The following is a 227,271-nucleotide window of genomic DNA, read 5'->3' as shown; positions in this document are numbered from 1 at the left end:
CCCGAGCGACAGCCGCGAGGATCCACGGCTGCGCCGGTTCGCGGTGGTGTCCACCCAGGTGCTGCGGCGGTTCCTCGCGCCGCCCGCCGACGTCGCTCCCACGGGTGCGGTCGTCACCGGCCCCGGTGATCTGGCCGAACAGGGCCGGGCCCGCCTGGAGCGGTTCAGGACCCAGGGGACGTCACGTGATCTCGACGCCGCCGTGCAGCTGCTCACCGCCGCCCTGCGGGCGGAGCGCCGCCGGGACGAGCGGGCAGATCTCGCCGCAGAACTGGCGGAGGCGCTCTGGGAGCGCTGGGAGGCTCGGCGGCTCGGCGAGGACCTCAAGGACGCGCTCGCCACCGCGGAGCAGGCCGTGCCCCATGTGGCCGGGGCGTACTGGACCCTGGGCCGCGCCCTGGAGGCGATGGCGCGTGAGGTCCGGTCCGCGGGGGCTGCCACGGACGCGGTGCCGGACCGGTTCCGTGAAACGGCGGCCCGGCGGATGGAGGGCGGCGGTCAGGACCCGGAGGCGCTGCGATTCCTGCTCCTCGTGTCCGCCGACGAGGCTCTGGCGCAGGTCCCGCAGAACGGCACCGCCGTCCAGCAGCGCGCGGCCGTCGTCCGCGCCGAGGTGCTGCAGCAGCTCGCCGCCGACTACGCCGGCTATGCGGCCGTGCTGCACGACCCCCCGCCGTCCGGACCGGACGAGTGGTACGCCGCCAGGACGGAAGCGGCCATCGAGGTGCTGGACTCCCTGGTCGCGGCCGACCCCACGCCGGCCACCCGTTACCTCAGGGGCCGGCTCGCGTACCGGCTCGCCCAGCGGACGGGCCTCAGCCCCCACGGGGACCGGGCCCGCGTCCGCAGCATCGCCGCCGGTGCCACGCGTGACCTGCTCGAGGCGCTGGACTGGGCCGAAGTCCAGGAGCCCGGACTCCGCGGTGCCGTCGGGCACTTTGATGCCGAGTCGCTCCGGCATCTGGACCTGGGCCCGCAGGCGCTGTGCCTCGGCTGGATCGAGGCGGCCGACGCGGCACTGCTCGCCTACGACGAGGAGAGCGAGGGAACGGGCGAGCAGATCGCCCTCTACGCCCTGGGCAGGGCCCGGCGCATCGCCGAGACGCACGAGCCGTGGGAGGACCGCAACCAGGCCCTTGCCGACTGCCTCGTCCGCACCGGCTCCCTGCGGGTGAAGCTGCTCGACCCCGCGGACCCGGACGACTTGGCGGAGACGGCCGCCGTCCTCGCCGAGGCGATGCGGCTCCTTCCGCGTGACAGCGCCGGCCGCATCACGGTCCTCACCGCCTACGGAAACGTGCTGCTGCTGGGAGAGCCCGGCAGGGACGACGTAGACCGTGCGGTCCGCATCTTCCGTGAGGCCGTCGACGGTACGCCCGGCACCTCGCCGGATCTGCCGCAGTACCGGCTGCATCTGGGCAGCGCACTGCTGCGCAGGTACCGCATGAGCGGCGCACTGACCGATCTGCACGAGGCCGACTGGATACTGGGCGCCGCCGCCCGCGGCACGGCCTCGCGGGCGCTCTCCGCCATGGCCTGGACCCTGTGCGGCGAGGCGGCCGCGGCGCTGGCCGAGGCGACCGGGGCGACCGGTCGGCTCAGTGAGGCGGCCGACCACTATCGACGCGCCGTCGAGGACGCCCTGGCTGCGGAGAGCGTCGAACTGGCGGTCCAGGCCCTGGCCAAACGTGCCGCCGTACTGGAACAGACCGCAGGCCCCGCCCGCGCGCTCGTCGAATACCACGCGGCGCTGCAACTCCTCGAGGAGAACGGCCAGGACGACACGGAGGAGGCGGCCCGGCTCCGGGAGACGGCCCGCCGGCTCGAGGCGGGGGGCGTATGACCGCGTCCACCGCGGGCGACTCCTCACCGCTGCCCGAGCTTCCCTCGCTGGCGCAGCTGACCTCCGGCGGTCCCGGCGCGACGGGGCACCCCGTCCTGGACGCCGTCCTCACCGCGCTGCGGGGGCGGGAGAGCGAGTCCGACACCACGGTCGCCTACTACGACGACGCGCCATGAGCACCGCACACGTGCCGCTCTGGCCGCACCGCGTGCTGGACACCGCCACCCTCAGCCCCGTTCCGCTACGGCAGTTCGTGCTGAAGGTGCACAGCCGGTGCAACCTCGCCTGCACGTACTGCTACATCTACCAGGGTCCGGACGACAGCTGGCGGGAGCGGCCGGTCCGGGTGGACCGGGGCACCATGCACCAGACCGCCGCGCGGATCGCGGAGCACGCCGCCACCCACCGGCTCTCCCGTGTCAGGGTCGATCTGCACGGGGGAGAACCGTTACTGGGCGGGGCGACCACGGTGATCGACTACGCCCGCGCCGTCCGGGCGGCGCTGCCGGCGCACTGCCGCGTCGACATATGCGTACAGACCAACGGAACACTGCTCACCGAGCGCCTCCTGGACCGCTTGGCCGCCGAGGACATCAGGGTCGGCCTCAGCCTGGACGGCGGCACCGAACTCCTCAACAAGCGCCGGATCGACCACGCCGGCCGCCCTTCCTGGCCTGCCGCCGCCCGCGCCGCACGGCTGCTGGCCCGGCGCGGCGCGCAGTTCGCCGGAGTGCTGAGCACCATCGACCCGGCCTCTCGGCCCGCCGAGGTCTACGAGTCCCTTCTCGCCCTCGAACCGCCCTCCGTCGACTTCCTGCTGCCGCACGCACACTGGGGCTCACCGCCGCCGGGACACGCACCCGCCCCGCCGGGACGCCATCGTCAGCCGCACACTCCGTACGGCGACTGGCTGGCCGAGGTCTTCGACCTCTGGTGGTCCGCCGACCACATGCGTACCGGGATCCGGATCTTCCGCGAAATCCTCGCGCTGCTGCTGAGCGTCCCCAGCACCACCGAGTCCGTCGGGCTGTCCCCCATGGCCGCGGTCGTCGTCGAGACGGACGGAGCCATCGAGCAGGTCGACTCGCTCAGATCCGCCTACGCCGGCGCCCCGGACACCGGCCTCGACGTCTTCCGCGACACCTTCGACGAGGTGCTGCGCCATCCCGGCATCGCGGCACGCCAGCTCGGCGAGCGCGGCCTGGCGGCGGAGTGCCGGGCCTGTCCCGTGCTGCGCGTGTGCGGCGGCGGGAACTACGCCCACCGCTACGCGCCCGGCACGGGATTCCTGCACCCCAGCGTCTACTGCACCGACCTCGAGCACCTCATACGGCACATCGCGGGCCGCCTGTGTGACGTGACGGACATTCGTCACTGTTCGCCAACCGGTCCTCACTGACAAGGATCTGACGCACAATCGAATAACTTATGCGAAAAACTGACACTGTCTTAGAGGGAGCCTTGGCATGACCGAAGACTCCGAGCACATCGCGGTGGTCTTCGCCGGGCAGAGCGAGCGCTGGGCCACCTGGGTCGAGGACGAGCTCGTGTCAGCCGGCTTCCCGACCCAGCTGGTCCGTTGGGACCCGCTCCGCCGCCCGCCGGCGGGCACCGCTCTCACCGATCTGCTCTCCACACCCGGCCACCGGGTCCTGCTCGTCCTCGACGACTGGTACGTGCGCTTCGACACCGGTCGCTACCGCGCCTGGGCCGACGTGCTGCAGCGGGTCCTCCAGGACCACCCGGGGCGCATCACCGCGATCAGTGTCACCACCCGGCCGCTGCCCGAGGCCACCCGCGAGCTGCACCCCGCAGAGCTGCGCGGCGTCGGCCGCGACGAGGCCCGGCGTCGTCTGCTGGGCCTGTTCGGCGTCAGAGTCGGTCCGCGCAGGGGCGTCGACCTCGACCGCACCCCGCGCTTCCCGGACGATCTCCCCCCGGTGTGGAACGTGCCGCGCCGCAACCGCCGCTTCACCGGACGCGTGAACACCCTGGAGCGTCTGCGCTCCAAGCTCACCGCAGGTCCCGACGGAACGGCCGTCGTCGCCCTGCACGGTCCAGCCGGCACGGGCAAGACCCAGGTGGCCCTGGAATACGCCCATCGGTACGCGGGCGACTACGACATCGTGTGGTGGGTGACGGCCACGGCCACCAGCACGGCTCGCGAGAACTTCGCAGCCCTCGCTCCGGAACTCGGCACCGGCGACGGCAGCGAACTGCGTGCGCTCATCGCGGCCGTACACCACAGTCTGCGCACCAACCGAAGGCGCTGGCTCATCGTGCTGGACGGGGCCGAGGACCCCGAGCGCCTTGCCGACCTGATCCCCGAAGGCGACGGCCACGTCCTGATCACCACCCATCGCGCCGCGTGGTCGGCGCACGGCGCCGATCTCGTCGAGCTCCCGCGCTTCCACCGGCAGGAGAGCATCGCCTACGCCTGCCGGCGCGCCGAGCGGCTGAGCGAGCGGGAAGCCGACCAGCTGTCCGCGGCGCTCGAGGATCTGCCGCTGCTCATCGACCAGATGGCCGCCTGGCTGGACGCCCATCCGACGACCGTGGTGAGCGACTACGTCGACGAGATCCGGGACGGCGATCCGAACGTCTTCGGCGTGGTGCCCTCGGGTGACGAGCCCCGGCCCTTCCGGGCGGTCTGGGCGATGGCCGTGAACACCCTGCACGACGAGGTTCCCGAGGCCTACGAACTGCTCAAACTCTTCGTCTTCTTCTCCGCGGACGTCGTACCGGTACGACTGCTGCAGTCCGCGCGGGCCGCGGATCTGCCCCCGCACCTGGCACGGCTGACGGCCGAGCCGAGCAGCTGGAACTCCGCGCTGCGCGCACTGTCCGAATCCACCTCCATGTGGCTGGAATACGAGACAGGGCCGGGGCTGGACGTCCTCACCGTCGGAACGCTGCGCATGCACCGGCTCTTCCACCGGTTCGTCCGGGCCTGCCTGCCGGCTGAGGACCGCAAGGCGGCATCCGACATCGCCTGCCGCGTCCTGGTCGCCGCCGATCCGCGCGAGCCGTCGCAGCCCCGCAACTGGGTGCGCTACGCCGAGCTGATCCCGCATCTGGAGCCCTCGGGAGCGCTGGAGTCCGACGACGAGGACGTGCGGCGACTCGTCCTGAACTGCATCGAATACCTGCGCATGCGCGGCGAGTACCGCGACGGCTGGATCGTCAGCCGCACGGCCCTGGAGAACTGGCGCGCGACCTCGGGGGAGACCGACCGCACGGTCCTGGTAGCCGCCCACCAGTACGCCAACATGCTGCGCCGGATGGGCCGTTACGCCGACGCGGAGAGCCTCGGCCGGGACGTGCTGGGCCGCCTCACGGCTGCCCGCGGCGAGGGCATCGAGGTGCTGCGCGCCATGAACGGCCTCGGCGGCACGCTGATGGCCCTCGGCAAGTACGACGAGGCGCGGCAGCTCTACGAGAAGGCCGTGCACGACTCCATCGAACTGCTGGGCGACCGGAACGTGCCGCGGACGCTCGCCCTGCGGACCAATCTCGCCACCGCCGTGGCGCTGCAGGGCCACTACGAGGAGTCGCTCGCCCAGCACCGCTCGGTGATGGAGGCACGGGTGACCCTGTTCGGCGGGAAGAACGCGCTGACGCTGCTGTCCGCCCTGCACACCGCCTGGCTGCTGCGCCTCCTGGGCCGCTACCGGGAGGCCCTGGTCATCCAGGAGCAGAACGTCCGGCTGCACAGCCAGGTGCTCGACCGGGAGCACTCCCAGACCCTGCTCGCCGAGCACAATCTCGCGCTGTGCATGCGCCGTGAGGGGAACCTCGAGTTCGCACGGGCGATGATGCGCAAGGTCCGCGACCGCCTCGCGCGCAGGCACGGGAACCACCACCCCGAGAGCCTGCTGGTCGCCACGGACTACGCGATGCTGTTGCGGGAGGCGGGAGAACTGGAGCCGGCATACGAACTCGCCGAGTCCACCGCCCGGTTGTACGGGCTGCAGTTGGGTGAGGACCACCCGTACGCGATCGGCTCCCGCGACAACTGCGCGGTCATACTGCGCGACCTGGGCGATCACGATGCCGCGCTGCGGCTGTCCGAGGACGTGCTCGGCAGGATGAGCCAGGCTCTCGGCGAGAGCCACACCTGGAGTGTCGGCTGCGCCATGAACACGGCGAGTGCCCGGGCCGCGGCGGGGGACGTCGAGGGCGCGGTGGTGCTGGGCCGCAGCGCCGTCGAGCGAGCCGTCGCCCGCGTCGGCGAGCGCCATGTGCTGACGGTCAACCTCATGGCCGGGCTGGCCCAGGACCTGAGCGCGACGGGAGAGCGGAGCGAGGCGGAGCTCCTTGCGCAGGAGGCGGTGACGCGGCTGACGGAGGCGCTGGGCGACGAGCACCCCCAGATCCGCTACATGAAGGCGGGCCGGCGCCCCTACTGGGACTTCGAACCGCAGCCCATCTGACACGCGTCACAGACGCGGCTCCGTACGACGCCGAAGGGCCCGCCCCCGAGTCCGAGAACTCGGGGGCGGGCCCTTTCGTCTGTCACCTACGGACAGGCTCCGAGGCTCAGGCCTCGAACACCTGACGCACCAGCTGCTCCTGCTCGGCCTGGTGCCGCTTCGCCGAGCCCACCGCCGGGGACGACGAGTGCGGGCGGGAGATGCGGCGCAGACGCTCGCGGGCCGGGACGTCCTCGCCGACCGCCAGGTCCAGGTGGTCGATCAGGTTCAGGGCGATGAACGGCCAGGCACCCTGGTTGGCCGGCTCCTCCTGGGCCCACAGGTACTTCTCGGCGTTCGGGTACTTGGCGATCTCCTGCTGGAGCTCCGCACCCGGCAGCGGGTACAGGCGCTCGAGGCGGATGATCGCGGTGTCCGTGACGCCGCGCTTCTGACGCTCGGCCTCCAGGTCGTAGTAGACCTTGCCGGACGTGAAGACGACCTTGCGGACCGCGGCCGGGTCGACCGAGGCGTCGCCGATGACGGGACGGAAGCCGCCCGTGGTGAACTCCTCCGCCTTCGAGGCCGCCGCCTTGAGGCGCAGCATCGACTTCGGGGTGAAGACGACCAGCGGCTTGTGGTGCGGGTTGTGCACCTGCCACCGCAGGAGGTGGAAGTAGTTCGACGGGAGGGTCGGCATCGCGACCGTCATGTTGTTCTGCGCGCACAGCTGGAGGTAGCGCTCGATGCGGGCCGAGGAGTGGTCCGGGCCCTGGCCCTCGTAGCCGTGCGGCAGCAGCAGCGTGACGCCGGAGGTCTGGCCCCACTTCTGCTCGGCGGCCGAGATGTACTCGTCGATGACCGACTGGGCGCCGTTGGCGAAGTCGCCGAACTGCGCCTCCCACATCACGAGGGCGTCCGGGCGGGTCAGCGAGTAGCCGTACTCGAAGCCCATCGCCGCGTACTCGCTGAGCAGCGAGTCGTAGATGTTGTAGCGGGCCTGGTCCTCGGACAGGTACAGCAGCGGGGTGTAGTCCTCGCCGGTCTCGCGGTCCACGAGGACCGCGTGGCGCTGGCCGAAGGTGCCGCGGCGGGAGTCCTGGCCGGCCAGGCGGACCGGGGTGCCCTCCATCAGCAGCGAGCCGATGGCCAGGGTCTCGCCCATCGCCCAGTCGATCGTGCCGTCCTCGACCATGGCCGCGCGGCGCTGCAGCTGCGGCAGCAGACGCGGGTGGACGGTGATCCGCTCGGGGATGTTGACCTGGGAGGCGGCGATCCGCTTCACGATCTCCTGGGAGACCGCGGTGGAGACGGCCACCGGGAACTCGGCCTGCGGCTCCGGCGACGCGCTCTCGGCGGGCTGCGAGGTGGCCTCGCGGACCTCCGTGAAGACCTTCTCCAGCTGGCCCTGGTAGTCCTGCAGGGCCTGTTCGGCCTCTTCCAGCGTGATGTCGCCGCGACCGATCAGGGACTCGGTGTACAGCTTGCGCACCGAGCGCTTCTTGTCGATCAGGTCGTACATCAGCGGCTGCGTGAAGGACGGGTTGTCGGCCTCGTTGTGACCGCGGCGGCGGTAGCAGATGAGGTCGATGACGACGTCCTTGTTGAACGCCTGGCGGAACTCGAAGGCGAGGCGGGCCACGCGGACCACGGCCTCCGGGTCGTCGCCGTTGACGTGGAAGATCGGCGCCTCGATCATGCGGGCCACGTCGGTGGAGTACATCGACGAGCGCGAGGACTCCGGCGGGGCCGTGAAGCCGACCTGGTTGTTGATGACGATGTGGACCGTGCCGCCCGTGCGGTAGCCGCGCAGCTGCGACATGTTCAGGGTCTCGGCCACGACGCCCTGGCCCGCGAAGGCCGCGTCACCGTGCAGGGCGAGCGGCAGGACCGTGAAGTCCGTGCCGCCCTTGCCGATGATGTCCTGCTTGGCGCGGGCGATGCCCTCGATGACCGGGTCGACGGTCTCCAGGTGGGACGGGTTGGCGGCCAGCGAGACCTTGATCTGCTCGCCGTCCAGGCCGGTGAAGGTGCCGGAGGCGCCCAGGTGGTACTTCACGTCGCCGGAGCCGTGCATCGACTTCGGGTCGAGGTTGCCCTCGAACTCGCGGAAGATCTGCGCGTACGACTTGCCGACGATGTTCGCCAGAACGTTCAGGCGGCCGCGGTGGGCCATGCCGATGACGACCTCGTCCAGGCGGGACTCCGCCGCGCTGTCGATCACGGCGTCGAGCAGCGGGATGACCGACTCGCCGCCCTCGAGCGAGAAGCGCTTCTGGCCGACGTACTTCGTCTGCAGGAAGGTCTCGAACGCCTCAGCGGCGTTCAGGCGGCGCAGGATGCGCAGCTGCTCCTCGCGCTCCGGCTTGCTGTGCGGGCGCTCCACACGGTCCTGGATCCACTTGCGCTGCTTGGGGTCCTGGATGTGCATGTACTCGATGCCGGTGGTGCGGCAGTACGAGTCGCGCAGGACGCCGAGGACGTCGCGCAGCGTCATCATCGACTTGCCGGCGAAGCCGCCGACGGCGAACTCGCGCTCCAGGTCCCACAGGGTGAGCCCGTGCTCGGTGATGTCCAGGTCGGGGTGCTTGCGCTGGCGGTACTCCAGCGGGTCGGTGTCGGCCATGAGGTGGCCGCGGACCCGGTAGGAGTGGATCAGCTCGAAGACGCGGGCGGCCTTGGTGACGTCGTCGTCGTGCGAGGCGTCGATGTCCTTGAGCCAGCGGACCGGCTCGTACGGGATGCGCAGCGCCTCGAAGATCTCGTCGTAGAAGCCGTTCTCGCCGAGGAGGAGGTTCGCGACGACCCGCAGGAACTCGCCGGACGCCGCACCCTGGATCACACGGTGGTCGTACGTCGAGGTCAGCGTCATGACCTTGGAGATGCCCAGCTTGTTCAGGGTGTCCTGGGAGGTGCCCTGGAACTCGGCCGGGTAGTCCATGGAGCCGACGCCCATGATCACCGACTGGCCCGGCATCAGACGCGGCACGGAGTGCACGGTGCCGAGGCCGCCCGGGTTGGTCAGGGAGACCGTGACGCCGGTGAAGTCGTCCATCGTCAGCTTGCCGTCACGGGCGCGGCGGACGATGTCCTCGTAGGCCTGCCAGAACTCGAAGAAGTTCAGCGTCTCGGCCTTCTTGATGGCCGCGACGACCAGCTGGCGGTCGCCGTTGGGCTTCACCAGGTCGATGGCCAGGCCGAGGTTGACGTGCGGCGGCTTGACCAGGGTCGGCTTGCCGTCCTTCTCGCCGAACGAGTGGTTCATCGACGGCATGGCCTTGATGGCCTGCACCATCGCGTACCCGATGAGGTGCGTGAAGGAGATCTTCCCGCCCCGGGCGCGCTTGAGGTGGTTGTTGATGACGATGCGGTTGTCGAAGAGCAGCTTCACGGGGACCGCGCGGACGGACGTGGCCGTCGGCAGCTCCAGTGACGCGTTCATGTTCTTCGCGACGGCGGCGGAGGGGCCGCGCAGCGTCACGAACTCGGGGCCCTCGGGTGCCTCGGCGGGCGCGGCCTGCGCGGCGGGCTTCGCCGCGGCCGGCTTGGCGGCGGGAGCGGCTGCCGCGGGCTTCGCGGCGGGGGCCGGAGCCGGGGCTGCGGCGGGCTTCGGGGCCGCGGGCGCGGCCGGCGCGGCGGCGCTCGGGGCCGCGGGCGCCGGGGCGGCGGGAGCGGCAGGCGCGGCGGGGGCCCCCGCGACAGTAGCACCGTCCGGCTTCGCCGTGGTGGCGGCGCCGCCGCCCGGCTTGTAGTCGGCGAAGAAGTCCCACCAGGCTCGGTCTACCGAGTTCGGGTCCTGGAGGTACTGCTGATAGATCTCGTCGACGAGCCACTCGTTGGCACCGAACGCGGCAGCTGGGTTCTTCCCGGCTTGGTCGGTCTCGGTGGAGATGCTCGAGTTACTGGGGGACTGTGGCGACACGGCGGCAACCGCCCTCTTCCGCTTCACAAGGTGATGGACAGCGGGAATAAAGGCTACGCCTCCATCGCCGAGAGATGCAGGCCGGGCCGGTGATCCGTCGTGTAAGTCACATCGAAAACCGTGTTTCGGCGCTTGAATTGGCGGGAAACAAGCGTGGTTTCGCTGTGTGCGGATACGCCGATGCGGCGCCGCGACCCCTTGGGACCCCGCCTACTCGAACTTTACGTCAACTTTGCGGATGCGGGACGCCCGGAAGTGTGACCTGGATCCGGCAGCCGCGAGGCGATTCGGCCACGCCGATCGAGCCGCCGTGCAGGTCCACGGCCCAGCGGGCGATCGCCAGGCCGAGGCCCGTGCCACCGTCGCTGCCCGGCCCCTTCGAGGCCGCGTGGGAGTACCTCCCGCGGTTGAACCGCTCGAAGACCCGGTGCCACTCCGACCGCGGAATTCCGGGGCCCTCGTCGAGGACCTCCAGGTCAAGCGACTCGGGTGTCGGGCCGCGCCGTGCCTTCAGCGTCACCCGGCCGTGCGGCGGGCTGTGCTTGACGGCGTTGTCGACCAGGTTGGCCACGACCTGGTGGATCCGCTCGGGATCCGCGTGCGCCGTCAGCTCGGGCGGCGACACGTCCAGGTGCAGATGGACGTCCGTACGCGTGTGGCTGCCGGACCCCGAGGCGATGCCCGCGCGCTGCGAGGCGATCATGTTCGCCTCCTTCAGCACGCCCGACAGATACGGCCACACCTCGAAGCGCCGGGCCTTCAGCGGTACGACGCCGTTGTCCAGGCGGGACAGGTCGAGGAGGGTCTCGACCAGGCGGCCCAGGCGCTCGGTCTGCTTCAGGGCCGTACGCATCGTCTCCGGGTCGGCCGCCGAGACGCCGTCGACGACGTTCTCCAGGACCGCGCGCAGGGCCGCGATGGGGGTGCGCAGCTCGTGCGAGACGTTCGCGACGAGCTCCTTGCGCTGCTGGTCCTGGGCCTCCAGATCGTCGGCCATGCGGTTGATCGTCGAGGCCAGGTCGCCGAGCTCGTCGCGCCGGTCGGCACCGCGCACCCGGCGCGTGTAGTCGCCGTGCGAGATGGAGCGGGCCACGATGTTCATCTCGTCGAGCGGAGCCGTGAGGGAGTGCGCCACGAACTGGGTGATCAGCAGGGTCGCTATCACCGAGAAGACCGTGATGAAGCGGAACTCCGTCTTCGTGCGCACCGCGACCATCAGCAGGCCGGTCGTTATGAACACCGATACGACGACCAGGGTGCCGAGCTTCGTCTTGATCGAGAACGGCCGCAGTGAGCCCCAGGGGGCCCCGCCACGGCGTCGCGGGCGGGCGGGCTGCCGGCGCGGAGAACCCGCGTCCCCGCGCCTGCCTCTGTCCACAGGCCCTGCCCGCATGCTCATGGCGTGGGCGTCTCCAGTGCGTACCCGACGCCGTGCACCGTGCGGATCCGCTCGGCGCCGATCTTGCGGCGCAGCGCCTTGATGTGGCTGTCGACGGTCCGGGTGCCGGAGGCGTCCGCCCAGTCCCAGACCTCGGCCAGCAGCTGCTCGCGGGAGAGCACGGCGCGCGGTGTGTTCGCGAGGCACACCAGGAGGTCGAACTCGGTGGGCGTCAGATGGACGTCCTCGCTGCGTACCCGCACCCGGCGCTGGGCGTGGTCGATCTCCAGCTCGCCGAGGCGCAGTATGCCGCTGCGCGGGGTCGTCGCCGCGAGCGCGGCACGCTCCACGCGGCGCAGCAGGACGTGCACCCGGGCGGCCAGCTCGCGCATCGAGAACGGCTTGGTCATGTAGTCGTCCGCGCCGACGCCGAGCCCGACGAGCATGTCGGTCTCGTCGTCACGCGCGGTCAGCATCAGTACCGGCACGGGCCGCTGCGCCTGCACCCGGCGGCACACCTCGAGCCCGTCGAAGCCGGGCAGCATGACATCGAGGATCAGCAGATCGGGTTGCCATGCCTCGGCCGTGTCGACGGCGGCCGGTCCGTCGCCCGCTGTTTGCACGAGGAATCCCTCGGCTCGCAGCCGCGCGGAGATGGCGTCGACGATCGTCGGGTCGTCCTCGACCACCAGCACCCGGCGCTGGGCGCCCGGAGTGGCCGCCGCGGTGCCGTTGTGGGAGGTGTGTGTCGTCTGCTCCATCGCCCCGCCCCTGACTGTGCTTTCCGGAATCCGTGGGGTGATCCCATTAACTGCGCTTGACGCTTGAATGATCTGCGCGCCGAGCAGCAGCGTACGGGCAGCGACCGCGCCACGGCTATTCAGGCCTGGTTGCAAGATGGACTACGTCCGGAACGCCCCGGGCAACTGCCATCTCTTCGGTACGGACCCCTTGGAATCCGGCATTCTGCAAGGTTTGTTCAAAACGAGGCGATGGCTGGGCGGACCAGACGGCGAGGACACCGCCCGGGGTGAGCCGCTCGCGGCATGCCGCGAGCCCGGCAGGTGAATAGAGGCCCTCGTTGTCCTCGGTCACCGTCCAGCCGGGGCCGTTGTCGATGTCCAGGCACAGTGCGTCGAATGTCTCTTCCGGACCGTGTACGTATGCGACGAGGTCGGCGGCCACGACCTCCGTACGCGGATCGGCGAGCGCACCGGCGGAGAACTCCGACAGCGGGCCCGTGCGGTGCCAGTCGATGACCGCGTCCTCACGCTCGACGACCACGATGCGCCGCCAGCGCGGGTTCCGGGCCGCATGCGCGAGCGAGAAGCCGACCCCCAGCCCGCCGATGAGGACGCTGGGCGAGCTGCGGCCGTCCAGCGCGTCCAGGGCAGCGTCCACCAGGCGCCGCTCGGAGCGGCCGTCCGATGTGTCCATGAGGAAACAGCCGTTGGCGATGATCTGCAGCAGATCGCCGTGGCGGCGGAGGGCCACTTCACCGTGAGGGCCGTCCCGTCGGTCCAGGACGACGGGGCCTTCCGGGACTGGGGTGTTGTACGGGATGGACATGGTTCCCATCCTGGTCCGCCCGTCCCCGCAGGGCCACTTGTTTGCGCCTCCGGAGACCTTCGTGCCGTCACGGCGGAGCCGGTTGGTCAGGAAGCGGACGAGCGGGCCACCGGCGCGGCGGGCGGAGCCGGCTCACCGAACCACACCAGGCAGTGCCACAACTGCTTGACGTACTGCAGCACTTCGTCCTGTGTGCCCCATTCCGCCCACTCCTGCGGCTCGGTGACGACGGAGGCGGCGGCGCGTCCCAGGACCTGCGCGTCCAGCAGCCCGTCCGCACCGGCGAACTCCGCGCAGACGCGGACCGCGAGCGGCCGCATGACCGGTCCGCGGAACTCGTCGTCCAGCTCCTCCGCCCGCAGGCGGAACCCCTCGTGCCACTCGACCGCGAGCCCGTGACGCGCGGCGGTGTACAGCAGCAGCGCCCCGGTCGGCGAACCCCGGAAGGACGGGTCCAGGACCAGGGCTTCCGCATCGAGGCGCAGATCGACGGGACCGTGGACCTGCACCTCGATGTACTCGTCCAGCGCCCGCCCGTTCCGTACGGGGCCGACGGACTCCGGCAGTTCGCGCAGGACCGCCACCGGATCGGCGCCCGTGACACCGAGGATCCGGCCGGTGCCCCGTGCCGTCTCGCACAGCCCGGCGAGTACCGCTGCGAAGGCGTCGACGGTGCCGATGTCGTCCGGGCCGACATGGCTGTCGCCGAAGCAGTAGGTGGCCCGGTCGTGCACAGCGGGCCGCAGCCGCACATGGCAGGAGCCGTAGCGCGGGCACGCACCGTCGCGATGCTTCATCACATTGAGCCCGCCGTACCTCGGCCGCTCGCCCGCGCTGACACCCGGCGCGTGGTACGCCCCGCCGAACAGCCGCTCCTCCCAGCCGTCCCGGTCCCCGCCGGGATACGCGGTGCGGCTGCCGTTGGACAGACCCGTCTCGTACTGGCTGCGGTACCGCCCGTCCGAACAGAGGGACTCGGCCACCGTGCGGCCGTCCGCGAGCAGCCGGTCCGGGTGGAAATTGAGCGTCACGCGCGCGTGCTCGCGTACGAGGGAGGCGAGCTGCTCGACGTGGGCCGCGATGGAGGCGGTCATGTCCCTGCCGATGGCGGCAGCGATTCGGGCCACCGCGTCCGCGTGGCGGGCGCGACCCGCGGTCCGTACGTGGTGGACGGCCGCTGACTGAGCCGCCGTCAGGGCCCTCACGTGCCGTCGGCCCGGCGCAGTACGAGCGTCACGAAGCCCAGAGTGCCGCGGTAGCCGCGCAACCATTCCTCGCGGTGGGCGGTTGCGGTCTGCAGGGCTTCGGCGTGGCCGGGGTCGTCGGGGTGGTCCAGGCCCCAGCGGGTGAGGGTGCCGGTCCAGGACCACTCGTAGTCGTCCCACTCCTCGGCGGTACTGACGTGCCCGTACACCGGGAGCCAGCCGTCGGCCGTGATCCGGTCGACGGTCGTCGCGAGGTCGGTGAACTCGTCGGGCGCGAAGCCCGCGTCGAGCGTCGCCCGGTCCGGCTCACGCTCCCAGAAGCCGTCCCCGACGAGGACGCTTCCGCCCGGGGCGAGGTGCCTGCGGGCGGCCCGGAGGGTGGGCGGCAGTCCGCCGAAGGCGTGGGCGGCGCCGACACTGAGCACCAGGTCGTAGGGGTCGGTGGCGGTGAACTCCGTCGCGTCCCGGTGGTGGAAGGTGAGCCGGTCGCCGAAGCCGTCCCGCTCGGCCGCCGCCCGGGCGCGGTCGAGGGCCGCGGGCGCGAGGTCGACCCCGTCGGCCCGCAGCCCCGGCCGCCCGGACAGGGCCCGCAGCAGCCACTCGCCGGAGCCGCATCCGAGGTCGAGCAGACGTCCGCCCGCGCGCGGGAGCGCCCGTTCCAGTAGCCGTGCGACGGAGGCGTCGCTCAGGGGCGCCGCTATCGGGTGGTCTCCGTGGGCGAGAGCGCTGATCGTCTGGCGGTCCATGCGGGCATCGTGGCGGTGACGAGCCCCGGCTGTCATGGGAATTACCGCCCGGGGCTTCCGGTCCCGGCAAGGCACTCAGGTCAGATCGGCCCAGGGACGGGGCGGAGCCGAGGCGAAGAAGTGAAGGAGGCCCAGCAGCCGACTGGCCGGTGGGGCGGTCCAGTGGCGTGCGCCGGGTTTCGGTACGGGATCCCACAGGCGGCCGAGGGCCCAGGCGAGGTGGTACCAGAGCACGCGTGCCTCCCAGGACCGCGCATCCGCCGACGCTCCCTCGCCGGCCTCCTGGCGGTATCCGGCGAGCATCGCCGGGACGCCGGTCAAGGGAGTCTTGGCGAACTCGGTCGCCGGATCCGCCCACTGGGCATCACCCCAGTCCACGATGGAGGTGAGGTCTCCCGCCGCCGACGAGGCGAGCAGATTCTGCGGGGAGATGTCCCCGTGCACCAGGACCCGGGCGGGGGCAGGGGGAAGATGAGCGGAGAGCCGGTCGAACCAGTCGGTGAGCCAGCGAGACGTCCGGACGTCGATCCAGCCTTCGCCGAGGAGGCGGGCCACGAGTGTCCGCGGGTCGCCGGTGTCGTCGTCCGCAGGAACGGCAGAGAGATCCGGTGTCGTGGTGCGGGACAGCCGGTGGAGCTTGGCCAGCTCCCGGCCCACCTGGCGAAAGACGCGCTCCGTCTGGGCTGTGGGCAGTTCGAGTTCCGCGAGGTCCACTCCGGGCGCCCGAGCGAGCACCATGTACGGCACGTCCACCACGGAGAACGTGTCATCGAACGTGACGACATCGGGAGTGCGCACCCCGGCGCGTCGCGCGGCGGGGATGACCGCGGCCTCCTTGACCAGGTCGGGGAGAAACCGCACCGTCCGCGGAATCCGCAGCACCAAGTCGTCCCCGAGGAAGAAGACGCGGTTGGCAGCCCCCGAGAGGACGGGCCGGACCTGTTCAGCGGTGGTCCCGTGCCGGGCGGCGATGACGGCCAGCACCTCGGGACTCGCCTCGTAACGTTCCTCGCAGCGCTCCCCGCAGCCCTCCTCGTAGCCCTCCACGATCGAGCATCGTGGCATTGGCCCGCCCCGTGCGTCCTGCCCTTTTCGGCAGGCGGGCGCGGGGCGTGGCTCGGCGAAGGCGGCCGCTGCCGACCTCAGCCGGCGGGGCTGAAGTAGACCCCGGTCAGCGGCGCATGCACCCGCCACCCCAGCGACTCGTACAGCGCCCGCCCCGCCACCGTCGCGCTCAGCACCCCCGTCGTGGCGCCCTGCTCCACCGCGATGGTCGTGAGCGTGCGCATCACCAGGCTGCCGAGCCCCCGGCGGCGGTGGGCCGGGTCGGTCTCGATCCGGTCGGCGACCGCCGTCGGGCCGGTCGGGGCGATCTGGCCGCGGGCCGCGAATCCGCCGTCGTCGGTCACGACGAGGACCCGGGTGACGCCGTCGCGGGTCCAGGTCCGCAGCCCGTAGCCGTCCGGGGCCGGTGCGGCGGCCCGGTGCAGCGGGGCCGTCATGAGGAAGGCCGGGTCGTCGAGCGTCCAGCCCGGGGCGAGCCAGGGCGCGACCGTCTCCGGTGCCTCGAACAGCTTCAGCCATACGCCGGGGGCGCCCACGTCCTCGGTGAGCTTGCGGACGGTGGGCTCGTCGGCTGCCGGCAGGACGTGCCGCGTGACCTGATGGCGCAGCCCGACGTCGACGGTGTAGCCCCAGGGCCGCTCCACCGGCTCAGACGCTCCCCGCGAGACGACCCAACCGTCGACCCAGGCCCGGACCATGTCCATCGCTCCTCCTCCACGAAGTGCTCCCGGCCCATTCCGCACCCGGCTGACCTGGGCCGCCTGCTTGATCGCTCAGAGCGAACAACGCCCCGGGAACATCCAGCGACTCATGTGCATTGAGCGTGCATAACTCAACTTGACTGCCGAAGGGGAGATCATGGGATCGACGTCCACACCGCTCACCCTGCCCGTGTTGCCGCTCGACGACGAGGTCGTGCTGCCCGGGATGGTGGTTCCGCTGGACCTCACCGATGCCGACGTACGAGCCGCGGTGGAGGCCGCTCAGGCCGCCGCGCGGTCCACTGGCGACAGCAAGCCGAAGGTGCTCCTTGTTCCACGCATCGACGGGACGTACGCCGCGACCGGTGTGCTCGGCACCGTGGAGCAGGTCGGGCGGCTCTCCGGCGGTGATCCGGGCGCGCTGATCCGCGGCCGAGAGCGCGTGCAGATCGGCGCCGGGACGACCGGGCCGGGTGCGGCGCTGTGGGTCGAGGGCCTGCAGGTCGACGAGACCGTGCCGGAGCCGCTGCCGGGCGCGGTCGCCGAGCTGGTGAAGGAGTACAAGGCACTCGCCACGAGCTGGCTGAAGAAGCGCGGCGCCTGGCAGGTCGTGGACCGCGTGGCCCAGATCGACGACGTGTCGGCACTCGCGGACAACTCCGGCTACTCACCGTTCCTGACGACCACCCAGAAGGTGGAGCTCCTGGAGACCACCGACCCGGTCGCGCGTCTGAAGCTCGCCACAGAGCAGCTGCGCGAACACCTCGCCGAGCAGGACGTGGCCGAGTCCATCGCCAAGGACGTCCAGGAGGGCGTGGACAAGCAGCAGCGCGAGTTCCTGCTGCGGCGCCAGCTCGAAGCCGTGCGCAAGGAGTTGCGCGAGCTAAACGGCGAGGATGGGGACGACGAGCCCGACGACTACCGCGCGCGTGTGGAGGCCGCCGACCTGCCCGAGAAGGTCCGCGAGGCCGCGCTCAAGGAGGTCGACAAGCTCGAGCGGTCGAGCGACCAGTCGCCCGAGGGCTCCTGGATCCGCACCTGGCTCGACACCGTCCTCGAGCTCCCCTGGCACGAGCGGACCGAAGACCAGTACGACATCCAGGGCGCCAAGGCCGTGCTCGACGCCGAACACGCGGGCCTCGAAGACGTGAAGGAGCGGATCACCGAATACCTGGCGGTGCGAAAGCGGCGCGCCGACCGGGGCCTGGGCGTGGTCGGCGGGCGGCGCGGGGGTGCCGTTCTCGCGCTCGTCGGCCCGCCCGGTGTCGGCAAGACCAGCCTCGGCGAGTCGGTCGCGCACGCCATGGGGCGGAAGTTCGTGCGCGTCGCGCTCGGCGGCGTACGCGACGAGGCGGAGATCCGCGGCCACCGGCGTACGTACGTGGGCGCCCTGCCCGGCCGTATCGTCCGCGCCATCAAGGAGGCCGGGTCCATGAACCCCGTCGTCCTCCTCGACGAGATCGACAAGGTCGGCTCCGACTTCCGCGGCGACCCCGCGGCCGCACTGCTCGAGGTCCTCGACCCCGCGCAGAACCACACCTTCCGGGACCACTACCTGGAGGTGGAGCTCGACCTGAGCGACGTCGTCTTCCTCGCCACCGCCAACGTTCTGGAAGCCATCCCGGAGGCGCTGCTCGACCGTATGGAGCTCGTCCGGCTCGACGGCTACACCGAGGACGAGAAGGTCGTCATCGCCCGCGACCACCTGCTGCCGCGTCAGCTGGAGCGGGCCGGGCTCGACAAGGACGAGGTCACGATCGACGAGGGCGCGCTGCGCAAGCTCGCCGGCGAGTACACGCGCGAGGCAGGCGTACGCACCCTCGAGCGCTCCATCGCGCGCCTGCTGCGCAAGGTCGCGTCCCAGCACGAACTGGGCGAGCGCGCGCTGCCGTTCACGGTCACGGACGGCGACCTCCGCGGGCTCATCGGGCGGCCGCACCACGTGCCCGAGTCCGCGCAGGACCCCGCCGAGCGGCGCACGTCGGTCCCCGGCGTGGCCACCGGGCTCGCCGTCACCGGCGCGGGCGGCGACGTGCTGTACGTCGAGGCGTCGCTCGCCGACCCGGAGACCGGCGCGGCCGGACTGACCCTCACCGGCCAGCTCGGGGACGTCATGAAGGAGTCCGCACAGATCGCTCTCTCCTTCCTCCGCTCGCACGGCGCCGAACTGGAGCTGCCGGTCGGCGACCTGAAGGAGCGGGGCGTGCACATCCACTTCCCGGCGGGCGCGGTGCCGAAGGACGGCCCGAGCGCGGGCGTCACCATGACGACGGCCCTCGCGTCGCTGCTGAGCGGCCGCCAGGTCCGTACGGATGTGGCGATGACCGGTGAGGTCTCGCTGACCGGGCGGGTCCTGCCCATCGGCGGCGTCAAGCAGAAGCTGCTGGCCGCCCACCGGGCCGGGATCACGACGGTGGTCATCCCGAAGCGGAACGAACCCGACCTGGACGACGTCCCGGCCGAGGTCCTGGACAAGCTCGACGTCCACGCGGTCACGGACGTCCGCCAGGTGCTGGAGCTGGCGCTGTCACCGGCGACGAACGGCGCGCCGGCGCAGGTGCCGCTCGCCGCGTGACCAGGCAGCCCGCCAAGGCCGGGCGACGAAGGTTTCGGTCGCGGAGTGACGGACGCGACCGGAAGGCAAAGGCCCGGGACCCCTGTGGGTCCCGGGCCCGCGCGTACGTGCTGATCAGCCGTTGGCCAGTGCCTGCACCCGGTCCAGGGCCCCGTTGAACTTGTCGTGGTCGCCGACCGTGGGGCCGGTCGACGTGTACTGCCACATGGTGTAGTAGCTCCACCCGGCGGGGAGTTCACCGACCGTCGTGTTGTAGCGAGCGATCCACAGCGGGTTGGTCGACGCGAAACCGCTGTAGTTGCCCGTGCACAGCGTCCACCAGCTCGTCGAGGTGTAGATCACCGCGTCCCGCCCCGTACGCGCCTTGTACTGGTCCAGGAAGCTCTTGATCCAGCTGACCATGCCGCTCTGCGTCTTGCCGTAGCAGTCCGCTCCGTACGGGTTCCACTCGATGTCCAGCACGCCCGGCAGCGTCTTGCCGTCCTTGGACCAGCCGCCGCCGTTGTCCACGAAGTAGTTGGCCTGGGTGGCCCCGGTCGTCGTGTCGGGGGTCGCGAAGTGGTACGACCCGCGGATCATCCCGATGTTGTACGAACCGTTGTACTGCTGTGTGAAGTAGGCGTTCTTGTAGTACGTGCCCTCGGTGGCCTTGACGTAGGCCCACTTCACGCCGCTGCTCCACAGCGTCGACCAGGCGACGTTGCCCTGGTAGCTGCTGACGTCCACGCCCTCCGTCTGCGTGGCGTTGCCGTCCGCGGGCAGCCCGCCCTGGCCGTCGTGCTCGACGACGCCCATGCCCATGTAGGCCGAGCCGCGGGCCGGTACGTCCGCGGTGCCGGCCGCCTGCGCCGCGAACGGCAGCGCGAGCAGGAGCGAGAGTGCCGCGAGGAGAATCCCGGCCGCGGAGCGGCCCGAGCGGCGTGCGAGGCGCGGGCCGCGGGCAGAGGGGGATGCCGATGGGGATGTCGAGGGGGATGTCGCCCACGTCCGGCGGGGTGCGGGGGAGGGCGTGGATCTGTGCACGGGCATACGTGCCTCCGAAGGCCTCGGTGAGCTCGGTGGAGCCCAAAGGTGGGGGAAGGTGCCGCTGTGCCGGTTCGCCGCCATGTCGGTGGGGCTTCTTCGCCGCCCTCAATGGCGTGCACATGCCAGAGAAGTGGTGCTCGGCGGAGACTCTACGCACGTAGATCCCGGCGTGGGAAGAGGGCCCGGCGGCCGCCGTTGGTCTACTCCTGCGAAATACTGGTCGAGCTGCGGCAACGGCTGCGCATCGAGGGAAACTTTCAGAGTCGGGAAACCGGGGCATGGGTGCTGACGTGCACGAGGACGGGAACGAAGCCGGCAGAGAAGCCGGAACCGGGGCGGAGCGCGGGAGCGCGTCCGAAGCGCCGGAACACGGTGCGGACCGTGAATTCCTTTCGCTGGAACGCGAACTGACCGTCTTTCTGCGCCGCGCACGGGCCACCTCAGGCGAGATGGCCCGCGAGGTCCACCCCGACCTCGAACCCGCGGCGTACGGACTCCTCGTACGACTGGATGAGCGCGGGCAGCAGCGGGCCACCGAACTCGCCGCGTACATCGGCGTCGGCAAGGCGACGATGAGCCGGCAGCTGCGCGCGCTCGAGGAACTCGGGCTGGTCGCACGCGAGCCCGACCCCGCCGACGGGCGCGCCTGGCTCGTGCACCTCACCGACGAGGGGCGCGACCGCTTCCGCACCGTGCGGGACGCCCGCCGTGCCCGCTATGTCCGCCAGCTCGCCGACTGGGACCGCATGGAGGTGGCGGAACTGGCCCGCCTCCTCCATCAGCTGAACGCGGGAGCCGAGGGCTAGGAGTGTCCTGAAGATCTTGGAATCGCGCCCGGCTTGCATCGGTTCATGACGATTGACATTTACTGGCAATCCGGGGCGAGCCGGGTGGTCGGAGCAAGATCTTCATCGGTCTCCTAGGCCCGGCACGTTGCCGGCGTCTCACGGTTCGGCGTACACCACCGCCGCGTCGTCGTGTCTCTTGCTGCGGCCCAGGAACCGCCGCTCGGTGTCCGCGCTCTCCAGGGCCCGGACACGGTCGATGAGCGCCTGGGGGCCCTCCTTGCGGAGGAAGGTGAGGCAGTCGTGCCAGTCGCCCTCCCCGAACTTCTCCACCCAGCGTGTGGCCCCGTCCGTGAGCGCGGCCACCGCTCGTACGCCCAACCGCGGCACCGATCCGGTGACCGCACGCGCGGATACGGAGGGATCGGCCGCCGCGGTGAAGAAGCCGCCCTCCTTGTTGCGCACCGTCGCGTCGGCGACCGCGTCCGAGGCGAGCGAGGAGCGCGGCAGGCGCGACAGGCGGTCGTCCAGGACGGCGCGGACCGTGCCGTCCTGGCCCTCGATGAGCAGGGCGGAGTCGGACAGCACCAGATACTCGAACCGCTCGTCGTCCCAGCGCGCCAGCACGGCGGTCGCCTGCGGTGTCCGCGGGTGAGAAAGGTCACAGGTTTCGCGGTGAGCTTCGGCGGTGCGCCGGATTGCCTCCGAAAGGATCTCCTGCAGTGTCAAATCTCTTCGCGAAACGGACAGTTCGCCCAGCGCTCCGCCCAGTCGCGCCGTGAACCACGGAACGGAATGCCGACAGCCCGTCTCGTCCGGCGGTGGCGTCACTCCGTCGAGCAGGACGAGCGAACCACCCTGTCCTGAGGCCGGAACCGCCACCGATGCATAGTCCTCATTGGGCCGGGCAGGGGTACCCGGGGCTGTTGCGAGCTCGATACGCATTCAGTCAGTCTGCACGAGGTCTTCACGCGATCCGCAACTCTTGGTGAACGCTCGGATCATATGGCGAACCAGCAGGTCAGACGCCGGATTTCGGTCGGAATGATCCACCCCGCCTGGCTGCGGCGGGGCATCTTGCCAAAGGTCAGTGGAGACGTCCACCCATGGCCGTGTGCACGGGCTGTGAGCGTGGCTCCGGGAACTTGCCCACCAACTCCCCGTCGATGTTCACTCCTTCGGGTGGCGGGCAAGGCGATGGGCGGTCGCTGCTCATCGGCGCTGGAATGGTCTGGAGCCGTATGAGGAGGCGCTCGCGTTGACGGACCGTCACCCGGGCCCAGGGGTTGGACGAGTCAGGAATGCGAGCACCGGTGCAGAAGATGCGGCCTCGGCGACGCAAGGGCGGGCAGACGGCGTTCGACACGGTCGGCGGGGGTGCGCCCGGCGCCTCCGTGCCCGGCCAGCGGATCACGCCGACCGCTCCCGACGCGGCAAAGAGCGCTCCGGGCGCGGGTGCGCAGTACGGCACCGGTGTCCCGACTGGCGCGGGGGCACCGAGCGCCGCGGGTGACCTCGGCGCCGTAAATGCCATGTCCGGCGGAGGTACCGGCCCCACGGGAGCGTCGGGTGCCCCTGGAACGGCGGCCCTGGCAGCCGTGGACCGGCGCCGCCCCGCGCGCGTGCGCAACCGCCTCATCGTCGCCGTCGCCGTCGTCGCCGCCGCGATCGCCGGAGCGGGCGCGCCGGCCATCGTCGCGGCCTCCGGGCAGCTGAACGACTCCCAGCAGCTGGTGACGCTCGCCGAGCAGACGCAGCAGGCTCTCACCCTGGCCCACTCCCTGGCCGACGAACGCGACGACGTCACCTCCTATATCGCCGCGGGCCGCCCTGAGGGCAAGGGGCTCTCCGGGCAGCGCAGCGCCCGCGTCGACCGGCAGGCCGACGAACTGCGTACCGACGCCCCCGCCGCGCTGCTCCGCGACATCAAGGACATCGCGGCCGTCCGGAGAACAGCGCTCACCGGCAAGAGCACTGCTCTCGAAGCGCATGCCGCGTACTCCGAGGTCATCTCCGAACTGCACGCCCTCGCCAGGGAGCTGGCGGATCAGCTGCCGCCCCGCGCGGGCTCCGGATCGCGTGCCCTGGTGGATCTCGACAGCGCCGTCGAGCAGGCGGCGGCCGCCCGCGGGCTCCTGCTCGCCGCCTACGCCGTGCCCCGGACCACCACGACCACCACCACGATCGACCCGGTCACCGGGCTGCCCACCACCGTCACCACCGAGTCGGCCGCCGACGTCAAGGCGCGGGGCGAGCTCAGCGCCGCCGCCCAGCAGGCCCGCGTACGGGAGCAGGCCGCCCTCGCCGACTTCCAGGAATCCGCCCCGGCCGCCGGCCGCGCGTCGTACGACTCCACGGTCACCGGCCCGGACGTCACCACCGCGGAGAAGTACCTCGCCCGCCTCACCGACCAGCCGAAGCTGTCCGCCGCGGAGCTCCACTACAGCAGCAAGAAGGTCGATGCGGCCCTCTCCGCCCGGGTCGACCTCATGCGCGGTGTCGAGGCGTCCCTCAACGACCGGCGCACCAAGGACCTGGCCCAGCTGCGCGACGACGACGTGACCGCGCTGGAGATCCGCATCGCGCTGGTCGGCGTCTGCCTGCTGGCCGCGGTCGGCGTCTCCATGGCCATGGCCCGCTCGCTCACCCGCCCGCTCGCCGTTCTGCGCATCGGCTCGGCCCGTGTCGCCGCCGACCCGGTGGCGGAGGAGCCGGTCCGGTTCACCGGCCGCAACGACGAGTTCGCCCAGGTCGTACGTTCCGTCAACGCGCTGCATGCCCACGCCGTCGGCCTCCAGGAGCGCCTCGCCACGTTCGAAGCCGACCGCAAGCACCTCGTCGGCCAGCGGCAGAGCATGGCGGACGAGCGTGAGGCGCTGCGCGCCCAGCTCGCCGACGCCAAGGCCGGCCTGGAGGGGATGCGGCACAGCATCAACTCCACCTTCGTGAACCTCTCGCTGCGCACGCTCGGCCTCGTCGAACGGCAGCTGGCGATCATCGAGCGGCTCGAGGAGCGCGAGCAGGACCCCGAGCGGCTCGCCACCCTGTTCAAGCTCGACCACCTGGCGACCGTCATGCGCCGCCACAGCGAGAACCTGCTGGTCCTCGCGGGCGCCGAGCACGGCCACAACAACCCCGGGCCTGTGCCGCTCGTCGACGTCGTACGCGCCGCGGTCAGCGAGATCGAGCGGTACGAGCGGGTCCGTATCTCCTCGCTTCCGCCGCACGCCCATGTGGCCGGTTTCGCCGCGGACGATCTCAGCCACCTCATCGCCGAACTGCTGGAGAACGCCACGTCGTTCTCGCCGCCCGACGCCTCCGTCGAGGTCTCGGGCTGGCTCCTGGAGAACGGCGAGGTGATGCTCTCCGTCCAGGACGAGGGCATCGGCATGACCGACGAGCGGCTGCAGGAGGTCAATACCCGGCTGGCCGCGTTCGACCCGGACGACGTGCACGAGCACGACGACGAGGGGCTCGGTCTCGGCCTGTACGTGGTGGCGCGGCTGGCCGCGCGGCACGGGCTGCGGGTGCAGCTGCGCGAGCAGAAGCACGGGGGCATCACGGCCGTCGCCGTGCTGCCGGGGCCCCTGCTCGCCGCCGCACCCGGGATCTCGGCGCCCACGGCAGCCCCCGTGGTCGGGGGTGCGCCGTCCCTGGCGCTGCCCGGCTCGGAGGCCGAGGCCAACTCGAACGTACTGCCGGGGCGCACCGGGCGGGATCCGCTCATCGCCGCGGCGGAGCAGTCCCTGCGCGAGGCCGGGGAAACGGCCGAGCAGGGCGGCGGAGACGACGTCTTCGAACCGACCGCCGACGGCGAGGCAACCGGACGGACCGCCGCCGAGGCGGCGTACGGACGGGCCGCCGCCGAGGACGAGTACGGACGGGCCGCCGCCGAAGCACGGCGTGCCGCCGACGACCGTGAGATCCATGACCGGACCTCCGACGAAGGCGAGGAGCCCGCGGCCGGCCGCCGGTCGCCGGCGGAGCTGCCGCAGGCGGCGGCGCCCGCGGAGGAGCCGCGATCCCCGCTCCAGCCGCCCGCCTGGGACCGCGTCACGGACAAGGGGCTGCCCAAGCGGACGCCCAAGGTGGCACCTGCCGCCTCCGTGCCGAAGCCGCGCGGCGGTTCCGTGGACGCCGAAGCGCTGCGCCGCAAGCTCGGCGGCTTCCACCAGGGGTCGCAGGCGGGCCGGCGCGACGTCGAGGCCGAACTCGCCGGGGAGAGCGCCCAGGCGCCGACGCCGGTCAGGGAGTCGCCTCAGCCGCCGACGGCCGGGTTGCCGGAGCAGAGGGCCGCCGAGCCGCGGGAGCGGACGGTGGAGGCGCCTGGATGGGTGGCCGAGTCGCGGGAGCGGGGCACCTGGTCGTTCGAGCCGACGGCCGAGGCGTCACAGCAGCCCGGGTCGGCGCGGCCGGCATACGGAACTCAGCAGTCGCCGACGGCCGCGGTGCCGGAGCAGCGAGACCCTGAACCGCGGGAGCGGATGGTCGAGCCCGAGCGGCCGGCCGAGTCGCGGGAGCGGGCGTTCTGGTCGCCGGACCCGACGGCCGAGGGGCCGGAGCGGCGTGCCTGGTTCTCCGAGGCGACGGCTGAGGCGCCCCAGGCGGCGCCCCGATCGCCGCAGTCCCCGACGGCCGAGGCGCCGCAGGCGGCGCCCGGACCGGTGCCGCCGGTGTTCGGATCTCCGCAGCCGGGCCCCATCACACGTACTACCGACGAAGCCAAGGGGGACACAGTCGAGGAGGCAAGCAGTTGACTGCGCCCGCGCGTACGCCCAGCACTCCCAGTACGCCCACCACTGACCGTACGGACGGATCACCGAGCCGATCGGGACTGAGCCGCGAGGCCCGCAACCTGCAGTGGCTGCTCGCCAACCTCGTCGAGGAGGTGCCAGGGCTGCTGTCCGTCGCCGTCGTGTCCTCCGACGGGCTGCTGCTGCTCTCCTCCGACCCCGGACACCACGTGGAGCAGCCGGCCGCCAGGCCGCAGGGCCCCCGAGGTTCCAGCGCGGACCTCGCCACCATCGTCTCCGGGGTCGGCAGCCTCACCATCGGCGCGGCCAAGGTGATGGGCTTCGGCAACGTCAAGCAGACCATGGTCGCCATGGACGAGGGCAGCCTCTTCGTCATGTCGATCAGCGACGGCTCCCTGCTCGGCGCGCATGCCAGCCCGGACTGCGACATGAGCGTCGTCGCGTACCACATGGCGCTCTTCGTCGGCCGTGCCGGGCATGTGCTCACCCCCGAACTCCGCCGTGAGCTGCGCCAGTCGATGCACAGTGAGCCGATAGGGAGCAAGCCCATGGAGAGCGCCAAGTGACCACGTCGAAACCGTCGAAGCTGCCGACCAGAGGCGGCGACCGCAAACCGGCCCGGGTACGCCCGTACTCGCTCACCGGCGGCCGCACCCGCTTCGGGCACGTGCTGCTCGTCGAGACGTTCGTGGCCGCGCTCGATGCTCCCGAGGAGCGTCTCGAGCTGACCAACGGCTCGTTGTCCACGCGCGTCATGCCGGAGATGCGGGCCATCGTCGAGCTCTGCCGCCGGATGCGCACGGTGGCCGAGATCGCCGCGCTGCTGAAGATGCCCCTCGGTGTGGTCCGCGTGCTCCTCAGCGACCTCGCGGACCAGGGGAAGATCCGCGTGTACGGAACCGGCCACGGTCCGGGACAGCCGAACCGCGCGCTGCTGGAAAGGGTGCTGGGTGGACTCCGCCGTCTCTGAACTGCTTGCCTCCGACCGGCCGGAGGACCCCGAGGAACGACTGCAGGCCTGGCAGACGGACCGGACGCGCGCCCCCATCGCCACGAAGATCGTCGTCGCGGGCGGCTTCGGCGTCGGCAAGACGACGCTGGTCACCGCGGTCTCGGAGATCCAGCCCCTCCAGACGGAGGCGCTGATGACCCAGGCCAGCGAGGACACCGACGACCTGGCAGCGACCCCCGACAAGACGACCACCACGGTCGCGATGGACTTCGGCCGCATCACGCTCGACGACGACCTCGTCCTGTACCTCTTCGGGACGCCGGGCCAGCAGCGCTTCTGGTTCATGTGGGACGACCTGGTGCGCGGGGCCATCGGCGCGGTGGTCATCGCCGACACCCGGCGGCTGCCCGACTGCTTCCCGGCGCTCGACTACTTCGAGAGCTGCGGACTGCCGTACGTCGTGGCCGTCAACCACTTCGACGGCACGGAGAGCTTCGAGGTCGAGGACGTGCGCGAGGCGCTGACGATACCGCCGCACATCCCGGTTCTGATCATGGACGCGAGACAGCGGATATCCGTGGTCGAGACACTCCTCGCGCTGGTCGGCCACGCGCTGGACGTCGCCCCCGAATGAACCAGCGCCCAGCCGACGCCACCACCCGCAGGACCTGACCCCCCACCACAGCCACGGCAGTCCCCCAGTGCCTGAAGGGCCTGGGAGGTGCCCCCATGGCCAGTTCACCCCAGTAGGAAGAAGACACCCCGCCATGCGGAAGATACTCGTCGTCGGAGCCGGCCAGTCCGGGCTCCAGATCGCCCTCGGACTCCAGTCGCACGGGTACGAGGTCACCCTGATGTCCAACCGTACGGCGGACGAGATCCGGGCCGGCCGGGTCATGTCCACGCAGTGCATGTTCCACACCGCGCTGCAGCACGAGCGCGACCTCGGGCTGAACTTCTGGGAGTCGCAGGCCCCGAAGATCGAGGGTCTCGGCGTCTCCGTCGCCGCCCCCGGCTCCTTCGACCCGGGCCCCTCGCAGCGCGCCATCGACTGGGTCGGCAAGCTCGACGGGTACGCCCAGTCCGTCGACCAGCGCGTGAAGATGGCCGGCTGGATGGAGACGTTCGCGCAGCGCGGCGGCCAGCTGGTGATCCATGGTGCCGCGGTGTCGGACCTCGACTACTTCTCGCGCACGTACGACCTCGTGCTCGTCTCCGCCGGCAAGGGCGAACTGGTGTCCATGTTCGGCCGGGACGCCTCGCGCTCCCCGTACGCCGAGCCGCAGCGCGCCCTCGCCGTCGCCTATGTCCACGGCCTCGGCCCGCGGCCCGAGCACCCGGACTTCGACGCGGTCCGCTGCAACCTCGTCCCCGGCGTGGGCGAGCTCTTCGTCATGCCGACGCTCACCACGTCCGGCCGCGCCGACATCCTCTTCTGGGAGGGTGTCCCCGGCGGTCCGCTCGATGTCTTCAAGGGCGTCAAGGACCCGTCCGAGCACCTGTCGCTGACGCTGGAGCTCATGGAGAAGTTCACGCCCTGGGAGTACGCGCGGGCCACCAAGGTGGAGCTGACGGACGCGGGCGGCACGCTGTCCGGGCGGTACGCGCCGACCGTGCGCAACCCGATCGGGCGCCTGCCCGGTGGCGGGGCGGTCCTCGGCGTGGCCGACGTCGTCGTGGCCAACGACCCGATCACCGGTCAGGGCTCCAACTCCGCGTCCAAGTGCGCTGCGTCGTACATCGCTTCGATCCTCGAGCACGGGGAGAAGCCGTTCGACGAGGAATGGATGCAGGGGACGTTCGACCGGTACTGGGAGACTGCGCAGCACGTCACCAAGTGGACCAATGCCATGCTCGGTGTGCCGCCGGAGCATGTCCTGAACCTCATCGGGGCCGCGGGGCAGCTTCAGCCGGTGGCCGACCGGTTCGCCAACGGGTTCAACAACCCGGCGGACTTCGAGAACTTCTTCTATGAGCCGGCGAAGACGGAGGCGTACCTCGCCGAGGTGGCGCAGGCGTAGCCTGCCCCGGTCGTTCCGGTACCCGGGGGTTTCCGGGTACCGGGGATCCCCCCGGAAGCTGTGCTGAGGCCGTACGCGAGGGCACCCGCCGTCGTGGGTTGTGCCCACCCGTTCCGCCCCAGCGGAACGACTGCCCACAACGCAGCGCCTGGCTGCCCACACCTGGTGTCACCCGCCAGCCGGCCCGGAGGCCGCCCTATACCCCGTATCCGCGCCCGCCCCAGCCCCCCGCGGCACCTTCGGCGCGTCGTACGACGTCCGGGACAGGGCCTTTCGGCCCGGGTCCGGGCGGACGGCGCCCAGGACGGGGTTCGACGCGATGGGGGAGACCTTCACCTTCGCGCCGGGCCGCGGCGCCTGGACCACCAGGCCGTTTCCGAGGTAGATCGCCACGTGCGTGGCCTCGCGGAAGTAGACGACGAGGTCCCCGGGGCGGATGCTGCGCAGCGACACCCGCGGCAGTTGTGCCCACTGCTGCTGACTGGTCCGCGGAATGGTCTGCCCCGCGTAGGCCCACGCCTGCGACGTCAGCCCCGAACAGTCGAACGACGAGGGCCCCTCCGCCCCCCACGCGTACGGCTTGCCGATCTGCTGTACGGCGTACCGCAGGGCCGCGGCCCCGCTCCCGGACGGCGTCCGCGAACCGCTCAGCAGCCCGGCCGCGAGGAACTGCTGCTGCGCCCTGGCCGCCTCGGCGTCCTCGGCCCGCCGCAACCTGGCGAGCTGCTCGGCCTTCAGCGAGGCGATCAGCCTCTCGACCTCGCCCAGCCGCTTCCGCACCGTGTCCCGGTCCTTCTTCTGCTGCTCGGCGAGGGTGAGTTGCCGGTCGAGTGCGCCACGTGCCCGGGTGGCCAGTGCGTCGGCGTGCGCCTCGCTGCGGGTCAGCCGGTCCACGGTGGCGGCCCGTTCCTGCGCCACGCGCTGGATCACATGTCCCTGGTCGAGCGCCTGCTGCAGATCGCGGGCGAGGAGCAGCTCCATGTACTGGGAGATGTCGCTGCTGCTCTGGTACTGCTGCCGGGCCAGCCGTCCGGCGGCCTCCCGGCTGTTGTACAGATCGAGACGTGCCTTGGCGAGCCGGGTGCTCAGCGTGGAGACCTCGGCCCGCTGACGTTTCAGTTTCACCGCGGTCGCGTTGTACGTCTCCGTGGCCTTCTCGGCGTCGCGGTACAGCCCCTGAAGGTCTTTCAGCAGCTGGGAGACGGACCGCTCGCCCGGCCCGGGTGAGGTGACCGCCGCGGTGGCGGACGTCGCGGCCGAGCCGGCGGCGGAGGCGGGAGCGCACAGCGTGCCCGTGTTCCCGACCGTCAGTGCCGCCGTCGCCGCTCCGGTGCAGACCAGTCGCAGAAGTTTGCCTGACACGTCATCACCTCCGCTTGCGGGGTGGGCCGTCCACCCAGGGTGAGCATGCAACCAGGCAAGGGAGGAAATACCCTACAACTGAGCAATGTGGATCAAATCGGTCACCCCATCGGTCGCTTCTCCGAGGGGAGCGCCGTGAGCGTGCTCTTTCGGAAGGCGAATGTGTGCTCGGGCGTGGCCGCACGGCGGGACTTGAGTGGGTCGCGTCAGTCCTGACCCGGCTTCGACCAGGGCCATCTGGGCCCCGAGCCGGCCTTCCCCTCCGGATCGAACTCGTACCTCCACCCCCGGTGCAGCGACAGCGCCCGGCCGCCCGTCTCCACCGGGACCCGGCGGTAGACGAGCACGGTCGGCGGGCCGCCGGCGGCGTCCGGTACCGGCACCCGGTACACCTTCGGCGGGTGGCCGGTGATCCCGAGCAGCACCGGCAGGACGCGGCCGTCCAGCGGCCCGCCCACGAAGGGGGTGTTCTCGCTCTTCACGGCACCAGTGTCACAAATCCGGGCCGTCGGCGGCCTCCCGCGACAGCGCGTCCCGCAGCACATCGGCGGTCCCGGGGTCCCGCCCCGCGGTCACCGTCAGCACCGCGACGAACTGCTCGACGAGCCAGTCCCGCAGCTCCTCCAGCGGCGGCTGCTTGTCCTCGTCCAGCCAGATCAGCGACGCGGCCTCGACCGCAGTGATCCACACCCGTACGGTCATCCGCAGCCGTGCCCCGGGCTCGCTGGCTCCGAGGTGGGCGAGGACCTGCTCGGCGGCGGCCCTGCGCACGCCGTCGACGATGGCGGTCGTACGCGAGGTCTCCACGACGCTGCCGCCCTGCAGCAGGGCGCTGAACCCGGCGTCGTGCTCGTTCACGAAGGCGAGATAGCGGTCCAGCGCCCGGGACAGCCGCTGCGTCAGCGGGCCGCCCGGCGGCTCCTCGAAGCACATCTGCAGGGCGTCCGCGGCCGACCGCAGCGCGGCCTCGTACAGCTGCTGCTTGCCGCCGGGGAAGTAGCGGTAGACGAGCGGGCGCGACACCCCCGCCGCCTCCGCGACGTCGTCGAGCGAGACGTCCTCGGGCGCGCGGTGCGCGAAGAGGGACAGCGCGGCGTCGATGAGCTGGCTGCGCCGCTCCTCCACGCTGAGCCGTCGGTACGCACGGGTGCCGGCAGCGGAGGTCATGGCCGGAAGCCTAACGTTCGCCCGCAGCCGGACGCCCGTCGGTCCAGCAGCCCTGACGTCCGTCACCGCCGGTGGCGGCCCGTCAGGCCAGCAGCCCCGACGACCGCCACATCCTGCGGCCCACGCCCCGGAGCACCCCGATGTCGTCCAGGAAGTCCGTCAGCCGGCGGGCGCCTGTCTGCATCACCTCGCGCCGGTGCCCGCTGGCCCTGACCTGGGCCACGGCCTCGCGCTTGTCCAGACCGACGTTGGTGTACACCTCGGGGTTGACGAAGGCGACCGAGAACACCCGGGCGAACTCACCGGAGGTGATCCTGGTGAACTCCTGCGACCAGCGCGGTGCCGTCATCATCTGGCGGCGCAACTCCTCGCGCGCGTAGCGGACATGGCGCGCCTCCTCGACGACGTGGATGCGCGTGACCCCGCGGATCAGCGTCTGGACGCGCTCGTCGGGGAACGTCAGCCGCTGCATCCAGTCGAGGATCTCCTCGCCGAGCAGCGTGGCCGTGAAGGAGCCGGGGGTCGTGGAGATGGTCTTGAACACCCGGCCGAGGTTGTTGTGCGCGCGGCTCACCGGATAGTGGGGGGTGCCGCTGCGGCTGATCAGCCGCGCGAACATCTTCGAGTGCCGGCACTCGTCCTCGATCTCGGTGAGGGCGTACCGCACGTGCGCGCTCGTCGCCGCCTTGTCGTAGATGTGCCGTACGAGCAGCTGCATCAGGATGATCTCGAACCAGATGCCGAGCGAGGCGAGCGCGGACGACTCGTGCTGGGAGAGCAGGATCCGCTGCTCCTCGCTCATCCGCTTCCACAGCGGGGTGTCGTACAGCGACACCAGCTCCGGCGGCCAGAACCACTTGCCCTCCTCGAAGGGCGCGTCCCAGTCGAGCTCCTTGTCCGGGTCGAAGGAGTGCTTGGCGGACGAATCGAGCAGCCGCTTCGCCACCTGCTCCCGGTCCTTCAGCAGACCGAGCGCGTCGCGCAGCACCTCGGCCTCCGTCGCCGTCGTCATGGCTGTCCCCACCTCGTCGTCAGGGTCTCCGCGTCACCGCGCGGGCGTTGCCGCGCGGGTGTTGCCGCGCAGGTGTTACCGGCGGTCACCTCTTATGAGACTGGCTGTCAGCAAGGTCGTCAATCCCTTGCGCAGGACTTGTTGACTCGGCGTCTACTTGTTGACCGGGTCACGGCGAGGTGTGAGTCTGCTGTGTATGTCGACGCAAGCGCTCTACACCAGCGACCCGGGCGAACCGAACTGGGTGGTCCCGGCCTGCGGCGCCGCCCGCTTCAGCTGGGAGGCCATGTTTCCTGGCCAGGAGAACGGCTCCGGACGTGACCGGCTTCTCGCCCTCTACCAGAAGGGCAAGGACAAGCAGTGGGACGGCCAGAAGCGGATCGACTGGGACCTGGAGGTCGACCCGCACGACGCGCTGGGCACCCCCGACGAGGCGATGACCCTCTACGGCACGCCCCACTGGGCGAAGATGACCGACAAGGACAAGGGCGAGCTGCGGCAGCACTACGCGTCGTGGCAGTTCAGCCAGTTCCTGCACGGTGAGCAGGGCGCCATGATCTGCGCCGCCCGCATCGTCGAGTCCGTCCCGGACCTGGACGCGAAGTTCTACTCCGCGACCCAGACGATGGACGAGGCGCGGCACGCCGAGATCTACGGCCGGTTCCTGCACGAGAAGATCGGCATGCTCTACCCGATCAACGACAACCTGCAGTCGCTGCTCGGCGACACCCTGCGCGACTCCCGCTGGGACATGCCGTACCTCGGCATGCAGGTGCTGATCGAGGGCCTCGCGCTGGCGGCGTTCGGCATGATCCGCGACACCACCGACAAGCCGCTGCCCAAGCAGATCCTTGCGTACGTCATGCAGGACGAGGCCCGGCACGTGGCCTTCGGCCGGATGGCGCTGCGCGACTACTACAAGCAGCTCACCGACGCCGAACTGCGCGAACGTGAGGAGTTCGTCATCGAGGGCTGCTATCTGATGCGCGACCGGTTGCGCGGTGTCGAGGTTCTGGAGAACTTCGGGATCCCCAAGGCGGAGGCCGAGGAGTACAGCGAGCAGTCGGAGTTCCTGCACCTGTTCCGCCAGTTGCTCTTCAGCCGCATCGTCCCCTGCGTCAAGGACATCGGCCTGTGGGGCAAGCGCCTGCAGGAGGCCTACGTCGACATGGGCGTCTTCGAGATGGGCGACTCGAACCTGGACCTGCTGATGGCGCAGGACGAGGAGATCGCCGAGAAACTGGACGCGGAGCGCTTCGCGGCCGAGGAACGGGAGCGGGTGACGGAGGTCCAGGAGGCGATCGACGCGGGGACGGCTTCCTGACCGCGGTGGGCTCAGACCGTCGTGCCATCCGGCGGGAACGTCGTCCGCAGGCTGAACGCATGCGGCGTGGGGCCGTGTTCGCGGAGGTGGAGCAGTCGCTCCTCGGCCTCCGCGACCGTCGGCTGATGGCCCGCGGGGACCCACCACAGGGTGGTGACCGCCTCCTCCAGACGCTCGAACCACTCACGCCTCCGCTTCAGCAGCTCGCGATGCCGGCCCTGGTACATGAACGCGGTCAGCGCGTTCATGTCCCGCCACACCGACATGTTGACGATCAGCCACTCGTCGCCCAGGAAGGGAATGTCCGTCGCGTCGCCCGAGTCGCTCTGCAGCCGCCAGACGAAACCGTCCGCGGCGTCCGCCGCGGTGTTGACCGGATCGAGTGCGTCGACGAAGTCCTTCAACTGCGGGGAATCCAAGGGAGCCTGCAGACGGGCGATGTTCACCTGGGCGAGTTCGAACGCGGCTGTCTGTGTCATGAGCCGCACACTAATCGCCGGCTTGTGTCTCTGTGGGGGCTATGAGTGACTGGCAGGCCGTGACTCGTACGGCGCCCGAACGCCTTCTCACGGAGGCCGCCGCCGACAGGTGAGTACCTGTGAACCGACGTCTAACGGCCGGGAAACCGCACCTCGCCGGGCAGGCCCTAGCGTCGCGCGGCATGACGGGGAACACATCCCACCACAGGCAGTTGCCTGCCGGGCGGTCGGCCACCGTCCGGCTCCTCCGACTCGTACCGTCCCTCGCCCGCGCGGAAAAGCGCCCCGGCCCTGGCGCCCGCTCCGGCCCCGGCACCCGCTCCGGCCCCCGATCGGGCACGGGCCCCGGCCGTCGGGTGCATCCGCTCCCGGGCTGGCGCAGCATCCGCGGCCGCGTGGCCGTCGTACTGGCCGTGCCGACCTGTCTGCTGCTCTCCCTCACGGGGCTCGGCGTCGCCGACCGGGCCGCCGACTGGTCGGCCGCCCGTGACACCGCAGGCCAGGTCGGTCTTCTGGTGCGGGCCCAGGACCTGGTCCGCGAGCTGCAGCGCGAACGCGGCCTGACCAACGGGCTGTTGGGCGGGGCCGGGGAGTACCGCGACGACGTCGACGCACAGCGGGTGCGTACCGACGGCGTCCTCACCGAAGTGGAAACGGTGCTCCACGAGCAGAGCAGTGATCACACCACTACGGCCACCACCGCGCTCGAGGACGCCCTGACGGCGCTGGACAGCCTCGGCACCACACGTGACGAGGTCGACGCGGGTTCCGCGGACCGGTCCAGCACCCTGACCTTCTACACCCGGGCGGTCAGCGCGCTCATCGACGCCGAGTCCGCGCACACGCCCACGGGCGACCGCCGCGTCAGCGACGGCATCCGGGCGCTCCAGGCGCTGGCCCGCGCCACCGAGGCCGTCGCCCTGGAGCGCGGCTCCCTCAACGGCGTCTTCGCCGCCGGCCGCTTCCGTACCGGCGAATACCTCGACTTCACCGAGATCCGGGCGGCCCGTGTCGCCGCCCTGGACCAGTACGCCCAACTCGCCACGCCCGCCCAGGAGTCCGCGCTCGACGCCGTGTTCGATACGGCGGCCGCGCGCCGCGCCATGACCTACGAGAAGCGGGCCGAAGGCGGCGCTGACGGATCGCGGATCTCCGTCGACCCGTCGGGGTGGTGGAACACGATGACCACCCTCGTCGACGATCTGCACGGTGTGCAGCGGAAGGTCGGTGACGACGTGCGCGCCCGCGCCGCTGACGCCGGGTCCACCGCCACGCGGCAGCTCGGTGGGTTCCTCGCGCTCGGTGCGCTGATCCTCGCCGTGGCCACCGCCCTCGCCGTTCTCGCCGCCCGCTCCATCACCCGTCCCCTGAGCGCCCTCGCCGACCAGGCCGACGCGGTCGCCCGCAGCGGGCTGCCCGCGGCCGTCCGGCGGATCCAGGAGGCCGGCCACGGCGACGCCGACGAGCCGGTCGCCGCCCCTGAGACGAAGGGGGACGCCGAGGTACCCGGCAGCGCACGCGAGATCACCCGGCTCGCGGCCGCCCTGCGCAACGTGGAGCGCACCGCGGTCGGTCTGGCGGGCGAGCAGGCCGTGCTGCGCCGCAACACCACCGAGTCGCTGGCCAGCCTCGGCCGCCGCAATCAGGCGCTGCTCGGCCGCCAGCTCGGCCTGATCACCACCCTGGAGAGCCAGGAGCTGGACCCGGACGCGCTCGCCGAGCTCTTCGAACTCGACCACCTGGCCACGCGTATGCGCCGCAACGCCGAGTCGCTGCTCGTGCTGGCCGGCGCGGAGACCCCGCCCCGCTCCTGGCCCGGCACGGTCACCATGTCGGAGGTGGTGCAGTCGGCGATCGCCGAGGTCGAGCAGTACCAGCGGGTCGAGGTACCGGACCTGCAGCAGTCCCGGGTCCGCGGTCACGCCGTCGCCGAGCTCTCCCACATGCTGGCCGAACTCGTGGAGAACGCCCTGGTCTTCAGCCCGCCCGCGCGGCCCGTGGAGATCTACGGCTGGCGGGATACGGGCGAGTACTGCCTGGCGATCGTGGACCACGGCATCGGCATGAGCGACGAGCAGATGGCCCGCGCGAACGCGCGGCTGTCCGGCCGCGAGTCGTTCCTGATCGCGCACGCCGGTTCCGCCGCGCGAGCGGGCGGCACGCTCGGACACTACGTCGTCGGCAGGCTCGCCGCCCGCCTGGGCGCCCAGGTCGAACTCCGCCGCTCGCAGGGTCCGGGCACGACGGCGTATGTCGCTCTGCCCGCCGCGATCGTGCAGCGCCCGGACCAGCAGCCGGCGGCGTCGGCGCCGGCGCCGGGGTGAGCGCCGGAACCGTTGTGGGCAGGCGTTCCGCCCCTAGCGGAACGACTGCCCACAGCGGGTGGGGGCGGCGGCTCAGTGGCGGCGGTGCGGCCGGCGGTTGCCCCGTGGGGCGTCCGCCGACGGACCCGACGGCCCTGCCGAGGCGTCACGGCGGGGGTCCGACGGCTGGGCGGCCGGCAGGTGCAGGACCGCCTCCATCACCGCCTTCGCGATCGGTGCCGCGGACCCGCCGCCGCTGATCTCCGCTCTGTCGGCCGCCGCGTCCTCCACGACGACGGCGACCGCCACGGCGGGCGCCGCCGCGCCGTCGGCCTGTGCCCAGGAGATGAACCAGGCGTACGGGGTGCCGGTGTTGCCGACGCCGTGCTGGGCGGTGCCCGTCTTGCCGCCGACCGTCGCGCCGGGGATCGCCGCGTTCGAGCCCGTGCCCTCCTCGACGGCGTCCGTCATGAGTTCGCGCAGCTGCATCGCGGTGGACGGCGACATCGCCTGACGCAGCGTCCGCACACCCGCGGTCCGCACGGTGGAGCCGTCGTCGGTGGTCGTTCTGTCCACCAGGCGCGGCGATTTGACCGAGCCACCGTTGGCGACCGCCGCCGCGACCATCGCCATCTGCAGCGGTGTCGCCCTCGTGTCGAACTGGCCGACGGAGGACAGGGCGAGCTGCGCGTCGTCCATCTTGGTGTCGAAGTTGCTCGCCGAGACCGGGAGCGGGATCGTCAGCCCGCTGTTGTTGAAGCCGAGCCGCTGTGCCATGTCCGTCATGGCACCGAGCCCGGTCTGCACACCGAGCTTGGCGAAGACCGTGTTGCACGACCACTCGAAGGCGTACCGCACGGGCGCGTCCTCGCAGCCGTCCACCTCGTTGCTCAGTTGCGACTTGCTGCCGGGCAGCGTGTACGGATCGGGCGAGTCCGTCGGCCTGTCCAGGTCATCCACCACGCCCTGCTCCAGTGCCGCCGCCGCGGTGACCACCTTGAACGTCGAGCCGGGTGGATAGGTCTGGTGGATGGCCCGGTTCAGCAGCGGCTTCTCCGGGTCGGCGTTCAGCTGCGTCCAGGCATCCTTCACCGAGTCGCTGTTGCCCGAGAGCCGGCCGGGGTCGTACGACGGCGTGGACACCAGCGCCAGGATCCGCCCGGTGGCCGGCTCGATCGCCGCGACCGCGCCCTTCCTGCTGCCGAGTCCCTTGTACGCGGCCTCCTGGGCGGCCGCGTTGATCGTCGTGACCACCCGGCCGCCCGGACTGCGGTCGCGCGTGAGGTCGTTCCACCCGGGAACCGGCCCGAGCAGCGGATCGGTGCCGGCGAGGACGTCGTCCTCGGTGTTCTCCAGCAGCGACGTGCCGTACGCCTGCGAGGAGAAACCGGTCACCGGCGCATACAACGGGCCGTTCTTGTACCGGCGTTCGAAGCGGAGCTGCTCGCCGGTGTCCTCCGACGCCGTCACCGGCGCCCCGCCGACGAGGATGTCGCCGCGCGCCTGGGCGTAACGGGCGATCGCGTGGCGGCGGTTGGCGGGGTTGTCGTCGTACGCCCCGGCCTGGAAGACCTGGATGCGGGTGGCGTTCACCAGCAGTGCGACCAGCAGCAGGGCGCACACGATCGCCGCGCGGCGGATGCAGCTCGTCACGACGGTGCCGTCCCGTCGTACTGGCTGCGCGCCGAGTCGCTGATACGGATGAGCAGCGCCACGATGATCCAGTTGGTGACGAGCGACGAGCCGCCCTGCGCGAGGAACGGCATGGCCATACCGGTCAGCGGGATCAGCCCCGTCACGCCGCCCGTGATCACGAACACCTGGAGCGCCACGATCGAGGCGAGACCCATGGACAGGAGCCGGCCGAAGGGCTCGCGCAGGGCCAGCCCGGCCCGGAAGCCGCGCTCCACCAGCAGCCCGTAGAGCAGGATGATCGCGGACAGTCCGGTGAGGCCCAGTTCCTCGCCGGCCGTGGCCAGGACGAAGTCCGACTTCGCGGCGAAACCGATGAGGATCGAGTGGCCGAGCCCGAGACCGGTGCCGAGCATCCCGCCCGCGGAGAACGCGAACAGCGACTGCGCGAGCTGGCTCGGGCCCTGGCCCGCCTCGATGGAGGCGAAGGGATGCAGCCAGTCCTCGATCCGGCTGTGGACGTGCGGTTCGAGGCCGCCGACGGCGAACGCGCCGAGCGCCGCGAGCAGCAGGCCCACCGCGACCCAGCCGGTGCGGCCGGTGGCGACGTACAGCAGGATCACGAAGAGCCCGAAGAACAGCATCGAGGTGCCCAAGTCCCGCTCCAGGACGAGCACTCCGACACTGAACAGCCAGATCGCGACGATCGGCCCGAGGACGCGGCCGGTGGGCAGCTGCAGTTTCCAGATGCGGCGGCCGGTGTACGCGAGGGCGTGGCGGTTGGCCGCCAGATAGCTGGCGAAGAACACGGCGAGCAGCACCTTCGCGAACTCGCCCGGCTGGATGGAGAACCCGCCGAGCCGGATCCAGATCTTCGCGCCGTTCACCGCCGGGAAGAAGATCGGCGCCATCAGCAGAAGCAGCGCGGCCGCCCCCGACAGATAGGCGTAGCGCTGCAGTGCCCGGTGGTCGCGCAGGAGCACGACGACCGCGATGAACAGGCCCACGCCGAGCGTCGACCAGACCAGCTGCGTGGGGGCGGCCCGGTCGGCCGGGGTCTCCAGGTCGAGGCGGTAGATCAGGACCAGGCCGATGCCGTTGAGCAGGACGGCGATCGGCAGCAGGAGCGGATCTGCGTACGGTGCGCGGAAGCGGACGGCGAGATGGGCGAGCAGCGCGAGCGCGCCGAGCCCGGCCCCGTAACCGACGGCGCCGGGCGGGACGGAACCGCTCTTGGCGAGGCCGACAGCGCAGTACCCGTACACGGGCAGCAGGACGGCGAGGGCGAGCAGGCCGAGTTCGGTGCCGCGGCGGCGGGGGAGGCGTACAGCGGGGACCGCGGCGGGGGCGGCGGTGTCCGCTGTCGTTCCGGTCATGGCGGGAACGTAGCAAGCGGCGCGCGTGATGTCCCGTTATGTCGTGATAATCGGGCTGTTCTGGTGGTTCATAGGCGGTTTGCCCCGTCGGGGAGGATGTCGCGGTGCGCGAGCCGCCGTCGGTGCGTGCGCCGGCATTCGACCGCCGTCAGCACCAGCGCGGCGCCTTCCAGACGTTCTCGATGTAGCGGGCCGCACCCCACGCCCAAGTGCCGTCGGTGAGGAGGTACCACCGGTCGTTGCCGTCGACCGATTCGCCGGCCGTCTTGCAGAAGACCGACACGAGCGCCCCGTACGGCTCGACGCGCAGGACGATGCCGCCGCGGGTCGGGGAGTCGCGCAGGATGAGCCCGGTGCGGGCGATGACCCGGCCCGTGTACGTCTCGTACGGCCGGGCCGGAGCGTTGTCGCCGCCCGTGGCGAGGGCGGGCGTGCCGACGGCGACGGCGGAGAGCGCGGCGCCGGCGGCGACCACGGCGAGCCGGGCGGCGGTGGACCGCGGGGACATGGGGCCTCCGTGGGTGGTCGGGAAGCGGGTGGTCGGGGAAACGCGGCGGATCACGGATCTCGGCGATCGCCGATCCATCGCCACACTAGGAGCGGCCCTTCATCTGCGCAGGTCACACTGCGCCATCGGGGCCGCGCGGCCCTCCGCCCCGCTCCGGCCCCGCTCCGGCTTCTTGCCCCCGGCGCCCCCGCCTGTTCCCATGGTCATGGGGTGATGGCCATGAGCGGATTGCGCGTCGTACCGATCTGGACGCACGGCCAGGAGCGGCTCCACGTCCTTCTCCCGGACGGCAGGAACATCGCCTGGTACGACCGTGAGGCGTCCCGGGTCAGCCTGCTGAGCGAGGACCGGAGAGAGGATGTGCTGGGCGTTCTCGGCCCCTTTCTGACCGGCCCGGTCAGCGTCGGGCCGCCGCCCGTGCCGACGCCCGCCGACATCGCCCGCCTCACCCTCCACCCGGACGACGACCTCGCCCCGAACCGCCCCGGCGAGGCCCTGCTGGTATCCCTCGACCGCGATCCCGCGCCCGCGCGGCGGCTGCGCCCCGATCCGCGGCGCCGGGCGCTCGCCGCGGAACAGGCCGTCGGCGAGATGCTGGACAGCCTCGAAGGCGCGGGCTGGCGCGCCCTCCACTCGATCCCGCTCCCCGGCGGCGACCGCATCCACCATCTGCTGATCGGGCCCGGCGGCCTCTTCGCGCTGCACGCGGTGTACGCGCACAAGCAGCGGCTGCGCGTCGCCGACCCCGCGGTCGTGGTGGGCCGGGGAGAGCCGCGTCCGCTGCTGCGGCAGGCGCGCAGCGACGCGAGCCGGGCCTCGTTCGCGCTCACCGCCGAGGTGCGGGCCGTGCTGGCGGTGGCCGGGCCGGCGGATGTCGAGGTCACGGGGGTGCCGCGGGAGGTCCGTGTCCTGCAGGACGCGGAGCTGGTGGGTCTTGGGCGTACGGGGGGAGTGCTGAAGCCGGCGGATGTGGAGGCGCTGCATGCGATGGCGCGGGATCGGCGCACCTGGCTTCGGGTGTGACTTCCCCACCCCGCCCCTTCCCGTAACCAGGGGCTCCGCCCCCTGGACCCCCGGAATCGCCCTTCGGGCTCGTCCTCAAGCTCCCCCAGCTAACACTGGGAGGTGCCCCCAGACGGGCTGATGGTTCGGGGCGGGGTGGGGGATTCAACGGAACCGTTCCACCGCCACCACGGCCACCGCATGCCGCGTCGTCTCCTGCCGCACCTCCACCGTCAGCTGCGGCTCCGCCGGCAGCACGCCGTACGTCACGTCCCCGATCCCGGTCGCCGTCGCCGTGCCCTCGCCCACCGGCTCCGGCAGGACGGCCGCCGCGACGGCCCGCACCCCGGCGGACAGCGGCGACGAGACGACCGGCACCCCGTCCCCGGGCAGCGCCAGAACCAGGGCCTGGGGGCGCGTCCGGGGGCCGGTGAACCCGACGACCACCGCGTCGCGCGTATCGCTGTGCCGCAGTTTCAGCCACGCGCGCGTGCCGCCCCGGTAACCCTGGTCGACCCGCTTGATCACCAGCCCCTCCACACCGCAGTCCACCAGCGTCTCGTACCAGGTCAGCGCCGTCGCCCGGTCCGTCGTCGCCGGTACGGGCTGCAGGGGCGGCCCCAGCGGCTCCAGCAGCCGTACGAGCCGCTCGCGCCGCCGTGCGTAGGGCGTCGGGCGCAGGTCGTCGCCCCCTTCGGCGAGGAGGTCGAAGGCCGCGTACGAGGCGGGGAGCGTGCGAGCCAGTACGGCGGCACGCGCGCGTGTGGCGGCCGCCCGTCGCTGGACCGCCGCGAAGTCGACGCACCCCTCCGACCAGATCACGACCTCGCCGTCCAGCACGGTGCCTGCCGGCAGTCGCTCCGCCGCCGCCACCAGATCCGGGAAGGCGCTGGTCACGATGCGTCCGGAGCGCGCCTGCAGGGTCACCCCGTCTCCGGTGCGGAAGACGACGAGGCGGTGCCCGTCGAACTTCGGTTCGTACGCCCACCCCGTGCCCTCCGGGAGCGCCGTGACCGGTTCGGCCAGCGCCACCCGCACCGGCGGGGTCACGGCGGCGGAGCGCGACCGGGGCGGCCCATCGGGCGTCACGGCAGCGGCCTCGCGTGGCCGGGGTCGAGCAGCGGATCCAGCAGGTCCCCGTACCGGTCCAGGCGCGGGGCGATGTCCGTGGCCAGGAACACCAGCTGTGCCGGGTCCGCACAGTCCGCGACCTCGTCCCAGGTGACGGGCGCGGACACGGCCGGCTCCGGCCGGGCCCGCAGCGTGTACGGCGTTGCCGTGGTCTTCGCGGCCGCGTTCTGGCTGAAGTCGACGAAGACCTTGCCGGGCCTCAGGCTCCGCTTCATCCGGTGCGTGACCAGCTCCGGCAGCTCCCGTTCGGCCTGTACCGCGAGTTGCTTCGCGTACGCCGTGACCTGCTCGGACGGCGTCGGCTCCAGATGCGCGAGCAGATGCAGCCCCTTGGACCCGGACGTCTTCGCGTACGCCTCGATCCCGTCTGCGGCCAGCCGCTCGCGCAGCCACAGCGCGACCCGGCAGCACTCCACGACGGTCGCGGGGTCCCCCGGGTCGAGATCGAGTACGAGGCGGTCGGCGATGCCCGGCGCGTCGGCCCGCCACTGAGGGGTGTGGAACTCGGTGACGAGGTTCGCCGCCCACATCAGCGTGGCCAGGTCCTGGACCACGATCTGCCGCGCGGATCCGTCCGAGTGCGGCACCTCGGCCGTCCTGACCCAGCTGGGCGTACCCGGCGGCACGTTCTTCGCGAAGAACAGCTGGCCGTCGGGTCCGTCGGGGAACCGCAGGAAGGACAGCGGCCGGTCGGCGAGATGGCTGAGCAGGGCGTCGGCCGTGGTCGCGTAGTAGTGCAGCAGCTCGCCCTTGGTGAAGCCGCTCGCCGGATACAGGACCTTGTCCAGGTTGCTGAGCGCCAGGCGCCGGCCCTCCACCTCCGTGATGGGCGTCATACGATGAGAATCGCATGAAATGATATGAATCCAACGCAAAAGGTGCTGAACGTGCGATCGATTTGGAACGGAGCCATCTCCTTCGGGCTGGTCAGCATTCCGATCAAGCTCGTGAACGCCACCGAGAGCCACTCCGTGGCCTTCCGCCAGATCCACGCCGAGGACGGCGGACGGATCCGCTACCGCAAGGTGTGCGAACTGGAGGACAAGGAGGTGACCCAGGCCGAGATCGGCAAGGGCTACGAGGACGCGGACGGAACCATCATCCCGATCAGCGAGGAGGACCTGGCCTCGCTGCCGATCCCGACGGCCAAGACGATCGAGATCGTCGCCTTCATTCCGGCCGAGCGGATCGACCCGCTCCAGATGGACGCGGCGTACTACCTGGTCGCGAACGGTGTGCCCGCCGCGAAGCCGTACACGCTGCTGCGTGAGGCGCTCAAGCGCAGCCAGCGAGTCGCCATCGCCAAGTTCGCCCTCCGGGGCCGGGAGCGGCTCGGCATGCTGCGCGTCGTCGGCGACGCCATCGCCATGCACGGGCTGCTGTGGCCGGACGAGATCCGCGCCGCCGAGGACGCCGCGCCGACCACGCATGTGACGGTGCGCGACGCCGAGCTCGACCTCGCGGACGCCCTCATGGACACGCTGGGCGAGGTCGACCTGTCCACGCTGCACGACGACTACCGCGAGGCCGTCGAGGAGCTCATCGCCGCCAAGATCTCGGGTGCGCCGCTGGAGTACGAGCCGGTGGCGGAGGAGCGGGCGGGCAAGGTCATCGACCTCATGGCGGCCCTGGAGAACTCCGTGCGTGCCGCTCAGGCCGCGCGTGGGGAGGAGGCCGCGGAGGCTTCCGGAGGCGGCGGAGAGCGCGAGGCCGAGGTGAAGCCGCTGCCCGCCCGCAGGGCGCGGCGGTCCGCGCCTGCCGCGCCCAAGGAGGTCGGCGGCAAGAAGTCGACGGCCACGGCCACGAAGAAGGCCGCGGCGGGGAAGAAGACGGCGAGCGCGGAGAAGAAGGCGAGGTCGACTGCGTCGACTTCGTCGGCGGCGAAGAAGAGTTCCGCCGCGTCGAAGTCGGGCGCCACCAAGGCCAAGGCGGGGACCGGATCCGGGGCGGCGGCCAAGAAGACGGCTTCGCGCCGGCGGACGTCGGCGTGATGCCTCCGGCCCTTCGGCACGCTCGCGGCTTCCGCCGGTGGCCGGTATCGCCTTTTGCGGAGGGGGCGGGGTGGGCAGCTACGCCGCTACCGTTGTGGGCAATCGTTCCGCAGGGCTGGGGGCACCTCCCAGCGGTAGCTGGGGGAGGGTGGGCACAACCCACGACGGCGGGTGCCCCTGCGTGTCAGAGTCGGCGTACATCAGGCGCCCGCCGGGATCACCACCGTCGTGAGCGCCAGACCGTCCCGTACGAGCCACTGCCCTTCGAACTCCTCCGGTGCCGTCGGCACGGCCCGCAGCAGGCGTGCGGTGAACACGCCCTGCGCGGTCGCGTCGGCGGCCTTCCGGAACACCAGGTCGGCATCGGAGAAGTCGAGATCGACACCGGTCACCGGGTACCACGCCTTGAACACGCTTTCCTTCGCGCTGAACAGCAGCCGGTCCCAGTGGATGCCGCTGTCCCGCAGGTCCCGTGCCAGCCGCGCCCGTTCGGAGGGCAGCGCGATGACGTCGAGGACGCCGTCGGGCAGCGGCCCATGCGGTTCGGCGTCTATGCCGAGCGCCCGGATGTCCTCGGTCCGGGCGACGGCCGCCGCCCGGTAGCCGTCGCAGTGCGTCATGCTGCCCACCACGCCAGCCGGCCACTGCGGTTCGCCACGGGGTCCACGGAGCACCGGCACCGGCGGCAGCCCGAGGTCCGCCATGGCCAGCCGGGCGCAGACCCGTACGGTCCGGAACTCGTTGCGCCGCTTGGCCACCGCCCTCGTCAGCAGCGACTCCTCCTGCGGGAACAGGGCACCGGCCCCGGCATGGTCGGTTCGGGTCTCCGAACAGCGCACCGCCTGCGGCAGCAACTCGCCGATCACGACGGCCTCTGAGCCGTTCCGGTCACGTCCGCCCCCCAGCATCCGTACATGTCGTGGCTGCGTCGCACCCTAGCGAAGGCCCGAAGAAGGCTCAGCCTCAGTTCCCGGAGTAGGAGGAGCGGAAGCCCCGGCGGTCCTGGCTCGTGCGGATCCAACGGGCGGCCAGCAGACCCAGCAGGCTCACCACGATGACCGCCAACCCGGGCGCCACTGTACGGAAGTTGACGATGTCGCTCAGTGCGCTCCGCCCACCTGCGGTTGTCTCCCGTGCCGCCGGTGATCCAGTCAGTTCCGGCGACTCCGGCACGACAGCGGTGCCTGCCTGCGATCCGTTCTCGCCCGGGGCGGCCGCCGTGCCGTCGTTTCCGGCGCCGGCCAGCTTCACCCCGAGGGCCTGCAACGCCTTGGTGACGGGCTGGAAGAAGGTGGTGCCGCCGGAGCGGCAGTCGCCGTCGCCTCCGGACGTCACGCCGAGCGCGACGCCCTGCGCGATCAGCGGGCCCCCGCTGTCCCCGGGCTCGGCACAGACGTCGGTCTCGATGAGGCCGGTGACCGTGCCCTCGGGGTAGTTCACCGTCGCGTTCAGCGCGGTCACCTTCCCGGAGTGCAGCCCGGTCGTGCTGCCGCTGCGGAACACCTGCTGGCCGACGACCGGATCGGCCGCGCCGACGACACGTACCGTCCGGCCCCCGCCGATGTCCACGACGCCCGCCCCGCCGCTGGTGCCGTTCTCGTACCGCACGAGTGAGAAGTCGTTGCCGGGAAACGTGTCGGCGACGGTGGTGCCGATCCCGGCGGCGCCCTGGGCGTCCTGGAACCAGGTGGTGCCCACGGGGCCGCAGTGCCCGGCCGTGAGGACGAAGTCGTTGCGGCCGTCGGTCACGTTGAAGCCCGCGGAGCAGCGGCCGCCCGCGGCGAAGATCGGGGCGGCGCCGTTGACCCGGGTGGTGAAGGCGCTGTGGGTCCGTTCCATCTCGACGTAGCCGCCGATGCTCTTCGCGACCCCGGAGAGCCGTGACCAGGCGGCCGCCGAGACGGTGCTGTCGGCGTGCACCACGACCTTGTTGGACGTGTAGTCGACGGCCCACGAGGTGCCGGGCACCCGGGGCGCCGCGCTCAGCGTCTCGGTCGCCGAGCGGAGCCGGTCCATGCTGTGGGCCACGACCTTGGCGCGCGCCCCCGCCCGCCGCACCTCGGCCGCCGCCTCCGCGTCGGTCACGGCCACGACCGGCCGCCCGTCGGCACCGATCCAGTTGCCCGCGGTACGGGACGTGCCGAGCCGCGAGACCATACGGGCGCCCAGCGCGGAGGCGCCGGACGACGCCGGGTCTCCGGGCGACGCCGAGGCCCCGGAGGCCCCGGCCGGGGCGGCCGTCGTCTGCCCGCTCGGCCCGGAGTTCCCGCTCGCCATGGCAGTCGACACCATCACCCCGCCGCAGACCAGCCCGCAGGCGGCCGTCAGTTGCGCGATCTGCTGAAGCCTCCGCCGTGCGTGCCTCATCGCGGCCCCCAAGTCGTCGTCCGTAGTCCGGCACGGCGTCAACCGCGCGGGGGCCACCGGAGATGACCCGCCTCCAATACGTGCCGGTCGCCGTCCCGGTTCACCGCGATCACCGGGCACGCGCCGCGTACGGGCCTCGGAGCGTCAGATTCCGGCGTCGACGGGGGCGGAGACGGCCGCGGCCGCGGTTGCGGGACGTGGGGAGCGCCGCGGCATGCAGACGATGAGCCGCAGACCGCCCGGCAGATCCGTCGAGGTGATGAGGGCGGGGCTCTCCCCGTGCTGCGGGTGGCGGACCCTGCGCAGCGAGAAGCCCGGGCCCAGACTGGCCCGTTCGTCGCGCCAGAGCCGTTCCGCGACCGGGTGCTCCATGATGCGCGAGACGAGCGCGTCCAGCGCGGCCTCACCGCGGCACATCGTGTACACGATCTGCAGCCGGGCGATGGCGAGACGGCGGGCGTCGGCGATGTCCGCGATGCGCGCGGCGGCGGTTCCGGTGAACAGCCAGAGCAGGGCGTTGCGGTCGTCCGGTTCGATCGTGCCCGGGTCCTCGAACCAGTCGGCCACGGCGTCGTTGGCCGCCAGCACGTTCCATGCGTGGTCGGTGAGGATGGCCGGGTTGGGTTCGGCGGCTTCGAGCGCGGCGAGGTGGCAGGCGTCGGGTACGGGTCTGCGGTGGCTGAGGGTCGGCGGAACCAGGCGGGCGGCCAGGCAGAACAGGTCGGTGCGCTCCTCGGGGCTCAGGCGCAGGGCGGTCGCGACGTCGGAGAGGAGCCCGGGGTCGACCTCGCCGAGCTCGCCGTTCTCGAGCGCGCTGTACCAGCGGAGGGTGGTGCCCGACAGGAACGCCACCTGCTCCTGCTCGAGGCCCCTGTCGCGACGCGTCGTCTGCTGCGGCAGCCCGACGTCCTGAGGGGTGAGCCGGGACCGCTGCTTGATCAACAGGCGGCTGAGATTGCGGCGGCGTACGTCATCGCTCTGCTGCATCGGTGCCTCCCGCGGCACGTGGGGGGTCGGTCGGCGGGCAGGCGGTCCACGCATGCGGACCCGCTGACTTCCGATGATGATCCGCGAGGTGCCTGCGGTTTTGCCGCTTGTTGGGGTTTCGCTCGATCGGGCTACCGAAGACCCTCAGGACGTGGTACGGGACTGCTGACGCAGACCACCGCCGCTCCCGCTGGTCGGCCGGCCGCACGGGGGCGTTCACACAGTCGCTCGGCCCGGCCGGCTGACCGGGCCGAGCGGCGGAGCCGTCGGCCTGACGGCAGGTCAGGCTGTCTCGGGCGCGGGCGTGGTCTGCTCCGCTGGTGCGCTCTCCGGCGCGATGACGCGGCTCTTCGCGCCGCTCAGGGCGAAGTAGAGCAGCCCGGAGACGATGACACCGATGAACCAGGAGTACGGGCCGAGAGCCTCGGCGTACCCCGACGGGCCGTACACCGGCAGGATGCTGGCGAAGACCGCGCCGACCGCGGCCGCGGCGAAGGCGCGGACGTTCCAGCCGCCCTGGAAGCGGAACTCGCCGGTCTCCCGGTACAGCGCCGGGACGTCGAGCTGGGCCTTGCGGACCAGGTAGTAGTCCACGACGATCACGCCGAAGATCGGGCCCATCGTCGAGCCGATGGCGTTGACGAAGCTCGGCGCGTTGTCCCACGGGTGGAGCGGGTACAGCAGGAGCGCGATGACCGCGGCGATGAGGCCGCCGCGCCGGAAGTCGACGTGGCGCGGCGCGACGTTGGCGAAGTCGAAGGCCGGGCTGACGAAGTTGGCGACGACGTTGATGCCGAGGGTTGCGACCGCGAAGGTCAGGGCGGCGAGCAGGACCAGGAAGGCGCTGTCGAACTTGGCGGAGATCTTGGCGGGTTCGAGGATCACCTCGCCGTACACCTTGCTGGCCGCGGCCGTCGTCAGGGCGGCGACGAACGAGAAGAGGATCAGGTTGACGGGCAGACCCCAGAGGTTGCCCTTGCGCAGCACCTTCTCGTCCGGGGCGAACCGCGCGAAGTCGCCGAAGTTGAGGAAGAGGGCCGCGAAGTAGGTGATCCAGGTGGCGGCGATCGCCGCGATCGCGGCCAGTGAGCCCGGGGTGACCTCCAGGCCGGTGGCGCCCTTGGCGAGCCCGGCGAGGTCGCCTGCGGGCATGTCGACCGAGAAGGACAGCGCGCCGGCCTTCACCGACAGGCCGATGGCGAGGATCAGCATCATCAGCCACACCGCGGGCCCGGCGAAGTCCTGGAAGCGGCGGACGGTCTCCATGCCCTTGCTGATGATCAGCAGCTGGGCGGCCCAGACACCGAGGTAGCACACCACCTCGAGGCCGCTGTGGTCGAAGAGGCGGGTCGACTCGTGGAAGTGCCGGGGGCCGTCGTAGCGGGTGAGGAACGCGACGATCGCGCCGGCCGCGGCGCTGGTCTGCGCCCCGTACCAGAAGGTGGCGACCACCGCCCGTACCAGCGCCGGGATGTTGGCCCCGAAGGTGCCGAAGGAGGCCCGCGCCAGCACGGGGTACGGCACGCCGGTTCTGACGCCCGCCTTGCCGATGAGCGTCATCAGCCAGTAGATGACCAGCGAGCCGACGCCGATGCCGATGAGGAACTTGAGGGTGTTGCCGGCGACGAGGAACAGGCTGGCGGCCAGGAAGTAGCCGTACAGACTGTGCACGTCAGAGGTCCAGACGTTGAAGATGCTGAACGCGCCCCACTTCCGCTCGGCGGCCGGAGCGAGGTCGTCGTTGTAGAGCCGCGGTGAGTGATCCGCCGGGGGTGGGGCCGAAGCCGTGTTCTCCGTCGCCGCCATCGTTGCCGTCTCCTTGCTGAGCAGACCTGCTCCTTACGGGATGCGGGATGACGTACAGGGAAAAGGCGGCATCTTTCCCCCCGATGGCGGTCCTGTAACAGACATGTCAACGCGCCCGCTCACGCTTGGGTGGCGGTCGGCGGTTCCGCTGTGGCCGTCGCGCCGGCGAACGCCGCCGGCACGGCGGCCGCCCCCTGCGGGGTGCCATGAGGGGCACCCGCCGTCGTGGGCTGTGCCCACCCCCCCATTGCCTTCAGGGCACGGGTAATACCCCCATCGCCTTGCGAACGACGGCCCACAGCCGTCACGGCAGGGCGGCGGCAGCCGCGTTCAGCGGTGAGGGATCACCTGTTCTTTCTCGGGACGTCCTCGCCCCGCTCGCCCTCCGCCTGGGACGGCTCGGTCCTGGGCACGTCCGGGTGCTGCTCCGTGGCACTGCGCTCGGCGGGTTCGTCGCGTTCGCCCTCGGCCTGCGACGGGGTGTGCGAGTAGAGCCAGGGGTCGTACTCCGAGGCTCCGGATTTCATGGTGGCCTCCTTCGCTCGTTCACCCCCATGCTCCAACCTTTCGTGCGCCGAGGCGAGAGGAACACGGGCAGCCGTCCTCACCGCGCCGTCGGGCCCGAAGGTGCTCCCGGCGTGAAGGTGACGGGCATCCGCTCGGGCCCGCGCAGGCCGCTGGGCTTCCACCGCAGCTCACCCGGCGGTACCGCCAGGGCGAGACCGGGGAGGCGGCGCAGGACGGTGCCGATGGCGATCTGGCCCTCGAGGCGGGCCAGCGGCGCGCCGAGGCAGTAGTGGATGCCGTGTCCGAAGGCCAGGTGGGCGTTGTCCTGGCGGGTGATGTCCAGGCGGTCCGGGTCGGGGAAGCGCGCCGGGTCGCGGTCGGCGATGGCGGAGGCGATGAGCACGGTCGCGCCGCGCGGGATGGTCACGCCCGCGATCTCGACGTCCTCGCGCGCGAAGCGGGCGATGCCCGGGTTGACCGGCCCGTCGTAGCGGAGGAACTCCTCGATCGCGTCCGGCAGCAGCTCCGGATCGTCCCGCAGCATCTGCAGCTGCTCGGGGTGGGCGAGCAGCGCCGCGATACCGCCGCTGATCAGGTTGACCGTGGTGGCGTAGCCGGCGACCAGGAGCAGGAACGACATGGCGATCAGCTCTTCCTCGTCGAGCCGCTGCTCCTCGTCCCGGGCGGTGATCAGCGCGCTGAGCAGGTCGTCCCCGGCCCGGGCCCGCTTGGCCTCCAGAAGCCTGGTCAGATACGAGCGCATCTGCTGCCACGCCGCGTCCACCACGGCCGGGTCCGGTGGCTCCGCACCCCTGGCGATCATGTCGTCCGTCCACCGCTGGAAGTCGTACCGGTCCGACGTCGGCACCCCGAGCAGCTCGCTGATCACGGTGACCGGGAGCGGCAGCGCGAAGTCCGCGACGAGGTCGGCGCGGCCCGACGGCACGACGGCGTCGAGCAGCCCGTCGGCGATGTCCTGGACGCGGGGCCGCAGCTCCGCCACCCTGCGCGCGGTGAACGCCTTCGAGACCAGGCGGCGCAGGCGGGTGTGGTCGGGCGGGTCGGCGCGGAGCATGGTGCGCATCATGGACTCGCGCTGCGACGCGGGCAGTTGCCGAATGAGCCGGGGGTCGGTCGCGTCGCGGACGTCGCTGCTCAGCCGCGGGTCGGAGAGGGCCGAGAGGCCGTCCTCGTAGCGCGTGACCAGCCACGCCTCCAGGCCGCCGGCGATGACCGCGCGCCGCACGGGTCCCTCCTCGCGCAGCTGCCGGTACAACGGGAAGGGGTCAGCCACGAAGGCCGGGTCGGCATAGGGAAGAAGGACCGGTGGCTGGCTCGTGGTGGTGCTCATCGTGGCCTCCCGAAGTGCGTCGCGACCGCTTGGCGGATTCAGTAGATCTCGATGGAATATGCCACTTGTCAGCTACTTTGTCCCGATATGACTGACTCTGTAATTGTCGCCCAAAGCGACGATTGTCGCCGAAGGGGGTGATTGTGGTCGAAGGGAACGAGAGGGGTGCGATGGAACGGACCGCGTGCTGTGTGGTGGGCGGCGGCCCCGCAGGGATGGTCCTCGGCCTGCTGCTGGCCCGGGCCGGCGTGGAGGTCACCGTCCTGGAGAAGCACGGCGACTTCCTGCGCGACTTCCGCGGCGACACCGTGCACCCGTCGACGCTTGCCCTGCTGGACGACCTGGGTCTGGCCGAACGGTTCGCCGGTCTGCCGCAACGGCGGGTCACGACCGTCCAGCTGCCGATCGGCCCGGGCCGTTCGCTCGTCACCGTCGGGGACATCGCCGCGCTGCCGGGCAAGTACAACTACATCGCGATGGTGCCGCAGTGGGACCTGCTCGACCTCCTCGCGGACGAGGCCCGCCGGGAGCCGTCCTTCTCCCTGCGCATGAGCACCGAGGCGACGGACTTCGTGGTGGAGGCCGGGAGGGTCACGGGGGTGCGGTACCGCACGTCCGACGGCGACACCGGCGAGCTGCGCGCCGCCCTCACCGTCGCCTGCGACGGCCGGGGCTCGCTGGCCCGCTCCCTGCCCGAACTGGGGCTGCGGCAGTTCGCCTGCCCCATGGACGCCTGGTGGCTCAGGCTGCCGCGGCGCGACGGCGACCCGCACGGGCTCGTGGGAGGCACTGGGAACCGCTTCCTCACCGCCATGATCGACCGCGGGGACTACTGGCAGTGCGCCGTACTGATCGCCAAGGGCACCGATGCGGCCCGCCGCGCGGCCGGCCTCGAGGCGTTCACGGCCGAGTTCACGGACGCCGTCCCCTGGCTCGGCGACCGCGTGCACACGCTGCGGTCCTGGGACGAGGTGAAGCTCCTCGACGTACGCCTCGACCGCCTCAGGCGCTGGCACCGGCCCGGTCTGCTGTGCATCGGCGACGCGGCACACGCGATGTCGCCGGTCTTCGGCATCGGCATCAACCTCGCCGTCGAGGACGCCGTGGCCGCCGCGCGGCATCTCGTCGAACCGCTGCGCGCGGGCACGGTCGGCCTGCACGACGTACGCGCGGTGCAGCGCCGCCGCTGGCCGACCACGGCCGCGACACAGGCCCTGCAGCGGACCGCCCACGCGCGGGTCATCGAACCGCTGCTGTCGGGCCGCCCGGCTTTCGGCGACCCCAGGCGGGCCCAGCGGCTGACCGAGCGGGTCGCCACCTCGCGGTGGCTGAACCGGGTGCCCGCGTACTTCCTCGCCTACGGTGCCGTACGGGAGAGGCCGCCGGCCGCGGCGGTGCGCTGAGCGGTGGCCGGGCCGGGCGCCCCCGCCGTTCGGCGGGGGATTCCCGCCGAACGGCGCGTACGCAGCCCGTTCCCTCGCCGTGCATCATGAACGCCCTGGCCACACCGTCGTGGCCGTGACGCGAGGAGTTCCCATGACCGCTGAGCCGACGGCCTCCGCAAGCCCTCTCGACGCATCACCGGCGGACACCGGGCCGGTGTACCCGCCACCGCCCTTCGACCCGGAGCTGGCCGCCGCACTGGAACTGATCGAGATCCCGCCCGGGTTCACACCCGAGATGATCCAGGCGATGCGGGAGGGCTCGGAAGCGTTCCAGGTCCCGGACGAGGAGCTGAGCAGGAACGGCGCCTTCCAGGTCGAGGAGCGGGCGGTGCCGGGCCCCGAGGGGGCGCCGGACATCTCGCTGCTGATCTGCAGGCCGACGGGCGCGAGCGGACCTCTGCCGGCCGTCTACCACATCCACGGCGGCGGCATGATCCTCGGCAACAACCGGCTGGGCGTGACCGAGGCGCTCGACTGGGCCGAGGAGCTGGGCCTGGTCGTGGTGTCGGTGGAGTACCGGCTCGCACCGGAGCACCCGCATCCGGCGCCGGTCGAGGACTGCTACGCGGGCCTGGTGTGGACGGTCGAGAACGCCAAGGAGCTCGGGATCGATCCCGAACGCGTCCTGGTCGCCGGAGGCAGCGCCGGCGGCGGGCTCTCCGCCGCCATCGCCCTGCTGGCCCGGGACCGCGGCGGACCGCGGCTGATCGGCCAGATGCTGATGTGCCCGATGCTGGACGACCGCAACGACTCGGGGTCCGGCCGCCAGATGGCCGGGCGCGGTGTCTGGGACCGTACCTCCAATGAGGCGGGCTGGGGCGCGCTGCTCGGCGATGCGCGCGGCGGCCCGGACGTCTCACCGTACGCCGCCCCCGCCCGGGCCACCGACCTGTCGGGGCTGCCCCCGGCCTTCATCGACGTGGGCTCGGCGGAGACCTTCCGCGACGAGGACATCGCCTACGCGGGCCGCCTGTGGCAGGTGGGCGGCCGCGCCGAACTCCACGTCTGGCCGGGCGGCTTCCACGGTTTCGACGGGTTCGCCCCGCAGGCGTCGCTGTCCCAGGAGTGCCGGGCGGCGCGGCTGCGGTGGGTGCGGCGGCTGCTGGGGGCGTGAGGGGGCGGCCGGCCGGGCCGACCGGGGCCGCTCGCCGGCGGGCTCGACCAGGTTGGCCGGTATGCCCGTGCGCGTGACGGGGCGGTCGATGCGCGTGTCCGGGACGGTTCGACCGAACGGGCCGGCCCCTCTCCAAGCGGGCGGCCCTGCGCCTGAACCGGTCGGGGCCGGTCCGTCCCTCCCGGCCCGGCCTCTTCGAACCCCGGCGCTTGGCACGCCGGGCGCTCGGTCGCAGGATGGTGTGCGTGAAAGAGCTGGCAGGCCGGCTGGCGGCGCTCGACCCGGACGCGGGGGCCGCGCTGCAGGTCATCGCGTACTTCGACCGCCTCATGGAGGGCCGGGTCGGCCTCGAGGCCCTCGTGCGCGGTGCCGCCGTCCTGTCCGGCTGTCCTGCCCGGCTGGTCGACGAGCGGCGCGGCGTACGGGTCCGGGTCGAGGCGGACGGGCGGCGCGACACGTCCGTCGGGCCCATCGACCCGGCCTGGCCGTGGGTGCCGCTCGAGCCCGTCGACTCCCCGGCGAACTCCACGGCCACCGCCACCGTCGCCGCCGCCGCGGCCCCGGAGCCCCCGGCCGCTCTCTGGCTGGAGCGCCCCGGCCCGCCCGACGGCGTGCACGCCATGATCCTGGAGCGGGCCGCACACGCCGTACGGGCGGTCATGGACCGGACGCGCGGATGGGCACCCCTCGCCGTACCCGCTCACGATCCCGCGCTGGTCGAAGTGGTGCTGGACGCCTCCGCGCCGTCGGCCACACGGGCGCATGCGGCGTCGCAACTTGGCCTGAAGAAAGGGAAGTTGGTGCGGGCAGTGGCGCTCCACGGGGGCGGTGCGCAGCTCGTCCCCGTGGGACAGCCCGTGCCCGAGGTGCGGCGCGCCGGCGTGGGACCGGCCGTGGAGCCGGCCGAGCTGCCGCAGTCGTGGGCGGCCGCCCTGACCGCACTCCGGCTCACCGCCGACGGCACGGCACAGGACCCCGGGCCGCGCATGGTGTACGCCGAGGAGCTGGGCGCCCTGACCCTGCTCGCGGCCGCCGTGGGCCCGGACACTCCACCGATCCCCGACGTACTCGCAGTGGAACGCGCGGTCGCGGAGGCGCCCTGGGCGGCCGCGACACTCCACGCCGTGGCCGCCGCACCGAGCCTGCGGGCCGCCGCCGCCGAACTGACGGTGCACCACTCGACGCTGCAGGAGCGCCTGGCGCAGGCCGAGCACATCCTCGGCTGGGAGGTGAACTCCCCCCAGGGCCGGCTGCGCCTTCAACTGGCGCTTTCCGTAAGGAAGTTGCAGCGCACCGCGCTGCCGGGGTCGCGAACCGGAGACACCGGCGCGGGACAGCCGACGCCCCCGGCGTAACGGTTCAGCAGAGGGCGGCCGGGGTTGCCTGTGGCCGGCCGCCGCGGCCGTGGGGCCGGCCGCTCTCGACCGTTACTGCGCGTCGTTGCCCGCCGCCCGGCGGGCTTGTCCCCGGCGCCGCAGCAGGAGCAGCCCGCCGGCGAGGGCGGTGATGCCGGTGGCGGCCGTCCAGGCCACGGCGTCGGAGGAGCCGGTGGAGGCCAGATCGCCGCTGCGCCCACCGAGCGGACTGGCGGCGGAGGACGGCGTGGCGGACCCGGACCCGGAACCAGACCCGGACCCGGACGCGGCACCGGAGCCGGACGCGGCGGTGGACGCCGAAGAGGACGCCGCCGGGGAGGCCGAGGCGGCAGCCGAGGGAGATGCGGTCGCCTCGCCGGCGGCCGCCTTGGGCCGGGTGAAGGCCAGGGTCCCGAAGCCGAGCTGGTCGTAGCCGCCGCTGTTGGGCCCGTAGTCACCGCCGCCGCCCTCGGGCGCGGCCTTGGCGGCGATCTGCGTGAGGTACGACGCGGAGAGCCCGCGCCGCTTGGTGTAGTGGTTGGCGATCATGGCCCAGATCGGCCGGGTCATGTTCGGGTCGGCGGCCGCGACGCCGGAGGTGGTCTCCCATCCCGACCAGCCGTTGATCGCGCCCTTCTTCCGGGTGAAGGAGGTGAAGGGCACGCCCCCGCCCATGCTCCACTTCGCCACGTACTGGGCGCCCTTGAGGAACCGGCTGTCGTCGTAGCCGTACAGGTCGATGCCCTGGTTCCAGGCCATCTCGCAGAAGGTGCCCATCAGGCCGACGCCGAGCAGGGCGTGGCCCTGGTCGCGGCCGGCCTCGGCCCATTCGGCGAGGCCGTCGGAGTGGACGACGGGGATGGCGTTCTTGATGGAGCCCATGCCCGCGCCGTGCTTGAAGTACTCGACGGCGCGCTCGACCTTGGCGCGGTCGTCGCACAGGATGCCGGTGGCGAGGACGCAGGCCATGGCGGTCAGGTCCCAGTTGGTCCAGTAGTTGGTGATGTAGGCGCCGTTGTGGTTCGCGAGGAAGTCCTCGCTCAGCGGGTAGAAGACGTCGAGCATCATCTTCTGGAAGCGGGCCAGGTCGAAGCCGTCGTAGTCGCGTACGAGCTCGGCGGCGTTGGCGAACTGATAGCCGTAGAGGCCTGCCGCGAGGAACCGGTCGGCGCTGCCCGCGAGACCCGTCAGCTTGGCCGACCAGGCGTTGAGGATGTCGCGAGCCGTGTCGGCGTACGCGGTGTCGCCGGTGACATGCCAGCGCAGGGCGTTCTGGTACGCGGCGTGGATGTCGTTGTAGAGCGTGACGTAGTTCTGGGGCGAGCCCGCGCCGCGGTAGACGGTCGCCTGGGGGTTGGCCTTCCAGCCGCTCTGCGCATGCCGATTGGCGGTCAGTCTGGCGAAGCCGGCCGTGTACGGCTGGGCGCCGGCCTTCACCTCGGCCGCCATGCGGGCGAGGTCGGCCTTCGTGTGCAGCAGCCCTGGGTGCGCGAACGTCCCGCCGGCCGCCGACGCCGGTGCCGCAGCCGTCACGGTGGCCGCACCGATCCCGGCGGCGCCCGCGGCCGCACCGGCGATCTTCAGCATGCCCCGGCGACTGATCTGTGCTGTCACGTGCTTGGTTCCTTAACGGTCGGGTGACTACGGACGCGTACACACAGGAGACGCGGGCGAGCCCGGCCGATAACAGAAATCAGACGGTCACGGACCGGGCCGGGCGTGGCCCGTCTGCCAGGCCCAGGCGGCGATCTCGACGCGGTTGCGGGCGTCCAGTTTGAGCTGGACGGCGGCGAGGTGCGTCTTGACGGTGGAGAGGGAGACGTACAGCTCGGCGGCGATCTCGGCGTTGGTGCGGCCGAGGGCGACCAGGCGTACGACGTCCAGTTCCCGGTCGGTGAGGGGTTCGCGCGGCTTCTGAGGCTCGGACGGGGATGCGTCGGGCTGGGACGGCTGGGGCTGCCAGGGCCCGGTCGAGTCCGCCTCTGAGGCGGTGAGGTGCTTGAGCAGCCGTACGGTGATCGAGGGCGACACCAGGGAGTCCCCGGCCGCGGCGGCCCGGACGGCCTCCGCCAGCAGGGTCGGCCCCGAGTCCTTGAGCAGGAAGCCGCACGCGCCCCCGCGCAGCGCGGCGTAGACGTACTCGTCGAGGTCGAACGTGGTCACCACGACCACGCGCAGCGGATCGGGGACCCCCGGCCCGGCCAGCAGCCGGGTGGCCTCCAGACCGTCCAGCTTCGGCATCCGGACGTCCATCAGGCACACGTCCGGCCTCACCTCCCGGGCCAGCGCCACGGCCGTCTCGCCGTCGGCCGCCTCGGCGACCACGGTGATGTCCGGCTGGGCGTCCAGGAAGAAACGGAAGCCGGTGCGGACCATGTCCTGGTCGTCGGCGATGAGGACACGGATGGGACGGGCGGTCATGGCCCGATGATGCCGTATGCCCGAAACGAGCGGGCTCGGGCCCCCCTACGGCCCCCCTCGGCCCGCCCGCGCCCCGCGTCAGGCCGGCGCACGCCCCACGTCAGTCCGCCTCCCGACAGCACCGTCGGTGACGGCCCTCAGCAGGGGGCGGCTCGCGCCGATCGCTGCGAACATCGCCGCAGCGCCGACGAGGACGCAGACGGTCAGTTGCAGCGCTCCGGTCGTGTTGATCGTGGTGCCGCCTGCCTTGTTGAGTTTCATGGCGCCGTAGACACCGGACGCGGTCATTCCTCCGGCGAGGACGACCAGGGGGATCACGGTCTCCCGGACCCTGGCCCGGTCCAGCACCCCGAGCGGCGTACCGGCCAGGCGCAGCCGGCCGTAGACGCGGCGGCGGTCGAGGACGTTCGCGGCGGCCGTGAGACCGGCGGAGGCGGTGGCGACGGCGAAGCCCAGGGCCAGGGTCGCCAGGCCCACGTCCCGCAGTTCGGCGCCGGCCAGGTCGTCGGCCGCGGTGAGCTGCTTCTGCGTGTACGGCGGTGAGGCGCCGTTCAGCGGCGTCAACGCGGTCACGGCGGCGTCGAGCTGCGCCGGTCCGCCGGAGACGCCGGCGATGACGCCGGTGGCGCCCATCAGGAGGGAGTCCCAGGCCCGGTCCCCGCTCCGGACCCGCACGGTGGCGGTCACTCCGGCGTCCTCCAGCAGCTCGCGCGCCCGGTCGGCGGCTTTCCGTACGGCGGCGGGGTGGTGCCCGGTGCCGGAGTCCGGTACGGACACGGCGACCTGCCCCGCGTACTCGTAGCCTCCGAGATCCAGGTGCGCCACGGAGAAGAAGCCGGCCACGAACCCTGCCATCACCAGGCCGCTCACCGTCCGCCACGCCCCCCGCGGGTCGTCGCTGAGCCTCCGGGCCGCCAGCAGGGTGGCCGGGCGGCGGGCGAAACGGCCGAGCAGGCGGCCGAGCCGGTCCACGACCCAGGGGCCGACGATCCAGAACGCTCCGTAGAAGAGCATCAGCAGCGCCACCATCTGGCGGGTCTTCAGGCCTCCGTGCCTGGAGGTGACGGCGATGTAGAGCACGAGGCCGGCGAAGAGGACCACGCGGACCAGGCGGGTCCGGCGCGGATCGGCCTGCTGGGCGACGCCCAGCGGGGAACGGGCCACCTGGCGCAGCGCGCTGACCGCACTGAGGGCCGTGAGCAGGGCGACGCCGGCGACCACGGCCGGCACTCCGGACACTCCGGCCCACAGGTCGCCGGCGTACCAGGTGCCGACACCGAACGGGAGCCGGGCCAGGGCGGGCAGCAGCGCACAGTACGCGAGCGCACCGGCGAAGGCCCCGGTCGCGCCGACGGCCGCCGCCTCGACCCCGGTCATCGCGAGGATCTGCCGGGGAGTCGCCCCCGCCAACCGCAGCGCGGCGAGCCGCTGTTCACGACGGGCCGCGCCGAGCCGCCCCGAGGCCGCGGCCAGCACCAGTACCGGCACGCCGAGCAGGCCGGCTGCCAGCAGCATCCCCTGCTGGTCGGACGCGGTGGACCAACTCGCAGTGGTCCCTGAGTAACCGGAGACGACGGCGCGAGCGGCCAGCCCGTTGTCGAGCGGACCGTCACCCGCGGCGGCGGAGACCGCGGGCTCCGAGGAGGCGCGGCCGACCACGGCGACCAGTTCGCCGGGCGAGGCCAGTCCGGCGTCGCCGATCGTTCCGTACGAGGACGGCTCGGGGAACCGGTCGGCGAGCTGTGCCGCGGGCAGCTCGTGCACCAGCCGGGCGAGGGCGGGGGAGAGGAGGACCTGCCCCGGCTTCGGGAAGGCGGCCAGGCCCGGCGGTGCGGGAGTGGCCGCGTGGCCGGGGAGTTGCGCGAGGTCGACCACGGTGACCGGTTCGCCGCGTACGAAGGTGGTGTTCAGGACCTGGACGGCGGTGCCGTGCCGGTCGTGCTGAGGGGTGCGCCAGGCGGTGCGGTCGGCGCGGGCACCGGCCCCGAGCCAGGCGGCGAGCAGGACCAGCAGCACCAGGGAGCTGACGGCTGCGGCACCGGCGGCCAGCAACTGGCCCTGCAGGCCGCGCCGGCCCGAGCGGCGGGCGAGATGCCAGGTCAACGGCAGGACAGAGGATGACATGAGGGCTCCGGAGGGCGGATCGTGCGGTTCGGATCGTGCAGTTCGGAGGGTTCTGACCGCTCTTGCGGGTCAGGGGCTGACGGTGTACTGGCTGTGGCCGGTGATCAGGCCGTCCCGTACGTGGAGGATCCGGTCGCAGTGGGCCGCCACATCCGCGTCGTGCGTGACCATCACCAGCGACGCGCCCTGATCCCTGGTGACCGAGGTCAGCAGCTTGACGACCTCCGCGCCGGTGGCCTGGTCCAGGGCGCCGGTCGGCTCGTCGGCGAACACGACGTCCGGTTCGACGGCCAGTGCCCGTGCGATCGCCACGCGCTGCGCCTGCCCGCCGGACAGCTGACCGGGCCGGCGCTGCTCCAGGCCGCCCAGGCCGAGCGGGCCGAACCAGCGGCGGGCCCGGGCGACCGCCTGCCGGCGCGGTACGCCCTCCAGCATCAGCGGCAGCGCCACGTTCTCGTCGGCGGGCAGCTCCGGCAGCAACTGGCCGGACTGGAAGACGAAGCCGAACCGCCTCCGGCGCAGGGCGCTGAGCCGGTTCTCGCTCATGCGGTCGATGCGCTCCCAGCCGCCGGCCGACGCGAACCCCGTCCCGCTACGCTCGCCGCGCAGCATCACCTGCCCGCCGTCCGGGCGGATGATCCCGGCGAGGGTGTGCAGAAGGGTCGACTTGCCGGACCCCGAGGGGCCCATGACGGCCAGTGACTCGCGCTCGCCGACTTCGACGTCGACGCCGGTGAGGGCGATGGCGGACGCGTACTTCTTGACCAGGCCGTGCCCGGCCAGGACGGTGCCCATGATCGTGTGCCCCGCCCTTCTCAGCGCTCGAACTTCCAGGTGACGGACGTGCCGCCAGCCCTGACCACGCTTACCGGAATCTCGACCTGCTTGCCGTCCCCCTTCGCGGTGCAGGTCATGGCGGTACCGGTGACCGCCTTCAGGCCGGTCGGGCACGAGACGCCGGTGACCTTGCTGCCGATCCACGGCAGCGGGTGGTACTTCGACTCGATGCGGCCGGCGACGATGTTCTTCGCGAGGGCCTTCTGGCCGTCCACGGTCACCGTGGAGTAACTGTCCAGCTGGGTGGTGGACTCGGTGCCGCCGAGGGCGTACGTCGCCGCGGTGGTGGCGCCGAGGACGACGGCCGCGGCGATTCCTGTGGTGACCAGGTGCTTGCGCTGCATGGGTGCCTCCTGAAGTGAGGGACGGATCGGGCTGAAGTGACGGGTGGATCGGGTCGGTCGCGACTGCTACCGACCCGAACTCTCGCTCCCGGCGGCCGGTACGCACCTCGGCCGAACGGTCACCGTTCACCGGCCCCTCTGGCCGCTCGGGTCAGCCGATCGGCCGATCCGCCCCTTGCGGCGCCTCCGTACCGTGGACGGCGTGAACCTCGTACATGCGATCGACGACCCGGCCGCGCCCCGCACCCGCCGGCAGGGTTGCGTCCGAGCGGCGGGCATCACCGTCCTGGTCCTGCTGGCCGTGGCGGACCTGCTGATCGCGGGCGCCGGCGGCGGCGCGGTCTGGCCGGCGTTCCTCGTGCTGCCGCTCGGCATGGCCGCGGTTCTGTGGCCCGCGGCGAGACGGCCCGCGTGGCTCCCGCCGCAGCTGCGCACCGCCGTACCGGCGTGCCTCTCCGCGGCGGTGACGGTCGTGGCCACCGTGACCGGCCGTCTGCCGGAGTTCGGCCCGGGCGAAGTGGCGGTCATGCTCTGCCTGCTGCTGGTCGCGGTACGCACCTGCCCGCCCAAGTGGGTGGTTTGGTGCGCCGCACTCGACGGAGCGGCCGTCCTCGCCCAGCCGCTGCGCTCCTACCGATCCGCTGCCGGCAGCGGCGACCTGGGCAACCTCTTCGGGGTCATGCTGGCCCTCGTGCTGCTCGTCGGCGTCGCCGCCGGACTGGGCGGCTATCTGCGCGTCCTGGACCACCGCCGCACTGTCGCGGTCACCGAAACCCGCCGGTCCGAACGCCTCGACATGGCCGCCGACCTGCACGACTTCGTCGCCCACCATGTCACGGGCGTCCTCGTTCAGACCCAGATGGCGCGCATGCTGGCCGCCACCGAACCCGACCGGCTCGATCCGGTCCTGGCGGGCATCGAACGCGCCGCCACCGAGGCCCTCGCCTCGATGCGCCGCACGGTCGGCATTCTCCGCGAGGGCCCCGAACCCTCGGCCGGAGCGGAGTCAGGCGGGGTGGGGCCGGGCACATCGACGACCTGGTCGCCCTCCGCGTCCCGCCGCCCGGTGGGAGATCTCGCCTCTCTCGCCGGACTGGTCGAGGACTTCGGCGGTCCGGCCGGCCCGAAGGCCGTACTGCGCCAGGACCCCTACGTGCCGGACGGTCTGCCCCACGAGGTGCAGGCCGCCGCCTATCGCGTCGTCCAGGAAGCCCTGACGAACGTACGGCGCCACGCGGCCGACGCCACCGAGGTCACGGTGGGCCTGGATCACGACGGCCGGAACCTGACGGTGACGGTACGGGACGACGGGCGCGGCGGCGCGGGGCTGCCGCACGCCGCGCGGGGTGGCGGCTTCGGCCTGGTCGGCCTCACCGAACGCGTCGCCGCCCTCGGCGGCGAGCTGCACGCCGGACCGCGGCGGCCCCACGGCTGGGAGGTGGCGGCGGTGCTCCCGAGCACCGGCGCCGGATGACCACGACGCAGGCCGCGGGCTCCCAGCTGTGGGCCTGCGTGGTCGTCAGCGGGTCGCCGTCCGGCCCCCCGCCACCTCGTCGTAGAACGCGTTCGCCGGAGGACCGAGGAGTTCATGGGCCTCGATGAACATCTCGTGCGCGTCGCGGCCCACCCAGCCCGCCGGGAGCAGCTCGGTCGGCAGGTCGGGGTCCCGGAAGGGGAACTTGCGGTAGTCGTAGGTGAGCCGCATGCGCTCGATCAGCGCTTCCTCGGGAGTCAGATGCCCGGCCCGGTAGGACGGCATCCGGCCGCGGTAGGTGCGCAGCAGCTCGCGGTAGTCCTCGTTGAGCGCGTCCAGGTCCCAGCTGCGGGCCGCCATCTCGCGGTCCACGGGGAGACCGGCGGACTGGCAGCGCAGGGTGTCGAGCCGTACGGCGGGCTCGTCGGCGAACTTCTCCCTCACCTGCTGGAGCCGGTCGTGCGGGGACACATAGGTGGAGGGCGCGAGCGGGCCGAAGCCCAGCCACGCCAGTTCCTTGCGGATGCGGTCGCGCACACCGCGCTCGGTCTCCGGCACCGAGTAGATGACCATGTACCAGTGGCGGTCCCAGTCGCTCCGTACCGGCTCGAAGATGCGTGACCGGCCCTCGTCGAGCAGCTGGAGGCTGCGGGCGTTGAGCGCGTAGAGGGTCTCGCGGCCCTCGCGCCGCGCGTCGAACCAGCCCTCCTTCTTCAGCCTGGCGAGCACCACGCGCACGGTGCTCTCACCGACGCCGAAGCAGCCCATCAGCGTGCTCAGGGTGCGCAGCCGGGCGGCGCCGTCGCGGTAGCGGACGTAGTCGCCGAACAGGTCGAAGACGATCGAGCGGGGCTTCACGAACATGACTATGGCATACGGGCGGCCGTCGCGAGTCCGAGACACCTCAAAGAGAAGCCCGTGCCAGCACTGGAACTAATGCGTGTCATATCAATTGACGGTCGCGTTTCAAGTGACACATACTGCCGACGTCTTCCGGCCATCCAGGCCGGCTGAGCTCCAGGAGTCGGCAATGACGCCAGACACTGCTCAACCCGCTGTCCGCACCGCGCCCGCCGGGCGCCACCGCCGTCCCGAGTTCCTGGTCACCGCCGTGTGCTTCGCGGTGATCGTCTTCGACGGATACGACCTGATCGTCTACGGCGCCACCGTTCCGGCGCTGCTGCAGTACGACCGCTGGACCCTGACCCCCGCCATGGCAGGCGCCATCGGCAGCTACGCGCTCGTCGGCATGCTGATCGGTGCACTGATCGCGGGCGCCGTGACCGACACGGTCGGACGGCGCAGGGTGCTGCTGACCGGGGTCGGCTGGTTCTCCGCCGCGATGATCGGGTGCGCGCTGGCGCCGGACGCGACCTGGTTCGGGATCTTCCGGCTCCTTGGCGGGATCGGCCTCGGCGGCGTCATGCCGACCGCCGTCGCGCTGACCGCCGAGTACGCGGACCCCCGGCGGCGCAGCCTCAACAACGCGATGATGTTCTCCGGGTACGCGGTCGGCGGCATCCTCGCGGCCGTGCTCGCCATGACGCTGATGCCCGTACTGGGTTTCCGGTTCATGTACGCGATGGGGGCCGCCCCGCTGCTGGTTCTGCCGCTGCTGGCCCGCCGCGTACCGGAGTCGCTGGCCTTCCTGATCACGAAGGGGCGGCACGAGGAGGCGGCCAGGACTGCGGCGAGGCTCGGGATCGACCTGCCTGCGGCCGGCGCCGCACCGGACGGCAGACCCGCTGCGGACGGCGAGCCCCTCGGGCAGCGCAAGCGCACCGGGATCATGCAGCTCGCCGAGAGGGAACACCTCGGGCCGGCCCTGCTCTTCGCCGCGGTCAGCTTCTTCGGGCTGCTGCTGGTGTACGGCCTGAACACCTGGCTCCCGCAGATCATGCGCGCCGCGGGCTACCCCCTCTCCAGCTCCCTCCTCTTCCTGCTCGTGATGAACCTCGGCGCGGTCGTCGGCTCGCTCCTCATCTCGCCGTTGGGTGACCGGTTCGGCATGAAGCCGGTCACGATGGCCGTCTTCCTGGCCGCCGCCGTCTCCATCACGCTGCTCGCTTTCGCGACGGCCGCGCCGCTGATGTACGCCTTGGTCGCCGTGGCCGGCTTCGGCACCATCGGTGCGCAGATCATGGTCCTGGGTTATGTGGCCCAGCACTTCCCGGTGGAGGTCCGGGCCACGGCCCTCGGCTGCACGCTGGGACTCGGCCGGCTCGGCGCCATCGCCGGTCCGCTGTTCGGCGGCTTCCTGCTGGACGCGCAGGTCAGCACGGCGTGGAACTTCTACGCCTTCGCCGTGCCCGCCGCCCTCGCCACGGCACTGGTGCTGCTGCTTCCGGGCAGGGGACTCCTGCGACGGGGGCTCCCGGGGCGGACGGTGAGCCTTTCCGCGACAAATCATTGACGCTCGTGAATTGATCGACACACACTGGTGCTCCGGGGCGGGCGGTCCTGCGACCGGCCCGGAGCCGTACCCGATGCGGAGGCAGAACATCATGGTTTCTCGGATCGCTTGCGTGGGAGGCGGCCCCGGCGGGCTGTTCTTCGCGACGCTCATCAAGCAGGCCGATCCGTCGGTCGACGTCACCGTCTTCGAGCGGAACCGGGCAGAGGACACGTTCGGCTTCGGCGTGGTGTTCTCCGACGCGACGCTGGCCGGGATCCACGAGGCCGATCCGGTGCTGCGGACCGGCCTCGCGGACCACGGACGGCACTGGGACGACATCGAGATCCGGCTGAAGGGACAGCGGATCCGCTGCGGCGGCAACGGCATGGCCGCCATCACCCGCAAGACCCTGCTGCAGCTGCTGCACCGGCGCGCGGCGGAGGTCGGAGTCGACCTGCGCTTCAGCTCCGAAGTCCCCTCCGATCCCGCGCAGTTGGCCGACTACGACCTCGTCGTCGCCGCCGACGGCGCGAACTCAGGCTTCCGCAGCCGCCTCGCCGACGTACTGGTGCCCGAGGTCGAGGTCGCCACCGCCAAGTTCATCTGGTTCGGTACCAGCTACCTCTTCGACGGCCTGACCTTCGTGCACGAGCACGGCCCCCACGGCACGTTCGCCGTGCACGGCTACCCGATCAGCGACGACGTCAGCACCTTCATCGTGGAGACGGACGAGCAGTCCTGGCGGGCGGCAGGTCTCGACGAGTTCGACACCGCGCAGCCGCCCGGCCCGAGCGACGAGAAGACCAGGCGTTATCTGGAGAAGCTCTTCGCCGAACAGATCGACGGACACGAGCTGCTCGTCAACAACTCCCGCTGGGGCAACTTCCGTACCTGGCGCACCAGCCGCTGGACCAGCGGCAACGTCGCCCTGCTCGGCGACGCCGCGCACACCGCCCACTTCTCGGTCGGCTCCGGCACCAAGATGGCCATGGAGGACGCCGTCGCGCTCGCCGGCAGCCTGCTGGAGCACCGCGACGACCTGCCGTCCGCGCTGGAGGCGTACGAGGCGGCACGGCGGCCCTCGGTGGAGAAGATCCAGGGTTCCGCCCGGCCGAGCCTGTCGTGGTGGGAGCACTTCGGCCGCTACCACGACGCGTTCGAGCCGACCCGGTTCGCCTTCCACTTCATGTCGCGCAGCATCGGCAAGGCGCGGATCGCCCGCCGGGACCCGGAGTTCACCGGGCTGGTGGAGCGCGACTGGCGCGCCGGGCACGAAGGGCGCGACCCGCTCGAGACGCCGCTGCGGGTGGGTGAGCGGGAGTTCGCCGGGCGGCGCCTGAGCGCGGCGGACACCGAGAGGCTCAGGGACGGCGATCCGGGCTGCCTGTGGCTCGCCGCGCCGGACGGAGAGGCGGGGCTGCCGGAGGCGTACGGGCGCCTCGCGGAGGCCGTCGCGGCGGCGGGCGCGCCGGAGCTGGTCGTCGCGCACGCGGGGACCTCGCTCACCCGGTCCCTGCTCGCCGAGCAGGCCCGGCTGGTCCACGGGGTACCCGCCCTGATCGTGGAGGACGTAATGGACGACGACCGCGCCGAGACGCTGCTGCTGTCGGGCCGCGCCGATCTCGTCGGTTCGGCGAGCGCGGCCGACACCCTGGGCGAAGGGGAGGCGCGGGCGTGACCACCGACCTGACGACGATCGCGACCACCGACCTGGCGCCGATGTTCGCGCCCGCGGGCGTGGTCGTGATCGGCGCATCGCGCCAGAGCGGCAAGCTCGGCGCCGCCATGGCCCGTTCGCTGGCCGCCTTCCCCGGCCCCCGCGCCCTCGTGAACGCGCGCCGCCCGGAGCCGGCCGAGGGCGTGTATGCGTCGGTCGCCGAGGCCGCCGCGCACACCGACGGGCGCCTGGACCTGGCCGTCCTGTGCGTACCGGCCGCCGGCTGCGCCGACGCCCTGGCCGAGGCGGCCGCCGCGGGCTGCCGCGCCGCGCTGGTCTGCGCGGGCGGTTTCGGCGAGGCGGGCCCGGAGGGCGAGCAGTACGCGGACGCCCTGCGCCGGGTCGCCGACCGCACCGGAATCAGGCTTCTCGGGCCCAACACCTCGGGGTTCTACGCACCTCGGCTGGGCCTGACGGCCAGTTTCGTACCGGCCGCGGCGCAGCTTCCCGCCGGGGAGGTCGCGGTGGTCGCGGCCAGCGGCGGCGTCAACCACGCGCTCGCCTTCGACCTCGCGGACGCCGGGAACGGCATCAGCCTCGGCGTGGGCATCGGCGCGGGGCTCGATGTGACGGCCGCCGACGTGCTGGAACATCTGGTCGCGGACGCGGGTACGACCGCGGTGGCGCTGCATCTGGAGACGGTGCCGGACGGGCCGCGCCTGGTGGCCGCCGTACGCCGGTTCGCCGCCGTCAAGCCGGTCGTGGCGCTCGTCGTGGGGCGGTCCGACGTGGGTGAGTTCGCGCGGTCGCACACGGGTGCGCTGGCCACCTCGTGGCGTACGGCACGGGCCGCGCTGCGGCAGGCCGGGGCCGTGGTCGTCGACGACGAGCGCGAACTGGTCGACGCGATCACCGCCCTGTCGCGCGTACGGCTGCCCGCGCACGCCGATCCGGGCCTCGGCATCGTGACCGCCCAGGCCGGGCCGGGTCTGCTGCTCGCGGACCGGGCCGGGGCGGACGGCATCCGCATGCCGGAGCTGACCGAGGCCACGCAGGACGCGCTCGGCGGTCTGCTGCCGCAGCTGACGTACCAGCGCAACCCGGTCGACACCGGCCGGCCCGGTGAGACCTTCGCCCGGGTGCTCGGCGCGACGGCGGCCGACCCCGCGGTCGACCTGCTCGCCGTGTACGCGCTGACCGAGCCCGACAGCGTCGATGTGGCGGCCGCCGCCCAGGACGCGGGCCTCGGCGCCGACTCGCCCGCGGTGGTCGTCGTCGGCGGCCCCCGCGAGGAGGTCGCCGAGGAGCGGGCCCGGCTGCACAAGGCGGGCATCCCCGCGCTCACGGGCCCGACGTCGGCCGCCAACGCGGTACGGGCGCTGGTCGCCGACGCGCGGCAGCGGGCGCGGGCGGCCGGCGCGGGAGCGGTCACCGCCGCCAGGACCACCGGGATCCCGGCCGGCCCTCTCGACGAGGACCGTGCCAAAACGTTCCTGGGCACCCTCGGCATCCGTACCACCGAGCGCGCCGCCTGCACCACACGCGAGGAAGCGCACCGCGCGTTCGAACGGCTGGCTGCCGACGGGCGGTCGGTCGCCGCGAAGGTGCTCGACGCGGCGATCCTCCACAAGACGGAGCTGGGCGGGGTCAGGCTCGGCATCCGCACGTCCGGGGAGCTGGACGCCGCCCTGGACGCGATCGACGCCATAGAGGTCGCTGGATCGGGCGGCCGCCGCTATCTCGTCGAGGCCATGGCCCCGCCCGGCGTCGACCTGGTGCTCGGCGCCCGCCGCGACCCCGTGTTCGGACCCGTCGTGCTGGCCGGACTCGGCGGTACCGCCGCCGAGGCGCTCGCCGATGTGGCGATCCGGCTCGCGCCGCTCGCCCCGGCGGAGGCCGCGGCCATGCCGGACGAACTGGCCGCCCGCGCGCTGCTCGACGGCTGGCGGGGCGGGCCGGTGCTCGACCGCGCGGAGTTCGGACAGGTGGCCGCGGCGCTCGCCGACGCCCTCGCGGCGAGTCCGCCGGACGTCGCCGAGATCGAGATCAACCCGCTGCGACTGACCACCGACGGCCTGATCGCACTGGACGCCGTCGTCGTGCACGACCGCGCCGCGACCGCGCCCACCGGCGCCGCTGTCGCGCACCCCGGCCAGGAGACCGACAAGGAGACCGACCATGCCCAGGCCTAGCAGCAACGGCGCTGTGCCCTGGCCCGACGGGTACGCCGAGCTCTACACCGACAAGGGCTACTGGACCGGGGAGACCCTCGGTGACGCGCTGCTCGCCGTCGCGGACGCCGCGCCCGACGCGCCCGCGCTCGTCGACGGCCCGCGCACGCTGACCCACCGTCAGCTCGCCGAGCGCGCCGACGCCACCGCGCTGCGCCTCGCCGACCTCGGCCTGCGCCCCGACGACCGGCTTGTGGTGCAGCTCCCCAACACCCTCGAGTTCGTGGTCCTGACGTACGCCTGTCTGAGGCTCGGCGTCATCCCGGTGATGGGCCTGCCCGGTCACCGACGGCACGAGATCTCCCACCTCGTCGAGCACTCCGAAGCGGTCGGCATCGCGGTCCCCGACGTCCTGAAGGACTTCGACCACCAGGACATGGCGGCCGCGGTCGCCGCCGAGTCGCCCACCGTCCGCCATCTCCTCGTCCTCGGCGAGAAGACCGGCGAGGGCGCCGTCGACCTACGGGACCTGTGCGCACCCCCTGAGGCGGGCTCGGCCGAGACGGCGCGGGCCGCCGTGGACGCCTACCGGCCCGACAGCCGCTCGATCGCGGTCTTCCTGCTCTCCGGCGGCACCACCGGCCTGCCCAAGCTGATCGCCCGCACCCACGACGACTACCTCTACAACGCCCGCCGCAGCGCAGAGATCTGCGGCTTCGGCCGGGACACGGTGTACTTCGCCGCGCTGCCCCTCGGACACAACTTCCCGCTCGCCTGCCCGGGGCTGCTCGGCGCGCTCCTGTGCGGCGGACGTGCCGTCCTCGGGTCGCCGAGCCCCGCCAAGGCGTTCGCGCTGATCGAACGCGAAGGCGTCACCGCGACCGCCGTGGTTCCGGCCATCGCCCAGCGCTGGCTGGAGCACCGGCAGGACGACCCCCGCGCCGATCTCGGCTCGCTGCGCGTCCTGCAGGTCGGCGGCTCGCGGCTGGCCGACCATGTCGCCCGCCGCGTGCGCCCGGAACTCGGCTGCACACTCCAGCAGGTGTTCGGCATGGCCGAGGGGCTGCTCAACTACACGCGCCTGGACGACCCCGAGGACGTCATCTGTACGACGCAGGGGCGCCCCATGTGCGAGGACGACGAACTCCTCGTCGTCGACGAACAGGGCGAGCCGGTGCCCGACGGTGCACCCGGCGTGCTGCTCACCCGGGGCCCGTACACCCCCCGCGGCTACTACCGCGCCGAGGAGCAGAACGCCCGCGCGTTCACCGAGGACGGCTGGTACCGCACCGGCGACATCGTGCGGCTGCGGCCCGACGGCCATCTCGTCGTCGAGGGCCGCGACAAGGACATGATCATCCGCGGTGGCGAGAACATCTCCGCCGAGGAGATCGAGAACCTCGCGTACCAGACCCCCGGCATCGCCCGCGCCGCCGCGGTGGCGATGCCGGACGCCGAACTGGGCGAGCGCGTCTGCCTCTACGTCGTCCCGGAGCCCGGCCGCACCGTCACCCTCGCCGACGTGCACGAGGTGATGGAGAGCGTGGGCGTCGCGCGCTTCAAGTTCCCGGACCGGCTGGTGGCCGTCCCCGAACTGGTCGCCACCAAGGTCGGAAAGATCGACAAGAAGGCGCTGCGCGCCGACATCAGCCGGCGCCTCGGCTCGGAGCCCCGGGCAGCCGACGCCACATGACACGTCACGTACCCAACCGCGCGATCAACGGACCCAACCACGCGATCAAGGGAGATCGACATGAGTGAGACCTTCGTGCTCGTCACGGGAGCCTGGCACGGCGGATGGGCCTGGCGCCCGGTCGCCACCGCTCTCCGGGCCGCCGGGCACCAGGTGCATACCCCCACCCTGGTCGGCCTCGGCCCCGACGACGACCCGCGCGGCGTCACCCTCACCGACACCGTGAACGGGCTCGTCGAGTACGTCGAGCGCGCGGGTCTGACCGATGTCACCCTGGTCGGCCACAGCTGGGGCGGCTATGTGCTGACCGGTGCCGCGCCCCAACTCGCGTCCCGGCTGCGGCGGCTGGTCTTCTGGAGCGCGTTCGTGCCGGAGGACGGCGAGTCGCTGATCGACGCGTGCCCGCCGCACTACGGCGAGATGTTCCACGCGCTGGCCGCCGCCTCCGGCAACGACACCGTGCTGCTGCCGCTGGAGGTCTGGCAGCAGGCGTTCATGCAGGACGCCGACGACGAGGCCCAGCGGATGGTCCACTCCCTGCTCGTACCGCAACCGCTCGGCACGTTCACCGAGAAGCCGGACACGGCCGCGTTCCAGGCGCTCGACATACCCACCAGCTACGTCCTGTCCACGGACGACGTGTCGCTGCCGGATGAATGGGCCTGGGCCGGTCGCTTCCCGCAGCGCCTGAAGAACCCGCTGGTCATCGAGGTCCCGGGAAGCCACGAGGGCTGCTTCACCCGCCCCGCCGAACTGGCCGACGCCTTCGTCAGGGCCTGCGCGTCCCGTTAGGCCGGCTCCCAACTCGGCCCGTCCTCAGGAGAATTTAAGCTTCACATTTCCATCACACACTCCCCACAATCTTCGGATTGTCGGTTACATTCAAGTGCCCGAGGGACGCGATTCAGGCGCGTCCTTCGCGTACCTGTGTCAGAGGTGAGGTGTGTCGCACCGGGGCCACGAGCGTCGGCGTGACGGGGGGCCTCACGGCATCTGGGGGGAAGACATGAACCGCCTTCACAGCGCAAGTGCCCTGGGACCGAGGGTCGAACGCGGCTATCTGCACACGCCGCGATAACGCGATCACGCCTCTGGCGGGTCGGCGGCCCTGATGCGTCACCACTGTGACGGCATCGGCCGGCGCCCAGTCATCTCTGCTTGACCGACATGCCGCCTGCCGCACACGCAGGCCGGCTCACTGTGCCCTGCCCGGCGGTCGACATGGACCGCGCCCACCGGCACGGCACAGCAGTATCCCGCGCCTCCGCCTGGGAAGCGGAGCGCGGTGCCAGGGGGGAGTCTCATGCAGCAATCTCAACTCGTACCCGTGGACGGTGTCCCGGCAGGCGCCGCCGTCCTCGCCCCGCCGCCCGACCCGCGCGCGACCAGCTCTCTGCGCGTCGTCGTGCTCGGCCAGGGATATGTGGGTCTGCCGCTGGCCATGGCGGCGGTGGCGGCCGGGCACCAGGTCATCGGCCTGGAACCCGACAACCGTCGCAGACTGCGTCTGGACGCGTCGGACTCGTACGTCGAGGACGTGCCCGGCGAGCAGATCCGCGCGGCGCTGGACAGCGGCCGCTACTCGACCGCCGCCTCCATGGCCCAGGCCAGGGCCTTCGACGTGGCGGTCATCACCGTCCCCACACCGCTCAAGGACCGCACACCGGACCTGAGTTACGTCAAGCGCGCGGCCCACATGCTGGGGCCCTGGGTCACCCGGGGTGCCGTGGTGGTCCTGGAGTCGACGACGTACCCGGGCACGACCGAGGACGTCGTGGTGCCGATCCTCGAGCGGCGCTCCGGGCTGGTCGCCGGTACCGACTTCCACGTCGGCTTCAGCCCGGAACGCATCGACCCCGGCAATGCGACGTGGAACTTCCGGAACACCCCCAAGGTGGTGTCGGGCCTGACCCCCCGCTGCCTGGAGAAGGTCAGGGCCTTCTACGACCTGATCGTGGAGCGGACGATCCCGGCGAAGGGCCTGCGCGAGGCCGAACTCGCCAAGGTCCTGGAGAACACGTTCCGGCACGTCAACATCGCCATGCTCAACGAGCTGGCCAAGTTCACCCATCTCCTCGGCGTGGACGTGTGGGACGCCATCGACCTGGCGAGCACCAAGCCCTTCGGGTACATGCCGTTCCGGCCGGGGCCCGGTGTGGGAGGACACTGCCTGCCGATCGATCCGGTCTACCTCTCCTGGCAGGTCAAGCAGGAGCTGGGCGAGAACTTCCGGTTCATCGAGCTGGCCAACGAGGTCAACGAGCAGCAGCCCGCGTATGTGGTGCAGCGTCTCCAGGACGGCCTCAACGCCCGCGGCAAGGCGCTCAAGGGCGCCCCCGTGACCGTGCTCGGCCTCACGTACAAGGCCGGCACCTCGGACGTACGGGAGAGCCCCGCTGAGCGTGTGGTGCACCTGCTGCGCGCCAAGGGAGCCGAACTCCTCGTCGTGGACCCGCATGTCTCCGAGTGGCACGCCCTGCCCGATGTGCGGCTGGTCAAGCAGCTCGCCCCGGCCATGGTCGCGTCGGCGGACGCGGTGATCGTCCTCACCGACCACCCCGAGTTCGACATGCGGATGGTGCAGGAGCACGCCGCGTACGTCTTCGACACCCGCCGCTCGGTTCCCGTCGGCGCCAACGTCGAGCTGCTCTGACACGCCAGCACAGCCGTCCGGGGCGGGCGCGTGCGGCGCGGCCGCCCCGGCACAGCCGCGGCGGGGGGATCACACGCGGGGGCCGCGGCGCCCACCGCGTGCCGGCTGTCCGCCGGGACCACAAGAAGATCAAGCGGCGCTGAGCCGCAGGGAGGGGAGAACACACATGGGTTACGACGAAGGAGGGCTCGCCAGAACCGGCGTGGGCGCCCTCACGCTGTTCGGGGTGAGCGTCACGCTGGACTGGATACTGGCCGTCGCGGTGACGCTGATCCTGGTCGGTGCCTTCACCTACCGGGCCGTCACCCGGCACAAGCAAGAGCGTGCCTGACGTGCCCGAGCGACACCGAAAGTCCAAGCGGAGCCTGCATGCTCCGTGGCAGACCTGGGTCTGTGTGGCCGCCGCTCTGGCGGCCACCGCCTGGACCCTCGTCTACCACATCCTGTGGAGCACACAGCCCTGGGGAACCGCGCTGGTCTTCTACTGCGCCATCACCGCAGTGCTGATCTACTCGCTCGCGGCGGTGGTGAAGGGCAGAAGCTTCACGCATCTGCCCGCCTTCGACGGACGCGTACTCGCGATCGTTCCGGCGTACAACGAGCCGCCCGAGGCCCTGTACAAGACCGTGTGGGCGCTCATCGACCAGGTGCGTCCGCCGGACGCGATCCACGTCGTCGACGACGGTTCCAGGGTTCCGGTGGTCCCGTTCGAGCACCCGCTGGTCACCTGGCACCGTCAGGACAACGCGGGCAAGCGTGAAGCGCAGGCCCATGTCCTGCGCCAGGTCGACCCCTCGACGTACGACCTCGTCATGACGGTCGACTCCGACTCGGTCGTGCACCGCATGGGCCTGTGGCACTGTCTCAAGGCGATGTCGGACACGCGCGTACAGGCGTGCACCGGGCTGACCCTCGTCTCGAACCGTGCGCACAACCTGCTGACCCGGGTGATCGACGTCGAGATCGTCACCTGGTGCCTGGTCACCCGGATGGCGCGTTCCCAGGTCGGGGCCGTCGCCCCCACCTCCGGCATCCTCGCGGTGTACCGCAAGGACCTGGTCCTGGACAACCTCGACGACTACGTCAGCTCCGGGACGGCGGGAGACGACCGGCGCCTGACCCACTACGCGCTCCAGCGCGGCCAGGTGGTGGCCGTCAACGAGGCGTGGGTCTACAGCAAGATGCCCACCGACCTCAACGAACTGTTCACCCAGCGCGTCCGGTGGTTCAAGTCTTACTGGAAGTACGTCGGGTGGGAGCTGACGAACTTCTCCGCGGCTCCTCTGTTCTTCCGGCTCTACGGCCTGGTCGTCACCGCGACCATGCCTCTGCTGTACGTCTGGGTCCTGTTCGTACTGCCGTACCACACCGACGACAAGCTGCTGTTCGTTCAGGGGCTCGGCTACTGGCTCGTCATGACCTACGCGCAGACAGGCATGTACGCGGCCATGCGACCCGAGCTGACGGCCGGACAGAAGATCACCGCCTGGCTGTTCCTCACGCCTCTGGTGACCTTGCTGAATCTGCTCATCATCCGGCCTGCCATGTACTGGGCCCTGACCCAGGCCCGCACCACGCACTGGGGCACCCGCAAGGCGTCCCTCCCGGCGCCGGTCCCGGAACGGACCTGACAGCGGACACGGATCGAGGGGGCGGCGGGCTCTGGAGCCGGTCGGGGGATCACGGAGCCCGCCCCGCCTGCCGTGCCGGCACGGGGCCGCCCCCAGGACCGGCCTACTGCGCGATCGTCGTGGGAGGCCGGGAGCCGGTGGCCGGGGGAGTCTTCTCCGGGTACAGGTCGTGGTGGATGGCCTTCGCCACGCGCTCGACCGTGTCCGTGCCGTAGCCCCAGCCCACCAGCGGCGAATCGCCTTCCGGGACCCTGTTGTTCTCGGTGAGGATCACGAGGCCGTAGTCGTACCCATGGCCGGTGAACGCGCTCATGCTGTTGACTTTCCAGTCGCCGCGGTCCCAGGGATTCTCGACTTCCGTCTCGGAACGCTGCAGCCACCCGTTCTTGACTTGTACGGAAGCGTCCCGGGGAGCCCCGGCGGGAGTTCCCCACCGCTGATCCTTCTGTACGTCACGCATGAGACGCAGGATGTAGGCGCGCTCTTCGGCGTTCAGGACCGAGTTGTCCTTGCCGGTGAGCAGTTCGAGCAGCTTGGCCTGGTCCCTCGCAGTGATCTGCGTCAGGCCCATGAAGCCTTCCTCGTCGAGGATGGTGTCCGTCATCCCGGCCTTGTCCAGGAAACGCTGGATGTTTTTGGACCCCACACTGTCCCACAGGGCGTACATCGCGTCGTTGTCCGAGCTCACGATCATCTGCCGGGCCAGGTCCTGGTCATCCTCGGAAAGGCGGACGCCTCTTTTCAGGAGCAGGGCCCCCAATATGATCGGCTTGATCGTGCTCGCTGAGTCGTAGTGCTTGTACGCGCCGTATCTGCAGGATGTGTCGCTGACGCGGTCGTACAGCACCACAGAGGCGTGACTGGCGCGATTCGCCAGCGAATTGGCTATGTCTTGAGTGAGGCGACGTGCCAGTTGAGGTTTTCGGGAGGTGCATTCGACCAGCCCGCCCTTGAGCCGCTGGGAAGCGAATTTCAAGCCCGGCGTCTCACGGGAGGCGGTTCCTGTGAAAGCCGGAACGGCGGCCGAAGTGGAGACTGCGGCGACGACCACGCCTAAGGTCACCTTCGAAGCCATCTTGCTGAGCGCCAATTCCTTCCCTCTCTGCAATCTCCGGCCTGCCGGTGCGGATACGGGCAGAGCAGACACTACAAGATCGGGATGCGCCTGGCTTGTCGGGTAATTCGGTAGGTCTACCGGTGGTCCGCCAGTGGCAGCCGATGAGGTGAAACATGTCCCTCGATCGGTGCCGGGGGATTAGCCGGGGGATTAAGAACGGCACATCCGCGGGTCCGGGCGCCGGGGCAGGACAGTCTTGGCGAAGTCCTGAATCGCGGCCTGTTGACCCCCCGGCCCGCACGGCGTTGGATCTTCCCTGCCGGTGCGGGTGCCCGGAAAGCGGGTGCCCGGAAAGCGGGAGCGGGGAAGGAAAGAGGGGCGCGGACGATGGCTGAGGACGGCAGACCCGGGCTGATAAGGGTGGTGGACTTCGAGCAGGTGTCCGCGCTGATGACCGGTGCCGGCATGCTGCTGTCCGAAGGGCCGCTGCTGGTCTTCAGCGGTATGACGTACGGGCTGGAGACGCTCCTCGTGGTGGGAACGACAGCGGTCGCTCTCGCGTCCCTGTTGCTGCTGCCGCTTTACTTCCGTCTCCCCGCCCGGCTTCGCCGCAAGTACGAACAGGCCGTGCAGATCGACGGCGTCGACGAACCACACGCAGGGCAGGACGCGGCACGTCGGCAGTTGCTGTGGCGTACGGCCGCATACGCGGGTCTGCTGACCTGCTGGTTGCTGCTCATCGCCCTGACGTTCCATGAGGTGATGGCGCCCATCATGCTGATTCCGCCGGCCCTGGCCCACTGGGCGCGGTCCCGGGCAACCGCGGACTGGGAGCGGGCGAACGGGGCGACCCTGTGGCAGCGCGTGCCCGGACTGCGCGGTAACCGGGGCCCGGTGTTCCGCGTGCCGGCGGAGGGCGGGATGTGAAGCCACGGCTTCACCGTCACCCGGCCGGGCCGGGCCCTCGGGCGGCCCGGCTCGTGCCGGTCCGGGGGCGACGGTCCGGCCGGGTGGGATCGCCGGTCAGGGTGACCGGTCGGCCTCAGCTGGTCACCGCGCACTGACCGCGGTCCGCGGTCTTCGGTCCCTCCGCGGTGGGACGGACGTCGAAGTCGAAGATTCCGGTCGGGAGATAGAGGGAGCAGCAGGCGTTGGGGATGTCCACGATCCCGCTGATACGTCCCTCGATGGGGGCCGCACCGAGGATCAGGTAGGCCTGCTCTCCGGTGTAGCCGAACCTCTTCAGGTACTCGACCGCGTTGAGGCAGGCGCGGCGGTAGGCGACCGTCGCGTCCATGTAGTAGTTGGTGTCGGTGTCGTGGTCCACGGAGATCCCGATGAAGGACATGAACTCCGTGTACCGCGGCTCGACGTTGCCCGGCATGAAGACGGGGTTGGTGCTGATGCCGTACTTCTGCATGCCGCCCTTGATCAGATCGACGTGGAAGTCGATGAAGCCGCCCATCTCGATGGCGCCGCAGAAGGTGATCTCCCCGTCTCCCTGGCTGAAGTGCAGATCACCGCCCGACAGCTTGGCGTCCTTGACGTGGACGGGGTAGAAGACCCGGGCGCCGCGCGTGAAGTTCTTGATGTCCTGGTTGCCGCCGTTCTCCCGGGCGGGAACGGTGCGTGCTCCTTCCTGGAGGATGCGTGTGGCATCCGATCCGGTCGCCGTGCCCGCGAGGCCCGCGTCGGCTTCGGGAGGCAGCCCCAGCGGGGGAACCCGGTCGGGATCGGTGTCGATCAGGGCCTGCTCGCGCCTGTTCCAGCTCGCCAGCAGGTCCGCTGAGGGGGCGGTGCCGAAGAGACCGGGGTGGGTGATGCCGGTGAAGCGGACACCGGGGAGGTGCCTGGACGTCGCCACCTGCCCGTGGAAGTCCCATATCGCCTTGACGGATTCGGGGAAGTAGTCCGTCAGGAAGCCGCCGCCGTTGGTCTTGGCGAAGACCCCCGTATAGCCCCAGCCCTGACCCGGCGCGTCCCCGACCTGCTGCGGTACGGGCCCGAGGTCGAGGATGTCCACGACGAGCAGATCGCCGGGCTCCGCGCCCTCGACGCCTATCGGCCCGCTGAGCATGTGCGTGGCATTCAAGTTGACATCGCGCACGTCGTTGGCGGACTCGTTGTTGCCGATCTGTGCGTCGGTCCATTCGCGGCATTCGACGCGGAACTCGTCCCCCGGGCGGACCATGGCAACGGTGGGTACGTCTGGATGCCACCTGTTGTGTCCAGGCACATCCTGGTCGCGCATCGACCGGGACTGGTCGACGCTGAAGATTACTTCAGGCATTTGTGAACTCCTCAGGTGATCTGTGACGGTGAGCGGTTCGGCCATGACGCCCGGAGGCGTCCCGGCCGGCCCCTCACGCCGCTTCGTACGTCTCCTCAACCACCTCCCGCGCTAGCCAGGGCTGCCGGCCGGGCGGGCCGGGGCGCCGCCGTACTCCTCAGCGGGGTGGGCGGGCCCCCTCCGGCGGAGTACGAACCACAGCGCGCCGAAGGTCAGCACGCCGAACGCGCCCAGCGCGATCGCGATCTCGTAGTAGTTCTCCGCGACCCAGTAACCGGACAGCAGCAGAAATGCCGGTATCACGCCGGTCACCCAGCCCTCGATCGCGGTCACCCAACCGACGTAGGGCTGTAGCGTCTCCCGTTTCAGTCCCAGCAGCAGGAAGAAGAAGAACCAGAGGAAGGCCCAGTAGAGCCATATCACTCCGAACGGTGCATCGCCGAACAGCCGGAAGCTGACGAAGGAATAACCCAGGGCCACGATGGCCACAAACAGGGAGTAATAGCCCACGCCTGTCGTGTCGAGTCCCATGAGTATGCCGACTCCCACATACAGGTATGTGAAACCGAAGAGGAAGATGCCGGATGCCAGCAGAATCCGCCGGGGATCCTGGTCGGCGGCGATGATGAGATATGTGGGTGTCAGGACCTGAAGCCCGCCCACGAACAGGTTGAATATGGCGGCTGCCCGGGTGTCCACCTTTCCCAGCAGCATCAACCCGTTCAGGAAAAGCACCGCGCCAACGAAGAGAAGTCCGACGTTGGCCAAGGGGACACACCTCCCGATGTTCCGCTCTCGCGAGCGACGCGCCCGCCGGGCGGTCAGACGACCGAAAAGCCGTTGTGCACGTATCCGCGCCATGCTCTCCGAGGCGGTACGGACTGCGTCCCGACGGCGTACCGGCAGGTCGGGCCGGTACGCGACCTCCCCCTCGTCAAGGCCGGGGGAGCCGGGCGACAGCCGGATGGACCGGCCTCGGCGCAGCAGCCCTGGGAGGCACCCGCGTGACCACCGCGGGGTTTTCCCGAGACTTCTCCTCTTGCTCGCGCAGACCCGCGACGGCGGGCGATGCGAAGGCGGTGGCGGGAGGCGAGTAAACACGCCGGGCCGTGTGAGAGCACTGCGGGCAGGCCCGCTCGGCGGGCGCGGTGCCGATCGGCAGCTTTACGTCGAACGATCCGCAGCGATTGCAGGAATACTCATACGTCGCCATGCGTCGTCTCCGCCCCGCAGCGCCTCCGGCCATCGGCCGTGGGCGCGGATCTGGTCGAGCGAGCGATGAATGCCGCAGAAATATCTCTGTATTCAAGGCAACGCCTGGGACGACGGCGTGTCAAGGCGAGGAAAACGCTCTGTGCGTCGCCTCCACGGCCTTCGTGAGAAGCCGCGGCCGTCGTGCGAAACAGGGCCGGTTTGATGTGCGGCGCGCCGGGCACTTGGAGCTCTGGACAGGAAGGCCGGCCGGAGCGCATGCGCGGCTACCGGGTCGATGTCTGCGTGCCGGCCTTCGGCGATGGAGAACGGCCATGGCAAAGATCCTCACGGTGCTTTATCCGGATCCTGTCGACGGCTACCCGCCCAGGTATGCCCGCGACGAGATTCCCGTCATCAGCAGCTATCCCGGAGGGCAGACGACGCCTACCCCTCAGGGCCTCGACTTCAAGCCGGGCGAACTGGTCGGCTGCGTCTCCGGCGAACTCGGTCTGCGTCCGTTCCTGGAGAGCCGGGGCCACACGCTGGTCGTCACCTCCGACAAGGAGGGACCCGGCAACGTACTGGACCGCGAACTCCCCGACACCGACGTGGTGATCTCGCAGCCGTTCTGGCCCGCCTATCTGACCCCTGACCGGATCCGGCGCGCACCGAACCTGAAGCTGTCGATCACAGCCGGGATCGGTTCGGACCACGTGGACCTCCCCAGCGCGATCGAGCACGACATCACCGTCGCGGAGATCACGTACAGCAACAGCATCAGCGTGTCCGAGCACGCGGTCATGTACATCCTCGCCCTCGTCCACAACTACCTGCCCGCCCACGAGTGGGTCACCACCCGCAGAGGGTGGAACGTCGCCGACAGCGTCTCGCGGAACTACGACCTGGAGGGCATGGACGTCGGCGTCTTCGGTGCCGGACGGATCGGCCGGGCGGTGCTCCGCCGGCTCCAGCCGTTCGATGTGAAGCTGCACTACAACGACGTGCACAGGCTGCCACCGGACCTCGAGAGGGAGCTGGGGCTGACCTGGCACGAGGATGTCCGGTCCCTGGCGGCCGCCGTCGATGTGCTCTCCATCCACGCACCGCTGCACGCGAAGACGGTGAACCTCTTCGACGACGAGCTGCTGGGGATCATGAAGCGCGGGTCCTACATCGTCAACACGGCCCGCGCGCTGATCGTCGACCGGGACGCCGTGGTACGCGCTCTGGAGCGAGGTCATCTGGCGGGCTACGCCGGTGACGTCTGGTACCCGGAGCCGCCGGAGGACGACCACCCGTGGCGCATCATGCCGCACGAGGGCATGACACCCCACGTGGCCGGCTCGCCGCTCTCCGCGCAGGCCAGGTACGCGGCAGGCGTCAGGGAGATCCTGGAGTGCTGGTTCGACAACCGCCCGATCCGTCAGGAGTACCTGATCGTGGAGGGCGGCAGGCTGGCCGGGACCGGGGCCAGCTCGTACACGGTCTGACCTGCACCTGCGTGGCAGGAGCCCTGACGGACACGACGGGAGCCGGATGGGACCGTCGCTGCCCGGGCAGCAACGGTCCCATCCGGTCTCCGGCCGGACAGTGCTCCGGCCTACGTGTCATACGTGTCAGGGCGTGCCCGCGATGGCGCACGCGCGGCACGGGGGCCGGCCGCAGGTGCACTGCATGATCGCGTCCAGCACCTGGTGGTCGTGGTAGAGGCACTCGTCCTTGCAGGTGTGGCGTGGGACGAAGCCCGCCTGGTGCTCGTCCGGCCAGGGCTCCTCGCCCTCCCGGCAGCGCACGAAACGCTCGGGATCGGTGGAGTGCAGCTGCTGCATCCTGTCCCGGGCCTCGCCCTCCAGGTCGCGCGTCGCGGCGACCATGCCCTTGAGCTGGTCGGCGAGACCGGAGAACCTGGCGTCGCCGGTTCGCACATGGGCGGCGCGCAGTGCCATGACGGCGTTGCCCAGGAATCGTCGAGCGTCCTGGAGATCGGTGACGTGGTGCAGTTGGATGCCGGTCACGCCTCTGACCCACACGGCGTCTTCGCTCACGTGTCCACCTTCCGGTCTCGAGTTGCCTGTTTCGCGACCGGCCGCACCACAACTACGGAAATCGCCTATAAGGCTCGTATCATCTTTAAGCAAGCTAAAGTCTTTGATACATATCAGTCCAGTCATCTATGGGTGAAGTGCCTCACAAGCGCCCCGTATCCGGGGTGAAACGCAGGAGTGAAGCTCCGTGAGGCCGAGTCAGGGAAGCTCGAAGGGCAACGGGAGACCGTCCAGGCTCGTCGCGCAGCGGCAGGCCCGGTCCTGGGGCAGGAGTGGGACGGTCTCCAGCAGGAGTGCGCGCACTCGTTCGGTGTTCGCTGCGAAGACCCGGAACACCTCGTCCTGGTCGACGCTCTCCGCCGCGTCGACGCCCGCGTCGTAGTCGGTGACCAGCGCGACCGAGGTGTAGCAGAGGGCGAGTTCGCGGGCCAGGGCGGCCTCGGGCATGCCGGTCATGTTCACCAGCGCCCCGCCGGCGGCGGCGTACCACCGCGACTCGGCGCGGGTGGAGAAGCGCGGTCCGTCGATCACCACCGTCGTCCCGCCGTCGTGGGCGTCCGCCCCGGTGGCGGCCGCGGCCTTCAGCACCGCCGCACGCCCGGCCTCGCAGTACGGGTCGGCGAAGGACACATGCACGGCGCCGTCGAAGAACGTGCGGACCCGGCCCGTCGTACGGTCCACCACCTGGTCCGGCACCACGATCCGGCCCGGCGCCAGATCGCGCCGCAGCGAGCCCACCGCGCACGGGGCCAGCACCTGGCGCACTCCCAGTGAGCGCAACGCCCACAGGTTCGCGCGGTAGTTGATGCCGTGCGGAGGGTGGCGGTGCCCCTCGCCGTGGCGCGGCAGGAAGGCGACCGTGCGCCCGGCGACCGTACCGACCGCCACGGCGTCCGACGGACGGCCGTACGGAGTGTCGACCTCGACGCGGTCCGCGTCCCGCAGCAGCCGGTAGAGCCCGCTGCCGCCGATCACGCCGATGCCGGCCTGTCCGCTGCCGTTGTCCGGGTGCGTCATCGTCCACCGTCTCTTCCCGTCGTCGGTCGCTGCCGGGCATTACTGGGCACCCGGATGCTTGCGCGGTGCCTGGCGGTGGGTTGGTTCCCGGATGTGCCGGGCGCCAGGCGGCAGGAAACCCCGCACAAACCGGCGGGCAGCCCGCGGTATGCACCATGGCCGCCGCCCGAGAACGATCCGCGAAGAACCTCTGGGAGCGTCGATGACTATCAGCGGTCCGGTGCCTGGTGCGGTGGAGGATCCGGTGTCCGGCGAGGCGGGCACCGCGCCCGGTGCGGTGGATCCCGGTCCCAAGGCGGTGGATCCCGCGGCCGTCGTGGCCCGGTTGCTCGCTCCGGAGGGGCCGGGCGATCCGTATCCGCTCTACCACGCGCTGCGTTCCGCCGGCCCGGTGCGCAAGGCCGGGAACATCTACTTCGTGTCCGGGTACGCGGAATGCCAGGCCGTCCTCGGCGGGCCGGAGTTCCGGGTGCAGGACCCCGAGTGGTACGACGCCAACCTCCCCGGGTGGCGGGACGACATCGCAACCCGGCTGATGTACCAGTCGGTGCAGAGCCGCAACAACCCCGACCACAACCGGCTGCGACGGCTCGTCGCCGGCGCCTTCTCGCCGCGGCGGATGGCCGGGTACGCCGAGGTGATCGACCGGGTCACCGACGGCCTGCTGGACCGGATGGCCGAGGCCGGCGCCGACGGCGGGCCGGTCGATGTGATGGAGCAGCTCGCCTACCCGCTCCCCACCGCGGTGATCGGCGAGATCCTCGGCGTGCCCGAAGCCGACCGCGAGCACTTCCGCGATCTCGCGGTGGACTTCTTCCGGGTGATGGACCTCGTCACCGACCGCGAGACCCGCGAGCGCATGGACGCCGCAGCGGCGACCCTGCTGGAGTTCTGGACCGGCATGGTCCGCGAGCGTCGGCGGGCGCCGCGCGAGGACCTCACCACCGAGCTCGTACGGGCCTGCGACGCCGGTCTGCTGTCGCAGGACGAGCTGCTGGGCATCGCGATGTTCCTCTTCTCGGCCGGATACGGCACCACCGCCGCGCTCCTCGGCAACGCCACCGAGCAGTTGCTGACCCATCCGGACGAGGCGGCCCGGCTGCGCGCGGGGGAGATCGCCGTGGAGGCCGTGGTGGAGGAGTCCCTGCGGCACGAGACCCCGACGCAGATCGCGCCCCGGCTGACCGGCGAGGACTGCACGGTGGGCGGCGTCGGCATCCCGGCGGGGCGGCTGCTGGTGTGCCTGCTCGGGGCCGCGAACCGCGATCCGGCGCGCTACGAGCAGCCGGACCGGTTCTGGCCGTCCCGTACGCCGGGGCGGGTGCTCAGCTTCGGCGGCGGGGTGCACTACTGCATCGGGGCGGCGCTGTCGCGGATGGAGGCCACCCGGGTCCTGCCCCGGCTGCTGCGGCGCTTCCCTCAGCTGGCCCCGGCCGGCCCGCGGGAGCGGCGGCCGGCGCTGCGGATGCGGTTGCACACGCGCTTCCCGGTGACCCTCTGATCCTCCGGGGTCCGGTGAACCTGCGAAGCCTCCGGGGGCGTTGAGGGTACGCGGCGGGCGGGGCTTATGGTCACCGCCCGCCGCGTACGTGTGTGCGCACGGCGTTCAGAAGAGCAGGCCGCCGATGGACATGGGCATCTCCATCTCGGGGCCGCCGTGCGCCTCCACCTCCGGGCGCACGTCGCCGATGCGTTCCTTGATGTCCAGCAGCACGTCCACTTCGCCCTCGCTGAGCGAGGCGAGGAGGCCGAGCTGCTCGTCGGTGAAGGCTTCGAGGTCGAATCCCGCTGCGCGCAGCCGCTCCAGCGCATCCCTCGCGTCGTCGGGCTTGCTCATCGCGACCTCCTGCTCAGGTCAGTGGATGTGGTTGAAATAGGCGGCGGTCGGGGAGCCGACGCCGGTCACGTCGTCGTAGGCCGCCGTGGTGGCGAGCCCGGTGTCCTGGGAGCGCCCGAAGGTGGCCAGGACGTAGTTGGTGGTCACGGTGCCCGTGGAGTCGGCGGTCAGCACGGTGTGGACGGCGGCCGGCGGCTTGGGCGCCCCGGCGGGCTGGTCCGTCACGTCGCGGAACGCGCCGTCCTCGGCGGCCTGGTAGATCACCGGGTTGGCGAAACCGAGCGGTCTGCCGGCCCGCTGCTGGGCAAGGGCCTGGATGCCGGCGAAGAGCGGTGCGGCCAGGCTCGTGCCGCCGGACGCGTACTCGACATAGCCGCCGGCGCCGTTCGGCAGCGTGTAGGTCTGCCCGACGAGCATGCCCGTGACGGGGTCGGCGTCCATCGCCACGTCGGGCACGACCCGGCGCCGGGTTCCGTTGCTGGTGAAGGCGCTGCCAGGGATGAGCTGCTGCTGGTAGGACGGCCGGGTGAACAGGGCGCTGGGGCCGCCGCCGGCTCCGCCTGCGTAGGCGCCGGGCAGGCTCGCCCAGCTGGTGCCGTCCGCGGACAACGAGGCGTAGTCGCTCTCCCAGCCGGTCTCCCACTGGTACTGGCCGTTGGCGTCGACGGCGAGGCTGGTGCCGCCCGCGGCGGTGACCCACGAGTCGGATGCGGGGTATTCGGTGGCGGTGGTGAGCGGACCGGTGCCGTCCTGGGACGCCGCCTGGGAGCCGTGGTCGCCGGAGGCGAAGACGAACCCGATGCCCTCGACCGCGCCCTGCTGGAACAGCTGGTCGAAGGCGGACACGGTGGCGGACGGTATGCCGGTGTCCGCGCCGATCACCCAGGAGTTGGAGACGACGTCGGCGAGATGTGCGTCGACGATGCGGGAGACGGCGTCGACGAAGCTCGCGTCCGTGGCGTCCGCTGCCGCCACGTATTCGACGCCGGCGGCGGGCGCGATCGCGTGCACCGCCTCCACATCCATGATCTCCTCCATGCCCCAGTCCATCGGCTGGGCCGCCAGCCCGTCCGGCACGTCCTGGGTGAACTGGCCGCTCGCCCAGGCCTGTTCGCCGTGCCGGGACGCATAGGTCTGGGCGTCGGAGGCCACCGTGGTCGAGGCGTACGCGCCGATCACCGCGACCTTGGTGCCCGTGCCGGTCAGGCCGGTGGGGGTGACGCCGTAGGCGCCGCGCAGCTGACTGGGGAGATAGCCGCAGACCTGGTACGGCTGGGTGGTGCCGTACGCGGGCGGCAGGGCGGTCGCCGGGTTCGCGCCGTACGAGCTGGAGCAGGTCGCTGAGCTCGCCGGGGTGACGGTGGCGGACTCGCCGCTCGCCGGGCTTACGGTCGGGCTCAGGCTGCTCAGGCCGGATATAGACAGCACGTCGGTGGCGACGGAGCGCGGGAGGCGCGCGGGCCCGGCGAGGGCGCTCAGGCTCCTGCCGTGCCAGCGGTAGCGGTGCAGGGAGGCGCCGACCGCGCAGTCGACCGCGGCCGGGCTGCCGGAGGCCGAGACGTAGTGGCCGGTGCCGCCGTCCACGTCGAACCCGCACGAGCGCAGCCAGGCGGAGACCGCGGCGCGCTGCCCCGCCGTCGGGGCGTACGCCGACCGGAACTGGGCGGGGGTGAGGAAGTGCCGGTAGTGCGCGTCGCCCGGCGTGGAGACCTCCCGGGCCAGGGCGCGCAGTCCCGCCGGGTCGCGGCCGTTCAGGTAGACGCGCAGGGAGACCTTTCCGGACGCGGACGCGGCGCCCTCGTCCACGGCGCCGGCCGGGGCGCGGCCGGTGTCCGAGGCGAGCGGAACCCGGTCGCCGGCCGGGGCCGTGGCCGCCAGGGCCTGGGGCGCGGTGCCGAGCGCGACGAGCGCCACTGTCAGGGCCGCGGCGGCGGCCGGCAGTCTTCGGCCACGGCCGGGCCGTCTGCTCTGGGCCGCATGGGGTCGGGACATGGGGAGTTCTCCTTCGGCTGGGACGCGTCCGATCGGAATGCGGCGTCGGGGCGCGCCATCGGAGAGCGGCAGATACGACGTGGGCTGCCGCCCGGTCGAGGAGACCTTCGCGGATGCCGGCTGCGCCGGGCCTGGTGCGCAGTAACTGACCGGTATAGAGCGGTACTTGCATGATGCATCGGTATGCGCGCGGCGCGTCCCGAACGGATCGCCCATCCCGAACGGGGCGCCCATCCCGAACGGATCGCTCATCGCGAACAGGTCAGCCGAGCGCCAGGCGCCCCACAGGACCGTGCGGCCCCTCGGCGATCTCCAGGACCGTGCCGAAGGGGGCGGACAGTTCGCCGAGTTCCTTGAGGATGCGGTGGCCGTCGGCGGGCAGGGCCCTCTCGGGCCGGCCCCGGCGGTGGACGGGCCGGCCGAAGCCCAGGGTCACCGGGTGGAGTTCGACCACGGCGGGGCGGTGGCGGCCGGCGTCGTCGGCGGGCGGTGCGGTGGTGACGACCGGGACGACCGTCTCCCAGTACTCGCTGTGGGCGCCGAATCCGCGGGTGTCGGCCAGGCTGCGGGCGTTGAAGAACCCGAAGGGGGTGAGCGGCCGGTCCGACGGCACCTTCGCGTAGTCCTCCGCGGGCAGCCGTTCGGTCAGCTCGATCTGGCTGACGAGATTGCCGAGGCTGTAGAAGACGGGGCGTCCCCGGTGCACCTCGATGCCGCGCAGCCGGTGCGGGCCGTGCCCCACCACGATGTCGGCCCCCGCCTCGATCACGGCGTGGGCGAAGGCGCGCAGGAACGCGGCCGGTTCCAGCCGGCTGTTGCCCGACTCGTGCGAGTGCACGCTCACCACCACCAGGTCGCTGCGCTGGCGCGCCTCACGCACCCACGGCAGGATCGCGGCGAGGTCCTGGTCGTCCACGTGCGTCGAGACCCCCGGCGTCTCGCCCGCGCGGAAGAGACCGCCGAGGAAGGGGAAGGGGTCGGCGTCCTCGCCCCAGGGGTCGGTGCCCATCATGGCGACGAGGCCGGCGCGCCCCGCGGCCAGGCCGCTCTCCCGGTCGATGGTGCGCAGCACGGCCAGCTGCTCGGCGGTGACGTCGACGATCTGACGGTGCCGCAGCGGGCTGATGCCGGTGCGCCCGGGCAGTTGCAGGCCGGCCGGCGCGGCCTCCTGGCCCTGCGCGTAGCTGGCGGTGCAGGCGATGAGCGCGGCGCTGCCGGCCGGACGGTCGACGTACGCGGGCATACGGGCCGTGGTGAGGTCGGCCCCGGCGCCGGCCGCTGCCACCCCCCGGTCGGCGAGCGCGCGCAGCTGCGCGAGCAGGCCGTCGGCGCCCATGTCCATGGCGTGGTTGTTGGCGCACGAGACCATCGTGATGCCCGCCTCGCGCAGGCCGTCGAGCACGTGCGTGCCCGCGGCGAGGGTGGAGCCCCAGGGGTCGCGGACGGGGTGCCCCTGCCAGCCGCCGGCGGCCACCTCCAGATTGGCGAAGGCGAAGTCGGCCCGGGCCAGCATGCTCTGCAGCGACCACGCTCGGTCCGAGTCGCCGAACACCGCGCCGCGCGTGGCCATCCAGTCTCCGCCCAGCGCGATGCTGAGCCCTTTGCCCGCTGCCCCGTCTGTCCGCTCGGCCATCCGTCTCCTCCTCGGGCCGTTGCCACCTCTGCGCCGCCGATGTTCGCCGGGCGCGGTTGCGGCGGGGTTTGCCCGCGGTTGGCCGGGGCGCGGCCCGTGTGCCTACCGGGGTGCAGGCCGCGGCAAGGCGGGCCCAAACCAGGCCGGTCGAGGGTGACGGCGTACCGCGGCCCCATGTGAGGAGGAGAGCCGGATGACAGCCCCCATGACCGAGTCGCCCCCGGCCGTCGAGCAGTTCCCCGAGGGCTCCGCCACGCCGCTCCCCTGGGACCTGGCCGGGTCCGAGGCCGAGTTGCCGCCCGCAGCGCGTCCGGGACGGTCCGTCCGCGGCGGCGCCCGGCGCTTGGGCAGGCTCGCGGAAGGGCAGGAGGACCGGCCGTACGAGCTGTTCCAGCTGCGTCCGCTCGGCCCGCTGATCGGAGCGGAGATCACCGGCGTGGACCTGGACGAGCCGCTGTCCGCTCGGGTGCGCGAGGAGCTGCACCGGGCGCTGCTGGAGTGGAAGGTGCTGTTCTTCCGGGACCAGTGGATCAGCCACGAGCAGCACACCGCGTTCGCCCGGAACTGGGGTGAGCTGGAGAAGCAGCGGATCACACCCGGCGGCACCGGGCCCGGCGTTGCCCGGTACGTCAAGGACGCCGAGCACGCCGGGTTCGAGAACGCCTGGCACGCGGACATGACCGGCAGGCCCCGGCCCGCCATGGGCTTCGTCCTGCGCCTGCTCAAGGGGCCGCAGGCGGCGGGCGACACCCTCTTCGCCGACGCCGCCGCGGCCTACGACAACCTGCCCGAGAAGGTACGGGAGCAACTGGACGGGCTGCGGGCGGTGCACGACCTCACCGCGACCATGGGGCCGTTCGTGCCCGCCGAGCAGGTCGCGCGCATCAGGGAGCAGTTCCCGCCGGTCGTCCACCCCGTGGTGCGCACGCATCCGGAGACCGGACGGCGGACCCTGTTCGTGAACTCGGTCTTCACCGACCGGGTCGTGGACATGGAACCGGAGCGGGGCGAGCGGCTGCTGCAGTACCTGTTCCGGCAGCTCCAGGCCCCCGAGTATCAGGTGCGGTTCAGCTGGACGCCGGGCGCCGTGGCCTTCTGGGACAACCGGGCGGTGCAGCATTACGCGGTCAACGACTATTTCCCCGCGCCGCGGGTGACCGAACGGGTCGCCATCGCGGGCGACTTGCCTTACTGACGACACGGCTCCGCAGCGCCTACCGTCTGCAAAGCGCGCGGCAGTCACCACACAGGCCGCCCGCGGCAGGGTTGTCGCACTACCCCCACGTGAAACGGAGCGTCATGAGCACCACTGTCACCATCAACCGCGCCGGTGTGGGCCTCGACGAGATCGCCGAGGCCGTGCGCACCGAACTGGGCCCGGAGTACACGATCGAGCAGAGCGGCAAGCCCGACTCCTTCGTCGTGAAGGGCGGTTTCCTCACGACCGCCAGCGTCCAGGTGCGGGCGGCCGGCGCGCAGACGGCCGTAGTGATCAAGGGCGGGGGCGGAATCCTCATCGCCCAGCGCCTGCGCAACGAACGCGGGATCGCCCAGCAGGTGGCCGGCGCGATCGAGCGACGCTGCTGAGCCGCACCGGCGGCTGAGCGGATTCACACATGAAGAGGCTCCCGACGGGCTGAACGGCCCACCAGGAGCATTCAAGGAGGTGGTCCGGCCCGTGGCTGCCATAGCCATCGAGACCAGGGATCTGCACAAGACGTACAGGGACGGCGGCCGAGAGGTCCACGCGGTGCGCGGCATCTCCCTGTCGGTACGAGAGGGAGAGGCCTTCGGCCTGCTCGGCCCGAACGGGGCGGGCAAGTCGACGACGTTCGGCATGCTCACCACCCGGGTGCAGCCGACGTCGGGCTCGATGCGGGTGGCCGGGGCCGACCCGGTCGCGGACCCCGTCGCGGTCAAGCGCCGCATCGGCGCGGTGACCCAGCACAACACGCTGGACCGCCAGTTGACCGCGCTGGAGAACCTGGAGTTCCGCGGCCGGTTCGCCGGCCTGTCCGCCAGGGCGGCCCGGCAGCGGGGCCAGGAGCTGCTGGATCGCTTCGGGCTCGGCGACCGCGGCGACGCCATGGTGCACCGGCTCTCCGGCGGCCAGGCCCAGCGGGTGATGATCGCCCGCGCGCTGCTCACCCGCCCGGCCGTCCTCTTCCTCGACGAGCCGACCTCCGGTCTCGACCCGCAGACCCGCGTCAACCTGTGGGAACTGCTGCGCGAGATGCACGCAGAGGGCCAGACCATCGTCCTGACCACGCACTACCTGGAGGAGGCGGAGGCGCTGTGCGAGCGGATCACCGTGGTGGACCACGGCAGGACGCTCGCCTCCGGCAGCCTGGACGAGCTGACGTCCCTCAAGGGCGGTGACGCGGTGGTGAGCGTGGCCCACGAACCGGGCAGCGACCTCACCGGGCTGCTGGAGCCGGTGCGGCGCGTCCCCGGGGTGCGCCGCGCCGAGGCGGACGGCGCCACGCTGCGCGTCTTCACCGGCCGCCTCGACGGCGTGGTCCCGGCCGTGCTGCGGGCGAGCCTCGACGCCGGCCTGTTCGTACTGGATGTGTCCGTACGCCGTCCCAGCCTGGAGACGGTCTTCCTCGCCCTGACCGGACGGGAGTACCGCGAATGACCACTCAGATCATCCGGCCGGCCTCCGGCGAGCCAGCAGTCACGACCACCCCAGCGGCCCCCGGGGCGCTGCGGCTGGTGCGGCCGCTCTTCGCCCTGCTCGCCCGCGACATGCGGGTGCTGCGCCGCGACATCACCGGCTTCGTGCTGCGGTCCATGACCCAGCCCCTGCTCTTCGTCTTCGTCTTCGCCTACGTCATGCCGAAGACCCAGGGCGGCGGCGGTGCGTCCGCCACCCCCGGCGGTGTGTCGTTCGCGACCATCCTGGTGCCCGGCATGGTGGCCTCCGCGGTGATGCTGCAAGGCATCATGTCCGTCTCCACGCCGCTGGTGATGGAGCTGTCCTACACCCGCGAGATCGAGGACCGGGTGCTCGCCCCCGTACCGCTGTGGATGGTCGGCGTGTCGAAGATCCTCGCCGGTGCCGTCCAGGCGTGCGTCGCGGGCCTGGTCGTCCTGCCCTGCGTGCTGTACGTGCACGCCCCCGGGCAGGCGCCGCACGTGTCCCTGGACCGCTGGCCCGCCGCCCTCGGGGTGCTGGTGCTGTCCGCTCTGCTGATGGCCGGGCTCGGGCTGCTGTTCGGGACCGTGGTGGAACCGCGCAAGCTCAGCACGCTGTTCACCGTGATGATGGTCCCCATCACCATGCTGGGCTGTGTCTACTACCCGTGGGCCGCGCTGGACAAGGTCGGCTGGATGCAGTGGGTGGTGCTGGCCAACCCGCTCGTGTACGTGAGCGAGGCGCTGCGCGCCGCGTTCGTACCGGGCGTGCCGCACCTGCCTGCCTGGGCGTACCTGGGCGTGCTCACCGTGGGCACGGCGCTGGTCTTCGCCCTCTCCGTACGGACGCTGCAGCGCAGACTCACCGACTGAACCGGTGCCGATGCCGAGTATGCCGAGGATGAAGGACACCGCACTCGTCACGGCGGGGCCGGCTCTGCACGCCCGCGAACGCGAGCTGGCCCGGCTGCGCGTACTGCTGCAGAACGCCCGTCTGGTCACGCTCACCGGGCCGGCGGGCGTGGGCAAGAGCAGGCTCGCCGAGGCGCTGGTCGCCTGCGGCCCGCAGGACGGGTGGCCGCCCGGGGCGGCCGTGGACCTCGTGGACGTACCCGACGCGCGGACCGCCGGCGAGCTCCTCGAAGCGGCCGCGGAACGTCTGGCACCGGACACCGGGCCGCGGCTGCTGCTGCTCGACAACTGCGACCTCGTGCTGGGCGCGGTGGCGCAGTTCGCGTCCGGGCTGCTGTCCGGCGGCCCGGAGGGGCTGCGGATCGTCGCCACCTCGCGGGAGTGCCTGGGCGTGAGCTGGGAGACGGTCTGCCCCGTGCCGCCGCTGCCGCTGACGGAGGCCGAGGCATTCTTCGTCCAGCGGGCCGCGGCGCACCGGGCCGGCGTGGTGCCCGAGATCTCCCCGGAGGTACGGGAGATCTGCGCCCGCCTCGACGGTCTGCCGCTGGCGCTCGAACTGGCCGCCGCGCAGACCAGGGTGCTGACGGCGGCCCAGATCGCGACGCGGCTCGACGACGGCCTCCGCCTGCTGGCCGGCGGGCGGCGCACCGGTCCCGCGCACCACCGTTCGCTGCGCTCCACGCTGGACTGGGCGGCCCAGACCCTCACGGCACCGGAACGGGTGCTGCTGCGGAGGCTGTCGGTTTTCGCGGACTCGTTCACGCTGGACCTCGCCGAGCGGATCTGCGCGGGGCCGCGGCAGCCCGCGGAAGAGGTGTCGCTGCAGGCGGACGAGGCATCGCTGCCCGAGGAAGAGGTGCTGCCGGCGCTCGCCGGTCTCGTGTCCAAGTCGCTCGTGGTCTGCGACCCCAGCGGAGAGCAGGCCCGCTACCGCCTGCTGCACACCATCCGGACCTACGCCGCCGAGCGGCTCGCCCGGTCGGGCGAGACCGAGGCGATGCAGCGCACCCGCGTCCGGTACGCCCTGGCGCACCCGGCGGGGCTGTGCCCCGCGGACCTCACCGCGGCGCTCCAGTGGTGCGCCGAGCACGGCGACCTCGGCGACGGGCTGCGCCTGGCCGCCGGGGCGGCCCCGTTCTGGCTGCTGTCCGGGCGGATACGCGAGGGTGCCGCCCTGCTGACGGCCCAACTCGCCCGCGCGGACGCCGCCGCAGCAGAAGAACCGGCCGGAGAGCCGCCCCCGAACCCGGCCGGGTACGCCCGCGCACTGCTCGCGCGCGGCATGTTCGACTGCGTGCTCGGCCGGTCCGAAGCGGCGCTGGCGGCCGCGGAGTCGGCCCGGGAGCGCTGCGCGCGGGACCAGGACGCCCGCGGACAGGCGTGGGCCGAGGCCCTGGCCGGGGCCGCCCTGCTGGGCACCGATCCGCAGGCGGCCGCGTGCCGCATCGACCGCGCGGTAGCCGCGCTCGACGCCGACGCGCCCTGGGCCCCCGTCGTCACGGCGTTGCACGCGCTGGCGGCGGCAGAGGCCGGCCAGGCGGAGGCGGCCCGGGAGGCGGCGGCCACGGCCTTGTCGGCCGCCCGTAGCTGCCCCCTTCCCCTGGTCCTGGCAGTGGCGTTACCGGTGGCCGGGCGGGTGGCCCGGCAGCAGGGCCGGCTCGACGAGGCACGGACCGCGCTGGAGGAAGCGGAGGCGCTGGCCGCCGGGTCCGCTGCGCGCGGTGCGCTGGCGCTGATCGTCGCGGAGGCCTGCCGACTGGACCTGGACACGGGAACGGACGGGGAAGCCCGGCTGGAGCGGGCGGTGGCCCTGGCCGCCGAGGTGGACGCACCGCTGCTGGGCGCGGCGGCTTTGAACGTCGCCGGGCGAAGCCGCCTCGCACACGGTCGCAAGGAGACGGCCAGGAAGGCGTTCGCCCAGGTCACCGCGGTGTCCCGGGAGACCACCGCGGCCCAGGCGGCGAACGGGATCCTGGGGCTCGGCGAGGTGGCCCTGGCGGCCGGCTCGGCCGGCGCCGCCTGGACCCTGATCGAGGAGGCCCACGCCATCGCCCGCGCCGGTGCCCGGCCGGCGCTGCTCGCCCGTACGGAACAGGCGGTCGGCGACTGCGCGCGGGCACTCGGCGACGCGGCCCGCGCCTGGTCCGCGTACCACCAGGCGCTGGGCCTACGCGTACAGGCAGGGCTGTCCGTCGCGGCCGTCGAGTCGCTGGAGGCGCTGGCCTCACTGGCCCTGGAACAGGACCGCACCGACTACGGCGTACGCCTGCTCGCCGCCGCCTCGGGCCTGCGTGACGCCCTGGGCAGCCGCCGTACCGGGCCGAACCGCGGCCGCTGCGACGCGGACCGGGCTCAGGCCATGGCCGCCCTGCCGACGGAGCGTTTCGCGGAGCTGTGGGCCGAGGGGCGGCGGCTGTCGCTGCGGGAGGCGGCGGCGTACGCGGGCCGCCTGCGCGGGCCGCGTCGGCGCGGTGTGGGCTGGGTCAGCCTGACGCCCGCCGAACGCCAGGTGGCCGACCTGGCGGCGACGGGACTGACCAACCGGGAGATCGGCGACCGGCTGTTCTCCTCGCCACGCACCGTCCAGGCACACCTGTCCCACGTCTTCGCGAAGCTGGGCATCAGCTCCCGCAAGATGCTGGCCGAACAGACCGCGGCCCGAAACCGACAGCTGCCACCGCGCCATGAGGGCCGCGCCCGGGAGTGAGTCCGCCCCCGCGCCGCTGCGGGCGACGCCGAAGGGCTCCCGGCGATGCCGGGAGCCCTTCGCGCGTTGCGTGGCAGGTCAGCCGAAGCGCCGCACCTGGTTGCGCCGATAGAGCCGCGACGCGAGCACGAAGAAGACCACGGCGTACCCGCCGAGCCAGGCCGCGGCGGTGGTCCAGGGCTCGTCCGCCGCGCCCAGGGTGCCCCAGGCGAGCTGGGCGTAGTGGTAGGTGGGCAGCACCCGGGCCGCCTCCCGTACGGCGTGCGGAAGTTGGGAGAGCGGCATGAACAGACCGGAGGCCATGGACAGCAGCAGATAGCCGAGGGTGGCGACCGGCGACGCCGAGCCGGGCCCGGCCACGTACCCCAGGGCCATGCCCATGGCCAGGAACGGGATGGAGCCGAACAGCAGCCGGGCGACCAGCTCCCCGAGGGTGGCCGCGCTCAGTCCCGCGTCGGTGAAGAGGGCCGAGGAGAGCGAGAGCACCGCGAAGGAGAGGGCGCTCACCACGACGGCGACCAGGCCCTTGGCGGTCAGATACGTCCACGGCCGCATCGGGCTGGCGCGGAAGAGCCGGTCGATGCCCTGCCCGCGCTCCACGGCGAGCGTGGTACCGAAGTTGAGCAGCATGATCGCTCCGCCGGCGTAGGCGCCCATGGAGCAGAGCGTGTACGCGGCGTAGGGCGCCCCGTGCTGCGGCTGGTGGCCGCCGCTGGTGCCGAGCACCAGGTACAGCACCAGTGGCAGGGCGATGGCGGCGACGATCAGCGAGGGGTTGCGCATCAGGATCAGCGCCTGCGCGCGGATGGAGGCCGGCAGCTGCCGGCGCCAGGGGGACGCCGTCTGGACGGTGGTGGTCATCAGGCCTGCACCTCCGCGGCCTCGGACTGCGCGGTTTCGGGTTCTTCGGCCTCCGGCGGCGCGATCTTCGTCTCCGTGGCCTTCGTCTCGGTACCCGCGGTGCCCCCGGCCCCGTCCTCCGCCGCCTGGTGGACCAGCCGCTGAATGGTTTCCTCCAGGTCGACGCCGACGACCTGAAGGTCCGTCAGCCGACTGCCGCGCAGCACCAGCGTGCTCAGCACGTCCTCCGGACGGTCGCTGTGGAAGCGCACCGCGGTGTGCCCGTCCTGCGGCGTCAGCTCCAGGCCGTCCAGCGGCAGCCCGTCGAACTCGGCCGGGCCCACCTCGCCCGGCAGCAGGAACGACACGCGTTTGCCGGTGGTGAGCGCCTTGATCTCCGCCTTGGTGCCGTCGGCGATCAGCCGGCTGCGGTGGATCAGCACCACCCGGTCGGCCAGGCGCTCCGCCTCGGCGAGGTAGTGCGTGGTGAGCACGACGGTGCTGCCGCGGTCGGCGAGGCCGCGGATATGGCCGAGGAACTGGTTGCGGGAGTCGACGTCCATGGCGACCGTCGGCTCGTCGAGGAACAGCAGCTCCGGGTCGCCGCAGACCGCGAGCGCGAAGTACAGCCGCTGGCGCTGCCCGCCGGAGAGGTCCTGCGCCCGTACGTGCAGCCGGTCGCGCAGGTTGGCCATGTCGATCACCTGGTCGGTGTCCAGCGGCGTGGGGTAGAACTCGCGGAACAGCCGGATGAGTTCACCCACCCGCAGGGCGCCGGGTACGCCCGAGTCCTGGAGCATCACCCCGGTACGGGACCGCGCCCGTGGGTCGGCCGGGTCGAGTCCGAAGACCCGGACCTGGCCGGAGGTGGGCTTGCGCAGCCCGGTCATCATGCTGAGCGTGGTGGTCTTGCCCGCTCCGTTGGAGCCGAGCAGGACGGTGATCTGGCCCGGCGCCAGCTCCAGGCTCAGGTCGGACACCGCCCGGAAGCCGCCATAACTCTTGGACACGTGATCGAGGACCACGGGTGTCGGGCACGACATGTCTCTCCTCTGTGCGCGCTTACTGTCTGTCGGTCGAGCAGGGTCTGAAGCGCCGTCACACGGCGGCATCCGCCCCGCTGCCGGTCAGTTCGGCCCGCGCTGCGGAGAATTCGTCCCACCCCCGACGTTCGGCGTACTCCAGGTAGACCCCGCCGCAGTCGGAGCGTAGGGGGCAACCGTCGCAGGGCCCACCAAATTCACGTGTCTGATCGTCCATGAACTGGTCATAGTTGTCGTAGACCTCGCCCTGGTACAGCATCCGGATGAACCGGGTGCCGTCCTCGATGGCCAGCTGCTGGTACGGCTGGACGACACAGAGCGGGAAGCCCTCCAGGGACACCCGGTGGCCCTGGCCGGTCAGTTCGTCGAGCACGGGCAGCAGATGGGTGCGGGTCTCGGCGACCGTGGGGGCCTGCATGTCGAGGGCGAAGTAGCCGCTGCCGACCGGGTGCAGGTTGGAGATGTTGATGTGGTCGACGCCGAGCTCGACGCAGAGCCGGCAGATGTTGCCGAGCTGCCCCATGTTCATCCGGGTGATGACGATGTTGACCCGGACGGGGATGCCGGCGCGCTTGGCGTTCCTGATGCCCTCGATGGTCTCGTTGAAGCCGCCGGGGGTCTGGGTGAGGCAGTCCTGGACGTGGGAGTCGGCGCCGTGCAGCGAGATGACGAAGAGCCGGACGCCGCGTTTCTTGAGCTTCTCGACGAACTCCGGGTCCTTCAGCCGCCGGCCGTTCGTCTGGATCTGCACCTCCGGGTAGCCGAAGACGTGCGCCGTGTCCAGCAGTTCCATCAGTCTCGGGTGGATCGTCGGCTCGCCGCCGTGCAGGTTGAGGGACTCGAACCCCTCGTCCGCGTTGGCGATGAGGAACTGGGCCAGTTCGGCGTACTCGACGCTGTCGGTCTTGGCGAGCGGCGATCCCACCACGCAGAAGCCGCACTTCTCGTTGCACAGGTCGGTCACGTGCATGCTCAGCTGCTTCATCGTCATCCTCACAGGGTCAGACCGGCCCTGCTCGCCGCCTCGGTGAACGCCGCGCGGGTGTCCACCTGGGTGTCGAGAAGGGTCAGATAGGCGGCGCGGGCGGCGGCGTACCGGTCCCGGGTCTCGGTGTCGTACAGGGCGCGCTCGATGCCCTGGACGACGGCGGGTTCGTCCAGGAGCTCGATGTCGGGGAAGGCGTCGGTGTAGGGGTTGGCGGTCAGGATCGGTTCCAGGAAGTCGTGGAAGCCCAGCGGCCACATGCGCAGCCGGTGCAGCGGCACCATGCCGGTGAGCCACTCGCGCACGAAGCCGGTGAGCCCGCCCAGCCGCTCGGCGACCTGCTCCACCGCGTCCGTGCCGGGCACGGCGAAGCTGTTGGTCAGCGCGATGCCCGGGATGTCCGAGGTGATGGCGCGCGCCAGGGTCGTCGCACCGATGTTGAGGCTCAGGACCAGGTCGCAGGAGCCGAGCAGGGTGCTGAAGCGGGCCGGCGAGCAGGGCGGCAGCACATGGGTGCGCTCCACGGGCAACCCGCCGACCTCGGGTGGGGCCTGACCGATCACCAGGAAGTGGGTGGTCTCCGGCAGCTGCGCCAGATAGTGGGCGAGCAGCCGGGGCACGCCGCGCAGCACATGGGTGCCGATCGACGAGTCGTACCGGTCCTCGGGCAGCTGCTGCCAGTTGGCGACCGGCAGCATCACCAGGCGGTCCTGCGGCCCCAGGCCGAAGGTGGTGAAGAGGTGCTGCTTGGTGCGCCGGCTGACCCGCTCCGTGCCCTCCCACAGACGGAACGGGTAGGCCCGGCCCTCGCGTTCGGGATGGGCGAGGGGGACCGGCCGCAGGTGCGCGGGCATCTCCAGGATCCGCTTGTCGACGTGGCGGTCCTCCTCGAACATGTCGATGGCGAAGGACGTCTTCTCCCACTCCCAGATGTCGATGGGCAGGATGGGCAGCCCGTACTCCTCGATGAACCAGGGCTGGAGGCGGTAGCGGTTCTGGAAGACGCCGCTGAAGGTGAAGTAGTCCGCCAGGACGATCGCGTCCGGACGGTAGGTCTCGACGAGGTCGTCGACGATCAGCCGGGCGAGCGGCCCCATCTTCTGGTCGATGAGGGTGTGCGGGATGCCGCTGCGCTTGAGGACCGGCTCGGAGATGGCGGAGATGACGAAGTGGCTCTGCACCCCGAGCGGGCGCAGCTGCTGCGCCAGCGAGGTGCCGATGACCGTCTCGCCGTAGCCGGCGGTGGACAGGGCGAAGAACAGCAGTCTCATGTGCGGCTCGCAAGGTCGCTGCGGGACGGGTCGGCGGGCTGCTGCCCGGGGTTGCGGGGGAGCGTCGACTGGGCGTCCAGGCAGCGCAGGATGCCGACGCGGGTGCCGGCGTCCTCGAAGGAGCCCTCCGGGAAGGGCACGCCGACGACCTTCAGGCCCTGCCGTACGGCCAGGTCGAAGTAGTGGCCGAGGGCCGGTTCGCCGGAGCCGTCGGGCACCTCGGCCAGGCCCTGGTGCAGCAGGTCGGCGAAGGCGTCGCCCCAGATGGCCAGCCCCCAGGTGTTGGCGACCGGCGGCCGGGCGGGCTTGTCGAGGACTTCGAGGACACGCTCCCCGTCCAGCAGCACCGGCCCGAGCCGCTCGGGCTCCGCGGTGGGGAAGACGGCCAGGGCGAGGTCGGCCCCGGTGGCCAGGTACCGCTCACGCAGCCGGGCGGGGGCGTCCACGGGGGTGGTGATGGTGTCCGGCATGGCGAAGACGACGTGCCGGCCGCGGGTCCAGGAGTGGGCCAGGTCCAGGGCGTACGGCAGGCCGCGGGCCTCCTCCTGGTAGAGGTAGCCGATCTCCATGCCCACGTGCGAGCCGTCACCGAAGTAGTTGAGGACGTCCAGCTTCCAGGGGGCCACCACGAGCAGCACCCGGTCGGCGTCGGCGGTGGCGATGGCGGCCAGGGCGTACTCGGCGACGGCCCGCGCCCGCACCCCGGTGCCGTCGCCGCCGAGCGGCTCGTACGTGATGGGCAGCAGCTCCTTGGGGTAGCGCAGCGGCGCCAGCCGGGTGCCGCGGCCGGCCGCGGGCAGCACCCCTATGAACTCGCCGCACTCGCCGCACTCGCCGGACGCGCCGGACGCCTCGCTCATCGGGCCGCCTCCGCCCGTGCCGTCTCACCGAAGCGCTGCTCGCGCACCGTGTCGATGAGCTCCTGCTGGAAGGGGTCGGCGACGTGCGCCCGGAGCTTCTCGCGGCCCTTGCGGCTGAGCAGCACCTTGGAGCACATGTCGCAGCCGCTCGAGTACTCCTTGCCGCCGAAGCGCCCGCGCAGCTCGTCGTCCTCGTTCACCAGCCGGGCCACGCCCTGGGGGCCGAAGGAGCGCAGGTACTGGTAGGCGTAGTCGGCGTCGGCCTCCTCCATGATCTCGCGGAAGCTCTTCTGCTTGAGGTTGCCGAGGAAGTAGACGTCCTTGTCCAGCGGGCGGTGCGCGCCGACCTTGGCGACGTGGCAGGCGCACAGGTCGCCGTTGGGGTTGATGATCGGGGTGTGCAGCCAGCAGCTGGTCTTGAAGTGCTCGGGCAGCGGCGGATGGCCGGTGCTGGCGACGTGGTCGATGTGCGGGGTGGAGATGACCCGGTCCACGTGGATGAGCAGCCGGTCGCCGTAGTCCTCGTACAGGGCGCGGAACTGCTGCTCCTCCTCGTCCTTGGCGATGGTGATGCACAGGCTGATGTCGCGTACGCCGTGAGCGATGGCGCCGTCGATGACGTTGCGCACGTACTGGGCCGGCACCCGCTCCTGGTGGAAGACGTCGGTGCTCAAGTAGAGGTGCGTCAGGCCCGGCAGCTGGTCGAGGAACTTGTCCACGGTGGCCGGGTCCTTGCCCCAGAAGCTGCTGGTGAAGACGCCGGTCTTCGGCTTGGCGGGGTGCCGGGCGACGGCCTGGACACCGGCCTTGAGCAGCGAGAACCGCTGGAAGGGCTCGCCGCCGGTGAAGATGATGGCGGGGATGCCCCAGTCGCAGGCCTGGGTGACCCAGGCGGCCATCTCCTCCTCCGCGGGCTGGCGCTCGCGTATCGATCCCTTGAAACCGCAGTGGCTGCAACCGACCGTGCAGATCTCGGTCACGCTCACCAGGATGTTGGTGTAGTACACGGAACTCCTCAGTGATCGGCTGTGCTGGGGGCTACTCACCGACGTACACGCCGGTGTTCCTGCAGTGCTCGCGCAGGCGTTCGCGGGCCCGCGCCAGGTCGTCCAGCGTCAGCTCCGGCATGAGCGCCCGGACGTAGTCGGCCATGGCCTCCTCCCGGTCGATGACGTCGAGACGGGCGTGCCGTTCGGCGATCTCCTCCCGTACGTCCGCGTCGGCGATCTCGAGCCCCAGCCGCCGTGCGGTGGCCGCGGCGAAGGCGGGCTCGGTGAGGAAGCGGTAGTCGAACGAGCCGGGCTCGGGGGAGAGCACCTCGATGTCGGACGAGGCGATGGCCCCCTTGCCGCCGTCGACCAGGGCGCAGATGGAGTCGACGTTCTCCTCGAGGAGACGGCGGGTCATGCCGATATGGCCGACGACGAAACCGGTCTTGAGGAAGATCCCCTCGTCCCGGGCGCGGTCCATCGCGTCGAGGTTGTGCTGGAACATCCGCTCGGCCCTGTAGCGCGGATCGCCGCCCCGGGCGGGGGAGAGCGGTTTGTTCAGGGCGGACAGGGAGAGCGGGGAGCCGGCGTCCAGGCCGACCATCAGATAGCGGACGCCGAGTTCCCGCAGGGTGGCCGCGTGCCGGGGATTGGACAGGCCGTCCGCACGGGCGTACCCGGCGAACACGGGACGCTCGTCCTGCGGCGTGCCCCGCCACCAGTCGGGCGCCGACCGGCACATCTCACGCAGCAACGACCCGAAGGTGAGGGGCAGCTCGTCGGCGGTGAGCGACAGGAAGTCGTAGCCGGAGTGCACGGCGTGCTCGACGACCTGCCAGCCGCGCTCGGCGTCCGGAACGCTGTTGCGCCACATGCCGCCGTACTGGATGGAGCAGAACGTACAGGCGTCGTCACGGCTGAACTTGATGCAGCCGCGGGCGAGTTCCATGGGTACGGCGTTGTGCAGCGGGACGCCGAGCAGTTCGCGCAGCCGGGGGGCGACGCGGGTCGCGAAGTTCGCCCGGTACTGCGGGGTGTGCGGGAAGTGCTCGTCGATCAGCCGGTAGTCGTGGCCGGTGAACACCGGCTCGGGCCGCTGCTCCGTCATGACCAGGCCGTCGGCGGTCCAGGTGACCAGACCGGGGTAGTGGTCGGGCGAGCGCACCTGGCCGCGGTGGAGATCGGCGATCAGGGAGCGGAACGGGCCGACCACTTCGTTGCCCGCGAACGCGTAGTCGATGCAGTCGCGGCGGCGGTCCAGGCACTGCCGGGCGAGGGCGGTGACGTGGTCGTTGCCGACGACGGTGCGTATTTCCGGGCGCACCGCCTTGACGTGGCGCAGCAGCTCCAGACCCGCCTCGTAACTGGCCGTCAGCATCGAGACGCACACGGCCAGCAGATCACCGGCGTTGTCCTCGACGAACCGCAGGATCTCGGGCCAGGGCACGACCGTGCCGTCCAGGTAGACGGGGGTGATGCCGGGCACGGGCACGAGTGCGGACGCGAGCGTCAGCACGCCGAGACTGGGGACGTTCGCCCAGTCGGTGAGGTCCTCGGGGCGGGTCAGTGTGCAGGACACGTCGTCGCGCACCTGGTTGGTGTTCGGGGGGTTGACTAGCAGCACGAGGCGCATCGGTCCCGGTCACTCTCCGCTCTGGGGGCAGTCGGTCCGCCGGCGGTCGCGGTGGCGCGGCGGGTACGGATGTGTGGCAAGGCAGGGCACAGGCGGTTCTCGGGTCGAGGCACGGGGACGGGGCGTGGGGGAGGCCGCGGGGGTCGTCACGAGGCCTGCGCGCGCTCCTCCCACGGGGTCGGCGGGCAGGGGCGCGGGGTGCCGCCGCGGGCGAGCCATACGGCGAGGTCGGCCAGCAGCCCGGCCCGGACCTGCTCGCCGCGCAGCGCCAGCAGCCGCGCCGACAGGCCGCAGGAACCGGCCATGTCCTCCGCGTCCTCCGCCGGAAGACCGGTGCGGTGGGCCAGGACGTACTCGACGAGTTCCCTGGCCTCGCCCTCGTGCCCCTGTGCGAGGAGCTCGTCGGCGGCCAGGAGCCGGCCGTGCACGTCCATGTCCTTCGCGTCGCGCATGGGTGCCTCCCGGTGCAAGCAGCGAATGGGGTGTACGGATGGGGCGTCAGAAGCACCGTGATCGTGCGGACTCGAACTTGCGGGCGACTTGCTCGTCGACTGCTTGCCGGTATGGCCGCGGCCTGTGTGGGGGCTGCTGCGGAGGAATTGCGAGGGAAGCGGAAAATACGTGAGAGGTGACCGCCACCCGTGTCCGAGTTGGCGGTAACTGGTGCAGTTTTTTCTGATATTCCGTCAAGCTTCGACAAAAGCGAATGCCGTCGGACGATGGTGGAGGAGTCCGAAAGGTCACCTTCGTGGCGTACTGGTCCGAGTCGGAAACCGTAACGAAACCGTCCGTGCGGCCCGGGAAGCGGAACGTCCCAACCCGGCGACTACCGATGGTTGACCGATCCTTTGCGCGCGGTGAACCCGCCCGGACACCAACATGGATCATGAAACCGGTTGATCGCCGTGTTTTCGGGGGGATGGTTCATCGTGCAGCCAGCGAACGTGCCCTGCACCACCGCGGCTTCGCTCTCCTTCACCGGGCCTCTGGCGCGCGTGAACGAGATGTACGCGGAGCTGCAGCTGTGGATCCAGCAGGACGAACGACGCCGGATCGCCCGGGAGCTCCACGACACCACCGCCCACGCCCTGGGTGTGGCCGAGCAGAGCCTCAAGCTGCACCGCCTCCTGGCCGAGAGCGACCCGGAGCGGGCGGCGCGGCGGCTGGAGCTCGCGGAGCAGTCGGTCCGCGAGGCCATGCAGTCGGTCCTGGACATCGGTACCGAATTACGCCTCGCGAGCGAGGACAGGGAACTCGGCGAGGCGCTCGACGGCTACCTGGCCCGCACCGCACCCGCGGACGTCGAGACGGAACTGACCACGTCCGGCCCCCTGCACGAGCTGCCCCGCTCGATCGCGGAGCAGATCTACCTCATCCTCCGCGAAGCCGTCCGCAACGCCTTCCTGCACGCCGGGCCCCGCCGCCTGACGATCGACGTCGGCATCGCGGACGGAGCGCTGGCCGCCCGTGTGAACGACGACGGCACGGGCTTCGATCCCGAGGTGACGGCCCACCACGGCGGCGGGCTGCTCTCGATGTCCGAGCGGGCGGAACTGATCGGAGCCCGGCTGCGGGTGCGCAGCGGTGCCGCCGGCACGGCGGTCGAGCTGCGGCTCCCCCTCGCCGGCGCCGGGGAGGAGTGACGTGAGCGGCACCGTGACATCCCCGCTCTCGCTGGTCCTCGCCGACGACCACACCATCTTCCGGGAGGGCCTGGCCGAACTGATCGGCCTGGACCCCGGGTTCACCGTGGCCGGGCACGCGGACACCGGGACCGCGGCCGTCGCCGCCGCCGAACGGCTGCGGCCCGATCTGCTGCTGCTCGACTTACAGATGCCCGGGCCCGGCCCCGACGCGGTCATCGAAGAGGTGGCCAGAAGATCGGACCGGACCCGCGTGGTCGTCCTCACGATGTACGACGACCCGGTGCTCAGCACCCGGCTGCTGGCGTGCGGTGCCGCCGCCTACCTGGTCAAGAACGTCGGACGCGAGGAACTGCTCGCGGTGCTGCGCGCCGTGGGCCGCGCCAGGGACGGGGGGCTGCTGGCCCTCCCGCGCTCCACGTTCGACTCCCTCGGCGGTGTCCCGGACGAGCGGTCCTTACTCTCCCCGCGCGAGACCCAGGTGCTGGAGCTGCTCGCCGCCGGCTGCTCCAACGCCCGTATCGGCACCCGGCTGGGCATCGCCGAGTCGACGGTGAAGCGCCATCTGACCAACGTGTACGCCAAGCTCGGCGCCTCCTCGCGGGTGGACGCGCTCCGTCTGGCGTACGAGTCGCAGCTGCTGCACCGGGCCGTTCCGGGTGCGCCGACGGCAGCAGCGGATATACCGCAAAACAGTGCGCCCTAGATTCCGACGCAAGTCGCGGTGCGGAGCCTTGGACCTCTGAAGGAGGTCCGCAATGCATCTCGCTGAGCTACTCGCGCGTCGACCGGTGCCCGCCGCCGCGGTGTTCCTGGCCCTGACCCGACGCTGCCCGCTCAGCTGCCGCCACTGCTCGACCTCCTCCGCGCCGGCCGCGGAGCAGCAGTCCGGCGCCCTGCTGCGCCGGTTCGTGGCCGGGTTCAGTCGCGCGGACCATCCGGAGTTCCTGCTGCTCACGGGCGGCGAACCGCTGCTGCGCCCGTCGTTGGTGCACGCCCTCGCCACCACGGCACGCGCGGCCGGCACCCGCAGTTACCTGCTGACCGGCGCGTTCTTCGCCCGCGGCGGCACCACGCCGCCGGCCGTGCGCTCCGCGCTGCGGGCCGTGGACCACGTCGCGGTGAGCCTCGACGTCTTCCACGAGGAGTACGTGCCCCGGCACCAGGTCTTCCGCGTCCTGCACGAACTGCTGGCGGACGGCCGGGACGCCAGCATCCAGGCCTGCGGGAACAGTCCCGACGACCCGTACCTGACGGAACTGACCGAACAGGTCCGCCGGGAGTTCGGCGACCGGGTCCCGATGCTCGCCGGCACGGTGCAGCGGGTGGGCCGGGCTCGGGAGTGGGGTTCGGGCGACGGCACACGCGGGCACGGCACGGGCGGCGACGGTACGGGCGATCAGGGTACGGGCCGTGACGGTACGAGCGATCACGGCACCGGCCACACGCCGGCCCCGGCGCTGCTGCGGGCGGCGCCCTGCGACCTCGCGGCCTGGCCCGTCGTCGGGTTCGACGGGACCATCACGGCCTGCTGCAACCAGGACACCCTCGACGAGCGTCCGGTCGCCGGGCATCTGCGGCTCGGCCACGTCGGCTCCACGACCTGGCCGCAGGTCCGCCGCCGTGTCACCTCCGCTCCGGTGCTGCGGGCGCTGCGCACGTACGGCCCGTTGCAGCTCGCGCAGCGCCACCTCGCCGCGCCCGTTCACCCGGGCACCGGTTCCGGACCCGGTACGGCGGCCCTCGACTACTGCGGGACCTGCCGGTCCCTCGCCGGTGCACCGGAAGCGCTCCGGCGCATCGAGGCCGACGCCTCCCGGCCATCGGCGGCACTGCTCGAACAGCAGGCCATCGCTCTCCAACAGCAGTCGGGCCCGGCCGGCTTCGCCCGCCGGCACGGCGCCGCCTCCCGCGCCGGGCTGGTGCTGCTCGGCAGCGACGGGCGGCCGGCCGAGGGGGCCGCCTGATGCGTGCCCTGACGCTCGCCGAGGCCGACCGGCTGCGTGCCCTGCCGGGCCGCGCCGTGCTGCTCTACCTCACCGATCACTGCCCGGTCGGCTGCGACCACTGCTCCGTCGACGCCCTTGCCCGGCGGCGTCCGGCGGCGGATCCGCAGCTCCTCGCGCGCCTGGTGAACGGCCTGTGCACGATGCCCGGCCTGCGCCTGGTGGGAATCTCCGGCGGCGAGCCCTTCACGGCCCGCCGCGCCCTGGAGCCGGCCACCGCCGAGCTGGCCGCAGCCGGCAAGCAACTGGTGCTGTACACGAGCGGCAACTGGGGTCGCGACGACGGCACCGCGCCACGCTGGACCCGTGCCGTCCTCTCCCGCGCGTCCTGCGTGGTGCTGAGCACCGACGACCACCACGCCGCGCGCATCCCCGACCGCCGCTACCTCGCCGCGCTGACGGCCACGGCCGAAGCGGGCGCGTGGATCGCCGTGCAGGTGCTCGACACCCCCGCACAGGCGGCGCGGGCGCGGCGCCTGCTGGCCACGGCACTCGGACCGTCCTGGACCGACCGGGCCGAGATACGGCGGACCCCGCTGCTGGCGCGCGGCCGCGCCGCTCACCTGGCCCCGGCCGGTCCGGGCAGGCCCGGCAGGTCCTTCGGCGCCTGCCCGCTCGCCTCGTCCCCCGTGGTCCGGTACGACGGCCGGCTGACGGCCTGCTGCAACGAGGACGTGGTCACCGGGCACGGTCCCGCCGCGCTGCACTCCTCGGCGCGCGACGCGCGGGAGCTGCACGAGCGGCTGCGGGCCCAGGAGCACGACGCCTACCTCCGCGCGATCGCGGGCGCAGGCCCCGGACGACTCACCCTGCTGCCTGCCCACCGGGATCTGGCAGAGCGCCGCCACCAGGACATCTGCTCGCTGTGCTGGGCACTGCTCGAACGCGGCGCGGACCGCGATCCCGCCGTACGGGCCATCGGCCTCACGGTGTCGCACCGCTCGCGGCCTGCGGAGACGGCGGACGCGGCGGACACGGTGGGACCGGCGGACGCGGCTGGGGCGGAGGTGAGCGCATGAGCGCGGCGGCCCTGGTGCGCAGCACCCTGTTGCTGACCCTCCCCGAAGTGCGGTCCGCCGCCCGGACGTTGTGGACCGCTCCACGGCTGAAGGAGCGCTATCCCGCCTACCTCGCCGTCATGCACGGGCTGATCCGGGCCTCCGTACCGCTGATGGAGGCCGCCGCCCGGCAGTGCGCCGACCTGCCGCCCGGCGATCCCTGCGCCGGGCCGCTGGCGCGCTACTTCGAGGCGCACATCGCCGAGGAGCAGGGGCACGACGACTGGCTCCTGCAGGATCTGGCCATCCTGCAGGACCAGGCCGCAGCCGACGGCATCACGCCGCAGGCCGTGCTGGACAACGTGCCCGCAGCGGATGTCGCTGCGCTGGCCGGCGCCCAGTACTACTGGATACGCCACTACCACCCGGCCTGCCTGCTCGGCCACATCGCGGTACTGGAGGGGTGCCCGCCGGACCCGGACCTGGCCCGCCGCCTGCCCGCTCTCACCGGGCTGCCGTCCGCCGCGTTCCGCACCCTCGCGGCCCACGCCGCCGACGACCCGGGCCACCTGCGGGACCTGGACCGCCTGCTGGACGAACTGCCGCTCAGCCCCGCGGTCGCCGCGGCGGTGGCCCGCAGCGCGGCGTACACGGCCGGCCGGGCCGCGGCGCTGCTGCGCGACCTGGCGCAGGCGGACCCGGACCCGGCGCCTAGCTTCCCGGCCTCGCGCTCCCCGGCCTCGCGCTTCGCGGCGTCGCGCTTCCCGGCGTCGCCTTTCCCGGTGCCGCGGTCATGACCTGTGCCTCCTGCCGGGCCGCGCTGCCCCAGGGCGCCCGCTTCTGCCCCAACTGCGGTGCCAGGGTGGCGGTGGAGCCCTCGGCCCTGCCGGCGCGCGAGTCGCGGCGCACCGTGACCGTCCTGTTCTGCGACATGACGGACTCGACGGCCCTCAGCGGCGGCCTCGACCCGGAGCCGCTGCGTGAACTCATGGTCCGGTACTACTCGCTGATGCGCTCCTGCCTGGAACGGCACGGCGGCACGGTGGAGAAGTACATCGGGGACGCGGTGGTGGCGGTGTTCGGCGTGCCGGTCCTGCACGAGGACGACGCACTGCGCGCGCTGCGGGCCGCGACGGAGATGTGCCACGCCCTGGAGTCCCTCAACGCCGAACTGCGCGCGCAGATCGGGGTGCAGATCGGCATCCGCATCGGTGTGAACACCGGTGAGGTCGTGGCCGTCGAGGACGCGCTCTCGGGGCAGGTGCTCACCTCCGGCGAGGCGGTGAACGTCGCCGCCCGCCTCCAGCAGCACGCCGGCCCGGGCGAGATCATCCTCGGCCCGCTCACCCGCAGTCTCACGGCGAGCACGGCCATCGCCGACCCCGTCGGGGAACTCTCCCTGAAGGGCAAGGCACAGCCCGTACCCGCCTGGCGGCTGGTGGAGCTGTGGCAGGCGGAGACCACGTTGTTCCACACGGGCGACGCGCCGTACTTCGGGCGCGAGGCCGAACTGGGGCACCTCGCCGGGGTGCTCCGCGAGACCGTTCGCACGGCGTCGTGCCGGCTGGTGACGGTCCACGGGGAGTCCGGCGTCGGCAAGACCCGCCTGGCGGCGGAGTTCGCGGTCCGGGCGGCGGCCGAGGACGGCGCCCTGGCCGGTGTGGGCCGCTGCCCGCCGTACGGCGAGGGCCGCACGCTGCACGCGCTGGGGGAGGCGCTGCGGCAGGTGGTGACCGCGGCGCGGGAACGAGGCGTCCTGGAATACGGGGCTTCGGACGACGTCCGGGACGCGCTGGCCGGCCTGGAGTCCGGCCTGCTGCGCGACGGGGCACCCGGTGAACTGCCGGACCAGCTCACCTGGGCCGCGGTCCTGGTACTGGAGGCCATCGGCCGGCACCACCCCGTGCTCCTGGTCCTCGACGACCTCCAGTGGGCCAAGCCCGAGCTGCTCGGCATCCTGGAGCAACTCGCCGCCCGGATCTCCGGCGCCGCGGTCGTCGTCCTCGGCCTGGCCCGGTCCGAGCTGCTGGAGACCGACGGCTCCTGGGGCCGCGGCCGGCCGGGCGCGGCTCTGCTGCCGCTCGGGCCGCTGGCCGCCACAGAGGCGAGGCTCCTCGTCGCCGCGGTGAGCGAGGCCGCGGCCCCGTACCCGGCGGAGCTGGTGGACCGGATCGTGGAGCGGGCCGAAGGCAACCCGTTCTACCTGGAACAGCTCGTGGCCATGGCCGACCAGGGCGGCACCGACGCGCTGCCGCCGACCGTGCAGTCCGTCATCGCCGCCCGGATGGACCTGCTGCACCCCGCGGAGCGGGAGGTGCTGCAGCGCGCGGCCGTCCCCGGCCGCCGCTTCTCCACCCCGGAACTGGCGGCGCTGCTGCGGGCGGAACCGGCCCTCGGCCACCCGCCGGACCAGGAACTCGGCACACTGACCCGCCGTCGGCTGATCGTCCCCGAGCCCTCCGCCACGTACCGCTTCTCCGGTGTGCTGGTCCGCGACGTGGCCTACCACACCCTGGCCAAGCGGGCCCGCCTGCGCTACCACGAACTGCTCGCCGCCTGGCACCGGCAGCACACCGACAGCCCCGACCTGGTCGGGCTCCACCTGGAGCAGGCGTACCTGCTCGCCGTCGAGCTGGGGCCGGCCGACCACGGGCGCGTGGGCCGGCTGCGGGCCGAGGCGGCCCGGTCGCTGGCCGCGGCCGGCGCCCTGGCGCTGCGCCGCAGCGACCTGCGGTGGGCGGCCGAACTACTGTCCCGCGCCCTGGAGTTGTACGAGCCGGACGCGCCCGGCCGGCTGGGCGCCGCCGTCGCCCTCGCCGAGGCGAGGCTGCTGCTCGGTACCGACCCGGAGGCCCTGGGGACCCTGCGGGCCCTGGCCGGCGAGGCGTCGGCGGCCGACGACGAGCGCAGCGCCTGCCACGCCCGGTTGCTGGTCGCCGCCCTGGAGCTGCCCGGCCCGGCCGCCGCCGATGAGGCGCTGGCAGCCGTGCCGGTCTTCGAGGCCGCACAGGACCATCTCGGGCTGACGCGTGTCTGGTTGCGCGTCGGCCAGCTGCGCCAGCTCGCCGGCCGCTATCAGGAGGCGGAGGATCTGCTGCGGCGCGCCCTGCGGCATGCCCTGCACACCGACACACAGTTCGAACTCGCCACCGTGATCGGCGGCCTGGCGACCTCCCTGTGGCGCGGCCCCACCCCGGTCGAGCCCGCGCTGGCGGGCTGCCATGCGCTGCTGGCCGAACACGCCGAAGGACGCCGCGCGGTACGCGCCACGGTGAGCTGCCCGCAGGCGGTGCTCCTCGCCTACCGCGGCGGGTACGACGAGGCCCGCGCCCTTCTCCACGGCTCGATCCGGATCATCGAGGAGCTCGGGCACGCGTTCGGCGCCGCCCCTTCGATGATCTTCGCCGCCACGGTGGAGGGGCTCGCCGGGCAGTGGTCGACGGCCGAGGCGCTGCTGCGCGACGCCGCCGCGGCCGCCGAACGCCACGGCGACACGCTCAGTTCATCGGCAGCAGCCGCCGCACTGGCCCGCGCGCTGCTGGAGCAGGGCAAGGACGGTGCGGCGCTGGCCGCCACCGAGACCTCCGCGGCCACCGGGGACCCCTTCGTGGAGGCGGAGATCCACGGGGTGCGGGCACGGGCGCTGGCGCTGCGCGGCGAGCGGGGTTCCGCACTGCGGGAGTCCGGGCGAGCCGTGCGAACCGCGGCCGGCACCGACTCCACCGGCTGTCAGGCGATGGCCCAGCTGGACCGCGCACACGTCCTGCACGCCCTCGGCGACCGCGCCGCGGCGGCCACGGCCGCGGGCGCCGCGGAGCGCCTCTTCGCGGCCAAAGGCCACCTCGTCGGTGTCCGCTGGGCCGCCTCCCTCGCCGTCACGTCCCGCCAACCGGATGCGTCATGATTCCTGTACAGAACACGGCGCAGAGCGCCACGCAGAGCGCCACGCCCAGCTCGGCGAACGGCTCGACACAGGGCACGACGCAGAGTTCGACACAGGGCCCACCGCAGAGCCCACCGCGGAGCCCGGTGGCGAGCGCGCCGCGGAGCCGCACGGCGAGCCCGCCCCGGATCCCGCCGGCCAGTCCGCCCCGGATCCCGGCGGCCCGCCCACCGCAGACCCCCCGGCCCGCCGGCCGCCCCGCGCTCACCTGGAACGCCCTCGGCCGGAGCACGTCCGACCTGGCCGTCGAGACGGACTGGCCCGCGCACATCACACCTGGGTGGGCCTGGAGCGGCGCGAGCGGCCGCGGCGTACGCGTGTGCGTCGTGGACAGCGGCGTGGAGGGCGACCATCCCGATGTGGGCCCGGTCCAGGGCTCCTTCGCCGTCACCACCGGCGACGACGGCGACCTGTGCGTCCAGCAGGTCCCGGACGGCGACACCTGCGGCCACGGCACCGCGTGCGCGGGAATCATCCGCGCGCTGGCGCCGGAGTGCGAGCTGCACAGCGTCCGCGTGCTCGGCGAGCGCTACAGCTCGTCCGGCAACGCCTTCCTCACCGGGCTGCGCTGGGCGGTCGGGCAGGGGTACGACGTGGTCAGCGTCAGCCTGTCGACCACGCGCGGCCGGTTCTCCGAGGCCCTGCACGCGATCGCCGACGAGGCGTTCTTCCGCGGCACCCTCCTGGTGTGCTCCGCCCACAACACCCCGGTGGAGAGCTTCCCGTGGCGGTTCGCCTCCGTCATCTCGGTCGGCAGCCATGCGGTCCGGGACCCCGGGCTGCTCCTGTACAACCCCACCCCTCCGGTGGAGTTCTTCGCCCACGGCACGGACGTCGAGGTCGCCTGGCTCGGCGGTTCGCGCACCCGGGTCACCGGCAACAGCTTCGCCACCCCCCACGTCGCGGGTTACTGCGCGCTGGCGTTGAGCAAACACCCCCAGCTGACCCCCTTTCAGATGAAGAGCCTGCTCCATCTGCTCTCCGGCAACGTGCGCCCGGCGACGTGACCACCAACGAGCGAGACCACCAACGAGCCTGACCACCAACGAGAAGGGGCCCGCATGACCGACAACCGCGATGTGGTCGCCGTCGTCTCCGCCCTGCTGGGCGAGGCGGAACGCGACCACCAGGAGTTGCTCGATTCCGTGGTGACCGTCGCCCGGGCGCTGTTCGGCGCCGCGGCGGCGTCGGTCTTCCTGTTCGACGAGCAGACGGATGAACTGGTGTTTGAAGCCGTCTCCGGCGAGGGCGAGGGCCATCTGGTCGGCGAGCGGTTCCCCGCCTCCCGCGGCATCGCCGGCTGGGTGCTGGCCGCGCAGGAGCCGCTGGTGGTCGCCGATCTGGCGACGAACCCCGCCTTCGCCCGGGACCTGGCCGAGACCACCGGCTATGTGCCGAGCTCGCTGATGGCGGCGCCGCTGATGCGCGGCGAGGAGACCATCGGCGTGATGGAGGTGCTCGATCCCGCGCCCACCACGGTGAGCCCGCTCGGCGCGGCGGATCTCCTCACCCTCTTCGCCGGGCAGGCGGCGGTGGCCCTCGGCGTCGTCCAGCACAACCGCAAGGCCCACGCCATGCTCAGCCAGGGCGATACCGAACTGAGCGACCTGGCCGAGGTGGCCCGACTCCTGGACCGCCTCGGCGCGGACCGCCGCGAGGCGGGTCTGCACCTGCTGGACTCGGTGCATCGGCTGCTGTCACTGGCCGGTTGATCACCGGCTGTTGTCACTGGCCGGCTGACCACGGACTGCTGTCACTGGTCGGCTGAACAAGGACTGCCGTCACTGGCCGGCTGACCGACGACGCCCGAGCGCCCGCGGGGCGGCAGGTCCGAGCGCGGGCCCCCGCTCGACCGTCTCCGCGTCCGCCCTGACCCTCTCGCTCGCCTCCGCCCGTCTCGACCCCAAGGACGACCATGCGATTCACAACGCCCCTGAAGATCGCCGCGACCGCGCTGTGGCTGCCGGAGCGCCGGGAAGCCGTCGCCGACGCCGTACGCGACGGCAGGATCGAACCGGAACGGGCCGCCAAGAACGCGTACACCGAGATCCCCGTCAGCGACTGCGCTCCGCCGCAGATGGCGGTGCGCGCGGGCCGGGCGGCGCTGGCCGAGAGCGGGGTCGCGGCCGAGGACGTCGGCCTGCTCGTGCACGCCTGGACCTATTACCAGGGCCAGGACTACTGGCAGCCGGTGCACTACGTCATCAACGAACTCGAGTTGTCGAACGCCCTGCCGCTGGGCGTCGACCTCGGCTGCAACGGCGGTTTCGCCGCGCTGGAGGTGATGGCCTGCCGGCTGCTGTGCGACCCCGGGATGCGCTCCGCCGTACTGACCACGGCAGAGCGGTTCGCGCCACCGCGATTCGACCGCTGGAGCGCCAATTTCGACGCGGTTTACGGTGACGGCGCCACCGCGCTCGTACTCGACCGGGAGCGCGGCGGGTACGAGGTGCTCAGCACCGCCAGCAAGGCCGCGCCGGAATTCGAGGTCATGTACCGGGGATCGACGCCGTGGGGAACCGGTGCATTCCAGCACCGGCCGAAAGTAGACATCCGGGCCAGCCTCGTCGAGTTCCTGGCGTCCGGGGGCGGCCAGCGCTTCGCCGCCATCGCGGGTGACGCCGTGCGCTCCACCGTCACCTCGGCGCTGGAACAGGCCGGCATCGCCATGGACGACGCACGCGTCCGCCTCATCGCACCTCCCCGCTTCGGCGCCGAACTCATCGACCGGTCGTACACTTCGGTGCTGGCCGGCCTGACCAAGGCCGAGGTCCTGAACCTGGGCGCCCGCACCGGCCACCTCGGCGCGGGCGACATGGCGGCCAACCTCGCGGACATCACGGCGGCGGGCAGGCTGCAGCCGGGCGAGATCGGTGTGCTGCTCTCGGCGACCGCCGGGTTCAGCTGGTCGTGCATGGTGGTGCGGGCCGTGTGACAGCAGGGTGGTGCGGGCCGTCCGACAGCATGGTGCTGCGGGCCGTTTGACCGCCACCAAAGTCGTATTCGCTACGACGATCGTCGCGTTGACGAGATTTCGCCCCCGGATTAGTTTGATCGTCAGGTATGGACCTGGCCTGCGCTCACCAGAGAGAGCAGGAGCTCACCAGGGAGAGCAGGAATTGTACCGGGGGGCGGCAAAACTGTGCAGATTTCATTCTGCATTCTCGGCCCGTTGACTGCGGAACTCCGAACCGACGAGTTCGGACCCGAATCCGACGGACCCGAATGTGACGGAAATGAACTGGACATAGGCCCTTTCAAACAGCGTCTGCTGCTCGCGATGCTGCTGTGCCGGTGCAACGGCGTCGTCCTCATCGAGGAGTTGACGGACACCCTGTGGTGGGACGGCCCGCCGCGCACGGCGCACAAGAACATCCAGGTCTACATCTCCCACCTGCGCAAGCTCCTCGCGGCGGACGGCCGGACGAACCGCCTGCGCCACCGCTCCCTCGGCTACCAGCTGCGACTCGACCCTTCCGAGGTCGACGCGCTGCGGTTCGAGGACCTGTCGAGGGCGGGGCGGCTGGCCTTACGCCGAGGCGACATCCGGACCGCGGCCGCACGCACCCGGGAGGCCCTCGCACTGTGGCGCGGTCCGGCCCTGGCCGACCTGCTGGTCTCGCCCGCACTGCGCGCGGAGGCGCGCCGCCTGGACGACCGGCGCTTGGCCGCGTACGAGGACTGGTTCGAGGCGGAGTTGGCCCTCGGCAACCACGGCGAGGTGCTGGAGGAGATCGAGGCCCTTGTCACCCTGCATCCCCTCCGTGAGCGACTGCGCAGCCAGCAGCTCACCGCGCTCTGCCGCGGTGGTCGGCAGGCCGAGGCGCTCGCGGAGTACGACAACCTGAGGCAACTGCTGGCGGGCGAGCTCGGCCTGGGCCCGAGCCCGGCGCTCCAGCGGCTCTACCAGAAGATCCTGTCGGGGGATCCCGCGCTGAACGCCCCGGCCCCCTTCGTGGCCCCGTCGGCGACCGCTGCCCGTATGGCGCCGCGGCATGATGCAGAGGTTGTGGCGCATCTGGCCGTACCGCCCGCAGCGATGGCGCCGCCGAGACCCGCCCCACTCCCTGCGCCCGCCGAGGCTGCCACGACCACGACAGCCACCACGACGGCGACAGCTTCCCCGATCGCCACAGCCTCCACGGCCTCCACAGCCTCCACGACCGTCGTGGACGAGGCGCGGACGACCGGCCACCCCGCACCGCCCCCACCGCCCCCGCCACCCCGTCTGACCGGACTGCCCAGAGCCGTACCCGACTTCACGGGGCGACAGGCCGAACTCACGAACCTCGTCGCCCACTTCGGCGCGGGCTCGGCGACCGCGGTCCGCACGGGCCGCTGCGCCGCGGTCTCCGGGCCACCGGGTTCGGGCACGACCGCGCTCGCCCTCCAGGCCGCACAGGCGCTCGCCGCACGGTTCCCGGACGGTCAGATCCTCCTGCCCATGCGCGACGCCGAGGGCACGCCACGGCCACCCGGGGAACTCCTGGACGACCTGCTGAGCAGGCTCGGCAGCCCGGTTCCCGCCCCGGTTCCCGCGCGTTCGCCGGGATCGGAAGGGGACCGCAGCGCCCTGCTGCGCGGCCGGCTCGCCGAGCTCAGACTGCTTCTCCTGCTGGACGGCGCGGCCGACGAGGCACAGGTCCGTCCCCTTCTCCCCGGAGCGGGCCACTGCTCGGTGATCGTGACCGGCTGTCGTCACCTGGGCGGCCTCGAAGGGGTCGGCCACTTCGACATCGGGGTGTTCTCGGAGGAGGAGGCGGTGGAGTTGCTGCGCCGCATCATCGGACCCGGGCGGGTGGCCGAGGACCCGGAGGCGGCGCTGCGCATCATCCGCGCCTGCGGGCTGCTACCCCTCGCCGTACGCATCGCCGGGGCACGCATGGCCGGGATGCCGCACCTACCGCTGAAACGTTTCGCCGACCGCCTGGCGGACAGCCGCCGTCTGCTGGACGAGCTGACCGTCGGAGACCGATCGGTCCGCGACTGCTTCGACCGGTACGTGCGGACCCTGAACGCCGCGGACCGCATGGCACTCGCCCGGCTCGCCGCGGTCTGGGCTCCCCCCGTTCAGCGCCCCGGTGACCTGGAGGAACTGCTGGAGCGGCTCGCGGACGCACACGCGCTGGCCATCACGGACCGGGCACCGGCCCCGGACACCCCTCCCGCGCCCTTCGAGATGCCGCTACCGCTGTGGGTGTTCGCCCAGCAACTGCTCACCCAGATGGTCGAAGATGGCGGCCTTTGACCGCGAACAGGCGTACGCGGGGGATCGGACGTACGCGTGTGATCGGACGTACGCGAGCGCACGGGCGTACGAGTGCGGCGATACCGTCGTGCTCCGCGCGTCGCTGGCACCGCGCACCCTGGCGGCGGACGCCGTCACCGGCCCCCGGCCGCCGGACGACCCGGCACGGCTCGAAGGGCTGCGCCGGGCCGTCCACGCCGCATCGCCGCAGCTCATGGCCGCCCTCGAACTGGCCTCGCCGGACCTGATACGGGCACTGACCGGACCCGTACCGCCCCGGGCCGCCGACCGCAGACGGCTGACGCTCGCACTCACCGGATACCTGCTCCGGCTGCGCCACCGCGCCACGCCGTTCGGGCTGCTCGCCGGTACGGCGCTGATCGGGACCGGACCCGTGCCCCTGGGCGGCATCGGCAGCGACCACCACGTGCACCTGCGCCCCGCACCGCAGTGGACCGCCGACCTGGTCGCCGCCCTGGAGGCGGACCCGGAGCTGCCCCGGACGGCGCCCCAGGTGCGCATCGCCACGGCCCCCACTGTCCGGCGCCGCGGCGCCCTCCAACTCCTACTGGACCGGGCCACCGGCTCACCGGGCGCCTGGACGGTCCGGACAACCGTACGCAGATCCCCGCTCGTCGACACCGTACTGGCCCTGGCAGCAGCAGACGGCGCGGCGGCAGACGGCGCGGCAGCGGACGATGCGACAGCAACTGGTGCGGACGGCCCCGGCATCCGCCACGCCACACTCCTCGCCCTGCTGTCCGCAGCCGCGCCTGACGCCGACCGGGACGAGCTGGCGCGATGCGTCGCCGGCCTGCTCGCCGCGGGGCTGCTGGCCGGCGATCTGCTTCCACAGCCAGGCGACACCGACCCGCTCGCTCATCTCGGCGCCCGGCTGGCGGGTCATCCGCTCGCAGACCGGCTCCGGGGCCTGCGCCGGGACGTGAGGCGGGCGGCTGCCCGCCCCGACGCCGACGCGCTGCGCGGCCTGCGCCGCCGGCTGCACGCGGTCCACGCGGTGCACGGGCGGGAAGCCGGACTCGTGGCCGACACGGTGCTGGACACGGATCTGCGTCTGCCCCGCGCCGTCGTCGACGAGGTCGAACACGCCGCGGCCACGGCATGGGCCCTGGCCCCGCCTCGCCCCGACCGGACGCTCGCCGCACTGCGGTTGGCGATCCTGGACCGGTACGGCATCGGCCGCCCGATCCCGCTGCCGGAGCTGCTGGACCCGACCGAGTCCCTCGGTCTGCACACCCCACCCCGCCCGCCCGCGGACCCGCCGCCGCACCTCACCGCCCGCGACCGGCTGCTGACCCGGCTGGCCCTGGACGCACAGCACGCCGGCCGGGCCGAACTACGGCTGGACAGAGCAACGATCCACAGGCTTCGGACCGTCACCGGCGTAAGTGCCGTACCTCCGTCCACGGACGTCTTCGCGGAGGTCGTCACCGACTCCGCCGAAGCGCTCGCCCGCGGGGGCTTCCTCGTGGTCCTGGCCCCGCACGGCGGCCAGGGACCGGCCGGGGCCGTGGCCGGACGCCACGCGGATCTCTTCGGGACGCAGGCGCCCGGTCTCTTCCAGACGCCGGCCCCGGCCCCAACCCCCGCCCCGATCGAAGCGGAAGTCGTCTTCCGACCGCCCGCCGCCCGGGCGACGGACCTCGTCGGCGAAACAGGCCGGACCGCCTACCGCATCGACCTGACACCCCTTCCGCGCCGCCGTACGAGCCGCGACCTGACCCTGGACGACCTCTACGTCATCGCCGAGCCGGACAGGCTGCGGCTGCACTCGGCGCGGCTCGGCCGGGAGATCCGGCCGATCAGCCACTCTGCCCTCGACCCGCGGCACGCCGACGCGACCGCCCGCCTGCTCCTCGCCCTGGGCCGCGACGGCGCCACGCCATGGACGGCCTGGGACTGGGGGACAGCCGACGCCCTCCCCTGGCTGCCCCGCGTCCGGGTCGGGCGGGCCGTGCTCGCCCCGGCCCGCTGGCGGCTGCCACCCGACCTGGGACACCTGGCAGAGGTGGCCACCGAACAGGAATGGAGGGACGGCCTCGCACGCTGGCAGACGGCGCACGGCCTTCCCGAAGTCGTCCTGGCGGGCTCCGGGGACCGGCGGCTCGCGCTGGAACCGGCGGATCCCGCGCACGCCGAACTCCTGCGCCGCGAGTGCCTCGACCGCCGGATCACCGCCGTCACCGAACCCCCCGGCGGCGTGGCGGCATGGCGTACGGCGGGCTGGCCGACCGCGCCCGACGGCCCCCATACGGCGGAGTTCGTCTTCCCGCTACGGCCACGCGCTTCGCACCCAGAAACTCCCCCATCACGCGGACCGCGCCAGGCCCATGCGGCCCCAACTGCCCCCGCTGCCCCCGTACACCTCCCCGGCGGCCCATGGCTGTGCGCAGGCCTGACCGCGCTCCCCGAACTACAGGACTCCGTCCTGAGGGAACTCGCCGACGGCCCACTGCGGGAAGCCGTGGAGCGGGCCGGGGTGGACCGCTGGTTCTTCGTACGAGCGGCCGACCCAGCAGGGGTGCCGGAGTTGCGCCTGCGTTTCCACGGCAGGCCCGCCTCGCTCACGACGCTGCTCCTGCCCGTACTGCACGACGTCAGTACGCAGTTGCGGCACGACGGGCTGATCCGGGACTTCGTCCTGGCCCCCTACCGCCCGGAGGAGGCACGCTACGGCGGCAGCGCCTGCATGGCCGCGGCGGAGGAGGTCTTCCACCGGGACTCCCTGCTGGTGCTGGAGCGCCTGGCATCGATGACGGGAACCGCGGATCCGGCCGGTGTGGCGGCGGCCGGTGCGCACGACCTGCTGGCCGGCCTGCTCGGATCGCAGGACGCGGTCGCGCGGCTCCCGGCGCCCCGCCTGTCCGCCGCTGAACGACGACGGTTCACCCGCCTGCGTCCGGCACAACGCGGGCAGCCCCCCGCACCCGTGGAGACCCACGATCGGGGGGCGCACTCCGCTCGCGCGGACTGGCACGCGGCGGTGCTGGCCTACCGCTCCCGGCTCCTCGCCAACGGGGAGGAAACGGAGCCGGTCGCCCGGTCACTCGTACACATGCACTGCAACCGGCTGGCAGGACCGGACCGTTCGGTGGAGCGGATCGCCGTAACCCTGGCCCGCGACCTGGCGCGGTCCCGGGCCGCGGGACGGCGGTGACCCGTTGGGGCCGGGCCGCCGCCATCCGCACGAGCCAGCTCAGTAGCACCAAATACGGCCTACGGCCTGTAGCACCGATATACGGCTATACGGCTTAGTAGTACGCCGGGGTGGAGTCGTGAGCCTCGACCTCGGCCTGGAACAGACCCTGGGCGGCGAGCTCGCGGACCTTCTCCACCTGGTCCTCGGTCAGGTTGTACTCGCTGGCCAGCGCCGACGGGTCGGCGAGGAAGCTGCGAGCGAAGTCGTCGTCGGTGATGGCGCGCTGGATCAGTTCGCGAAGGCGGGGACGAGACTCGGACATGGAGTCCTCCAGGTAAGTGCGCTGCGGTCCGCCGGTGTTTCCCGGCTTCCCTTTGACGTCTTCAATCCTGGTCCGCGGAGCCCCGCCGAAGATCCGCCGCCATGGCCTAACTGTCCCCGGGAGATGGCGGATACCGCAGCGGCCAATGGCCTATGCGGTGCGGCGGATGGCGTACATGGCGGGACCGGATGGCGTACATGCGACCGACTGCGCGCATCTCCGCGCCGGGCACGGTGTCAGGCCGTGAGCGGCACCGGGTGGATCTCGTCCGCCGGGTGGCCGGCGCGCTCGTGAACGCGCTGCACCGCCTCCGCCGACGGCGCCTCCGACAGGCAGTAGACCTCGCCGGACTGAGGGTCTGCCCAGGCCTGCTTGAAGTGCACCCGCTCCTCGGACTCGATGGCCAGGTCCGCGCGGTGCGCTTCCCGCAGTTGCTCGCTCGTGATCCCCTTCATCCCGTGGTGAACGTCCATGAACTCGGCCATGATCACGCACCTCCTGATCGCCGGTACTTCCATGCTGCACCCGGCATCGGAAGCCCACCTCATGAGCGACGAAGCGTCACCCGTCGGTCACCCGGGGCGGTCGATGCGGCGCCGCCCGGGTCGGCACATTGGCTGGTCAGCGGCATGGTCGACGCCCGTCACGGGCGCGGGAAGCGGGCGCGCACGGCGTCGATGCAGGTGTCCCGGGACGTGGGCCCGCCGAACCGGAGACGGTCGTAGGCGGTGAACGCCGGTTCCAGCGCGTCGAGTTCATCGATCAAGGCGTGCAGCCGCTCCGCCCACTGTGCTGAACCGGCATCCGGTTCGTTCGCTGCGGCACTGATCGCGGTCGTCAGGTAATCCTTGCGCTGAATGGCGGCCGGGGTCACCGAGTGCAGGCATACGTACTGTCCGCTGAGATACGCATTCCACTCCGCCTTCCCGGCGACCGGGTCGGCCCAGTGAGCGGTGAACCACGCTTCGAGCTGGTCTTCGCCACCCGCTTCGTCGGCTGGAGCGAACAGGTCGGCCGGCACCATCTCAGTACCGTCGGAACGCAGATATCCCGGAAGCGGCAGACGCTGCCCCAGCATGAGCCGGCGGACCGCACCGCTGTCGCGGCCATGGACTGCGCACAGTTCCTCCAGGGCGACGAACTGCGCGCTGACATACGCATCGTCGGCATCGGTCATCGGATGGGCGCCGTTGACCTCGCGGAACCGCTCGGCGAGCTGCTGCTTCAGGTCTGTCTCCGACATGGGGGTGGTCCTCCGGCGTCACCAGCGCGGGGATCTCCCGCACGGGATTCCGCACGCTAGCGGCCGGATGGTTCGGCACTCACCGAACCATTCGCAACCGAGCGCGGGCCGTACGGGCCGTACGGGCGTCGATCACTCCATCGGGTGGCGCTCGCGAACGGCCGGAATGCATACGTTGTGCCGGTCGAAGCCTCCCACCTGCCGTTTCCGGTACGGCTCGGTCGTAAGGGGTGCGTGGCAGCCGCTTGCCCGGGGTCAAGCGCACGGCTACCGTCGTCCAATCTCACTGGACGAATTGTCCTGAATGATTGGACAGTGTTGGCAAGGTGGTGCGCATGATGGCAGGTACGGGGCCCTGGGACCTGGTCACCCGGGGCGGGCTCGACGTCCTCGCGCTGATGGCACTGGTGGGCCTGTCGCACCGGCGCGGCCGTCCCGTGCCACAGATGCCGTTGATGCTCACCGCGCTCAACATCGGCCTGTTCGCGGCGATGAGCGCGATGAGTGCGGGGAGATTTCCTGCCGGTGTGGGCTTCGGCCTGTTCGGCATGCTCTCGCTGGTGAGGCTGCGCAGCGCCGCCTTCACCGCCAAGGATGTCGCGTACACCTTTGTGGCACTGGTCATCGCCCTGTGCAGCGGGCTGCCCCAGCGGGAGACCTGGTTCGTCGTCGTTCTGGACGCGCTGATGCTGGCGGCGGTTCTGGTCATGGACGGCCCGCAGGCGCACCAGCCGGTTCGGGTCGTGAAGCTGACCTTGGACCGGCTGTATGCCGACCCGGGTGCGATCCACCAGGACGTCGCGTTCCGGTTCGGTCAGGAGCCGGTGGCGGTGCTGGTGGACGAGGTCGACTACGTGCGGGAGACGACGCGTGTCCTGGTCCAGTACCGCGCCGACAGATCCGTGAACTGGGACGTGCGTGACGAGGGGGTGAGTCCGGATCCGGCGTGGTTCGGCCTCGTCGAGAGCAGGTCCGTGTGACCGGCCCGGTCTCCCTCGCCGACTCGCTCGGTCTGGCCGGCCTGCGCGGGGCGACGCTGACGGAGGTCGACTCTGCTGCCGCGCTGCAGCACCGGGTCGACCGCAAGTACCTGGTCCTGCTCCTTACGGCGCGCTGGTTCGTGGCAGCCCTCGCGCCGACCCATCACGTCCTGGACCTCGGTGGCCGCCGTACCACCGGGTACTACAGCATGTACTTCGACACTCCCGGGCTGGGTGCCTGGCGTGCCCACGCCCAGGGGCGGAGGCGCCGCTGGAAGGTCCGCACCCGGCTCTATGCCGAGGACAGGTTGTGCCGCGCCGAGGTCAAGACCAAGGACGGCCGCGGTGCCACGGTCAAGCACGCGTACACGATCCAGGCCGAGGATTACGGCCGCCTGGGGACCAGGGCCGCCGCCTTCGTGGACGGCGTGTTCCAGAGCGACGGCGTACCCGTCAAGGCGGCCTCCCTGTCCGCTGCCGCGGAGGTCCGCTGCGAACGAGCGGCCCTCGCCGACCTGGACGCGGGCAGCAGGGTCACTCTCGACGGCCGGTTGAGCTGCCATCGCGGCCACGCGGCCGCCGCCTTGCGCCATGACCTGGTTCTCGTCGAGACCAAGGGCGGGCCTCGCCCGGCGGCCGCCGACCGACTGCTGATCAAGCTGGGGGCCCGGCCGATCTCGTTCAGCAAGTACCTCGTCGGGCAGGCCCTGCTGATTCCCGGTCTCCCTGACCATGACGTCCGCCGCATCGCACGGAGCTGCTTTCACACCCTTGTGTGCACGGAACCACCGGTGGTGTTGTAGTGGGCGCCCCGAACCATCGGAAGGAACCAGCCGGTACAGCAGCCTCGCCCGGTGCCACATGGACGTACAAGGCAGTCGCGGTCGTCGCGGCCTTGGCAGCCGTGCTGGGCGTGGTCGGGTCTCAGGTGTTCCCTGCAGGCACCGCGAAGGCCACTGCGGTCGAGCGGATCCGGCAAAGCCCCCCGCCCACGATGTTCCCCGACACCGACGTCAGTGGCTGGACCACCAAGCTCGCCGAGCAGAAGCGGGCGGCGGATGAGCTCTTCGCCCAGTGGCGGAGGCAGCATGGCACCGCCCGCGACGACAAGGCGTTCCTTCTCTGGGTGGCGCAGCGTGTCCCTCGCCCGCCGTCGGCGGACCAGCGAGCCGCTGAGATCGGGCAGCTCAGGACACTCGCCCGCGCGCGTACCGCCGCCGGAAGGAGGGCTGCTGGCTGGCTCGAGGTCCACGGGAAGGAGGACATTTGGCAGCTGTACCTGTCCGACCAGCGTGAACTGATCCCAGCGGGCAAAGGGGACGCGGAGCGGACCCAGCTCAAGGCCGCCCTGAAATTGGCCGGGACGATCAACGGCCGACTGGACGCCCGCTACCGGCAACCCTCCCCGTACGTCCTCGACCCGTCGCTGCGGCCGGAGAAGAAGCGCAGGACCGGGAGCACGTGCCCTTGCTCGTACCCGTCCGGGCACGCCGCGTCCGCCGCCGCCGCCGTCACCGTACTCGGCAGCTTCGCTCCACACCGAGCCGCCGACTACCGGTGGATGCAGGCCGAGGTGGTCTACTCGCGTGTCTACATGTCGGGGCACGTACCCAGCGACATCCTTGCCGGTGCCCTGCTCGGTGACCTGGTCGGCGAATACGTGCTGGCCACCGCCTCCCGCACCGGTTCACCAGGGGTGACCTTGTGAACCGTGACCACGGGCGAGGGCCTGACCTCCTGGGCTGCTCAGCCTCTCGGCCTGCTTCCGGGATCGGCGCCGGCTCGCCGCCACTGTGCGGGGCTCAGTCCGTGCACCTTGCCGAAGGTACGGGCGAAGTAGCCGGGGTCCGGGAAGCCCACTTGCCTGCCGATCGCGCTGATCGGCAGTTCGGTCGCGGCCAGCAGGCGCCGGGCTTGTACCATCCGGCGCTCGGTGATCCACTCCTGCACGGTACGCCCGGTCCGCCGGCGTACCGTCGAGGTGAGGTGGCCTGGGGAGATGCTGACTGCGGCGGCCACGTCGCGCAGTGACAGCGGTTGTGGGTAGCGCTGCTCGATGACCTCGAACACCTCGGCGAGCAGTGGTTCCCGGTTCGCGCGCAGGTCGCCCACGACGTCGGCGGCGAGCCGGGACACTCCGACCAGCAGCAGTGTCAGGTGGGCCAGAGCAGCCTCCCGGTGGCTGTCCTGACGTTGCGCCAGTTCGTCGTGCAGGGACTGGATCCGGGTGGTCCACTCAGGCCGGTCCGGTTCGGGCACCCGCAGCCGCAGGGCGCCGGTCGCTCCGCCGCGGACGAACGGGAACAGCAACGGGTGCGTGCGCCAGGCCAGGTGGGCGCCGGGGACATCTGGGCCGAGCGCGTCGGCGGTGAAGAAGACGCCCCAGCCATGGGCGTGGGCCAGATCGTGGGCGTGGATATAGCCCATCACGTCGCCGGGCGCGATGACGAACAAGTCGCCGGCCTCGATCGGCCAGGCCCGCCGACCGGTGCGCAGCAGCCCGCCTGCGGTCCGGAAGTACGCCAGGCCGGGGAAGTCGTGCGCATGCTCCTCGAAGGTTCCGGCGCTCTCCCAGCCTTGCTCCAGCCGCCAGGTCGCCACGGGCAGCTCGCCGGGTGCCGGCAGCATCGAGTAGGTCACCGGCCGGTCCCGGCTGGGCGCCTTCCGCACGGTCCTCACCGTCGAATCGTCCCATTGAAGCCGTGGATCGTACAGGTCCGCAGCTACAGGAGCGGTCAGCATGAAGGCATGACCGAAAAACTGTCTCAGTCGCATGCCGAACGGGAGTACATCCCGGGCTTGGGCAAGAACTTCCTGACGCCGCTGTACGACGTGGCGCACCACGTGTTCGGGCTGCGGCCCATCCACCAAAAGATGATCACGCTGGCCGAGTTGCGCGACGGCCACCGGGTGCTGGACGTCGGCTGCGGCACCGGGAACCTGCTGCGGGCGACCGGTCAGCAGCACAGGAACGTGGACCTCGTCGGGCTGGACCCGGACCCGAAGGCGCTGGCCCGCGCCGGGCGCAAGGCCAAGCAGGCCGGCCTCACCGTAAGGCTGGACCGCGGGTTCGCCCAGGAACTGCCCTATCGCGACGGCTCGTTCGACCGGGTTTTCTCCAGCCTGATGCTGCACCACCTGGACAGCGCGTCGAGGGACGTGCTGCTTGCCGAAGTGCGCCGGGTGCTGCGGCCCGACGGGCTCCTGGTCCTGGCCGACCCGGTGTTCGACGAGCACGGGCATGACCACGGGCACGGGCATGACCACGGGCACGGCCGAGGACGCCGGCAGCCCGGGATGCGCGGCCGGATGGGCGAACAGATGCGCGGCAATGTCGGCGACGCCGTGTCGCAGCGGATCGCGGCAGCCGGCTTCACCGTGGAGCCGACTCGCACCATGGCACTGCGGATCGGCGGACGAGTCGGCATCGAACTGGCCCACCCGAGCGGACCGGCCCGGAAATAACCCCCTGCCGGACGGCCTGGTGCGCATCGAAGGAGCCGTGGGCAGGAAACTGAGTCTACGGGGCGAGGGAGAAGTAGTTCTCTTCTTCCTGGGTGAAGTGCAGGCGCAGGACGGTGTTCAGGCCGTAGAGGCAGGAACGCAGGTCGTCCAGTTGTTCGGGGGCCAAGCCGCCGTCGGCGTGCGCGAGTTGGAGATGGGTGTCGATGCGGCGGGAGAGCCGTTCGATCTCGGTGTGGGCGCGGCTCATGGTGGCGGTGGCCTCCGGGCCGCCGAGGGTAGGGGCGAGGGCCGGGTAGAGCTCGTGTTCCTCGGCGTATTCGTGGGGCAGCAGTCGTTCGGTGAGAAGGCGGTGGGTCTCCTCGACGGCGGCGAGGGCCTTGGGGCCCGGGGTGTCGGAGAGGCGGTCGGCGGCGTCGCGTACGGATTCCAGGACGTCTTGGAGATCGTCGTGTTCGGCGGCGAAGCGGTGGATGAGGGCTTCGGCTGCGGGGGTGAGGGCCGGCCGTGCGGCCTGGCCGACGCGCAGGGCGCGCAGGGCGTTGAGGATGACGGCGACGTCGATACCCTCCTGGAGCAGTGCGCCAGCGGCGGGCGGGAGCAGGCCGGCGGCGGCTGCGCCCATGGCGGCAAGAGACATCAGCATGCCGCCGAGGGCGCTTTGCACGGCGATGCGCCGGGTGCGTTGGGCGATGGCGACGGCGTCCGCGAGGCGGTCGACGCGGTCGGTGGTCAGGACGATGTCGGCGGCTTCGGAGGAGGCGGTGGAGCCGCGGGCGCCCATGGCGACGCCGATGTCGGCGGCGGCGAGCGCGGGAGCGTCGTTGACGCCGTCGCCGACCATCACGGTGACGGCGTGCTCGCGTTCGGCGCGTACGGCGGCGACCTTGTCGGCGGGGCTGAGTTCGGCGCGTACGTCGTCGAGGCCGAGGACGGCGGCGACTTCGTGGGCGGGTGCGGCGCGGTCGCCGGTGAGCATCAGCACCCGCTCGATGCCGGCCGCCCGCAGGTGGCGCAGCGTGTGCGGGGCGTCATGCCGGAGGGGGTCGCGCAGCAGGACGGCGCCGGCCGGGTGTCCGTCGACGGTGAGCCAGGCGACGGCCGCGCCGTCGAGGAGGGCGCGGTTGTCGACCGCCCGGGCCCAGGCCGGCCGTGCGCCGGAGGCGCTGAGGCGGCCCACATAGACCTGGTGTCCGTCCACGGTGCCGGTGGCACCCCGGCCGGGCTCCTCGCTGACGTCGGAGGGGACCGACAGCTCCAGATTGCGTTCCCGCGCGGCATCGACGAGGGCCTGCGCCAGCACGTGCGGCGAGTACTGGTCGACCGAGGCCGCCAGACGGAGCACCTCCGCCGGCTTCAGGCCGGGGGCGGCGGTGATGTCGAGGGCGCGGGGGCGTCCGCGGGTGAGGGTGCCGGTCTTGTCGAGCAGGACGGTGCCGGCACGGCCGAGGTTCTCCAGTGCGCCGCCGTCGCGGACGACCACGCCGAGGCGGGCGGCGCGGGAGAGGCCGGAGACGATGGCGACCGGGGCGGCCAGCAGCAGGGGGCACGGGGTGGCGACCACGAGAACGGCGACCGCCCGTACCGCAGAGCCGCTGATCAGCCACGCCAGTCCCGCCACGATGAGGGACAGGGGAAGGAACCAGGCCGCATACCGGTCGGCCAGCCGTACGACCGGCGCGGACTCGGCGCCGGCCTGCTGGGCCAGCCTCACGATTCCGGCGTACGTGCTGTCCTGCTCGGTGGCGGTGGCGCGCAGTTCGAAGGCGCCGCCGGCGTTGACCACGCCGCTGCGCACTCCGTCGCCCTGCACCCGCTCGACCTGGAGGGGCTCACCGGTGAGCACCGACTCGTCGAGGACGGCGGCGGTGGCCTCCACACGGCCGTCGACGGGGACGACTTCGCCGGGGCCGACGACGAGCAGGTCGCCGACGGCGACCTCTCCCAGCGGCACGGTTGCCACTCCGGCGTCCGTGCGGCGGCGTGCCGAGCGTGGCGCTCGTTCCAGCAGCGCGCGCAGGTCATGGGAGGCCCGCCGCTGGGCCGCTGCCTCGAGGGTGCGGCCGCTGGCGAGCATGAACGCGATCAGGGCACCGGCCAGGTACTCGCCCACGGCCAGAGTGCCGCCCAGGGCGAGTACGGCGATCAGGTCCACGCCCGCGTGACCGCGCCGCAGTGCGGCCATCACCCATGCCACAGCGGGGACGACGGCGGAGACGGTGCCAAGAGCCCAGAACAGGTCCGCGAGGCTGCCGGCGCCGAGGAGCCAGGCGATGCCGCCGCCGACCAGGGCTGCAGCGGTGACGGCCAGGAGGACGGGTTCGAGCCGTGGGGACACGATGGCCGCGCCCAGGCGGCGCAGCCGTTCTGTGAGGGGGGTGTGGTCCATGAAACACCTCGGTCCGTCCGGCGCGGCGACCCTGTGGTCGGTCCCTCCCCATCCCATCGTGGCAGCCGGTCGCAGCATCGGCAGGGGACGTCCGGCCCTGCTGCGGGGCTGTACGGACAGTGCATACGCGTGCCCGTCGTGCCGGACCGTCATCGGTGTGGAGGCCGGGCGAGGAGATCGATCATGCTGGGGCTCAGAAGAAGCTGAGAACTTCCTGTGCCAGGCTGGCGCGCCCGATCGGCGCAGCGTGCGCCAACCCCCCCTGGAGGAACCCCCAATGAGCCTGGTCAACGGCCTGCCGGCGCACATTTTGCTCGTGCATTTCGTCGTCGTACTCGTTCCCCTGACCGCACTGGCACTCGTGGTCTGCGCGATCTGGTCGACGGCGGCACAGCGCTTGGGCATCGTGCTGCCGCTGCTCGCCCTGGTCACACTCGCGAGCGTGCCGCTCACCACCGGGGCCGGGGAGTGGCTGGAGAAGCACGTCGACAGCAACGCGCTGGTACGCCGGCACGCGGAGCTCGGCGACGGCCTGCTCCCCTGGGCCATGGGCCTGTTCGTCCTGGCGGTCGTCGTCTGGTGGGCGGCCCGCCGCACCGCCACGTCCCGCACCACACGCCGGTCCGCCGCGCCGGTGCGTATCGCGGCTGCGGCCCTGTCGCTCGTCGTGGCCGCGGGAGCCGTCGTGGACGTCTACCGCATCGGCGACTCGGGCGCGAAGGCCGCATGGCAGGACGGCTTCTCCAAGACGGCGTCGGGAGGCGACAGGGACGGTGACTGACCTGTTGCGTGCTCGCTCCGACGGTCGGGACGAGCACGTGAAGGTCCGGGCGCTCACTCCACAACTGTGGCGCGACTGCGCCTGCCACTGGGCATGGCTCTCCGGGCCGTCGGTGCCGTGAGCGGTGCACAGTCCGGGCCCTGGCCGGTCAGCAGACCCTTGTCCAGGGCGTGCACCTGGGCGCCGCAGACACCGACATGATGGCGGGACGCGACGCTCCCAAGATCGACCCGACTGACGTCGCCCGAGCCAGCCTCGACGGCGTGCAGGCCGGGGCCATCGAGGTGCTGGTCGACGACCCCAGTCGCTTCGTCAAGGCCGCCCTCTCGGGCGACCCTGCGCAGCTCTACAGCCTTCCGTCCGGGAACTGACCCTTCCCGGCGCGCCCAGAAGCCCTGGCCGGGTATTCGCTCCACCGCCGGATGGGTGACTCGGGCGCAAAGCGGACCTTCGGCTCGGACCGGCTGTTGCGCCGGCGGATGTAGTCGGCGATGGCGGCGTTCTGCTCGTCGTGGGTCCTCGCCGACCTGCATCAGCGAGGTGATGTCCTTGACCGTCTGGCACTGGGCGGACATCAGCACCACGATCGCCCGCCGCAGCCGCACCGTAGCTCTGCAGAGATCGGTCATTGGAGGTCATGCAGGCTGCCGGGAGGGCCGTGAGAACCGATGGTGGGCGCTGGCGGTTGCTGGAGTTGCTGTACTTCGCTGCTGTACTGCTGCCTCCCCTCTCCTTTCCCGTGCAACCCTTCAGGCTCACCAGAGGTCATATCTGTGTAGCCCACACGTATGTCTTGGAGGGGAACCCATGTCCCGGCCTCATCACAAGCGCTCCCGGCGTCCCGTCGTTCTGGGCGCCACCGCCGTCGCGGCCGCCCTGGCCGGTGGCCTGCTCATCACCCTGCCCGAGGGCGCGAGTGCCGCCGCGTCGGGCCTCGCCGACGACTTCAACGGTGATGGCTACCGCGATCTGGCGACCGGCGCCCCGGGTGCTGTTGCGGGTGGGAAGGCGAAGGCGGGCGCCGTGGTCGTCAACTACGGCTCGTCGAGCGGTATCAGCGCCGCGCGCCACAAGACCACATCGCAGAGTTCCTCCGGCGTGCCGGGCGCCTCGGAGACCTCCGACCGCTTCGGCACCGAACTCGCGCACGGCGACCTCAACAGAGACGGCTACGGCGATCTCGTCGTGGGCACACCGCTGGAGGACGTCAGCGGCGATGTCGACGGCGGTTCGGTCACGATCCTGTGGGGCGGCTCGTCCGGCCTGTCAGGCGGCACGACGATCAGCGACCCGAACGCGTCCGGCCACGACCGGTTCGGCCAGTCCCTCGCGGTCGGTGACTTCACCGGTGACGGGAAGGCCGATCTGGCGGTCGGTTCCACCGGCAAGGACGTGTGGATCTTCAAGGGCGGCTTCACCAAGTCCGGCGGCGCGGCCGGGAAGCTGCGCTTCGACGCGCAGATCGAGTCCGGCGCATACCCGGACGGCGCCGTCGATCTGGCCGCCGGGGACTTCGACAACGACGGCGCGGACGACGTGGTGGTGGGCTCCTTCGCCGGCACCTTCGTCTACCGGGGCTCCTCGGCCGGACTCACCCTGCAGACCCAGGTGAGCGACGACAGCCCCGCCTCGCTCACCGCGGCCGACTTCGACAAGGACGGCCACGACGACCTCGTCATCGGCACCGACGATGACCCCATCGGGGACCAGACGGCGCTCGGCGGCTACGTCACCGTGTACTACGGCGCCGCGGCCGGCGTCGACACCGCCCGCACCGGCGTCTTCAGCCAGGCCACCGAGGGCGTGCCGGGGGCGGACGAGTCGTGGGACCTGTTCGGCAACACGCTCGCAGCGGGCGACGTCAACGGCGACGGCTACCCGGACCTCGCCGTCGGCGCCCCCTTCGAGTCCATCGGCTCCGGCAACGACGCCGGCAACGTCTGGGTGCTGCGCGGCGGCGCCTCCGGCCTGACGGGGACCGGAGCCCAGTCCTTCAACCAGGGCACCTCGGGTGTCCCGGGCGCCAACGAGTCGTCGGACATGTTCGGCGACGCCATCCACCTAGCCGACCACAACAAGGACGGCCGCGCCGATCTGTCGGTGGGCGCGGGCGGCGAGAACAGCGACGACGGTGCCGTATGGGTCCTGCGCGGCTCCACCGGAGGCGTCACGGCCACCGGCGCGGTGAGCTTCGGTGCGTCGTCCGTGGGCATTGCGAAATCGGGGGACGACCCCATGTTCGGGGACGCCATGTCGGGCTCCTGAGCATGTAGACAGATAGCCGGAAGGGGCGGCACCGGAGGAACCCGGCGCCGCCCCTTCCGTTGTGCTGACTTACCACTTAGTGCGTGATGCCTCCGGGATGATCCCGAGGGGGCTTTGACCTGTGTGCACTCGGCAGGATTCGAACCTGCAACCTTCTGATCCGTAGCTCTGAAGAGATCGGTCATTGGAGGTCATACAGGCTGCGGGAAGGGGCATGGCAACCGATGTTGGGTGCTGGCGGTTGCTGGGGTTGCTGTACTTCGTTGCTGTACAGCACGATCGTGGCCGAGGGTGAGAGCGTGCAGCGGGAACGACTCGAACAGTTGCTGGGCGGTGACGACGCGACGTCGTCGGCTGCTCTGGCTGCTCTTCGTGCCGGCGCGTCATATGTTGTCTGGGACGGCACGACATCGGCCGAATCGCTCGCCAGAGTTTATGGGCGTCGGCTCAGGCACACCCTCCGTAGCGGCATCGAGACGTCCGGTCTGGAGCCGGCCGTTCAATGCCTCGACCGATACGGCCGACCGGTCCGGCTGGGCGCCGACGTGGGTGACCGGACAGATGCCCACCTCACCGCGTGTCAGCCGCGGCTGCTCCGGCGCCTGCCGCGGATGAGGTGCTGGGCCACGAGGTGCCCCGACCCGCCGCCGAGGCCGGGGCCGGGGTGGGTCGAGGCGCCGATGTGCCACAAGCCGGGTACAGGTGTGGCGTGCCGGGCCGCGCCCGGTAGAGGGCGCCACAGCAGGGCCTGGTCGAATTCGGCCGAGCCGCCGTAGGGGTCGCCGTCGACCGCGTTCGGATTGTGCGCCATCAGGTCCGACGGTGTGACGGCGTCCCAGGCGAGTAGCTTCTCCGGCAGGTCGGGCGCGTGAAGCGCGATCCTGGCCAGGACCCGTTGGACGTATCCCGCGGTCAGCTCCTTCGTCCAGCGGCCGTGGGCGTCCAGTTCGCCCGCCGCGTCGCCGGTCGGCTTGTAGGGCAGTTCTTGGAGCTGGATCCACAAGGCCGCCGCGCCGTCCGGTACGCGTGAAGGGTCCAGGACATACTGCTGGCCGACGACCAGTGTGGGCCTGCGCGGCAGCAGCCCCGCCTCGGCCTCCGCGCACGCGATCGCGGTGCTCGCGGACCCGTCGCTGAGATGGACCAGCGGTATGCCGGCCAGGCGCGCATCGCGCCAGCCGAGCGGCGCGGAGAGGGCGACGTGGAGCTGCATCGCAGCGCGTCCGTACCGGTAGCGCAGGGCCTCGTCGCGGATGGCGGGCGGGACGGGCGCGTCCTGCGGCAGAAGCTCGCCGTACAGCGCGGTCGGGGTTACCGAGACCAGGACGGCGTGGCGGGCCCGGATGGTTTCGCCATCAGTGGCGACGCCCATGACCCGGCCGCCCGTGAGGAGCAGCCGCTCCGCCGACTGCCCCGTGGAGATGTGCACCCCGAGCTCGCCGAGCAGTGCCTCGAAGGCGCGGACGAAGTTCCGGGCGCCACCCGCCACCACGGGCATGCCGAAACCGTGCAGGGTCGCGGCCATGACAGGCAGCATCAGGCCGCCCAAGGCGTGGTCCGGAGACAGTCCGGCGTGCAGCAGCCAGGGTATCCACAGCACATCAGGCTCCTCGCCGCGGAAGGTGCCGCGGCAGTAAGAGCGGCCGCTGGTCACGGCGGCCCGCAACCACTTCTCGGTGCCACTGAAGCGCTCGCGGCGCAGCAGTTTCACCACATGCCGGAGCACACGGGGCGAGCGTGGCTCACCGCCCAGGATGCCGCCCAGTGCGTCGGCGTTGTCGAGGAACCTCTGCAACAGGGTGAGGTAGGCGGTTCGGTCCTCGGAGTGGCCGAACATCTCGGCGGTGGCCGCGGGGTCGCGGTGGGCCAGGACCACGCGCCCTTCGTCGGTGACGGTGCCCGTGATCAGTCCGTCGGTGTTGCGATACTCCAAACCGTGACGGTGCAGGTCCTCACCGAGGGCGGCGTAGGCCCCGCCGGACACGAACAGCGGGTGCCACGAGGAGTACGTGTCGTGCAGGTAGCCAGGCAGTGTCCGCTCCTCGGTGGCGATGAAGCCGCCCAGCCGGTCGCTTCCTTCTATGAGGGCCACCGACCAGCCGCCCTTGGCCAGCTGGGCAGCGGCGACCAAGCCGTTCACGCCGGACCCGATCACGACCGCGTCGAAGGTAGGTGTCATCAGCGCTCCTCTGACGTGAGGGGTGGGGTGCCAAGGCTCCGCCTGAGCGAGCAACTACCAGCAAGCACGAGGGCGCGGCCCTCGCCAATCCAGCCTTCCCCTCAGGCACCGGGCTGTCCAACGCTTGCAGGCGCCGCCCCCGGCCCTGAGCATCGCGCCGGTCAGGCACCGGCGTGATCAGCGGCTACCACGCCGCCCTCAACGCCGCCGCCGTCGGCCTGGGCTTCGAGGTCCTGGTCTTCGTCCACCTGGGCCACGGTGACCGCGAACAGCTCGCGGCCTTCGACCAAGGGCTCGCAGCCATCCCCGAGGTGATCCAGGCGGAGCGACTGTTCGGCACCCCCGACTACCTGCTGCGCGTGGTCACCGCAGATCTCGACGCCCACCAGCGGCTCTTCAAGGACAAGCTGGCCACGCTGCCCAACGTGAACCAGCTCTCCTCAACGATCGTTACGAAGCGAGTCATCGCCAGCCGCCCTACCCACCCCAGCCTCGCTGCTCAACCCACCACCTTCCCCCGCTCCCATCCCGTACGCCGTCGACCCACACACCGTGGAGGGGGCGTGGTTCATGGCGTCCAGATGGAGCGCGCCACTGTACGAACGACCTGGACGCCATGAGCCGCGTCTGCTCGGCTTCGCCTGGGTCGATGGCGTGCGGGATGGGAGCAGCCTGCGGATGCCACTACGGACCCGCGGCCGGGAACGGCGCCCCTCCATCCCGGTGCCGGCCGATCCCCCGCCGGAGGCTCTGATCTGACCGTGGCCACGCTCTACGGGTGATCGACTCATGTCCGTCGGCTCACCCACGCGTGGGCGCGCGTCGGCGCAGCCCGCGCGGAGCGGGCCGAAGGCAGGAGCGTCGCGCGGAGCGGAGCCGGGAAGCGCGCCCGGCGGAGCGGAGCGCAGCCGGGGCTTGATGATGTAGGGAAACTTCACCGCGCCATGGCCCGGGAGGGCGCAGGACCCAAGGGATGTTCCGTGATCGCAAGGTCGCACAGCGGCTTGATCACGCTGGTGTCTGCGATGTGCCCCCGGCGGGGGATACGGGACATGGGAGCGGGGGAAGCCGCCGGTCGGGGACGGGAAGCTGGAGATTGAGACGGTTGTGCCGCTGAATCGGTAGATCGTCGGCCCCAGCCGCAGGTTCAAGTCCCCGGCAGGAGCCGCACGTAAGGGCTGGTGGCGCCGAACCGCGCCTGACCGGCGCGGACACGCGCGCCTGCTCAAGCTCGGGATCAACGAGACACATGCTCAAGCCGACCTGCCAACGGTTGGATCGGCTCGGTGAACGGGTGCGGGCCCGCATGTCCGGTGGCGTGAGATGAGAGGAGGGCCGGGCGACCCGGCCCCCCTACTCGATTCCTCATAGGTCCGGTCCGGGGTGGTCCAGCGCTTGTTTCCTGGCCTCCGCGCGGACCGCGCCCACGCCCGCCACCATGACCAGGGCGGTGCCCAGGGCCTGGAACCAGGTCGGCTGCTGGGCGAGGAGGACGAAGCCGACCAGGCTGCCGATGGCGGGTTCGAGGCTCATCAACGTGCCGAAGGCGGCGGTCGGCAGATGGCGCAGGGCGACCATCTCGGCGGCGTACGGGAGGATCGGCAGCAGCAGCGCCGCACCCGCCGACAGGGCCAGCGCGGACAGGTCGAGGCGGTGCAGCACGTGCGGGACGTCGGCGAACGGGGCGGTGACCACGGACGCGGCCGCCATGGAGACGGCGAGGCCGCTCAGGCCGGTGAAGCGTTCGCCGACGCGCTGGGTCAGCAGGATGTAGCCCGCCCAGCCGGCCGCGGCGCCGAGCGCGAAGGCGACGCCGGTCATGTTCACCTCGCCGCTCCACGGGCGGGTCAGGGCGAGCACGCCCCCGGCGGCGGCGAGCGGCCAGGCCACGTCGACGGCGCGGCGCAGGCCCGCCACGGCGACGGCCAGCGGGCCGAGGAACTCCAGGGCGGTCGCGGTGCCGAGCGGCAGCCGCACCACCGCCTCGAAGTACAGCAGGGTGAGCAGGCCGCTGACCCCGCCGAGCAGCAGGGCCGCGCCGATGTCGCGCGCGCCGCGGCCGCGCAGCCGGGGCCGGGTGAGCAGGCAGAGCACCAGCGCCGCCCAGCACAGGCGCAGCCAGGCGCTGCCGGTCGCGCCGAGCCGGTCGAAGAGGTGGCTCGACGCGCCCGCCCCGGTCTGCACGCTCACCATCGCGAAGAGGGCAAGCAGGGCGCCGCGGGCCCGGGAGGGCCGCCTGGTTGCGGGTTCCTGCGTCACGGTCATGACGGGGTGCCCCCAGCGCGCAAGGCGTCGGCGACCGGGTGCGGGCCCACTTCGGCGAGGGCCCGCACCGCGTCGTCGTACCGCTCCTCGGCCAGGGCGAGCAGCCAGCGTCCCGCCGCGGGGGCGTCCGGCGCGGTCCGGGCGCGGTGGAGCATGCCCGCGTCCGTGTCCGGCACGGGCTGCCCGGCGAACGCGAGCCACTCGGTGTCGCCCGACTCCAGGGCCGCGTCCAGGAGCGGCCCGGTGCCCGCGGGGTCGAGGCGCGCGCCGCCCCGCTCGCAGGCGAGGCGGACCAGGGCCCGGTCGCCCGCGGCCACCCCGAGGGCGTACGCGGCGTCGGCGTGCGCGCGCAGCCGGGCGGCGTCCGCGCATTCCTCGTAGACGAACCGGAGGGCGGCGGCGTTCGGCACGGACAGCAGACGGTCCCACAGGGGTCCGTCGAGGACACCGCGGTCGGCGTCGGCGCACAGGTCGAACAGGGCCGGTATGTGGGGGTGACGGCCCTCTTCGGAGAGCTGGGCGTACAGGGCGGCGAAGCCGGTCGCCCTGGGAGCCTGGCTCAACTCCCTCAGCGCTTCGGCGAGTTCGGGCAGGGTGTCGTCCACGAGAGCCGCCTGCACGGCGGCGTCGATCTCGTCGGCGGTCAGTTCGACGCGTACTCCGGTCCGCCGCGCGAGGCCGGTCAGGGCGCGGTGGCGGCCCTGGGCGAGCAGTGCGCGGGCGCCCGTGGCGGCGGCGCGGGGCGTGAACCGCACCGGGACGCCGGAGAGTTGGCGGATGTAGTCGACCGCGCCGAGACGGCCCGCCGCCACCAGGACGTCGTAGGCGCGTAGGACGGTGGCCTCGTCGAGCTTGGGGACGACGCCAGTGGCGGCGGCGAGCTGCTCGATCCCTGCGGCGTTGCCGCGCCGCGCGAGCCGGAGGTACGCCTGCTCGATGCAGGCGGGCGCGGTCCGGTGGGCGGCGGGCAGACGCGCGTACAGGAAACAGAAGTCGTCCACGCCCGCGGCGTCGAGCGCCGCGTCGGCCGCCCGCGCCAGCGCCTCGGGCGGCAGCGCCGAAACCACGGGGACGTGCTTGTCCACCTGTTCCAGTACGTAGATGTCGCCGCGGGCCAGCAGCTGTGCGGCCTGGTCGTCGAGGAAGGGGCGGGGCAGCCCGGCGAGGGTGCGCGGGGCGGTCTCGGCCAGGTGCCCGAGGAGGTTGCGGTACGCGCGCACCGGATCACCGGGCCCCGGCGAGGGCGGGCCACCGCGCATCGGCCAGGGCGGCGAAGGGGGCGAGGTGGGCGAAGTCGCGGGTGCGGTTGAAGCGGACCATCGCCCGGCGCAGCTCGGGGTCGTAGCCCTCGCGGCCGCGGAAGTCGGTGTTCTCGTCGGCGAGTTCCTCGCTCCACAGGCCGCTGTAGACGGGCAGGCCCATGCGGTGTCCGGCGAGCAGCACCTGGAAGATCCCCTGGATGGTGGGCGGGGTCCAGTCGCCGGGTTCGGTGGTGCGCTGGAGGTAGGAGCCCTCGGCGATGTAGGTGGGGGTGAGGTAGATCATCAGCTCCGTGCCGTGCCGGCCGCAGAGCTCCTTGAGGTACTCCATGGTGGCGACGGCCTCGCGCACACCCTCCTCGTCGGTCATCCGCGGTGCCGGCTTGATCAGGACGTAGGAGGTCAGGCGGATGCCGAGGGCGCCGAGGAGGGCGACCCGGTCCTCCATGACGCGGCGGGAGATCTTCTTACGCAGCACGGTCTGGCGTATGTGGTCGTCCTGCGTCTCGAAGCCGACGGTGATGTCGAGGCGGGGCGCGTGCGTGGTCCTCGCAATGTGTTCGAGGCGGTCGCGGCGCACGTACTCGGGCCGGGTCTCGATGGAGAGGACCTCCAGGTTCTCCATGGCGCGGGCCCGGTGCAGGAGGTGGTCGAGGGAGGCGGGGTGGAAGCGGCGGCCGTCCAGCGCAGAGCCCTCGTTGCCGAACGAGAACTGGCGGAAGTCGCCCATCTGGTCGGCGCGTTCGATGAAGACGTGGTCGATCTGCGCGTTGATCTGCTGGGCGCTGATCTCGCCGGTCGCCGAGCGGGTGGGCAGCGCGCAATAGGTGCACTGGAACTGGCACTTGGTGGTGTAGAAGGACACGACGAGGTCGGTGGCGCCGAGGAACTCGCGGCGGCCGACGTACAGCGGGGTCCTGGGGTCGTGGGTCTCGGTCATTGCGGCCTGTCTCCTGGGGTGTGAGGAGGAAAACGGGACGGACGGCGGCTCAGGCCCACGGATGGAGGACGATCTTTCCGCAGGTCCGCTCGAGCTGGACCTGCCAGGCCTGCTCGATGGCGTCGAGCGGGAAGGTGTGGGTGATGAACCGGTCGATCAGCGGCCCGGAACGGGCGATCACGTCGAGGACGCCCGGGGCGTGGTGCAGATACAGGTCGAGGCTGCCGTGGAGGGTGACGCCCTTCTGGATCAGGTCGCGGTCGATGTGCAGGGTGAGGTCGCCGGACTCGCCGAGGAAGGTGACATGACCGCCGCGGCCCACTGCGTCCAGGCCGAAGCGCTGGTAGGCGGCGAGGGCCGAGCAGTCGACGACGTGGTCGGCGCCGGCGCCCTTGGTGTGCTCCAGGACCCGTTCCAGGGCATCGCCGTCGGCGAGGTCGACGACGAGTTCCGCGCCGAGGTCGCGGGCGAGGTCGCGGCGGTAGGGGGTGCGTCCCGCGCAGATCATGCGGGCGCCGCGTGCCACGCCGTTGACGACGGCGCCGAGGCCGACCTGCCCGAGCCCGGTGACCAGGACGGTCTCGCCGGGGCGCACGCCCATGTTCTCCATGGCGGTGTAGGTGGCGCCCATGCCGCAGCAGGCCATGCTCGCGTGGTCGTACGACATGCCGTCGGGGACCGGCACCAGCAGGTGCTCCCGCTTGATCATGTACTGGGCGAAGCCGCACTCACCCGACGCACTCCCGCACACTTCAAGGGGGTTCTCGGTGTCGGCGCAGTGCGCGTACCGGCCGGAGGCGCACATCGTGCACCGGCCGCAGGGATAGCCGCTGAGCACGACGACCCGGTCGCCGGGGCGGAAGGCGCTGCCGGGGCCGGTCTCGACGACCTCGCCCGCCGCCTCGTGGCCGAGCGAATCCGGCCGGTTGCGGTCGCGGAAGTCCCAGTGCGCGTAGGCCAGATGCTCGTTGCACATCGGGGCGGTGACGACCTTGACGAGGACGTAGTCCTCGGCGATGCGGGGCAGCGGCTTGTCGATGACGCCGCAGGCGCCCGGTGCGCTCAGCACGGCGACTTTCATGCGCAGGGGTTCGGCCATGGCGGGGTGCTCCCTGTCGTGGGGTGCGGGAATGTCCGGGAAGCGGGCGCCCGGGCGCGGCTCAGGCGCGGCCGGGGCCGGTGAATCGGGGCGCTTTCACACGGCGCCGCAGTGATTCTCGCGGGCCTGTCGCGTTCCGTCGGGAAAAGCGCGCGGCCGGATTCGGAACTGGCAGGTTGAGGACAGCGAAGGAAATACTTCCGGGCCGTCCTCTTGCGGCCATTTCCGCTTGCTGACACCCCGGTTGCGGTGGCGGGGATCGGGCGGGCCCACAGGATGGTCCGTATGGCGGAAACGGAACTGAGCGCGGCCGAATCGGACGCCCTGCGTTTTCATGCCTGTCTGTTCTGGGAGGACGGCCGGCCGGCCGTCCTCGACGAGCGCGAACTGGCCGACACGATCCAGGTGATCCTCATCGACCAGCTGGAACAGTGGGCGGACGGGGTGCTGCGCGGCATGCCCGAACTGCGCGGCGCATCCCCCGGCGGGCCCGGCGGGGTCGCGGCCCGGCTGCTGCTGACGGCCGTACCGGAGCTGCGACTGCACCTGTCGCCGCACCGCTTCCGGCCCGACCGGGCGGCGTCCGTGATCGCGGAGACGGCTGCGCAGGCCCGGCGCGACCTGCAGCGTCTGGACCGGGCGCCTCTGGTGCGGCCCGCCGTGCGACATGGCCGGCTCGCTGCCCACCTGGAACTGCTGACGGCGCTGTCGGTGGCGGCCAGGCCGCTGCTGCCGGGCTGGTCGGCGTTCATCGCGCGGCAGTTGGAGAGGGAGAGCCCGCGGCGCTTCGCGGACGAGCCGGAACTCCCGCTGTACTTCCGGCTGCCGTAAGGGCATTCGCCGAGTACGTGCGTTTGAGTACGTTCGTTTGAGTACGTGGATCTGTGTACGTGCGACCGAGTACGGGCATCGCGGGGCGCGGCCGGGAATGGCCTATGAAGGCCAATGACACTTGTGGACACGGAATCCCCTTTTTTGGCCGCCGGTGAGGCGACAGGATCTCTTCAGAACCACGGCACCGCCCGTCGCGAATTCACCCGCACCGTTTCGAAAGAAGGAATCCCATGCGTTCCGTCCGCCGCTTCGCCGCCGCCCTCGTCGTCTCCGTCGCCGTCCTCGCGCTCGGCACCGGTGTCGCCACCGCCACCGAGGCCTACGTCCCGGCCGCCACGGGCACGCAGGACGTCACCGAGTGGTGACCCCCGCGGGGTCCGCGGGAGTGGCCGGAACCCGCCAGTTGGTCCTGACCACTCCCTGAGACGTCCTTGCCTCCCCCGCACGGCGCGAGCCATAGTCCATTCGCTCGCACCTCAAGATCGTGTCGCAGGGGGATTCACGTGCTGGGACTCAGTGCGTTCGAGGAGACGGTCTACCGGAGCATTCTCCGCTCGGCCGGCGGACGCGTGCAGGAGCTGGTCGACGAGCTGGCCGCCGACGAGGCCGCCGTCCGCTCCGCGATCTCCCTGCTCACCGACATGTCGATGATCAGGCGTTCCTGGGAGGACGCCGATCTGCTGCTGCCCATCAGCCCGGAGGTGGCAGTGGGTTCGCTCCTCGCCGACCAGGAGGAGCGGCTGGCGCGCCGGCGGCAGGAGCTGGAGTCCAGCCGTGTCGCGCTGGCCCGGCTGGTGTCGGAGTACTCAACCGTCGGGCAGGTGCCCGGCGGCAACGGCGTGCAGCGCCTCGAAGGCATCGATGCCGTGCGCACCCGCATCGAGGAGCTGGTGTGCCGCAGCTCCGTCGAGATCAGCGCGTTCAACGCGGGCTCGTACAGCCCCGACGCGCTGGAGGCGGGCCGGGCCACCGACCAGTCCGCCCTGGACCGAGGCGTGCTGATGCGCGGCCTGTACCTGGACAGCGTGCGCAACCATCCGCCCACGCGCGAGTACGTGCGCTGGCTCACCGACTCCGGCGCCGAGATCCGTACGACTCCGGTCCTGCCCCTCCCGATGATCGTCTTCGACCGGGAGACGGCGCTGCTCCCCGTGGACCCCGGCGACCGCGGCGCCGGGGCGCTCGTCGTGACCGGCAACGGCATCCTCTCCGCGCTGCTCGCCCTGTTCGAGCGGTACTGGGACGCGGCCGCCCCGTTCGGCGGGCGCCCTTCCGAGGAGGACGACGTGGAACTGTCCGCAGGCGAGCGGGAGTTGCTGCGGCTGCTGGCCAAGGGCCTGACCGACGAGGCGGCCGGCCGCCAGCTCGGCGTCTCCCAGCGCACGGTGCGCCGCAGGATCGCCGAGCTGACCGACCGCCTGGGCGCGGGCAGCCGCTTCCAGGCGGGGGCGCAGGCGGTGCGGCGGGGCTGGATCTAGGGGGATCTGACACATGCCCGCGACGCCGCGGGCATGTGTCAGACACGCCCCAGGCCCCCGAAAGCCCGTCACGCCACCGCATTCGGCGTCTTCAGTCCCGCTGCTTCGACCGGGCGTACTGGTACAGCAGTTCCGCACCGATCTCCGAGGCGAGCAGGGCCGTGGTGCCGGCCTGGTCGAAGGCCGGGCAGACCTCCATCACGTCGAAGCCGACCGGGCGCAGGTCGCCCACGGTGCGCAGCAGCGCGAGCACCTCGCGGGAGAGCAGGCCGCCGGGCGCGGGGGTGCCGGTGCCGGGGGCGAACGCTGGGTCGAGTACGTCCACGTCCACCGACACGTACAGCGGCGCGTCACCGATCCGCTCGCGTACCGTCGCGGCGACGGATGCCGTGCCGCGCTCGGAGTACTCGTCGGCCGTCACGATCGTCACGCCGTGCTTGCGGGCGTACTCCAGGGAGTCCGGGGCCGGGGTGTGGCCGCGGATGCCGATCTGGACCAGGCGCGCCGGGTCGATCAGCTCCTCCTCGATGGCGTGCAGGAACGGGGTGCCGTGATGGTAGGTGCCACCGTAGACGGGCGGGTAGGTGTCGCTGTGCGCGTCGAGGTGGAGGACCGCGACCCGGCCGTGGCGGGCGTGCACGGCGCGCAGCGCGGCGAGGGTGAGCGAGTGGTCGCCGCCGAGCAGCAGTAGCGCGTTGTTGTCGGCGGCGAGCCGGGTCAGCCCTTCGGTGGCCTCCCGCATCGCCAGGTCCATGGAGAACGGGGTGAGGTCGAGGTCGCCGCCGTCGACGACGTCGATCAGGTCGAAGGTGCCGGGGCCGCGTTCGACGCCGGTGCCGTGGATGAGGACGGACTCGGCGCGGATCGCGCGCGGTCCGAAGCGGGCGCCGGGCCGGTAGCTGGTGCCGCCGTCGTAGGGGAGGCCGACGACGGCGACGTCCCGGCCCGCCGGCTGGGGCACGTACGGCAGCCGCATGAAGGTGGGCAGTTGGGCGTAGCGGGGCGAGCGGACGGTCTGGATCCGCTCCTCGGGTCCGGCTGCGGTCACGGGGCCTTCCTCTCGGGTCCTTGGTCGGGGCTCCTCAGGTCGACGAGCGCGGCGTCGAGCCCGTATGTGTCGGGGTGGCGGCCCGCCACGACCAGTTCGTCGTACAGGCGGTGCACGAGGGCGGTCTTGGCGCCGGCCGGCAGGCCGTGCTCGGCGAGGAGCATGTCGAGGGAGCTGGTCGCCCCCGAGCCCTCGTGGACGCCCAGCTTGGGGCGGGCGACGGTGGCTGCGGGCAGGGCGTCGGCCATGGCCTCGCGCAGCACCCACTTGTCGCGGCCGTGGCGCCGCTTGAGCCCGGCCTCCAGGGAGGTGAGCAGGTCCAGGACGTCGCGGTCCCAGTAGGGGTGGGTGGTCCAGTGGCCGGCCGCGCCGGACAGGGCGGGCACCATCTCGGAGAGGCCGTCGAAGGTGTCCATGTCGTGGGCGACGGCGTCGTCGAGGGCGGGCAGCCGGTCCACGGCCCGGTGCATGCCGCCGAGCGGGATGTCGGCGCCGTATCCGGTGAGGATGCGGCGCGGCGCGGTGCCGGGCAGCCTGCGGTAGAGGGCGGCGAGCGGCAGCAGGTACTCGACGACGTCCGGATCCGTGGACTCCGACGCCCAGACGGTCCAGGGCAGTTCGGCGAGCAGGTCGGCCGTGCGGACCCGGATCTCGGTGTGCTCGGTGCCCAAGTGCCTTGCGACGAGGGCGGCTTCGGTGAACTCGTCGCGGGTGTCGGTGCCCATCGTCACCGTGGCCGGGGCGCGGCCGGCCCCGGCGGCGAGGGCGGCCACCGAGCTGGAGTCGATGCCGCCGGAGAGTACGGCGGTGACCTCGCCGTCGCCGTCGCCGAGCCGGGCGCGCACGGCCCGGTCGAGGGCGGTGCGCACGGCGCGGACGGCCTCGTCCTCGCCGAGGATCCGCCGGTGCGCGGGCGGCGCCCAGGTCCGTACGAGGCGGGGGGCGCCCGCGCCGAGCACGGCGGCGTGCCCGGCGGGGACGCGGTGCAGTCCGGCGGGCCCGCGCGCGGCGGGCAGGCCCGCCAGGGGCGTCCCGGCGGGACCGGCCGCGAGCAGCGCCTTCGCCTCCGTGGCCACCGTGAACCCGCCGTCGTACCCGGTGACGTACAGGGACAGGCCCGCCACGTGGTCGGTGGCGGCGACGAGCCGGCCGCCGTCGGCGACGAGCGCGGCGAAGCGGCCGTTGAGGAGGCGGAAGGCGTGGACGCCGTAGCGGCCGTAGAGGGCGAGCAGCAGCCGGGCGTCGCACTCCTTGGCGGCGCCCGGGTCGCCGAGCGCGTCGGCGAGTTCCGTACGGTTGTACAGCTCGCCCGCGACGAGGGCGGTCAGCCCGCCCTCGGTGACCAGCGCGTCGTCCGCGGCGCCGCCCGCCACGAGGTGCCCGGTCCACCGGGTGCGCCCCGCGGCGAGGTCGACGGGGATCCGCGGCCCGGCCGCCGCGAACCGGGGGGCCGCGCCGAGCGGCGCCCCCGTGCGGATCAGGAAGCCTGTGACGGCAGGCAGGTGAGCGGCCATCAGATGCTGAGGGCGCCGAAGCCGCCCGGCTGGAAGTCGTAGGCGATCTTGGTCTCGATGAGGAACGGGCGGCCCAGTTCGGCGCCCTTGCGCAGCGCGGAGAGCAGGCTGGCGCGGTCGTCGGCGCGGACCGCCTCCACGCCGTTGGCCTGGGCGAGCTGCACGAAGTCGACCGAGCTGAACTTGATGGCGTCGTCGTGCGAGCGGTTGTGGCCGAGGTTCTGGTACAGCTCGATGAGGCCGTTGGTGTCGTTGTTGACGACGACGGTGACGATCGGCAGGTTCAGGCGGGCCATCGTCTCCAGGTCGGCGCTGTTGGAGTGGAAGCCGCCGTCGCCCGCGATGAGGAACACCGGCTGGTCGGGGCGGCCGAGCTGGGCGCCCATCGCGGCGGGCAGGCCGTAGCCGAAGCTGCTGCAGCCGGCCGAGGTGAGGAAGCCGAAGGGCTGATCGGCGCGGGCGAACAGGACGCCGTAGTGCCGGAAGAAGCCGATGTCGCTGACGATGGTGCCCTCGCCGGGCTCGGCGATCTCGGCCATGACCGTGTTCATGGAGTCGATGACCTGGTGGACGCGCATGCCGTCCTCGTACTCGCGTGGGTCGGAGAGGAACTCGGCGATCCGCTCGCGCAGCGCGGTGATGTCGTGCGGAGTCTTCGGTGCGAGGGCGGCGGTGGCCTCGTCGAGTGCCTCGGTGAAGGCGAGCACGTCGGTGACGACGTCGACGTCGGGCCGGAAGACGCGCGGCACCGGGTTGGCGGTGGGCGCGACGCGGACGACCTTCTTCTCGCCGCCCCGGTCCCACATGGAGGGGCGCAGGTCCTCGGCGTAGTCGTAGCCGAGGGTGATGATCAGGTCGCTGGGGCCGAAGAGGGTCTCCAGGGCGGGGAAGTCGAGGATGCCGTCCATGTAGCCGGTGACGGCACCGTAGGCGAGCGGGTGGCCCTGGGGCAGCACGCCCTTGGCGATGTACGTGGTGATGACCGGGATGCAGAGCCGCTCGACCAGGCCCCGGATGGCGTCGACGGCGCCGGAGCGGATCGCGGACGCGCCCACCACGAGGACGGGGTGCTCGGCGGCCTCCAGCAGGGCGACGGCCTCAGCGAGCCGGTCGCGCCAGTCGGCGTCGACGGTGGCGGTCGGTTTGGCGGTGCGGGTCGGGGCGGGGGCGTCGGCGCCCTCGGCCTCCGGCACGGCGGCGCCGAGCAGGTCGACCGGGAGGCTGATGAAGCTCGGGCCGACCGGTTCGGTGGTGGCGGCGGTGACCGCGCTGTCCACGATGTCGGTGATGTCGCCGGGGCGCTGCAGCTCGGTGGCGTACTTCGTCATCGAGCCCATGATCGAGACGCTGTCCAGGCACTGGTGGGTGTCGCCGGGGAAGATGTCGTACGACTCGGACTGGGCGCACAGCGCGAGCACGGGGCTGCGGTCGAGGGCGGAGGTGGCCACACCCGTCGAGAGGTTGGTCATCCCGGGGCCGAGCGTGGCGAAACAGGCCTGCGGCCGGCCGGTGACACGGGCGAGGACGTCTGCCATCACGCCCGCCGTGAACTCGTGCCGGGTCAGCACGAAGTCGAGGCCCTCGACCTCGTCGAAGAGGATGGAGGCGGCCTCGCGGCCGACAACCCCGAAGACCTTCTCGACCCCGTGCGCCCGCAGGCGCTCCAAGAGCAGCTTGGCGGCCGTGGGCTGGTCTGTGGGGACGGTGGACACGCGGGACATGGGTTCCTTCTCTCTGCATCGATGAGGCGTCGATGAAGCCGGGGGGCGGGAATCCTCGCCCGGCGTCTCCGACTCAACCGGCCGCCGCCGGGGGCCGTCCAGGGATCCGCCCTGGCCTCAAAGGGCCATGTCAGCGGGCGGACATGGGAGCTCATGTCCGGTGCGGGACATGGCAGTTGGCGGCCAGCGCCGGGCATGGACGCGGCCGGTCCCGCGCATGGAAGATCGTGGCGGCACCCGCGAAGACGTCATATATTTGCGCATCAATGCATACTCATGCACAACGGTGTACGGGCGTCGGGCAGCCGCCGGGCGGGCCGTCACGCAGCACTGGAGGACACATGAATACGCCATCTGTGGCGCCGCGGGGCTTCGTCGGCGTGACCGCCCGGCTCGGCCTGAAGGACGCGAGCGACGACTTCGCCGCCGTCGTCTCCGAGGTGCCGTGCGCGTCCGCGGCGGTCTTCACCCGGTCCCGGTTCGCCGGGCCCAGCGTGCTGCTCAGCCGCGCCGACGCCCCCGCGGGCCGCAGTCGCGGCATCGTCGTCATCTCCAAGAACGCCAACGTGGCCACCGGCGCGGCCGGTGAGCGGGATGCGGTCGAGGTGCGGTCCACGGTCGCCGCCGCCGCGGGCGTCGCCCCCGAGGAGCTGGTCATCGCCTCCACCGGAGTGATCGGCCGCCGCTACCCGATGGACGTGGTGCGCACCGGCCTCGCCGCGCTGCCCCGGCCGTTCCCCGCAGCGGACTTCGGCGGCACGGCGGCCGCCATCATGACGACCGACACCCGTGCCAAGCAGTGCACGGTGCGCGTCGGCGACGCCGTGATCACCGGCATCGCCAAGGGCGTCGGCATGATCGAGCCGAACATGGCGACCCTGCTGACCTTCTTCTTCACCGACGCGGAGGTGCCCGCGGCCGAGCTGGACGCGGTCTTCCGCCGGGTCGTGGACCGCACGTTCAACGCCCTGAGCATCGACACCGACACCTCCACCAGCGACACCGCGGCCGTCTTCGCCAACGGCCTGGCCGGGCCCGTGGACCTGAAGGAGTTCGAGCAGGCGCTGTACCAGTGCGCACTCACGCTCGTACGGGACATCGCCTCGGACGGCGAGGGCGCCTCCAAGCTGATCGAGGTCCGGGTCACCGGCGCGCTGGACGCGGCGCAGGCCAAGCGGGCCGGCAAGGTCGTCGTCAACTCGCCGCTGGTGAAGACCGCGGTGCACGGCGCCGACCCCAACTGGGGCCGGGTCGTGATGGCGATCGGCAAGCTCGACGGCCCCGCCGACGACCGGATCACCCCGGACACGGTCACCGTCCGCTTCGGCGACGTCACCCTCTACCCGGGCGACTCGGCGCAGGAGCTGCTGGACGCGGCGGCCGCGCACCTGTCCGGCACCGAGGTGGTCATCCACGTCGATCTGGGCCTGGGCGACGCGGAGTTCACCGTCTACGGCTGCGACCTGACCGAAGGCTACGTGAAGCTCAACGCCGACTACACGACCTGACGCCCGCGGCGCGCCACCGGGGCCGGCCGCCCACCGGCCCCGGAACACACCCCACCGGAAAGGCCGATGTCATGAACCCTGCACGCCCGTCGGGGGAATTCGCCGTCGTCGAGACCTGGCTGTCGCCCGTCGGCCGCGCCCCGTTGTGCGCCGCCCGCGCCCTCGGCCTGCGGACCGTGTTGCTCACCCGTGACGCCGGTACGTACATGAGGACACCGGCCGACGCCGCGGAACTGCGCGCCTGCGTCGACGAGTTCGTCACGGTGGACACGCAGGACGCCGACGCCGTGACGGACGCACTCGCGGGGCGGGGCGAGCGGCTGCGTGGGGTGTTCTCGACCAACGACTACAACGTGCCGGTCGTCGCCGAGGCCGCCGCCCGCCTGGGCCTGCCGGGCCTGGCCCCCGAGGCCGCCCGGCGCGCCCGTGACAAGCGGCTGACCCGTGAGGTGTGCGCGGCGGCCGGGGTGCCGGTGCCCGGCTGGCGCTGGGCGCACAGCGAGGACGAGGCCGTGGCCGCCGCCGAGGCGCTGGGCCTGCCCTGCGTGGTGAAGCCGCTGACGGACGCGGCCGGCATCGGCGTCCGCCTGTGCCGCACGCCCGCCGAGGCGGCCGCGCAGTTCAAGGCGATCACGGCGGACGCCCGGGACTTCCGAGGGGGCCTGCGCCCGCCGGGCGTCCTGGTGGAGGAGTACCTCGTCGGGTTCGAGGTGAGCGTCGAGTCGGTCGGCGTCGCCGGTGCGCACACCGTGCTCGGCGTCACCGACAAGGCGCTGGGTCCGCACCCGTACTTCGTCGAGACCGGGGAGACGTTCCCCTCGACGCTGCCGGAGCCGGTGCGGGCCGCCTGCACGGACACGGCGCTGGCCGCCCTGGCCGCCATCGGCCACGGCTTCGGTGCGGCGCACGTGGAGATCAAGATGACGGCCGACGGGCCGCGCCTGGTCGAGGTCAACGCCCGGATGCCCGGCGCCTGGATCACCCGCCTCATCGCCGAGGCCACCGGCGTGGACCTGCCGCGCGAACTGGTCCGCCTGCACACCGGGGGCCGCCCCGACCTCACGGTGCGGGAGCGGGGCGGCGCCGCCAGCCGCTATCTGACCGCCCTGGACGACGGGGTGCTGCGGGCCGTGCACGGCCTGGACGTGGCGCGCCGCGTCCCCGGTGTCGTGGAGGCGGAGGTGCACGCCGTGGTCGGCGAACCGGTCCGGCGGGCCCGCGACAACGTCGACGTGTGCGGCAGCGTCGTCGCCACCGGCACCACCGCGGCGGAGGCGGCCCGCCGCGCCGACGCGGCCCTCGGCCAACTGTCCCTGGAGACCGGCCCATGACCGGCCACCAGCGCGGCCAGGGGCGTGAGGAACCGCGCGGGGACGAACCACCGGCCGCCAGACCGCGACGAAACCGCCATCGGCCGGACGAAACGGATCAGGCGCCCGGAGGGCTACGGGGCAAGGCCCTGCCGGGCCCGGCCGCCGCTCACCCCGCGACCGCCGGCCACCCCGGACTGGCCGGTGCCGTCCTCGTGACCGCCGCCTACTCCGGACCGGCCGGTGCCGTCCTCGCAGAGATCGTCCGTCCCGTCAAAGCCGTCCCCGGCGGCTCGTCCTGGAGGCCGTTCCGTGACCGCCGTTCCTGACACCGCTCCTGCCGTCGACACCGCTCCTCCCGTCGGCACCGCCCTGCGGGAAGTCACCCGCGCCGCGGACCTCCCCCATGACGCCTGGCCGGCGCTCCTTCGGCCCGAGGACCTGTTCCTCGGGGCGCGCTGGCTGGAGGTCGCCGAGCGCACCGCCCGCGCGGACATGCGGTACTTCCTCCTGGAGCACGGCGGCACCACGGTCGCGGGCCTGGCCACCGCGCTCGCCGACACGTCCGCCCCCTGGGTGCTCGGCCGCCCCGACACGCTCCTGGAGGCGTCCGCCGCGGCCGGCCGGCCCGGTGCGCGTGAGGTCCTGGCGCGGCTCTCCGGCCCGCCCGCCGACCGTCTGCTGCCCACCTTGGTGTGCGGCGGACGGCACATGGGGCGCAGCCGGGTCCCCCGCCTGACGGGGACCGGCCGCGCGGAGGTGACGGCGCTGGTCGCCCGCGCCGAGGAGCACGCCCGGGCGCGCGGGGCGCGTTCGGTGGCGTACCCCTTCGTCGAGGAGAGCGACGAGGTGCTGCGGCACGTACTGGACGAGCGGGGCTACTTGAGCCATGTCTCGGGCCTCTACAGCTCCCTGACCGTCAAGCCCGGCGGCTTCGACGCGTACCTGGACTGCGTGCCGTCGCCCCGGCGCCGCAGGGGCGTGCGCGACGACCGGCGCCGGATCGCCGAGGCGGGCGTCACCCTGCGCCTCGCGCCACTGTCCGCCGAACTCATCCCGCGGCTCGGCGAGTTGGAGGCGCAGCTGATGGCCAAGTACGACGTGGCCTGGACCGCTGCCCAGACCGAGCAGGTGCTGCGCGAGACGCTGGACACGTTCGGCGCGAACGCGCGGACCGTGCTGGCCGAGGCCGACGGCGAGATCCGCGGCTTCTGCACGCTGCTGTCCTTCCGCGGCCACTGGTACGCGCGCCAGGGCGGCTTCGACTACGCCTACCAGCAGCACGCCCACCGCCAGAAACTGCCGCTGTACTTCGAGACCGTCTACTACTTCCCCGTCGAGGCCGCCGCCCGCCTCGGCATCGAGGCCATCCACTACGGCCTGGGCAGTGAGGAGGCCAAGCGCTCGCGCGGCTGCACGGCCGAGACCCAGTACGCGTATCTGCTGCCTCTGGAGGAGGCCCCGTGCTGAACTCCCTGAAAGCGGCGCTGCCCAGCGGCCGCGGCGCCCCGGTGTTCGCCGCCGCGACCTTCGCCAACGCGGTCGGCATGGGCGTCTACTACCCCTTCTCGCTGCTGTACTTCCAGTCGGTCCTGGGCACCTCGCTCACCGCGATCGGCTCCGCGCTGACCGTCGCCGCGCTGCTCGCGCTGCCCATGGTTCCCGCGACGGGCGTGCTCGTCGACCGATTCGGGCCGGGGCGGGTGCTGTTCGTCAGCACGGCGGTGCGGGCGGCGGCGTTCGCCCTGTACCCGCTCGCCGGTTCGCTGCCGGTGTTCGTCGCCCTGAGCCTGCCCGTCGCGCTCGCGATGCGCGCCGAGCAGGCGGCGACCCCGGTGCTGGCCGCGGCCCTCGCCGGCGACGGCCCGCCGGGGCGCTGGCTGGCGCTGTCCCGGGCCATGTTCAACGCCGGTTTCGGGCTCGGCGCCGTCGTTGCGGGCGCGGTGATCTCCGCGGACCGGGACGTCCTGGAACGGGCGGGCGCGGGCAACGCGGCCTGCATCGCCGTCGCCTGCCTGTTGTATCTGCTGCTGCCCGCAGGCCGCCGCCCGCCCCCGAAGAAGGCTGCGCCGACCTCCGAACGCCCGTGGCGCGACGGCCCCTTCGGGATCGTCGTGGCCGCCGGGGCCGGCCTGTGGATCATCGCGGTCGGCATGGAGGCGGCGCTGCCGGTGTATCTCGTACGGCAGTCAGCGGCCCCTGCGTGGACGGTCAGCGTGCTGTTCGCCCTGAACACGGTGCTGCTCGCGCTCTTCCACCTGCCCGTGTCGCACCGCGTGGAACACGTGCGGCCCGGCGTGCTCGCCGCCGTCGGCGCCGTGCTGCACATCGCCCTGCCGGCCACGCTGCTGCTGGTCCCGGGCCTGCCGACGACGCTGACGGTCATCGCCCTCGTCGCCGCCATGACCGTCTACACCCTGGGCGAACTCCTCTCTTCCCAGGGCGTGCTGCTCCTGCTCACCGCGCTCGCCCCCGAAGGCCGGCGCGGCGCCTACCTCGGCTTCAACCAGATGTTCATCGGTCTGGCCAACGCGATCACGCCCCTGCTGGTGACCGCCGCCCTGGACCGGTCGGCGAGTGCCCTGTGGTGGCTGCTGACCGGCTGCGCCACGGCCATCGCGGCACTGCTCACGGCGGCGGGCCGCACCCGCACCCTCGGACTGCGGCTCAGCCCACAGTGAGAGACGAAGCCGCCGCCGAGAGCCTCGGCCTGCGCCGCCGCCTGGGCAAAAGCCGTCCCCGGAGAAACGGGATCCGCCTCCAGCCGGATCCTGTCGGGACTGATGCTCAGGAAGCGTTCCACCTTGCGTGGCGCGAAACGGCCGCCGCGACCTCGGGGATCGTCCTCATGGCTTCACCCGCCACGGCCAGTTATGACGTCCGAGACGTCGGCGCCAGTCACGCGCTCCTCGACCGCCCGAGCGACCACGCCGGCGACCTCCAGAACGCGAGGTCCGGTGGATCCGTCTCCTCGCGCCCCGCACGACCACGGCAGGCCGGCTCCGGACTGCTCTTCGGCCGCCCGGGCTCGGTCTTGGGGGAGCGGCAGAACGAGTCTCATAGGTCAGGAAAGGCCGATCTCCGCCCACACGACCTTGCCGGACGGCGGCCATGGCGCGCTGCCCCACCGGGCAGCCAGCGCGTCGACGATGAGCAGCCCGCGGCCCGTCTCGTCGGTGGGACTGGCGGTACGACGGACCAGGGGCCGTCGGTCGCCTCGTGGGTCGGCCACGTCGATACGGAGCGTGTCCGAGGCCTCGACGGTGAGCGTGAGCCGGAACCCGCGCCCCTTCACGCGCCCGTGCGCAACGGCGTTCGCCGCCAACTCGCCGACGACCAGCGCCGCGGACTCGCTCACCGCGCAGCTGGGCGGCCACCCCCACTCGCCGAGCTGCTGCACAGCCAGCAGCCGAGCAAGGCGGGCGCCGCGAGGCGTGGCGCTGAGAAGCTGGGTGAACTGCCGACTGGAGATTCCTGACTTCATGTCACCGAGCGTGGCCGCCTGGCTCTACCCTGACCAGGAAGTCTCTCGGTACGCAGGGTGCGCGTACCGGTACGGACGGTGTCCTGTACGGGGCGTCGGCCGTGACCTGGTGAGGCGTGGGACGTCAGGGCGGGTGGTGGAATGACGGTGACGGAGTCGCAGGAGCCGTACGACGAGAGTGAGCAGGCCAGCGACCTGAACCGGGCGATCGGCAAGCAGGTCAAGCTACTTCGGGAGCGGACCGGCCTCACGCAGAAGGAACTGGGGGACCGGCTCGGATACAGCGAGGACCTGATCTCGTCGCTTGAACGCGGCAGACGAACGCCGCAGCGGGAGTTCCTGGAGGCGGCGGATGAACTGCTCGGCGCTGACAGCCTCTTGAAGGCCACGATCGAGGACGTGGAGAAGGCCAAGGCGAAGGCGAGGGTGAGGCATCCGGCCTGGTTCAGGGATTATGCGCGGCTGGAGGCGAGCGCGGTTGAGATCAACTTCTTCAGCACCCTCGCCCCGCCGGGTTTGTTGCAGACGGAAGACTTCATCCGGACCCTGCTGAACGGTCGACAACCCCTGTTGTCCGAGGAGACCATCGAACAGCGGGTGGTCTCTCGGCTCGCACGCCAGGAGATCCTCACGCGGTGGCCGCTGCCCATGGTGACGGCCGTCATCGACGAATCCGTGCTGCGACGCAGGCTCGGTGGACGCAAGGTGCGACAAGGGCAGTTGGAGCACCTGCTGAAGTTCGGTCGACTGCGCAACATCACCCTGCAAGTGCTGCCGCTGGACGGCGAGGAGTACTCCGGGGTGGACGGACCGTTCGTGCTGCTGACGCCGAAGGGGAAGCAGCAGGTCGCCTACCTGGAGGTGCAGGGCGTCGGCCAGCTGATCACGGACCCCGAGGAAGTGCGTATCCTGGCCGCGCGCTACGGAAGTATTCGTGGGCAGGCTCTCACCCCGCGCGAGTCCCTGGCCCTGATGCAGGAACTGTAGGGAGCATCATGACCACTGACGAACCCTCACTCGAGATCGCCTGGTTCAAGAGCAGCTACAGCGGCGCGGAGGGCGGCGAATGCCTGGAAGCCGCCATAACTCCCGACACGGTCCACATCCGCGACTCGAAGGCCCCCGCCCGCGCCCAACTCACCTTCCGCCCCTCGGAGTGGGCTGCCTTCGTGAGGCATGCCTCCGAGCGCTGAACCTGGATCTACTCCGGTCTGTCTGCGCTGAGTCCTGGTCATCGATGCAGTCTTCATAGCGGCGGTGGATGACCATTGCGAGGCAGAGCAGAGGCTCGCTCGTCGCGACCGAGGGCCGGACTGAGTCCCTTCGTGTTTGGCACAGGTCAGCGGCTCTTTCACGATGGTCTCCGCGAAGGGCCAGTTTCGAACCTGCGCACACGGCTCCGGAGGGCCTTTCGCCTCTCAGACAACATGCTGGTCAGACGCCTCCTCGAAAGCAACCCGCCCGGCTCCGTCCACGGATAGTCCACAGGTTGGGTTTGGCGCTTCCCGAACGGAGCCCAGTAGGCCTGACGCGGCGCTGGGAGCCCCGTTGATCAACCCAACCACCTACCCGGTACCCTCACCGAATCCACACATGTCAGGGGAGGTCATGCTGTGAGCGATACCTGGGTTGCCATCGACTTCGAGACCGCCAATGCGCACCGGGGGAGCCCCTGTGCAGTCGGTCTCACCGCCGTTGAAGGTGGGCGCATCACGAACCGGATGTACACCCTGATCCGTCCGCCTGCTGTGCACGCGCACTTCGATCCGTACAACACTCGCATCCACCGCATCGGAGCCGCCGACGTCGAGAGTGCACCCAACTGGGCGGAAGCTCTCCAGCAGATGTTGGAGTTCACTGCGGGCAGGACCCTTGTCGCCCACAATGCGGCCTTTGACCTGGGGGTGCTTCGCGATGCCTGCACAGCCGAGGGCAGCGCCTGGCCGACCTTGCGGTACGCCTGCTCCCTCGTTGTCGCCCGGAAGACTTGGCGGCTAATTTCGTACGCGCTGCCCGAGGTTGCCCGGCACGTTGAGGTACCCCTGAAGGAGCACCACCAGGCCGGCGCCGACGCAGACGCGGCCGCACAAATCATGCTCGCTGCCATGCAGCACCATGAAGCCACGACCCTTGACCAACTCCTTCAGGGGTTGAGCATTGTTCACGGCACCGTAGCTCCCAACGATTGGTCTGGCTCCCACAGCAAGGGAAAGCCTTCGGCGCCGCTGCCAGGTGCGAACCCGGATGCTGACCCCAACGGCGCTTTTTACGGCAAGACCGTATGCATCACCGGAACCCTGACCAGGATGAAGCGGGCTGAAGCGCAGGCTGCCCTCGCCCATGTGGGCGGCACCCCAGTGACTAAGGTCAGCGGTAAGACGAACATTCTCGTGGTGGCTACGCCAGACCCGCGACAGTTCGCTATTGACTCGCAAAAGAGCGACAAGCAGAAGACGGCTGAGAAACTGTTGGAAGCCGGGAAAGACATCGAGATCATCGGTGAGGCGGACTTCTTCGAACGGCTGAACAGCTGAGCTCGCAAAGCAGCCAAACGGCTGGTGATCTCTCCACCTCGACGTCTCCGCTCCCGCGAGCTTCGACACGTACCGGCTTATCTCCAACGCGAAGTTGGGTGTCTGCGGGAAACAACGGCTGAGCTGTCCATGCCCCGTTGCTGGGTCGCGGCCGGGGAGCATCAGCGCCCAAGCCCGGCCCTGGGGGGCCGACGGACTAGGCACACGGCTCTTGCATGGCTTTCAGGGGGGACAAGGGATCTACCACGGCTCGCCCCAGCGTTCGGAGAGCGACTGACGCACACCTGTCGCAATCACGGTGCGTTCCAAGCCTGCCGTTGCTAGGCCTCAGACGATGAAGCGCAGCGGGGTACTCCAGGGCCCACTGGAGCTGGCGCCAGAGGCTGAGCAGTGGCGCCGTGGGCCCTGCCTCGGCTGCTCTGCAGAGAGGAGTGAGCCGCAGGCTTCCGGTGGCCGACGTTTGGTGGGGCCATCTGTTGCCGAACTCCTATACAGCGCAGCCGTCTCGACCATGTCAGACGCCAGGGCCGCAAGATCAGCCAACAGCCCATCTCTTTCGGCCAGCCTGGCTAGCAGTGCTGGTGACGTGACGCCGGGTCATCTGCTTCAATCTATGAACTTGTTGACGGTAACTGTGCAGGCGAGAAGGCCAAGTTGATCAACAGTGCAACCGGGCCCAGCCTGATGGAGGGTGAGATGGATCGCCCATCGGTGTCGAACGGCAGTGCAGGTCGAGCGCAAGATGGGGCGAAGGCAAGAGAGAGCCCGGACGCCTCTGAGAGGCAGCTTGCCGATGCTGAGGAGCAGCTGGCTGCCAGGCTGCGGGAACGGGCCATGTCAACTCCTGAGTTTTGGTCCTTCTCCGGGCGCTCACGCCGCGAAGGGGGCCACGGAATTTTTGCCTACCCAGCGATGATGGTGCCCCAATTGCAGGGGGCCCTCTTGGAGGACGTACAGGCTGTTGATCCAGCCGTTTCGTCAGTTATCGATCCGTTCATGGGATCGGGAACTGTGATGCTGGAATCGGCGAGTCGTGGGCTGTCATTCTATGGCACTGATATCAATCCACTAGCTGTACTTCTCGCGACCGTTAAGTCGCACGTTTATGACACGGGGCTTCTGGCCAGAGTGCGCCAAAGAATTGCTTTGCGCGTAACGGAAGATGTCAGTCAAGAAATCGCTGTCGAGTTCACCAATAGGGATAAATGGTTTCGCGCCGACGTAGCCGTTGACTTGTCGAAACTGAAAAGGGCAATCGAGGCTGAGCGCAAGAAGCCGGTTCGGCAAGCGTTTTGGGTTGCGATGGCCGAGACTATCAGATTGGTTAGTAACAGTCGTACCTCTACAGTCAAACTGCACTCCTATAGCCCGGAGGAAATCAGGACTCGGCAAATCGATACAATCGACACCTTCTTGCGGATTTCGGCATCACAGATCGAACAACTCAAAGACCAGGGCGATGCACTTTCGCGAGGGCTCGATAAGAATCCTCATCTAAACATTTCATGCGCAGTCGCTGATGCCAGAAGGATTCAAACGACGAAAAAGCGCGCGGCTGCAGATATCCTCATGACGTCGCCTCCCTACGGAGATAACGTTACAACTGTTACGTACGGGCAGCACAGTTACCTCCCCTTGCAGTGGATTGACGCCGGCGATGTGCCTGGAATGAGGCAAGAACTCCTCGAAAACACACGATCGATTGATTCAATTAGCCTAGGAGGTAAGCTAAAAGGCTCCCTCGTCTGGGCTGACGCTTTGTGTGCAAAGTCTCCAGCATTCACACAATGCCTGGACCAGCTAAAGGATCACTCGCGGAACGCTCAATCTAGGCTGGTCGCTTTTGTTCGCGATCTGGACGACTCGCTGGATGCCATCACTTCTCATCTAGGGAGCAATGCCTGGATGTTCTGGACACTTGGTGAGCGCAAGATCAGTGGCGTCCCTGTCCCGACCGTCGCTATCGTTCGCGACCTCTTGGTGTCACGCGGAGCTCGACATATCGAAACGCTTGAGAGGAAAATTCCTGGCGGATCAAAAAGAATGGCAGCACGCAACGCTAGCGTTGAGACGATGAACAGCGAAAGCATACTGGTCATGCGTGGTCCCGGCAGCACGCACCCCGACTCCCACTCATAGCGGAAGGGAGCAACTAGTGTCTTACGATCACGAGGCGCGCGGACCTGAGGTGCTTCATCTAGAAGTTCATCCTTCTGTGGTGTTCAAACTGGGCGAAGACCTCATCACTGATTCGATGCAAGCTCTAGTAGAACTTGTAAAGAATTGCTACGACGCAGATGCAACCTGGACAGAGATCACAATCAACACCGGGCTAGCCGATTCCGAGAGCCAAGATGAAGCATCAATCACGTTGACTGACAACGGCTCGGGTATGACCGTTGAAGACATTAGGCGTGGCTGGCTTACGATCAGCAATTCTGTAAAGCGTGAAATGAAGGCGCGAGGCATTGCTACTCCTCTTGGGAGGACTCCCCTGGGGGACAAAGGGTTGGGACGCCTGGGTGCGCAACGACTGGGCGAGATCGTTACTATTGTTACAAGGCCCCGGGGAGCTAACGTCGAGCATGAACTGACCATCGACTGGCGTGACTTCCAGAGTAAGTCATCTCTCAATGAGGTTGGCCTATCTCTGCTGACTCGACCAACCCAGAAACGTCATGGCACAACTCTGACTATTAAGCAATTGAGAGATCCGGAGCAATGGCGTGAAGCTGCTAAGGGCGGAAACGGGGAGGGAGCTTCCGCCCTTCAGAAGGATCTATCGGTAATGATCTCCCCTTATGGAGATGAGCGGGGTCTCAAGATCCTTGTGAAAGTCGACGAGCAGCGTATCGACCTGTATGAACTGCCTTCACGCGTTCGTAATGCTGCTGAGGTTCGATACCTATTGAAATATGAGAGCGGTAGGCTCGACATCATTGGAGAGGCCGCCCTGAGTTACTGGGCGCAAGGGGAAAAAAGCAAGGCAGAGGATCGTGCCGCTTTTGAAACCCTTCTTCAATCCGACTCGGGTGCGAGTTTTCTGGAATGGTTGAACCGGCGCCGGCCCAAGCAGATGCAGGAGTTCAACTGCCGCGCGGCTGATTCCTCTTATTTTCTCCGCGCTGATAGGTCGATTGACCTAAGTAGCCTTGATAACGTTGCACTATTGCGGTCCGCCGAAGACGAAGAGCGTCCTGCAGACCCGGGATCCTTTAATGGGGAAGTCGACTACGTAACCCTCGGACAAGGACACCCGGAGGCATTCGGGAGTCGAAGCGAGTTCCGGACGTATTTGAAGAGTCTGGCGGGTGTTCGGGTTTACCGTGATGGTTTCGGCGTTCGCATGGATGAGGACTGGCTAGGGCTACGCAAGTCTCAGACTAGTGGGTCCTCCTATTATCATCTGCGTCCTGAAAATACTCTGGGTTTCATTGATATTTCGGCTCTGTACAACGCGCAACTGATCGAGACTACAGACCGAGAAGGTTTCGCGGATACACCTCATTACCGGAACTTCATGGCCCTCCTGCAGGGGTGGCGTACCTTCACGGAGAAGTTCCAGTCATTCATTCGCCGCGCTTACAATGATTACCGGCAGGAAGTGGAGGTCTCAGACGCCGGAATTGACCCAGGTGCCAGCACCGAGGTGTTGATTCAGCACGTTGAAGATACACGGACGCGCACGATCGTAACGGCCAAGCAGCAACTCAAGACACTGCGGGAAGACGCGGATGCTACTGCCAGAAGTCATGAGCGTGTGGCAAACGAACTAGATGCCAGCCAACGCTCGTTGTTCGCTGGCTCGGTTGATCCTGCTATTGCGCAGGAGCTATCGAATCTTCAGGCTGCCGATAAACGCACCGGGGAGTCCGTTTCTCAAATTGAGGCCATTGTTGAATCACTGGACTCAGAGCGTGCGGTGCTTCAAATTCTGAGAGACCAGGCAGAGCAGCTTCGATCGCAGCTAGCTCAATCATGGGAGACTGTTTCGCTGGGCCTTACGGCCGAGGCAGTGTCGCACGAGGTTGCCCATGTCGTAGAGGGGATCTCGGTCAGGAGTGCCCAAATTCGTAGGCACCTCGTTGAGGTAGAGATTACTGATAGGCGAGTCTCGAACTACCTGCAATTTATTCAATCGGCGGCGAGTGGGCTGAAGCGCCAACTCTCACACCTCAATCCCTCGCTGCGCTATATGCGCGAACGCCGCGAACGAATCACGGTCGGCAGCTTCTGTCAATCTGTTGCAGAGTATCACCGAGAGAGGTGGAGCAAGGGACCGATCTCCATTGATGTTGAGGTTGTCCGCGACTTCACTGTGGAGGTGAACCTCGGAAAACTAACCCAGGTTCTGGATAACCTGCTACTGAATAGTGAGTACTGGCTTCTGCAAGATCATAGGGTAGGCGCCCAACCAGCGCCCGAGGTTTCCCTTCTCGTCAATGCGTCCGTGCTGACCGTTAGCGACAACGGCCGAGGTGTTGACCGAAGCGTGGAGTCGACGCTCTTCGAGCCATTCGTGTCATTCAAGAACAGGGGGGAGGGCCGGGGTCTCGGGCTATACGTGGTGACGCAACTGCTCGATTCTGAGGGGTGCACGATCGAGCTGGCGGCTGAGCGCAACGTTAATGGACGTCTGTTTAAGTTCCAGATGGATCTGGGGGGGATGCGGGTTGAAGCGTGACGGGAGCACGGCCCAGGCCGATGCAGCGGTTGCCATAAAGGACGCTCGTTCGATTCCTGCGCAGCCTGTTGAGGAGGCTGGCGCATCGTTCAACGCGAAAGCTGCGTCCCAAGAGCTGTTGTCTCTGGCGCAGGTCGAACGGGTAATCTGTGTCGACGATTGGTATGCTGAGCGGGAAGACGACGGCGAGGGTGTGCTTGCGGCTCTAGCGGATGGCTTGTTGCTGCCAGCGGATCTGGAGCAAATCGCTGAGACTGTTCCAGGCCTGGAGCTATTGCGCGATCCTTCAGTTCCTGCCGAACTCGTCGTGGACGAAGTCAGAGGTGTCTGGGCTTCTCTTGATGCATCCAAGCGCGAGGCGGTACGTAATGTTGTGGATGGTCGCCTTGGGCCCGATTCTCCAGAGATATCAGGAGAGTATGACGCGCCTTCCGCAGCATGCCTCCGCCATCTGCTGGCCGATTCACGCGATTTCCTGACCCTTTCCCTTGCTGATTGGCGTGAACGGCGTAGCGGGCTGCTAGCTGACGGCAAAAGTACGCTGATTCTTTTTGATCGGGACTTCAGCAGGGAGGGTGCCTCAGAGACCGCCGGCGAGGAGCAGATATCTCTCCTGTTGCGGGACGCTCCTGAAAGCTGGCGCATCGGCCTCCTGACGCATACGGTTCCTGATGCCGATGCTGAGGTGGAGGTCTGGAAGACACTTGCACGTCAGTTCGATGCGGACTCCTCCAGGTTCCTTGTAATTGCCAAAGGTCGTCTTTCGGTCAGCCCAGAGGGTTTTCCCCGCATGCTCAAGCTCACGTTGCTCGCACCGGCGCTGGAGCGTATGCAACAGAGCCTCGCAACAGCAGTTAGTGGGACGTGGGCTGATGCAATAGGAAAGGTCGGTGAAATTGATCCGTATACTCTTGAGGCTGCTCTAAGCGGCGACAGGCTGACTGACGGCACGTGGGGGCCGGAGACTCTGCTGAGAATCGCTACAGCGTTCACGCAAGATTCCGTCCGTGCCAAGCTCCGCGCCGACCCTGCAGTCCACTCGTCGAGCCACATTGTCACGAGCCTGAGCAGAGTGAAGTTGACGAGTGTCTCGGATCCTGACCGGGTCAGGCACGAGTTGGCAGAAATTGAGCGTCTGGAATATTTCGAGAGCGCTGACCATTTGACACAGCTGCATTTCCCGCTTGAAGTGGGAGATGTTTTCGCCTTTCAGAAGTTCGCTGAAAAGCCCAATAGCTTCGATGATCCTGGGAGGAGGAAAAAAGAGGCTTCTGAAGGGCTGGTCGCCGATGCCAATTTGGAGCGCCAGGGCGCAGAGCATCATATGATTCTCCTCGCTCAGCCGTGTGATCTCGCTGTCCGTGCTGATGGCAAGAGAAGTAACGGTCTCGACTTTGTAAGATTGGCGCCACTCAAGCGCCCGACGAGTGGTCGAGTTATTAGCCAGCCGGGTGGAGGTGTTGCGACCTCATTCGACCTACCATTTTTCTTCGAAGACACAGGTGGTGGAGTCGAGGTTAAACTAAGTCAGCAGCAGTATGTTCCCTTGACGGCTCTCGACATGTGTGTTTTGAGCGAAGATGGACATGGGTTCATGTCTGCAGATCAGCCGATGCCCAGCCACGTCTTGCCTAATTGGCAGCAGCGCTTCGAGATCCTTCGTCGGTGGGTTTCCCGTCAGGTCGATGCGTACAAGTCGATGGATCCCCATCGCATCCCAGGGAAGGGTGCGGATCAGGTTACGGCTGCCTTGACCTGTACTGTGGCGTCGCCGAACCTGGCATCATTGATTTCGATTGCAAGATCGACCATCTTCTATGGTGTGAGAAGAGTCGGACGTCTGCGGGAGCCGTATCGCTCGGCCTTGTTGTCGAGAATGGCGCAGCGTGACTCTCGTGATGCTTTCGATCCGAGCCTGATCGATAAGAATAACGCGTAGTGGCTCGCGGCATTCACATCGGCGGTCCGATCTGAGCCAGGTCGGCGGAATGGGTTTGGCCGGTGGCCTGCCCGATCTGGGGTCGAGCATGATCAGGGGGCCGTACGCTGGTTGGCAACTCGGGCAGGCTTTGGACCTGCCCGCAATGTGCACGAGTGGCCCCCTGGTCTTGCTCGACGCGGGACCCGGACCGGGGAGGTGGCTAAAGCCGTGGAGCCGACCGCCCCAGCAACAGAGGGTCTTCCTCGTTAGCCCGCTGCACGTAGCGCGCCGCCGGGCGCGGCCAGCCGGGGCGAAGACAGGAGGCAGGCCGCGCCGCAGAGGCGGCGCGCGCCCGCGCCGTGCGCGGGCCTTGATGAAGTAGGGAAACTCTGTCCGCAAGGCGCTCTTGTGGGCCCGTAGGTCGACTGCTGCCATGTCATTGGGGACGACACTCATCTTGGGGGCGGGCATGAGCGAGCTGTCAGTGAGCCCATGGAAGCGGCATGGTCAGGATCGGCTCTACGTGAATCTGCCGGACGGCACTGCTGTGGCGTGGGTCGACTGCCGCACGGGAAAGGTCACGGTCGAAAAGGAGCAGTATCGGCGCGCGGCGCTGGATGCGCTCCGGCCGCACTTGGCACGCAAGACGGTGCCCCTCCTGTCCGCGAAGCCGCCGTCGTCCGGAGGCTCCCAGGCCGGTACGGCCAAGCTCCGATCCACTGCAGAGCAGCGGCCGATACTGCCGGCGTTGACCTCGGCGGATGATCTGGAGCTGAATCGCCCCGGTGCCGCGTTGCTGGCACTGATCGCGGCAAAGGGACCGACACCCATGCAACGCGTCTGGGCTCGTCTGCTGCGTCGCTCGTCAGACTGGGATCCCTGGTTCGCAGGACTCGCGGGGGAGCGTCGCGTCGGGCGCGAGCTCAAGCGGCTCTCATCGTTCGGTTGGCGCGTGTTGCACGGGATTCCGCTGCCGAACGCCGTGGACATCGACCACCTGTTGATTGGCCCGGGTGGGGTGTTCTCGATCAATACGAAGCATCACCGCGGCAAGCCAGTTTGGGTCGGTGACGACATGGTCAAGGTCAACCATGGCCCACCGCAGCCGTACCCGGCGAGCAGTCGAGCGGTAGCCCGGCGGGTGCAGCGCGTCCTGGAGCGGTTCTGCGGATTCGCCGTGACGGTAGTGCCCACGCTGGTATTCGTCGGTGTCACGGACCTGGTCAAGACCACGTCGCAGCTCACAGTGCGGGCGTATCGAGAGCGAGAAGTCTCGGCACTCGGCCCGCTCACTGGCGAACTCACTTCTGATCAGGTCGAGGCCGTTTACGCCGTTGCCAGGCATCGGCGAGCGTGGCTCGGGGCATGAGAGGTCACCGGTGACTGATGTCCCTGTCGGGCGTCGGCCTCGGCGGCTAGGCTTGTGCGGGCCGACATAAAACCGCGGGGAGTGTGCTCAAGGGATGGGACCGAAGTCGGAGCGGGTGTACCGCACGATTCGCGAATGGATCTCGACGGGCACGTATCCGCCGGGAGCCAAGATCCCATCTGAACGCACCCTGTCCGAGGAACTCGACATCGGCCGCACCCAGCTGCGCCAGGTCCTGGCGAAGCTCGTGGCTGAGGGTGCCATCGAGGTGCATGGGCGTAGTTCCTACCGGGTGCCGAATCGTGCTGTGACCGTGCAGGCGCCGGTTGACTTGGAGCCGTGGCAGATTCACGGTGAGCGCACTCTCTACGACAACCGCTGGGTGAAGCTCGAACTCGTCGATGTTGAGCCGCCCGGTGTCGAGCGGTTCGAGCATCACGTAGTGCGGCTCCACCATGTCGCGATTGCTGCCGTGCTCGACGATCAAGATCGAGTGCTCATGCTCTGGCGGTACCGCTTTGTCCCTCAGTCCTTTGGCTGGGAGCTGCCTGGCGGCATCGTGGATGCCGGCGAGGATCCTGCCGTGACTGCGCTCCGTGAGGTGGAGGAAGAGACTGGCTGGCGACCCGATGCACTAGAGCATGTGGTCACCTATCAGCCCATGGTGGGCATGGTCGATTCACCGCACGAGATCTACGTAGGCCGTGGTGCCAAGCACGTCGGTGAGCCGACTGATCTCGAAGAGGCCGGCCACGTCGCCTGGGTACCGCTTGCGGACATCCCCGAACTCATGGCTAGGGGCGAGCTGATGGGCTCGGGGACGCTCGTCGCACTCCTGCACGTGCTTGCTTCACGGGCTGCCAGGAAGTCGCCTACAAGCGCTGCGTGAGCTGCTCGATTCGACGACGGTGACGCACAGATCCGGTGCGGTTCGCCAGCAAGCGCGCTTGCCGAAGGTGGTCGTGGGCCTGGTCGTATTCGCCGCGGGCCAAGTGAGCCTGGGCGAGATCGCAGCGTAGTCCTGCGGAAGCTCGGATGAACGTCGGGTCGACTGAGTCCAGGGCGACGTACAGGCTCTCCACCGCTTCATCGTCACCGAGCAGCGCGAGGGCGTTCCCGCGCCAGCGGCTGAGGTGCCCTTCGTTCAGGAAGATACTCAGCATGTCCGGGTCGCGGGCCTCCTCGCCTGGAGGCAGGCACCGCATGGCCTTGTCCAGTGCCCGACGGCAGTCCTCGGGCATGCCGGCCTTGGCGCAGATCTCGGCCTCGGCCGCGTACAGCCATGCCTTGAGCCGGGGCGACATCACCTTGCCGCCGGCACGCTGAGCATCTCGGATCAACTCGACGGCGATGGCTGGGCGACCTGCGTCGCAGAGTACGTACGCCTGCTCCGCGGTGGCGTGTGCGAGATACATCGGCTCGTCGGCTTCCTTGGCGGCATGCTTGCCTAGCTCGTAGTGGCGCCAGGCCCGTTCGACGGCCCCGACATCGAGCGCTTGCCAGGCTGCCAACGTCGCGGCCCCGGCTAGAGCGCGGGCCACGGGGCGGCGGGTCTCGGGGAGTACGGCGAAGGTGAGCGCGTCCTCCAGCCTGGACAGGTGACCGGTCATCTGATCGACGAGACTCGCCGCCCCCATCTGCCGATCCATAGTCCGTAGAAGTTCGGTCTGGTCCATGAACGTCTTCACCATGGTGAGGCTGACGCTCCGAGCCGCATCGATGCGGCTGATCAGCTCGTCGTACCCGTCCACTTCGACGGACGTTGCTGGGGTGTTGCGCCTGCCGTATAGCTCGTCATCGGTGATGCCGAGCAGTGGCCGGAGGATCTTGGCGTACCGCTCAGAGAGCTGGCGTTTGCCGTTCTCCCACTCCGAGACGTAGACGTGCAGGCTGGCTGTGGACGCAACCGTGAGCATGTGTTGTCGCGCATAGCGCTCGATCTCGCGGACTAACCGCTCTTGCGACCACTTGCGTGCGTTCCTCGCCGCCCTGAGTCCGTTCGTCACGTGCACCGCCCTGCATGTGAATCCTCAGCCGTAACAGCAGCATGCCGCACATCGACGCAGGTCGTCAGGGGGTTAACCCAATCTCTGTTAACCCCTGTTGGCTACCAGGGCGTTGGGATGAGCGGTTCTCTAGAAGAGTCGCGGGAAGGCGAGTTGGCCCGGCCGGACGGCGACAACGCTTGACATCTGGTGCGCACCAGATGCAATCTACTGGTGCGCACCAGTTGGGAACGCCAGTGGCCGTAGGCGTCTGCCACGGCCAACGTCAATGCACAGGAGCGGCGACCCACCGCCAAGCAAGTACGCCGCTCCCGCCCCTCTGAAAGGGAGTTCCATCATGCGTCAGATTCCCGTCGAGACTTCCGCCGCCTCCGTGATGGTGGCCAAGTCCCCGCAGCCCAAGGTCAAGGACCGTCGTTCCGGCGAGATCGCCACCGACGCCGAGACCGGCGCCACGCTGATGACCGTGGACGTGATGTTCGCGGCCAACGACGAGGTCGAGATCCTGTCCGTGACCGTCCCCGAGCCGGGTATTTCTGGTGAGCTGACGATGGGCACCCCGGTCGCCCTCACCGGCCTCATCGCCCGCCCGTGGGAGAACGAGTTCAACGGGCAGAAGCGGCACGGCATCGCCTTCCGCGCGGTCGCCGTCACTTCGCTCGTCGCCAGTGCCTCGCAGTCCGAGGCGGCCTGACCATGGCCTGGTCCACGGTCGCCCTGCTGCTGGTCGTCGTCACCGCGGTTCTCCTGCGGTGGCGGCGCCCCGCCTGGTACTGGATGACCTTCGGGGTCACCTTCGCCGCGCTGCGGGTCGCTTTCCGGTACGCCTCGGTCATGGACGCCTGTGGGCTGACGGTCCCGCCCTCGCGGTGGCGCCTCTCGCTCGCCCGGATGACCAATCGCCCGGTGCCCGAGTCTCAGGCCCCCCGCATCCTGCGCATGCGGCCCACCCGGACCGGTCTTGTCTTACGGCTCAAGCTCCGCCCCGGACAGGACGCGTTCGACGTCGCTGCAGCCACGGACCGGCTTCGCCATTCGTTCGCGATGTATGGCGTCACCTCCCGCGAACTGCGCTCGGGCGTCGTTGAGTTGCGGATGACTAGTTACGACGTGCTCAAGCGGGTGCAAATGCCGGCCAAGGTCGACCGTGCCCCGATGCGGGTCCCGGTCGCCCTGCGTGAGGACGGTGCCGTGCACTACCGCGATTACCGCGCCGTCCCGCACGGCCTGACGCTGGGCGCCACGGAGTCAGGCAAGTCCGTCTATCAGCGCAACTTGGTGGCCGGGCTCGCCGCGCAGGATGTTGCCCTGGTCGGGATCGACTGTAAGCAGGGCGTCGAGCTGTTCCCGCTGGCCCGCCGGTTCTCCGCGCTCGCCGACAACCCAGATACGGCGCTTGAACTACTCGAAGCGCTCGTGTCCCACATGGAGAACGTCTACCAGCTCATACGAGCCGAACAACGCATCACCGTGAACGTCCCGGACGCGGAGATCGCCGCCGACATCTGGGACCTGCCCGACGACATACGCCCGACCCCTGTCGTGGTCCTGGTCGACGAAGTCGCCGAACTTGCCCTGTTCGCAACCAAGGAGGAGGAGAAGCGCCGGGACCGGATCATCACGGCTCTCGTACGCCTCGCCCAGCTCGGCCGTGCGGCTGGCATCTATTTGGAGATCTGCGGGCAGCGCTTCGGCTCCGAACTCGGCAAGGGCATCACCATGCTTCGTGCCCAGCTCACCGGCCGTACCGCCCACCGCGTCAACGACGAAACCAGCGCCAACATGGCCTTCGGCGACATCGCCCCGGACGCCGTCCTCGCCGCCATCCAGATCCCTACTGACACCCCCGGCATCGCTGTTGCCGGCGACTCCACCGGCGGATGGGCCCGTATCCGCGCCCCGCACACTTCGCTGCGCCAGGCTGTGAACATCTGCAATCGGTACGACGACCGCACTCCGGACCTGCCCGAACTCGCAGCATTCCGGCCCGCCGTCGCCCCGCTGGCCTCCGCCGCTGTGCCGCTCTCCAAGGCGACGCCCGCCACGGCCTGATCTCTCCCGCACCCCGGTCGGCGCGACCGCATCGCGCCAGTTCCCTACCCCACCCATGCCCGAAACAGGAGGTGACCCCATTGACGCCCATGAGGACTTCGAACGCACCGTGCAGCTGCTCGGCGCCCTGGCCCTGTACGCGCACCTGCCCCACACGGATGAAGAGTTCGTGGCTGTGATGGCCCCAGCTCTGGCCGCGTCCTTGCCCTGCGGCTTCCTCCCACCGCTGCCGCCGGGCTACGACCCCACCGACGGCCCCGACTACCCCGGCCAGGGGTGGTGACCATGGCCGCTCGCAAGAGCACCGCCCGCAAGCGGCCTGCCAAGAAGTGCCCGATCTGTAAGGGCACCGGAGACGTCGCCATCTCGGTCCGCGTCGGCCGCAAGCACCGCGTCGTCGGCCAGCAAAACGGCCTGTGCCTGGCCTGCTTCGGCACCGGCGACGCCCCGACCGACTGAACACCGCCGGGACCGGGCGGCCGGTGTTCATATCCCGCCCCGTCCCGGCCCAACCCCAAAGGAGGTGAAGACCATGAACCGCTCGATCCGGCCGGACGCCGTCCTCGTACAGGCCGTGATTGCCGGCGCCCTGTCCTTCGCCCACCTGCACGACCTCGCCGCCGCTGCCGGACAATCCGGCTGGAAGGCATGGGCCTACCCGATCAGCGTCGACCTGCTCTTGGTCGCTGCCTGGCGGCGGCTCCGCAACGACGGCCCATCCCGGTTGGCCTGGTGCTGGTTCCTAATCGCCCTGGTCGCCTCGCTCGGCGCCAACGTCGCCACCGCCGGATTCCTCGACCTGGCCCACCCGCCCGCCTGGCTGCGCTTCGGCGTCGCCGGATGGCCCGCCCTCGCCTTCCTTGGAGGCACCCTTCTCGCCCACACGGCCAGGGACGGGAAGCCGATTCCGCCGGAGCCCACAGCCCCGGTCCCAGTACCCGAACGGGTCGAGCAGAACCCTGCGCCGGAGCCTGCTGCACCTGTGGCCGCTGCTGAGGAAGCTCCGGCCCTGCCCGCACCCGCCCCGGCCCCGGCTCCCGCGGTTCCGGTGCCGGCCGCGCTGGTCGACCACGCCCGCAAGGTCGCCGACGACCACCACGCCCGCACCGGAACCCGCATCGACACCGACACCCTGCGCGCCCGCCTCGGCGTCCCACCCCACCTCGCCGACGCCATCGCCGCCCAACTCACCTGACCTGAGAGGAGAACCAACGCCATGCCTGCCCGTGCCTTCTTCCACTCCGTGATGCAGATCGGCCCCGTGCAGATCGGCACCCATCGCGACCGCCACGGCCAGACCAAGCACGCCGCCGTGTGCACCGCCGACCGCTGCGGCTGGTCCGCCGACTTCTCCAGCTCCTCCGCCGCCCAGCTCGCCGCCCGCACCCACCGCTGCAAGGTCCGCTGAAGGAGGCCACGCCATGCAGGTACCGCTCTGGCTCGCCCTGATCGTCGTCGGCTACCTCGGCCTCAAGCTCATCCGCCCGCCCTGGTGGCTCGTCGCCGTGCTCCTCCTCGGCGGCTACCTCCTCGCCGACAGCCTCTTGGCTCCCGTCATCGACACCGCCGTCAAGTAGCCCAATCCCCGGAAGGGAGAAGCGCCATGCTCCGTCCCAAGGTTCCGACCAACCCCACGCCGACCGGCATCGTCACCCCGCCCGTGGTCGAGCCGACTGCCGTCGCCCAGCACACCCCGGCGCCCGCTCCGGTCGCTTCGGCGCCGTCCCGGCCCACGGTCCAGCTCACGCCCGGCGCCCTGGTCGCCGTCATCGGCGGTGGCACCGCCGTCGTCCTGGTCGTCGGCGCCGTCCTCGTTTCGATGCTCCTGGCTGTCGCCGTCACCGCCGCCTCGGTCGCTGTGTGCGCCCTTGCCGCCCGCTCGCTGCTCGCCTCCGAGGCCAAGCGCCGCTGACCGGCCCCCGGAGTGGCCTCTACCGCCAAGTGTCGTCCGCTCCGGGAGCCGTCCCTGTCCGAACCACAGATCCGGAAGGAAGCACCATCATGACCGACCGCACTCGCCCCACACTGCGCATTTGCCCGTCCTGCGATGGCTTCGCCTCGGCTGCCATCTCCCTCGGCGGCCGTGATTCCCGCGGCCTCCTGCGCACCATCACGGTCCACTGCCGAGACTGCCACGGCATCGGCACCCTCCCCACCCGCACCGCCACCCTCGCCGGGGGCCGGGCATGAACGACCTCACGATCACCGCGCACCTTGAACCCGACACCCGCACCCGCGTCGCCTGCTTCCCGGACAAGCGCGCCGACAGCGGGGGCCGCTTTGTGACCCTGCGCATCGGCGGCGGCTCGGTAGAGATCGCGCTCATCGCCATCCCCGGCACCGCTGACGTGCTGCGCGCCCTCGCCATTGCCGCCAGTGAGGCCGCTCGCGAGCTGGACAGCATGACCGCCCTGCCCGAGGTGAGCGCATGACCGACCCCGCGACCTTCGCGGGCCTGGACCCGACCACCCTCGGCGACCTGCTGCGGGTGGCCGGGTCACCAGGCTTCGACCGCTGGCAAGACCAGATCCGCCGCACCGGCGGCTGTGCCAATCCCATCCACCTGACTGGCTGGACCCTCACCAAGGACAAGGTGACCGGGCAGACCCTGCACCACTACAGCACCGAGCAAGAGCCGGGCGGGCGCCTGCGCGTCGCCTGCGGCAACCGCCGTGCCTCCCGCTGCCCGGCCTGCGCCTGGACCTACGCGGGCGACACGTACCGTCTCATCCGCGCGGGCCTGGCTGGAGATCCGGACAAGGACATCCCGAATGCCGTCCGCGACCACCCGCGGGTGTTCGCCACCTTCACCGCACCCTCGTTCGGCCCCGTCCACAACAGGCCCGACAGCGGCACCTGCCGCTGCGGTACCCGCCACGCCACAGATGACCCCGCCCTCGGCACCGCCCTGGACCCGGCCACCTACGACTATTCGGGTGCTGTGCTGTTCAACAACCATGCGGGCGACCTGTGGCACCGCTTCGTCAACCGGCTCCGCCGCGAGATCGCCGCCCGCGCCGGGCTGACACAACGCGAACTCGCCGAGACCTGCCGAATCTCCTACGGAAAGGTCGCCGAGTTCCAGAAGCGGGGTGCCATCCACTTCCACGCCGTGATCCGCCTCGACGGTCCGGAGGGACCCGAGTCCCCACCACCGTCGTGGGCCTCGGTCGCGCTCCTTACCGACGCCATTCGCGCTGCCGCCGCGCACTCCTACACCAGCGTGACCGTCCCGGGTTCCGGCGACGAACCGGCCCGTACCTTCCGCTGGGGCCGACAGCTCGACATCCGTCCTGTGAGGGCGTTCGGTGACGGCTCCGACATCACGGAACAGGCCGTGGCCTCCTACGTCGCCAAGTATGCGACCAAGGCCGCTGAGAACACCGGCACATTAGACCGGCGCATCGGCGAACTCGCCGAACTCGACCGCTACGGCGTCCCCGACCACGCCCGCCGCCTCATCGAAGCCTGCAAAACCCTCGATCCGCTCTACCCCGACAGGCGCTTGTGGGCCTGGGCTCACATGCTCGGCTTCCGCGGCCACTTCTCGTCCAAGTCCCGCCGCTACTCGACCACCCTCGGCGAACTCCGCCAGGCCCGTGCCGACTTCCGCGCCGCACAGGAACGCGAAGCCCTCGGCCTCGTCGACCGCGAGCCGGACACCGTGCTCGTCCTCGCCGACTGGCAGTACGCCGGACACGGCCATACGCCCGGCGAATCCGCCCTCGCGGCGTCTATCGCCCGCGACATCCAGACCAACCGAGAAACCGCCCGCGAAGAACTCGCCGCCCTGGAAGGAGCCTGACGTGAATGACGAGCTGATGACCGTCCCCCAGATCCTCGCCGAGCTCGGCGGCGTTTCCCGCCGCACCTTCTACCGGTGGCGCGAGCTGGGGCAGGGACCAGCTGCGTTCAAGCTCCCCAACGGTGAGCTGCGGGTCTGGCGGAGCGACTTCCGGACGTGGCTACGGGAGATGGAGGCGGCTGCGTGAAGTCGCTCGACGTGAAGGTCTGGGGTGTCCGCAAGCGGGACACCAAAACGCCCTCGTACGGCGTCCGCTGGAACGTGGCCGGGAACGTCTTCTCCGAGACATTCCGGACCAAGGCGCTCGCCGAGCACTATCGGGCCAAGCTCATGCGGGCCATGCGCGAGGGCGAGGAGTTCGACACAGAGTCGGGGCTCCCGGCTTCGATGGAGCAGCAGAAGGCCACGCTTTCGTGGTACGTCTTCGCACTGAAGTACCTCGCCATGAAGTGGCCGCACGCTGCCCCCAACACGCGCGATGCGATCAATGAATCACTGACCAGCGTTACGGTTGCCCTCCTCGATGAGCGTCTGGGGCGGCCGTCTGATGACGTGATCCGCAAAGCCCTGCGGAACTGGGCGTTTGTCCTCCCCGGCCCCGACGATCGGGACGTGCCGGACGAGGCCCGAAACGTTCTGCATTGGGTCGCTAAGGCGTCCCGCCCGCTCGCAGATCTGGCTGATCCCGCCACGGCCCGCGCCGTGCTCGACTCGTTGAAACTCAAGCTCGACGGCACCGCGGCGGCTGCGGAAACCGTGCGTCGTAAGCGGCGGACACTCGTCAACGCTGCAAACTATGCGGTTGACCTGGGGGAGTTCCGCGAGAACCCCATTTCGGCTGTCCGGTGGCAGAAGCCCAAGGTGTCCAATCAGGTGGATCCGCGTGTCGTGGCGAATCCGGAGCAGGCTCGGAACCTCCTGGCGGCCGTCTCGTACGTCGGCGGCTACCGGCGGGCTCGTGGCCGGCGCATGGTCGGCCTGTTCGCCGCGATGTACTTCGGTGGCCTCCGGCCCGCCGAAGCGGTCGGCCTGGCGGAGACTGACCTTGTCCTCCCCAAGACGGGGTGGGGCTCGGTTCTGCTCCACAGGACCCGGCCCTCGGCTGGCAAGCAGTGGACCGACTCGGGGGAGACCCACGACGACCGTGGGCTCAAGAATCGGCCGAGCGAGGACGTCCGGCGGGTGCCCATTCCGCCCCAGCTCGTCGCCGCGTTCCGGGAACACCTCGACACCTTCGGTACGGCCGAGGATGGGCGGCTCTTCTTCAGTGAAAAGGGTGCCGTGGTCCCGTCTTCGACGTACTACCGCGTGTGGCAGGAAGCCCGGCTCCTTGCGTTGCCCCCGGCCGCAGCGGCCTCGCCGCTCGCCAGTCGGCCGTACGACCTTCGGCACTCGGCGCTCTCGACGTGGCTGAACGCGGGCGTCGATCCGACCGAGGTGGCTGAGCGCGCAGGCAACAGCGTTGAGGTCCTGCTGACGCGCTATGCGAAGTGTCTCGACGGGCGGCAAGAGGTCGCCAACCGGCGTATCGAGGACCTACTCCGCGAGTATGAGTGACACCCCTGCCCGCATCCGAGGCCCCTGGCATCGCGTCCAGGGGCCTCGTCGTTGCTGAATGTCTCAGCTCAGCGGATAGCCAATCTCCGCGATGTCCTCCGCGAGGTCGGCCAGGGTGATCTCTGAGTTCAATGCGCTGACCACTCCTTCGGTCAGAGGACGGGAAGAAAAGACGTGACGAACGGCCTCCAAGTCGACCGGGATCTCGTAGTAGTCCTCGGCCCACCGCTGAAACGCTTCCGGTGAGCGGTCCACCAACAGTTGGAAGAGGTACCCGGCGCCGTCCGGGTCTTCCGTTTCCTCGTCGGGGAAGTCGATCGTCCCTGTTTTCCAGCCATCGTCTCCCGTCTCTCGCCACATACACGCAGTGGTGAGAGGCATCCCGTCCTCATCCGAGAACGCGGGCTCCTCGACGCACGGCCGGAAGACGTCGGGAACGTCATCGAGCACTCCGGGCCATGGCCCGTCCTCTGCATAGGGGCTCATAGGTGATTCGTGATCGAACCCACGGACGTAGGCGCCGGCGGCCGAGAAAACGATCGAGTACTCGTCGCCCGACCCGTTCCGCATCGAGGCTATCGACTCCGTGTCGGACCAATGGCGGTTGAAGGAGTGGTAGCGGTCTGCCCACTCAGGGCTCAGGACTGCCTCCAGGATGGCCATGGAACGGCAGTGCTCACGGAGAACGGCTATGTCGGGCAGCTGCCGAGCAACGTCTTGAACGGTCACTCGCTCATCCAAGCGCACGCCTCTGACACGCTAGGTTCCTGCCTGGCGGCTCTTTCATGGGAACGGTGTGGGAACGTTTCTCACCTGCGGCAACGTTCCAAGATCCCGTCCACAGCTCGTCCACGGACCCCGACATAGGGCCGCTTCCGGCGGCATACGCCTGCACATACACGAAGACCCCGGCCTCAGCGTTTCCGCTGGTGACGGGGTCTTTGGGCACCTCATATAGGGTGCCCCCGGCAGGATTCGAACCTGCGCACACGGCTCCGGAGGCCGTTGCTCTATCCCCTGAGCTACGGGGGCGTGTCGGTCGCTGTTCGGCGGCGACGGGTAGAACCCTACCAGCTCTTGGGGGGTCCTCATGAACAGGTATTTCCGCTCTCTGTGGAGAGGGCGTGGGTCGTGCATGAGGGGCGTGATGGATTCCCGGTTCGTCCCGCTGCGTCATGCAATGGTCACGGAGGGTGGTGTCGGGCACGCGTACGGGGCTTTCCCCGCAAGGGGCGGAAGTGGGGAAAAGCCGGACGCGGCGGTGTGGGCGGACCTACCCTCGATGTGTGCCAGGCGCGTCGGGTCGGGTGCTTGTTGTCGATGACAACAAGGTCATCCGGCAGCTGATCAGGGTCAACCTCGAGCTGGAGGGCTTCGAGGTGGTGACCGCGGCCGACGGTGCCGAGTGTCTGGATGTCGTCCAGCAGGTCTGCCCGGACGTCGTCACGCTTGATGTTGTCATGCCTCGCCTTGATGGGCTCCGCACCGCCGCGCGGCTGCGTTCCGAGCCTCGTACGCGGGATCTGCCGCTCGTGATCGTCAGCGCCTGTACGCCGTACGAGGTGGAGAACGGGCTCGACGTCGGCGTGGACGCCTTCCTGGCCAAGCCTTTCGAGCCTGCCGAACTCGTACAGACCGTCCGGCAGTTGATGGAGCGCGTCTGGCGGGGCGGTGGCGGCTCCCGGGGCGGGGACTCCCGGCTGGGGGACGGCACACAGCACCGTGCGGGCAGCGGGACCGTCGACGGGGCCGGCGCGGACACGGAGGCCGGGGCGGGTGCCGAGGCGGAGCGCGCTGGGCGCGCCGGGGGCTGACTCGGAGTCCCTCCGCCGGCCGCCACGTCGGTTTCCGACCACTACTTCGGCCCTGTCCCCGCGTCCACATTCCGGAACCTCCGAAACCAACTCGCCTACCCACCCCCCTCCTCCCATACGCTTGTCCCCGTGACCCCCGTCGAGCTCTCCCGTACCGTGCTGCGCGCGGTGCGTCGTGCTGTGGACGACGGGGCGCTGAGCGTGGCCGTGCCCGCACGGGTCGTGATCGAACGGCCCAGGCCGGGCGGGCGCGGGGACTACGCCAGTAATGTCGCCCTTCAGCTCGCCGGTGCCGCCGGGGCGCCACCGCGGCAGGTCGCCGAGATTCTGCGGGACCGGCTGGACAGCGCGGACGGCATCGCCGGTATCGAGATCACCGGGCCCGGGTTCCTCAACTTCACCCTCGACGGGGCCGACGCCGCTCTCGTACGTGACGTACTCGACCAGGGGCTCCGTTACGGGCACAGCCTCGCCCTCGACGGGCAGCGAATCGAGCTTCGAATCCCTGCGCAGGAGCTGCGGGCGGAAGTCGTCGCCGACGCCGTCTCGTGCATCGTCGCCGCCCTCGGTGGTCAGGCCGACGTCGTCCACGTTCAGCACGCCGACGACGCCTCGCCCGTGAATCTCCACCCCGTGCCCGCGCCCCTGCACCACCCCACCCCCCTCACCCCCGACGCCACCCGCTGGGCCCTCCTCCACCCCGCCCCCCACGACCGGCCCCGCCTCACCGCCGACCATCTCGTGCAGCGGGAGAGCAACCCCCTCTTCCGGGTCCAGTACGCGTACTCGCGAGCCCGAGCCCTCGTACGCGGCGCCGATCAGCTCGGCTTCCATCCCGAGCCCGGTCACCTGGGCGGCTCCCCGGCAGCTGAGGACCTCCTCACCGCCCTCGCCGACTACCCCGTAGTCCTCGCCACCGCCGCCCGCAACCGTGCCCCCGACCGTCTCGCCCGGCACCTCGTCGCCACCGCGGACGCCTTCTTCGGTTTCCACGACGCCACGCGTGTGCTGCCGCTCGGCGACGAGAAACCCTCGGCCGCCCACCGCGCCCGGCTCGCCCTCGCCGAAGCCGCCGGGACGGTGCTGGCCGGCGGCCTGACCCTGCTCGGTATCGATGCACCCGAAAACGTCTGAGCACGTGAACTACGTGAACCACGACCACGTGACCTACGAGAGAGCGCAACCACAGTCATGAGCCGTTCCGCACACCCCGCCGGCCCCCGCCACGCCGACGTGCTGCCCGAGGGGCACTACACCGCGCCGCCCGCCGACCTCAACGCCCTCGACCCCAAGGTCTGGGCCCAGACCGTCACCCGGACCCCGGAGGGCACCGTCAGCGTCGGCGGCATCGACGTGACGCGGCTCGCCGAGGAGTTCGGCACGCCCGCGTACTTCATCGACGAAGCCGACTTCCGTGCCCGCGCCCGGGCCTGGCGCAGCGCCTTCGGGGCCGACGCCGACGTCTACTACGCCGGCAAGGCGTTCCTGTCGCGCGCCGTCGTGCGCTGGCTGCACGAGGAAGGGCTCAACCTCGACGTCTGCTCCGGCGGCGAGCTCACCACGGCCCTGTCCGCCGGGATGCCCGCCGAGCGCATCGCCTTCCACGGCAACAACAAGTCCGCCGAGGAGATCGAGAAGGCCGTGTCCGTCGGTGTCGGGCACATCGTTCTCGACTCCTTCCAGGAGATCGTGCGTGTCGCGCACATCGCCGAGCGGCTCGGCAAGCGGCAGCGCGTACTGATCCGGGTGACCGTCGGCGTCGAGGCGCACACGCACGAGTTCATCGCCACCGCCCACGAGGACCAGAAGTTCGGCATCGCGCTCGCCGACGGGCAGGCCGCCGAGGCCGTGCGGCGTGCTCTCAAGCTCGACGGGCTCGAGCTCGTCGGCATCCACTCGCACATCGGGTCGCAGATCTTCGACATGGCCGGGTTCGAGGTCGCCGCCCGCCGGGTCGTGTCCCTCCTCGCCGAGATCCGCGACGAGCACGGTGTCGAGCTGCCCGAGATCGACCTCGGTGGTGGCCTCGGCATCGCCTACACCTCCGACGACGACCCGCGTGAGCCGCACGAGATCGCCAAGGCGCTCGGTGAGATCGTCACCCGGGAGTGTGAGGTCGCCGGGCTTCGCACGCCCCGTATCTCGGTCGAGCCGGGGCGCGCCATCGTCGGGCCCACCGCCTTCACGCTCTACGAGGTCGGCACCATCAAGCCGCTCGACGGGCTGCGCACCTACGTCTCCGTCGACGGCGGCATGTCGGACAACATCCGCACCGCCCTGTACGACGCCGAGTACAGCGTCGCCCTCGTCTCCAGGACCTCCGACGCCGAGCCGATGCTCGTCCGTGTCGTCGGCAAGCACTGCGAGAGCGGCGACATCGTCGTACGCGACGCCTTCCTGCCCTCCGACCTGGCGCCCGGCGACCTCATCGCCGTCCCCGCCACCGGTGCGTACTGCCGCTCCATGGCGAGCAACTACAACCACGCGCTTCGCCCGCCCGTCGTCGCCGTGCGCGACGGTGAGGCCCGGGTCATCGTCCGCCGGGAGACGGAGGAGGATCTGCTTCGGCTCGACGTGGGGTGACGATGACCGGTCGGGTGACCCCACCGCAGGGGGGCGGTGACCCGACCGCAGGGCGGCCGGTGGTCGGCACACCTTCCGCCTGCCGGCCCCCGGGCGCGGCAGAACGCCGCCGAAATGCCTGGTGCCGGAGAAAGATCTCCTGATTTCCGGCGCCGGGATAATGAAATAAACGTCTCACGATCCGGACGAGGGGCAGAAAATCCGGTCCGTTGGGTGAGACTGGTCAAACCGTAGATGTATGAGAAGTGAGGTCGGATGATGCGTACGCGTCCGCTGAAGGTGGCGCTGCTGGGCTGTGGGGTCGTCGGCTCAGAGGTGGCACGCATCATGACGACGCACGCGGAGGACCTCGCCGCGCGGGTCGGCGCCCCCGTGGAGCTGGCGGGCGTGGCGGTCCGCCGGCCCTCCAAGGTCCGTGAGGGCATCGATCCGTCACTCATCACCACGGACGCCACCGCCCTGGTCAAACGGGGCGACATCGACGTCGTCGTCGAGGTCATCGGCGGTATCGAGCCCGCCCGCTCCCTCATCACCACCGCCTTCGAGCACGGCGCGTCCGTCGTCTCCGCGAACAAGGCGCTGCTCGCCCAGGACGGGGCGGCTCTCCATGCGGCCGCCGAGGAGCACGGGCGCGATCTGTACTACGAGGCTTCCGTCGCCGGTGCCATCCCGCTGATCCGGCCGCTGCGCGAGTCCCTCGCGGGAGACAAGGTCAACCGGGTCCTCGGCATCGTCAACGGCACCACCAACTTCATCCTCGACAAGATGGACACGACGGGCGCCGGGTATCAGGAGGCGCTCGACGAGGCCACCGCGCTCGGGTACGCGGAGGCCGACCCGACCGCCGACGTCGAGGGCTACGACGCCGCCGCCAAGGCCGCGATCCTCGCCGGTATCGCCTTCCACTCGCGCGTACGCCTCGACGACGTGTACCGCGAGGGCATGACCGAGGTCACCGCCGCCGACTTCGCATCCGCGAAGCAGATGGGCTGCACCATCAAGCTGCTGGCCATCTGCGAGCGGGCCGCCGACGGCGAGTCCGTCACCGCCCGCGTCCACCCGGCGATGATCCCGCTCAGCCACCCGCTCGCGTCCGTCCGCGGCGCCTACAACGCCGTCTTCGTCGAGGCCGACGCCGCAGGTCAGCTGATGTTCTACGGGCCCGGCGCGGGCGGCTCCCCGACCGCGTCGGCCGTCCTCGGCGACATCGTCGCCGTGTGCCGCAACAAGCTCGCCGAGTCGACGGGACCGGGCGAGTCCGCGTACGCGCAGCTGCCCGTCTCGCCCATGGGCGACGTCGTCACGCGCTACCACATCAGCCTCGACGTGGCCGACAAACCGGGCGTCCTCGCCCAGGTCGCGACGGTCTTCGCCCAGCACGGCGTATCCATCGACACCGTGCGTCAGCAGGGCAAGGACGGCGACGCCTCGCTCGTCGTCGTCACCCACCGGGCGTCCGACGCCTCCCTCAGCGGGACCGTCGAGGCGCTGCGCAACCTCGACACCGTGCGTGGTGTCGCCAGCATCATGCGGGTTGAAGGAGAGTAACCAGCAATGACCCACCAGTGGCGCGGAATCATCGAGGAGTACCGGGACAGGCTGCCGGTCTCCGACAGCACGCCGGTCGTGACGCTCCGCGAGGGCGGTACGCCGCTCGTGCCCGCGCAGGTGCTCTCCGAGCGCACGGGCTGCGAGGTACACCTCAAGGTCGAGGGCGCGAACCCGACCGGGTCCTTCAAGGACCGCGGCATGACCATGGCCATCAGCAAGGCCAAGGAGGAGGGTGCGCAGGCCGTCATCTGCGCGTCCACCGGCAACACCTCCGCCTCCGCGGCGGCCTACGCCGTACGTGCCGGCATGGTCAGCGCCGTCCTCGTGCCGCGGGGCAAGATCGCGCTCGGCAAGATGGGCCAGGCGCTGGTGCACGGCGCGAAGATCCTGCAGGTCGACGGCAACTTCGACGACTGCCTGACGCTGGCCCGCGCGCTGTCCGAGAACTACCCGGTGGCGCTGGTCAATTCGGTCAACCCGGTGCGTATCGAGGGTCAGAAGACCGCGGCCTTCGAGATCGTGGACATGCTCGGCGACGCGCCCGACATCCACGTCCTGCCGGTCGGCAACGCGGGCAACATCACCGCGTACTGGAAGGGCTACACCGAGTACGCCGCCGACAAGGTCGCCGCGAAAACCCCCCGGATGTGGGGTTTCCAGGCCTCCGGTTCGGCTCCGATCGTGCGTGGCGAGGTCGTCAAGGACCCCTCGACGATTGCGACCGCGATTCGCATCGGAAACCCCGCGTCCTGGAAGTTCGCGCTGGCCGCGCGGGACGAATCGGGCGGTCTCATCGACGAGGTGACGGACCGTGAGATTCTGCGCGCCTATCGGTTGTTGGCCTCCCAGGAGGGTGTCTTCGTCGAGCCGGCGTCGGCCGCGTCCGTCGCGGGTCTGCTGAAGGCCGCCGAGCAGGGGCTGGTCGACCCCGGTCAGAAGATCGTCTGCACGGTCACCGGGAACGGGCTCAAGGATCCGGACTGGGCCGTTGCGGGTGCTCCGCAGCCGGTCACCGTGCCGGTCGACGCGGCCGCGGCCGCGGAGCGGCTCGGGCTGGCTTAGGCCTTCTGACGGCCGGGGCCCCCTTTTGCGGGCGCCCCGGTTTGTCAGGGCACCCGGTGTCGTGGGTGCCCGGGGGTACGACGGCGGGCCCTCTGTCAGAGGGTTCCGCCTGTGCCCACCCGTTCCGCCCCTGGGGGCACCTCCCAGGCCCTTGAGGCACTGGGGGAGGAACGATTGCCCACAGGCGGCGCCGGCGGCCGAACGACTGGCCACAGCCGGAACGGCCGAACTCGGACAACCCTTGACAGGGGGTGCACGAGGGGCTTACGACACGCATCGTGCGCCTCCTGTGCGCCCTATGTCGCCACTGAACCTTCCTTCGATAGGCTGTACCGAACCCACCCCGCCGCGTGTATCGCGGAGTCACCGCCGTTCGCGGCCGTCGGGTGTTCGGTTCGTCTTGCAGTGCATCGAAATCTCGCCAAACCCCGCAGTTCAAGGAGAGTCATCGAGCGATGGCCGGTCCCGCGTTCCGCGCCGCCGCCGTCCGGGTGCGCGTCCCCGCCACCAGCGCCAATCTCGGTCCGGGCTTCGACGCCCTGGGCCTGTCGCTGGGGCTGTACGACGACGTCGTCGTCCGGGTGGCCGATTCCGGCCTGAACATCGACATCGCAGGTGAGGGCAGCGAGACGCTCCCGCGCGACGAGAGCCACCTGCTCGTCCGCTCGCTGCGCACCGCCTTCGACCTGCTCGGCGGACAGCCGCGCGGCCTCGAGGTCGTCTGCGCCAACCGCATCCCGCACGGCCGCGGCCTCGGCTCCTCGTCGGCCGCCATCTGCGCCGGCATCGTCGCCGCGCGCGCCGTGACGATAGGCGGCGACACCAAGCTCGACGACGCCGCGCTCCTCGAGCTCGCGACCGAGATCGAGGGCCACCCGGACAACGTCGCCGCGTGTCTGCTCGGCGGCTTCACCCTCTCCTGGATGGAGCGCGGTGCGGCCCGGGCGATCAGGATGGAGCCCGCAGATTCCATCGTTCCGGTGGTTTTCGTACCGGGAAAGCCGGTGCTCACCGAGACCGCACGCGGACTGCTGCCGCGCACCGTCCCGCATGTGGACGCCGCGGCCAACGCGGGCCGGGCCGCCCTGCTCGTCGAGGCCCTGACCAGGCGCCCCGAGCTGCTGCTGCCCGCCACCGAGGACCGGCTGCACCAGGAGTACCGCGCCCCCGCCATGCCGGAGAGCGCCGCCCTGGTGGAGCGGCTGCGGGCCGACGGCGTCCCCGCGGTGATCTCCGGTGCGGGCCCCACGGTGCTTGCGCTGGCGAACGAAGAGACGGCCGACAAGGTCGCCCGACTGGCGGGGGAGGGCTGGGCGGCCAACCGGCTGGCCCTCGACGCCGCCGGAGCGAGTGTGCTGCCGCTTGCGCCCTGACACACGGTTGCCGGATTGCGAGAGGGGGAATGATTGTTGGATCCGGTAGTGTTAATCTCAAGTCTGCACCCGACCCCACCATGGCGAGGTGCCTTGTGTCCCCGTCCGGGACAGACACTCCTCCGCGAGCCTCCCAAGCAGTTTCATCCGCAGGCACCGAGTGCCATGCAATGAGCGGCCTGCAGAGCGGGGGAACTCCTGGGGGCACCTCCGGCGTCAGCCGGGGGAGTCAGCTGGGGGCGCTCCGGAACCGGCGTGACCGAGCCGCGTGACGTAGAAAAGCCGTGGCACGGTATCGGAAATCGCCAATCACCAGATATCTCTCCGCCGCGTAGGCGGACAACCGCCCCGGTACGGTCCACCCACACGGACCTCCTGCCGGACAGCACAACCGGTCGCCGAGCCAGACAGGCCGACGTCCGCTCCAGGGAAGGACCCTTCGTGAGCGACACCACCGATCTGATGGGCGTGAGTGCCGACAGCACGGTCGACACCGCTGCTGCGCCCGCCACGGACGCCTCTGCCGCGCCTGCCTCCGGTGCCGGCTCCCGGCGGCGCCGCGGTACCGGCCTTGAGGGCATGGTGCTGGCCGAGCTGCAGCAGGTCGCATCAGGCCTCGGTATCAGGGGCACCGCGCGTATGCGCAAGAGCCAGCTGATCGAGGTCATCAAGGAGGCGCAGGCCGGGGGCTCCCAGGCCGCTGCCGGCGCCCCCGCGAAGAGCGCCGCCGCCTCGGCCGAGACCAAGCCGAAGCGCCGCGCCACCTCCAAGGCACGTACCGGCGACGACACCGCGGCCGGGGACAAGGCCGAGAAGGCGGAGGGCGACAAGGCCGCCGCGAAGGCCGTCGCCCAGCAGCAGATCGAGATTCCGGGCCAGCCCGCCAGCGACGACGCCCCCGTCGGGGAGCGCCGCCGGCGTCGCGCCACCGCCGAGGCCGGGGCGCCCGAGGCGCAGGCCGCCGTCGCCGTGGCCGAGCCCAAGACCGAGACCGGCACCGTCAAGACCGACGGCCAGGGCGACGGTTCCGCGGACGGCGGCGCGGAGGGCCGCCGTGACCGCCGTGACCGTGGGCGTGGCCGGGACCGCGACCGCAGGGGCGGCAAGGGCGACGAGCAGCAGCAGGGCGGTGGCCAGCAGCGCCAGCAGCCGGGCGGCGGCCGCCAGGACCGGCAGCAGCAGCAGGACGACGACGATTTCGACGGGCGCCGTGGCCGCCGTGGCCGTTACCGCGACCGCCGTGGCCGTCGCGGCCGCGACGACGTGCAGGAGCCGCAGATCGGCGAGGACGACGTCCTGATCCCCGTCGCGGGCATCCTGGACATCCTCGACAACTACGCGTTCATCCGGACGTCGGGCTACCTGCCGGGGCCGAACGACGTGTACGTGTCGCTGGCCCAGGTCCGCAAGAACGGTCTGCGCAAGGGTGACCACGTCACCGGTGCCGTGCGCCAGCCGAAGGAGGGCGAGCGTCGCGAGAAGTTCAACGCGCTGGTCCGCCTGGACTCGGTCAACGGCATGGCGCCCGAATCCGGGCGCGGGCGGCCGGAGTTCACCAAGCTGACGCCGCTGTACCCGCAGGACCGGCTCCGTCTGGAGACCGACCCGGGCGTGCTGACCACCCGCATCATCGACCTCGTGTCGCCGATCGGTAAGGGCCAGCGCGGTCTGATCGTGGCCCCGCCGAAGACCGGTAAGACCATGATCATGCAGGCGGTCGCCAACGCGATCACGCACAACAACCCCGAGTGCCACCTGATGGTCGTCCTCGTCGACGAGCGTCCGGAAGAGGTCACCGACATGCAGCGGTCGGTCAAGGGCGAGGTCATCTCCTCGACCTTCGACCGCCCGGCCGAGGACCACACCACGGTCGCCGAGCTCGCCATCGAGCGCGCCAAGCGCCTCGTGGAGCTGGGTCACGACGTCGTCGTGCTGCTCGACTCGATCACGCGTCTGGGCCGTGCGTACAACCTCGCCGCCCCGGCCTCCGGCCGCATCCTGTCCGGTGGTGTCGACTCGACCGCGCTGTACCCGCCGAAGAGGTTCTTCGGTGCCGCGCGCAACATCGAGGACGGCGGCTCGCTGACCATCCTGGCCACCGCGCTGGTCGACACCGGCTCGCGCATGGACGAGGTGATCTTCGAGGAGTTCAAGGGCACCGGCAACATGGAGCTCAAGCTCGACCGGAAGCTCGCCGACAAGCGCATCTTCCCGGCCGTCGACGTCGACGCGTCCGGTACGCGCAAGGAAGAGATCCTGCTCGGCGGCGAGGAACTTGGCATCGTCTGGAAGCTGCGCCGGGTGCTCCACGCGCTCGACTCCCAGCAGGCCATCGAGCTGCTGCTCGACAAGATGAAGCAGACGAAGTCGAACGCCGAGTTCCTTCTGCAGATCCAGAAGACGACGCCGGCGCCGGGCAACAACGACTGACGTCGGCAACGCGCACGCAAAGCCGGCGACGCGTCGGCTAAAGCAGTGGCAAAAGGGCCGCCACCGTTACGCATGTGACGGTGGCGGCCTTCTTTGGTGCCTGGGGAACCGTTGTACGATCACGCCACTCTTCTTACTCCGCCGAAGCAGCTGCACCTTCTGCCCGCCATCTGTCCCGGGCGCTTCGGCCACTGAACTCATGCCTTCGAGGGGGGACTTGAGTGGACACCCGCATGTCCGCGGGCGGTCGGCACAGACGCCGTATACGCATAGCCATTCCCGCAGCCGCCGCCACACTGGCCGCCGCCGTCGCCGCCGCGGTGCTGATATCGCCCGCGGACGCCGCCACGTCGCTGCCGAAGCCGACCGTCAAGCCTGCCACCACGTCGCCGACGCTCAGCGAGCTCAAGGAGCGGGTCGCGGGCGCGCTGGCCGGTGACGACACGGCCGGCAAGACGTCCAAGACGTCGTTCAGCTCCAGCACCACCAGCAGCTCCAGCACCTCGAGCAGCACCGGCACCGTCGACGCGAAGGTCATCAACGGCACCGACACCAGCATCAGCACGGCGCCCTGGATGGCGCAGCTCTGGTACTACGACGACAAGGGCACCACCGACGAGAGCGACGACATCGGCTTCTTCTGCGGTGGCGCCGTCGTCTCGCCGACGAAGATCCTCACCGCCGCCCACTGCGTCAAGGGCTACAACTGGAACGCCAACGGCGCGATCGTCACGGGCACCGCGCAGCTGCCCACCACGGACGACGCGGGCAACACCGACCTGCACGGCGGCACCGTCTCCGGCGTCTGGCGCCAGTGGAACCACTCGTCGTACAACGCGTCGACCATCGACAACGACATCGCCGTCCTGACGCTGCCGAACCCGATCACGGCCAAGCCGATCCAGATCACGACGTCGGGCGACACCGCCTCGTACGCCGCCGGCAAGGAGGCCGAGGTCTACGGCTGGGGCCGCACCAGCTCCACCAGCCAGGACATCTCCCAGACGCTGAAGTCGGCCCCGCTGCCGATCCAGTCCGACACCACCTGCACCAGCGCCTACGGCACCGACTTCATCAAGGGCCACATGGTGTGCGCGGGCAACCCCGCGACCGGCAGTGACGACGGCACCGTCTCCGCGTGCAACGGCGACTCCGGCGGCCCGCTCGTGGTGAACAACCGCATCGTCGGTGTCGTGTCCTGGGGCGTCGAGGACTGCGTGGCCAAGGGCGCGTACAGCGTCTTCACCAAGGTGAGCACCTACGTCGGCGCCGCCTACCCGCGCATCGACGACACCAACCTGAGCGGTGACCACAAGGCCGACCTGTTCGTGCGTCTCGCGTCGACCGGCACCGGCTACGAGAAGGACTCCAAGGGCACCTCGTTCGCCACGCGCGTGTCCCTCGGCAGCTTCAAGGGCACCAATGTCGTCCTGCAGACCGATCTCAACCGGGACGGCTACCAGGACTTCGTGGTGCGCCGCAGCGTCGACGGCGCCGTGTTCTGGCTCCACTACGTCCCCTCGAGCGGCGACTGGAGCACCGACCAGATCTTCGGCAACTGGAAGACCCGCACCCGCATCGTCGCTCCGGGTGACGTCACCGGCGACGCCCTGCCCGACCTGCTCTCGGTGGACTCCGCCGGAATCCTGTGGATCTACCCGGGCAAGGGCAACGGCACCTTCTCCACCCGCGTCGAGGTCGGCTCGGGCTGGAACCAGTACAACTCCGTGCGCGGCCACGGCGACTTCACCGGCGACGGCAAGACCGACCTGATCGCGCGCTCCAAGAGCAACTCCTACGTCTACCTCTACAAGGGCACCGGCAAGGCCGGCAGCGGAGCGTTCTCCAGCCGCATCAAGGTGCGCACCTGGAGCGGCTACAACGCCTTCGACGCCCCTGGTGACGTGACCGGCGACGGCAAGGCCGACTTCCTGGCCCGCACGCCCGGCGGGACGCTGTACCTCTACCCGGGCACCGGCAAGGCCACCAGCGAGATCTTCGCCACAAGGATCAGCGTCGGCACCGGTTTCCAGCAGTACGACATCTTCGGCTGAAATCGCAGGTGAGCACCGGACGCCCCGGTGCCGCCGACTACGCACTGTGCCCACCGCCCTACGCGGTGGGCACAGTGCGTTGTGCAACCCTTCATGCGGTTTCCCCGTCTGACAAGCCGAACGAGCCCGGCCTGATGCCGAGAGCGGGGGGTATAAGACCCGACGAGGACTGAGGAGCACATGCCCGACCACAGCACGCCGGCCACCGATCAGCCGACTCCCAGGCGCCGAGCCAAGGGACGGCGGCGCAAGCCGCGCTCCCCGCGGAGCAGGGCCGTCGTCATAGCCGCCTGGGCGGCAGCGGGCCTGGTGGTCCTGGGCGGCACCGGCCTCGGGTACGTGTACGTCAAGCTCAACGACAACATCCAGGGCGTCGACATCAACGCCGCGCTCGGCACCGATCGCCCGGACAACGTCGACAACGGCTCGATGGACATCCTCGTCCTCGGTTCCGACTCCCGGTCCGGCAAGAACTCCGAGTACGGCAAGGACGAGGGCACCGCACGCTCCGACACCGCGATGGTCGTGCACGTCTACGAGGGCCACAAGAAGGCGAGCGTCGTCTCCATACCCCGCGACACCCTCGTCACCCGGCCCACGTGCACCGACAGCAAGGGCAACACCGTCCCGGGCGGCCAGGAACTGATGTTCAACACGGCGTACCAGGTCGGCGGCCCCGCCTGCGCCGTCAAGACCGTCGAGGCGATGTCCGGGATCCGCATGGACCACTACGTCGAGGTCGACTTCACGGGCTTCAAGAAGCTCATAAACACCCTCGGCGGCGTCGACATCACCACCTCGCAGGCGATCGACGACGACCAGAGCCATCTCCATCTGAAGGCCGGACAGCACACCCTGACCGGCGAGCAGGCCCTCGGTCTCGTCCGCACCCGGCACGGCGTCGGCGACGGGAGCGACCTCGGCCGCATCCAGCTGCAGCAGGCGTTCGTCAAGGCGCTCATCAAGCAGGTCAAGGAGGTCGGCGTCTTCAGCAGCCCGAAGAAGCTCTACGACCTCGCCGACACCGCCACCAGCGCCATCACCACCGACTCCGACCTGGACTCGGTCAAGAACCTCGCCGGCTTCGCGAGCGGCCTCAAGGGCATCGGCGCCGGCGACATGAAGATGATCACGCTGCCCGTCGAGTACGACCCCGCCAACCTCAACCGCGTCCTGCCGCTCGAGACCCAGGACCGTAAGGTGTGGGCCGCGCTCAAGGCGGACAAGCCCATCCCTGCCTCCGTCGTGAAGGACTCCGCGGGCGACAAGGGCTCGGCCGGCTCCGTGGTGAGCAGCGACTGAGGGCCGGCACCGAGGCCTCCGGGAAGCCCGCGGAATAGATCCGGCCCCACCCCGGTTTTGGGGGATGCGGCCAGTGCTGGCAGACTGGTACGTCGGCTCCGGTTCACGCTTCCGCATCCCGCGGCTGCGACCCGGCGCCCTCCCGATACATAGGAGACACCTTGAAGCGCGACATCCACCCCGAGTACGTCGAGACGCAGGTCAGCTGCACCTGTGGCGCGTCGTTCACCACCCGTAGCACGATCCAGAGCGGCACCGTCCGCGCCGAGGTCTGCTCCGAGTGCCACCCGTTCTACACGGGCAAGCAGAAGATCCTCGACACCGGTGGCCGTGTGGCCCGCTTCGAGGCCCGCTTCGGCAAGGCTGCTGCCGGCTCCAAGAAGTAGCGAGCCACCTGCGCCGGTCCTTGGCCGCGCCCTGCTTCGGGGCGCGCCGGGACCGGCGTTTTTGGTCGCCGCCCTTCCACCGTCGTACGCATTTCAGGAGCCCAAGATGTTCGAGGCCGTCGAGGAACTCATCGGCGAACACGCCGACCTGGAGAAGCAGCTCGCCGACCCGTCGGTCCACGCCGACCAGGCCAACGCGCGCAAGCTCAACAAGCGCTATGCCGAGCTGACCCCGATCGTCGCCGCGTACCGCTCCTGGAAGCAGACCGGCGACGACATCGAGACCGCCCGCGAGCTGGCCGCCGACGACCCGGACTTCGCCGCCGAGGTGAAGGAGCTGGAGCAGCAGCGCGAGGAGCTCACCGAGAAGCTGCGGATGCTGCTGATCCCGCGCGACCCCAGCGACGACAAGGACGTCATCCTCGAGATCAAGGCGGGCGCGGGCGGCGACGAGTCCGCCCTGTTCGCCGGCGACCTGCTGCGCATGTACCTGCGGTACGCGGAGCGCATCGGCTGGAAGACCGAGATCATCGACTCCACGGAGTCCGAGCTCGGCGGCTACAAGGACGTCCAGGTCGCCGTGAAGACCAAGGGCAACGCCACGCCGGAGCCCGGCCAGGGCGTCTGGGCCCGGCTGAAGTACGAGGGCGGGGTGCACCGCGTGCAGCGCGTGCCCGCGACCGAGTCCCAGGGCCGTATCCACACCTCCGCCGCCGGTGTCCTCGTGACGCCCGAGGCCGAGGAGATCGACGTGGAGATCAACCCGAACGACCTGCGCATCGACGTGTACCGGTCGTCGGGGCCGGGCGGCCAGTCCGTCAACACGACCGACTCCGCGGTCCGCATCACCCACCTCCCGACCGGTGTCGTCGCCTCCTGCCAGAACGAGAAGAGCCAGCTGCAGAACAAGGAGCAGGCGATGCGTATCCTGCGCTCCAGGCTCCTCGCGGCGGCCCAGGAGGAGGCGGAGAAGGAGGCCGCGGACGCCCGCCGCAGCCAGGTCCGCACTGTCGACCGCTCCGAGAAGATCCGTACGTACAACTTCCCGGAGAACCGCATTTCGGACCACCGCGTGGGCTTCAAGGCGTACAACCTTGACCAGGTGCTCGACGGTGAACTCGACGCCGTGATCCAGGCGTGCGTCGACGCGGACTCGGCCGCGAAGCTCGCCGCCACGTCCTGAGCCGGTGCCGGGCCTGCCCCGGCACCACGACCCCGTAAGACGACCGCTCTGCCCCGGAGGACCAGCGTGAACCTGCTGCTCGCGGAAGTGGCCCAGGCCACTCGGCGGCTGGCCGACGCCGGCGTGCCCTCGCCGCGCAACGACGCGGAGGAGCTCGCCGCGTTCGTGCACGGCGTGAAGCGGGGCGAGCTGCACACGGTCAAGGACGCGGACTTCGACGCCCGCTACTGGGAGGCCATCGCCCGCCGCGAGGCCCGCGAACCGCTCCAGCACATCACCGGACGTGCGTACTTCCGCTATCTGGAGCTCCAGGTGGGGCCCGGCGTCTTCGTGCCCCGGCCCGAGACCGAGTCCGTCGTCGGCTGGGCGATAGACGCCGTGCGTGCGATGGACGTCGTCGAGCCGCTGATCGTCGACCTGTGCGCGGGCTCCGGCGCGATCGCCCTCGCCTTGGCACAGGAGGTGCCGCGGTCCCGGGTGCACGCCGTGGAGCTCTCCGAGGACGCCCTCGAGTGGACCCGCAAGAACGCCGAGGGCTCCCGGGTCACCGTCCACCAGGGCGACGCGCTCACCGCGCTGCCCGAGCTCAACGGCCAGGTGGACCTCGTCATCTCCAACCCGCCGTACATCCCGCTCACCGAGTGGGAGTACGTCGCCCCCGAGGCACGCGACCACGACCCCGAACTCGCCCTGTTCTCCGGCGAGGACGGGCTCGACACCATCCGCGGCCTGGAGCGCACCGCCCACCGGCTGCTGCGTCCCGGCGGCGTCGTCGTCGTCGAGCACGCGGACACGCAGGGCGGCCAGGTGCCGTGGATCTTCAGCGAGGAGGCGGGCTGGGCCGACGCGGCCGACCATCCCGACCTGAACAACCGGCCGCGCTTCGCGACCGCCCGCAAGGCACTGCCATGACGGCCGCGGCTCCGACCCAGACCAAGATCCAGTACGTGTACTTCGTGTACGAGGAGGCTCGCTAAATGGCACGGCGATACGACACCAATGACGCGACCGACCGCACCACCGGTCTGCGTGAGGCCGCGTCCGCCGTCCGTCGTGGCGAGCTGGTCGTGCTGCCCACCGACACCGTGTACGGCATCGGGGCCGACGCGTTCAGCTCCGAGGCGGTCGCCGATCTGCTGGAGGCCAAGGGCCGCGGGCGCAACATGCCCACGCCCGTCCTCATCGGCTCCCCGAACACCCTCCACGGGCTCGTCACGGACTTCTCGGAGAAGGCGTGGGAGCTCGTCGACGCCTTCTGGCCGGGCGCGCTGACGCTGGTCGCCAAGCACCAGCCGTCGCTCCAGTGGGACCTTGGGGACACCCGTGGCACCGTCGCCGTGCGTATGCCGCTGCACCCGGTCGCCATCGAGCTGCTGACCGAGGTCGGTCCCATGGCGGTGTCGTCGGCGAACCTCACCGGCCACGCGGCCCCCGAGGACTGCGACGCCGCGCAGGAGATGCTCGGCGACTCCGTCTCCGTGTACCTGGACGGCGGTCCGACGCCCGGCAACGTGCCGTCGTCGATCGTCGATGTGACGGGTGAGGTGCCTGTGCTGCTGCGTGCCGGTGCGCTGGACGCCGAGGAGCTCCGCAAGGTCGTACCCGACCTCGAGGTGGCCAATTGACAGCCCCTGACGCGGGGCGTGGCATAGGCACGGGGGTCTTCGAGGACAACGGGGACACTTTCCGCATCCTCCACGTCAGCACCGGCAACGTGTGCCGCTCGCCGATCACCGAGCGGCTGACCCGTCATGCCCTGACGGACCGGCTCGGCGACCGGTTGGGCGGTGGCCTCATCGTGGAAAGCGCCGGCACCTGGGGCCACGAGGGCGCCCCGATGGAGACCAACGCGGAGGCCGTCCTCGCCGAGTTCGGCGCGGACGCCAGCGGGTTCGTGGGGCGCGAGCTCCTCGACGACCACGTCATCCGGGCCGACCTCGTACTGACCGCCACGCGCGACCACCGGGCGCAGGTCATCTCGATGGGGCACTCGGCGGGGCTGCGCACGTTCACCCTCAAGGAGTTCACGCGGCTCGTCCAGGCCATAGACCCCGCGACGCTGCCCGATCCGGACGAGGGCGTGGTCGCGCGTGCGCGTGCCCTGGTGCGGGCTGCCGCGGCTCTACGCGGGTGGCTGCTGGCGCCGAATGTCGAGGCGGACGAGGTGTACGACCCGTATGGGGCACCGTTGCCGTTCTTCCGCTCGATCGGGGACGAGATCCATCAGGCGCTGGAGCCGGTGGTGACGGCGCTGACGGGCGTGCCGGCGCGCATGTAGCGCCGCGCCGCGCTGCGCGCTGCCTCCGCTCCGCTGTGGAGCGGGAGCGGCTCGGCGTGCTTGCCTACGGCCGTACAACACCGGGCGCCCCACCTTCCCCGGCCCTACATTGGACATAGCCCACCGTCCAGGTCCGGAGCGTGCCATGTCGGTGACCGAAGCATCAGGGGTGTCAGGCGTCGTACGGCCCGTGGGGCCGGACTTCGAGGCGCTGCGGCGGCAGGACCCGGAGCTCGCCGAGGTGCTCCTGGGAGAGCAGGCACGGCAGGCTTCGGCGCTCCAGCTCATCGCCGCCGAGAACTTCACCTCACCCGCCGTCCTCGCGGCGCTCGGCTCCCCGCTCGCCAACAAGTACGCCGAGGGATACCCCGGCGCCCGCCACCACGGCGGCTGCGAGTTCGTCGACGTCGCCGAGCGCATCGCCATCGAGCGCGCCAAGGCCCTCTTCGGCGCCGAACACGCCAACGTCCAGCCGCACTCCGGATCCTCGGCCGTTCTGGCCGCGTACGCCGCCCTGCTGCGCCCCGGTGACACCGTGCTGGCCCTGGGCCTCCCGTACGGCGGGCACCTCACGCACGGCTCGCCCGCCAACTTCTCGGGACGCTGGTTCGACTTCGTCGGCTACGGCGTCGATCCCGAGTCGGGGCTCATCGACTACGAGCAGGTGGACGCGCTGGCCCGGAAGCACCGGCCCAAGGCGGTGGTCTGCGGCTCCATCTCGTATCCGCGGCACATCGACTACGCGGCCTTCCGGGACATCGCCGACGAGGTAGGGGCCTATCTGATCGCCGACTCCGCTCACCCCATGGGACTCGTGGCCGGGGGAGCGGCGCCCAGCCCCGTCCCGTACGCGGACGTCGTCTGCGCGACCACGCACAAGGTGCTGCGCGGGCCGCGCGGCGGCATGGTCCTGTGCGGCGCCGGGCTCGCGGAACGGATCAACCGTGCCGTGTTCCCGTTCACGCAGGGCGGAGCGCAGATGCACACCATCGCGGCGAAGGCCGTCGCGTTCGGGGAGGCGGCCACGCCCGCGTTCGCCGCGTACGCCCGTCAGGTCGTCGCCAATGCGCGCGTGCTGGCCGACGGGCTGGCGGCCGAGGGGCTCGCGCTCACCACCGGCGGCACGGACACGCATCTGATCTGCGCGGATCCGGCCCCCCTCGGCCTTGAGGGGCGTACCGCGCGCGGCCGGCTCGCCGCAGCCGGGATCGTGCTGGACACCTGCGCGCTGCCCCACGGGGACGCGCGCGGGCTGCGCCTCGGCACCGCGGCCGTCACCACCCAGGGCATGGGCGAGGCGGAGATGGTGCGGATCGGGGCGCTGCTCGCGGCGGTGCTGCGCGAGGAGGTCGACAACCGGCAGGCCCGCGAGGAGGTGCGCGAGCTGACGCAGGCGTTCCCGCCGTACCGGAGCTGAGGAATACGTCTCGTCTGCGGTGCGGTCCGGCGCACCCGCGTCGGCAAGTCCGCCGCATCCACCTGGAGGAATCCGCCCGTATCCGGGTCGAAGCCGGGTAGGCGCCCACGCGTGAGCTGCCACTCGTGCAACCATTCTCGCTACCCGGAGGTCCTCCACCGTATGCAGGCGAGGCTAGGGTGTGGGGCTGTGATGGCCAGCGATATCTGTGGGGAAGCCTGTGCGTGAATACCTGCTGACGCTCTGTATCACGGCCGCGGTGACCTACCTGCTGACCGGCCCGGTGCGAAAGTTCGCTATCGTCGCCGGGGCGATGCCGGAGATCCGCGCGCGTGACGTGCACCGCGAACCGACGCCGAGGCTCGGCGGGATCGCGATGTTCTTCGGGCTCTGCGCAGGTCTGCTCGTCGCCGACCATCTGACGAACCTCAACGCGGTCTTCGAGAACTCCAACGAGCCACGGGCGCTGCTCTCCGGCGCGGCGCTGATCTGGATCATCGGTGTCCTCGACGACAAGTTCGAGATCGACGCCCTGATCAAGCTCGGCGCCCAGATGATCGCCGCGGGCGTCATGGTCATGCAGGGCCTGACGATCCTGTGGCTGCCCGTGCCCGGCGTCGGCTCCGTCTCGCTGACCCAGTGGCAGGGCACCCTGCTCACCGTCGCGCTCGTCGTCGTCACCATCAACGCCGTGAACTTCGTCGACGGCCTCGACGGCCTGGCCTCCGGCATGGTCTGCATCGCGGCCGCGGCGTTCTTCATGTACGCGTACCGCATCTGGTACGGCTACGGGCTCGAGGCCGCGGCCCCCGCGACGCTGTTCGCCGCGATCCTGATGGGCATGTGCCTGGGCTTCCTGCCGCACAACATGCATCCCGCCAGGATCTTCATGGGCGACTCCGGCTCGATGCTCATCGGGCTCGTGCTGGCCGCGGGCGCCATCTCCATCACGGGCCAGGTCGATCCCGACGCACTCAAGCTGTTCGCCGGATCCGAGAAGGCGGCCGTGCACCAGACGGTGCCGGTCTACATCCCGCTGCTGATGCCGCTGACGATCATCGCGATCCCCGCAGCCGACCTGGTGCTGGCGATCGTGCGCCGCACCTGGCGCGGCCAGTCGCCGTTCGCGGCCGACCGGGGCCATCTGCACCACCGGCTCCTGGAGATCGGCCACTCCCACAGCCGAGCGGTCCTGATCATGTACTTCTGGTCGGCGCTGATCGCCTTCGGCGCCCTGGCCTACTCGGTGAACTCGGCGTCCATGTGGATCGTGCTCACCATCGTGGTACTCAGCGCGGTCGGCCTGGTGCTGCTGCTGCTGCCCCGCTTCACACCGCGCGCCCCGCGCTGGGCCGAGGGCGTCGTCCCGCCGCGCTACCGCCGCTCGTCCGTCGCCGACGCGGCCGCCGAGCCTGCCGTGGTGTGTGCGCTCGCAGCGGCCGCGGAGACCGACGCAGCGGCCGGCGAGAAGGTGGCCGGCAGGCCCCTGGCGGACGAGCCGGTGGTGGCCGCTACGAGTGCCGCGGTGCATTCCGCTGCGGGCGAAGCGGGTCCGCACGCGAACGGTTCCGCTGAGGACCATCGGGCACCCGTTACGGCAGGGGTCAACGGGGTCAACGGGGCGACAGCCATCGGCGCCCGGTCTCGCTTCCTGGACCGACGAAAAGCGGGAACGCACCGCTGACCTGGGACGTAAGACACACGGCAAAACATCCCAATACCGGACAAGTCACTCCAGTTTCCCGCACAGACGCGCGGGATCCCACTCACGTGTGACGGTCTCCACACTTTCAAGGTAAAGACCTCATCAAATAGATTGTGATACCGTTCACGAGACCCGGAGATAGAGCCGAAGGTCCGTAGTGCGACGGTCCATTGGCGCGAGATCACCTCGACCGGGGATCATGTTTCAAGCTCGTCCATGACGACACCTGCCCCCACCCGCGAGCGGAGTCGCCTCCATGCCGTCCAATGACGCTCGGATCGTTCTTCAGGCCGCTGTGCCCACAGCTGCCGTCGGTGCCATTGCCGCCGTCGTCAGCGGCGTGGTCGCGGGCGGCAAGGGAGCGGTCGGCGCGATCGTCGCGACGCTGGTCGTGATCCTGTTCATGGGTCTCGGGATGGTCGTTCTGCAGCGCACTGCCAAATCGCTTCCGCACCTGTTCCAGGCGATGGGCCTCCTGCTCTATGCGGCGCAGGTCCTGCTGCTGTTCGTCTTCCTGGCGGTGTTCAAGAACACCACCCTGTTCCACCCCAAGGCCTTCGCTTTCACGCTCCTCGCGACCACCCTCGTATGGATCGCGACCCAGACGCGTGCACACATGAAGTCCAAGATCCTCTACGTCGAACCGGATTCCTCGACGGGCAGCACGCCCGAAAAGACGGGACCGTCGTCGTGAAGGGTAGGGCCGGGATAAATGCGCGGTTGAGAGCCTGCTATCGTCCGGTGCCAACTGCGGCACTGCGGGCGCGGGCATCAGAGCTGACGCCTGCTCTAGCGCGAGGCTTGATGCCCGACCGCCGCCCCCACATCCGTAACACCAGTCCAGTGCCGAACCGCGGCTGCACGCCGCGCCGACACAACGAGGTTGCCGTACCTATGCGCCACGCTGAAGGAGTCCGCGGTGAGTGCTGACCCGACGCAGGTGCTCGCCTTCGAGACCGATTGCCACATCTTCGACGGTTGTGGATTCCCGGCTCCCGGCCTGCACTCGTTCCTGTTCGAGCCCCTCTGGGGCGACGCGAACAGCAACTTGTACTTCAACAAGCCCATGCTGCTGGCGCTGCTCGGCTCGATCATCGTGGTCGGCTTCTTCTGGACCGCCTTCCGCAAGCCGAAGGTCGTCCCGGGCAAGCTCCAGATGGTCGCCGAGGCCGGCTACGACTTCATCCGGCGCGGCATCGTCTACGAGACGCTCGGCAAGCGCGAGGGCGAGAAGTACGTCCCGCTGATCGTCTCGCTGTTCTTCTTCGTCTGGATGATGAACCTCTGGTCGATCATTCCGGTCGCATCGTTCCCGGTGACGGCGATCATCGCCTACCCGGCGGTTCTGGCCGCGATCGTCTACGTCCTGTGGGTCTCGCTGACCTTCAAGCGGCACGGCTTCGTCGGCGCCTTCAAGAACTTCACCGGCTACGACAAGTCGCTCGGCCCGGTTCTCCCGCTGGCCATGTTCATCGAGTTCCTCTCGAACCTGATCGTCCGGCCCTTCACGCACGCCGTCCGACTCTTCGCGAACATGTTCGCGGGCCACACGCTGCTGCTGCTCTTCACGATCGCCAGCTGGTACCTGCTGAACGGCATCGGCATCGCCTACGCGGGCGTGTCCTTCATCATGACCCTCGTGATGACGGCCTTCGAGCTCTTCATCCAGGCGCTGCAGGCGTACGTGTTCGTACTCCTGACCTGCACCTTCATCCAGGGCGCGCTCGCCGAGCACCACTGAGCGCCCAGACCGACCACAGTCGTCCGGTGGCCAACCCCCACCGGTCCGTAAAAGAGAAGGAAGAAACGGCATGTCCGCTGCCATCGACCTCGCTGCCGGCGTCTCCGGCTCCCTCGGCTCCATCGGCTACGGCCTCGCGGCCATCGGCCCCGGCGTCGGCGTCGGCATCATCTTCGGTAACGGCACCCAGGCCCTGGCCCGCCAGCCCGAGGCCGCCGGTCTGATCCGTGCCAACCAGATCCTCGGCTTCGCCTTCTGTGAGGCGCTCGCCCTCATCGGCCTGGTCATGCCGTTCGTCTACGGCACCTGATCGTCTTCTTCACGACCAGACCACTAGACGAAAGGCACTGAGATGAGCCCACTGCTCACTATCGCGGCTGAGGAGATGGAGAATCCCCTCGTCCCGCCGATTCCCGAGCTCGTCATCGGCCTGATCGCCTTCGTCATCGTCTTCGGTGCTCTCGCCTGGAAGCTCCTCCCGAACATCAACAAGGTTCTGGAAGACCGCCGCGAGGCCATCGAGGGCGGTATCGAAAAGGCCGAGGCCGCTCAGACCGAGGCCCAGAGCGTGCTCGAGCAGTACAAGGCTCAGCTCGCCGAGGCCCGGCACGAGGCCGCGCGCCTGCGCCAGGAGGCACAGGAGCAGGGCGCTGCCCTCATCGCCGAGATGCGCGCGGAGGGTCAGCGGCAGCGCGAGGAGATCATCGCCGCCGGCCACACGCAGATCGAGGCCGACCGCAAGGCCGCTGCGCTCACGCTGCGCCAGGATGTCGGCACGCTCGCCGTCAACCTGGCCGGCAAGCTCGTCGGTGAGTCCCTCGAGGACCACGCCCGGCAGAGCCGCACCATCGACCGCTTCCTCGACGAGCTCGAAGAGAAGGCCGAGGCAAGTCGATGACTGCGCACGGAGCGAGCCGCGAGGCCCTGGCTGCCGCACGTGAGCGTCTCGACGCGCTGACGGACTCGACGTCCGTCGACGCGGCCCGGCTCGCCGGCGAGCTGGCCGCGGTCACCGCGCTGCTCGACCGCGAGGTGTCGCTGCGTCGGGTCCTCACCGACCCGGCGCAGTCCGGCGACGCCAAGGCGGAGCTGGCAGGGCGCCTGCTGTCCGGACAGGTGGGCGGCGAGACCGTCGACCTGGTCTCCGGCCTGGTGCGCTCCCGCTGGTCGCAGCCGCGCGACCTGGTGGACGCGATCGAGGAGCTGGCGAGCATCGCCGACCTCACCGCCGCGCAGAAGGCGGGCACGCTCGACAACGTCGAGGACGAGCTGTTCCGGTTCGGCCGGATCGTCTCCTCGAACACCGAGCTGCGTGCCGCGCTGACGGACCGCGCCGCGAGCGCCGCCGCCAAGCGGGAGCTGCTGCACAGGCTGCTCGGCGGCCGTGCCGAGGCCGTGACCGAGCGGCTGGTCGAGCGTCTTGTGGCCCAGCCGCGGGGACGTAGCCTGGAAGCGGGACTCGAGTCCCTCTCCAAGCTCGCCGCGGAGCGCCGGGACCGCCTGGTCGCCGTCGTGACCTCGGCCGTGCCGCTGTCGGACCGGCAGAAGCAGCGTCTGGGCGCAGCCCTGGCGAAGCTCTACGGCCGGCAGATGCACCTCAACCTCGACGTGGACCCGGAGGTCCTCGGCGGGATCCAGGTGCAGGTGGGCGACGAGATCATCAACGGCAGCATCGCGGACCGCGTCGAGGACGCGAAGCGCCGGCTGGCCGGCTGACCGGCCGCCACCAACTCAACAAGCAGTTTTTTACGGCCCGGGTTGGGCCGTGCAGAGAATGCAGAGTTTCTGGGGGCCCGCGGCGGAGTCGCTAAAGGCACAGCCCCAGAGCCCCCCAAAGAAACTTCGGGCCCAACAAGGAGAGCAGGGAACCCAGATGGCGGAGCTCACGATCCGGCCGGAGGAGATCCGGGACGCGCTGGAGAACTTTGTCCAGGCGTACAAGCCGGACGCGGCCTCGCGCGAGGAGGTCGGGAAGGTCACTGTTGCCGGCGACGGCATCGCGAAGGTCGAGGGTCTGCCCTCGGCCATGGCCAACGAGCTGCTGAAGTTCGAGGACGGCACCCTCGGCCTCGCCCTCAACCTCGAGGAGCGCGAGATCGGTGCCATCGTTCTCGGTGAGTTCAGCGGCATCGAGGAGGGCCAGCCGGTCACCCGTACCGGCGAGGTCCTGTCGGTCGCCGTGGGCGAGGGCTACCTCGGCCGCGTCGTCGACCCGCTCGGCAACCCGATCGACGGCCTCGGCGAGATCGCGACCGAGGGCCGCCGCGCCCTCGAGCTGCAGGCCCCCACGGTCATGCAGCGCAAGTCGGTGCACGAGCCGATGGAGACGGGCTACAAGGCCGTCGACGCGATGACCCCGGTCGGCCGCGGCCAGCGTCAGCTGATCATCGGTGACCGCCAGACCGGCAAGACCGCCCTGGCCGTCGACACGATCATCAACCAGCGCGACAACTGGCGCTCGGGCGACCCGAAGAAGCAGGTCCGCTGCGTCTACGTCGCCATCGGCCAGAAGGGCTCCACCATCGCGTCCGTGCGCGGCGCGCTGGAGGAGGCCGGCGCCCTCGAGTACACGACGATCGTCGCCGCCCCGGCGTCCGACCCGGCCGGCTTCAAGTACCTCGCCCCCTACACCGGCTCGGCCATCGGCCAGCACTGGATGTACGAGGGCAAGCACGTCCTGATCATCTTCGACGACCTGTCGAAGCAGGCCGACGCCTACCGTGCCGTGTCCCTGCTGCTGCGCCGTCCGCCGGGCCGTGAGGCCTACCCGGGCGACGTCTTCTACCTGCACTCCCGTCTGCTGGAGCGCTGCGCGAAGCTGTCGGACGACATGGGCGCCGGCTCGATGACCGGTCTGCCGATCGTCGAGACCAAGGCGAACGACGTGTCGGCGTTCATCCCGACCAACGTCATCTCCATCACCGACGGCCAGTGCTTCCTGGAGTCCGACCTGTTCAACGCCGGTCAGCGTCCGGCCCTGAACGTCGGTATCTCGGTCTCCCGTGTCGGTGGCTCCGCCCAGCACAAGGCCATGAAGCAGGTCTCCGGCCGTCTCCGCGTCGACCTCGCCCAGTTCCGTGAGCTGGAGGCGTTCGCCGCCTTCGGTTCCGACCTGGACGCCGCGTCCAAGGCCCAGCTGGGCCGTGGTCAGCGCATGGTCGAGCTGCTGAAGCAGGCGCAGTACCAGCCGATGGCCACCGAGGACCAGGTCGTCTCCGTCTGGGCCGGCACCACCGGCAAGATGGACGACGTGCCGGTCGAGGACATCCGCCGCTTCGAGCGCGAGATGCTCGACTACCTGCACCGCAAGGAGCAGGGCCTCATGACCTCCATCAAGGAGGGCGGCAAGATGTCGGACGACACCCTGCAGGCCGTGGCCGAGGCGATCGCGGAGTTCAAGAAGCAGTTCGAGACCTCGGACGGCAAGCTGCTCGGCGACGACACGCCCGCTGCTGCCGCCAAGTGACGACGGAAGGGACCTGACTCATGGGAGCGCAGCTCCGGGTCTACAAGCGTCGCATCCGGTCCGTCACCGCGACCAAGAAGATCACCAGGGCGATGGAGATGATCGCCGCCTCGCGCATCGTCAAGGCGCAGCGCAAGGTGGCGGCCTCCACGCCGTACGCGACCGAGCTCACCCGCGCGGTCACGGCGGTGGCGACCGGGTCGAACACCAAGCACCCGCTGACGACGGAGGCCGACGCACCGGCCCGCGCCGCGATTCTGCTCATCACGAGCGACCGCGGTCTGGCCGGCGGCTACAACTCCAACGCCATCAAGGCGGCGGAGCAGCTCACCGAGCGGCTGCGCGGCGAGGGCAAGGAGGTCGACACCTACATCGTCGGCCGCAAGGGCGTCGCCTACTACGGGTTCCGTGAGCGCCCGGTCAAGGACTCGTGGACCGGCTTCACCGACGAGCCCTCGTACGCGGACGCCAAGAACGTCGCCGGCCCGCTGATCGAGGCGATCCAGCAGGAGACGGCCGACGGCGGCGTGGACGAGCTCCACATCGTCTTCACCGAGTTCCTCTCGATGCTGACGCAGACGCCGGTGGACAGCCGCCTGCTGCCGCTGAGCCTCGAGAGCCTCGAGGAGGGCAAGGAGGAGCTGGCCGCACAGCACGAGATCCTGCCCCTGTTCGAGTTCGAGCCGTCGGCGGAGGACGTCCTCGACGCCCTGCTGCCGCGGTACGTCGAGAGCCGGATCTACAACGCGCTGCTGCAGTCGGCGGCCTCCAAGCACGCCGCCACGCGGCGCGCGATGAAGTCCGCCACCGACAACGCGGGTGAGCTCATCAACACGCTCTCCCGACTTGCCAACGCGGCCCGCCAGGCCGAAATCACCCAGGAAATCAGCGAGATCGTCGGTGGCGCAGGAGCCCTGGCCGACGCGACCGCGGGGAGTGACAAGTAATGACGACCACTGTTGAGACGGCCGCCGCCACGGGCCGCGTCGCCCGGGTCATCGGCCCGGTCGTCGACGTGGAGTTCCCCGTCGACGCGATGCCGGAGATCTACAACGCGCTGCACGTCGAGGTTGCCGACCCGGCCAAGGCCGGCGAGAAGAAGACCCTGACGCTCGAGGTCGCGCAGCACCTGGGCGACGGCCTGGTGCGCACGATCTCGATGCAGCCCACCGACGGTCTGGTCCGCCAGGCCGTGGTGACCGACACGGGTGCCGCCATCTCGGTGCCGGTCGGCGACTTCACCAAGGGCAAGGTGTTCAACACCATCGGTGAGGTGCTGAACGTCGACGAGACCTACGAGGGCGAGCGCTGGCCGATCCACCGCAAGGCGCCGAACTTCGACCAGCTCGAGTCCAAGACCGAGATGTTCGAGACCGGCGTCAAGGTCATCGACCTTCTCACCCCGTACGTCAAGGGTGGAAAGATCGGTCTGTTCGGTGGTGCCGGCGTCGGCAAGACGGTGCTCATCCAGGAGATGATCTACCGCGTCGCCAACAACCACGACGGTGTCTCCGTGTTCGCCGGTGTCGGTGAGCGCACCCGTGAGGGCAACGACCTCATCGAGGAGATGTCGGACTCGGGCGTCATCGACAAGACCGCGCTGGTCTTCGGTCAGATGGACGAGCCGCCGGGCACCCGTCTGCGCGTGGCCCTCGCGGGTCTGACCATGGCGGAGTACTTCCGCGATGTGCAGAAGCAGGACGTGCTGTTCTTCATCGACAACATCTTCCGCTTCACGCAGGCCGGTTCCGAGGTCTCGACCCTGCTCGGCCGTATGCCCTCCGCGGTGGGCTACCAGCCGAACCTGGCCGACGAGATGGGTCTCCTCCAGGAGCGCATCACCTCGACCCGTGGTCACTCGATCACCTCGATGCAGGCGATCTACGTCCCCGCGGACGACCTGACCGACCCGGCCCCGGCCACCACGTTCGCCCACCTCGACGCGACGACGGTTCTGTCCCGTCCGATCTCCGAGAAGGGCATCTACCCGGCCGTGGACCCGCTGGACTCCACGTCCCGCATCCTGGACCCGCGCTACATCGCGCAGGACCACTACGACTGCGCCATGCGCGTCAAGGGGATCCTGCAGAAGTACAAGGACCTCCAGGACATCATCGCGATCCTCGGTATCGACGAGCTCAGCGAGGAGGACAAGCTGGTCGTCCAGCGTGCCCGCCGCGTGGAGCGCTTCCTGTCGCAGAACACCCACGTCGCCAAGCAGTTCACCGGCGTGGACGGCTCGGATGTGCCGCTCGACGAGTCGATCACCGCGTTCAACGCGATCTGCGACGGCGAGTTCGACCACTTCCCGGAGCAGGCGTTCTTCATGTGCGGTGGTCTCGAGGACCTCAAGAAGAACGCGAAGGAGCTCGGCGTCTCCTGAAGTCGGCCGGCTCGACAGAGTCGTGTGACTTTCTGAGGGGGACGGGCGGCGTCCCGTCCCCCTCGCCACGCCCACTGCTTCACCTTCCGGGGCAAGCCCCTGGACCCCGGCCGAGAGGCTCGGGGCGGGCCCCGGCGCTTCGGCGTCCGGAGCCCTACTAGACTTATGACCCAACACCCGGCTGACCCGCCGGGTGGTGACCCGAGGAGCCACCCTTGGCTGCTGAGCTGCACGTCGAGCTGGTCGCCGCGGACCGCCAGGTCTGGTCCGGCGAGGCCACCCTGGTCGTCGCACGCACCACGTCCGGCGACATCGGCGTCATGCCCGGTCACCAGCCGCTGCTCGGTGTGCTGGAATCGGGCCCGGTGACGATCCGTACGAGCGACGGCGGGACCGTCGTGGCTGCGGTGCACGGCGGATTCATCTCGTTCGCGGACAACAAGCTGTCGCTGCTGGCCGAGATCGCCGAGCTCTCCGACGAGATCGATGTCCAGCGCGCGGAGCGGGCTCTCGAGCGTGCGCAGACGGAGGCCAACGCCTCCGCCGAGCGCCGTGCGGAAGTCCGACTGCGTGCTGCGACGGCGCGCTGAGCAGGCGCGCGGAGTTACGTGACTCAGCCGCGGCCGGGACCGGAGTGCCACTCCGGACCGGGCCGCGGCTGAGGCAATGCGGGTGCAATCTGGTTGAGCCGTTACTGATGGGGCGAGGAGGTCCTTACTGATGATCCTCGCTCTGGTTGTGTGCGGTCTCGTGATCGTCGTGCTGGTGCTGGTGGGACTCTTTGCCTTCGGGCTGCGCCGGCGGCTCATCCAGCGTTCCGGTGGCACCTTCGACTGCAGCCTGCGCTGGCACGCCCGGGACACGCATGGCGGCCCGGACGCCGTCCCAGGCGGGACCCCCTCCGGCAAGGGCTGGGGATACGGCATCGCCCGGTACAGCGGCGACCGCGTCGAGTGGTTCCGGATCTTCTCGTACGCCCCCCGGCCGCGCCGGGTCCTCGAGCGCTCGGCGATCGAGGTGGTCGGCCGCCGCGCCCCCGAGGGCGAGGAGGAGCTGGCGCTGCTCTCCGACGCGATCGTGCTGGCATGTACGCACCGCGGGGAGCGGCTCGAGCTGGCGATGAGCGAGGACGCGCTCACCGGTTTCCTGGCGTGGCTGGAGGCGGCGCCTCCGGGGCAGAGGGTCAACGTGGCCTGAGTGCCGCGTGACGTTGCGTCGGCATGAAGAAGCCGGGGAGACAGGGGGCGTTCCTGTCTCCCCGGCTTCGTCTGTGGGGTGCCCCGCCGGCGCGGGGGACCAGGTGACTACTTCAGGCCGTTGTTGATGGCGGCCACCAGCTCGCCGTCGGCGGTGTCGCCGCTGAACTCCCAGAAGAACGCGCCGCCCAGGCCCTTGTCCTTCGCCCAGCCCATCTTGGTCCGGATGGTCGACGGGGTGTCGTAGCTCCACCAGTCCGTGCCGCAGTGCGCGTAGGCCGTGCCGCCGACCTTGCCGGTGGCCGGGCAGGTGTTCTTGAGGACCTTGTAGTCCTCGAAGCCGTCCTCGTAGGTGCCCGCGGCGGGACCGGTCGCCGTGCCGCCCGGCTTCGACTGCGTGACGCCCGTCCAGCCGCGGCCGTAGAAGCCGATGCCGAGCAGCAGCTTGTTGGCCGGTACGCCCTGGGTCCTCAACTTGGCGATGGCGGCGGCCGAGTTGTAGCCCTCGGCCGGGATGCCCGGGTACGACGTGAGCGGGGAGTGCGGGGCCGTGGGGCCGTTCGTCGCCCAGGAGCCGAAGAAGTCGTACGTCATCACGTTGTACCAGTTGACGTAACGTGAGGCGGTTCCGTAGTCGACAGCGTCGATCTTGCCGCCGTCCGAGGCGTCCGCGGTGATGGCGGCCGTGACGAGGTTCTTGGAACCGAACTTCGCACGCAGCGCGGACATCACGTTCCCGAACCCGTCCGCGCCGCTGGTGTCACAGGTCAGGCCGCAGGCGTTCGGGTACTCCCAGTCGATGTCGATGCCGTCGAAGACATCGGCCCAGCGGGGGTCCTTGACGAGGTTGTAGCAGGAGTCGGCGAACGCCGCCGGGTCCTTGGCGGCCTCCGAGAAGCCGCCTGACAGGCTCCAGCCGCCGAAGGACCAGAGCACCTTGAGGTTCGGGTACTTGGCCTTGAGCTTGCGGAGCTGGTTGAAGTTGCCGCGCAGCGTCTGGTCGTCGGAGTCCGCGACGCCGTCCACGGACTGCTCCGCGGAGTACGGCTTCTCGTAGTCGGCCCAGCTGTCGGCGACGGTGCACTTGCCGCCCTCGACGTTGCCGAACGCGTAGTTGACGTGCGTGATCTTGGCGGCGGAGCCGGACGTCACCAGGTTCTTCACGTGGTAGTCGCGGCCGTAGATGCCCCACTCGGTGAAGTAGCCGAGCTTGACCTTGCCTGCCGCGGGCCCGGCGATCACGTTTGTGTCCTTGGCATTGGCGGTGTCGGTGGCGGCGGCGGTCGGGCTTGCCGCTGCCAGGGCGGCGAACGGGAGCAGCAGGGTCGCGAACCCTGCCACGGCTCTGAGCTTGAAGCGCATCCAGCGCCTCCTCGGGGTGCGGTCCGGTCGTAAGGGGAGGTGGAACCAGGCCTGCGACGCCCGTGAGCGCACACGGTCGACGGCGCGCACGGTCCGGGACACGTGCGGGCCGAGGACTTGTCGTGACATGACACGCTCACCGCAGTGCGGCGAGAATAGAAAGGTCTGGACCATTGGTCAAGGGGTCTGGACCAATGCGCGGCGCGCGGCAGGCGCGGGCGGCCGGCCGCGGCGGCTGCGTCCGGGCGCCCGCGGCGGCTGCGTCCGGGCGCCCAACTCCCGCGCCCGGACGGCCCGCTGGACCGTGCGGGCGCCACCACTCCCCCCGGCGACCGGCTGCTGCTAGCGCTCGCCTCCCGGCACCCACAGCACGTCGCCGACCGCCTTGTTCGCCGTCCTCGCCAGGATGAACAGCAGGTCGGAGAGGCGGTTCAGATACGTCGCGGTGAGGGGGTTCATCGTCTCGCCGTGCACCTCCAGCGCCGCCCATGTGGAGCGCTCGGCCCGCCGGACCACCGTGCACGCCTGGTGCAGCAGGGCCGCGCCCGGCGTACCCCCGGGGAGGATGAAGCTGCGCAGCTTCTCCAGTTGCTCGTTGAAGCGGTCGCAGTCCGCCTCGAGCCGGTCGACGTAGAACTGCTCGACGCGCAGCGGCGGGAACTTGGGGTTCTCCACCACGGGCGTGGACAGGTCCGCGCCCACGTCGAACAGGTCGTTCTGCACGCGGACGAGGACCTTGACGATCTCCTCGTCGAGCCCGCCCAGTGCGAGCGCCGTGCCGATGACGGCGTTGGCCTCGTTGGCGTCCGCGTACGCCGCGATACGCAGATCTGTCTTGGCGGTGCGGCTCATGTCGCCGAGGGCCGTCGTGCCCTTGTCGCCGGTCCTCGTGTAGATGCGTGTCAGGTTGACCATGTGGCCAGCCTAGTTACGGTCTTCCGGAAGCTGCGTGTGCTGATGCTCACGGTGACCGCCGTGGAGCCGAGGGTCATGCCCCGGACCGCACGCCGGCGGCGGCACTTCGGGTGCGCCTTCGAAGACATGACATCACTCCGTGAGCGGGTGTCGCCCCAGATGCTCGTGCTGCTCGATGAAACGGAGTGGCTACTGAGCCGGAGAGGCCTCAACTGTGCACGGTGGGCCCCGGAATGAGCCCTGCCGGTGTGATGTCCGTCATTTGAGACGTGACGAGCATCTCTTCCCGGTCACAGGGCGCGCCGCGAGCGCTAGTGTCCGCCGCAGGGTCGAATATAAGCAGTGTGTAAGCCGATTCAGGGGAGTCGATCAGTGGCACGGAAGCTTGCCGTCATCGGGGCCGGGCTCATGGGGTCCGGCATCGCCCAGGTCTCAGCCCAGGCGGGCTGGGACGTCGTTCTGCGCGATGTCACCGACGAGGCGCTGACGCGTGGCACGGACGGCATCAAGGCCTCGTACGACAAGTTCGTCGCCAAGGGCAAGATGGACGCGGAGGCCGCTCAGGCGGCGCTCGGCCGCATCACCACGACCACCGACCTGGACGCGGCCGCGGACGCCGACATCGTCGTCGAGGCCGTGTTCGAGAAGCTCGAGGTCAAGCACGAGATCTTCCGGACGCTCGACAAGCTCGTAGGCGAACACACCGTGCTCGCGTCGAACACCTCCGCCATCCCGATCACCAAGATCGCGGCGGTGACCGAGCACCCGGAGCGCGTCGTCGGCACGCACTTCTTCTCGCCGGTGCCGATGATGCAGCTCTGCGAGCTCGTCCGCGGCTACAAGACGAGCGACGAAACCCTCGCCATCGCGCGGGAGTTCGCCGAATCGGTCGGCAAGACCTGCATCGTCGTCAACCGCGACGTCGCCGGTTTCGTCACCACCCGCCTCATCTCGGCACTCGTCGTCGAGGCGGCCAAGCTGTACGAATCGGGTGTCGCCACCGCCGAGGACATCGACCTCGCCTGCAAGCTGGGCTTCGGCCACGTCATGGGCCCGCTTGCGACGGCCGACCTCACGGGCGTCGACATCCTGCTGCACGCCACCAGCAACATCTACACCGAGTCCCAGGACGAGAAGTTCGCTCCGCCGGAACTGATGCGCCGGATGGTTGACGCCGGTGACATCGGCCGCAAGAGCGGGCAGGGCTTCTACACGTACTGATCTCGTACGGCGTAAGGGTTGACGTCGCCTCACTCGCCGGGGCGGCCTTCCCCCGGTTCTCAAGGGCCTGGGAGGGGCTTCCAGGTCGCGGAGTCGCCCCATCGAGTGAATTCGGTATCGGTTCGCTTACAAGCAGCAACGCTTCTGCCCGAACGGCAGTCAGTTGCAGTGACGAGTGACAAACGCAGACATCATCACGTACTCAGCACTCTCGGGGAGCGCATATGTACATCAGGGGCGACCACGCCGAGCTGGTCGTCGGGGGCCGCCTCGACGTCCGCAGCGCGGCGGACGCCCGAACGGTCCTGCACACGGCTGTCGACGACGGCGTCGGCGATCTGGTGCTGGACCTGTCCGAGCTGGACTCCTGGGACGCCACCGGGCTCGGGGTCATCATGGGCGTACACCGGCGGGCCGGGCGCTGCGGGCGCCGGCTCGTGCTGCGCGGTGTGCCGCCCCAGATGCAGAGGCTGCTCGTGGCCACCCGGCTGCACCGCATCCTCGCCATCGAGGGCGGCATCGGGGTCGAGTCCCTGCCCCGCGTCTGACGGGGGCCATGGGGGCGGGGCGGGGACGTGATCCCGGAAGTCCGACGGGTGAAACCGGTAACGCCGGCGCGACATGCCGTGACATGCGCGCCGCGCACAATCCTCACGAGACTGTGACGTCTCGGACGGCGCAGGACCCCGGCTGTTCGTACATACTGTGCGAAGGTCTAGGGTGCGGTCGCCCGTTTTGAACGACGGACCCACCGACGGGCACCGGACCAGAAGCGACAGCGCAGTGTGCACAAGGCCGGGAGGGGCTCGGCACACGACGCTTTTGGGGGGCTTGACCATGGACCCGACGAACCAGGGACCCGACGACGACTACGGCCATGACGGACTCACCGGCGACGGCGCCGCGCCCAAGCGCCCGCCGCGCGATCCGCTGACGCCCGACTTCGGCCAGCACGCACCGGCGCTCGCCCGCACCGTACAGCTCGTGTCGGGCGACTTCCTGCTCACCGTCAATCCCGTCGACGGCAGCGAGATCGAACCGTGCCCGCCGGGAGAACGCCCGCCGCGGCCCGTGAAGTTCACGGCCGCCGAGCGCGCCGAGCGACGCCGCGCGAGCCTGCCGCCGGAGCCGCCCGGGCCGCCGCTGCCCAGCCTGCCGCTCCTCGAGCGCCAGGAGGAGCGCGAGCGGCTCGCCCGGCTGCTGCAGGGCGGCCGGTCCGTGCGGCTGACCGGGCCCGCCGGCTCGGGGCGCACGGCCCTGCTCGGTGCCGTCGCCGAGGACTGCGCGGACCTCGCCCCCGACGGCGTCGTCCGGCTCTCCGGCTACGGGCGCACGGCGGACGACCTGCTGCACGACCTGTTCGCGGCCGTGTACAACGCGCCGCTCCACCGGCCCGAGAAGGCCCAACTCCTCGAACACGTCCGTGAGATAGGCGCGGTCGTCGTCCTGGACGACCTCGAGTTCGGCGGCAGGGCACTCGACGAGCTGCTCGACACGACCCCCGAGTGCGCCTTCCTCGTCTCGGCCACACCCGACGTCGCCTCGCCCTCCGCGGACTCGCATCTCGAAGAGGTCTTCCTCGGCGGTCTGAGCCGCAGCGGGGGCCTGCAGCTCCTGGAGCGCGCTGTCGGCCGGGTCCTCACCGAGGACGAGGCGAACTGGGCCGGCGACCTGTGGTTCGAGTCCGAGGGCCTGCCGCTGCGCTTCGTGCAGGCCGGTGCCCTGCTGCGCCAGCGCGATGTGCTGCGCGCCGACCCGAACGCCTTCGACGCCTTCGGGTACTACGCCGAGACGCCGGTCGACGCGCCCTTCGACGCCGAGGACGGACACGACGTACCGCTGCCCTCGCTCGGCGAAGCCGCCGCGCCCGCCGGGCTGCTCGCGTCCCGGCTGAGCAAGTCGGCCCGCGTCACGCTGCGGTTCGCCGTCGCGCTCGGCGGCGAGGTGCCGCACCAGGCGCATCTGCCCGCCCTGGTGGGCGACACCCATGCCGACGCGGCCCTCGCGGAGCTGGTGGAGTGCGCCCTCGTCACGCCGGTCGGCTCCCGGTACCGGCTGGCGGCCGGTGTGCCGGCCCAGCTGGAGAGCGCCGGATACGCAGCCGACGCCGACGACCGCGTCCTCACCGCCGCCCGGCACTACGCATGGTGGGCCGCCCACCCCTCGGTCACGCCGGAGCGGGTCTCCGCGGAGGCGGACGCCGTACTGGCGGCGCTGAGCCTGCTCGTGCCCCTCACGACGCCCGTCGACCCCGGCAGCGAGGAGCAGAGCGACGCCGTGCAGCTCGCGCGGGCCGCCGCGCCCGCGTTCGCCGCGGGGCTCGCCTGGAGCGCCTGGGAGCGCGCGCTGCGGTCCGGCTCCGAGGCGGCCAGGGCCGCCGGAGAGGTCGGCGAACAGGCCTACTTCCACCACGAGTTGGGGATCCTCGCGCTCTGCGGCGGCCAGCTGGACCGTGCCCGCGTCGAGCTGGAGGCATCCATAGGGCTGCGCGGGGCGCTCGCCGACAAGCGCGGCACGGTCGCCGGTCGCAGGGCCCTGGCGCTGGTCGCCGATCTCTCGGGCGCCACACCGCCCGGCGGGCGGACGGCGGCGGGCGAGGAGGTGCCCGACGCGCGGTACGAGGAGTCCGCGTCGCCCCCCGGCGGCGTGCCCGCCGCGGCGTACCCGCTCGCCGAACCGGCGGAGGCCACGCTCGTCACCCATCGCGACTCCGCGCGACCGGGCGGCGGAGCCGAGCCCACCGGCGCCCGTCGCGCCATTCTCAGCGGCACCCGGCGCAACCTGGTGGCGGCGGGCGCGGGAGCCCTCCTCGTCGCCGTGCTCGGCACCGTGGTGACGCTCGGCGCCACGTCGGGCAGCGACCAGGGCCCCTCGGAGAAGGTCGGCGTGAACCCGTCGGTGAGCGAGGGCGCGGACAGCGGCGGCATCGGCGCCGACAAGGCGGACCAAGGGGACAACGGCGACACCGACTCGACGAACCGCCCCGCCGACCCGGGCGAGGACGGCATCCTCGGCACGGCGGACGATCCGACGCCGAGCGCGACCGCGAAGCCGTCGGACGACGCCACGGGCTCCAAGGACCCGGACGACCCGACCAAGTCCCCGTCGAAGTCGCCCTCGAAGTCCCCGTCCAAGACGCCGTCGGACGACCCCACGACGCCTTCCGACGACCCGACGACGCCCTCCGGCGACCCGACGCCTTCGGACGAGCCGACGACGCCCACCGAGGACCCGACGCCTACGGCCGAGCCCTCGACCCCGGACACCTCGGACTCGGCCAGCGGCCCGGCCCCGAGCAGCCCGATGGAGACCAGCCCGGAGGCGAGCAGCGAGCCGGCGTCGCCGAGCGGAAGCGAGTCGGGGACGACCAGCGCGTCGTCGGTCATCTGACCGCAGGCAGGGTGGCGAACGCCACGGTACGGCTACGCACGACGGCGTAGCGAGGCGTACGGCAAGGGGGCCGGATCCCGAACGGATCCGGCCCCCTTCCGCGTACCACCGAGTGTCAGAACAGGCGCAGCTTGTCGTCCTCGATGCCGCGCAGTGCGTCGTAGTCGAGGACCGTGCAGCTGATGCCGCGGTCGGTGGCCAGCACCCGCGCCTGCGGCTTGATCTCCTGCGCCGCGAAGACGCCCTTGACCGGCGCGAGATGCGGGTCGCGGTTCAGCAGTTCCAGATAGCGGGTGAGCTGCTCCACACCGTCGATCTCGCCGCGCCGCTTGATCTCCACCGCGACCGTGCCGCCGTCCGCGTCCCGGCACAGGATGTCGACCGGGCCGATGGCCGTCGGGTACTCGCGGCGGATGAGCGTGTAGCCCTCGCCGAGGGTCTCGATGCGGTCGGCGAGCAGTTCCTGCAGGTGCGCCTCCACACCGTCCTTGATCAGGCCGGGGTCCACGCCCAGTTCGTGCGAGGAGTCGTGGAGTATCTCCTCCATCGTGATGATGAGCTTCTCGCCGGCCTTGTTCACCACCGTCCAGACGCCCGTGTCGTCCCCGGCGCCCTCCTTCAGGGTGCAGGGCGGCGACATCCAGTTGAGGGGCTTGTAGGCCCGGTCGTCCGCATGGATCGAGACGCTGCCGTCCGCCTTCACGAGGATGAGGCGGGGAGCGGACGGGAGATGGGCGGTGAGCCGGCCCGCGTAGTCCACGGAGCAGCGGGCAATGACGAGACGCATGGTCGCCAACGCTACTCGACGCGGCGCCATCGACGCGATTCTCGGCCTTTTCGTACACCGCCGCCCGCGACCCGGACCCTCCCGGTCGCCCCTTTTCACCCTGTTCTCCGGTGGCCGGTTGTGGGCGCATTCTCCTGGTGCGCTCAGGATCCGATGTTTACCGTGGATGCGGGAGGTCGCGGGGCGCGCACGCAGCGTGGTCGACATCGCGGACTCCTGCCCTGTCCGTCAGCCCCCGCTTCCCGGGGTCCGAGAGGAGAACCCATGTCGCTCGACGTCTCACCGGCCCTACTTGAACAGGCCGAGCGAGGCGAGGTCGACGAAGCCGCCTTCGTCGACTGCGTCCGGACCTCCCTGCCCTACGCATGGGAGATGATCAGCTCCCTGGTGGCCCAGCTGAAGGTCGACGGCGGTGCGTTCGCCGACAACCAGACGCCTCCGCCGGACGAGCAGGCACGCGGGCAGCTTCTGCGTGCACTTGCGAGTGACGCGATACGCGGCGCCCTGCAGCGGCACTTCGGAGTCCGCCTGGCGTTCCAGAACTGCCACCGTGTGGCGGTGTTTCCGCTGGATGCCGAGGTGGACGAGACGCTGGCCCGGTTCACTTCGGTACGGGCCCAGTTGCTGAACCAGTCTCCCGAACTGCGGGACTGCTAAAGCTTCTTGCTGCCGCTCCGTACGCGGGAGGTGTAAGCAGTACTGGAGCGGCAGCTCCCCGCCGAGGCGCACCGGTACGTGGGCGCGGGCTCTCACACAAGGGTGCGGAATGCGGCATTTCTCGAGCGACGCGGACGGCGCACGGCCGGCGCGCATGCGCCAGGGCCTCCCCGATGCGTGCCCCGCGCCTGGACTCCTGGCGTCACGCCACCTGCGGCAGCACTTCCGCCCCCAGCCTCCGTACGTTCTCCTCGGTCGCCGCGAGATCGCCCGTGCCCTCCACGAGCAGGGCGAAGCGCGTGATGCCGGTGCGCTCCGCGGTCGCCGCGAGGCTGTCGGCGCACTGCCGCGGCGTGCCCACGGGGTGCAGCCCGCAGAGCAGCTCCGTGTACGCGAAGGGGTCCCGCATGCCGCGTCGGCGCCCGTCGACCGTGACATGCGCGGCGAGTCCCTGCCGCAGCCAGCCGGGCATCGCCTTCGACAGCGCCTCCTCCGCCTCGGCCCGGCGGTCCGCGATCTGCACGACCCCGGCCGAGACATGGGCCGCCGCGGAGATCTCCTCGGGACTGCGGCCGGCGTCGCGAGCCGCCGAGCGCCACAGGGCGACCATTTCGGCCTTCTCCTCGTCGCCGCAGTGCATGCCGAGGAGCATCGGCAGGCCGCGCTCGGCGGCGAGCCGGACGCTCGCCGGGGAGGTGCAGGCGACGAGCACCTCGGGCCGCGGGGGACCGGTCATCGCCTCGTCCGGCCGTGGTACGACGGGGACTTCGCGGAAGGAGAACCGCTCGCCCGTACCCGCGACGCGCGGCTCGTTCAGCCAGCGCAGCAGCAGATCGAGGGACTCGGGGAACCCGCTTTCGTACGCCTCCAGGCCGCCGCCGAAGACCTCCAGGTCGACCCAGGGGCCGCCGCGGCCCACGCCCAGCGAGAACCGGCCCCCCGACGTCACGTGCAGCAGCGCGGCCTGTTCGCCGAGGGCCACCGGATGCGCCGTGGGCAGAACGCTCACGGCGGTGCCGACGCGGATGCGGCGGGTGCGGCCGAGCAGCAGGGCGGCGAGCGTCACCGCCGAGGGGCACGTCCCGTACGGCACGAAGTGGTGCTCGGCGATCCATACCGAGTCCAGGCCCGCCTCGTCGGCGACCTCCGCCGTCCGCACCGCTCGGTGCAGGGCCTCTCCCTGGCCCTGGCCGGGGAACTGGGCAGCCAGGACAAAGCTTCCTACGCGCATCGCACTCATGCCTCCTTGGCGCCGACGCGACGAACCCCCTTACCGGCAACAACGCATGACACGTGCCAAGGGCACGGGCGTGCAGGGAGATTGGCCGATTGTCGGCGGAATGTGAGGGGTTTTGGGGTAGTTGGTGGCATGCGCCTACCCATGGGCGTGACGCGTACGCTGGACACGGCCCGTGTTTCCTGTAGAGCCCGTGAGGTGTGCCCGTGTCCCCGCGTCGAAACCGTGCGTCGTCCCGTCGGGGTGGAGGCTCCGACGGCATGGGTGCGGACGAGGACCGAAGCGACCGCTACGGCGGCTTCCAGTCGAAGGAGAGCTGGCAGGGCGAGGAGTGGTGCGTGCGCCACGTCGCCGGCGCGAGCGCGGCCGGGAAGACCTACCGGTGCCCCGGCTGCGACCAGGAGATCGCGTCCGGCATGCCGCACGTCGTGGCCTGGCCCGAGTTCGCGGGCGTGGACGACCGGCGCCACTGGCACAAGGCCTGCTGGAACGCGAAGGACCGCCGCACCACACGGGTGCAGCGGTCCCGTAACGCGCCCCGGTTCTGACACCGGCGCCTGAGGTATCCGTCACACGTCGCGCTTCTCCAGCAGCGCGAAGGCGCCCGCGAGCGCGGCCGCCGTCAGACCGATGAGCAGCCACAGCTGCGGGGTGCCGTGCCCGCCCTCGCTGTCGAGCCCGAAGATCTTGGCCAGCGAGTTGGGGGCGTTGTAGTCCATCATCTTCTCGCCGATCTTGCGGGTGCTCGCGGAGATCATGAGGAACGCCGGCAGGATCGCGGGCACCAGGACGAGGCCCAGCATGGCGGTGATCGCACCCGCCGAGTGGCGCAGCATCGAGCCGACCGCGAGCGCCAGAACGCCCAGCAGCGACACGTACAGGGCGCCCTTGAAGACGGTGCCGCCCCACGCCGTGCCCGTGGCCTCAGGCCCGCTGTGCATGGCGGACGTCGCCAGGCCCACCAGCCCGATGGAGACCGCGGACGTGACGAACGCGACCGCGAAGTAGATCAGGATCTTCGCCGCCAGTACCCGGTGGCGCTGCGGCGACGCCGTGAAGGTGGTGCGGATCATGCCCGTGCCGTACTCGGAGGAGATCACCAGCACCCCGAGCGTGATCAGGCAGATCTGGCCGAGCACCAGGCCGAAGAAGGCGGGGAGGGCGAACGGCACGTTCACGTAGTCGCGGTCGTTGGTCTGTGCGGCGATGAGCAGCCCGATCCCGATGACCAGGCACAGGAAGACGCCCAGCGTCCACATCGTGGAGCGCACGGACTTGATCTTCGTCCACTCGGAGCTGATCGCATGGCCGAGATGCGTACGCGTGACGGGGATCGGCGAGGTGTACGAACCGCCCGGTGTGGCCCCCCAGTTGGCGGCCGGAGCGGCGCCCGGCGCCTGCGGGGCGGGGGCGTACGCCTGCTGGTTCGCCTGCTGCGGGTGCGGCGTCGTCATCGGTGGTCCTCGCTGTTGCGCTGGGTCGTGTCGGGGGCGGCGGGGGCGGGGGCCGCGGGTGCCGGCGGCTGTGCGTACGGGTTCGGTCCGGCGGCGTACGGTCCGCCGGGCTGCCCGGCGGCATAGGGCGCACCGGCCGGTGCCTGCGGCATCGCGAAGGGCTGACCGCCCTGCTGGGGCGACGGCGGTGCGTACCAGCCCGGCTGCCCCTGGCCCGGCACCGGCATCGCTTGCGGCGGCGGCATGGCGCCGGGCGGCACCGGCTGCTGCAGTCCGGCCCGCTGGTCGATCGTCGAGCGGTAGTCGACGGCGCCCTGCGTCATCCGCATGTACGCCTCCTCCAGCGACGCCTGGTGCGGCGAGAGCTCCCAGAGCCGTACGTCCGTGTCGTGCGCGAGGTCGCTGATGCGCGGCAGCGGCAGGCCCGTCACGCGTAGCGCCCCGTCCTGCTCGGGCAGCACCTGGCCGCCCGCCTCGGTCAGCGCGGCTGTCAGCTTCTCGCGCTGCTGCGGCTCGGTGTCGGGTGTCCGCACCCGTGCGAAGTCGGCGGAGTTGTGCGAGATGAAGTCCCGGATGCTCATGTCGGCGAGGAGCTGTCCGCGGCCGATCACGATCAGGTGGTCGGCGGTCAGGGCCATCTCGCTCATCAGGTGCGAGGAGACGAAGACCGTACGTCCCTCGGCGGCCAGGGACTTCATCAGGTTGCGGACCCAGAGGATGCCCTCGGGGTCCAGACCATTGACCGGTTCGTCGAAGAGCAGCACCTGCGGGTCGCCGAGCAGTGCGGCGGCGATCCCGAGCCGCTGTCCCATGCCGAGCGAGAAGCCCTTGGACCGCTTCTTCGCCACGTCCTGCAGACCGACGACGCCCAGCACCTCGTCGACCCGCCGGGCCGGGATGCCCGACAGCTGCGCGAGGCAGAGCAGATGGTTGCGGGCGTTCCGGCCGCCGTGCACGGCCTTGGCGTCGAGCAGGGCGCCGACCTGCCGCGGCGCGTTCGGCAGCCTGCGGTACGGATAGCCGCCGATCGTGACCTGCCCCGCGGTGGGTTCGTCCAGGCCGAGGATCATGCGCATGGTCGTCGACTTGCCCGAGCCGTTGGGGCCGAGAAATCCGGTGACGGAACCCGGCCGCACCTGGAAGGAAAGGTTGTACACGGCCGTCTTGTCGCCATAGCGCTTCGTCAGGCCGACTGCCTCGATCATTCTCCGCACCCATCGAGAGGTTCAGGACGTCGGGGCGCGCGCCCCCGTAAGGGTTAGGAGGATAACCGTGCGCTGACGGTTCCGCGCAGGGGACATGAAAGGGCGGAAGGCAACGAGGAGTTGATCAGGCGTCCCGCTTCTTGATCACCGAATAGCCGCCGAGCAGTGCCGCTACCACCCACAGCACCATGATTCCGAGCCCGCCCCACGGCCCGTACGGGGTGTCGTCACCGAGCGGTGTGACCACCTGCATGATCTTGCTGCCCGCCTGGTCCGGCAGATAGCGGCCGACTTTCTCCGTCGCCGACACATTCCCCAGGATGTTGGAGATCAGAAAGAAGAACGGCATCAGAATGCCGAGTGACAGCATCGGGCCCCGCAGCATCGCCGCGACGCCCATCGAGAACATCGCGATCAGCGTCATGTAGAGGCCGCCGCCGATGACCGCTCGCAGGACGCCCGAGTCACCGATCGACGCCGCGTGCTCGCCGAGCGCCGCCTGCCCCAGGAAGAAGGCGACGAAGCTGGTGACCAGTCCGACGACGAAGGCGAGGAGCGTGGCCACGGCGACCTTGCCGAAGAGGAAGGTGCCCCGCTGGGGGACGGCGGCGAGCGAGGTGCGGATCATGCCGCTGCTGTACTCGTTGGAGACGACGAGGACGCCGAAGACGATCATCGCCAGCTGACCGAGACTCATCCCGGCGAAGCTGATGAAGGTCGGATCGAAGGACAGCTGTTCCCGGCCGCCCAGGTCCTCGAACTCGCGCCTGGAAAGCATGCTGATGAGCACGCCGAGAGCGATCGTGACCACGGCGGCGAGACCGAGTGTCCACACCGTGGACGAAACCGACCGGATCTTTGTCCACTCCGACCTGACGACCTGGATCGCGGCCATGGTCAACGCTCCTCTCGCGGCTGCCAGCCGGTACCCCAACCGGGCCCCTGCTGCTCCAGCGGCACCGGGCTCGTACCGCCCATGTCCGCGTGCGCGTGGTACTCCACGGACTCGGCGGTGAGCCGCATGAACGCCGCCTCGAGCGAGGCCTGCTGCGGACTGAGTTCATGGAGGACGATCCCGTGCTTGGCGGCCAGCTCACCCAGCAGCTCCGCTTTGCCGCCGTCCACCTCGAGGGCTCCGTTGCCGACCTCGATGGCGCTGATTCCGGCGCGGCTCAGCGCGTCGAGCAGCTGCTCGCGCTGCGGGGACCGGAGTCGTACGTACGAGCGGGAGTTCTGCTGGATGAAGTCGGCCATGGAGGTGTCCGCGAGGAGCCGGCCCTGACCGATGACGACCAGGTGGTCGGCGGTCAGGGCCATCTCGCTCATCAGGTGCGAGGAGACGAAGACCGTACGGCCCTGGGTCGCCAGGGATTTCATGAGGTTCCTGATCCAGTGGATGCCCTCGGGGTCCAGTCCGTTGACCGGCTCGTCGAACATCAGGATCCGGGGGTCGCCGAGCAGCGCGGCGGCGATCCCGAGCCGCTGGCCCATGCCCATCGAGAACCCCTTGGCCTTCTTCCTCGCGACGGCCGTGAGGCCCACCGTGTCGAGGACCTCGCGCACCCGGCTGCGGGGGATGCCGTTGCTCTGCGCGAGGCAGAGCAGATGGTTGTAGGCGCTGCGGCCGCCGTGCACGGCCTTTGCATCGAGCAGTGCGCCGATGTACTTCAGCGGGTCCTTGAGCTGGTCGTAGTGGATGCCGTCGATACGGACGTCGCCCGCGGTGGGGCGGTCGAGTCCGAGGACCATGCGCATGGTGGTGGACTTGCCGGCGCCGTTCGGTCCGAGAAAGCCGGTGACCATGCCGGGGCGGACGGTGAAGGTGAGGTTGTTGACGGCCAGCTTTTCGCCGTAGCGCTTGGTGAGTCCGGCGAGCTCGATCATGTCGACAACGCTATGGCGCCGCCTTCGGCGGCGCGAACCGAACCGGAACGCAACCGTGCCCCGCACCGCGAACCGCGGTGCGGGGCACGTACGCCACCCGGGACGTCCGCGTCAGCGGGACTAGCGGGTCTGCTGCGCGGGAACCCCGCGCGAGATCGGCTCGTCCTCCGTCGGCGACCCGGCCGCGGCCACCGCCGCGCCCGTCAGCGTCGCGAGCATCTCGCGGACGTTGGTCAGCTGCGCGTTGATGGAGTCGCGGCGGTTCGTGAGGGCCGCCAGCTCGCGCTCGGATTCCGACCGGATCCGGTCGGCCTTGGCGTTGGCGTCGGCGACGATGTCCTCGGCCTGGCGCTGCGCCGTCTCGACGGTCTGCCGCGCACGGCGCTCCGCGTCCGTCCGCAGCTTCTCGGCCTCGAGCCGCAGCTGCTCCGCGCGGTGCTCGATCTCCGCGAGCCGCTTCTCCGCCTTGGCCTGACGCGACGCGAGGTCGCGTTCCGACTGCTCGCGGCGCTTCGCCAGGTTCGTCTCGAAGTCGGCGGCCGCCTGCGCGGCCTTCGCACGGGTCTCCTCGAAGAGGGCGTCCGCCTCCTCGCGCTTGGACTGTGCGTCCTTCTGCGCCTCGGCGCGCAGCGTGGACGCCTCGCCCTTGGCCTTCTCGACGATCCGAACGCCCTCGTCCTCGGCCTTGGCCTTGCGGTCGGCAGCGAACGATTCTGCGTCGTTGCGCACCTGCTGGGCCGCCGACTCGGCGAGCTCGCGGTGCTGCTCGGCAGCGCGCCGGGCCTCCTCGCGCAGGTCCTTCGCCTCTTCCTCGGCGAGGCGGAGGATCTTCTCGACGCGCGCGCCGAGGCCCGCATACGACGGCTCGGCGTCGTTCACCTGGGCCTGGGCGTTCTGCGTCTCGAGGTGGAGTTCCTCGATGCGCTTTTCCAGGGCCGTGATGCGTGCCAGAGCACTGTCACGGTCGGAGACGAGCTTGGAAATGCGTTCGTCCACCTGAGCGCGGTCGTATCCACGCCGCACAAGCTCGAAGCCGTAGGGGGAAGTGTCGCTCATGGGGTTCCTGTCGAATGAGACCGGTGAGGTGATAGGGAGAATCCTAGGGGCCCAAACGGCGTGTCATCGAGCAGATGCCCGTTTGATCTGGAGAATGACACCCCTTTTGAGTGGCTAAAGCCCGGAGCACTTGCGAGCAAGAGCACCGAAGCTCCCTACAAAGCATGGAAGGGGCCGTTCTGGCTAGTCCTCCGCCTGCTTACCACCCGATCGTGGGGCGCCCACCGTCGCGCCTGCCTTGACACCGCCCGCCCCGGAGCCGCCGTTGCCCGTGGCCCTGCCGGCCGACGGCGTCTCGAAGGACTCCAGCGCCTCGAGCACGTCCTGGACCCGGGAGATCTCGGCGTTGATGTCCTCGCGGCGGCGGACCAGCACCTCCAGCTCTCGCTTGCCCTCCTCGACCATGCGCGTGGCCTCGGTCTCGGCCTCGCTCCTGAGGCGCTCGGCCTCCCGCCCCAGCTCGGCCTTCTTCTGCTCGGCCTCCTTGAGCAGGGCCTCGGCCTTCTTGACTGCGGCGATCCGGACCTTGCTCGCCTCGGAGTTGGCCTCCGCCATCAGGTCCTTGGCCTTCGCCTCGGCCTCGCCCAGCTGGTCCTCGGCCGCCTTCACCAGTGCGTCGCACCGCTCGCCGGCGGACTTCATCGTCTCGGCGGACTCGCGCCGTGCGCGTTCGTGCAGCTCCTCGATCTCCGTGGTGATGCGGTCGCGCAGCTCCTCGGCGCGCTCCCGGATGGCGACCGCGTCGCGGCGCGCGCCCACGAGCAGCTCGTCGGCGTCCGCACGAGCCTGCTCCACCAGCGTGTTGCCCTCGATGGTGGCCTCGCTCACCAGCCGCTCCGCCTCGTTGCGGGCGGCGCCGACCATCGTGTCCGCCTGCCCCTCGGCGTCGGCGGTGGCCTTGTGCGCCTGCTCGGCGGCTTCGGCGGTCAGCTTCTCGGCCTCCGCCGTGGCCTCCGTGATGAGCTTGTCGACCTGCGCGGCCGCCTCGGAGCGCCGCTTGTTGGCGTCCTGCCGGGTCTCGTCGAGGGTGCGCTCGGCCTCCTCGCGGGCCGCGGACGTGACGCGCTCGGCCTCCGCATCGGCCTCGGCTTTCACGCGCTCGCCCTCGCTGCGCATCCGCTCGGCGTGCGCTTGCGCGGAGCCGACGGTCTCGGCGGCTTCGGCGCGCAGCCGCTCAGCTTCGCCGGTCGCGTCGGAGATGAGCTGCTCCGCCTTGGCGACGGACTCCGCGCGGACCCGCTCGGCCTCCGCGGCCGTCTCGGTGGCCAGCCGCTCCGCCTCGCTGACGGCCTCGCCGATCAGCGCGTCGGCCTGGGTCGCCGCGTCGGACCGGATGCGGTTGGCGTCCTCGCGGGCATCGGCCCGGGTGCGCGCCGCGTCCTGCTCGGCGGACGCGATGGTCTCCGACGCCTCCGTACGGACCCGCTGGGCGTGCTCGGCGGCATCCGACCGCAGCCGCTCGGACTCGGTGATCGCCTCCGAGACGGTGTGCTCGGCGAGGGACTTCGCGGCCTCGGTCTCCTCAGCCACCTCGCGCCGCAGCCGCGCAGAGTCCTCGGCGGCCCGCTCCCGCTCGGCGTACGCCTCGGCGCGGACCCGGTCCGCCTCCTCCTGCGCCTCCGTACGGGTGCGCTCCGCCGCGTGCTCGGCGGCGCTGCGCAGGCCCGAGACCTCCTCCTGGGCCTGCTCGTGCAGCCCGGCCACGGAGTCGCGCACCTGCTGCGCGGTCTGCTCGGCGTTCGCGACCATCTCGGTCGCCCGGCTGTCGGCCTCCTCGACCAGACGTACCGCCTCGGCCTGCGCCTCCTCGATACGGGCGCGCGCCGACGCCAGCAGCTCCTCGCTCTGCTCGCGGGCCCGCTCGCGCTCCTGGTCGGCCTCCTGGCGGGCCGAGCCGAGGGTCTCCTCGGCCTCGCGGCGGCGCCGGGCGGCCTCCTCCTGGGCGGCGGCCAGCGCCTCGGCGGCCTCGGTGCCGACACGCTCGGCGGCGGCAGCGGCCTCGGCCCGTACGCGATCCGCCGTCTCCTGGGCCTCGGTCTTCAGCCGCTCGGCCTCGGCGGCGGCCTCGCTGCGCAGCCGCACCGCGACGGCCTCGCCCTCGGCGCGGGACTGGGAGGCGTCCGCTGCGGCCTCGTCGCGCAGCCGCTCGGCCTCCGCCTCGGCCTGTGCCTGGAGTGTCCGGATGCGCTCGGCGGACTCGGTGCGCAGCCGGTCCGTCTCCTCCGCGGTCTCGCGGCGGATGCGCTCCGCCTCCGCGCGTGCGTCGGTGAGCGCCTGTTCGGCGGCGGCGAGCCGCTCCTCGGCCTCGGTGCGCAGCCGGGTCAGCTCGTCGGCGGCCTCGGCCCGCCGGGCTTCGACGGCACGCTCGGCCTCCTCGCGCAGGGCCCCCGCGGCGCGCTCCGCCTCGGCTGTGGTGGCCTCGGCCTGCTCGGCGGCCTCCGCGCGGTGCCGATCGGCCTCGGCGCGGGTGCGCTCCAGGGTCTCCTCGGCCTGCCGGCGCAGGCCGGTGGCCCGCTCGATGGCCTCGGTGCGCACCCGCTCGCTGTCGGCCGTCGCCGTGGAGCGCAGCTCGTCGGCGTCGGCCTTCGCCTTCGCCAGCAGCTCCTCGGCGCTCTTCGCGGCCTCCTCGATCTGCTGGACGGACTCGCGCCGCGCCTCGCTGCGGATCCGCTCGCCCTCGGCGACCGCCTCGGCCCGCAGCTGCTCGGCCTCGCCGCGCAGCCGCCGCGCCTCCTCCTGCAGCTCGACCGTCTTGGCGCGGTACTCCTTGGTGTCGTCCTTCGCGGCGCCCTTGAGCTGCTCTGCGATGTCGTGCGCCTCGGCGCGCAGCCGGTCCGACTCGGCCTCCGCCTCGCGGCGGATCCGCTCGGCCTCCTCGGTCGCCGCCTTCGTGGTCGCCTTGGCGTCCTCGGACGCCTTGTTCAGCACGTCCTCGGCGGTGCGCGCGGCCTTGGACAGCTGCGACGCAGTCTCCTCGGCCGTGACCGAACGGGCCTTCTCGGCGGCGTCGGCGATCAGCTTCTCGGCCTCGGCCTTGGCGTCCGCCACGATCTGCTCGGCCTCGGCCTTGGTGGTCTCGGCGTCCTTCGTGGCCTCGCTCACCAGGCGGGCGACCTGCTCCTTGGCGGTGCGGGTGCGCTGCTCGTTGGTCGACTCGGCGTTCGCCAGCGCCTTGGCCGCGGAGTCCTTCGCCTCCGCGAGGACCTTCTCGGCCTCCGAGCGGGCCTCGCGCAGCGCCGTCTCGGCCTCGGTCATGCGCTGCTCGGCGGTGCGGCTCAGCTCGGCCGACTGGCGGCGCGCCGCCTCGGACTCTGTCGCGGAGGAGCTGCGCAGCTGCTCCGCGTGTTCGGTGGCCTCCTGGGCCTGCGTGGACGCCGCGTTCAGCAGCCTCTCGGCGTCGGTGCGGGCCCGGCGCAGGATCGCTTCCGCTTCGGCCCGGGCCGTCTCCGCCTCGTTGCCCAGCCGCTGACGTGCCTCCTCGGTGAGGCGCTGGGTCTCGGCGCGGGCTGCCGCGAGCGCCTGCTCGGCCTCGGCGCGCGACTCGTCGAGGAGCCGGCGGGCCTGCTGCTCGGTACGGGAGCGCAGCTGCTCGGCCCAGGCCACGTTCTCGTTGACGTGCGACTCGACGGTCGCGCGGCGCTCGGCGAGCTCCTGGTCGAGCTGCTGGCGGCGGGACACGGCCTCGGCGTGCAGCTCGGCCTGGAGGCGGGCTGCCTGCTCGGCGTGCTCCTGGAGGATGCGCTGGTTCTGGGCGCGGGCCTCGCGCAGCTCGCGCTCGGCGTCGGAGCGCAGCTGGTCGGCCTGGATCTGGGCGTTACGGAGGAGCTGCTCGGCCTGGTAGCCGATGTCGGCGGCGTCGTAGGCAGGACGGGACGCCAGGTTCCGGCGCGCCTCGTGGAGCTTGGCGCGCAACACCTCCACCTGGTAGCCGAGATCCTCGGCGTGCTGGACGGCCTTTTCCCGCTCGGTCTTCAGCCGCTCCATCTCGGCCTCGAACCGAGAGAGATGATCGGCCTCAGGCCGTCGCCCGCTCTCCTGGCTTTCGTAGCCCCGCACTGCGCGGTCCCATCCGTCCCCTGGTCGCAAGTCTCTCCACACGAGCACCGTCCATCCGCCGAACGGGGCCCCCGGGGAATGGTGTCAGATCAACGGCGGAGCATGGGCTGCTGCCCCGACGCTCGTCCCCCGAAACCAGGACCCCGGCTCGCGACCCCCCGGCAAGCGGGGAGCCGCTCCAACCCTACCCGGCCAGCTCATCCGCTTGGCCGGGCCGAGCTGCTTTTTTCGGGCCGGGGGTCCGGGGGTTGGCCCCCGGGAACTGCAGCACCGCCGGGGGTCCGGGGGTTGGCGCCAGAAGACCTGCTGTCCGGCCAACGGCCGGAAGTCGGCCGCTGCGACATGGAGTCCTCTGTGACGTGGAGTACGGACGTCAGTGCCCGGACGACTCGGCGGCCGCGGAGGTGACCAGCTCCGTGAGGACCCCGTGGCAGTCCTTGGGATGCAGGAACGTGATGCGGGAGCCCATCGAGCCGCGGCGGGGCTCGTCATAGAGGACGCGTACGCCCTTGTCCTTGATGTCGGCGGCGTCCGTGTCGACGTCCGCGGTGCCGAAGGCGATGTGGTGCACGCCCTCGCCGTTCTTGGCCAGCCACTTGGCGACCGTCGAATCGTCGCGGATGGGCTCCAGGAGCTGCAGGTAGGAGGCGCCGCCGTCCGAGGTCTCATTGATCTTGAGCATGGCCTCGCGTACGCCCTGCTCCTCATTGACCTCCGAGTGGAACACCTCGAAGCCGTACGTGGCACGGTAGAACTCAACAGTCTTGTCGAGGTCGAAACAGGCGATCCCGATGTGGTCGATTCGCGTCAGCATGAATTCAGTGCAGCGCTCCGGCGTTGGTTACGCAACGTGCGCGCGATCACACCGTCTGCCGGATGACGGGGTGGGTACCGGTCAGTACATTCGAGTAAACCCTCGTTCACTCCTCGGCGCTGTCGCCGGAAGGGGATCTGTCCTATGTCTGGAACGACCGGTACCACCTCAGTGATCGTCGCGGGCGCGCGCACGCCCATGGGGCGGCTCCTCGGATCGCTCAAGTCCTTCTCGGGTGCGGACCTGGGGGGCTTCGCCATCAAAGCCGCGCTGGACCGGGCCGGCATCGGCGGCGACCAGGTGCAGTACGTGATCATGGGCCAGGTCCTGCAGGCCGGGGCGGGGCAGATCCCGGCGCGCCAGGCCGCGGTCAAGGCCGGCATTCCCATGAACGTCCCGGCCCTCACGATCAACAAGGTCTGTCTCTCCGGCCTCGACGCCATCGCGCTCGCCGACCAGCTCATTCGTGCGGGTGAGTTCGACGTGATCGTCGCGGGCGGCCAGGAGTCCATGACCAACGCCCCGCATCTGCTGCCGAAGTCCCGCGAGGGCTTCAAGTACGGCGCGATCGAGATGCTCGACGCGATGGCGTACGACGGCCTGACCGACTCCTTCGAGGGCATCGCCATGGGCGAGTCCACGGAGAAGCACAACACCCGGCTGGGCATCGCCCGGCCTGCGCAGGACGAGATCTCCGCCCTGTCGCACCAGCGTGCCGCCGCCGCGCAGAAGAACGGCCTCTTCGACGCGGAGATCACGCCCGTGGAGATCCCGCAGCGCAAGGGCGAGCCCGTCGTCTTCAGCAAGGACGAGGGCATCCGCGGCGAGACCACCGTCGAGTCGCTGGGCAAGCTGCGCCCGGCGTTCGCCAAGGACGGCACCATCACGGCCGGCTCGGCCTCGCAGATCTCCGACGGCGCGGCTGCCGTCGTGGTGATGAGCAAGGCCAGGGCCGAGGAACTGGGCCTGGAGTGGCTCGCCGAGATCGGCGCCCACGGCAACGTGGCCGGCCCTGACAACTCGCTGCAGTCGCAGCCCTCCAACGCCATTCAGCATGCGCTGAAGAAGGAGGGGCTCGAGGTCGAGGACCTCGACCTGATCGAGATCAACGAGGCCTTCGCCGCCGTCGCGGTGCAGTCAATGAAGGACCTCGGGGTGTCTACCGAAAAGGTGAACGTCAACGGCGGCGCGATTGCCCTGGGTCACCCGATCGGGATGTCCGGCGCCCGTCTCGTGCTCCACCTCGCGCTCGAGCTGAAGCGGCGCGGGGGCGGCGTGGGTGCGGCCGCGCTGTGCGGTGGCGGTGGCCAGGGGGATGCGCTGATCGTGCGGGTGCCCAGGGGCTGACGCCTTCTTTCACCGGGGTCGGCCCTTTCACCGGGGCTGGTCCCCCTGTACGAACACGTCTCGTCGGTACGACCCGGAACGGAGCTGTGATGCAGGACGTCGCCTCGCTGGTGGCCCAGGCCAGGGAAGGGCGGCCGCGGGCCGTGGCCCGGCTGATCTCCCTGGTGGAGGGGGCGTCCCCGCAGCTGCGGGAGGTCATGGAGGCGCTGGCGCCGCTGACGGGGCATGCGTACGTCGTGGGGCTCACGGGGTCGCCGGGCGTCGGCAAGTCCACCTCGACGTCCGCGCTCGTGACCGCGTACCGCAAGGCCGGGAAGCGGGTCGGCGTGCTCGCCGTCGACCCGTCCTCCCCGTTCTCCGGCGGCGCGCTGCTCGGGGACCGGGTGCGGATGTCCGAGCACGCCTCGGATCCCGGCGTCTACATCAGGTCCATGGCCACGCGCGGCCATCTGGGCGGGCTCGCGTGGGCCGCACCGCAGGCGATCCGGGTGCTCGACGCCGCCGGGTGCGACGTCGTGCTCGTGGAGACGGTGGGTGTCGGCCAGTCCGAGGTGGAGATCGCCGCGCAGGCGGACACATCGGTGGTGCTGCTCGCGCCCGGCATGGGCGACGGGATCCAGGCCGCCAAGGCCGGGATCCTCGAGATCGGCGACGTGTATGTGGTCAACAAGGCCGACCGGGACGGGGCCGACGCGACCGCGCGCGAGCTGAACCACATGCTGGGCCTCGGGGAGTCGCGCACGCCGGGGGACTGGCGGCCGCCGATCGTGAAGACGGTGGCGGCGCGCGGGGAAGGCGTCGACGAGGTCGTCGAGGCGCTGGAGAAGCACCGGGCGTGGATGGAGGAGCGGGGAGTCCTCGCCGAGCGGCGGCTGGCCCGGGCCGCGGGCGAGGTCGAGACGATCGCGGTCACGACGTTGCGCGAACGGATCGGCGACCTGCACGGCGACCGGCGCCTGAGCGCGCTGGCGGAGCGGATCGTGGCGGGCGAACTCGACCCGTACGCGGCCGCGGACGAACTTGTGGCGGGGCTTACGGAGTCCTGACGGGCGCCTCCGGCCGGTGGCGGGTTCCGCCGTCGCTACCGTTGTGGGCAATCGTTCCTCCCCCAGCTACCGCTGGGAGGTGCCCCCAGGCGATGGGGGTACCTCCCATGCCCTTAAGGCAATGGGGGAGGGTGGGCACAACCCACGACGTACGGCGCCCTCGCGTGCTCCCCAGCCCGCGGCAGCGGCTACGGCTTCCCCCGCTGCACCCGCAGATGCTCCGCCACCGGCCTCAGCGACTTGTGAAGCTCCTCGAGCGCCTCAGGCGAGAGGAGCTCGATGAAGTGCCGCCGCACCGACGCGACATGGTGCGGCGCAACCCGCCGCATGGTCTCCATCCCCTGCTCGGTCAGCACGGCGAACAGCCCGCGGCGGTCGGACTCGCAGTTCTCGCGCCGTACGAGCTGGGCGTTCTCCATCCGCGTGATCTGGTGCGAGAGGCGGCTCTTGGACTGGAGGGTCGCGGAGGCCAGATCGCTCATCCGCATGCGGTGGCCTTCGGACTCCGACAGGTTGACGAGGATCTCGTAGTCGTTCATCGTCAGGCCGAACGGCTGCAGGTCCCTCTCCAGCTGGTACGTCAACAGCCTGTTGACATCCAGGTGAGTCCGCCAGGCACACTGCTCCGCGTCGGTCAGCCAGCGCGTGGCCGTCTCGGTCTCCATGAGTCGATTCTACCTAAGAAGTTGAAAAATAAACGAGTGGGAGGGGTGTGACGGCGCGCACGCGTTCGATGTCACACTCCGCAGACTACCGCTCACAGGCCGAAACGCCGCTGGAGATCCCCCAGCTGTCCGGGAAGGCGCGGTGCGCCTGCCTGCTGGCCGTGCTGCCCCTGGTGACCGGATACCCCATGACCGCCGGGAACACCCGCTTCGTGCGGGACGGCGCCCGTCGCCTGCTCGGCCATCAGGGCCTCCGTCGACTGCAGCAGGACCGTGCCCGCCCCGACGAACTCGAACTGGTGCTCCTCGCCGGACGCCCCGCCGATCCCCGTCATCGCACGTAGGCCGCCCATCACCCCTGTCATGTACCCGTGGTCGTAGTGGTGGCACGGCGACGGGCAGTCGGCCCAGCCGACCAGGGCCTGCGGGTCGACGCGGATCGGGGGCTCCATGAACACCACCGGGCCGTTGGACGCGGCCACGAACTTCCCCGTGCCGATCAGCGTCAGAAAGCCGGGCACGATCGACTGCTTCAGGGCGAGAGTTGGCTGAAAAGCAAGGAGGTTGCCGGAGCGGATCGTGAGGTTGCCCTCGTCCAGGTCGTACGAATTGACGTCGAAGGCCCGGTCCGCGAGCAGCATCTTGCCCTGCCCCTCGGCGACCACCCATTCGCCCGCGTGCAGCGGCGAGTGGAAGGACGTACGGACGAGACGGTCCAGGCGGCCGTGCCCGACGCCGTTGAACTCGATCGACCCGTAGTAGGCGATCATCTTGCCCTTCTGCAGGAACCACTGGCTGCCCTTGAGCTCCACGCAGAAGGTGTACGCGTTGACATTGTCGTCGGCCGGCAGCGTCATCGGGTCGTGGATCACCGGGCCCGCGGCCCCGTAAGCGCTCACAGCTTCTCCTCCGAGGCCTGTACGTACACCGCGCCGCTGCCGGAGAGTTCCAGCTGGAACGCCTCCCCGGAGCCGCGCCCCACCATGTCGCGCCAGCCGAGCGCCGTGGACAGCTTGTTGCGTACGTCGCCGTGGTGGGCCACGTACGCCTGCGGGTCCACGTGGACCGGGCGCTGCGGTGTGATCGGGACCTCCATGACCCCGCCGTGCGCCATGACGGCGACCGCACCGTGGCCCTTGAGGGTGGTGGTGAAGAGGCCCTGGCCCGTCACCTGGCCGCGCACCATGCCCATGACGCCGCCCTGCGATCCCATGAACATCGTGCCCTGCTGGAGCGTCCCGTCGAAGGCGAGCAGCCGGTCCGCCTCCACGTAGAGGGTGTCGCCGGTCAGATTGATCACCTGGATGTGGTGGCCGCCGTGGCCGAACAGCACGGTGCCGCTGCCCTCGACCGTCATCAGGGGAGTGGCCTCGTTCGCGACGCGCCTGCCGATCATCGACATCAGGCCGCCCTGTCCTCCCTGGATGTTCGGCGTGAAGGAGACGTCGCCCTTGTAGGCGAGCATGGCGCCGCGCTGGCTGAACATCCGCTGGCCGGGCATGACCGTCGCCTCGACCATCTTGGAGTTGATCTCACGGAAGGGCATCTCAGACGTCCCCTCCGATCGTGTTGCGCTCACTTGGTTGTACGTAGACCAGCCCGTCGCCCTCGAAGCGGATCTGGAAGGCCTCGCCGCCGCCCTCGCCCATGAAGGTGCGGAAGGTCACACCCGACTGGAAGCTCTGGCGGACGTTGCCCTGGTGCGCGATGTACGCGCCGGGGTCCACGGACAGCGGGTACTGCGGGCTCACGCGCAGCACCACCGCCGGGCCGTCGGACATGATCGCCGCCTGGCCGTGGCCCTCGATCGTGGTCGTGAACAGGCCGTTTCCCTGGGATGCGCCGCGCAGGCCGGTGAACGACGTGCCGGTGCGCAGGCCGGCGTCGGTGCACAGGAGGTTGCTGGACTCGACGTAGAGCTTGTCGCCCTGCAGGCTCACGAGATTGATCTCGGAGGCGCGGTCGGCGAACCAGCAGGTGCCGTGGCCCTTCACCTCCATCACGGTCATCTGCTCACCGGTCAGGCGGCGGGTCACCATCCCGCGGATGCCATCACCGCCACCGCTCAGCTTCTTGAACGCCATCTGGCCGTCGTAGGCGATCATGGAGCCGTTCTTCGCCTTGACGGCGTCGCCGGACATGTCGACGGCGAGCATTTTGCTGCCCTGGAGTCGCAACGTTGCCACGGAGGGACCGTAGCGGTACAAAGCCGGGCGCCGACAGAGCCCCCCGGATGATCCGGACCCTGATGCGACCCCTAGTTCCTGCCGGATGCCACAATGGGCCCGCTTGTGCTTGCGTTCACAAGATCAACGTCAAGGCATCGTGCCCGGGCACTCACGCCCCCCGTCGTATCCCACCGAAGGTGACCCCCGTGGACATCAAGACCGCATCCGCACTCCGCCGCCTCCGACTGGTCTCCGCCCCGGAGGCCGTCTCGTTCCTGCTGCTGCTCGTCTGCTCGGTGCTGAAGCGGACCACGGACTTCAACGCCGTCCCGGCGATGGGAATGATCCACGGCGTCCTGTTCATCCTGTACGTGATCTTCTGGCTGGACGCCTGGAACCGCACCAAGTGGGGCGTCGGGACGGCCGCCCTCTACTTCGTCCTCTCGGTCCTGCCGACCGGTGGCTTCTTCGCCGAGCGCAAGCTGAAGCGGGCCGCCGAGGACGCCGTCATCGCGTCGCGCGCCCGCCGCGAGGGAGTCGTGAACGCATGATCGTCGCCTTCTCCGTGACCCCGCTCGGGGTCGGCGAGGACGTGGGGGAGTACGTCGCCGACGCCGTGCGCGTCGTCCGCGAGTCCGGGCTCCCGAACCGTACCGACGCCATGTTCACCTCCATCGAGGGCGAGTGGGACGAGGTCATGGACGTCGTCAAGCGCGCCGTCGCCGCGGTCGAGGCGCGTGCGCCGCGTGTCTCGCTCGTCCTGAAGGCCGACATCCGCCCCGGTGTGACGGACGGCCTCACCTCGAAGGTGGAGACGGTGGAGCGGCACCTGTCCGCGTGACACCCGGCGGCCCTGCCTGCTTCAAAGCCCCGGCCCGTGCGGGCCGGGGCTTTTTCGTACTCCGTGGGCTGACCGGGTTATGACCGGCCGGTAAGGTCAAGTACGTGCCGAAGCCGCTCAGCCTTGCCTTCGATCCCATCGCCCGCGCCGACGAACACTGGAAGCAGCGCTGGGGCAATGTCCCGTCCATGGCCGCGATCACCTCGATCATGCGCGCTCACCAGATCCTGCTCGCCGAGGTCGACGCGGTCGTCAAGCCGTACGGGCTGACGTTCGCGCGCTATGAGGCGCTGGTGCTGCTCACGTTCTCGAAGTCCGGCGAGCTGCCGATGTCGAAGATCGGCGAGCGCCTGATGGTCCACCCGACCTCGGTCACCAACACCGTGGACCGCCTCGTGAGGTCCGGCCTCGTCGACAAGCGGCCCAACCCCAACGACGGCCGCGGCACGCTGGCCTCCATCACGGACAAGGGCCGCGAGGTCGTCGAGAAGGCCACGCGTGACCTGATGGCCATGGACTTCGGTCTCGGCGCGTACGACGCGGAGGAGTGCGCCGAGATCTTCGCCATGCTGCGGCCGCTGCGGGTCGCGGCGCACGACTTCGAGGACTAGGCCAGGACTAGGCCCAATGCCGGTGACTTAGATGTCCTGCCCTCGTTGGTTGTGGTGTGGCGAGGGTGGGGCAGGTCAAGTCGCCTGCGGGTGAGCGTTTGTCGGACCG

The 227,271-nt window shown here is 70.8% G+C and carries 198 protein-coding genes, 1 tRNA gene and 1 pseudogene (1 of these 200 only partly in view); 119 read left to right on the top strand and 81 right to left on the bottom strand.

Going from position 1 to position 227,271, the window contains the following annotated elements:
* The 4 genes from ACWD4J_RS04615 to fxsT all read left to right on the top strand — a co-directional run.
* Positions 1 to 1,843: the 3' portion of an SAV_2336 N-terminal domain-related protein gene (locus tag ACWD4J_RS04615; protein ID WP_451393818.1), read on the top strand. Its footprint begins 1,544 nt before the window's first position; only the last 1,843 of its 3,387 coding nucleotides appear in the window; its start codon lies off the left edge, out of view; it ends in the stop codon at positions 1,841 to 1,843.
* Positions 1,840 to 2,019, top strand: a complete 180-nt coding sequence (locus tag ACWD4J_RS04610; protein ID WP_451393817.1) for a hypothetical protein — start codon at positions 1,840 to 1,842, stop codon at positions 2,017 to 2,019. Before ACWD4J_RS04615 ends, ACWD4J_RS04610 begins: the two co-directional genes overlap by 4 nt.
* The gene (locus ACWD4J_RS04605) at positions 2,016 to 3,242 is read left to right on the top strand and encodes an FxsB family cyclophane-forming radical SAM/SPASM peptide maturase (protein WP_451393816.1); all 1,227 of its coding nucleotides are present in this window, start codon (positions 2,016 to 2,018) and stop codon (positions 3,240 to 3,242) included. The genes ACWD4J_RS04610 and ACWD4J_RS04605 overlap by 4 nt, the downstream gene beginning before the upstream one ends.
* 67 nt (positions 3,243 to 3,309) lie before the next feature.
* Positions 3,310 to 6,276: an FxSxx-COOH system tetratricopeptide repeat protein gene (gene fxsT / locus ACWD4J_RS04600; protein ID WP_451393815.1), complete on the top strand. Its 2,967-nt coding sequence runs from the start codon at positions 3,310 to 3,312 to the stop codon at positions 6,274 to 6,276.
* 106 nt (positions 6,277 to 6,382) lie between these two features.
* Here the strand turns inward: fxsT and ACWD4J_RS04595 are convergent, their stop codons facing one another.
* The 8 genes from ACWD4J_RS04595 to ACWD4J_RS04560 form a co-directional block, all read right to left on the bottom strand.
* On the bottom strand, positions 6,383 to 10,177 hold the full coding sequence (locus ACWD4J_RS04595; protein WP_451393814.1) for a multifunctional oxoglutarate decarboxylase/oxoglutarate dehydrogenase thiamine pyrophosphate-binding subunit/dihydrolipoyllysine-residue succinyltransferase subunit: 3,795 nt from the start codon (positions 10,175 to 10,177) through the stop codon (positions 6,383 to 6,385).
* 226 nt (positions 10,178 to 10,403) lie between these two features.
* A complete protein-coding gene (locus ACWD4J_RS04590) occupies positions 10,404 to 11,570 on the bottom strand; it encodes a HAMP domain-containing sensor histidine kinase (RefSeq protein ID WP_451394016.1) in 1,167 nt (388 codons plus the stop codon).
* A 2-nt stretch (positions 11,571 to 11,572) separates the two neighbouring features.
* Positions 11,573 to 12,316, bottom strand: a complete 744-nt coding sequence (locus tag ACWD4J_RS04585) for a response regulator transcription factor (RefSeq protein ID WP_067277655.1) — start codon at positions 12,314 to 12,316, stop codon at positions 11,573 to 11,575.
* Between the two features lie 115 nt (positions 12,317 to 12,431).
* Complete coding sequence (locus tag ACWD4J_RS04580) at positions 12,432 to 13,124, bottom strand: spermidine synthase (protein WP_451393813.1); 693 nt, start codon at positions 13,122 to 13,124, stop codon at positions 12,432 to 12,434.
* Between the two features lie 86 nt (positions 13,125 to 13,210).
* Positions 13,211 to 14,251, bottom strand: a complete 1,041-nt coding sequence (locus tag ACWD4J_RS04575; protein WP_451393812.1) for a DUF3626 domain-containing protein — start codon at positions 14,249 to 14,251, stop codon at positions 13,211 to 13,213.
* 74 nt (positions 14,252 to 14,325) lie between these two features.
* Positions 14,326 to 15,075, bottom strand: a complete 750-nt coding sequence (locus ACWD4J_RS04570; RefSeq protein ID WP_451393811.1) for an SAM-dependent methyltransferase — start codon at positions 15,073 to 15,075, stop codon at positions 14,326 to 14,328.
* Positions 15,076 to 15,150: 75 nt separating this feature from the next.
* Positions 15,151 to 16,122 (bottom strand): phosphotransferase family protein, encoded by a 972-nt coding sequence (locus ACWD4J_RS04565; protein ID WP_451393810.1) that lies wholly within the window; start codon positions 16,120 to 16,122, stop codon positions 15,151 to 15,153.
* A gap of 95 nt (positions 16,123 to 16,217) precedes the next feature.
* Positions 16,218 to 16,844 (bottom strand): GNAT family N-acetyltransferase, encoded by a 627-nt coding sequence (locus tag ACWD4J_RS04560; RefSeq protein WP_451393809.1) that lies wholly within the window; start codon positions 16,842 to 16,844, stop codon positions 16,218 to 16,220.
* Between the two features lie 154 nt (positions 16,845 to 16,998).
* On the opposite strand from ACWD4J_RS04560, the gene lon reads away from it, so the two are divergent.
* Positions 16,999 to 19,416, top strand: a complete 2,418-nt coding sequence (lon, locus tag ACWD4J_RS04555) for an endopeptidase La (RefSeq protein WP_451393808.1) — start codon at positions 16,999 to 17,001, stop codon at positions 19,414 to 19,416.
* A gap of 114 nt (positions 19,417 to 19,530) precedes the next feature.
* Here the strand turns inward: lon and ACWD4J_RS04550 are convergent, their stop codons facing one another.
* Positions 19,531 to 20,445: a lysozyme gene (locus ACWD4J_RS04550; RefSeq protein ID WP_451393807.1), complete on the bottom strand. Its 915-nt coding sequence runs from the start codon at positions 20,443 to 20,445 to the stop codon at positions 19,531 to 19,533.
* Positions 20,446 to 20,720: 275 nt separating this feature from the next.
* On the opposite strand from ACWD4J_RS04550, the gene ACWD4J_RS04545 reads away from it, so the two are divergent.
* Complete coding sequence (locus ACWD4J_RS04545) at positions 20,721 to 21,248, top strand: MarR family winged helix-turn-helix transcriptional regulator (RefSeq protein WP_451393806.1); 528 nt, start codon at positions 20,721 to 20,723, stop codon at positions 21,246 to 21,248.
* Between the two features lie 138 nt (positions 21,249 to 21,386).
* Here the strand turns inward: ACWD4J_RS04545 and ACWD4J_RS04540 are convergent, their stop codons facing one another.
* Positions 21,387 to 22,172 carry a protein phosphatase 2C domain-containing protein gene (locus tag ACWD4J_RS04540; RefSeq protein WP_451393805.1) on the bottom strand — a complete coding sequence of 262 codons (786 nt, stop codon included), beginning with the start codon at positions 22,170 to 22,172 and terminating at the stop codon, positions 21,387 to 21,389.
* Between the two features lie 587 nt (positions 22,173 to 22,759).
* On the opposite strand from ACWD4J_RS04540, the gene ACWD4J_RS04535 reads away from it, so the two are divergent.
* From ACWD4J_RS04535 to ACWD4J_RS04515, 5 genes are all read left to right on the top strand, one after another.
* Complete coding sequence (locus ACWD4J_RS04535; RefSeq protein WP_451394015.1) at positions 22,760 to 25,984, top strand: nitrate- and nitrite sensing domain-containing protein; 3,225 nt, start codon at positions 22,760 to 22,762, stop codon at positions 25,982 to 25,984.
* Positions 25,985 to 26,061: 77 nt separating this feature from the next.
* Positions 26,062 to 26,547, top strand: coding sequence for a roadblock/LC7 domain-containing protein (locus tag ACWD4J_RS04530; protein ID WP_451394014.1), 486 nt, complete (start codon positions 26,062 to 26,064; stop codon positions 26,545 to 26,547).
* Complete coding sequence (locus tag ACWD4J_RS04525; RefSeq protein ID WP_067277607.1) at positions 26,544 to 26,951, top strand: DUF742 domain-containing protein; 408 nt, start codon at positions 26,544 to 26,546, stop codon at positions 26,949 to 26,951. Before ACWD4J_RS04530 ends, ACWD4J_RS04525 begins: the two co-directional genes overlap by 4 nt.
* Positions 26,932 to 27,567 (top strand): GTP-binding protein, encoded by a 636-nt coding sequence (locus ACWD4J_RS04520; RefSeq protein ID WP_451393804.1) that lies wholly within the window; start codon positions 26,932 to 26,934, stop codon positions 27,565 to 27,567. Before ACWD4J_RS04525 ends, ACWD4J_RS04520 begins: the two co-directional genes overlap by 20 nt.
* A 133-nt stretch (positions 27,568 to 27,700) precedes the next feature.
* Positions 27,701 to 28,954, top strand: coding sequence for a styrene monooxygenase/indole monooxygenase family protein (locus ACWD4J_RS04515; RefSeq protein ID WP_451393803.1), 1,254 nt, complete (start codon positions 27,701 to 27,703; stop codon positions 28,952 to 28,954).
* 168 nt (positions 28,955 to 29,122) lie between these two features.
* Here the strand turns inward: ACWD4J_RS04515 and ACWD4J_RS04510 are convergent, their stop codons facing one another.
* From ACWD4J_RS04510 to ACWD4J_RS04495, 4 genes are all read right to left on the bottom strand, one after another.
* Positions 29,123 to 30,316, bottom strand: coding sequence for an NlpC/P60 family protein (locus ACWD4J_RS04510; protein ID WP_451393802.1), 1,194 nt, complete (start codon positions 30,314 to 30,316; stop codon positions 29,123 to 29,125).
* Between the two features lie 206 nt (positions 30,317 to 30,522).
* Entirely contained in the window at positions 30,523 to 30,798 is a 276-nt protein-coding gene (locus ACWD4J_RS04505; protein ID WP_451393801.1) for a hypothetical protein, read from the bottom strand.
* Positions 30,799 to 30,808: 10 nt separating this feature from the next.
* Positions 30,809 to 31,483, bottom strand: a complete 675-nt coding sequence (locus ACWD4J_RS04500) for a TetR/AcrR family transcriptional regulator (RefSeq protein ID WP_451393800.1) — start codon at positions 31,481 to 31,483, stop codon at positions 30,809 to 30,811.
* 82 nt (positions 31,484 to 31,565) lie between these two features.
* Positions 31,566 to 32,495 (bottom strand): AurF N-oxygenase family protein, encoded by a 930-nt coding sequence (locus ACWD4J_RS04495; RefSeq protein ID WP_451393799.1) that lies wholly within the window; start codon positions 32,493 to 32,495, stop codon positions 31,566 to 31,568.
* A 196-nt stretch (positions 32,496 to 32,691) separates the two neighbouring features.
* On the opposite strand from ACWD4J_RS04495, the gene ACWD4J_RS04490 reads away from it, so the two are divergent.
* The gene (locus ACWD4J_RS04490; protein ID WP_451393798.1) at positions 32,692 to 33,819 is read left to right on the top strand and encodes a ferritin-like domain-containing protein; all 1,128 of its coding nucleotides are present in this window, start codon (positions 32,692 to 32,694) and stop codon (positions 33,817 to 33,819) included.
* A gap of 11 nt (positions 33,820 to 33,830) precedes the next feature.
* Here ACWD4J_RS04490 and ACWD4J_RS04485 read toward each other — a convergent pair whose 3' ends face one another.
* On the bottom strand, positions 33,831 to 34,298 hold the full coding sequence (locus ACWD4J_RS04485; RefSeq protein ID WP_451393797.1) for a DUF3291 domain-containing protein: 468 nt from the start codon (positions 34,296 to 34,298) through the stop codon (positions 33,831 to 33,833).
* A 182-nt stretch (positions 34,299 to 34,480) separates the two neighbouring features.
* Here ACWD4J_RS04485 and ACWD4J_RS04480 point away from each other — a divergent pair, with 182 nt between their 5' ends.
* On the top strand, positions 34,481 to 36,622 hold the full coding sequence (locus ACWD4J_RS04480) for a sensor histidine kinase (RefSeq protein WP_451393796.1): 2,142 nt from the start codon (positions 34,481 to 34,483) through the stop codon (positions 36,620 to 36,622).
* Positions 36,623 to 36,694: 72 nt separating this feature from the next.
* On the opposite strand, the gene ACWD4J_RS04475 is transcribed toward ACWD4J_RS04480, so the two are convergent.
* The 3 genes from ACWD4J_RS04475 to ACWD4J_RS04465 all read right to left on the bottom strand — a co-directional run bounded on the left by ACWD4J_RS04475 (position 36,695) and on the right by ACWD4J_RS04465 (position 40,117).
* Positions 36,695 to 38,254 carry a penicillin-binding transpeptidase domain-containing protein gene (locus ACWD4J_RS04475; protein WP_451393795.1) on the bottom strand — a complete coding sequence of 520 codons (1,560 nt, stop codon included), beginning with the start codon at positions 38,252 to 38,254 and terminating at the stop codon, positions 36,695 to 36,697.
* Positions 38,251 to 39,609: an FtsW/RodA/SpoVE family cell cycle protein gene (locus ACWD4J_RS04470; RefSeq protein ID WP_451393794.1), complete on the bottom strand. Its 1,359-nt coding sequence runs from the start codon at positions 39,607 to 39,609 to the stop codon at positions 38,251 to 38,253. The genes ACWD4J_RS04475 and ACWD4J_RS04470 overlap by 4 nt, the downstream gene beginning before the upstream one ends.
* A gap of 148 nt (positions 39,610 to 39,757) precedes the next feature.
* Entirely contained in the window at positions 39,758 to 40,117 is a 360-nt protein-coding gene (locus tag ACWD4J_RS04465; RefSeq protein ID WP_451393793.1) for an SH3 domain-containing protein, read from the bottom strand.
* Between the two features lie 219 nt (positions 40,118 to 40,336).
* Between ACWD4J_RS04465 and ACWD4J_RS04460 the strand changes: the two genes are divergently transcribed.
* Positions 40,337 to 41,140 carry a nuclease-related domain-containing protein gene (locus tag ACWD4J_RS04460; protein WP_451393792.1) on the top strand — a complete coding sequence of 268 codons (804 nt, stop codon included), beginning with the start codon at positions 40,337 to 40,339 and terminating at the stop codon, positions 41,138 to 41,140.
* A 144-nt stretch (positions 41,141 to 41,284) separates the two neighbouring features.
* Here the strand turns inward: ACWD4J_RS04460 and ACWD4J_RS04455 are convergent, their stop codons facing one another.
* Positions 41,285 to 42,208 (bottom strand): ATP-dependent DNA ligase, encoded by a 924-nt coding sequence (locus ACWD4J_RS04455; RefSeq protein WP_451393791.1) that lies wholly within the window; start codon positions 42,206 to 42,208, stop codon positions 41,285 to 41,287.
* Positions 42,205 to 43,086 (bottom strand): non-homologous end-joining DNA ligase, encoded by an 882-nt coding sequence (gene ligD, locus ACWD4J_RS04450; RefSeq protein WP_451393790.1) that lies wholly within the window; start codon positions 43,084 to 43,086, stop codon positions 42,205 to 42,207. The genes ACWD4J_RS04455 and ligD overlap by 4 nt, the downstream gene beginning before the upstream one ends.
* 51 nt (positions 43,087 to 43,137) lie before the next feature.
* Here ligD and ku point away from each other — a divergent pair, with 51 nt between their 5' ends.
* The gene (ku, locus tag ACWD4J_RS04445) at positions 43,138 to 44,241 is read left to right on the top strand and encodes a non-homologous end joining protein Ku (protein ID WP_451393789.1); all 1,104 of its coding nucleotides are present in this window, start codon (positions 43,138 to 43,140) and stop codon (positions 44,239 to 44,241) included.
* A 200-nt stretch (positions 44,242 to 44,441) separates the two neighbouring features.
* On the opposite strand, the gene ACWD4J_RS04440 is transcribed toward ku, so the two are convergent.
* From ACWD4J_RS04440 to ACWD4J_RS04415, 6 genes are all read right to left on the bottom strand, one after another.
* The gene (locus tag ACWD4J_RS04440; RefSeq protein WP_451393788.1) at positions 44,442 to 45,149 is read right to left on the bottom strand and encodes a 4'-phosphopantetheinyl transferase family protein; all 708 of its coding nucleotides are present in this window, start codon (positions 45,147 to 45,149) and stop codon (positions 44,442 to 44,444) included.
* A gap of 55 nt (positions 45,150 to 45,204) precedes the next feature.
* The gene (locus tag ACWD4J_RS04435) at positions 45,205 to 46,608 is read right to left on the bottom strand and encodes a S1 family peptidase (protein WP_451393787.1); all 1,404 of its coding nucleotides are present in this window, start codon (positions 46,606 to 46,608) and stop codon (positions 45,205 to 45,207) included.
* Positions 46,609 to 46,752: 144 nt separating this feature from the next.
* A complete protein-coding gene (locus ACWD4J_RS04430; RefSeq protein WP_451393786.1) occupies positions 46,753 to 47,595 on the bottom strand; it encodes an MmyB family transcriptional regulator in 843 nt (280 codons plus the stop codon).
* 282 nt (positions 47,596 to 47,877) lie between these two features.
* Positions 47,878 to 49,401, bottom strand: coding sequence for an NCS1 family nucleobase:cation symporter-1 (locus ACWD4J_RS04425; protein WP_451393785.1), 1,524 nt, complete (start codon positions 49,399 to 49,401; stop codon positions 47,878 to 47,880).
* Between the two features lie 344 nt (positions 49,402 to 49,745).
* Complete coding sequence (locus ACWD4J_RS04420) at positions 49,746 to 49,928, bottom strand: hypothetical protein (protein WP_451393784.1); 183 nt, start codon at positions 49,926 to 49,928, stop codon at positions 49,746 to 49,748.
* 77 nt (positions 49,929 to 50,005) lie between these two features.
* Positions 50,006 to 51,259: a cytochrome P450 family protein gene (locus tag ACWD4J_RS04415; RefSeq protein WP_451393783.1), complete on the bottom strand. Its 1,254-nt coding sequence runs from the start codon at positions 51,257 to 51,259 to the stop codon at positions 50,006 to 50,008.
* A 170-nt stretch (positions 51,260 to 51,429) separates the two neighbouring features.
* Between ACWD4J_RS04415 and ACWD4J_RS04410 the strand changes: the two genes are divergently transcribed.
* The 3 genes from ACWD4J_RS04410 to ACWD4J_RS04400 all read left to right on the top strand — a co-directional run bounded on the left by ACWD4J_RS04410 (position 51,430) and on the right by ACWD4J_RS04400 (position 55,173).
* Entirely contained in the window at positions 51,430 to 52,662 is a 1,233-nt protein-coding gene (locus ACWD4J_RS04410; RefSeq protein WP_451393782.1) for an FAD-dependent oxidoreductase, read from the top strand.
* Between the two features lie 133 nt (positions 52,663 to 52,795).
* A complete protein-coding gene (locus ACWD4J_RS04405; protein WP_451393781.1) occupies positions 52,796 to 53,818 on the top strand; it encodes an alpha/beta hydrolase in 1,023 nt (340 codons plus the stop codon).
* A gap of 245 nt (positions 53,819 to 54,063) precedes the next feature.
* Positions 54,064 to 55,173: a helix-turn-helix domain-containing protein gene (locus tag ACWD4J_RS04400; protein ID WP_451393780.1), complete on the top strand. Its 1,110-nt coding sequence runs from the start codon at positions 54,064 to 54,066 to the stop codon at positions 55,171 to 55,173.
* A 72-nt stretch (positions 55,174 to 55,245) separates the two neighbouring features.
* Here ACWD4J_RS04400 and ACWD4J_RS04395 read toward each other — a convergent pair whose 3' ends face one another.
* The 5 genes from ACWD4J_RS04395 to ACWD4J_RS04375 all read right to left on the bottom strand — a co-directional run bounded on the left by ACWD4J_RS04395 (position 55,246) and on the right by ACWD4J_RS04375 (position 60,899).
* On the bottom strand, positions 55,246 to 56,760 hold the full coding sequence (locus ACWD4J_RS04395) for an alginate lyase family protein (RefSeq protein WP_451394013.1): 1,515 nt from the start codon (positions 56,758 to 56,760) through the stop codon (positions 55,246 to 55,248).
* Between the two features lie 114 nt (positions 56,761 to 56,874).
* Positions 56,875 to 57,594 carry a response regulator gene (locus tag ACWD4J_RS04390; protein WP_451393779.1) on the bottom strand — a complete coding sequence of 240 codons (720 nt, stop codon included), beginning with the start codon at positions 57,592 to 57,594 and terminating at the stop codon, positions 56,875 to 56,877.
* Between the two features lie 78 nt (positions 57,595 to 57,672).
* The gene (locus tag ACWD4J_RS04385; RefSeq protein WP_451393778.1) at positions 57,673 to 59,718 is read right to left on the bottom strand and encodes an FtsX-like permease family protein; all 2,046 of its coding nucleotides are present in this window, start codon (positions 59,716 to 59,718) and stop codon (positions 57,673 to 57,675) included.
* A 69-nt stretch (positions 59,719 to 59,787) separates the two neighbouring features.
* Positions 59,788 to 60,513 (bottom strand): ABC transporter ATP-binding protein, encoded by a 726-nt coding sequence (locus tag ACWD4J_RS04380; protein WP_451393777.1) that lies wholly within the window; start codon positions 60,511 to 60,513, stop codon positions 59,788 to 59,790.
* Positions 60,514 to 60,533: 20 nt separating this feature from the next.
* The gene (locus tag ACWD4J_RS04375; RefSeq protein WP_451393776.1) at positions 60,534 to 60,899 is read right to left on the bottom strand and encodes a DUF4333 domain-containing protein; all 366 of its coding nucleotides are present in this window, start codon (positions 60,897 to 60,899) and stop codon (positions 60,534 to 60,536) included.
* 193 nt (positions 60,900 to 61,092) lie between these two features.
* Between ACWD4J_RS04375 and ACWD4J_RS04370 the strand changes: the two genes are divergently transcribed.
* Entirely contained in the window at positions 61,093 to 62,373 is a 1,281-nt protein-coding gene (locus tag ACWD4J_RS04370) for a sensor histidine kinase (protein WP_451394012.1), read from the top strand.
* Positions 62,374 to 62,418: 45 nt separating this feature from the next.
* On the opposite strand, the gene ACWD4J_RS04365 is transcribed toward ACWD4J_RS04370, so the two are convergent.
* Positions 62,419 to 63,237, bottom strand: coding sequence for a PaaX family transcriptional regulator (locus ACWD4J_RS04365; protein ID WP_451393775.1), 819 nt, complete (start codon positions 63,235 to 63,237; stop codon positions 62,419 to 62,421).
* Between the two features lie 166 nt (positions 63,238 to 63,403).
* On the opposite strand from ACWD4J_RS04365, the gene ACWD4J_RS04360 reads away from it, so the two are divergent.
* The 8 genes from ACWD4J_RS04360 (at position 63,404) to ACWD4J_RS04325 (ending at position 74,573) form a co-directional block, all read left to right on the top strand.
* Positions 63,404 to 64,786: an MFS transporter gene (locus ACWD4J_RS04360; RefSeq protein WP_451393774.1), complete on the top strand. Its 1,383-nt coding sequence runs from the start codon at positions 63,404 to 63,406 to the stop codon at positions 64,784 to 64,786.
* 112 nt (positions 64,787 to 64,898) lie between these two features.
* The gene (locus ACWD4J_RS04355) at positions 64,899 to 66,446 is read left to right on the top strand and encodes an FAD-dependent monooxygenase (protein ID WP_451393773.1); all 1,548 of its coding nucleotides are present in this window, start codon (positions 64,899 to 64,901) and stop codon (positions 66,444 to 66,446) included.
* The gene (locus tag ACWD4J_RS04350) at positions 66,443 to 68,617 is read left to right on the top strand and encodes an acetate--CoA ligase family protein (RefSeq protein ID WP_451393772.1); all 2,175 of its coding nucleotides are present in this window, start codon (positions 66,443 to 66,445) and stop codon (positions 68,615 to 68,617) included. The genes ACWD4J_RS04355 and ACWD4J_RS04350 overlap by 4 nt, the downstream gene beginning before the upstream one ends.
* Positions 68,604 to 70,289, top strand: coding sequence for a (2,3-dihydroxybenzoyl)adenylate synthase (locus tag ACWD4J_RS04345; protein WP_451393771.1), 1,686 nt, complete (start codon positions 68,604 to 68,606; stop codon positions 70,287 to 70,289). The genes ACWD4J_RS04350 and ACWD4J_RS04345 overlap by 14 nt, the downstream gene beginning before the upstream one ends.
* 60 nt (positions 70,290 to 70,349) lie before the next feature.
* Positions 70,350 to 71,081, top strand: a complete 732-nt coding sequence (locus tag ACWD4J_RS04340) for an alpha/beta fold hydrolase (RefSeq protein ID WP_451393770.1) — start codon at positions 70,350 to 70,352, stop codon at positions 71,079 to 71,081.
* 601 nt (positions 71,082 to 71,682) lie between these two features.
* The gene (locus ACWD4J_RS04335) at positions 71,683 to 72,942 is read left to right on the top strand and encodes a nucleotide sugar dehydrogenase (protein WP_451394011.1); all 1,260 of its coding nucleotides are present in this window, start codon (positions 71,683 to 71,685) and stop codon (positions 72,940 to 72,942) included.
* Between the two features lie 166 nt (positions 72,943 to 73,108).
* Positions 73,109 to 73,273, top strand: coding sequence for a hypothetical protein (locus tag ACWD4J_RS04330; protein ID WP_351295964.1), 165 nt, complete (start codon positions 73,109 to 73,111; stop codon positions 73,271 to 73,273).
* 1 nt (position 73,274) lies between these two features.
* Complete coding sequence (locus tag ACWD4J_RS04325; protein ID WP_451393769.1) at positions 73,275 to 74,573, top strand: glycosyltransferase family 2 protein; 1,299 nt, start codon at positions 73,275 to 73,277, stop codon at positions 74,571 to 74,573.
* A gap of 103 nt (positions 74,574 to 74,676) precedes the next feature.
* Here the strand turns inward: ACWD4J_RS04325 and ACWD4J_RS04320 are convergent, their stop codons facing one another.
* Positions 74,677 to 75,663, bottom strand: a complete 987-nt coding sequence (locus ACWD4J_RS04320) for a serine hydrolase (protein ID WP_451393768.1) — start codon at positions 75,661 to 75,663, stop codon at positions 74,677 to 74,679.
* A gap of 354 nt (positions 75,664 to 76,017) precedes the next feature.
* Between ACWD4J_RS04320 and ACWD4J_RS04315 the strand changes: the two genes are divergently transcribed.
* Positions 76,018 to 76,557: a hypothetical protein gene (locus tag ACWD4J_RS04315; RefSeq protein WP_451393767.1), complete on the top strand. Its 540-nt coding sequence runs from the start codon at positions 76,018 to 76,020 to the stop codon at positions 76,555 to 76,557.
* Positions 76,558 to 76,672: 115 nt separating this feature from the next.
* Here the strand turns inward: ACWD4J_RS04315 and fmdA are convergent, their stop codons facing one another.
* The 3 genes from fmdA to ACWD4J_RS04300 form a co-directional block, all read right to left on the bottom strand.
* Positions 76,673 to 77,920 (bottom strand): formamidase, encoded by a 1,248-nt coding sequence (gene fmdA, locus ACWD4J_RS04310; protein ID WP_451393766.1) that lies wholly within the window; start codon positions 77,918 to 77,920, stop codon positions 76,673 to 76,675.
* Positions 77,921 to 78,031: 111 nt separating this feature from the next.
* The gene (locus tag ACWD4J_RS04305) at positions 78,032 to 78,688 is read right to left on the bottom strand and encodes an AmiS/UreI family transporter (RefSeq protein ID WP_451393765.1); all 657 of its coding nucleotides are present in this window, start codon (positions 78,686 to 78,688) and stop codon (positions 78,032 to 78,034) included.
* A gap of 166 nt (positions 78,689 to 78,854) precedes the next feature.
* Positions 78,855 to 79,133: an FmdB family zinc ribbon protein gene (locus tag ACWD4J_RS04300; RefSeq protein ID WP_451393764.1), complete on the bottom strand. Its 279-nt coding sequence runs from the start codon at positions 79,131 to 79,133 to the stop codon at positions 78,855 to 78,857.
* Positions 79,134 to 79,446: 313 nt separating this feature from the next.
* On the opposite strand from ACWD4J_RS04300, the gene ACWD4J_RS04295 reads away from it, so the two are divergent.
* Complete coding sequence (locus tag ACWD4J_RS04295) at positions 79,447 to 80,604, top strand: NAD-dependent formate dehydrogenase (protein WP_451393763.1); 1,158 nt, start codon at positions 79,447 to 79,449, stop codon at positions 80,602 to 80,604.
* Positions 80,605 to 80,730: 126 nt separating this feature from the next.
* Here ACWD4J_RS04295 and ACWD4J_RS04290 read toward each other — a convergent pair whose 3' ends face one another.
* Positions 80,731 to 81,159, bottom strand: coding sequence for a hypothetical protein (locus ACWD4J_RS04290; RefSeq protein WP_451393762.1), 429 nt, complete (start codon positions 81,157 to 81,159; stop codon positions 80,731 to 80,733).
* A gap of 198 nt (positions 81,160 to 81,357) precedes the next feature.
* Positions 81,358 to 82,176: an S-methyl-5'-thioadenosine phosphorylase gene (locus ACWD4J_RS04285; protein ID WP_451393761.1), complete on the bottom strand. Its 819-nt coding sequence runs from the start codon at positions 82,174 to 82,176 to the stop codon at positions 81,358 to 81,360.
* Between the two features lie 202 nt (positions 82,177 to 82,378).
* On the opposite strand from ACWD4J_RS04285, the gene ACWD4J_RS04280 reads away from it, so the two are divergent.
* Positions 82,379 to 83,677, top strand: coding sequence for a cytochrome P450 (locus ACWD4J_RS04280; RefSeq protein ID WP_451393760.1), 1,299 nt, complete (start codon positions 82,379 to 82,381; stop codon positions 83,675 to 83,677).
* 105 nt (positions 83,678 to 83,782) lie between these two features.
* Here ACWD4J_RS04280 and ACWD4J_RS04275 read toward each other — a convergent pair whose 3' ends face one another.
* The 3 genes from ACWD4J_RS04275 to ACWD4J_RS04265 all read right to left on the bottom strand — a co-directional run bounded on the left by ACWD4J_RS04275 (position 83,783) and on the right by ACWD4J_RS04265 (position 87,638).
* Complete coding sequence (locus tag ACWD4J_RS04275; protein WP_451393759.1) at positions 83,783 to 84,013, bottom strand: aroma-sacti cluster domain-containing protein; 231 nt, start codon at positions 84,011 to 84,013, stop codon at positions 83,783 to 83,785.
* 18 nt (positions 84,014 to 84,031) lie between these two features.
* Positions 84,032 to 86,005 carry a S53 family peptidase gene (locus tag ACWD4J_RS04270; protein WP_451393758.1) on the bottom strand — a complete coding sequence of 658 codons (1,974 nt, stop codon included), beginning with the start codon at positions 86,003 to 86,005 and terminating at the stop codon, positions 84,032 to 84,034.
* 262 nt (positions 86,006 to 86,267) lie between these two features.
* Positions 86,268 to 87,638: a CapA family protein gene (locus tag ACWD4J_RS04265; protein WP_451393757.1), complete on the bottom strand. Its 1,371-nt coding sequence runs from the start codon at positions 87,636 to 87,638 to the stop codon at positions 86,268 to 86,270.
* A 193-nt stretch (positions 87,639 to 87,831) separates the two neighbouring features.
* Here ACWD4J_RS04265 and ACWD4J_RS04260 point away from each other — a divergent pair, with 193 nt between their 5' ends.
* From ACWD4J_RS04260 to ACWD4J_RS04240, 5 genes are all read left to right on the top strand, one after another.
* A complete protein-coding gene (locus ACWD4J_RS04260) occupies positions 87,832 to 88,833 on the top strand; it encodes a TauD/TfdA dioxygenase family protein (protein WP_451393756.1) in 1,002 nt (333 codons plus the stop codon).
* 104 nt (positions 88,834 to 88,937) lie between these two features.
* Positions 88,938 to 89,225, top strand: a complete 288-nt coding sequence (locus ACWD4J_RS04255; protein WP_451393755.1) for a hypothetical protein — start codon at positions 88,938 to 88,940, stop codon at positions 89,223 to 89,225.
* A gap of 91 nt (positions 89,226 to 89,316) precedes the next feature.
* On the top strand, positions 89,317 to 90,276 hold the full coding sequence (locus tag ACWD4J_RS04250; protein WP_451393754.1) for an ABC transporter ATP-binding protein: 960 nt from the start codon (positions 89,317 to 89,319) through the stop codon (positions 90,274 to 90,276).
* Positions 90,273 to 91,148 (top strand): ABC transporter permease, encoded by an 876-nt coding sequence (locus tag ACWD4J_RS04245; protein ID WP_451393753.1) that lies wholly within the window; start codon positions 90,273 to 90,275, stop codon positions 91,146 to 91,148. Before ACWD4J_RS04250 ends, ACWD4J_RS04245 begins: the two co-directional genes overlap by 4 nt.
* Positions 91,149 to 91,176: 28 nt before the next feature.
* Positions 91,177 to 93,894 carry a LuxR C-terminal-related transcriptional regulator gene (locus ACWD4J_RS04240; protein ID WP_451393752.1) on the top strand — a complete coding sequence of 906 codons (2,718 nt, stop codon included), beginning with the start codon at positions 91,177 to 91,179 and terminating at the stop codon, positions 93,892 to 93,894.
* 78 nt (positions 93,895 to 93,972) lie between these two features.
* On the opposite strand, the gene ACWD4J_RS04235 is transcribed toward ACWD4J_RS04240, so the two are convergent.
* From ACWD4J_RS04235 to ACWD4J_RS04200, 8 genes are all read right to left on the bottom strand, one after another.
* Positions 93,973 to 94,755 carry an ABC transporter permease gene (locus ACWD4J_RS04235; protein ID WP_451393751.1) on the bottom strand — a complete coding sequence of 261 codons (783 nt, stop codon included), beginning with the start codon at positions 94,753 to 94,755 and terminating at the stop codon, positions 93,973 to 93,975.
* Positions 94,755 to 95,777, bottom strand: a complete 1,023-nt coding sequence (locus ACWD4J_RS04230) for an ABC transporter ATP-binding protein (protein WP_451393750.1) — start codon at positions 95,775 to 95,777, stop codon at positions 94,755 to 94,757. Before ACWD4J_RS04230 ends, ACWD4J_RS04235 begins: the two co-directional genes overlap by 1 nt.
* A gap of 55 nt (positions 95,778 to 95,832) precedes the next feature.
* The gene (locus ACWD4J_RS04225) at positions 95,833 to 96,768 is read right to left on the bottom strand and encodes a radical SAM protein (protein ID WP_451393749.1); all 936 of its coding nucleotides are present in this window, start codon (positions 96,766 to 96,768) and stop codon (positions 95,833 to 95,835) included.
* Positions 96,769 to 96,770: 2 nt separating this feature from the next.
* On the bottom strand, positions 96,771 to 98,033 hold the full coding sequence (locus tag ACWD4J_RS04220; RefSeq protein WP_451393748.1) for a DUF6365 family protein: 1,263 nt from the start codon (positions 98,031 to 98,033) through the stop codon (positions 96,771 to 96,773).
* Positions 98,030 to 98,893, bottom strand: a complete 864-nt coding sequence (locus ACWD4J_RS04215; RefSeq protein WP_451393747.1) for a sugar phosphate nucleotidyltransferase — start codon at positions 98,891 to 98,893, stop codon at positions 98,030 to 98,032. The genes ACWD4J_RS04220 and ACWD4J_RS04215 overlap by 4 nt, the downstream gene beginning before the upstream one ends.
* The gene (locus ACWD4J_RS04210) at positions 98,890 to 99,900 is read right to left on the bottom strand and encodes a radical SAM protein (protein ID WP_451393746.1); all 1,011 of its coding nucleotides are present in this window, start codon (positions 99,898 to 99,900) and stop codon (positions 98,890 to 98,892) included. The genes ACWD4J_RS04215 and ACWD4J_RS04210 overlap by 4 nt, the downstream gene beginning before the upstream one ends.
* A 31-nt stretch (positions 99,901 to 99,931) precedes the next feature.
* Positions 99,932 to 101,506 carry a B12-binding domain-containing radical SAM protein gene (locus ACWD4J_RS04205; RefSeq protein WP_451393745.1) on the bottom strand — a complete coding sequence of 525 codons (1,575 nt, stop codon included), beginning with the start codon at positions 101,504 to 101,506 and terminating at the stop codon, positions 99,932 to 99,934.
* Positions 101,507 to 101,661: 155 nt separating this feature from the next.
* Entirely contained in the window at positions 101,662 to 101,967 is a 306-nt protein-coding gene (locus ACWD4J_RS04200) for a hypothetical protein (protein WP_451393744.1), read from the bottom strand.
* 477 nt (positions 101,968 to 102,444) lie between these two features.
* On the opposite strand from ACWD4J_RS04200, the gene ACWD4J_RS04195 reads away from it, so the two are divergent.
* From ACWD4J_RS04195 to ACWD4J_RS04145, 11 genes are all read left to right on the top strand, one after another.
* A complete protein-coding gene (locus tag ACWD4J_RS04195) occupies positions 102,445 to 103,158 on the top strand; it encodes a sensor histidine kinase (RefSeq protein ID WP_451393743.1) in 714 nt (237 codons plus the stop codon).
* Position 103,159: 1 nt separating this feature from the next.
* The gene (locus tag ACWD4J_RS04190; RefSeq protein ID WP_451393742.1) at positions 103,160 to 103,864 is read left to right on the top strand and encodes a response regulator; all 705 of its coding nucleotides are present in this window, start codon (positions 103,160 to 103,162) and stop codon (positions 103,862 to 103,864) included.
* Positions 103,865 to 103,916: 52 nt separating this feature from the next.
* Positions 103,917 to 105,125, top strand: coding sequence for a radical SAM protein (locus ACWD4J_RS04185; protein ID WP_451393741.1), 1,209 nt, complete (start codon positions 103,917 to 103,919; stop codon positions 105,123 to 105,125).
* Positions 105,125 to 106,183, top strand: coding sequence for a hypothetical protein (locus ACWD4J_RS04180; protein WP_451393740.1), 1,059 nt, complete (start codon positions 105,125 to 105,127; stop codon positions 106,181 to 106,183). Before ACWD4J_RS04185 ends, ACWD4J_RS04180 begins: the two co-directional genes overlap by 1 nt.
* Positions 106,180 to 106,959, top strand: coding sequence for an iron-containing redox enzyme family protein (locus tag ACWD4J_RS04175; protein ID WP_451393739.1), 780 nt, complete (start codon positions 106,180 to 106,182; stop codon positions 106,957 to 106,959). Before ACWD4J_RS04180 ends, ACWD4J_RS04175 begins: the two co-directional genes overlap by 4 nt.
* Entirely contained in the window at positions 106,956 to 110,066 is a 3,111-nt protein-coding gene (locus ACWD4J_RS04170; protein ID WP_451393738.1) for an AAA family ATPase, read from the top strand. The genes ACWD4J_RS04175 and ACWD4J_RS04170 overlap by 4 nt, the downstream gene beginning before the upstream one ends.
* Complete coding sequence (locus tag ACWD4J_RS04165; RefSeq protein WP_451393737.1) at positions 110,063 to 111,112, top strand: S8 family peptidase; 1,050 nt, start codon at positions 110,063 to 110,065, stop codon at positions 111,110 to 111,112. The genes ACWD4J_RS04170 and ACWD4J_RS04165 overlap by 4 nt, the downstream gene beginning before the upstream one ends.
* A 54-nt stretch (positions 111,113 to 111,166) precedes the next feature.
* Positions 111,167 to 111,817 carry a GAF domain-containing protein gene (locus ACWD4J_RS04160; RefSeq protein ID WP_451393736.1) on the top strand — a complete coding sequence of 217 codons (651 nt, stop codon included), beginning with the start codon at positions 111,167 to 111,169 and terminating at the stop codon, positions 111,815 to 111,817.
* 203 nt (positions 111,818 to 112,020) lie between these two features.
* Positions 112,021 to 113,040, top strand: coding sequence for a ketoacyl-ACP synthase III family protein (locus tag ACWD4J_RS04155; RefSeq protein ID WP_451393735.1), 1,020 nt, complete (start codon positions 112,021 to 112,023; stop codon positions 113,038 to 113,040).
* 237 nt (positions 113,041 to 113,277) lie between these two features.
* Positions 113,278 to 115,353 carry an AfsR/SARP family transcriptional regulator gene (locus ACWD4J_RS04150; RefSeq protein ID WP_451393734.1) on the top strand — a complete coding sequence of 692 codons (2,076 nt, stop codon included), beginning with the start codon at positions 113,278 to 113,280 and terminating at the stop codon, positions 115,351 to 115,353.
* The gene (locus ACWD4J_RS04145) at positions 115,340 to 118,531 is read left to right on the top strand and encodes a lantibiotic dehydratase (protein WP_451393733.1); all 3,192 of its coding nucleotides are present in this window, start codon (positions 115,340 to 115,342) and stop codon (positions 118,529 to 118,531) included. Before ACWD4J_RS04150 ends, ACWD4J_RS04145 begins: the two co-directional genes overlap by 14 nt.
* Before the next feature lie 94 nt (positions 118,532 to 118,625).
* Here ACWD4J_RS04145 and ACWD4J_RS04140 read toward each other — a convergent pair whose 3' ends face one another.
* The 3 genes from ACWD4J_RS04140 to ACWD4J_RS04130 all read right to left on the bottom strand — a co-directional run bounded on the left by ACWD4J_RS04140 (position 118,626) and on the right by ACWD4J_RS04130 (position 120,078).
* A complete protein-coding gene (locus tag ACWD4J_RS04140) occupies positions 118,626 to 118,835 on the bottom strand; it encodes an Os1348 family NHLP clan protein (RefSeq protein WP_451393732.1) in 210 nt (69 codons plus the stop codon).
* Between the two features lie 236 nt (positions 118,836 to 119,071).
* On the bottom strand, positions 119,072 to 119,320 hold the full coding sequence (locus ACWD4J_RS04135; protein ID WP_451393731.1) for an SCO4226 family nickel-binding protein: 249 nt from the start codon (positions 119,318 to 119,320) through the stop codon (positions 119,072 to 119,074).
* A gap of 158 nt (positions 119,321 to 119,478) precedes the next feature.
* Positions 119,479 to 120,078, bottom strand: a complete 600-nt coding sequence (locus tag ACWD4J_RS04130; protein ID WP_451393730.1) for a DUF6058 family natural product biosynthesis protein — start codon at positions 120,076 to 120,078, stop codon at positions 119,479 to 119,481.
* Positions 120,079 to 120,413: 335 nt separating this feature from the next.
* Here ACWD4J_RS04130 and ACWD4J_RS04125 point away from each other — a divergent pair, with 335 nt between their 5' ends.
* From ACWD4J_RS04125 to ACWD4J_RS04115, 3 genes are all read left to right on the top strand, one after another.
* On the top strand, positions 120,414 to 121,058 hold the full coding sequence (locus ACWD4J_RS04125; RefSeq protein ID WP_451393729.1) for a DUF4956 domain-containing protein: 645 nt from the start codon (positions 120,414 to 120,416) through the stop codon (positions 121,056 to 121,058).
* Positions 121,055 to 121,861 (top strand): VTC domain-containing protein, encoded by an 807-nt coding sequence (locus ACWD4J_RS04120; protein ID WP_451393728.1) that lies wholly within the window; start codon positions 121,055 to 121,057, stop codon positions 121,859 to 121,861. The genes ACWD4J_RS04125 and ACWD4J_RS04120 overlap by 4 nt, the downstream gene beginning before the upstream one ends.
* A gap of 191 nt (positions 121,862 to 122,052) precedes the next feature.
* Entirely contained in the window at positions 122,053 to 122,766 is a 714-nt protein-coding gene (locus tag ACWD4J_RS04115) for a phosphatase PAP2 family protein (RefSeq protein ID WP_451393727.1), read from the top strand.
* A 38-nt stretch (positions 122,767 to 122,804) separates the two neighbouring features.
* On the opposite strand, the gene ACWD4J_RS04110 is transcribed toward ACWD4J_RS04115, so the two are convergent.
* A complete protein-coding gene (locus tag ACWD4J_RS04110; RefSeq protein WP_451393726.1) occupies positions 122,805 to 123,737 on the bottom strand; it encodes a helix-turn-helix domain-containing protein in 933 nt (310 codons plus the stop codon).
* A 69-nt stretch (positions 123,738 to 123,806) separates the two neighbouring features.
* On the opposite strand from ACWD4J_RS04110, the gene ACWD4J_RS04105 reads away from it, so the two are divergent.
* Positions 123,807 to 124,523, top strand: a complete 717-nt coding sequence (locus ACWD4J_RS04105) for a class I SAM-dependent methyltransferase (RefSeq protein ID WP_451393725.1) — start codon at positions 123,807 to 123,809, stop codon at positions 124,521 to 124,523.
* A gap of 55 nt (positions 124,524 to 124,578) precedes the next feature.
* Here the strand turns inward: ACWD4J_RS04105 and ACWD4J_RS04100 are convergent, their stop codons facing one another.
* Positions 124,579 to 126,909 (bottom strand): heavy metal translocating P-type ATPase, encoded by a 2,331-nt coding sequence (locus tag ACWD4J_RS04100; RefSeq protein ID WP_451393724.1) that lies wholly within the window; start codon positions 126,907 to 126,909, stop codon positions 124,579 to 124,581.
* A 277-nt stretch (positions 126,910 to 127,186) separates the two neighbouring features.
* Here ACWD4J_RS04100 and ACWD4J_RS04095 point away from each other — a divergent pair, with 277 nt between their 5' ends.
* The 3 genes from ACWD4J_RS04095 (at position 127,187) to ACWD4J_RS04085 (ending at position 129,955) form a co-directional block, all read left to right on the top strand.
* Positions 127,187 to 127,690: a DUF2231 domain-containing protein gene (locus tag ACWD4J_RS04095; RefSeq protein ID WP_451393723.1), complete on the top strand. Its 504-nt coding sequence runs from the start codon at positions 127,187 to 127,189 to the stop codon at positions 127,688 to 127,690.
* A 170-nt stretch (positions 127,691 to 127,860) separates the two neighbouring features.
* Positions 127,861 to 128,061 carry a hypothetical protein gene (locus tag ACWD4J_RS04090; protein ID WP_451393722.1) on the top strand — a complete coding sequence of 67 codons (201 nt, stop codon included), beginning with the start codon at positions 127,861 to 127,863 and terminating at the stop codon, positions 128,059 to 128,061.
* A gap of 436 nt (positions 128,062 to 128,497) precedes the next feature.
* On the top strand, positions 128,498 to 129,955 hold the full coding sequence (locus ACWD4J_RS04085; protein WP_451393721.1) for an FG-GAP-like repeat-containing protein: 1,458 nt from the start codon (positions 128,498 to 128,500) through the stop codon (positions 129,953 to 129,955).
* A gap of 580 nt (positions 129,956 to 130,535) precedes the next feature.
* Here the strand turns inward: ACWD4J_RS04085 and ACWD4J_RS04080 are convergent.
* On the bottom strand, positions 130,536 to 132,134 hold the full coding sequence (locus ACWD4J_RS04080) for a phytoene desaturase family protein (RefSeq protein ID WP_451393720.1): 1,599 nt from the start codon (positions 132,132 to 132,134) through the stop codon (positions 130,536 to 130,538).
* A 173-nt stretch (positions 132,135 to 132,307) separates the two neighbouring features.
* Here ACWD4J_RS04080 and ACWD4J_RS04075 point away from each other — a divergent pair, with 173 nt between their 5' ends.
* A complete protein-coding gene (locus tag ACWD4J_RS04075; RefSeq protein ID WP_451393719.1) occupies positions 132,308 to 132,754 on the top strand; it encodes an Lrp/AsnC family transcriptional regulator in 447 nt (148 codons plus the stop codon).
* Positions 132,755 to 133,499: 745 nt separating this feature from the next.
* Here the strand turns inward: ACWD4J_RS04075 and ACWD4J_RS04070 are convergent.
* Genes ACWD4J_RS04070 through ACWD4J_RS04055 form a run of 4 tightly spaced genes read right to left on the bottom strand, consistent with a single transcriptional unit; the run spans position 133,500 to position 137,697 of the window.
* On the bottom strand, positions 133,500 to 134,399 hold the full coding sequence (locus ACWD4J_RS04070; protein ID WP_451393718.1) for an EamA family transporter: 900 nt from the start codon (positions 134,397 to 134,399) through the stop codon (positions 133,500 to 133,502).
* Complete coding sequence (locus tag ACWD4J_RS04065) at positions 134,396 to 135,619, bottom strand: hypothetical protein (RefSeq protein WP_451393717.1); 1,224 nt, start codon at positions 135,617 to 135,619, stop codon at positions 134,396 to 134,398. Before ACWD4J_RS04065 ends, ACWD4J_RS04070 begins: the two co-directional genes overlap by 4 nt.
* Before the next feature lie 4 nt (positions 135,620 to 135,623).
* On the bottom strand, positions 135,624 to 136,598 hold the full coding sequence (locus tag ACWD4J_RS04060; protein ID WP_451393716.1) for a hypothetical protein: 975 nt from the start codon (positions 136,596 to 136,598) through the stop codon (positions 135,624 to 135,626).
* Between the two features lie 49 nt (positions 136,599 to 136,647).
* Entirely contained in the window at positions 136,648 to 137,697 is a 1,050-nt protein-coding gene (locus ACWD4J_RS04055) for a zinc-dependent alcohol dehydrogenase (RefSeq protein ID WP_451393715.1), read from the bottom strand.
* Between the two features lie 285 nt (positions 137,698 to 137,982).
* On the opposite strand from ACWD4J_RS04055, the gene ACWD4J_RS04050 reads away from it, so the two are divergent.
* The 3 genes from ACWD4J_RS04050 to ACWD4J_RS04040 all read left to right on the top strand — a co-directional run bounded on the left by ACWD4J_RS04050 (position 137,983) and on the right by ACWD4J_RS04040 (position 140,009).
* The gene (locus tag ACWD4J_RS04050; RefSeq protein ID WP_451393714.1) at positions 137,983 to 138,528 is read left to right on the top strand and encodes a hypothetical protein; all 546 of its coding nucleotides are present in this window, start codon (positions 137,983 to 137,985) and stop codon (positions 138,526 to 138,528) included.
* A 233-nt stretch (positions 138,529 to 138,761) separates the two neighbouring features.
* Positions 138,762 to 138,896, top strand: a complete 135-nt coding sequence (locus ACWD4J_RS04045) for a hypothetical protein (protein ID WP_451393713.1) — start codon at positions 138,762 to 138,764, stop codon at positions 138,894 to 138,896.
* Between the two features lie 138 nt (positions 138,897 to 139,034).
* The gene (locus tag ACWD4J_RS04040) at positions 139,035 to 140,009 is read left to right on the top strand and encodes a helix-turn-helix transcriptional regulator (RefSeq protein ID WP_451393712.1); all 975 of its coding nucleotides are present in this window, start codon (positions 139,035 to 139,037) and stop codon (positions 140,007 to 140,009) included.
* A 91-nt stretch (positions 140,010 to 140,100) separates the two neighbouring features.
* On the opposite strand, the gene speB is transcribed toward ACWD4J_RS04040, so the two are convergent.
* From speB to ACWD4J_RS04025, 3 genes are all read right to left on the bottom strand, one after another.
* Positions 140,101 to 140,985, bottom strand: a complete 885-nt coding sequence (speB, locus tag ACWD4J_RS04035) for an agmatinase (protein ID WP_451394010.1) — start codon at positions 140,983 to 140,985, stop codon at positions 140,101 to 140,103.
* Between the two features lie 68 nt (positions 140,986 to 141,053).
* Positions 141,054 to 142,574: an asparagine synthase-related protein gene (locus ACWD4J_RS04030; RefSeq protein ID WP_451394009.1), complete on the bottom strand. Its 1,521-nt coding sequence runs from the start codon at positions 142,572 to 142,574 to the stop codon at positions 141,054 to 141,056.
* Complete coding sequence (locus ACWD4J_RS04025; RefSeq protein WP_451393711.1) at positions 142,571 to 144,292, bottom strand: thiamine pyrophosphate-binding protein; 1,722 nt, start codon at positions 144,290 to 144,292, stop codon at positions 142,571 to 142,573. The genes ACWD4J_RS04030 and ACWD4J_RS04025 overlap by 4 nt, the downstream gene beginning before the upstream one ends.
* Positions 144,293 to 144,633: 341 nt before the next feature.
* Here ACWD4J_RS04025 and argJ point away from each other — a divergent pair, with 341 nt between their 5' ends.
* The 5 genes from argJ to ACWD4J_RS04000 all read left to right on the top strand — a co-directional run bounded on the left by argJ (position 144,634) and on the right by ACWD4J_RS04000 (position 149,791).
* On the top strand, positions 144,634 to 145,800 hold the full coding sequence (argJ, locus tag ACWD4J_RS04020; RefSeq protein ID WP_451393710.1) for a bifunctional glutamate N-acetyltransferase/amino-acid acetyltransferase ArgJ: 1,167 nt from the start codon (positions 144,634 to 144,636) through the stop codon (positions 145,798 to 145,800).
* A gap of 71 nt (positions 145,801 to 145,871) precedes the next feature.
* The gene (locus tag ACWD4J_RS04015) at positions 145,872 to 147,131 is read left to right on the top strand and encodes an ATP-grasp domain-containing protein (protein ID WP_451393709.1); all 1,260 of its coding nucleotides are present in this window, start codon (positions 145,872 to 145,874) and stop codon (positions 147,129 to 147,131) included.
* Positions 147,128 to 147,439, top strand: coding sequence for a hypothetical protein (locus ACWD4J_RS04010; RefSeq protein WP_451393708.1), 312 nt, complete (start codon positions 147,128 to 147,130; stop codon positions 147,437 to 147,439). The genes ACWD4J_RS04015 and ACWD4J_RS04010 overlap by 4 nt, the downstream gene beginning before the upstream one ends.
* Positions 147,423 to 148,580 carry a GNAT family N-acetyltransferase gene (locus ACWD4J_RS04005; RefSeq protein ID WP_451393707.1) on the top strand — a complete coding sequence of 386 codons (1,158 nt, stop codon included), beginning with the start codon at positions 147,423 to 147,425 and terminating at the stop codon, positions 148,578 to 148,580. Before ACWD4J_RS04010 ends, ACWD4J_RS04005 begins: the two co-directional genes overlap by 17 nt.
* Positions 148,574 to 149,791, top strand: a complete 1,218-nt coding sequence (locus ACWD4J_RS04000) for an MFS transporter (RefSeq protein WP_451393706.1) — start codon at positions 148,574 to 148,576, stop codon at positions 149,789 to 149,791. The genes ACWD4J_RS04005 and ACWD4J_RS04000 overlap by 7 nt, the downstream gene beginning before the upstream one ends.
* A 383-nt stretch (positions 149,792 to 150,174) precedes the next feature.
* Here ACWD4J_RS04000 and ACWD4J_RS03995 read toward each other — a convergent pair whose 3' ends face one another.
* The gene (locus ACWD4J_RS03995) at positions 150,175 to 150,594 is read right to left on the bottom strand and encodes an ATP-binding protein (protein ID WP_451393705.1); all 420 of its coding nucleotides are present in this window, start codon (positions 150,592 to 150,594) and stop codon (positions 150,175 to 150,177) included.
* A gap of 141 nt (positions 150,595 to 150,735) precedes the next feature.
* Here ACWD4J_RS03995 and ACWD4J_RS03990 point away from each other — a divergent pair, with 141 nt between their 5' ends.
* The 8 genes from ACWD4J_RS03990 (at position 150,736) to ACWD4J_RS03955 (ending at position 161,991) form a co-directional block, all read left to right on the top strand.
* Entirely contained in the window at positions 150,736 to 151,581 is an 846-nt protein-coding gene (locus ACWD4J_RS03990; protein WP_451393704.1) for a helix-turn-helix domain-containing protein, read from the top strand.
* 8 nt (positions 151,582 to 151,589) lie between these two features.
* A complete protein-coding gene (locus ACWD4J_RS03985; protein ID WP_451393703.1) occupies positions 151,590 to 151,787 on the top strand; it encodes a DUF397 domain-containing protein in 198 nt (65 codons plus the stop codon).
* A gap of 420 nt (positions 151,788 to 152,207) precedes the next feature.
* Positions 152,208 to 153,128 carry an exonuclease domain-containing protein gene (locus ACWD4J_RS03980; protein ID WP_451393702.1) on the top strand — a complete coding sequence of 307 codons (921 nt, stop codon included), beginning with the start codon at positions 152,208 to 152,210 and terminating at the stop codon, positions 153,126 to 153,128.
* Positions 153,129 to 153,782: 654 nt separating this feature from the next.
* Complete coding sequence (locus tag ACWD4J_RS03975; RefSeq protein ID WP_451393701.1) at positions 153,783 to 155,267, top strand: hypothetical protein; 1,485 nt, start codon at positions 153,783 to 153,785, stop codon at positions 155,265 to 155,267.
* A gap of 16 nt (positions 155,268 to 155,283) precedes the next feature.
* Complete coding sequence (locus ACWD4J_RS03970; protein WP_451393700.1) at positions 155,284 to 157,812, top strand: ATP-binding protein; 2,529 nt, start codon at positions 155,284 to 155,286, stop codon at positions 157,810 to 157,812.
* On the top strand, positions 157,802 to 159,751 hold the full coding sequence (locus ACWD4J_RS03965) for a hypothetical protein (protein WP_451393699.1): 1,950 nt from the start codon (positions 157,802 to 157,804) through the stop codon (positions 159,749 to 159,751). Before ACWD4J_RS03970 ends, ACWD4J_RS03965 begins: the two co-directional genes overlap by 11 nt.
* 451 nt (positions 159,752 to 160,202) lie before the next feature.
* The gene (locus tag ACWD4J_RS03960) at positions 160,203 to 161,102 is read left to right on the top strand and encodes a nuclease-related domain-containing protein (RefSeq protein WP_451393698.1); all 900 of its coding nucleotides are present in this window, start codon (positions 160,203 to 160,205) and stop codon (positions 161,100 to 161,102) included.
* Positions 161,103 to 161,196: 94 nt separating this feature from the next.
* Positions 161,197 to 161,991, top strand: coding sequence for an NUDIX domain-containing protein (locus tag ACWD4J_RS03955; protein ID WP_451393697.1), 795 nt, complete (start codon positions 161,197 to 161,199; stop codon positions 161,989 to 161,991).
* On the opposite strand, the gene ACWD4J_RS03950 is transcribed toward ACWD4J_RS03955, so the two are convergent.
* Positions 161,975 to 163,108 carry an XRE family transcriptional regulator gene (locus ACWD4J_RS03950; protein WP_451393696.1) on the bottom strand — a complete coding sequence of 378 codons (1,134 nt, stop codon included), beginning with the start codon at positions 163,106 to 163,108 and terminating at the stop codon, positions 161,975 to 161,977. The two genes, ACWD4J_RS03955 and ACWD4J_RS03950, sit on opposite strands and share 17 nt — an antisense overlap.
* A 337-nt stretch (positions 163,109 to 163,445) precedes the next feature.
* On the opposite strand from ACWD4J_RS03950, the gene ACWD4J_RS03945 reads away from it, so the two are divergent.
* The 13 genes from ACWD4J_RS03945 to ACWD4J_RS03885 all read left to right on the top strand — a co-directional run bounded on the left by ACWD4J_RS03945 (position 163,446) and on the right by ACWD4J_RS03885 (position 170,522).
* Positions 163,446 to 163,802, top strand: coding sequence for an SCO3933 family regulatory protein (locus ACWD4J_RS03945; protein WP_451393695.1), 357 nt, complete (start codon positions 163,446 to 163,448; stop codon positions 163,800 to 163,802).
* Positions 163,803 to 163,804: 2 nt separating this feature from the next.
* Positions 163,805 to 165,160 carry an FtsK/SpoIIIE domain-containing protein gene (locus ACWD4J_RS03940; RefSeq protein WP_451393694.1) on the top strand — a complete coding sequence of 452 codons (1,356 nt, stop codon included), beginning with the start codon at positions 163,805 to 163,807 and terminating at the stop codon, positions 165,158 to 165,160.
* 55 nt (positions 165,161 to 165,215) lie between these two features.
* Positions 165,216 to 165,443 carry a hypothetical protein gene (locus tag ACWD4J_RS03935; protein ID WP_451393693.1) on the top strand — a complete coding sequence of 76 codons (228 nt, stop codon included), beginning with the start codon at positions 165,216 to 165,218 and terminating at the stop codon, positions 165,441 to 165,443.
* 2 nt (positions 165,444 to 165,445) lie between these two features.
* Complete coding sequence (locus ACWD4J_RS03930; RefSeq protein ID WP_451393692.1) at positions 165,446 to 165,619, top strand: hypothetical protein; 174 nt, start codon at positions 165,446 to 165,448, stop codon at positions 165,617 to 165,619.
* A gap of 73 nt (positions 165,620 to 165,692) precedes the next feature.
* Positions 165,693 to 166,355 (top strand): DUF2637 domain-containing protein, encoded by a 663-nt coding sequence (locus ACWD4J_RS03925; RefSeq protein ID WP_451393691.1) that lies wholly within the window; start codon positions 165,693 to 165,695, stop codon positions 166,353 to 166,355.
* Positions 166,356 to 166,376: 21 nt separating this feature from the next.
* On the top strand, positions 166,377 to 166,568 hold the full coding sequence (locus ACWD4J_RS03920; RefSeq protein WP_451393690.1) for a mobile element transfer protein: 192 nt from the start codon (positions 166,377 to 166,379) through the stop codon (positions 166,566 to 166,568).
* A 13-nt stretch (positions 166,569 to 166,581) separates the two neighbouring features.
* Entirely contained in the window at positions 166,582 to 166,737 is a 156-nt protein-coding gene (locus ACWD4J_RS03915; RefSeq protein WP_451393689.1) for a hypothetical protein, read from the top strand.
* Positions 166,738 to 166,763: 26 nt separating this feature from the next.
* Positions 166,764 to 167,072 (top strand): SpdD-like protein, encoded by a 309-nt coding sequence (locus ACWD4J_RS03910; RefSeq protein ID WP_451393688.1) that lies wholly within the window; start codon positions 166,764 to 166,766, stop codon positions 167,070 to 167,072.
* A gap of 89 nt (positions 167,073 to 167,161) precedes the next feature.
* The gene (locus ACWD4J_RS03905) at positions 167,162 to 167,350 is read left to right on the top strand and encodes a hypothetical protein (RefSeq protein ID WP_451393687.1); all 189 of its coding nucleotides are present in this window, start codon (positions 167,162 to 167,164) and stop codon (positions 167,348 to 167,350) included.
* On the top strand, positions 167,347 to 167,592 hold the full coding sequence (locus tag ACWD4J_RS03900; protein WP_451393686.1) for a hypothetical protein: 246 nt from the start codon (positions 167,347 to 167,349) through the stop codon (positions 167,590 to 167,592). Before ACWD4J_RS03905 ends, ACWD4J_RS03900 begins: the two co-directional genes overlap by 4 nt.
* Entirely contained in the window at positions 167,589 to 168,965 is a 1,377-nt protein-coding gene (repSA, locus tag ACWD4J_RS03895) for a replication initiator protein RepSA (protein WP_451393685.1), read from the top strand. Before ACWD4J_RS03900 ends, repSA begins: the two co-directional genes overlap by 4 nt.
* Positions 168,966 to 168,981: 16 nt before the next feature.
* A complete protein-coding gene (locus ACWD4J_RS03890; RefSeq protein WP_451394008.1) occupies positions 168,982 to 169,152 on the top strand; it encodes a helix-turn-helix transcriptional regulator in 171 nt (56 codons plus the stop codon).
* Positions 169,149 to 170,522 carry a tyrosine-type recombinase/integrase gene (locus ACWD4J_RS03885; RefSeq protein WP_451393684.1) on the top strand — a complete coding sequence of 458 codons (1,374 nt, stop codon included), beginning with the start codon at positions 169,149 to 169,151 and terminating at the stop codon, positions 170,520 to 170,522. The genes ACWD4J_RS03890 and ACWD4J_RS03885 overlap by 4 nt, the downstream gene beginning before the upstream one ends.
* A 63-nt stretch (positions 170,523 to 170,585) precedes the next feature.
* Here ACWD4J_RS03885 and ACWD4J_RS03880 read toward each other — a convergent pair whose 3' ends face one another.
* Both ACWD4J_RS03880 and ACWD4J_RS03875 read right to left on the bottom strand, forming a co-directional pair.
* Positions 170,586 to 171,251: a hypothetical protein gene (locus ACWD4J_RS03880; RefSeq protein ID WP_451393683.1), complete on the bottom strand. Its 666-nt coding sequence runs from the start codon at positions 171,249 to 171,251 to the stop codon at positions 170,586 to 170,588.
* 231 nt (positions 171,252 to 171,482) lie between these two features.
* Positions 171,483 to 171,554: transfer RNA gene (locus tag ACWD4J_RS03875), tRNA-Arg, on the bottom strand.
* A 275-nt stretch (positions 171,555 to 171,829) separates the two neighbouring features.
* Here ACWD4J_RS03875 and ACWD4J_RS03870 point away from each other — a divergent pair.
* The 26 genes from ACWD4J_RS03870 to ACWD4J_RS03745 all read left to right on the top strand — a co-directional run bounded on the left by ACWD4J_RS03870 (position 171,830) and on the right by ACWD4J_RS03745 (position 200,447).
* On the top strand, positions 171,830 to 172,336 hold the full coding sequence (locus ACWD4J_RS03870) for a response regulator (protein ID WP_451393682.1): 507 nt from the start codon (positions 171,830 to 171,832) through the stop codon (positions 172,334 to 172,336).
* Between the two features lie 129 nt (positions 172,337 to 172,465).
* A complete protein-coding gene (gene nrtL / locus ACWD4J_RS03865; RefSeq protein ID WP_451393681.1) occupies positions 172,466 to 173,470 on the top strand; it encodes an ArgS-related anticodon-binding protein NrtL in 1,005 nt (334 codons plus the stop codon).
* 57 nt (positions 173,471 to 173,527) lie between these two features.
* Positions 173,528 to 174,919 (top strand): diaminopimelate decarboxylase, encoded by a 1,392-nt coding sequence (gene lysA / locus ACWD4J_RS03860; protein ID WP_451393680.1) that lies wholly within the window; start codon positions 173,528 to 173,530, stop codon positions 174,917 to 174,919.
* Between the two features lie 255 nt (positions 174,920 to 175,174).
* Entirely contained in the window at positions 175,175 to 176,467 is a 1,293-nt protein-coding gene (locus tag ACWD4J_RS03855; RefSeq protein ID WP_451393679.1) for a homoserine dehydrogenase, read from the top strand.
* A 6-nt stretch (positions 176,468 to 176,473) separates the two neighbouring features.
* Positions 176,474 to 177,532, top strand: coding sequence for a threonine synthase (gene thrC / locus ACWD4J_RS03850; protein WP_451393678.1), 1,059 nt, complete (start codon positions 176,474 to 176,476; stop codon positions 177,530 to 177,532).
* 455 nt (positions 177,533 to 177,987) lie between these two features.
* Positions 177,988 to 178,905 carry a homoserine kinase gene (gene thrB / locus ACWD4J_RS03845; RefSeq protein ID WP_451393677.1) on the top strand — a complete coding sequence of 306 codons (918 nt, stop codon included), beginning with the start codon at positions 177,988 to 177,990 and terminating at the stop codon, positions 178,903 to 178,905.
* Between the two features lie 441 nt (positions 178,906 to 179,346).
* Positions 179,347 to 181,335 carry a transcription termination factor Rho gene (gene rho / locus ACWD4J_RS03840; protein ID WP_451393676.1) on the top strand — a complete coding sequence of 663 codons (1,989 nt, stop codon included), beginning with the start codon at positions 179,347 to 179,349 and terminating at the stop codon, positions 181,333 to 181,335.
* Positions 181,336 to 181,568: 233 nt separating this feature from the next.
* The gene (locus ACWD4J_RS03835) at positions 181,569 to 183,389 is read left to right on the top strand and encodes a trypsin-like serine protease (protein WP_451394007.1); all 1,821 of its coding nucleotides are present in this window, start codon (positions 181,569 to 181,571) and stop codon (positions 183,387 to 183,389) included.
* A gap of 180 nt (positions 183,390 to 183,569) precedes the next feature.
* On the top strand, positions 183,570 to 184,691 hold the full coding sequence (locus tag ACWD4J_RS03830; protein WP_451393675.1) for an LCP family protein: 1,122 nt from the start codon (positions 183,570 to 183,572) through the stop codon (positions 184,689 to 184,691).
* A gap of 161 nt (positions 184,692 to 184,852) precedes the next feature.
* Complete coding sequence (gene rpmE, locus ACWD4J_RS03825) at positions 184,853 to 185,077, top strand: 50S ribosomal protein L31 (RefSeq protein ID WP_451393674.1); 225 nt, start codon at positions 184,853 to 184,855, stop codon at positions 185,075 to 185,077.
* A 106-nt stretch (positions 185,078 to 185,183) separates the two neighbouring features.
* Positions 185,184 to 186,260 (top strand): peptide chain release factor 1, encoded by a 1,077-nt coding sequence (gene prfA / locus ACWD4J_RS03820; RefSeq protein WP_451393673.1) that lies wholly within the window; start codon positions 185,184 to 185,186, stop codon positions 186,258 to 186,260.
* Positions 186,261 to 186,326: 66 nt separating this feature from the next.
* Complete coding sequence (gene prmC, locus ACWD4J_RS03815) at positions 186,327 to 187,172, top strand: peptide chain release factor N(5)-glutamine methyltransferase (RefSeq protein WP_451393672.1); 846 nt, start codon at positions 186,327 to 186,329, stop codon at positions 187,170 to 187,172.
* Positions 187,173 to 187,237: 65 nt separating this feature from the next.
* Entirely contained in the window at positions 187,238 to 187,885 is a 648-nt protein-coding gene (locus ACWD4J_RS03810; RefSeq protein ID WP_451393671.1) for an L-threonylcarbamoyladenylate synthase, read from the top strand.
* Positions 187,882 to 188,538, top strand: coding sequence for an arsenate reductase/protein-tyrosine-phosphatase family protein (locus ACWD4J_RS03805; RefSeq protein ID WP_451393670.1), 657 nt, complete (start codon positions 187,882 to 187,884; stop codon positions 188,536 to 188,538). The genes ACWD4J_RS03810 and ACWD4J_RS03805 overlap by 4 nt, the downstream gene beginning before the upstream one ends.
* A 145-nt stretch (positions 188,539 to 188,683) precedes the next feature.
* Entirely contained in the window at positions 188,684 to 189,955 is a 1,272-nt protein-coding gene (locus tag ACWD4J_RS03800; RefSeq protein WP_451393669.1) for a serine hydroxymethyltransferase, read from the top strand.
* A 220-nt stretch (positions 189,956 to 190,175) separates the two neighbouring features.
* Positions 190,176 to 191,639 carry an MraY family glycosyltransferase gene (locus tag ACWD4J_RS03795; protein ID WP_451393668.1) on the top strand — a complete coding sequence of 488 codons (1,464 nt, stop codon included), beginning with the start codon at positions 190,176 to 190,178 and terminating at the stop codon, positions 191,637 to 191,639.
* 277 nt (positions 191,640 to 191,916) lie between these two features.
* Positions 191,917 to 192,354 (top strand): hypothetical protein, encoded by a 438-nt coding sequence (locus ACWD4J_RS03790; RefSeq protein ID WP_451393667.1) that lies wholly within the window; start codon positions 191,917 to 191,919, stop codon positions 192,352 to 192,354.
* A gap of 210 nt (positions 192,355 to 192,564) precedes the next feature.
* A complete protein-coding gene (atpB, locus tag ACWD4J_RS03785) occupies positions 192,565 to 193,401 on the top strand; it encodes a F0F1 ATP synthase subunit A (protein ID WP_451394006.1) in 837 nt (278 codons plus the stop codon).
* Between the two features lie 70 nt (positions 193,402 to 193,471).
* Positions 193,472 to 193,711: a F0F1 ATP synthase subunit C gene (locus ACWD4J_RS03780; protein ID WP_451393666.1), complete on the top strand. Its 240-nt coding sequence runs from the start codon at positions 193,472 to 193,474 to the stop codon at positions 193,709 to 193,711.
* Between the two features lie 42 nt (positions 193,712 to 193,753).
* The gene (locus tag ACWD4J_RS03775) at positions 193,754 to 194,299 is read left to right on the top strand and encodes a F0F1 ATP synthase subunit B (protein ID WP_451393665.1); all 546 of its coding nucleotides are present in this window, start codon (positions 193,754 to 193,756) and stop codon (positions 194,297 to 194,299) included.
* A complete protein-coding gene (locus ACWD4J_RS03770) occupies positions 194,296 to 195,117 on the top strand; it encodes a F0F1 ATP synthase subunit delta (protein WP_451393664.1) in 822 nt (273 codons plus the stop codon). The genes ACWD4J_RS03775 and ACWD4J_RS03770 overlap by 4 nt, the downstream gene beginning before the upstream one ends.
* A gap of 157 nt (positions 195,118 to 195,274) precedes the next feature.
* Positions 195,275 to 196,867 (top strand): F0F1 ATP synthase subunit alpha, encoded by a 1,593-nt coding sequence (atpA, locus tag ACWD4J_RS03765; protein ID WP_451393663.1) that lies wholly within the window; start codon positions 195,275 to 195,277, stop codon positions 196,865 to 196,867.
* Between the two features lie 20 nt (positions 196,868 to 196,887).
* Entirely contained in the window at positions 196,888 to 197,814 is a 927-nt protein-coding gene (locus ACWD4J_RS03760) for a F0F1 ATP synthase subunit gamma (protein ID WP_451393662.1), read from the top strand.
* Positions 197,814 to 199,250: a F0F1 ATP synthase subunit beta gene (atpD, locus tag ACWD4J_RS03755; RefSeq protein ID WP_451393661.1), complete on the top strand. Its 1,437-nt coding sequence runs from the start codon at positions 197,814 to 197,816 to the stop codon at positions 199,248 to 199,250. The genes ACWD4J_RS03760 and atpD overlap by 1 nt, the downstream gene beginning before the upstream one ends.
* 215 nt (positions 199,251 to 199,465) lie before the next feature.
* Positions 199,466 to 199,840: a F0F1 ATP synthase subunit epsilon gene (locus ACWD4J_RS03750; RefSeq protein WP_451393660.1), complete on the top strand. Its 375-nt coding sequence runs from the start codon at positions 199,466 to 199,468 to the stop codon at positions 199,838 to 199,840.
* A 130-nt stretch (positions 199,841 to 199,970) separates the two neighbouring features.
* Positions 199,971 to 200,447, top strand: a complete 477-nt coding sequence (locus ACWD4J_RS03745) for a DUF2550 domain-containing protein (protein ID WP_451393659.1) — start codon at positions 199,971 to 199,973, stop codon at positions 200,445 to 200,447.
* A 107-nt stretch (positions 200,448 to 200,554) separates the two neighbouring features.
* Here the strand turns inward: ACWD4J_RS03745 and ACWD4J_RS03740 are convergent.
* Positions 200,555 to 201,727: pseudogene (locus ACWD4J_RS03740) on the bottom strand (glycoside hydrolase family 18 protein); the annotation flags it as partial.
* Between the two features lie 423 nt (positions 201,728 to 202,150).
* Entirely contained in the window at positions 202,151 to 202,723 is a 573-nt protein-coding gene (locus tag ACWD4J_RS03735) for a cob(I)yrinic acid a,c-diamide adenosyltransferase (protein ID WP_451393658.1), read from the bottom strand.
* Between the two features lie 372 nt (positions 202,724 to 203,095).
* Between ACWD4J_RS03735 and ACWD4J_RS03730 the strand changes: the two genes are divergently transcribed.
* The 3 genes from ACWD4J_RS03730 (at position 203,096) to ACWD4J_RS03720 (ending at position 207,334) form a co-directional block, all read left to right on the top strand.
* Positions 203,096 to 203,944, top strand: coding sequence for a 3-hydroxyacyl-CoA dehydrogenase family protein (locus tag ACWD4J_RS03730; protein ID WP_451393657.1), 849 nt, complete (start codon positions 203,096 to 203,098; stop codon positions 203,942 to 203,944).
* Between the two features lie 224 nt (positions 203,945 to 204,168).
* The gene (locus ACWD4J_RS03725; RefSeq protein ID WP_451393656.1) at positions 204,169 to 204,492 is read left to right on the top strand and encodes an STAS domain-containing protein; all 324 of its coding nucleotides are present in this window, start codon (positions 204,169 to 204,171) and stop codon (positions 204,490 to 204,492) included.
* Between the two features lie 289 nt (positions 204,493 to 204,781).
* Positions 204,782 to 207,334: an ATP-binding protein gene (locus tag ACWD4J_RS03720; RefSeq protein ID WP_451393655.1), complete on the top strand. Its 2,553-nt coding sequence runs from the start codon at positions 204,782 to 204,784 to the stop codon at positions 207,332 to 207,334.
* Between the two features lie 115 nt (positions 207,335 to 207,449).
* Here ACWD4J_RS03720 and nucS read toward each other — a convergent pair whose 3' ends face one another.
* The gene (gene nucS, locus ACWD4J_RS03715) at positions 207,450 to 208,121 is read right to left on the bottom strand and encodes an endonuclease NucS (RefSeq protein ID WP_451393654.1); all 672 of its coding nucleotides are present in this window, start codon (positions 208,119 to 208,121) and stop codon (positions 207,450 to 207,452) included.
* 264 nt (positions 208,122 to 208,385) lie between these two features.
* On the opposite strand from nucS, the gene ACWD4J_RS03710 reads away from it, so the two are divergent.
* On the top strand, positions 208,386 to 208,778 hold the full coding sequence (locus tag ACWD4J_RS03710; protein WP_451393653.1) for an SCO5389 family protein: 393 nt from the start codon (positions 208,386 to 208,388) through the stop codon (positions 208,776 to 208,778).
* A 202-nt stretch (positions 208,779 to 208,980) separates the two neighbouring features.
* On the opposite strand, the gene ACWD4J_RS03705 is transcribed toward ACWD4J_RS03710, so the two are convergent.
* Positions 208,981 to 210,009 carry an LLM class flavin-dependent oxidoreductase gene (locus tag ACWD4J_RS03705; protein WP_451393652.1) on the bottom strand — a complete coding sequence of 343 codons (1,029 nt, stop codon included), beginning with the start codon at positions 210,007 to 210,009 and terminating at the stop codon, positions 208,981 to 208,983.
* 212 nt (positions 210,010 to 210,221) lie between these two features.
* Here ACWD4J_RS03705 and ACWD4J_RS03700 point away from each other — a divergent pair, with 212 nt between their 5' ends.
* Complete coding sequence (locus ACWD4J_RS03700; protein ID WP_451393651.1) at positions 210,222 to 210,563, top strand: ATP/GTP-binding protein; 342 nt, start codon at positions 210,222 to 210,224, stop codon at positions 210,561 to 210,563.
* Positions 210,564 to 210,584: 21 nt separating this feature from the next.
* Here ACWD4J_RS03700 and ACWD4J_RS03695 read toward each other — a convergent pair whose 3' ends face one another.
* The 7 genes from ACWD4J_RS03695 to mce form a co-directional block, all read right to left on the bottom strand.
* Complete coding sequence (locus ACWD4J_RS03695; RefSeq protein WP_451393650.1) at positions 210,585 to 211,469, bottom strand: ABC transporter permease; 885 nt, start codon at positions 211,467 to 211,469, stop codon at positions 210,585 to 210,587.
* Positions 211,466 to 212,674, bottom strand: coding sequence for an ABC transporter ATP-binding protein (locus ACWD4J_RS03690; RefSeq protein WP_451393649.1), 1,209 nt, complete (start codon positions 212,672 to 212,674; stop codon positions 211,466 to 211,468). Before ACWD4J_RS03690 ends, ACWD4J_RS03695 begins: the two co-directional genes overlap by 4 nt.
* A 124-nt stretch (positions 212,675 to 212,798) precedes the next feature.
* Positions 212,799 to 213,569, bottom strand: coding sequence for an ABC transporter permease (locus tag ACWD4J_RS03685; protein ID WP_451393648.1), 771 nt, complete (start codon positions 213,567 to 213,569; stop codon positions 212,799 to 212,801).
* A 2-nt stretch (positions 213,570 to 213,571) separates the two neighbouring features.
* The gene (locus ACWD4J_RS03680; RefSeq protein ID WP_451393647.1) at positions 213,572 to 214,558 is read right to left on the bottom strand and encodes an ABC transporter ATP-binding protein; all 987 of its coding nucleotides are present in this window, start codon (positions 214,556 to 214,558) and stop codon (positions 213,572 to 213,574) included.
* A gap of 120 nt (positions 214,559 to 214,678) precedes the next feature.
* Positions 214,679 to 215,614, bottom strand: a complete 936-nt coding sequence (locus ACWD4J_RS03675) for a cellulose-binding protein (RefSeq protein WP_451393646.1) — start codon at positions 215,612 to 215,614, stop codon at positions 214,679 to 214,681.
* A gap of 183 nt (positions 215,615 to 215,797) precedes the next feature.
* Complete coding sequence (gene scy, locus ACWD4J_RS03670; protein WP_451393645.1) at positions 215,798 to 219,670, bottom strand: polarized growth protein Scy; 3,873 nt, start codon at positions 219,668 to 219,670, stop codon at positions 215,798 to 215,800.
* A gap of 373 nt (positions 219,671 to 220,043) precedes the next feature.
* A complete protein-coding gene (gene mce / locus ACWD4J_RS03665; RefSeq protein ID WP_451393644.1) occupies positions 220,044 to 220,484 on the bottom strand; it encodes a methylmalonyl-CoA epimerase in 441 nt (146 codons plus the stop codon).
* Positions 220,485 to 220,628: 144 nt separating this feature from the next.
* On the opposite strand from mce, the gene ACWD4J_RS03660 reads away from it, so the two are divergent.
* Together ACWD4J_RS03660 and meaB are read left to right on the top strand one after the other, a co-directional pair.
* Positions 220,629 to 221,831 (top strand): acetyl-CoA C-acetyltransferase, encoded by a 1,203-nt coding sequence (locus ACWD4J_RS03660; protein WP_451393643.1) that lies wholly within the window; start codon positions 220,629 to 220,631, stop codon positions 221,829 to 221,831.
* Positions 221,832 to 221,920: 89 nt separating this feature from the next.
* Positions 221,921 to 222,877, top strand: a complete 957-nt coding sequence (meaB, locus tag ACWD4J_RS03655; RefSeq protein ID WP_451393642.1) for a methylmalonyl Co-A mutase-associated GTPase MeaB — start codon at positions 221,921 to 221,923, stop codon at positions 222,875 to 222,877.
* Positions 222,878 to 223,065: 188 nt separating this feature from the next.
* On the opposite strand, the gene ACWD4J_RS03650 is transcribed toward meaB, so the two are convergent.
* The 4 genes from ACWD4J_RS03650 to ACWD4J_RS03635 all read right to left on the bottom strand — a co-directional run bounded on the left by ACWD4J_RS03650 (position 223,066) and on the right by ACWD4J_RS03635 (position 225,728).
* Positions 223,066 to 223,542 carry a MarR family winged helix-turn-helix transcriptional regulator gene (locus ACWD4J_RS03650; RefSeq protein WP_451393641.1) on the bottom strand — a complete coding sequence of 159 codons (477 nt, stop codon included), beginning with the start codon at positions 223,540 to 223,542 and terminating at the stop codon, positions 223,066 to 223,068.
* Between the two features lie 92 nt (positions 223,543 to 223,634).
* Positions 223,635 to 224,441, bottom strand: a complete 807-nt coding sequence (locus ACWD4J_RS03645) for an AIM24 family protein (protein WP_451393640.1) — start codon at positions 224,439 to 224,441, stop codon at positions 223,635 to 223,637.
* Positions 224,438 to 225,088: an AIM24 family protein gene (locus ACWD4J_RS03640; RefSeq protein WP_451393639.1), complete on the bottom strand. Its 651-nt coding sequence runs from the start codon at positions 225,086 to 225,088 to the stop codon at positions 224,438 to 224,440. The genes ACWD4J_RS03645 and ACWD4J_RS03640 overlap by 4 nt, the downstream gene beginning before the upstream one ends.
* A gap of 1 nt (position 225,089) precedes the next feature.
* Complete coding sequence (locus tag ACWD4J_RS03635; RefSeq protein ID WP_451393638.1) at positions 225,090 to 225,728, bottom strand: AIM24 family protein; 639 nt, start codon at positions 225,726 to 225,728, stop codon at positions 225,090 to 225,092.
* A gap of 188 nt (positions 225,729 to 225,916) precedes the next feature.
* On the opposite strand from ACWD4J_RS03635, the gene ACWD4J_RS03630 reads away from it, so the two are divergent.
* The 3 genes from ACWD4J_RS03630 (at position 225,917) to ACWD4J_RS03620 (ending at position 227,162) form a co-directional block, all read left to right on the top strand.
* Complete coding sequence (locus tag ACWD4J_RS03630; protein WP_451393637.1) at positions 225,917 to 226,261, top strand: DUF3817 domain-containing protein; 345 nt, start codon at positions 225,917 to 225,919, stop codon at positions 226,259 to 226,261.
* Complete coding sequence (locus tag ACWD4J_RS03625) at positions 226,258 to 226,551, top strand: MTH1187 family thiamine-binding protein (RefSeq protein WP_030672233.1); 294 nt, start codon at positions 226,258 to 226,260, stop codon at positions 226,549 to 226,551. The genes ACWD4J_RS03630 and ACWD4J_RS03625 overlap by 4 nt, the downstream gene beginning before the upstream one ends.
* Before the next feature lie 104 nt (positions 226,552 to 226,655).
* Positions 226,656 to 227,162 carry a MarR family winged helix-turn-helix transcriptional regulator gene (locus ACWD4J_RS03620; RefSeq protein WP_451393636.1) on the top strand — a complete coding sequence of 169 codons (507 nt, stop codon included), beginning with the start codon at positions 226,656 to 226,658 and terminating at the stop codon, positions 227,160 to 227,162.
* Positions 227,163 to 227,271: the final 109 nt, after the last annotated feature.

Source organism: Streptomyces sp. NPDC002577, assembly GCF_053594815.1.
Note: the sequence above shows the minus strand (reverse complement) of the source record. Positions and strands in the feature narration are given on the sequence as shown.

What these genes read in the sequence shown, in the direction of transcription:
- ACWD4J_RS04610 (WP_451393817.1), top strand. Translation starts at nt 1,840, where the DNA reads ATGACCGCGTCCACCGCGGGCGACTCCTCACCGCTGCCCGAGCTTCCC.
- ACWD4J_RS04605 (WP_451393816.1), top strand. Translation starts at nt 2,016, where the DNA reads ATGAGCACCGCACACGTGCCGCTCTGGCCGCACCGCGTGCTGGACACC.
- fxsT (WP_451393815.1), top strand. Translation starts at nt 3,310, where the DNA reads ATGACCGAAGACTCCGAGCACATCGCGGTGGTCTTCGCCGGGCAGAGC.
- ACWD4J_RS04590 (WP_451394016.1), bottom strand. Translation starts at nt 11,570, where the DNA reads ATGCGGGCAGGGCCTGTGGACAGAGGCAGGCGCGGGGACGCGGGTTCT.
- ACWD4J_RS04585 (WP_067277655.1), bottom strand. Translation starts at nt 12,316, where the DNA reads ATGGAGCAGACGACACACACCTCCCACAACGGCACCGCGGCGGCCACT.
- ACWD4J_RS04580 (WP_451393813.1), bottom strand. Translation starts at nt 13,124, where the DNA reads ATGTCCATCCCGTACAACACCCCAGTCCCGGAAGGCCCCGTCGTCCTG.
- ACWD4J_RS04570 (WP_451393811.1), bottom strand. Translation starts at nt 15,075, where the DNA reads ATGGACCGCCAGACGATCAGCGCTCTCGCCCACGGAGACCACCCGATA.
- ACWD4J_RS04560 (WP_451393809.1), bottom strand. Translation starts at nt 16,844, where the DNA reads ATGGACATGGTCCGGGCCTGGGTCGACGGTTGGGTCGTCTCGCGGGGA.
- lon (WP_451393808.1), top strand. Translation starts at nt 16,999, where the DNA reads ATGGGATCGACGTCCACACCGCTCACCCTGCCCGTGTTGCCGCTCGAC.
- ACWD4J_RS04550 (WP_451393807.1), bottom strand. Translation starts at nt 20,445, where the DNA reads ATGCCCGTGCACAGATCCACGCCCTCCCCCGCACCCCGCCGGACGTGG.
- ACWD4J_RS04545 (WP_451393806.1), top strand. Translation starts at nt 20,721, where the DNA reads ATGGGTGCTGACGTGCACGAGGACGGGAACGAAGCCGGCAGAGAAGCC.
- ACWD4J_RS04540 (WP_451393805.1), bottom strand. Translation starts at nt 22,172, where the DNA reads ATGCGTATCGAGCTCGCAACAGCCCCGGGTACCCCTGCCCGGCCCAAT.
- ACWD4J_RS04535 (WP_451394015.1), top strand. Translation starts at nt 22,760, where the DNA reads ATGTCCGGCGGAGGTACCGGCCCCACGGGAGCGTCGGGTGCCCCTGGA.
- ACWD4J_RS04515 (WP_451393803.1), top strand. Translation starts at nt 27,701, where the DNA reads ATGCGGAAGATACTCGTCGTCGGAGCCGGCCAGTCCGGGCTCCAGATC.
- ACWD4J_RS04500 (WP_451393800.1), bottom strand. Translation starts at nt 31,483, where the DNA reads ATGACCTCCGCTGCCGGCACCCGTGCGTACCGACGGCTCAGCGTGGAG.
- ACWD4J_RS04495 (WP_451393799.1), bottom strand. Translation starts at nt 32,495, where the DNA reads ATGACGACGGCGACGGAGGCCGAGGTGCTGCGCGACGCGCTCGGTCTG.
- ACWD4J_RS04490 (WP_451393798.1), top strand. Translation starts at nt 32,692, where the DNA reads ATGTCGACGCAAGCGCTCTACACCAGCGACCCGGGCGAACCGAACTGG.
- ACWD4J_RS04485 (WP_451393797.1), bottom strand. Translation starts at nt 34,298, where the DNA reads ATGACACAGACAGCCGCGTTCGAACTCGCCCAGGTGAACATCGCCCGT.
- ACWD4J_RS04480 (WP_451393796.1), top strand. Translation starts at nt 34,481, where the DNA reads ATGACGGGGAACACATCCCACCACAGGCAGTTGCCTGCCGGGCGGTCG.
- ACWD4J_RS04470 (WP_451393794.1), bottom strand. Translation starts at nt 39,609, where the DNA reads ATGACCGGAACGACAGCGGACACCGCCGCCCCCGCCGCGGTCCCCGCT.
- ACWD4J_RS04465 (WP_451393793.1), bottom strand. Translation starts at nt 40,117, where the DNA reads ATGTCCCCGCGGTCCACCGCCGCCCGGCTCGCCGTGGTCGCCGCCGGC.
- ACWD4J_RS04460 (WP_451393792.1), top strand. Translation starts at nt 40,337, where the DNA reads ATGAGCGGATTGCGCGTCGTACCGATCTGGACGCACGGCCAGGAGCGG.
- ligD (WP_451393790.1), bottom strand. Translation starts at nt 43,086, where the DNA reads ATGACGCCCATCACGGAGGTGGAGGGCCGGCGCCTGGCGCTCAGCAAC.
- ACWD4J_RS04440 (WP_451393788.1), bottom strand. Translation starts at nt 45,149, where the DNA reads ATGCTGGGGGGCGGACGTGACCGGAACGGCTCAGAGGCCGTCGTGATC.
- ACWD4J_RS04435 (WP_451393787.1), bottom strand. Translation starts at nt 46,608, where the DNA reads ATGAGGCACGCACGGCGGAGGCTTCAGCAGATCGCGCAACTGACGGCC.
- ACWD4J_RS04430 (WP_451393786.1), bottom strand. Translation starts at nt 47,595, where the DNA reads ATGCAGCAGAGCGATGACGTACGCCGCCGCAATCTCAGCCGCCTGTTG.
- ACWD4J_RS04425 (WP_451393785.1), bottom strand. Translation starts at nt 49,401, where the DNA reads ATGGCGGCGACGGAGAACACGGCTTCGGCCCCACCCCCGGCGGATCAC.
- ACWD4J_RS04420 (WP_451393784.1), bottom strand. Translation starts at nt 49,928, where the DNA reads ATGAAATCCGGAGCCTCGGAGTACGACCCCTGGCTCTACTCGCACACC.
- ACWD4J_RS04415 (WP_451393783.1), bottom strand. Translation starts at nt 51,259, where the DNA reads ATGAGCACCACCACGAGCCAGCCACCGGTCCTTCTTCCCTATGCCGAC.
- ACWD4J_RS04410 (WP_451393782.1), top strand. Translation starts at nt 51,430, where the DNA reads ATGGAACGGACCGCGTGCTGTGTGGTGGGCGGCGGCCCCGCAGGGATG.
- ACWD4J_RS04405 (WP_451393781.1), top strand. Translation starts at nt 52,796, where the DNA reads ATGACCGCTGAGCCGACGGCCTCCGCAAGCCCTCTCGACGCATCACCG.
- ACWD4J_RS04395 (WP_451394013.1), bottom strand. Translation starts at nt 56,760, where the DNA reads ATGCTGAAGATCGCCGGTGCGGCCGCGGGCGCCGCCGGGATCGGTGCG.
- ACWD4J_RS04390 (WP_451393779.1), bottom strand. Translation starts at nt 57,594, where the DNA reads ATGACCGCCCGTCCCATCCGTGTCCTCATCGCCGACGACCAGGACATG.
- ACWD4J_RS04385 (WP_451393778.1), bottom strand. Translation starts at nt 59,718, where the DNA reads ATGTCATCCTCTGTCCTGCCGTTGACCTGGCATCTCGCCCGCCGCTCG.
- ACWD4J_RS04380 (WP_451393777.1), bottom strand. Translation starts at nt 60,513, where the DNA reads ATGGGCACCGTCCTGGCCGGGCACGGCCTGGTCAAGAAGTACGCGTCC.
- ACWD4J_RS04375 (WP_451393776.1), bottom strand. Translation starts at nt 60,899, where the DNA reads ATGCAGCGCAAGCACCTGGTCACCACAGGAATCGCCGCGGCCGTCGTC.
- ACWD4J_RS04365 (WP_451393775.1), bottom strand. Translation starts at nt 63,237, where the DNA reads ATGTTCGTGAAGCCCCGCTCGATCGTCTTCGACCTGTTCGGCGACTAC.
- ACWD4J_RS04360 (WP_451393774.1), top strand. Translation starts at nt 63,404, where the DNA reads ATGACGCCAGACACTGCTCAACCCGCTGTCCGCACCGCGCCCGCCGGG.
- ACWD4J_RS04345 (WP_451393771.1), top strand. Translation starts at nt 68,604, where the DNA reads ATGCCCAGGCCTAGCAGCAACGGCGCTGTGCCCTGGCCCGACGGGTAC.
- ACWD4J_RS04340 (WP_451393770.1), top strand. Translation starts at nt 70,350, where the DNA reads ATGAGTGAGACCTTCGTGCTCGTCACGGGAGCCTGGCACGGCGGATGG.
- ACWD4J_RS04330 (WP_351295964.1), top strand. Translation starts at nt 73,109, where the DNA reads ATGGGTTACGACGAAGGAGGGCTCGCCAGAACCGGCGTGGGCGCCCTC.
- ACWD4J_RS04315 (WP_451393767.1), top strand. Translation starts at nt 76,018, where the DNA reads ATGGCTGAGGACGGCAGACCCGGGCTGATAAGGGTGGTGGACTTCGAG.
- fmdA (WP_451393766.1), bottom strand. Translation starts at nt 77,920, where the DNA reads ATGCCTGAAGTAATCTTCAGCGTCGACCAGTCCCGGTCGATGCGCGAC.
- ACWD4J_RS04300 (WP_451393764.1), bottom strand. Translation starts at nt 79,133, where the DNA reads ATGGCGACGTATGAGTATTCCTGCAATCGCTGCGGATCGTTCGACGTA.
- ACWD4J_RS04295 (WP_451393763.1), top strand. Translation starts at nt 79,447, where the DNA reads ATGGCAAAGATCCTCACGGTGCTTTATCCGGATCCTGTCGACGGCTAC.
- ACWD4J_RS04285 (WP_451393761.1), bottom strand. Translation starts at nt 82,176, where the DNA reads ATGACGCACCCGGACAACGGCAGCGGACAGGCCGGCATCGGCGTGATC.
- ACWD4J_RS04280 (WP_451393760.1), top strand. Translation starts at nt 82,379, where the DNA reads ATGACTATCAGCGGTCCGGTGCCTGGTGCGGTGGAGGATCCGGTGTCC.
- ACWD4J_RS04275 (WP_451393759.1), bottom strand. Translation starts at nt 84,013, where the DNA reads ATGAGCAAGCCCGACGACGCGAGGGATGCGCTGGAGCGGCTGCGCGCA.
- ACWD4J_RS04270 (WP_451393758.1), bottom strand. Translation starts at nt 86,005, where the DNA reads ATGTCCCGACCCCATGCGGCCCAGAGCAGACGGCCCGGCCGTGGCCGA.
- ACWD4J_RS04265 (WP_451393757.1), bottom strand. Translation starts at nt 87,638, where the DNA reads ATGGCCGAGCGGACAGACGGGGCAGCGGGCAAAGGGCTCAGCATCGCG.
- ACWD4J_RS04260 (WP_451393756.1), top strand. Translation starts at nt 87,832, where the DNA reads ATGACAGCCCCCATGACCGAGTCGCCCCCGGCCGTCGAGCAGTTCCCC.
- ACWD4J_RS04255 (WP_451393755.1), top strand. Translation starts at nt 88,938, where the DNA reads ATGAGCACCACTGTCACCATCAACCGCGCCGGTGTGGGCCTCGACGAG.
- ACWD4J_RS04245 (WP_451393753.1), top strand. Translation starts at nt 90,273, where the DNA reads ATGACCACTCAGATCATCCGGCCGGCCTCCGGCGAGCCAGCAGTCACG.
- ACWD4J_RS04240 (WP_451393752.1), top strand. Translation starts at nt 91,177, where the DNA reads ATGAAGGACACCGCACTCGTCACGGCGGGGCCGGCTCTGCACGCCCGC.
- ACWD4J_RS04235 (WP_451393751.1), bottom strand. Translation starts at nt 94,755, where the DNA reads ATGACCACCACCGTCCAGACGGCGTCCCCCTGGCGCCGGCAGCTGCCG.
- ACWD4J_RS04230 (WP_451393750.1), bottom strand. Translation starts at nt 95,777, where the DNA reads ATGTCGTGCCCGACACCCGTGGTCCTCGATCACGTGTCCAAGAGTTAT.
- ACWD4J_RS04225 (WP_451393749.1), bottom strand. Translation starts at nt 96,768, where the DNA reads ATGACGATGAAGCAGCTGAGCATGCACGTGACCGACCTGTGCAACGAG.
- ACWD4J_RS04220 (WP_451393748.1), bottom strand. Translation starts at nt 98,033, where the DNA reads ATGAGACTGCTGTTCTTCGCCCTGTCCACCGCCGGCTACGGCGAGACG.
- ACWD4J_RS04215 (WP_451393747.1), bottom strand. Translation starts at nt 98,893, where the DNA reads ATGAGCGAGGCGTCCGGCGCGTCCGGCGAGTGCGGCGAGTGCGGCGAG.
- ACWD4J_RS04200 (WP_451393744.1), bottom strand. Translation starts at nt 101,967, where the DNA reads ATGCGCGACGCGAAGGACATGGACGTGCACGGCCGGCTCCTGGCCGCC.
- ACWD4J_RS04185 (WP_451393741.1), top strand. Translation starts at nt 103,917, where the DNA reads ATGCATCTCGCTGAGCTACTCGCGCGTCGACCGGTGCCCGCCGCCGCG.
- ACWD4J_RS04180 (WP_451393740.1), top strand. Translation starts at nt 105,125, where the DNA reads ATGCGTGCCCTGACGCTCGCCGAGGCCGACCGGCTGCGTGCCCTGCCG.
- ACWD4J_RS04175 (WP_451393739.1), top strand. Translation starts at nt 106,180, where the DNA reads ATGAGCGCGGCGGCCCTGGTGCGCAGCACCCTGTTGCTGACCCTCCCC.
- ACWD4J_RS04170 (WP_451393738.1), top strand. Translation starts at nt 106,956, where the DNA reads ATGACCTGTGCCTCCTGCCGGGCCGCGCTGCCCCAGGGCGCCCGCTTC.
- ACWD4J_RS04165 (WP_451393737.1), top strand. Translation starts at nt 110,063, where the DNA reads ATGATTCCTGTACAGAACACGGCGCAGAGCGCCACGCAGAGCGCCACG.
- ACWD4J_RS04160 (WP_451393736.1), top strand. Translation starts at nt 111,167, where the DNA reads ATGACCGACAACCGCGATGTGGTCGCCGTCGTCTCCGCCCTGCTGGGC.
- ACWD4J_RS04155 (WP_451393735.1), top strand. Translation starts at nt 112,021, where the DNA reads ATGCGATTCACAACGCCCCTGAAGATCGCCGCGACCGCGCTGTGGCTG.
- ACWD4J_RS04145 (WP_451393733.1), top strand. Translation starts at nt 115,340, where the DNA reads ATGGCGGCCTTTGACCGCGAACAGGCGTACGCGGGGGATCGGACGTAC.
- ACWD4J_RS04140 (WP_451393732.1), bottom strand. Translation starts at nt 118,835, where the DNA reads ATGTCCGAGTCTCGTCCCCGCCTTCGCGAACTGATCCAGCGCGCCATC.
- ACWD4J_RS04135 (WP_451393731.1), bottom strand. Translation starts at nt 119,320, where the DNA reads ATGGCCGAGTTCATGGACGTTCACCACGGGATGAAGGGGATCACGAGC.
- ACWD4J_RS04130 (WP_451393730.1), bottom strand. Translation starts at nt 120,078, where the DNA reads ATGTCGGAGACAGACCTGAAGCAGCAGCTCGCCGAGCGGTTCCGCGAG.
- ACWD4J_RS04125 (WP_451393729.1), top strand. Translation starts at nt 120,414, where the DNA reads ATGATGGCAGGTACGGGGCCCTGGGACCTGGTCACCCGGGGCGGGCTC.
- ACWD4J_RS04115 (WP_451393727.1), top strand. Translation starts at nt 122,053, where the DNA reads ATGTTCCCCGACACCGACGTCAGTGGCTGGACCACCAAGCTCGCCGAG.
- ACWD4J_RS04105 (WP_451393725.1), top strand. Translation starts at nt 123,807, where the DNA reads ATGACCGAAAAACTGTCTCAGTCGCATGCCGAACGGGAGTACATCCCG.
- ACWD4J_RS04100 (WP_451393724.1), bottom strand. Translation starts at nt 126,909, where the DNA reads ATGGACCACACCCCCCTCACAGAACGGCTGCGCCGCCTGGGCGCGGCC.
- ACWD4J_RS04095 (WP_451393723.1), top strand. Translation starts at nt 127,187, where the DNA reads ATGAGCCTGGTCAACGGCCTGCCGGCGCACATTTTGCTCGTGCATTTC.
- ACWD4J_RS04085 (WP_451393721.1), top strand. Translation starts at nt 128,498, where the DNA reads ATGTCCCGGCCTCATCACAAGCGCTCCCGGCGTCCCGTCGTTCTGGGC.
- ACWD4J_RS04080 (WP_451393720.1), bottom strand. Translation starts at nt 132,134, where the DNA reads ATGACACCTACCTTCGACGCGGTCGTGATCGGGTCCGGCGTGAACGGC.
- ACWD4J_RS04070 (WP_451393718.1), bottom strand. Translation starts at nt 134,399, where the DNA reads ATGACCGTGACGCAGGAACCCGCAACCAGGCGGCCCTCCCGGGCCCGC.
- ACWD4J_RS04060 (WP_451393716.1), bottom strand. Translation starts at nt 136,598, where the DNA reads ATGACCGAGACCCACGACCCCAGGACCCCGCTGTACGTCGGCCGCCGC.
- ACWD4J_RS04055 (WP_451393715.1), bottom strand. Translation starts at nt 137,697, where the DNA reads ATGGCCGAACCCCTGCGCATGAAAGTCGCCGTGCTGAGCGCACCGGGC.
- ACWD4J_RS04050 (WP_451393714.1), top strand. Translation starts at nt 137,983, where the DNA reads ATGGCGGAAACGGAACTGAGCGCGGCCGAATCGGACGCCCTGCGTTTT.
- ACWD4J_RS04045 (WP_451393713.1), top strand. Translation starts at nt 138,762, where the DNA reads ATGCGTTCCGTCCGCCGCTTCGCCGCCGCCCTCGTCGTCTCCGTCGCC.
- speB (WP_451394010.1), bottom strand. Translation starts at nt 140,985, where the DNA reads ATGCGGCTGCCGTACGTGCCCCAGCCGGCGGGCCGGGACGTCGCCGTC.
- ACWD4J_RS04025 (WP_451393711.1), bottom strand. Translation starts at nt 144,292, where the DNA reads ATGTCCCGCGTGTCCACCGTCCCCACAGACCAGCCCACGGCCGCCAAG.
- argJ (WP_451393710.1), top strand. Translation starts at nt 144,634, where the DNA reads ATGAATACGCCATCTGTGGCGCCGCGGGGCTTCGTCGGCGTGACCGCC.
- ACWD4J_RS04015 (WP_451393709.1), top strand. Translation starts at nt 145,872, where the DNA reads ATGAACCCTGCACGCCCGTCGGGGGAATTCGCCGTCGTCGAGACCTGG.
- ACWD4J_RS04010 (WP_451393708.1), top strand. Translation starts at nt 147,128, where the DNA reads ATGACCGGCCACCAGCGCGGCCAGGGGCGTGAGGAACCGCGCGGGGAC.
- ACWD4J_RS03995 (WP_451393705.1), bottom strand. Translation starts at nt 150,594, where the DNA reads ATGAAGTCAGGAATCTCCAGTCGGCAGTTCACCCAGCTTCTCAGCGCC.
- ACWD4J_RS03990 (WP_451393704.1), top strand. Translation starts at nt 150,736, where the DNA reads ATGACGGTGACGGAGTCGCAGGAGCCGTACGACGAGAGTGAGCAGGCC.
- ACWD4J_RS03985 (WP_451393703.1), top strand. Translation starts at nt 151,590, where the DNA reads ATGACCACTGACGAACCCTCACTCGAGATCGCCTGGTTCAAGAGCAGC.
- ACWD4J_RS03960 (WP_451393698.1), top strand. Translation starts at nt 160,203, where the DNA reads ATGAGCGAGCTGTCAGTGAGCCCATGGAAGCGGCATGGTCAGGATCGG.
- ACWD4J_RS03955 (WP_451393697.1), top strand. Translation starts at nt 161,197, where the DNA reads ATGGGACCGAAGTCGGAGCGGGTGTACCGCACGATTCGCGAATGGATC.
- ACWD4J_RS03945 (WP_451393695.1), top strand. Translation starts at nt 163,446, where the DNA reads ATGCGTCAGATTCCCGTCGAGACTTCCGCCGCCTCCGTGATGGTGGCC.
- ACWD4J_RS03940 (WP_451393694.1), top strand. Translation starts at nt 163,805, where the DNA reads ATGGCCTGGTCCACGGTCGCCCTGCTGCTGGTCGTCGTCACCGCGGTT.
- ACWD4J_RS03935 (WP_451393693.1), top strand. Translation starts at nt 165,216, where the DNA reads ATGCCCGAAACAGGAGGTGACCCCATTGACGCCCATGAGGACTTCGAA.
- ACWD4J_RS03930 (WP_451393692.1), top strand. Translation starts at nt 165,446, where the DNA reads ATGGCCGCTCGCAAGAGCACCGCCCGCAAGCGGCCTGCCAAGAAGTGC.
- ACWD4J_RS03925 (WP_451393691.1), top strand. Translation starts at nt 165,693, where the DNA reads ATGAACCGCTCGATCCGGCCGGACGCCGTCCTCGTACAGGCCGTGATT.
- ACWD4J_RS03920 (WP_451393690.1), top strand. Translation starts at nt 166,377, where the DNA reads ATGCCTGCCCGTGCCTTCTTCCACTCCGTGATGCAGATCGGCCCCGTG.
- ACWD4J_RS03915 (WP_451393689.1), top strand. Translation starts at nt 166,582, where the DNA reads ATGCAGGTACCGCTCTGGCTCGCCCTGATCGTCGTCGGCTACCTCGGC.
- ACWD4J_RS03910 (WP_451393688.1), top strand. Translation starts at nt 166,764, where the DNA reads ATGCTCCGTCCCAAGGTTCCGACCAACCCCACGCCGACCGGCATCGTC.
- ACWD4J_RS03905 (WP_451393687.1), top strand. Translation starts at nt 167,162, where the DNA reads ATGACCGACCGCACTCGCCCCACACTGCGCATTTGCCCGTCCTGCGAT.
- ACWD4J_RS03900 (WP_451393686.1), top strand. Translation starts at nt 167,347, where the DNA reads ATGAACGACCTCACGATCACCGCGCACCTTGAACCCGACACCCGCACC.
- repSA (WP_451393685.1), top strand. Translation starts at nt 167,589, where the DNA reads ATGACCGACCCCGCGACCTTCGCGGGCCTGGACCCGACCACCCTCGGC.
- ACWD4J_RS03890 (WP_451394008.1), top strand. Translation starts at nt 168,982, where the DNA reads ATGACCGTCCCCCAGATCCTCGCCGAGCTCGGCGGCGTTTCCCGCCGC.
- lysA (WP_451393680.1), top strand. Translation starts at nt 173,528, where the DNA reads ATGAGCCGTTCCGCACACCCCGCCGGCCCCCGCCACGCCGACGTGCTG.
- ACWD4J_RS03855 (WP_451393679.1), top strand. Translation starts at nt 175,175, where the DNA reads ATGATGCGTACGCGTCCGCTGAAGGTGGCGCTGCTGGGCTGTGGGGTC.
- thrC (WP_451393678.1), top strand. Translation starts at nt 176,474, where the DNA reads ATGACCCACCAGTGGCGCGGAATCATCGAGGAGTACCGGGACAGGCTG.
- thrB (WP_451393677.1), top strand. Translation starts at nt 177,988, where the DNA reads ATGGCCGGTCCCGCGTTCCGCGCCGCCGCCGTCCGGGTGCGCGTCCCC.
- ACWD4J_RS03835 (WP_451394007.1), top strand. Translation starts at nt 181,569, where the DNA reads ATGTCCGCGGGCGGTCGGCACAGACGCCGTATACGCATAGCCATTCCC.
- ACWD4J_RS03830 (WP_451393675.1), top strand. Translation starts at nt 183,570, where the DNA reads ATGCCCGACCACAGCACGCCGGCCACCGATCAGCCGACTCCCAGGCGC.
- prfA (WP_451393673.1), top strand. Translation starts at nt 185,184, where the DNA reads ATGTTCGAGGCCGTCGAGGAACTCATCGGCGAACACGCCGACCTGGAG.
- ACWD4J_RS03810 (WP_451393671.1), top strand. Translation starts at nt 187,238, where the DNA reads ATGGCACGGCGATACGACACCAATGACGCGACCGACCGCACCACCGGT.
- ACWD4J_RS03800 (WP_451393669.1), top strand. Translation starts at nt 188,684, where the DNA reads ATGTCGGTGACCGAAGCATCAGGGGTGTCAGGCGTCGTACGGCCCGTG.
- ACWD4J_RS03790 (WP_451393667.1), top strand. Translation starts at nt 191,917, where the DNA reads ATGCCGTCCAATGACGCTCGGATCGTTCTTCAGGCCGCTGTGCCCACA.
- ACWD4J_RS03780 (WP_451393666.1), top strand. Translation starts at nt 193,472, where the DNA reads ATGTCCGCTGCCATCGACCTCGCTGCCGGCGTCTCCGGCTCCCTCGGC.
- ACWD4J_RS03775 (WP_451393665.1), top strand. Translation starts at nt 193,754, where the DNA reads ATGAGCCCACTGCTCACTATCGCGGCTGAGGAGATGGAGAATCCCCTC.
- ACWD4J_RS03770 (WP_451393664.1), top strand. Translation starts at nt 194,296, where the DNA reads ATGACTGCGCACGGAGCGAGCCGCGAGGCCCTGGCTGCCGCACGTGAG.
- atpA (WP_451393663.1), top strand. Translation starts at nt 195,275, where the DNA reads ATGGCGGAGCTCACGATCCGGCCGGAGGAGATCCGGGACGCGCTGGAG.
- ACWD4J_RS03760 (WP_451393662.1), top strand. Translation starts at nt 196,888, where the DNA reads ATGGGAGCGCAGCTCCGGGTCTACAAGCGTCGCATCCGGTCCGTCACC.
- atpD (WP_451393661.1), top strand. Translation starts at nt 197,814, where the DNA reads ATGACGACCACTGTTGAGACGGCCGCCGCCACGGGCCGCGTCGCCCGG.
- ACWD4J_RS03745 (WP_451393659.1), top strand. Translation starts at nt 199,971, where the DNA reads ATGATCCTCGCTCTGGTTGTGTGCGGTCTCGTGATCGTCGTGCTGGTG.
- ACWD4J_RS03735 (WP_451393658.1), bottom strand. Translation starts at nt 202,723, where the DNA reads ATGGTCAACCTGACACGCATCTACACGAGGACCGGCGACAAGGGCACG.
- ACWD4J_RS03725 (WP_451393656.1), top strand. Translation starts at nt 204,169, where the DNA reads ATGTACATCAGGGGCGACCACGCCGAGCTGGTCGTCGGGGGCCGCCTC.
- ACWD4J_RS03720 (WP_451393655.1), top strand. Translation starts at nt 204,782, where the DNA reads ATGGACCCGACGAACCAGGGACCCGACGACGACTACGGCCATGACGGA.
- nucS (WP_451393654.1), bottom strand. Translation starts at nt 208,121, where the DNA reads ATGCGTCTCGTCATTGCCCGCTGCTCCGTGGACTACGCGGGCCGGCTC.
- ACWD4J_RS03710 (WP_451393653.1), top strand. Translation starts at nt 208,386, where the DNA reads ATGTCGCTCGACGTCTCACCGGCCCTACTTGAACAGGCCGAGCGAGGC.
- ACWD4J_RS03705 (WP_451393652.1), bottom strand. Translation starts at nt 210,009, where the DNA reads ATGCGCGTAGGAAGCTTTGTCCTGGCTGCCCAGTTCCCCGGCCAGGGC.
- ACWD4J_RS03695 (WP_451393650.1), bottom strand. Translation starts at nt 211,469, where the DNA reads ATGACGACGCCGCACCCGCAGCAGGCGAACCAGCAGGCGTACGCCCCC.
- ACWD4J_RS03690 (WP_451393649.1), bottom strand. Translation starts at nt 212,674, where the DNA reads ATGATCGAGGCAGTCGGCCTGACGAAGCGCTATGGCGACAAGACGGCC.
- ACWD4J_RS03685 (WP_451393648.1), bottom strand. Translation starts at nt 213,569, where the DNA reads ATGGCCGCGATCCAGGTCGTCAGGTCGGAGTGGACAAAGATCCGGTCG.
- ACWD4J_RS03680 (WP_451393647.1), bottom strand. Translation starts at nt 214,558, where the DNA reads ATGATCGAGCTCGCCGGACTCACCAAGCGCTACGGCGAAAAGCTGGCC.
- ACWD4J_RS03675 (WP_451393646.1), bottom strand. Translation starts at nt 215,614, where the DNA reads ATGAGCGACACTTCCCCCTACGGCTTCGAGCTTGTGCGGCGTGGATAC.
- mce (WP_451393644.1), bottom strand. Translation starts at nt 220,484, where the DNA reads ATGCTGACGCGAATCGACCACATCGGGATCGCCTGTTTCGACCTCGAC.
- ACWD4J_RS03660 (WP_451393643.1), top strand. Translation starts at nt 220,629, where the DNA reads ATGTCTGGAACGACCGGTACCACCTCAGTGATCGTCGCGGGCGCGCGC.
- meaB (WP_451393642.1), top strand. Translation starts at nt 221,921, where the DNA reads ATGCAGGACGTCGCCTCGCTGGTGGCCCAGGCCAGGGAAGGGCGGCCG.
- ACWD4J_RS03650 (WP_451393641.1), bottom strand. Translation starts at nt 223,542, where the DNA reads ATGGAGACCGAGACGGCCACGCGCTGGCTGACCGACGCGGAGCAGTGT.
- ACWD4J_RS03640 (WP_451393639.1), bottom strand. Translation starts at nt 225,088, where the DNA reads ATGCCCTTCCGTGAGATCAACTCCAAGATGGTCGAGGCGACGGTCATG.
- ACWD4J_RS03625 (WP_030672233.1), top strand. Translation starts at nt 226,258, where the DNA reads ATGATCGTCGCCTTCTCCGTGACCCCGCTCGGGGTCGGCGAGGACGTG.